General features: G+C 55.1%; 230 protein-coding genes, 4 tRNA genes, 1 other RNA gene, 8 pseudogenes and 1 riboswitch (2 of these 244 only partly in view). Of the genes and pseudogenes, 100 read left to right on the forward strand and 143 right to left on the reverse strand.

Translation table 11 applies throughout. The features are described from left to right. Together parC and ACMGGU_RS17565 are read right to left on the reverse strand one after the other, a co-directional pair. Positions 1–2159, reverse strand: the 5' portion of a protein-coding gene (parC, locus tag ACMGGU_RS17560) for a DNA topoisomerase IV subunit A (RefSeq protein ID WP_045909972.1). 100 nt of this gene lie to the left of the window's left edge; 2159 of the gene's 2259 nt are visible here — the first part of the coding sequence; its start codon is at positions 2157–2159; its stop codon lies beyond the left edge, outside the window. A gap of 118 nt (positions 2160–2277) precedes the next feature. Further along, positions 2278–2679, reverse strand: coding sequence for a YgiW/YdeI family stress tolerance OB fold protein (locus ACMGGU_RS17565; protein WP_023344926.1), 402 nt, complete (start codon positions 2677–2679; stop codon positions 2278–2280). Positions 2680–2817: 138 nt separating this feature from the next. Between ACMGGU_RS17565 and qseB the strand changes: the two genes are divergently transcribed. The 4 genes from qseB (at position 2818) to ACMGGU_RS17585 (ending at position 5856) form a co-directional block, all read left to right on the forward strand. Continuing rightward, positions 2818–3477: a quorum sensing response regulator transcription factor QseB gene (gene qseB / locus ACMGGU_RS17570; RefSeq protein WP_023326078.1), complete on the forward strand. Its 660-nt coding sequence runs from the start codon at positions 2818–2820 to the stop codon at positions 3475–3477. Then, positions 3474–4823 (forward strand): quorum sensing histidine kinase QseC, encoded by a 1350-nt coding sequence (qseC, locus tag ACMGGU_RS17575; RefSeq protein ID WP_219288541.1) that lies wholly within the window; start codon positions 3474–3476, stop codon positions 4821–4823. Before qseB ends, qseC begins: the two co-directional genes overlap by 4 nt. A 105-nt stretch (positions 4824–4928) precedes the next feature. Next, positions 4929–5510 carry an NAD(P)H-dependent oxidoreductase gene (locus tag ACMGGU_RS17580; protein WP_024906501.1) on the forward strand — a complete coding sequence of 194 codons (582 nt, stop codon included), beginning with the start codon at positions 4929–4931 and terminating at the stop codon, positions 5508–5510. Between the two features lie 31 nt (positions 5511–5541). Then, positions 5542–5856, forward strand: coding sequence for a putative quinol monooxygenase (locus ACMGGU_RS17585; protein WP_008502984.1), 315 nt, complete (start codon positions 5542–5544; stop codon positions 5854–5856). Between the two features lie 96 nt (positions 5857–5952). Here the strand turns inward: ACMGGU_RS17585 and ACMGGU_RS17590 are convergent, their stop codons facing one another. From ACMGGU_RS17590 to ACMGGU_RS17610, 5 genes are read right to left on the reverse strand one after another with little or no spacing between them, the layout of a single operon-like run. Continuing rightward, positions 5953–6840: a MurR/RpiR family transcriptional regulator gene (locus ACMGGU_RS17590; RefSeq protein ID WP_039025548.1), complete on the reverse strand. Its 888-nt coding sequence runs from the start codon at positions 6838–6840 to the stop codon at positions 5953–5955. Continuing rightward, positions 6837–7787, reverse strand: coding sequence for an iron-siderophore ABC transporter substrate-binding protein (locus ACMGGU_RS17595; RefSeq protein ID WP_111967520.1), 951 nt, complete (start codon positions 7785–7787; stop codon positions 6837–6839). Before ACMGGU_RS17595 ends, ACMGGU_RS17590 begins: the two co-directional genes overlap by 4 nt. A gap of 9 nt (positions 7788–7796) precedes the next feature. Further along, positions 7797–8837 (reverse strand): FecCD family ABC transporter permease, encoded by a 1041-nt coding sequence (locus ACMGGU_RS17600; RefSeq protein ID WP_032675504.1) that lies wholly within the window; start codon positions 8835–8837, stop codon positions 7797–7799. After that, positions 8834–9817 carry a FecCD family ABC transporter permease gene (locus ACMGGU_RS17605; RefSeq protein ID WP_420300775.1) on the reverse strand — a complete coding sequence of 328 codons (984 nt, stop codon included), beginning with the start codon at positions 9815–9817 and terminating at the stop codon, positions 8834–8836. Before ACMGGU_RS17605 ends, ACMGGU_RS17600 begins: the two co-directional genes overlap by 4 nt. Beyond that, positions 9814–10626 (reverse strand): ABC transporter ATP-binding protein, encoded by an 813-nt coding sequence (locus ACMGGU_RS17610; RefSeq protein ID WP_420300776.1) that lies wholly within the window; start codon positions 10624–10626, stop codon positions 9814–9816. Before ACMGGU_RS17610 ends, ACMGGU_RS17605 begins: the two co-directional genes overlap by 4 nt. Positions 10627–11008: 382 nt before the next feature. Here ACMGGU_RS17610 and ACMGGU_RS17615 point away from each other — a divergent pair, with 382 nt between their 5' ends. Continuing rightward, positions 11009–13150, forward strand: coding sequence for a TonB-dependent siderophore receptor (locus ACMGGU_RS17615; RefSeq protein ID WP_420300777.1), 2142 nt, complete (start codon positions 11009–11011; stop codon positions 13148–13150). A gap of 126 nt (positions 13151–13276) precedes the next feature. Here ACMGGU_RS17615 and parE read toward each other — a convergent pair whose 3' ends face one another. From parE to nudF, 5 genes are read right to left on the reverse strand one after another with little or no spacing between them, the layout of a single operon-like run. After that, positions 13277–15169 (reverse strand): DNA topoisomerase IV subunit B, encoded by a 1893-nt coding sequence (gene parE, locus ACMGGU_RS17620; RefSeq protein ID WP_014833290.1) that lies wholly within the window; start codon positions 15167–15169, stop codon positions 13277–13279. A gap of 28 nt (positions 15170–15197) precedes the next feature. After that, positions 15198–15779, reverse strand: a complete 582-nt coding sequence (gene yqiA, locus ACMGGU_RS17625; protein WP_008502976.1) for an esterase YqiA — start codon at positions 15777–15779, stop codon at positions 15198–15200. Beyond that, a complete protein-coding gene (cpdA, locus tag ACMGGU_RS17630) occupies positions 15779–16606 on the reverse strand; it encodes a 3',5'-cyclic-AMP phosphodiesterase (RefSeq protein ID WP_045909978.1) in 828 nt (275 codons plus the stop codon). The genes yqiA and cpdA overlap by 1 nt, the downstream gene beginning before the upstream one ends. A gap of 27 nt (positions 16607–16633) precedes the next feature. Continuing rightward, complete coding sequence (locus tag ACMGGU_RS17635) at positions 16634–17056, reverse strand: DUF1249 family protein (protein WP_003862516.1); 423 nt, start codon at positions 17054–17056, stop codon at positions 16634–16636. Beyond that, entirely contained in the window at positions 17053–17685 is a 633-nt protein-coding gene (nudF, locus tag ACMGGU_RS17640) for an ADP-ribose diphosphatase (protein WP_024906492.1), read from the reverse strand. The genes ACMGGU_RS17635 and nudF overlap by 4 nt, the downstream gene beginning before the upstream one ends. Positions 17686–17889: 204 nt before the next feature. On the opposite strand from nudF, the gene tolC reads away from it, so the two are divergent. From tolC to ACMGGU_RS17655, 3 genes are all read left to right on the forward strand, one after another. Further along, complete coding sequence (gene tolC, locus ACMGGU_RS17645; protein WP_045909979.1) at positions 17890–19368, forward strand: outer membrane channel protein TolC; 1479 nt, start codon at positions 17890–17892, stop codon at positions 19366–19368. Positions 19369–19562: 194 nt separating this feature from the next. Then, positions 19563–20231 carry a DUF1190 family protein gene (locus tag ACMGGU_RS17650; protein ID WP_223580518.1) on the forward strand — a complete coding sequence of 223 codons (669 nt, stop codon included), beginning with the start codon at positions 19563–19565 and terminating at the stop codon, positions 20229–20231. A gap of 2 nt (positions 20232–20233) precedes the next feature. Then, positions 20234–21394, forward strand: a complete 1161-nt coding sequence (locus ACMGGU_RS17655; RefSeq protein ID WP_111967464.1) for a glutathionylspermidine synthase family protein — start codon at positions 20234–20236, stop codon at positions 21392–21394. Between the two features lie 79 nt (positions 21395–21473). On the opposite strand, the gene ygiD is transcribed toward ACMGGU_RS17655, so the two are convergent. Continuing rightward, entirely contained in the window at positions 21474–22262 is a 789-nt protein-coding gene (gene ygiD / locus ACMGGU_RS17660; RefSeq protein WP_420300778.1) for a 4,5-DOPA dioxygenase extradiol, read from the reverse strand. 196 nt (positions 22263–22458) lie between these two features. Here ygiD and zupT point away from each other — a divergent pair, with 196 nt between their 5' ends. From zupT to ACMGGU_RS17685, 5 genes and pseudogenes are all read left to right on the forward strand, one after another. Then, the gene (zupT, locus tag ACMGGU_RS17665; RefSeq protein ID WP_045909982.1) at positions 22459–23232 is read left to right on the forward strand and encodes a zinc transporter ZupT; all 774 of its coding nucleotides are present in this window, start codon (positions 22459–22461) and stop codon (positions 23230–23232) included. Positions 23233–23563: 331 nt separating this feature from the next. Beyond that, the gene (locus ACMGGU_RS17670; protein ID WP_045909983.1) at positions 23564–24124 is read left to right on the forward strand and encodes a fimbrial protein; all 561 of its coding nucleotides are present in this window, start codon (positions 23564–23566) and stop codon (positions 24122–24124) included. 74 nt (positions 24125–24198) lie between these two features. Further along, a pseudogene (locus ACMGGU_RS17675) lies at positions 24199–26643 on the forward strand (fimbria/pilus outer membrane usher protein). A gap of 9 nt (positions 26644–26652) precedes the next feature. Continuing rightward, a complete protein-coding gene (locus ACMGGU_RS17680) occupies positions 26653–27411 on the forward strand; it encodes a molecular chaperone (protein WP_420300981.1) in 759 nt (252 codons plus the stop codon). Further along, positions 27395–28456 (forward strand): annotated as a pseudogene (locus ACMGGU_RS17685) (type 1 fimbrial protein). Before ACMGGU_RS17680 ends, ACMGGU_RS17685 begins: the two are co-directional and overlap by 17 nt. 44 nt (positions 28457–28500) lie before the next feature. Here the strand turns inward: ACMGGU_RS17685 and ribB are convergent. Beyond that, positions 28501–29154: a 3,4-dihydroxy-2-butanone-4-phosphate synthase gene (gene ribB / locus ACMGGU_RS17690; protein WP_028017147.1), complete on the reverse strand. Its 654-nt coding sequence runs from the start codon at positions 29152–29154 to the stop codon at positions 28501–28503. A 106-nt stretch (positions 29155–29260) separates the two neighbouring features. Further along, a riboswitch (FMN riboswitch) is annotated at positions 29261–29411 on the reverse strand. Between the two features lie 119 nt (positions 29412–29530). On the opposite strand from ribB, the gene ubiK reads away from it, so the two are divergent. Next, on the forward strand, positions 29531–29827 hold the full coding sequence (gene ubiK / locus ACMGGU_RS17695; RefSeq protein ID WP_014071796.1) for a ubiquinone biosynthesis accessory factor UbiK: 297 nt from the start codon (positions 29531–29533) through the stop codon (positions 29825–29827). Between the two features lie 115 nt (positions 29828–29942). Here the strand turns inward: ubiK and hldE are convergent, their stop codons facing one another. The 3 genes from hldE to ACMGGU_RS17710 are packed head-to-tail and all read right to left on the reverse strand — an operon-like array spanning position 29943 to position 35592. Continuing rightward, positions 29943–31373: a bifunctional D-glycero-beta-D-manno-heptose-7-phosphate kinase/D-glycero-beta-D-manno-heptose 1-phosphate adenylyltransferase HldE gene (hldE, locus tag ACMGGU_RS17700; RefSeq protein WP_420300779.1), complete on the reverse strand. Its 1431-nt coding sequence runs from the start codon at positions 31371–31373 to the stop codon at positions 29943–29945. Positions 31374–31413: 40 nt separating this feature from the next. Continuing rightward, positions 31414–34269, reverse strand: a complete 2856-nt coding sequence (glnE, locus tag ACMGGU_RS17705) for a bifunctional [glutamate--ammonia ligase]-adenylyl-L-tyrosine phosphorylase/[glutamate--ammonia-ligase] adenylyltransferase (protein ID WP_420300780.1) — start codon at positions 34267–34269, stop codon at positions 31414–31416. 21 nt (positions 34270–34290) lie between these two features. Continuing rightward, positions 34291–35592, reverse strand: coding sequence for an inorganic triphosphatase (locus ACMGGU_RS17710; RefSeq protein ID WP_420300781.1), 1302 nt, complete (start codon positions 35590–35592; stop codon positions 34291–34293). 229 nt (positions 35593–35821) lie between these two features. On the opposite strand from ACMGGU_RS17710, the gene ACMGGU_RS17715 reads away from it, so the two are divergent. Together ACMGGU_RS17715 and ACMGGU_RS17720 are read left to right on the forward strand one after the other, a co-directional pair. Further along, complete coding sequence (locus ACMGGU_RS17715; RefSeq protein ID WP_025912514.1) at positions 35822–36442, forward strand: TIGR04211 family SH3 domain-containing protein; 621 nt, start codon at positions 35822–35824, stop codon at positions 36440–36442. 60 nt (positions 36443–36502) lie between these two features. Beyond that, the gene (locus ACMGGU_RS17720) at positions 36503–37744 is read left to right on the forward strand and encodes a multifunctional CCA addition/repair protein (protein WP_045910159.1); all 1242 of its coding nucleotides are present in this window, start codon (positions 36503–36505) and stop codon (positions 37742–37744) included. A gap of 10 nt (positions 37745–37754) precedes the next feature. On the opposite strand, the gene bacA is transcribed toward ACMGGU_RS17720, so the two are convergent. Beyond that, positions 37755–38576: an undecaprenyl-diphosphate phosphatase gene (bacA, locus tag ACMGGU_RS17725; protein WP_023617357.1), complete on the reverse strand. Its 822-nt coding sequence runs from the start codon at positions 38574–38576 to the stop codon at positions 37755–37757. Positions 38577–38682: 106 nt separating this feature from the next. Next, positions 38683–39051, reverse strand: a complete 369-nt coding sequence (folB, locus tag ACMGGU_RS17730; protein ID WP_023309215.1) for a bifunctional dihydroneopterin aldolase/7,8-dihydroneopterin epimerase — start codon at positions 39049–39051, stop codon at positions 38683–38685. Between the two features lie 107 nt (positions 39052–39158). Here folB and plsY point away from each other — a divergent pair, with 107 nt between their 5' ends. Beyond that, a complete protein-coding gene (plsY, locus tag ACMGGU_RS17735) occupies positions 39159–39779 on the forward strand; it encodes a glycerol-3-phosphate 1-O-acyltransferase PlsY (protein WP_420300782.1) in 621 nt (206 codons plus the stop codon). 84 nt (positions 39780–39863) lie between these two features. Further along, positions 39864–41330, forward strand: a complete 1467-nt coding sequence (locus ACMGGU_RS17740) for an MFS transporter (protein ID WP_045909990.1) — start codon at positions 39864–39866, stop codon at positions 41328–41330. A gap of 38 nt (positions 41331–41368) precedes the next feature. Here the strand turns inward: ACMGGU_RS17740 and ACMGGU_RS17745 are convergent, their stop codons facing one another. Next, positions 41369–41791, reverse strand: coding sequence for a MarR family winged helix-turn-helix transcriptional regulator (locus tag ACMGGU_RS17745; protein ID WP_420300783.1), 423 nt, complete (start codon positions 41789–41791; stop codon positions 41369–41371). A gap of 148 nt (positions 41792–41939) precedes the next feature. On the opposite strand from ACMGGU_RS17745, the gene ACMGGU_RS17750 reads away from it, so the two are divergent. From ACMGGU_RS17750 to ureG, 9 genes are all read left to right on the forward strand, one after another. Then, positions 41940–42953 (forward strand): alpha/beta hydrolase, encoded by a 1014-nt coding sequence (locus ACMGGU_RS17750; RefSeq protein ID WP_023617354.1) that lies wholly within the window; start codon positions 41940–41942, stop codon positions 42951–42953. A 147-nt stretch (positions 42954–43100) separates the two neighbouring features. Next, positions 43101–43928: an urease accessory protein UreD gene (locus ACMGGU_RS17755; protein WP_420300784.1), complete on the forward strand. Its 828-nt coding sequence runs from the start codon at positions 43101–43103 to the stop codon at positions 43926–43928. A gap of 10 nt (positions 43929–43938) precedes the next feature. Beyond that, complete coding sequence (locus ACMGGU_RS17760; RefSeq protein ID WP_003862556.1) at positions 43939–44241, forward strand: urease subunit gamma; 303 nt, start codon at positions 43939–43941, stop codon at positions 44239–44241. 10 nt (positions 44242–44251) lie between these two features. After that, positions 44252–44566: an urease subunit beta gene (locus ACMGGU_RS17765; protein WP_024906478.1), complete on the forward strand. Its 315-nt coding sequence runs from the start codon at positions 44252–44254 to the stop codon at positions 44564–44566. Beyond that, the gene (gene ureC / locus ACMGGU_RS17770) at positions 44559–46262 is read left to right on the forward strand and encodes an urease subunit alpha (protein ID WP_024906477.1); all 1704 of its coding nucleotides are present in this window, start codon (positions 44559–44561) and stop codon (positions 46260–46262) included. The genes ACMGGU_RS17765 and ureC overlap by 8 nt, the downstream gene beginning before the upstream one ends. A gap of 9 nt (positions 46263–46271) precedes the next feature. Further along, positions 46272–46736: an urease accessory protein UreE gene (gene ureE / locus ACMGGU_RS17775; protein ID WP_045909994.1), complete on the forward strand. Its 465-nt coding sequence runs from the start codon at positions 46272–46274 to the stop codon at positions 46734–46736. A 9-nt stretch (positions 46737–46745) separates the two neighbouring features. After that, positions 46746–47285 (forward strand): HupE/UreJ family protein, encoded by a 540-nt coding sequence (locus tag ACMGGU_RS17780; protein WP_420300785.1) that lies wholly within the window; start codon positions 46746–46748, stop codon positions 47283–47285. Further along, positions 47285–47959, forward strand: a complete 675-nt coding sequence (locus tag ACMGGU_RS17785) for an urease accessory protein UreF (RefSeq protein WP_420300786.1) — start codon at positions 47285–47287, stop codon at positions 47957–47959. Before ACMGGU_RS17780 ends, ACMGGU_RS17785 begins: the two co-directional genes overlap by 1 nt. A 9-nt stretch (positions 47960–47968) precedes the next feature. Beyond that, positions 47969–48586, forward strand: coding sequence for an urease accessory protein UreG (ureG, locus tag ACMGGU_RS17790; protein WP_061714451.1), 618 nt, complete (start codon positions 47969–47971; stop codon positions 48584–48586). 85 nt (positions 48587–48671) lie between these two features. Here the strand turns inward: ureG and tsaD are convergent, their stop codons facing one another. Further along, positions 48672–49685 (reverse strand): tRNA (adenosine(37)-N6)-threonylcarbamoyltransferase complex transferase subunit TsaD, encoded by a 1014-nt coding sequence (gene tsaD / locus ACMGGU_RS17795; protein WP_028014471.1) that lies wholly within the window; start codon positions 49683–49685, stop codon positions 48672–48674. Between the two features lie 236 nt (positions 49686–49921). On the opposite strand from tsaD, the gene rpsU reads away from it, so the two are divergent. The 3 genes from rpsU to rpoD all read left to right on the forward strand — a co-directional run bounded on the left by rpsU (position 49922) and on the right by rpoD (position 54010). After that, on the forward strand, positions 49922–50137 hold the full coding sequence (gene rpsU / locus ACMGGU_RS17800; RefSeq protein ID WP_001144069.1) for a 30S ribosomal protein S21: 216 nt from the start codon (positions 49922–49924) through the stop codon (positions 50135–50137). A gap of 114 nt (positions 50138–50251) precedes the next feature. After that, a complete protein-coding gene (gene dnaG / locus ACMGGU_RS17805) occupies positions 50252–51997 on the forward strand; it encodes a DNA primase (RefSeq protein WP_003862574.1) in 1746 nt (581 codons plus the stop codon). Between the two features lie 165 nt (positions 51998–52162). Continuing rightward, positions 52163–54010: an RNA polymerase sigma factor RpoD gene (gene rpoD / locus ACMGGU_RS17810; protein ID WP_023333459.1), complete on the forward strand. Its 1848-nt coding sequence runs from the start codon at positions 52163–52165 to the stop codon at positions 54008–54010. Between the two features lie 101 nt (positions 54011–54111). Here the strand turns inward: rpoD and mug are convergent, their stop codons facing one another. Then, positions 54112–54618, reverse strand: coding sequence for a G/U mismatch-specific DNA glycosylase (mug, locus tag ACMGGU_RS17815; RefSeq protein WP_024906471.1), 507 nt, complete (start codon positions 54616–54618; stop codon positions 54112–54114). A 125-nt stretch (positions 54619–54743) separates the two neighbouring features. On the opposite strand from mug, the gene ACMGGU_RS17820 reads away from it, so the two are divergent. Beyond that, positions 54744–54819, forward strand: a tRNA-Ile gene (locus tag ACMGGU_RS17820). 120 nt (positions 54820–54939) lie between these two features. Here ACMGGU_RS17820 and ACMGGU_RS17825 read toward each other — a convergent pair. The 8 genes from ACMGGU_RS17825 to ACMGGU_RS17860 all read right to left on the reverse strand — a co-directional run bounded on the left by ACMGGU_RS17825 (position 54940) and on the right by ACMGGU_RS17860 (position 61788). Then, positions 54940–55155, reverse strand: coding sequence for an ogr/Delta-like zinc finger family protein (locus tag ACMGGU_RS17825; RefSeq protein WP_032681944.1), 216 nt, complete (start codon positions 55153–55155; stop codon positions 54940–54942). Positions 55156–55223: 68 nt separating this feature from the next. Further along, on the reverse strand, positions 55224–56324 hold the full coding sequence (locus ACMGGU_RS17830; RefSeq protein WP_420300787.1) for a phage late control D family protein: 1101 nt from the start codon (positions 56322–56324) through the stop codon (positions 55224–55226). Then, positions 56321–56806, reverse strand: coding sequence for a phage tail protein (locus tag ACMGGU_RS17835; protein WP_047059311.1), 486 nt, complete (start codon positions 56804–56806; stop codon positions 56321–56323). Before ACMGGU_RS17835 ends, ACMGGU_RS17830 begins: the two co-directional genes overlap by 4 nt. After that, complete coding sequence (locus tag ACMGGU_RS17840) at positions 56803–59607, reverse strand: phage tail tape measure protein (protein ID WP_420300788.1); 2805 nt, start codon at positions 59605–59607, stop codon at positions 56803–56805. Before ACMGGU_RS17840 ends, ACMGGU_RS17835 begins: the two co-directional genes overlap by 4 nt. Then, complete coding sequence (locus ACMGGU_RS17845; RefSeq protein ID WP_007848878.1) at positions 59600–59719, reverse strand: GpE family phage tail protein; 120 nt, start codon at positions 59717–59719, stop codon at positions 59600–59602. The genes ACMGGU_RS17840 and ACMGGU_RS17845 overlap by 8 nt, the downstream gene beginning before the upstream one ends. A 14-nt stretch (positions 59720–59733) precedes the next feature. Then, positions 59734–60036 (reverse strand): phage tail assembly protein, encoded by a 303-nt coding sequence (locus tag ACMGGU_RS17850; protein ID WP_073001392.1) that lies wholly within the window; start codon positions 60034–60036, stop codon positions 59734–59736. Between the two features lie 54 nt (positions 60037–60090). Beyond that, entirely contained in the window at positions 60091–60606 is a 516-nt protein-coding gene (locus tag ACMGGU_RS17855; protein ID WP_007848874.1) for a phage major tail tube protein, read from the reverse strand. Positions 60607–60615: 9 nt separating this feature from the next. Further along, positions 60616–61788: a phage tail sheath protein gene (locus ACMGGU_RS17860; protein ID WP_420300789.1), complete on the reverse strand. Its 1173-nt coding sequence runs from the start codon at positions 61786–61788 to the stop codon at positions 60616–60618. 212 nt (positions 61789–62000) lie between these two features. Between ACMGGU_RS17860 and ACMGGU_RS17865 the strand changes: the two genes are divergently transcribed. Continuing rightward, a complete protein-coding gene (locus tag ACMGGU_RS17865; RefSeq protein WP_420300790.1) occupies positions 62001–63068 on the forward strand; it encodes an acyltransferase family protein in 1068 nt (355 codons plus the stop codon). An 89-nt stretch (positions 63069–63157) separates the two neighbouring features. On the opposite strand, the gene ACMGGU_RS17870 is transcribed toward ACMGGU_RS17865, so the two are convergent. The 6 genes from ACMGGU_RS17870 to ACMGGU_RS17895 are packed head-to-tail and all read right to left on the reverse strand — an operon-like array spanning position 63158 to position 67284. Further along, complete coding sequence (locus tag ACMGGU_RS17870; RefSeq protein ID WP_420300791.1) at positions 63158–63742, reverse strand: tail fiber assembly protein; 585 nt, start codon at positions 63740–63742, stop codon at positions 63158–63160. Next, entirely contained in the window at positions 63742–64860 is a 1119-nt protein-coding gene (locus tag ACMGGU_RS17875; protein WP_420300792.1) for a phage tail protein, read from the reverse strand. Before ACMGGU_RS17875 ends, ACMGGU_RS17870 begins: the two co-directional genes overlap by 1 nt. Further along, a complete protein-coding gene (locus ACMGGU_RS17880; RefSeq protein ID WP_039025352.1) occupies positions 64857–65462 on the reverse strand; it encodes a phage tail protein I in 606 nt (201 codons plus the stop codon). Before ACMGGU_RS17880 ends, ACMGGU_RS17875 begins: the two co-directional genes overlap by 4 nt. Beyond that, complete coding sequence (locus ACMGGU_RS17885; RefSeq protein ID WP_420300793.1) at positions 65455–66363, reverse strand: baseplate assembly protein; 909 nt, start codon at positions 66361–66363, stop codon at positions 65455–65457. Before ACMGGU_RS17885 ends, ACMGGU_RS17880 begins: the two co-directional genes overlap by 8 nt. After that, on the reverse strand, positions 66350–66709 hold the full coding sequence (locus ACMGGU_RS17890; RefSeq protein ID WP_029741006.1) for a GPW/gp25 family protein: 360 nt from the start codon (positions 66707–66709) through the stop codon (positions 66350–66352). The genes ACMGGU_RS17885 and ACMGGU_RS17890 overlap by 14 nt, the downstream gene beginning before the upstream one ends. Then, on the reverse strand, positions 66706–67284 hold the full coding sequence (locus ACMGGU_RS17895; protein ID WP_420300794.1) for a phage baseplate assembly protein V: 579 nt from the start codon (positions 67282–67284) through the stop codon (positions 66706–66708). The genes ACMGGU_RS17890 and ACMGGU_RS17895 overlap by 4 nt, the downstream gene beginning before the upstream one ends. Positions 67285–67399: 115 nt before the next feature. Here ACMGGU_RS17895 and ACMGGU_RS17900 point away from each other — a divergent pair, with 115 nt between their 5' ends. Beyond that, positions 67400–68356, forward strand: a complete 957-nt coding sequence (locus tag ACMGGU_RS17900) for a DUF6602 domain-containing protein (protein WP_420300795.1) — start codon at positions 67400–67402, stop codon at positions 68354–68356. A 7-nt stretch (positions 68357–68363) separates the two neighbouring features. On the opposite strand, the gene ACMGGU_RS17905 is transcribed toward ACMGGU_RS17900, so the two are convergent. The 11 genes from ACMGGU_RS17905 to ACMGGU_RS17955 all read right to left on the reverse strand — a co-directional run bounded on the left by ACMGGU_RS17905 (position 68364) and on the right by ACMGGU_RS17955 (position 73887). Then, positions 68364–68810, reverse strand: a complete 447-nt coding sequence (locus ACMGGU_RS17905; RefSeq protein WP_420300796.1) for a phage virion morphogenesis protein — start codon at positions 68808–68810, stop codon at positions 68364–68366. Continuing rightward, a complete protein-coding gene (locus ACMGGU_RS17910; protein ID WP_420300797.1) occupies positions 68803–69234 on the reverse strand; it encodes a phage tail protein in 432 nt (143 codons plus the stop codon). Before ACMGGU_RS17910 ends, ACMGGU_RS17905 begins: the two co-directional genes overlap by 8 nt. Then, a complete protein-coding gene (gene lysC / locus ACMGGU_RS17915; protein ID WP_223563535.1) occupies positions 69197–69445 on the reverse strand; it encodes an Rz1-like lysis system protein LysC in 249 nt (82 codons plus the stop codon). Before lysC (ACMGGU_RS17915) ends, ACMGGU_RS17910 begins: the two co-directional genes overlap by 38 nt. Continuing rightward, entirely contained in the window at positions 69330–69758 is a 429-nt protein-coding gene (gene lysB / locus ACMGGU_RS17920; RefSeq protein WP_420300798.1) for an Rz-like lysis system protein LysB, read from the reverse strand. The genes lysC (ACMGGU_RS17915) and lysB (ACMGGU_RS17920) overlap by 116 nt, the downstream gene beginning before the upstream one ends. Beyond that, on the reverse strand, positions 69755–70270 hold the full coding sequence (locus ACMGGU_RS17925) for a lysozyme (RefSeq protein ID WP_420300799.1): 516 nt from the start codon (positions 70268–70270) through the stop codon (positions 69755–69757). The genes lysB (ACMGGU_RS17920) and ACMGGU_RS17925 overlap by 4 nt, the downstream gene beginning before the upstream one ends. After that, positions 70251–70466 (reverse strand): hypothetical protein, encoded by a 216-nt coding sequence (locus ACMGGU_RS17930; RefSeq protein ID WP_014884902.1) that lies wholly within the window; start codon positions 70464–70466, stop codon positions 70251–70253. Before ACMGGU_RS17930 ends, ACMGGU_RS17925 begins: the two co-directional genes overlap by 20 nt. A gap of 3 nt (positions 70467–70469) precedes the next feature. Continuing rightward, on the reverse strand, positions 70470–70673 hold the full coding sequence (locus tag ACMGGU_RS17935) for a tail protein X (RefSeq protein ID WP_420300800.1): 204 nt from the start codon (positions 70671–70673) through the stop codon (positions 70470–70472). Next, a complete protein-coding gene (locus ACMGGU_RS17940; RefSeq protein WP_420300801.1) occupies positions 70673–71140 on the reverse strand; it encodes a head completion/stabilization protein in 468 nt (155 codons plus the stop codon). The genes ACMGGU_RS17935 and ACMGGU_RS17940 overlap by 1 nt, the downstream gene beginning before the upstream one ends. 98 nt (positions 71141–71238) lie before the next feature. Continuing rightward, a complete protein-coding gene (gpM, locus tag ACMGGU_RS17945) occupies positions 71239–71892 on the reverse strand; it encodes a phage terminase small subunit (RefSeq protein WP_420300802.1) in 654 nt (217 codons plus the stop codon). A gap of 3 nt (positions 71893–71895) precedes the next feature. Then, a complete protein-coding gene (locus ACMGGU_RS17950; RefSeq protein ID WP_420300803.1) occupies positions 71896–73044 on the reverse strand; it encodes a phage major capsid protein, P2 family in 1149 nt (382 codons plus the stop codon). A gap of 15 nt (positions 73045–73059) precedes the next feature. Continuing rightward, positions 73060–73887 (reverse strand): GPO family capsid scaffolding protein, encoded by an 828-nt coding sequence (locus ACMGGU_RS17955; protein WP_420300804.1) that lies wholly within the window; start codon positions 73885–73887, stop codon positions 73060–73062. Positions 73888–74036: 149 nt separating this feature from the next. On the opposite strand from ACMGGU_RS17955, the gene ACMGGU_RS17960 reads away from it, so the two are divergent. Both ACMGGU_RS17960 and ACMGGU_RS17965 read left to right on the forward strand, forming a co-directional pair. Beyond that, complete coding sequence (locus ACMGGU_RS17960) at positions 74037–75800, forward strand: terminase ATPase subunit family protein (RefSeq protein ID WP_420300805.1); 1764 nt, start codon at positions 74037–74039, stop codon at positions 75798–75800. Beyond that, positions 75800–76849 carry a phage portal protein gene (locus tag ACMGGU_RS17965; RefSeq protein WP_420300806.1) on the forward strand — a complete coding sequence of 350 codons (1050 nt, stop codon included), beginning with the start codon at positions 75800–75802 and terminating at the stop codon, positions 76847–76849. Before ACMGGU_RS17960 ends, ACMGGU_RS17965 begins: the two co-directional genes overlap by 1 nt. A 53-nt stretch (positions 76850–76902) precedes the next feature. Here the strand turns inward: ACMGGU_RS17965 and ACMGGU_RS17970 are convergent, their stop codons facing one another. Further along, entirely contained in the window at positions 76903–77082 is a 180-nt protein-coding gene (locus ACMGGU_RS17970) for a hypothetical protein (protein WP_053216775.1), read from the reverse strand. Between the two features lie 79 nt (positions 77083–77161). Continuing rightward, entirely contained in the window at positions 77162–77656 is a 495-nt protein-coding gene (locus ACMGGU_RS17975) for a hypothetical protein (RefSeq protein ID WP_420300982.1), read from the reverse strand. Between the two features lie 777 nt (positions 77657–78433). On the opposite strand from ACMGGU_RS17975, the gene ACMGGU_RS17980 reads away from it, so the two are divergent. Next, positions 78434–79528, forward strand: coding sequence for a hsdR (locus tag ACMGGU_RS17980; RefSeq protein ID WP_420300807.1), 1095 nt, complete (start codon positions 78434–78436; stop codon positions 79526–79528). Between the two features lie 112 nt (positions 79529–79640). Here ACMGGU_RS17980 and ACMGGU_RS17985 read toward each other — a convergent pair whose 3' ends face one another. The 10 genes from ACMGGU_RS17985 to ACMGGU_RS18030 all read right to left on the reverse strand — a co-directional run bounded on the left by ACMGGU_RS17985 (position 79641) and on the right by ACMGGU_RS18030 (position 85215). Continuing rightward, entirely contained in the window at positions 79641–79874 is a 234-nt protein-coding gene (locus ACMGGU_RS17985; RefSeq protein WP_420300808.1) for a DinI-like family protein, read from the reverse strand. 11 nt (positions 79875–79885) lie between these two features. Beyond that, positions 79886–80074, reverse strand: a complete 189-nt coding sequence (locus ACMGGU_RS17990; RefSeq protein ID WP_023298659.1) for a hypothetical protein — start codon at positions 80072–80074, stop codon at positions 79886–79888. Positions 80075–80282: 208 nt separating this feature from the next. Further along, positions 80283–82586, reverse strand: coding sequence for a replication endonuclease (locus ACMGGU_RS17995; RefSeq protein ID WP_420300809.1), 2304 nt, complete (start codon positions 82584–82586; stop codon positions 80283–80285). Positions 82587–82628: 42 nt separating this feature from the next. Beyond that, the gene (locus ACMGGU_RS18000; RefSeq protein ID WP_420300810.1) at positions 82629–83486 is read right to left on the reverse strand and encodes a DNA adenine methylase; all 858 of its coding nucleotides are present in this window, start codon (positions 83484–83486) and stop codon (positions 82629–82631) included. Further along, on the reverse strand, positions 83483–83710 hold the full coding sequence (locus ACMGGU_RS18005; protein ID WP_256063546.1) for a TraR/DksA family transcriptional regulator: 228 nt from the start codon (positions 83708–83710) through the stop codon (positions 83483–83485). The genes ACMGGU_RS18000 and ACMGGU_RS18005 overlap by 4 nt, the downstream gene beginning before the upstream one ends. Continuing rightward, positions 83710–83943: a DUF2732 family protein gene (locus ACMGGU_RS18010; RefSeq protein ID WP_420300811.1), complete on the reverse strand. Its 234-nt coding sequence runs from the start codon at positions 83941–83943 to the stop codon at positions 83710–83712. The genes ACMGGU_RS18005 and ACMGGU_RS18010 overlap by 1 nt, the downstream gene beginning before the upstream one ends. 69 nt (positions 83944–84012) lie before the next feature. Next, positions 84013–84213, reverse strand: coding sequence for a hypothetical protein (locus tag ACMGGU_RS18015; protein WP_014884921.1), 201 nt, complete (start codon positions 84211–84213; stop codon positions 84013–84015). Further along, complete coding sequence (locus tag ACMGGU_RS18020) at positions 84200–84427, reverse strand: phage filamentation protein Fil family protein (RefSeq protein WP_420300812.1); 228 nt, start codon at positions 84425–84427, stop codon at positions 84200–84202. The genes ACMGGU_RS18015 and ACMGGU_RS18020 overlap by 14 nt, the downstream gene beginning before the upstream one ends. A gap of 7 nt (positions 84428–84434) precedes the next feature. Then, complete coding sequence (locus ACMGGU_RS18025; protein WP_155026388.1) at positions 84435–84944, reverse strand: phage regulatory CII family protein; 510 nt, start codon at positions 84942–84944, stop codon at positions 84435–84437. A gap of 34 nt (positions 84945–84978) precedes the next feature. After that, entirely contained in the window at positions 84979–85215 is a 237-nt protein-coding gene (locus ACMGGU_RS18030; RefSeq protein WP_155026389.1) for a regulator, read from the reverse strand. A 101-nt stretch (positions 85216–85316) separates the two neighbouring features. Here ACMGGU_RS18030 and ACMGGU_RS18035 point away from each other — a divergent pair, with 101 nt between their 5' ends. The 4 genes from ACMGGU_RS18035 (at position 85317) to ACMGGU_RS18050 (ending at position 88474) form a co-directional block, all read left to right on the forward strand. After that, positions 85317–85931 (forward strand): phage repressor protein CI, encoded by a 615-nt coding sequence (locus ACMGGU_RS18035; protein ID WP_420300813.1) that lies wholly within the window; start codon positions 85317–85319, stop codon positions 85929–85931. Positions 85932–85942: 11 nt separating this feature from the next. Then, on the forward strand, positions 85943–86842 hold the full coding sequence (locus ACMGGU_RS18040; RefSeq protein ID WP_420300814.1) for an NAD-dependent DNA ligase: 900 nt from the start codon (positions 85943–85945) through the stop codon (positions 86840–86842). Positions 86843–86851: 9 nt separating this feature from the next. Further along, positions 86852–87865 carry a phage integrase gene (locus tag ACMGGU_RS18045; protein ID WP_420300815.1) on the forward strand — a complete coding sequence of 338 codons (1014 nt, stop codon included), beginning with the start codon at positions 86852–86854 and terminating at the stop codon, positions 87863–87865. 93 nt (positions 87866–87958) lie between these two features. Further along, entirely contained in the window at positions 87959–88474 is a 516-nt protein-coding gene (locus ACMGGU_RS18050) for a hypothetical protein (protein ID WP_420300816.1), read from the forward strand. A 312-nt stretch (positions 88475–88786) separates the two neighbouring features. Here ACMGGU_RS18050 and ACMGGU_RS18055 read toward each other — a convergent pair whose 3' ends face one another. Continuing rightward, the gene (locus ACMGGU_RS18055) at positions 88787–89242 is read right to left on the reverse strand and encodes a hypothetical protein (protein WP_407859083.1); all 456 of its coding nucleotides are present in this window, start codon (positions 89240–89242) and stop codon (positions 88787–88789) included. 504 nt (positions 89243–89746) lie between these two features. On the opposite strand from ACMGGU_RS18055, the gene ACMGGU_RS18060 reads away from it, so the two are divergent. Beyond that, positions 89747–93418, forward strand: a complete 3672-nt coding sequence (locus tag ACMGGU_RS18060; RefSeq protein ID WP_420300817.1) for a hypothetical protein — start codon at positions 89747–89749, stop codon at positions 93416–93418. A gap of 583 nt (positions 93419–94001) precedes the next feature. Here the strand turns inward: ACMGGU_RS18060 and ACMGGU_RS18065 are convergent. Next, positions 94002–94406, reverse strand: a pseudogene (locus ACMGGU_RS18065) (phage regulatory CII family protein); the annotation flags it as partial. Between the two features lie 34 nt (positions 94407–94440). Continuing rightward, the gene (locus tag ACMGGU_RS18070; protein ID WP_193821229.1) at positions 94441–94677 is read right to left on the reverse strand and encodes a regulator; all 237 of its coding nucleotides are present in this window, start codon (positions 94675–94677) and stop codon (positions 94441–94443) included. A gap of 9 nt (positions 94678–94686) precedes the next feature. Between ACMGGU_RS18070 and ACMGGU_RS18075 the strand changes: the two are divergent. Next, positions 94687–95121 (forward strand): annotated as a pseudogene (locus ACMGGU_RS18075) (tyrosine-type recombinase/integrase); the annotation flags it as partial. Between the two features lie 53 nt (positions 95122–95174). Here the strand turns inward: ACMGGU_RS18075 and ACMGGU_RS18080 are convergent. Beyond that, the gene (locus tag ACMGGU_RS18080; RefSeq protein ID WP_407859086.1) at positions 95175–96527 is read right to left on the reverse strand and encodes a hypothetical protein; all 1353 of its coding nucleotides are present in this window, start codon (positions 96525–96527) and stop codon (positions 95175–95177) included. 153 nt (positions 96528–96680) lie between these two features. Between ACMGGU_RS18080 and ACMGGU_RS18085 the strand changes: the two genes are divergently transcribed. Continuing rightward, positions 96681–96783, forward strand: a tRNA-Met gene (locus ACMGGU_RS18085). Positions 96784–96866: 83 nt separating this feature from the next. Here the strand turns inward: ACMGGU_RS18085 and ACMGGU_RS18090 are convergent. The 25 genes and pseudogenes from ACMGGU_RS18090 to ACMGGU_RS18210 all read right to left on the reverse strand — a co-directional run bounded on the left by ACMGGU_RS18090 (position 96867) and on the right by ACMGGU_RS18210 (position 114159). Beyond that, the gene (locus ACMGGU_RS18090; protein ID WP_061714441.1) at positions 96867–97067 is read right to left on the reverse strand and encodes an ogr/Delta-like zinc finger family protein; all 201 of its coding nucleotides are present in this window, start codon (positions 97065–97067) and stop codon (positions 96867–96869) included. A gap of 67 nt (positions 97068–97134) precedes the next feature. Further along, positions 97135–98287, reverse strand: a pseudogene (locus tag ACMGGU_RS18095) (phage late control D family protein). Next, positions 98284–98748 (reverse strand): phage tail protein, encoded by a 465-nt coding sequence (locus ACMGGU_RS18100; protein ID WP_420300818.1) that lies wholly within the window; start codon positions 98746–98748, stop codon positions 98284–98286. Before ACMGGU_RS18100 ends, ACMGGU_RS18095 begins: the two are co-directional and overlap by 4 nt. A gap of 11 nt (positions 98749–98759) precedes the next feature. Beyond that, positions 98760–101021, reverse strand: a complete 2262-nt coding sequence (locus tag ACMGGU_RS18105) for a phage tail tape measure protein (protein ID WP_420300819.1) — start codon at positions 101019–101021, stop codon at positions 98760–98762. Then, positions 101014–101133 (reverse strand): GpE family phage tail protein, encoded by a 120-nt coding sequence (locus ACMGGU_RS18110; RefSeq protein WP_023616176.1) that lies wholly within the window; start codon positions 101131–101133, stop codon positions 101014–101016. The genes ACMGGU_RS18105 and ACMGGU_RS18110 overlap by 8 nt, the downstream gene beginning before the upstream one ends. 32 nt (positions 101134–101165) lie before the next feature. After that, the gene (locus ACMGGU_RS18115) at positions 101166–101468 is read right to left on the reverse strand and encodes a phage tail assembly protein (protein WP_045910026.1); all 303 of its coding nucleotides are present in this window, start codon (positions 101466–101468) and stop codon (positions 101166–101168) included. A gap of 56 nt (positions 101469–101524) precedes the next feature. Then, on the reverse strand, positions 101525–102043 hold the full coding sequence (locus ACMGGU_RS18120) for a phage major tail tube protein (protein WP_045910027.1): 519 nt from the start codon (positions 102041–102043) through the stop codon (positions 101525–101527). 11 nt (positions 102044–102054) lie between these two features. Then, a complete protein-coding gene (locus ACMGGU_RS18125) occupies positions 102055–103242 on the reverse strand; it encodes a phage tail sheath protein (protein ID WP_234084597.1) in 1188 nt (395 codons plus the stop codon). A gap of 387 nt (positions 103243–103629) precedes the next feature. Further along, positions 103630–104067 (reverse strand): tail fiber assembly protein, encoded by a 438-nt coding sequence (locus ACMGGU_RS18130; RefSeq protein WP_023616180.1) that lies wholly within the window; start codon positions 104065–104067, stop codon positions 103630–103632. Between the two features lie 2 nt (positions 104068–104069). Then, a complete protein-coding gene (locus ACMGGU_RS18135) occupies positions 104070–105941 on the reverse strand; it encodes a phage tail protein (RefSeq protein WP_234084601.1) in 1872 nt (623 codons plus the stop codon). An 11-nt stretch (positions 105942–105952) separates the two neighbouring features. After that, entirely contained in the window at positions 105953–106483 is a 531-nt protein-coding gene (locus ACMGGU_RS18140; protein WP_023616181.1) for a phage tail protein I, read from the reverse strand. Next, complete coding sequence (locus ACMGGU_RS18145; protein WP_045910030.1) at positions 106476–107384, reverse strand: baseplate assembly protein; 909 nt, start codon at positions 107382–107384, stop codon at positions 106476–106478. Before ACMGGU_RS18145 ends, ACMGGU_RS18140 begins: the two co-directional genes overlap by 8 nt. 5 nt (positions 107385–107389) lie before the next feature. Then, positions 107390–107740 (reverse strand): GPW/gp25 family protein, encoded by a 351-nt coding sequence (locus ACMGGU_RS18150; protein WP_420300820.1) that lies wholly within the window; start codon positions 107738–107740, stop codon positions 107390–107392. Next, positions 107737–108378, reverse strand: coding sequence for a phage baseplate assembly protein V (locus tag ACMGGU_RS18155; RefSeq protein WP_045910032.1), 642 nt, complete (start codon positions 108376–108378; stop codon positions 107737–107739). Before ACMGGU_RS18155 ends, ACMGGU_RS18150 begins: the two co-directional genes overlap by 4 nt. A gap of 112 nt (positions 108379–108490) precedes the next feature. Next, entirely contained in the window at positions 108491–108958 is a 468-nt protein-coding gene (locus tag ACMGGU_RS18160) for a phage tail protein (protein WP_262764883.1), read from the reverse strand. Beyond that, entirely contained in the window at positions 108921–109166 is a 246-nt protein-coding gene (gene lysC / locus ACMGGU_RS18165) for an Rz1-like lysis system protein LysC (protein ID WP_229226321.1), read from the reverse strand. The genes ACMGGU_RS18160 and lysC (ACMGGU_RS18165) overlap by 38 nt, the downstream gene beginning before the upstream one ends. After that, positions 109054–109479 (reverse strand): Rz-like lysis system protein LysB, encoded by a 426-nt coding sequence (gene lysB, locus ACMGGU_RS18170; RefSeq protein ID WP_420300821.1) that lies wholly within the window; start codon positions 109477–109479, stop codon positions 109054–109056. Before lysB (ACMGGU_RS18170) ends, lysC (ACMGGU_RS18165) begins: the two co-directional genes overlap by 113 nt. After that, positions 109476–109985: a lysozyme gene (locus ACMGGU_RS18175; protein WP_045910035.1), complete on the reverse strand. Its 510-nt coding sequence runs from the start codon at positions 109983–109985 to the stop codon at positions 109476–109478. The genes lysB (ACMGGU_RS18170) and ACMGGU_RS18175 overlap by 4 nt, the downstream gene beginning before the upstream one ends. Continuing rightward, positions 109969–110190: an HP1 family phage holin gene (locus tag ACMGGU_RS18180; RefSeq protein WP_023616187.1), complete on the reverse strand. Its 222-nt coding sequence runs from the start codon at positions 110188–110190 to the stop codon at positions 109969–109971. Before ACMGGU_RS18180 ends, ACMGGU_RS18175 begins: the two co-directional genes overlap by 17 nt. Beyond that, positions 110181–110384 (reverse strand): tail protein X, encoded by a 204-nt coding sequence (locus ACMGGU_RS18185; RefSeq protein WP_024906438.1) that lies wholly within the window; start codon positions 110382–110384, stop codon positions 110181–110183. Before ACMGGU_RS18185 ends, ACMGGU_RS18180 begins: the two co-directional genes overlap by 10 nt. A gap of 178 nt (positions 110385–110562) precedes the next feature. After that, positions 110563–111003: a DinI-like family protein gene (locus ACMGGU_RS18190; RefSeq protein ID WP_023616189.1), complete on the reverse strand. Its 441-nt coding sequence runs from the start codon at positions 111001–111003 to the stop codon at positions 110563–110565. Positions 111004–111112: 109 nt separating this feature from the next. Beyond that, the gene (locus tag ACMGGU_RS18195) at positions 111113–113296 is read right to left on the reverse strand and encodes a replication endonuclease (RefSeq protein ID WP_420300822.1); all 2184 of its coding nucleotides are present in this window, start codon (positions 113294–113296) and stop codon (positions 111113–111115) included. 7 nt (positions 113297–113303) lie between these two features. Further along, a complete protein-coding gene (locus tag ACMGGU_RS18200; RefSeq protein WP_048028939.1) occupies positions 113304–113525 on the reverse strand; it encodes a TraR/DksA family transcriptional regulator in 222 nt (73 codons plus the stop codon). Continuing rightward, entirely contained in the window at positions 113525–113752 is a 228-nt protein-coding gene (locus tag ACMGGU_RS18205) for a DUF2732 family protein (RefSeq protein WP_334761332.1), read from the reverse strand. The genes ACMGGU_RS18200 and ACMGGU_RS18205 overlap by 1 nt, the downstream gene beginning before the upstream one ends. Before the next feature lie 68 nt (positions 113753–113820). After that, positions 113821–114159, reverse strand: coding sequence for a DUF5347 domain-containing protein (locus ACMGGU_RS18210; protein WP_023616298.1), 339 nt, complete (start codon positions 114157–114159; stop codon positions 113821–113823). A gap of 227 nt (positions 114160–114386) precedes the next feature. Between ACMGGU_RS18210 and ACMGGU_RS18215 the strand changes: the two genes are divergently transcribed. Beyond that, entirely contained in the window at positions 114387–114962 is a 576-nt protein-coding gene (locus ACMGGU_RS18215; RefSeq protein WP_262802152.1) for a phage repressor protein CI, read from the forward strand. Positions 114963–115017: 55 nt separating this feature from the next. Here the strand turns inward: ACMGGU_RS18215 and ACMGGU_RS18220 are convergent, their stop codons facing one another. Together ACMGGU_RS18220 and ACMGGU_RS18225 are read right to left on the reverse strand one after the other, a co-directional pair. Then, on the reverse strand, positions 115018–115365 hold the full coding sequence (locus ACMGGU_RS18220) for a hypothetical protein (protein ID WP_063622461.1): 348 nt from the start codon (positions 115363–115365) through the stop codon (positions 115018–115020). After that, positions 115362–115865, reverse strand: coding sequence for a hypothetical protein (locus ACMGGU_RS18225; protein ID WP_080347321.1), 504 nt, complete (start codon positions 115863–115865; stop codon positions 115362–115364). Before ACMGGU_RS18225 ends, ACMGGU_RS18220 begins: the two co-directional genes overlap by 4 nt. Before the next feature lie 397 nt (positions 115866–116262). Between ACMGGU_RS18225 and ACMGGU_RS18230 the strand changes: the two genes are divergently transcribed. Further along, the gene (locus tag ACMGGU_RS18230; protein WP_223539591.1) at positions 116263–117432 is read left to right on the forward strand and encodes a DNA repair protein; all 1170 of its coding nucleotides are present in this window, start codon (positions 116263–116265) and stop codon (positions 117430–117432) included. Here ACMGGU_RS18230 and ACMGGU_RS18235 read toward each other — a convergent pair whose 3' ends face one another. Further along, entirely contained in the window at positions 117433–118197 is a 765-nt protein-coding gene (locus ACMGGU_RS18235; RefSeq protein ID WP_063622465.1) for a siderophore-interacting protein, read from the reverse strand. A 147-nt stretch (positions 118198–118344) separates the two neighbouring features. Between ACMGGU_RS18235 and ACMGGU_RS18240 the strand changes: the two genes are divergently transcribed. Next, positions 118345–118839, forward strand: coding sequence for a PadR family transcriptional regulator (locus ACMGGU_RS18240; RefSeq protein WP_045910044.1), 495 nt, complete (start codon positions 118345–118347; stop codon positions 118837–118839). On the opposite strand, the gene ACMGGU_RS18245 is transcribed toward ACMGGU_RS18240, so the two are convergent. Both ACMGGU_RS18245 and ACMGGU_RS18250 read right to left on the reverse strand, forming a co-directional pair. Then, positions 118836–120395: a methyl-accepting chemotaxis protein gene (locus ACMGGU_RS18245; protein WP_045910045.1), complete on the reverse strand. Its 1560-nt coding sequence runs from the start codon at positions 120393–120395 to the stop codon at positions 118836–118838. The genes ACMGGU_RS18240 and ACMGGU_RS18245 overlap by 4 nt on opposite strands. 337 nt (positions 120396–120732) lie before the next feature. Beyond that, a complete protein-coding gene (locus ACMGGU_RS18250; RefSeq protein ID WP_047072884.1) occupies positions 120733–122253 on the reverse strand; it encodes a PAS domain-containing methyl-accepting chemotaxis protein in 1521 nt (506 codons plus the stop codon). Positions 122254–122688: 435 nt separating this feature from the next. On the opposite strand from ACMGGU_RS18250, the gene ygjG reads away from it, so the two are divergent. From ygjG to ACMGGU_RS18295, 9 genes are all read left to right on the forward strand, one after another. Further along, positions 122689–124068 carry a putrescine aminotransferase gene (gene ygjG / locus ACMGGU_RS18255; RefSeq protein WP_262802149.1) on the forward strand — a complete coding sequence of 460 codons (1380 nt, stop codon included), beginning with the start codon at positions 122689–122691 and terminating at the stop codon, positions 124066–124068. 546 nt (positions 124069–124614) lie between these two features. Next, the gene (locus ACMGGU_RS18260; protein WP_048028925.1) at positions 124615–125163 is read left to right on the forward strand and encodes a fimbrial protein BcfA; all 549 of its coding nucleotides are present in this window, start codon (positions 124615–124617) and stop codon (positions 125161–125163) included. A gap of 154 nt (positions 125164–125317) precedes the next feature. Then, positions 125318–126025, forward strand: a complete 708-nt coding sequence (locus ACMGGU_RS18265) for a fimbria/pilus periplasmic chaperone (protein WP_420300823.1) — start codon at positions 125318–125320, stop codon at positions 126023–126025. A gap of 47 nt (positions 126026–126072) precedes the next feature. Further along, the gene (locus ACMGGU_RS18270) at positions 126073–128691 is read left to right on the forward strand and encodes a fimbrial biogenesis usher protein (protein ID WP_045910050.1); all 2619 of its coding nucleotides are present in this window, start codon (positions 126073–126075) and stop codon (positions 128689–128691) included. Beyond that, the gene (locus ACMGGU_RS18275; protein WP_196352780.1) at positions 128692–129708 is read left to right on the forward strand and encodes a fimbrial protein; all 1017 of its coding nucleotides are present in this window, start codon (positions 128692–128694) and stop codon (positions 129706–129708) included. A gap of 10 nt (positions 129709–129718) precedes the next feature. Next, positions 129719–130261: a fimbrial protein gene (locus ACMGGU_RS18280; protein WP_420300824.1), complete on the forward strand. Its 543-nt coding sequence runs from the start codon at positions 129719–129721 to the stop codon at positions 130259–130261. Positions 130262–130270: 9 nt separating this feature from the next. Further along, positions 130271–130801, forward strand: a complete 531-nt coding sequence (locus tag ACMGGU_RS18285) for a fimbrial protein (RefSeq protein ID WP_080474243.1) — start codon at positions 130271–130273, stop codon at positions 130799–130801. Continuing rightward, positions 130767–131504 (forward strand): molecular chaperone, encoded by a 738-nt coding sequence (locus tag ACMGGU_RS18290; RefSeq protein WP_420300825.1) that lies wholly within the window; start codon positions 130767–130769, stop codon positions 131502–131504. Before ACMGGU_RS18285 ends, ACMGGU_RS18290 begins: the two co-directional genes overlap by 35 nt. A gap of 32 nt (positions 131505–131536) precedes the next feature. Beyond that, positions 131537–132163, forward strand: coding sequence for a hypothetical protein (locus ACMGGU_RS18295; RefSeq protein WP_053076390.1), 627 nt, complete (start codon positions 131537–131539; stop codon positions 132161–132163). A 53-nt stretch (positions 132164–132216) separates the two neighbouring features. On the opposite strand, the gene lsrG is transcribed toward ACMGGU_RS18295, so the two are convergent. The 6 genes from lsrG to lsrA are packed head-to-tail and all read right to left on the reverse strand — an operon-like array spanning position 132217 to position 137902. Next, a complete protein-coding gene (gene lsrG, locus ACMGGU_RS18300; protein WP_003862606.1) occupies positions 132217–132510 on the reverse strand; it encodes a (4S)-4-hydroxy-5-phosphonooxypentane-2,3-dione isomerase in 294 nt (97 codons plus the stop codon). Continuing rightward, on the reverse strand, positions 132507–133394 hold the full coding sequence (gene lsrF / locus ACMGGU_RS18305; protein WP_032653516.1) for a 3-hydroxy-5-phosphonooxypentane-2,4-dione thiolase: 888 nt from the start codon (positions 133392–133394) through the stop codon (positions 132507–132509). The genes lsrG and lsrF overlap by 4 nt, the downstream gene beginning before the upstream one ends. A gap of 11 nt (positions 133395–133405) precedes the next feature. Continuing rightward, positions 133406–134407: an autoinducer 2 ABC transporter substrate-binding protein LsrB gene (lsrB, locus tag ACMGGU_RS18310; RefSeq protein WP_111967441.1), complete on the reverse strand. Its 1002-nt coding sequence runs from the start codon at positions 134405–134407 to the stop codon at positions 133406–133408. A 1-nt stretch (position 134408) separates the two neighbouring features. Continuing rightward, positions 134409–135386: an autoinducer 2 ABC transporter permease LsrD gene (gene lsrD, locus ACMGGU_RS18315; protein WP_420300826.1), complete on the reverse strand. Its 978-nt coding sequence runs from the start codon at positions 135384–135386 to the stop codon at positions 134409–134411. Next, positions 135387–136418 carry an autoinducer 2 ABC transporter permease LsrC gene (gene lsrC, locus ACMGGU_RS18320; protein WP_420300827.1) on the reverse strand — a complete coding sequence of 344 codons (1032 nt, stop codon included), beginning with the start codon at positions 136416–136418 and terminating at the stop codon, positions 135387–135389. After that, positions 136415–137902 carry an autoinducer 2 ABC transporter ATP-binding protein LsrA gene (gene lsrA / locus ACMGGU_RS18325; RefSeq protein WP_420300983.1) on the reverse strand — a complete coding sequence of 496 codons (1488 nt, stop codon included), beginning with the start codon at positions 137900–137902 and terminating at the stop codon, positions 136415–136417. Before lsrA ends, lsrC begins: the two co-directional genes overlap by 4 nt. A 215-nt stretch (positions 137903–138117) precedes the next feature. On the opposite strand from lsrA, the gene lsrR reads away from it, so the two are divergent. From lsrR to ACMGGU_RS18340, 3 genes are all read left to right on the forward strand, one after another. Then, positions 138118–139089 (forward strand): transcriptional regulator LsrR, encoded by a 972-nt coding sequence (lsrR, locus tag ACMGGU_RS18330; RefSeq protein ID WP_003862617.1) that lies wholly within the window; start codon positions 138118–138120, stop codon positions 139087–139089. 33 nt (positions 139090–139122) lie between these two features. Next, positions 139123–140739 (forward strand): autoinducer-2 kinase, encoded by a 1617-nt coding sequence (gene lsrK / locus ACMGGU_RS18335; protein ID WP_196352785.1) that lies wholly within the window; start codon positions 139123–139125, stop codon positions 140737–140739. A 175-nt stretch (positions 140740–140914) separates the two neighbouring features. Continuing rightward, a complete protein-coding gene (locus tag ACMGGU_RS18340; RefSeq protein ID WP_420300828.1) occupies positions 140915–142936 on the forward strand; it encodes an FAD-dependent oxidoreductase in 2022 nt (673 codons plus the stop codon). 90 nt (positions 142937–143026) lie between these two features. On the opposite strand, the gene rlmG is transcribed toward ACMGGU_RS18340, so the two are convergent. After that, complete coding sequence (gene rlmG, locus ACMGGU_RS18345) at positions 143027–144163, reverse strand: 23S rRNA (guanine(1835)-N(2))-methyltransferase RlmG (protein WP_420300829.1); 1137 nt, start codon at positions 144161–144163, stop codon at positions 143027–143029. Positions 144164–144246: 83 nt separating this feature from the next. On the opposite strand from rlmG, the gene ACMGGU_RS18350 reads away from it, so the two are divergent. From ACMGGU_RS18350 to sstT, 4 genes are all read left to right on the forward strand, one after another. Next, the gene (locus tag ACMGGU_RS18350) at positions 144247–144750 is read left to right on the forward strand and encodes a YgjP-like metallopeptidase domain-containing protein (protein ID WP_024906411.1); all 504 of its coding nucleotides are present in this window, start codon (positions 144247–144249) and stop codon (positions 144748–144750) included. A 70-nt stretch (positions 144751–144820) separates the two neighbouring features. Then, positions 144821–145819 carry a Gfo/Idh/MocA family protein gene (locus tag ACMGGU_RS18355; protein WP_045910061.1) on the forward strand — a complete coding sequence of 333 codons (999 nt, stop codon included), beginning with the start codon at positions 144821–144823 and terminating at the stop codon, positions 145817–145819. Between the two features lie 251 nt (positions 145820–146070). Continuing rightward, a complete protein-coding gene (locus ACMGGU_RS18360; protein ID WP_021242367.1) occupies positions 146071–147036 on the forward strand; it encodes a TerC family protein in 966 nt (321 codons plus the stop codon). 255 nt (positions 147037–147291) lie between these two features. Further along, a complete protein-coding gene (sstT, locus tag ACMGGU_RS18365) occupies positions 147292–148533 on the forward strand; it encodes a serine/threonine transporter SstT (protein ID WP_048028904.1) in 1242 nt (413 codons plus the stop codon). 86 nt (positions 148534–148619) lie between these two features. On the opposite strand, the gene ACMGGU_RS18370 is transcribed toward sstT, so the two are convergent. Together ACMGGU_RS18370 and uxaC are read right to left on the reverse strand one after the other, a co-directional pair. Continuing rightward, complete coding sequence (locus tag ACMGGU_RS18370) at positions 148620–150107, reverse strand: UxaA family hydrolase (RefSeq protein WP_420300830.1); 1488 nt, start codon at positions 150105–150107, stop codon at positions 148620–148622. Positions 150108–150124: 17 nt separating this feature from the next. Continuing rightward, positions 150125–151537, reverse strand: a complete 1413-nt coding sequence (uxaC, locus tag ACMGGU_RS18375; protein ID WP_334761303.1) for a glucuronate isomerase — start codon at positions 151535–151537, stop codon at positions 150125–150127. 476 nt (positions 151538–152013) lie between these two features. On the opposite strand from uxaC, the gene ACMGGU_RS18380 reads away from it, so the two are divergent. The 11 genes from ACMGGU_RS18380 to ACMGGU_RS18430 all read left to right on the forward strand — a co-directional run bounded on the left by ACMGGU_RS18380 (position 152014) and on the right by ACMGGU_RS18430 (position 159380). Further along, the gene (locus ACMGGU_RS18380) at positions 152014–153312 is read left to right on the forward strand and encodes an MFS transporter (protein ID WP_045910065.1); all 1299 of its coding nucleotides are present in this window, start codon (positions 152014–152016) and stop codon (positions 153310–153312) included. A gap of 183 nt (positions 153313–153495) precedes the next feature. Further along, positions 153496–154272: a transcriptional regulator ExuR gene (gene exuR, locus ACMGGU_RS18385; RefSeq protein WP_023615584.1), complete on the forward strand. Its 777-nt coding sequence runs from the start codon at positions 153496–153498 to the stop codon at positions 154270–154272. A 344-nt stretch (positions 154273–154616) separates the two neighbouring features. Continuing rightward, positions 154617–155279 carry a DedA family general envelope maintenance protein YqjA gene (gene yqjA, locus ACMGGU_RS18390; protein WP_023309289.1) on the forward strand — a complete coding sequence of 221 codons (663 nt, stop codon included), beginning with the start codon at positions 154617–154619 and terminating at the stop codon, positions 155277–155279. Positions 155280–155281: 2 nt separating this feature from the next. Next, positions 155282–155665, forward strand: a complete 384-nt coding sequence (mzrA, locus tag ACMGGU_RS18395; RefSeq protein ID WP_045910066.1) for an EnvZ/OmpR regulon moderator MzrA — start codon at positions 155282–155284, stop codon at positions 155663–155665. Positions 155666–155808: 143 nt separating this feature from the next. Then, on the forward strand, positions 155809–156177 hold the full coding sequence (locus ACMGGU_RS18400) for a DUF1090 domain-containing protein (RefSeq protein ID WP_008503142.1): 369 nt from the start codon (positions 155809–155811) through the stop codon (positions 156175–156177). A gap of 29 nt (positions 156178–156206) precedes the next feature. Then, on the forward strand, positions 156207–156512 hold the full coding sequence (locus ACMGGU_RS18405) for a DUF883 family protein (RefSeq protein ID WP_008503141.1): 306 nt from the start codon (positions 156207–156209) through the stop codon (positions 156510–156512). Position 156513: 1 nt separating this feature from the next. Beyond that, on the forward strand, positions 156514–156912 hold the full coding sequence (locus ACMGGU_RS18410; RefSeq protein ID WP_014885329.1) for a phage holin family protein: 399 nt from the start codon (positions 156514–156516) through the stop codon (positions 156910–156912). After that, positions 156909–157205 carry a YqjK-like family protein gene (locus ACMGGU_RS18415; protein ID WP_008503139.1) on the forward strand — a complete coding sequence of 99 codons (297 nt, stop codon included), beginning with the start codon at positions 156909–156911 and terminating at the stop codon, positions 157203–157205. Before ACMGGU_RS18410 ends, ACMGGU_RS18415 begins: the two co-directional genes overlap by 4 nt. A 252-nt stretch (positions 157206–157457) precedes the next feature. Beyond that, positions 157458–157850 carry a DoxX family protein gene (locus ACMGGU_RS18420; RefSeq protein ID WP_014885331.1) on the forward strand — a complete coding sequence of 131 codons (393 nt, stop codon included), beginning with the start codon at positions 157458–157460 and terminating at the stop codon, positions 157848–157850. A 71-nt stretch (positions 157851–157921) separates the two neighbouring features. After that, entirely contained in the window at positions 157922–158908 is a 987-nt protein-coding gene (locus ACMGGU_RS18425; RefSeq protein ID WP_420300831.1) for a glutathione S-transferase family protein, read from the forward strand. A gap of 106 nt (positions 158909–159014) precedes the next feature. Next, the gene (locus ACMGGU_RS18430) at positions 159015–159380 is read left to right on the forward strand and encodes a DUF805 domain-containing protein (RefSeq protein ID WP_023615581.1); all 366 of its coding nucleotides are present in this window, start codon (positions 159015–159017) and stop codon (positions 159378–159380) included. A 40-nt stretch (positions 159381–159420) separates the two neighbouring features. On the opposite strand, the gene yhaJ is transcribed toward ACMGGU_RS18430, so the two are convergent. Continuing rightward, positions 159421–160323 (reverse strand): DNA-binding transcriptional regulator YhaJ, encoded by a 903-nt coding sequence (yhaJ, locus tag ACMGGU_RS18435; protein WP_008503135.1) that lies wholly within the window; start codon positions 160321–160323, stop codon positions 159421–159423. Between the two features lie 104 nt (positions 160324–160427). Here yhaJ and ACMGGU_RS18440 point away from each other — a divergent pair, with 104 nt between their 5' ends. Next, on the forward strand, positions 160428–161129 hold the full coding sequence (locus ACMGGU_RS18440) for a pirin family protein (RefSeq protein WP_262796614.1): 702 nt from the start codon (positions 160428–160430) through the stop codon (positions 161127–161129). A gap of 83 nt (positions 161130–161212) precedes the next feature. Here ACMGGU_RS18440 and ACMGGU_RS18445 read toward each other — a convergent pair whose 3' ends face one another. The 11 genes and pseudogenes from ACMGGU_RS18445 to garL all read right to left on the reverse strand — a co-directional run bounded on the left by ACMGGU_RS18445 (position 161213) and on the right by garL (position 173134). Continuing rightward, a complete protein-coding gene (locus tag ACMGGU_RS18445) occupies positions 161213–161623 on the reverse strand; it encodes a Spy/CpxP family protein refolding chaperone (protein WP_045371418.1) in 411 nt (136 codons plus the stop codon). A gap of 149 nt (positions 161624–161772) precedes the next feature. Next, positions 161773–164067: a formate C-acetyltransferase gene (gene pflB / locus ACMGGU_RS18450; RefSeq protein ID WP_420300832.1), complete on the reverse strand. Its 2295-nt coding sequence runs from the start codon at positions 164065–164067 to the stop codon at positions 161773–161775. Positions 164068–164082: 15 nt separating this feature from the next. Next, positions 164083–165291 carry a propionate kinase gene (gene tdcD / locus ACMGGU_RS18455; protein ID WP_420300984.1) on the reverse strand — a complete coding sequence of 403 codons (1209 nt, stop codon included), beginning with the start codon at positions 165289–165291 and terminating at the stop codon, positions 164083–164085. A gap of 30 nt (positions 165292–165321) precedes the next feature. Then, positions 165322–166653: a threonine/serine transporter TdcC gene (gene tdcC / locus ACMGGU_RS18460; RefSeq protein ID WP_252073673.1), complete on the reverse strand. Its 1332-nt coding sequence runs from the start codon at positions 166651–166653 to the stop codon at positions 165322–165324. A gap of 9 nt (positions 166654–166662) precedes the next feature. Further along, on the reverse strand, positions 166663–167652 hold the full coding sequence (tdcB, locus tag ACMGGU_RS18465; RefSeq protein ID WP_023326154.1) for a bifunctional threonine ammonia-lyase/L-serine ammonia-lyase TdcB: 990 nt from the start codon (positions 167650–167652) through the stop codon (positions 166663–166665). Positions 167653–167752: 100 nt separating this feature from the next. Continuing rightward, positions 167753–168673 carry a transcriptional regulator TdcA gene (gene tdcA, locus ACMGGU_RS18470; RefSeq protein WP_262778776.1) on the reverse strand — a complete coding sequence of 307 codons (921 nt, stop codon included), beginning with the start codon at positions 168671–168673 and terminating at the stop codon, positions 167753–167755. Between the two features lie 755 nt (positions 168674–169428). Continuing rightward, positions 169429–170285 (reverse strand): annotated as a pseudogene (wcaA, locus tag ACMGGU_RS18475) (colanic acid biosynthesis glycosyltransferase WcaA). 54 nt (positions 170286–170339) lie between these two features. Beyond that, positions 170340–170717: pseudogene (locus ACMGGU_RS18480) on the reverse strand (pentapeptide repeat-containing protein); the annotation flags it as partial. Positions 170718–171015: 298 nt separating this feature from the next. Further along, an RNA gene (rnpB, locus tag ACMGGU_RS18485) (RNase P RNA component class A) lies at positions 171016–171392 on the reverse strand. A gap of 59 nt (positions 171393–171451) precedes the next feature. Beyond that, positions 171452–172342 carry a 2-hydroxy-3-oxopropionate reductase gene (garR, locus tag ACMGGU_RS18490; protein WP_045910074.1) on the reverse strand — a complete coding sequence of 297 codons (891 nt, stop codon included), beginning with the start codon at positions 172340–172342 and terminating at the stop codon, positions 171452–171454. Between the two features lie 21 nt (positions 172343–172363). Further along, a complete protein-coding gene (gene garL / locus ACMGGU_RS18495) occupies positions 172364–173134 on the reverse strand; it encodes a 2-dehydro-3-deoxyglucarate aldolase (RefSeq protein ID WP_048028888.1) in 771 nt (256 codons plus the stop codon). A gap of 374 nt (positions 173135–173508) precedes the next feature. On the opposite strand from garL, the gene garD reads away from it, so the two are divergent. After that, on the forward strand, positions 173509–175080 hold the full coding sequence (garD, locus tag ACMGGU_RS18500) for a galactarate dehydratase (protein ID WP_334755464.1): 1572 nt from the start codon (positions 173509–173511) through the stop codon (positions 175078–175080). Positions 175081–175125: 45 nt separating this feature from the next. On the opposite strand, the gene ACMGGU_RS18505 is transcribed toward garD, so the two are convergent. Then, the gene (locus ACMGGU_RS18505; RefSeq protein WP_045415290.1) at positions 175126–175929 is read right to left on the reverse strand and encodes a DeoR family transcriptional regulator; all 804 of its coding nucleotides are present in this window, start codon (positions 175927–175929) and stop codon (positions 175126–175128) included. 239 nt (positions 175930–176168) lie between these two features. On the opposite strand from ACMGGU_RS18505, the gene kbaZ reads away from it, so the two are divergent. From kbaZ to ACMGGU_RS18560, 11 genes and pseudogenes are all read left to right on the forward strand, one after another. Then, positions 176169–177476 (forward strand): tagatose-bisphosphate aldolase subunit KbaZ, encoded by a 1308-nt coding sequence (kbaZ, locus tag ACMGGU_RS18510; protein ID WP_420300833.1) that lies wholly within the window; start codon positions 176169–176171, stop codon positions 177474–177476. Between the two features lie 18 nt (positions 177477–177494). After that, positions 177495–177968: a PTS N-acetylgalactosamine transporter subunit IIB gene (gene agaV, locus ACMGGU_RS18515; RefSeq protein ID WP_028014524.1), complete on the forward strand. Its 474-nt coding sequence runs from the start codon at positions 177495–177497 to the stop codon at positions 177966–177968. Between the two features lie 10 nt (positions 177969–177978). Then, positions 177979–178758 carry a PTS N-acetylgalactosamine transporter subunit IIC gene (gene agaW, locus ACMGGU_RS18520; protein ID WP_024906387.1) on the forward strand — a complete coding sequence of 260 codons (780 nt, stop codon included), beginning with the start codon at positions 177979–177981 and terminating at the stop codon, positions 178756–178758. Beyond that, entirely contained in the window at positions 178748–179626 is an 879-nt protein-coding gene (gene agaE / locus ACMGGU_RS18525) for a PTS N-acetylgalactosamine transporter subunit IID (RefSeq protein ID WP_024906386.1), read from the forward strand. Before agaW ends, agaE begins: the two co-directional genes overlap by 11 nt. A 16-nt stretch (positions 179627–179642) precedes the next feature. After that, complete coding sequence (gene agaF, locus ACMGGU_RS18530; RefSeq protein ID WP_045910079.1) at positions 179643–180077, forward strand: PTS galactosamine/N-acetylgalactosamine transporter subunit IIA; 435 nt, start codon at positions 179643–179645, stop codon at positions 180075–180077. Beyond that, positions 180074–181207, forward strand: coding sequence for an N-acetylglucosamine-6-phosphate deacetylase (nagA, locus tag ACMGGU_RS18535; protein ID WP_420300834.1), 1134 nt, complete (start codon positions 180074–180076; stop codon positions 181205–181207). The genes agaF and nagA overlap by 4 nt, the downstream gene beginning before the upstream one ends. A 246-nt stretch (positions 181208–181453) precedes the next feature. Further along, positions 181454–182599, forward strand: a complete 1146-nt coding sequence (locus ACMGGU_RS18540) for an SIS domain-containing protein (protein ID WP_196365217.1) — start codon at positions 181454–181456, stop codon at positions 182597–182599. A 12-nt stretch (positions 182600–182611) separates the two neighbouring features. Continuing rightward, positions 182612–183484: a tagatose-bisphosphate aldolase subunit KbaY gene (gene kbaY, locus ACMGGU_RS18545; protein ID WP_048225073.1), complete on the forward strand. Its 873-nt coding sequence runs from the start codon at positions 182612–182614 to the stop codon at positions 183482–183484. Between the two features lie 115 nt (positions 183485–183599). Further along, the gene (malX, locus tag ACMGGU_RS18550) at positions 183600–185171 is read left to right on the forward strand and encodes a maltose/glucose-specific PTS transporter subunit IIBC (protein WP_420300835.1); all 1572 of its coding nucleotides are present in this window, start codon (positions 183600–183602) and stop codon (positions 185169–185171) included. A gap of 12 nt (positions 185172–185183) precedes the next feature. After that, positions 185184–186356, forward strand: a complete 1173-nt coding sequence (locus ACMGGU_RS18555) for a MalY/PatB family protein (RefSeq protein WP_420300836.1) — start codon at positions 185184–185186, stop codon at positions 186354–186356. Positions 186357–186372: 16 nt separating this feature from the next. After that, a pseudogene (locus ACMGGU_RS18560) lies at positions 186373–188261 on the forward strand (enterotoxin). Between the two features lie 69 nt (positions 188262–188330). On the opposite strand, the gene rsmI reads toward ACMGGU_RS18560, so the two are convergent. Then, a complete protein-coding gene (rsmI, locus tag ACMGGU_RS18565) occupies positions 188331–189194 on the reverse strand; it encodes a 16S rRNA (cytidine(1402)-2'-O)-methyltransferase (RefSeq protein ID WP_048028870.1) in 864 nt (287 codons plus the stop codon). A 62-nt stretch (positions 189195–189256) separates the two neighbouring features. Between rsmI and ACMGGU_RS18570 the strand changes: the two genes are divergently transcribed. Genes ACMGGU_RS18570 through dolP form a run of 4 tightly spaced genes read left to right on the forward strand, consistent with a single transcriptional unit; the run spans position 189257 to position 192981 of the window. Continuing rightward, positions 189257–191431 (forward strand): penicillin-binding protein activator, encoded by a 2175-nt coding sequence (locus ACMGGU_RS18570; RefSeq protein ID WP_420300837.1) that lies wholly within the window; start codon positions 189257–189259, stop codon positions 191429–191431. Beyond that, positions 191389–191784, forward strand: coding sequence for a YraN family protein (locus ACMGGU_RS18575; RefSeq protein ID WP_045910089.1), 396 nt, complete (start codon positions 191389–191391; stop codon positions 191782–191784). Before ACMGGU_RS18570 ends, ACMGGU_RS18575 begins: the two co-directional genes overlap by 43 nt. A 21-nt stretch (positions 191785–191805) precedes the next feature. Next, a complete protein-coding gene (gene diaA, locus ACMGGU_RS18580) occupies positions 191806–192396 on the forward strand; it encodes a DnaA initiator-associating protein DiaA (RefSeq protein WP_003861754.1) in 591 nt (196 codons plus the stop codon). A gap of 9 nt (positions 192397–192405) precedes the next feature. Beyond that, positions 192406–192981, forward strand: coding sequence for a division/outer membrane stress-associated lipid-binding lipoprotein (dolP, locus tag ACMGGU_RS18585; RefSeq protein WP_024906379.1), 576 nt, complete (start codon positions 192406–192408; stop codon positions 192979–192981). Between the two features lie 65 nt (positions 192982–193046). Here dolP and ACMGGU_RS18590 read toward each other — a convergent pair whose 3' ends face one another. Then, positions 193047–194084: a permease gene (locus tag ACMGGU_RS18590; RefSeq protein WP_048028863.1), complete on the reverse strand. Its 1038-nt coding sequence runs from the start codon at positions 194082–194084 to the stop codon at positions 193047–193049. 39 nt (positions 194085–194123) lie between these two features. After that, positions 194124–194768, reverse strand: a complete 645-nt coding sequence (locus tag ACMGGU_RS18595) for an NAD(P)H-binding protein (protein WP_045910091.1) — start codon at positions 194766–194768, stop codon at positions 194124–194126. 128 nt (positions 194769–194896) lie between these two features. On the opposite strand from ACMGGU_RS18595, the gene ACMGGU_RS18600 reads away from it, so the two are divergent. Then, entirely contained in the window at positions 194897–195415 is a 519-nt protein-coding gene (locus tag ACMGGU_RS18600) for a type 1 glutamine amidotransferase domain-containing protein (RefSeq protein WP_023333577.1), read from the forward strand. On the opposite strand, the gene ACMGGU_RS18605 is transcribed toward ACMGGU_RS18600, so the two are convergent. Next, positions 195395–195829 carry a YhbP family protein gene (locus ACMGGU_RS18605; protein ID WP_008501485.1) on the reverse strand — a complete coding sequence of 145 codons (435 nt, stop codon included), beginning with the start codon at positions 195827–195829 and terminating at the stop codon, positions 195395–195397. The two genes, ACMGGU_RS18600 and ACMGGU_RS18605, sit on opposite strands and share 21 nt — an antisense overlap. A gap of 14 nt (positions 195830–195843) precedes the next feature. Here ACMGGU_RS18605 and ACMGGU_RS18610 point away from each other — a divergent pair, with 14 nt between their 5' ends. Then, positions 195844–196173 carry a GIY-YIG nuclease family protein gene (locus ACMGGU_RS18610; RefSeq protein WP_008501484.1) on the forward strand — a complete coding sequence of 110 codons (330 nt, stop codon included), beginning with the start codon at positions 195844–195846 and terminating at the stop codon, positions 196171–196173. Here the strand turns inward: ACMGGU_RS18610 and ACMGGU_RS18615 are convergent. Next, complete coding sequence (locus ACMGGU_RS18615) at positions 196160–196663, reverse strand: GNAT family N-acetyltransferase (protein WP_045910092.1); 504 nt, start codon at positions 196661–196663, stop codon at positions 196160–196162. The two genes, ACMGGU_RS18610 and ACMGGU_RS18615, sit on opposite strands and share 14 nt — an antisense overlap. Further along, positions 196657–197181, reverse strand: a complete 525-nt coding sequence (gene ubiT / locus ACMGGU_RS18620; RefSeq protein ID WP_045910093.1) for a ubiquinone anaerobic biosynthesis accessory factor UbiT — start codon at positions 197179–197181, stop codon at positions 196657–196659. Before ubiT ends, ACMGGU_RS18615 begins: the two co-directional genes overlap by 7 nt. 211 nt (positions 197182–197392) lie before the next feature. Here ubiT and ubiU point away from each other — a divergent pair, with 211 nt between their 5' ends. The 3 genes from ubiU (at position 197393) to ACMGGU_RS18635 (ending at position 200360) form a co-directional block, all read left to right on the forward strand. After that, complete coding sequence (gene ubiU / locus ACMGGU_RS18625; RefSeq protein WP_262822127.1) at positions 197393–198388, forward strand: ubiquinone anaerobic biosynthesis protein UbiU; 996 nt, start codon at positions 197393–197395, stop codon at positions 198386–198388. A 7-nt stretch (positions 198389–198395) separates the two neighbouring features. Continuing rightward, the gene (locus ACMGGU_RS18630; RefSeq protein WP_420300838.1) at positions 198396–199274 is read left to right on the forward strand and encodes a U32 family peptidase; all 879 of its coding nucleotides are present in this window, start codon (positions 198396–198398) and stop codon (positions 199272–199274) included. A gap of 78 nt (positions 199275–199352) precedes the next feature. Further along, entirely contained in the window at positions 199353–200360 is a 1008-nt protein-coding gene (locus tag ACMGGU_RS18635) for a luciferase-like monooxygenase (RefSeq protein WP_047959535.1), read from the forward strand. Positions 200361–200444: 84 nt separating this feature from the next. On the opposite strand, the gene mtr is transcribed toward ACMGGU_RS18635, so the two are convergent. The 12 genes from mtr to ACMGGU_RS18695 all read right to left on the reverse strand — a co-directional run bounded on the left by mtr (position 200445) and on the right by ACMGGU_RS18695 (position 214129). Next, entirely contained in the window at positions 200445–201689 is a 1245-nt protein-coding gene (gene mtr, locus ACMGGU_RS18640) for a tryptophan permease (protein ID WP_262822130.1), read from the reverse strand. Positions 201690–201831: 142 nt separating this feature from the next. Further along, positions 201832–203727 (reverse strand): DEAD/DEAH family ATP-dependent RNA helicase, encoded by a 1896-nt coding sequence (locus tag ACMGGU_RS18645; protein WP_048028855.1) that lies wholly within the window; start codon positions 203725–203727, stop codon positions 201832–201834. Then, on the reverse strand, positions 203720–203800 hold the full coding sequence (gene yrbN, locus ACMGGU_RS18650; protein ID WP_100122156.1) for a protein YrbN: 81 nt from the start codon (positions 203798–203800) through the stop codon (positions 203720–203722). Before yrbN ends, ACMGGU_RS18645 begins: the two co-directional genes overlap by 8 nt. Before the next feature lie 107 nt (positions 203801–203907). Continuing rightward, positions 203908–204792: a lipoprotein NlpI gene (gene nlpI / locus ACMGGU_RS18655; RefSeq protein ID WP_008501476.1), complete on the reverse strand. Its 885-nt coding sequence runs from the start codon at positions 204790–204792 to the stop codon at positions 203908–203910. Between the two features lie 108 nt (positions 204793–204900). Beyond that, the gene (gene pnp / locus ACMGGU_RS18660; RefSeq protein ID WP_045910096.1) at positions 204901–207039 is read right to left on the reverse strand and encodes a polyribonucleotide nucleotidyltransferase; all 2139 of its coding nucleotides are present in this window, start codon (positions 207037–207039) and stop codon (positions 204901–204903) included. Between the two features lie 242 nt (positions 207040–207281). Beyond that, entirely contained in the window at positions 207282–207551 is a 270-nt protein-coding gene (rpsO, locus tag ACMGGU_RS18665; protein ID WP_003861789.1) for a 30S ribosomal protein S15, read from the reverse strand. A 154-nt stretch (positions 207552–207705) separates the two neighbouring features. Next, positions 207706–208656, reverse strand: a complete 951-nt coding sequence (gene truB, locus ACMGGU_RS18670; RefSeq protein ID WP_420300839.1) for a tRNA pseudouridine(55) synthase TruB — start codon at positions 208654–208656, stop codon at positions 207706–207708. After that, positions 208656–209060: a 30S ribosome-binding factor RbfA gene (rbfA, locus tag ACMGGU_RS18675; RefSeq protein ID WP_003024988.1), complete on the reverse strand. Its 405-nt coding sequence runs from the start codon at positions 209058–209060 to the stop codon at positions 208656–208658. Before rbfA ends, truB begins: the two co-directional genes overlap by 1 nt. An 89-nt stretch (positions 209061–209149) precedes the next feature. Then, entirely contained in the window at positions 209150–211837 is a 2688-nt protein-coding gene (gene infB, locus ACMGGU_RS18680; protein WP_045910098.1) for a translation initiation factor IF-2, read from the reverse strand. 24 nt (positions 211838–211861) lie between these two features. After that, positions 211862–213364, reverse strand: coding sequence for a transcription termination factor NusA (nusA, locus tag ACMGGU_RS18685; RefSeq protein ID WP_003861798.1), 1503 nt, complete (start codon positions 213362–213364; stop codon positions 211862–211864). 28 nt (positions 213365–213392) lie between these two features. Further along, positions 213393–213845 carry a ribosome maturation factor RimP gene (gene rimP, locus ACMGGU_RS18690; protein ID WP_014833432.1) on the reverse strand — a complete coding sequence of 151 codons (453 nt, stop codon included), beginning with the start codon at positions 213843–213845 and terminating at the stop codon, positions 213393–213395. A 207-nt stretch (positions 213846–214052) separates the two neighbouring features. Then, positions 214053–214129: transfer RNA gene (locus tag ACMGGU_RS18695), tRNA-Met, on the reverse strand. Positions 214130–214416: 287 nt separating this feature from the next. Between ACMGGU_RS18695 and argG the strand changes: the two genes are divergently transcribed. Then, a complete protein-coding gene (gene argG, locus ACMGGU_RS18700) occupies positions 214417–215763 on the forward strand; it encodes an argininosuccinate synthase (protein WP_014833433.1) in 1347 nt (448 codons plus the stop codon). Between the two features lie 186 nt (positions 215764–215949). Here the strand turns inward: argG and ACMGGU_RS18705 are convergent. The 6 genes from ACMGGU_RS18705 to rlmE form a co-directional block, all read right to left on the reverse strand. Continuing rightward, a tRNA-Leu gene (locus ACMGGU_RS18705) sits at positions 215950–216036 on the reverse strand. A gap of 9 nt (positions 216037–216045) precedes the next feature. Continuing rightward, on the reverse strand, positions 216046–216378 hold the full coding sequence (gene secG / locus ACMGGU_RS18710) for a preprotein translocase subunit SecG (RefSeq protein ID WP_023309338.1): 333 nt from the start codon (positions 216376–216378) through the stop codon (positions 216046–216048). 223 nt (positions 216379–216601) lie between these two features. After that, a complete protein-coding gene (glmM, locus tag ACMGGU_RS18715; RefSeq protein WP_021242257.1) occupies positions 216602–217939 on the reverse strand; it encodes a phosphoglucosamine mutase in 1338 nt (445 codons plus the stop codon). Further along, positions 217932–218780 carry a dihydropteroate synthase gene (folP, locus tag ACMGGU_RS18720; RefSeq protein WP_045910100.1) on the reverse strand — a complete coding sequence of 283 codons (849 nt, stop codon included), beginning with the start codon at positions 218778–218780 and terminating at the stop codon, positions 217932–217934. Before folP ends, glmM begins: the two co-directional genes overlap by 8 nt. 98 nt (positions 218781–218878) lie before the next feature. Continuing rightward, positions 218879–220813 carry an ATP-dependent zinc metalloprotease FtsH gene (gene ftsH, locus ACMGGU_RS18725; RefSeq protein WP_013098921.1) on the reverse strand — a complete coding sequence of 645 codons (1935 nt, stop codon included), beginning with the start codon at positions 220811–220813 and terminating at the stop codon, positions 218879–218881. 102 nt (positions 220814–220915) lie between these two features. Continuing rightward, a complete protein-coding gene (gene rlmE, locus ACMGGU_RS18730) occupies positions 220916–221542 on the reverse strand; it encodes a 23S rRNA (uridine(2552)-2'-O)-methyltransferase RlmE (RefSeq protein WP_003861812.1) in 627 nt (208 codons plus the stop codon). 127 nt (positions 221543–221669) lie between these two features. Between rlmE and yhbY the strand changes: the two genes are divergently transcribed. Continuing rightward, a complete protein-coding gene (yhbY, locus tag ACMGGU_RS18735; RefSeq protein WP_003861814.1) occupies positions 221670–221963 on the forward strand; it encodes a ribosome assembly RNA-binding protein YhbY in 294 nt (97 codons plus the stop codon). A gap of 151 nt (positions 221964–222114) precedes the next feature. Here the strand turns inward: yhbY and greA are convergent, their stop codons facing one another. Next, positions 222115–222591, reverse strand: a complete 477-nt coding sequence (greA, locus tag ACMGGU_RS18740) for a transcription elongation factor GreA (RefSeq protein WP_014171793.1) — start codon at positions 222589–222591, stop codon at positions 222115–222117. A 230-nt stretch (positions 222592–222821) separates the two neighbouring features. Here greA and dacB point away from each other — a divergent pair, with 230 nt between their 5' ends. The 3 genes from dacB to pmrB are packed head-to-tail and all read left to right on the forward strand — an operon-like array spanning position 222822 to position 225960. Further along, positions 222822–224255, forward strand: a complete 1434-nt coding sequence (gene dacB, locus ACMGGU_RS18745) for a serine-type D-Ala-D-Ala carboxypeptidase (protein WP_021242259.1) — start codon at positions 222822–222824, stop codon at positions 224253–224255. A gap of 2 nt (positions 224256–224257) precedes the next feature. Beyond that, a complete protein-coding gene (pmrA, locus tag ACMGGU_RS18750; RefSeq protein ID WP_024906362.1) occupies positions 224258–224920 on the forward strand; it encodes a two-component system response regulator PmrA in 663 nt (220 codons plus the stop codon). Further along, positions 224917–225960, forward strand: a complete 1044-nt coding sequence (gene pmrB, locus ACMGGU_RS18755) for a two-component system sensor histidine kinase PmrB (protein ID WP_126534121.1) — start codon at positions 224917–224919, stop codon at positions 225958–225960. The genes pmrA and pmrB overlap by 4 nt, the downstream gene beginning before the upstream one ends. Positions 225961–225993: 33 nt before the next feature. On the opposite strand, the gene cgtA is transcribed toward pmrB, so the two are convergent. From cgtA to rpmA, 3 genes are all read right to left on the reverse strand, one after another. Continuing rightward, positions 225994–227169 (reverse strand): Obg family GTPase CgtA, encoded by a 1176-nt coding sequence (gene cgtA / locus ACMGGU_RS18760; RefSeq protein WP_111967957.1) that lies wholly within the window; start codon positions 227167–227169, stop codon positions 225994–225996. 15 nt (positions 227170–227184) lie between these two features. Continuing rightward, the gene (locus tag ACMGGU_RS18765; protein WP_111964967.1) at positions 227185–228150 is read right to left on the reverse strand and encodes a DMT family transporter; all 966 of its coding nucleotides are present in this window, start codon (positions 228148–228150) and stop codon (positions 227185–227187) included. A gap of 96 nt (positions 228151–228246) precedes the next feature. Further along, positions 228247–228492: the 3' portion of a 50S ribosomal protein L27 gene (gene rpmA, locus ACMGGU_RS18770; RefSeq protein WP_004385076.1), read on the reverse strand. 12 nt of this gene lie beyond the right edge of the window; 246 of the gene's 258 nt are visible here — the last part of the coding sequence; its start codon lies off the right edge, out of view; the stop codon is at positions 228247–228249.

The raw sequence follows: 228492 nt of genomic DNA on the forward strand, positions 1-228492 counted from the left end.
TCACCCACCACCTTCTGCAGCTCTTCCGGACGAAGCTTGATTTTGCGCTTGCCGACGTGAATGGTCAGGGTGCTCTGCGGCGGCAGCAGGAAGAGGTGCGCCAGGCCATCTTCGCCTTTCGCGGCCTCCGCCGACGGGATGTTGATGATCTTGTTGCCCTTGCCTTTTGACAGCTCAGGCAGATCGCTGACCGGGAACATAAGCATGCGTCCGGCGGTGGTGATCGCCAGCAGCATGTCGCTTTCGTTCTCGATCACCAGCGGTGCCATCACGTGAGCGTTGTCCGGCAGGCTAATCAGCGCCTTACCGGCACGGTTGCGGGAAACCAGATCGTTGAAGGTACAGATAAAGCCGTAGCCCGCATCAGACGCCAGCAGCAACTTCTGGTCATCGGCTTCCATCAGCATATGGTCAACCGTCGCGCCCGGCGGCAGCGTCAGCTTGCCTGTAAGCGGCTCGCCCTGCCCACGCGCGGAAGGCAGCGTGATCGGGTCAATGGCGTAACTGCGCCCGGTGGAGTCGATAAACGCCACCGGCTGGTTGCTCTTGCCTTTCACCGCCGCTTTGAAGCTGTCGCCCGCTTTGTAGCTGAGCCCCGGCGCGTCGATATCGTGGCCTTTCGCGCTGCGCACCCAGCCGCTCTGCGACAGGACAATGGTCACCGGCTCGGACGGCTGCATGTCGTGCTCGTTCATCGCCTTCGCTTCTTCGCGCTCGTGCAGCGGAGAACGACGGTCGTCGCCAAACGCGTCGGCATCGGCCTGCAGCTCTTTCTTCAGCAGGGTGTTCATCTTGCGTTCGGACGCGAGGATCGCCTGCAGCTGATCGCGCTCTTTTTCCAGCTCGTTCTGCTCGCCGCGGATCTTCATCTCTTCCAGTTTGGCGAGATGGCGCAGCTTCAGTTCAAGGATCGCTTCGGCCTGGGTTTCGCTGATGCCAAAGCGCGACATCAGGGCGGGCTTCGGCTCGTCCTCGGTACGGATGATCTCAATCACCTCGTCGATATTGAGGAACGCCACCAGCAAACCTTCAAGGATATGCAGGCGCTTAAGCACTTTCTCGAGACGATGGTTCAGACGACGGCGTACCGTATCGCGGCGGAACGTCAGCCATTCGGTGAGGATCTCCAGCAGGTTTTTCACCGCCGGGCGTCCGTCGAGGCCGATCATGTTCAGGTTGATGCGGTAGCTTTTTTCCAGATCGGTGGTGGCAAACAGGTGGTTCATCACCTGCTCCATGTCCACGCGGTTGGAGCGCGGCACAATCACCAGACGGGTCGGGTTCTCGTGGTCAGATTCGTCGCGCAGGTCATCCACCATCGGCAGCTTTTTATTGCGCATCTGGGAGGCGATCTGCTCCAGCACTTTGGCACCGGAAACCTGATGCGGCAGCGCGGTGATGACCACGGCGCCGTCTTCTTTATTCCACACCGCACGCATGCGTACGGAGCCGCGACCGTTCTGGTAGATTTTGCGGATTTCCGCGCGCGAGGTGATGATTTCGGCTTCGGTCGGGAAATCCGGACCCTGCACGATATCCAGCAGATCGTCGAGGGAGGCTTTCGGCTGCTCAATCAGGGTGATGGCGGCTTTCGCCACTTCACGCAGGTTGTGCGGCGGAATGTCCGTCGCCATACCGACCGCAATCCCGGTGGTGCCATTCAGCAGGATGTTCGGCAGACGCGCAGGCAGCATCTTCGGCTCCTGCAGCGTACCGTCGAAGTTCGGTACCCAGTCAACGGTCCCCTGCCCCAGCTCGCCCAGCAGCACTTCGGCATACTTAGAGAGGCGGGATTCGGTATAACGCATCGCCGCGAAGGATTTCGGATCGTCCGGCGCACCCCAGTTCCCCTGACCATCCACCAGCGGGTAGCGGTAAGAGAACGGCTGGGCCATCAGCACCATCGCTTCATAACAGGCGCTGTCGCCGTGCGGATGGTATTTACCCAGCACGTCACCGACGGTACGGGCGGATTTCTTGAACTTGGCGGTGGCGTTCAGCCCCAGTTCGGACATCGCATACACGATGCGGCGCTGAACGGGCTTCAGGCCATCCCCGATAAACGGCAACGCCCTGTCCATGATGACGTACATGGAGTAGTTCAGGTAGGCGTTTTCCGTGAATTCATGTAGCGCGAGGCGCTCTGCCATATCGCTCATTACGTGTGATTCCTCAACTCAGAAACCGAAGGGTTTCAGGCAATATTGCCGCAGATACTACCCTATCTGACGAGTTGAGTCACAAAGAAAAAGGGCCGCTTATGCGGCCCTTTCCGGGTTATTTGTTCAGCTTAATGACCTGCTTCACGTCGATTTCAAAATCGTTCCACTCTTTATCGACCTTGCCCTGGATTTCCACTTTATCCTGAGGGGTGACGGTCACGCCGTTCCAGCGCTTGTGGTCAATTTCCACGTTCACCGTGCCGGTCTCATCGCGGAAGGTATAGCGGTCATCGGACAGGCGCTGGGTGATGTTCCCGCGCAGCTTCACCCAGCTGTCGTCCTTCATCTCTTTTACCTTCACCGCGGTGGTGAGGTTGGCGTCGTTATCGACAAAACCGCCTGCCTGCGTTTGGGTCTGGGTCTGTGCGGCAGACGGGCCGTTAAATCCGCCCTGCGCGGCAAAAACGGGGGCAGTGGTCATCATCATGATGGCGGCAATAGCAGCGAATTTTTTCATATTAACTCTCCCTTTAATCTGGTTTCGCAGTCCATTAAACAGGGTAATCCTTAACAACTTCTTAAGGGAAAAATTTATTTATTATTGCTGTACAGCAGGCACTTACAGAGGGTTTACTGACGGCATCAAGGAGGGAATATGCGCATTTTACTGGTAGAAGACGACACGTTAATCGGCGACGGTATCAGGGCGGGTTTAAGCAAAATGGGCTTTAGCGTGGACTGGTTTACCGACGGTAAAACCGGTCAGGCCGCGCTCGCGTCTGCGCCCTATGATGCCGTGGTGCTGGATCTGACGCTGCCGGAAATCGACGGTCTGGACATCCTGCGCGCGTGGCGCGAAAGCGGGCGCAGCGAGCCGGTATTGATCCTGACCGCGCGGGATGCGCTTAACCAGCGCGTGGAGGGGCTGCGTCTTGGCGCGGATGATTATCTCTGCAAGCCGTTCGCGCTGATTGAAGTGGGCGCCCGCCTTGAGGCGCTGGTCCGCCGCAGCCACGGCCAGACGCATAGCGAGCTACGCCACGGCAAGGTCACGCTCGATCCGACCCGACTCGTCGCCACGCTGGACGGTGAACCGCTGACGTTGAAGCCGAAAGAGTTCGCGCTGCTGGAACTGCTGATGCGCAACGCAGGCCGCGTGCTCCCTCGCAAGACGATTGAGGAAAAACTGTATACCTGGGATGACGACGTCTCCAGCAACGCGGTAGAAGTCCACGTTCATCACCTGCGCCGCAAGCTTGGCAGCGAGTTTATCCGCACCGTGCACGGCATCGGCTATACCCTGGGTGACGCATGAAGCTGACGCAACGCCTGAGCCTGAAGCTGCGCCTGACGCTCCTCTTTTTAGCGCTCTCCCTGACGGCATGGTTTGCCGCCAGCCTGGTGGCCTGGCAGCAGACCACCCACAAGCTGGATAAGCTCTTCGACACGCAGCAGATGCTGTTTGCCAAACGGCTGCTGACGATGGATCTTGACGAGATCCGCGCCCCCGAACGGATGCGCGAGATCCCGAAAAAAGTGAAGCATGGCCGTCTCGATGACGACGCGCTGGCTTTCGCCATTTACGCCGTCGACGGCAAAATGCTGCTGAACGACGGCGAGAACGGGCGCGATATTCCGTATCACTATCGCCGCGACGGGTTTGCTAACGGGCAGCTCCAGGACGACAACGACGAATGGCGTTTCCTGTGGCTGACCTCACCCGACGGGAAGTACCGCGTGGTGGTCGGTCAGGAGTGGGAGTACCGCCAGGATATGGCGCTGGACGTGGTCAGCTCGCAGCTCACGCCCTGGCTGGTAGCGCTGCCCGTGATGCTGCTCTTGCTGATTCTCCTCCTGAGCCGGGAGCTGAGGCCGCTGAAAAAGCTGGCGCAGACCCTGCGCTCCCGCTCGCCGGATGCGACCGAGGCGCTTGTACTTCAGGGCGTCCCCACGGAAGTGCGCCCTTTGCTCGACTCGCTGAATCACCTCTTCGCGCGTACCCAGGAGATGATGACGCGCGAGCGCCGCTTTACGTCCGACGCGGCCCACGAGCTGCGTAGCCCACTGGCGGCCCTGAAGGTGCAAACTGACGTGGCGCAGCTCTCGCAGGACGATCCGCAGGCGCGGGAAAGAGCGCTGGCGCAGCTGCATGCGGGAATCGACCGCGCTTCCCGGCTGGTGGACCAACTCCTCACGCTGTCGCGTCTGGACTCGCTGGACAACCTGGACGATGTCGAACCGATAACGCTTGCCGATTTACTGCAGTCGGCGGTGCTGGATATCTGGCATCCGGCGCAGCAGGCAGGGATTGATATTCGCCTCAACAACCATGCCCCGCAGGTCAAGCGTCAGGGACAGCCCCTGCTGCTCAGCCTGCTGGTGCGCAACCTGCTGGACAATGCCATCCGCTACAGTCCGCGCGGCAGCGTGGTGGACGTTACGCTGGACGCGCGTAGCTTTAGCGTGCGCGACAACGGTCCCGGCGTTGACCCCGAGGTGCTGGCACGCATCGGCGAGCGTTTTTATCGTCCACCGGGCCAGAACGCCACGGGCAGCGGGCTGGGACTCTCTATCGTCAGGCGCATTGCCGCGCTGCACGGAATGCGCGTCTCGCTGAGCAATGCGGCGGAAGGCGGCTTTGAGGTGAAGGTCAGCTGGTAACGGATTATTGCATCTCCAGCAAAAGACTTTGCACATTTTGCTCATTTTTCCGCTCCGTCCTCGCGCGTAGAATACCCGGCATACTCTCATCGTCGAGGACAAAAAATGAGCAACATTCTGATTATTAACGGTGCAAAAGAATTTGCGCACTCTAAAGGCCAGCTGAATGACACCCTGACCGAGGTCGCGGATGGTTTCCTGCGCGACGCCGGGCATGATGTTAAGGTCGTGCGTGCAGACAGCAACTACGACGTGAAAGCCGAAGTGCAGAACTTCCTGTGGGCTGACGTGGTGATCTGGCAGATGCCAGGCTGGTGGATGGGCGCGCCGTGGACCGTGAAAAAATACATGGACGACGTGTTCACGGAAGGTCATGGCTCTCTGTATGCCAGCGATGGCCGCACCCGCTCTGACGCGTCCAAAAAATACGGTTCAGGCGGCCTGATTCAGGGCAAAAAATATATGCTGTCACTGACCTGGAACGCCCCGCTGGAAGCCTTCACCGAGAAAGATCAGTTCTTCGAAGGCGTGGGCGTGGACGGCGCGTACCTGCCGTTCCACAAGGCGAATCAGTTCCTGGGTATGGATCCGCTGCCGACCTTTATCGTCAACGACGTGATTAAAATGCCTGATGTCCCGAGCTATATCGCAGAATATCGCAAGCATCTCGCGAAAATTTTTGCTTAACTGGTAGCCTGGAATTAAAGGAGTAGTAAACATGCTTACCGTTATCGCAGAAATCCGTACTCGTCCAGGTCAACATCACCGCCAGGCGGTGCTGGATCAGTTCGCGAAAATTATCCCGACCGTACTGAAAGAAGAAGGCTGCCACGGCTACGCGCCGATGGTGGATGCCGCCACTGACGCCAGCTTCCAGGCAACCGCGCCAGACTCAATCATCATGGTTGAGCAGTGGGAAACCGTCGCGCATCTTGAAGCGCATCTGCAGACCGCGCACATGAAAGCGTGGAGCGACGCGGTGAAGGGCGACGTGCTGGAAACCCACATCCGCATCCTGGAGCAAGGGGTTTAAGTTCGTGGAATTTGCCGGGTGGCACTGCGTTTACCCGGACTACAAAACCTGAACCGTAGGCCCGGTAAGCGCTAGCGCCACCGGGCTTTGTTGTTTTTAGCTGCTTTTCTTCCCCGGTTTTAACCCGCGATGGAGCTCGTTGATGCGCTTCATGGACTTAATGGTGCGCTGCGGCTCGGTGGAGGCGACGGACAAAATGATCATCTCCAGACAGAGCAGCACCGTGCCGTGGAGCGGGATTTTGCCCTTTTCGCCACCGCGCGGAACGTGGATCACCACGCTGGCCTCCTTACTGAAACGCGAATCAAGGGCGTTAGTCAGCAGGATGGTGGGAATGCCCAGACGCTTTGCTTCACGCAGGGTGGTTTGCCCCTCCCGGTGCGCAGATTTCTGCGCCATCATCACCAGCACGTCGCCGCGCTGAAGCGCAATCAGCTGTTCAGCAAGCCCGATCCCGGTACGGTTGAGCGGCGTAGCGGGTAACCCCATACGGCTGAACAGCCTGGCGGTGTACTCCGCCAGAATGCCGGAGGCGCCAATGCCAAATATGGCGACCTGCCTTGCCTGTGCCAGCAGTGAGACCGCCTGCGCCATCGCGTAGCGGTTGTGGGGCTCGGATAACACCTCGCAGGTGTGCTGATGTCCCTCCAGCACGAAATCAATGCTCGCGTTGACGTCGCTGGCGAGCGTGTTCACCGTGGTGGACATCTTTTCGCTGGAGGTGACCACCGGTCCAAACCACTGCTCCAGCGTCTGCTTGAGATCGCGCAGCCCGGCGAAACCCAGCGCCTGTATGGCGCGGACCACCGTGGCATCCGAGGTTTTCACTACGGCAGCAATCTCCATGGCGGTCTGCTCCATCACCGCCTCGCGGTTGTCATGGATATAGCGTGCAACCTGCAGCAGACGCGGCGTCAGCTGATGCGCCCGCGCGCGAAAGCGGTCGCCATAGACATCCACGCGCCCTTTCTCTTTGCGGATCACCGTGACGCCTCCGGCAGCGGACGCCCGGCAATCTGCGACTGCACCTGCGCGGCCATCAGCCCTAATGACGCGAACGAATTCGAGATCGCCTCTTCACGCGAGATCAGCACGTAGTGCCCGGTTCGGCAGGCAGTCAGGAACTGACACCAGCCCGGCATTACCGCCTCCATTGCCGCCAGCTCGTCCTGCGGTTTACCACCCGTATCCCCGCGCCAGGTCGCGAAGACGAAATCGGCATCCAGCTCCGGCAGGCGCTCGGCGCTGACGTCGATGCGCCCTCCGTCCGGGATGGACTCAATCAGTGGCGGGAATTTGAATCCGGCGTCGCGCAGCACGCGGCCCAGCGAGTGGTAGCTGTGCATGGCGTTGATTTTCCCCTGATTGGCCTGAATCACCGACACGGTGATTTTGCGCGTGTCGATGGTCGCCTTCAGCGCCTTGATTTGCTCCTGATAGCGGCGTTCCAGAATGTTTAGCCTTGCCTGCGTGCCCGTGAGCTGCGCCAGCTTGCGGTAGATTTCCGGCGCGCCGCCGTCGAGATGATCGATGCTCACCGTCGGGGCAATTTTCGCCAGCTGTTCCACCGGGGTGTTGCGGGTCGGCTCGGTAACGATCAGGTCAGGTTTTGCGGCGGCGATGGCTTCGATGTCGATATCGGCCGTGCCGATAAATTTGATATCGGAATTATCGAAGTCGACGCCGGTTAACATGCCGCTGGAGCGCAGAAAGTGGCTACCGTCCGGGCGCGTGCGGCCATGGCTCGCCACCGGCGGCACGCCAAGCTCAATCAGCGGAATGGTGATATCCAGATCGTGTAAGGAAACAATCCGCTTCGGATGAACCGGCACAACGACCTTGCGTCCCAGATCGTCGGTAAATACCTGCGTCGGCTCCGCCGCGCTCACCGCGAACCCCACCAGCAACAGCATCGAAAACAGTACGCGCATCATAGTCCCCTAAAATCTGTCCCGACGCTGCCAGAGCAGCAGCAGGAAAAACGGTCCGCCAATCAATGAAATCACAATTCCCGCCGGCAGCTGCAGCGGGAGGAATGCCAGACGTCCGACGTTATCCGCCAGCAGCACCAGCAGCGCCCCCAGCACGGCGCTTCCCGTCAGGAGCGCGGTTTGCCCACCGCGCAGCAGCAGGCGCGCCATGTGCGGGGCAATCAGCCCCACGAAGCCAATACTGCCCACGCAGGAGACGCAGGCCGCAGTCAGCACCACCGGAGCGAGAACCCGCAGCAGCGCCAGCCGGGTTGTGCGCACGCCAAGGCCCGTAGCGGCCTGATTGCCGAGCAACGCCACGTCCGCGGCCCGGGCGGTAAACAGCAGCAGCGCAAACGCGGGGGCGGCCCAGAGTGCGGCCAGGCCCACCAGCGTCCAGTTTGCCGCATGCAGGCTTCCCGCCAGCCACAGCATCGCCGTCTGCACGTCACGCACGTCGGCGGTGGTCATAAAGACGCCCATCGCCGCGGCAAACGCCCACGACACGCCGATGCCGATCAGGATGAACCGCGGGCGCGAGATATCGCGCGCCAGGACGATCACCAGCAGCGCGGTGAGCAGCCCACCGGCCATGCCGACCAGCGGACGCCAGGCCAGGCTCAGCGCCGGGAACTGAAAAATCAGCAGCAGTACCGCCGCGCTACAGCCCTCCTTCACGCCGATAAGCCCCGGGTCAGCCAGACCGTTGCGGGTGATGGACTGCATCGCCGCCCCCGCCATGCCGAGCATCGCGCCGCACAGCACCGCCATCAGCAGGCGCGGCAGGCGGATATCCATCACGACGTAGCGCGTCTCCGTCGTCAGACTTTCAGGCGAAAACAGCGCGCGCCCGATGGCGGAGGTTGGAATGGGCAGAGAACCGTGCGTCAGGCCAAAGCCCAGCAGGCTTAGCGCCGCCAGCGCGAAAAGCGACAGGTACGCCAGCGCTTTCGGGCGAATCAGCGCCGACAGGTGGCCAACGCGGATCGCACGGAGTCCGGCCCGGTTCATTTGAACGTCCTCGACGCCATAAAGATGAACACGGGCGCGCCGACCAGGGCCGTCATGATGCCGGTTGCCAGCTCCCAGGGGGTAAACAGCGTGCGGGCAGCGATATCCGCCAGCAGCAACACCAGCGCGCCGCACAGGGCCGACAGCGGCACCATCACGCGCAAATCGACCGACACCAGACGGCGGATGAGCTGCGGCACCACAAGGCCGATAAAGCCAATCGGTCCGGCGAGGGAGACGGCCGCGCCGCAGAGCAGCGCGATGGCCAGCAGGGCAAGAAGGCGGGTTTTCAGCAGCGACACGCCAAGCCCCTGCGCCATTCTGTCGCCCAGCGTCAGCATGTTGAGCGAGGGCGACAGCCCGATAGCAAGAATAAAACCGGCTGCTGCAGCCCACAGGGCACTCTGGAGCATCTGCGCGTTGACCCCGGCGATATCACCTGCCAGCCAGGTGCGCAGAGAGAGTAGCGTCTGTTCATCCAGGATTAACACCGCGGCGGTAATCGACGAGGCAAACGCCGACATCGCCACGCCGCACAGGGTGACCTTCATCGGCGTGAGCCCGGTGCGGCCGGTCGAGGAGAACATCAGCACCAGCAGAAACAGCGCGGCGGCACCGACGGCGGCAATCAGCGGGCGACCAAACGGCAGCGAAAGCCCAAGCGCGCTGGCGATCACCACCGCCAGCGCTGCCCCGGCGTTGAGCCCCAGAATATGTGGCTCGCCGAGCGGGTTGCGGATCACGGACTGCAGCAGCACGCCCGCCACGCCGAGCGCGGCGCCTGTCACCATTGCGGCGCAGAGGCGCAGCAGCCGTAGTCTGATGATGATGTTATGGTCGAAATTGCGCGGATCGAAGTGAAAGAATGCCTCGACTACCGTTCGGGGAGGGATAAACCGCGCCCCGATGCCAAGATGCACAATCGCGCCCAGCGCCAGCAGCAATGTAAAAATCAGGAAGACGAGAGAAGCGCGCATCATGGGTGTTCAAGGCTCTGGCGAAACGGCATAAAGAACGGTTTGCCGGTCAAGGGGTTGATGGACATATGCACGTCCACATCAAACACCGCTTTGATCAGCTCCGGCGTGCAGGCGTCGCCTTCATGTAACACCCCCTCGACTTTCCCCTGGCGTAAAAAGACCAGTGAATCACCGTAGTTCACGGCAAAGTTGAGATCGTGCAGCACCACCACGACGGTACGCCCGTGCTCACGCGTCAGCGTATGCAGAAGCTCGAGGATCTCCACCTGATAGCGAAGATCGAGGTACGTCGTCGGCTCGTCAAGCAGGATATACGGCGTTTGCTGCGCCAGCGCCATGGCGATCCAGCAGCGCTGACGCTGGCCGCCGGATAAGCTTTCCACCGGCATATGGGCAAACTCTGCCGTGCCGGTCAGCCGCAGGGCCTCTTCCACCGCCCGCTCGTCCTCGTCGCTCCACTGGCGCATAACGTTTTGCCAGGGAAAGCGCCCGCGCGAGACCAGCTCAAAAACGGTTAACCCTTCCGGCAGCAGCGGCGACTGCGGGAGAATGCCAAGCTGACGGGCGACCGCTTTGGTAGGCTGCTCATGAATGGCTTTACCGTCCAGCAGCGCCGTTCCCCCAATCGGCTGCAGCAGCCGCGCGATAGTGCTCAACAGCGTGGATTTTCCACAGCCGTTCGCCCCGACCAGCACCGTCATTTTCTGCTGAGGGATCGCAAAGGAGATATCATCAACGATGATTTTTTTCTGATAGCCCGCAGAGAGGTTCTCCAGAACCAGACCCGGTTTGTGTGTGTTGTGAGCCACGTGAACGCCAACGTAATGAAAAACCAACAAATAAAAATAAAACTCATTCTCTTTTGAGAGTTTGACGCCGCACCATGTAGTAGTCAAGCGAAGAAACACCCTGAAAAAACCAGGGTCAAACCTGAGAAAAAATGAATCCAGCAAGGCTGATAAAAACATTTATTTCAAAGAGTTAAATATCAACCCGCTGCGCTTACGCACGCGGTTAACTGCTGTAGTCTATTTTTTCTTTTTTCCATTTACTACTACATTCCCTCATGGTTGAATGATTCTCAATTACATGTCCGATGCCACTTCCGGCTAACGGACAGACCATAAAGGGCAATGACTCACACAGTTTGCCGCGAACGCATTCGCGGGATATTTCGGGATAACAGATGTAATGGCTACGTTCACACCTTCACTCTCAGGGATAAAAGGGCGCGCGCTCTTTTCACTGCTGTTTATGGCGCCGCTGGCGCAGGCAACAGACTCCACCGCGGCTAAAGACGGCGAAACGCTTACCGTCATCGCCGATCCAAATACTTCGGCGGAAGCCACCAACGGCTACCAGCCGCTGAACACCTCCACCGCAACGCTGACCAACATGCCGATGCTGGATATCCCGCAGGTGGTCAATACCGTCAGCGATAACGTGCTGGAGGATCAGCACGCCACCACGCTGGATGAAGCGCTCTATAACGTCAGCAACGTGGTGCAGACCAATACCCTGGGCGGTACGCAGGATGCCTTTGTGCGCCGCGGGTTTGGCGCGAACCGCGACGGGTCAATCATGACCAACGGCCTGCGCACCGTCCTGCCGCGCAGCTTTAACGCCGCCACCGAGCGCGTGGAGGTGCTGAAAGGCCCGGCCTCCACGCTGTACGGCATTCTCGATCCGGGCGGCCTGATTAACGTCGTCACCAAACGCCCGGAGAAGACCTTCGGTGGTTCAATTTCTGCCACCTCTTCCAGCTTTGGCGGCGGCGCCGGACAGGTCGATGTGACCGGCCCGATCGACGGCACGCGTCTGGCGTATCGCCTCACGGGTGAGTATCAGGACGAAGATTACTGGCGTAATTTTGGCAACGAACGCAGCACCTTTATCGCCCCATCCCTCACCTGGTTCGGCGATGATGCCACCGTGACCGTGCTCTATTCACATCGCGATTATAAGACGCCGTTCGATCGCGGTACGATCTTCGATCTCAATACCAAAAAGGCCGTTGATGTCGATCGCAAAACCCGCTTTGACGAGCCGTTTAACATCACCGACGGGCAGTCCGACCTCGCTCAGCTCAACGCGGAATACCGTCTTAACAGCCAGTGGACCGCGAAGTTCGACTACAGCTACAGCCAGGACAAATACAGCGATAACCAGGCCCGCGTCATGGCCTACGATGCAAAAACCGGCAACCTGACCCGCCGCGTGGATGCGACCCAGGGCTCGACCCAGCGCATGCACAGCACCCGCGCGGATCTGCAGGGGAATGTGGATATTGCGGGCTTTTACAATGAGATCCTGACCGGCGTGTCGTATGAGAATTACGATCTGTTGCGCACGGACATGATGCGCTGTAAAAACGTCAAGGATTTCAATATCTATCACCCGACGTATGGCCATCTCGGCAAATGCACCACCGTGTCGGCGTCCGACAGCGACCAGACGCTCAAGCAGGAAAGCTACTCTGCGTACGCGCAGGATGCCCTGTACCTGACCGATAAGTGGATCGCCGTCGCCGGGATGCGCTATCAGTATTACACCCAGTACGCGGGCAAAGGCCGCCCGTTCAACGTCAACACCGACAGCCGCGACGAACAGTGGACGCCGAAGCTGGGGCTGGTCTATAAGCTCACGCCAGCGGTCTCGCTGTTTGCCAACTACTCGCAAACGTTTATGCCGCAATCGTCCATTGCGAGCTACATCGGCGACCTGCCGCCGGAAACGTCAAATGCTTACGAATTAGGCGCAAAGTTCGACCTGTTCGACGGGGTTACCGCCAATATCGCGCTGTTTGATATTCACAAACGCAACGTGCTGTACAACGAAAGCGTGGGGGGTGAAACCATCGCCAAAACCGCGGGCCGCGTGCGCTCCCAGGGCGTGGAGGTGGATCTTGCCGGGTCACTGACCGAGAACACCAATATTATCGCCAGCTACGGGTATACCGACGCGAAGGTGCTGGAAGACCCGGACTACGCGGGCAAACCGTTGCCGAACGTGCCGCGCCATACCGGCTCCCTGTTCCTGACCTACGACATTCATAATGCGTTTGCCGGGAATACCCTGACGCTGGGCGGCGGCGGGCACGGCGTGAGCCGTCGTTCCGCAACCAACGGTGCGGATTACTATCTGCCGGGCTATTTTGTGGCGGATGCATTTGCGGCGTATAAGATGAAGCTGCAGTATCCGGTGACGCTGCAGGTGAACGTGAAGAACCTGTTTGATAAGACGTACTACACCTCATCTATCGCCACCAACAATCTGGGTAACCAGATTGGCGACCCGCGCGAAGTGCAGTTTACGGTGAAAATGGAGTTTTGATGTCAGTGCGGGGTGTTCCCCTCACCCTAACCCTCTCCCCAAAGGGGCGAGGGGATCGATCGTAGGCCCGGTAAGCGCAGCGCGACCGGGCAAAAAAAAGCCCTGCATCGCAGGGCTTTTTCAGCATCAGGCCTCAATATCCGCCATATCGCCTTTCTCCTGCAGCCAGTTACGACGGTCTTCCGAACGTTTCTTGGCAAGGAGCATATCCATCATAGCGTTGGTCTGCTGTTCGTCTTCGTCGCTGATCGTCAGCTGCACCAGACGGCGCGTGTTCGGATCCAGCGTCGTTTCGCGCAGCTGCATCGGGTTCATCTCGCCCAGCCCTTTAAAGCGCTGCACGTTTGGCTTGCCCTTCTTACGCTTCAGCTGTTCCAGCACGCCCGCTTTCTCTTCTTCCGTCAGTGCGTAGTAAACCTCTTTGCCGAGGTCGATACGGTACAGCGGCGGCAGCGCCACGTAGACGTGACCGTTTTTCACCAGCGTGCGGAAGTGCTTCACAAACAGCGCGCACAGCAGCGTGGCGATGTGCAGACCATCGGAGTCCGCATCCGCGAGGATACAGATCTTGCCGTAGCGCAGCTGGCTCAGATCGTCGCTGTCCGGATCGATGCCAATCGCGACCGAGATATCGTGGACTTCCTGCGAGGCCAGCACTTCATCAGACGAGACTTCCCAGGTGTTCAGGATCTTACCCTTGAGCGGCATGATCGCCTGATATTCACGATCGCGCGCCTGCTTGGCCGACCCGCCCGCCGAGTCCCCTTCCACGAGGAACAGTTCGGTACGGTTGAGATCCTGCGCGGTACAGTCTGCCAGCTTGCCCGGCAGCGCAGGGCCGCTGGTCAGCTTTTTACGCACCACTTTCTTCGCGGCACGCAGACGACGCTGGGCGCTGGAAATCGCCATTTCAGCCAGCATTTCTGCCGCCTGAACGTTCTGGTTAAGCCACAGGGTAAACGCATCTTTCACCACGCCGGAAACGAACGCCGCGCACTGGCGTGACGACAGGCGCTCTTTGGTCTGACCGGCAAACTGCGGATCCTGCATCTTCACGGAGAGCACATAAGCGCAGCGGTCCCAGATATCTTCCGCCGACAGCTTCACGCCGCGCGGCAGGATATTGCGGTATTCGCAGAATTCGCGCATCGCATCCAGCAGTCCCTGACGCAGGCCGTTGACGTGGGTACCGCCGAGCATGGTGGGGATCAGGTTAACGTAGCTTTCGGTCAGCAGCTCGCCGCCTTCCGGCAGCCACAGCAGCGCCCAGTCCACCGCTTCGGTGTCGCCGGTGAAATTGCCGACGAACGGTTTTTCCGGCAGCGTCGGCAGGCCGTTTACCGCTTCGCACAGATAGTCATTAAGGCCATCTTCGTAGCGCCAGGTCTGCTCGGTGTTGTTGACGTTATCCTTAAAGGTAATTTCCACGCCCGGACACAGCACCGCTTTGGCTTTCAGCAGGTGCGTCAGGCGGGAAACGGAAAAGCGCGGGCTGTCGAAGAAACTCTCGTCAGGCCAGAAATGAACGCTGGTGCCGGTGTTGCGTTTGCCGCACGTCCCGACAACCTGCAGATCCTGCACCTTCTCGCCGTTTTCAAACGCGATGTTGTACACCTGACCGTCGCGACGGACGTTCACTTCCACGCGTTTGGACAGGGCGTTGACGACGGAAATCCCCACGCCGTGGAGGCCACCGGAGAACTGGTAGTTTTTGTTGGAGAACTTACCGCCCGCATGCAGACGACAGAGGATCAGCTCAACGGCCGGGACGCCTTCTTCCGGGTGGATATCCACCGGCATGCCGCGCCCGTCGTCAATGACTTCCAGCGACTGATCGGCGTGCAGGATGACGTCAACGCGTTTGGCATGGCCCGCCAGCGCTTCGTCCACACTGTTATCAATAACTTCCTGGCCCAGATGGTTTGGGCGCGTCGTATCGGTGTACATCCCCGGGCGGCGGCGAACCGGCTCAAGCCCGGTGAGGACCTCAATGGCATCAGCGTTATAGGTTTGCGTCATGATTTAAACTAGCAATTCGCATTGATTGTCAGTGGCTGTGCAGTCCAAGAAAATCGACAATCTGGGTGAAATGATTCTCAAAGCCCGTGAAAGCATGGTTTCCGCCCTCTTCTATAGTCTGGCGGCAGGAGGCGTAATACGCCACTGCCTGGCGGTAATCCAGCACTTCATCTCCCGTCTGCTGCAGCAGCCAGATGAGATCCGGCGCCTCGAGCGGGTCGACCTGCATAACTTTGAGATCGTAAATATGGCGTGACTCTAGCACATATTGCTGGCCGGTGTAGGGGTTCTCGTTTTCGCCAAGAAAGTCCCGCAGCAGCTCAAATGGCCGTACCGCCGGATTAACCACCACGGCGGGCAGCATAAAGCATTGCGAGAGCCAGGTGGCGTAATACCCGCCCAGCGATGAACCGACCACACCGAAGGTTTCGCCGCCGTGCGCAAGCACAATGGATTCCAGCATCTCCGCGGCTTCTGCCGGGTAAGGCGGCAGCTGAGGGATAATCATCTCAACGTCGGGGTGATGCTCGCTCAGCCACTGGCGAAACTGTGTCGCTTTTGCGGAGCGCGGCGAGCTGTTGAATCCGTGCAGATAAAGGAGCGTAGACATCAATAGCCTTCTGAAGCGGTGTCCGGGCGGAATTGTGCGCCGGTCAAACGGCAGACTTCCGTGGTCAGCGTGCCGTCGGCATGCAGTTCCAGCCAGCGCCAGCCTGGCGCAATCGTATCCAGCGTAAAGTTGGCGCAGTGCGGCTTAAACTGAACGCAGGTCGACGGTGTCGCCAGCATGCGGCGCCCGTTCCAGTCGAGATCCTGCTCCTGGTGAATATGCCCACACAGCAGATTTTTCACCCGCGGGAACTTCGCCAGCACGCGATCCAGCGCCGCGGAGTTGCGCAGACTGTGCTGATCGAGCCAGCTGCAGCCCGCCGGCAGAGGATGATGATGAAGCAACAGCAGCGTGTGACGTTCAGGTTCAGCAGCCAGTTTGGTCTCCAGCCAATCGAGCTGAAACTCGCTTAACTCACCGTGCGGGACGCCAAACACCTGGCTATCCAGCAGCAGGATCTGCCACTGGTCACCCGCAAAAACACATTTCGCCGGAGAAATCCCCGCATCCTGGAGAGAACTGTACATGGCGGGCTGGAAATCGTGGTTGCCTGGCAGCCAGACGCAGGGCACGCTAAAGCTCGCGATGCCTTCAGCAAAATGCTGGTAGGCCGCGGAAGATTGATCCTGCGCCAGATCGCCCGTTGCGACAATCAGATCGCATGCACGGTTTTCAGCGTGAATGGCGCTCAGTACCGCCTGATAACTCTCCCAGGTGTTCACCCCCAGCAGCGTTTCATGCTTTTCGGCAAAAAGGTGGGTATCGGTGATTTGTAATATCCTGACTGGCGCCCCACCAGCAACAGTCAGGTTCAACAGGCTTTCCAAATGGTGTCCTTAGGTAGGTTTATGACGCTAACAAACCGGAATCGCCATTGCTCCATGTGCTAAACAATATCTTAGCCAGTCGGCTAAAAACTGGTTAATTTGATGCTTTTCGTCGCGTTGATGCAACTTTTTATTCGGGTAATCATACCGCGCCTTGAAGCGAAAGATCTGCTGGCTTGAACACACTTCAGCGACCATCGCGTCGTGATAGAGGCGTACCGTCATCGACGGCAGGCTCCAGTAGCTAATGCTGGGAGCCGTTTGCTCAATCTCCACCAGCGTAGTGTAGCGCGTTGATTCTGTTATCGTTAATCGATACTGCGCGTTGCTCACCTGATAGCTTACCGTTTCGCCGGGTGCGTCGTTTCTCGGCAGCAGGCGGCGCAATTGTGCGAAATTGGTTTCGCACAGGCGCATCATTTCTGGGAAGTCAGGCGTATAGCGCTTCATTTTTTCCACTCGTTTCGTAATGTCTGATAATGCAGCTGCAGCCATTGCAGGGCGATGACAGACGCTGCGTTGTCGATTTTCCCCTCTTCTACCCACTGGTAAGCCTGTTCCCGGCTTACCACATGAACCCGAATATCTTCGTTTTCATCAGCCAGACCGTGAATGCCTTCTGCGGTCGTGGCGTCCACTTCGCCCACCATTATGGATAAGCGTTCGCTGGTGCCTCCCGGGCTTGCCAGATAGCTCAGCACCGGTTTGGTACGGCCGACCACCAGCCCCGCCTCTTCCAGCGCCTCGCGCCGGGCGACGTCCTCAACCGACTCGCCTTCTTCGATCATCCCGGCCACCATCTCCAGCAGCCACGGGCTCTCACTGACGTCATAAGCGGCGATGCGGATCTGCTCCACCAGCACAACTTCGTCGCGCACTGGGTCAAAGGGTAGCAAGACTGCCGCATGCCCGCGCTCAAAAATTTCGCGTCTGATTTCGCCGCTCATTTCCCCGTTAAACAGGCGATGCCTGAAACGGTAAAGATCCATTGAAAAAAAACCGCTATAAAGCGTTTCTCGTGCAATAATTTCTACATCGTTTTTGGCGAAAGTCACGGGCAACTTATCTGGTTTTTGCATGAGTCGAGTCCTGGTAGCAATGGTGATGAAATTGTGAATTTCAAGGCTGTTTGGCTGCCGTTTGTAAGGCTATATGGTAGATTGGTGCAAATTACCGCCAGATGGCACGTAACGCCAACCTTTTGGTGTGGATGATTCTGTTAGAATCGGCAATTATTTTTTAATTAGATCAGCGCTAATACTGCTTCACAACAAGGAATGCAAATGAAGAAATTGCTCCCCATCCTTATCGGCCTGAGCCTGACGGGCTTCAGTGCAATGAGCCAGGCGGAAAACCTGTTACAGGTCTACCAGCAGGCACGTCTGGGCAACCCTGATTTACGTAAATCAGCGGCCGATCGTGATGCTGCGTTTGAAAAGATTAACGAAGCGCGTAGCCCCTTGCTGCCACAGTTAGGGTTAGGTGCAGATTATACCTACAGCAACGGTTTCCGCGACGCTAACGGCGTAAACTCCAATGCTACCAGCGCCTCACTGCAATTAACACAGACGCTGTTTGATATGTCCAAATGGCGTGCCCTGACCCTGCAGGAAAAAAGCGCAGGCATCCAGGATGTGACCTATCAGACCGACCAGCAGACGCTTATCCTGAACACGGCCACGGCGTACTTCAACGTGCTGAGCGCCATTGACGCGCTCTCCTACACCGAAGCGCAGAAACAGGCCATTTACCGTCAGTTAGATCAAACCACCCAGCGCTTCAACGTGGGTCTGGTGGCGATCACCGACGTGCAGAACGCCCGTTCACAGTACGATACCGTGCTGGCCAACGAAGTGACCGCGCGTAACAACCTCGACAACGCGCTGGAATCCCTGCGTCAGGTTACCGGGAATTACTATCCTGAGCTGGCCTCCCTGAACGTCGACAGCTTCAAAACGGATAAGCCGCAGGCCGTTAACGCCCTGCTGAAAGAGGCGGAAAACCGCAACCTGACGTTGCTGCAGGCGCGTCTGAGCCAGGACCTGGCCCGCGAGCAAATTCGTCAGGCGCAGGATGGCCATCTGCCAACCCTGAGCCTGAGCGCCTCTACCGGCATCTCTGACACCACTTACAGCGGCTCTAAGACCAACTCTGCCCAGTATGACGACAGCAATATGGGCCAGAACAAGGTGGGTCTGAGCTTCTCCCTGCCGCTGTATCAGGGCGGTCAGGTCAACTCCCAGGTGAAACAGGCGCAGTACAACTTTGTTGGCGCGAGCGAGCAGCTGGAAAGCGCCCACCGCAACGTGGTGCAGACCGTACGTTCATCCTTCAACAACGTGAACGCCTCAATCAGCAGCATCAACGCCTACAAACAGGCCGTTGTGTCGGCACAGAGCTCCCTGGACGCGATGGAAGCCGGCTACTCCGTCGGTACCCGTACTATCGTTGACGTGCTCGACGCGACCACCACGCTGTACAACGCGAAACAGCAACTCTCCAGCGCGCGTTATCAGTACCTGATTAACCAGCTGAATATTAAGCAGGCTCTGGGTACGCTGAACGAGCAAGACCTGCAGATGCTGAACAGCGCACTGGGCAAACCGGTCTCTACCTCTCCTGACAGCGTTGCGCCGGAGAACCCGGAGCAGGTTGCCGCGGTTGATAACTTCAACGCTAACGGCACGACCCCTGCTGCACAGCCTGCTGCCGCGCGCACTACCGCGCCTGCCAGCAAGAGCAATAATCCGTTCCGTAACTAAGCATTGCCCGATGGCGCTTCGCTTATCGGGCCTACTGAATCGTAGGCCGGGTAAGCGCAGCGCCACCCGGCGCAAAATCACATCCGAACGTAAGCCAACGTAAAGATCCCCCTGATTCCGCCCCTCTTCGCTTCATTTTCAACCACTCATCCTCTATCCTGAGCGTTATTACCACTGGGTCCTGGAAGACAAATATGAAACGGACAAAAACGATCAATCACGCGTCGTTCCGCAAGAGCTGGAACGCACGTCACCTCACCCCTGTTGCGCTGGCGGTTACCGCTGTCTTTATGCTGGCAGGCTGTGAGAAAAACGATGAAACGGTTTCGCTGTATCAAAACGCGGACGACTGCTCTGCCGCCACCGGTAAAGCGGCCGAATGTAAAACGGCCTACACCAGCGCGCTGAAAGAAGCGGAACGCACCGCGCCGAAATATGCCTCACGCGAAGACTGCGTAGCGGAGTTTGGCGAAGGTCAATGCCAGCAGGCACCGGCTCAGGCCAGCACTGCGCCAGAAAATCAGGCGCAGGCGCAGTCCAGCGGCAGCTTCTGGATGCCGCTGATGGCCGGTTACATGATGGGCCGTCTGATGGGCGGCGGTGCAGGCTACCAGCAGCAGCCGCTGTTTAGCTCGAAAAACCCAGCCAGCCCGGCTTATGGTCAATATACCGATGCCAGCGGCAAAGGCTACGGCGCAGCCACCCCTGGCCGCACCGTGACGGTACCGAAAACGGCGATGGCGCCGAAGCCTGCGACCACCAGCACCATCACCCGCGGCGGGTTCGGTGAGTCTGTGGCGAAACAGACCAGCATGCAGCGCAGCGCGACAGGCACCTCTTCTACTCGCTCAATGGGCGGCTGATCATGGAACGAGTCAGTATTACCGAGCGTCCGGACTGGCGCGAAAAAGCCACCGAGTACGGCTTTAACTTCCACACCATGTACGGCGAGCCGTACTGGTGTGAAGACGCTTACTACAAGCTCACGCTGGCCCAGGTTGAGAAGCTGGAAGAGGTAACGGCCGAGCTGCACCAGATGTGCCTCAAGGTGGTGGAAAAAGTCATCGACAGCGACGAGCTGATGGCCAAGTTCCGCATTCCAAAGCACACCTGGAGCTTTGTCCGCCAGTCGTGGAAAACGAATCAACCTTCGCTTTACTCTCGCCTGGATCTGGCGTGGGACGGCAAAGGCGAGCCTAAGCTGCTGGAAAACAACGCCGATACCCCAACGTCCCTGTACGAAGCGGCGTTCTTTCAGTGGATCTGGCTGGAAGACCAGGCCAATGCCGGCAACCTGCCGGAAGGCAGCGACCAGTTCAACAGCCTGCAGGAGAAGCTGATCGAGCGCTTCGCCGAGCTACGCGAGCAGTTTGGCTTTAACCTGCTGCATCTCGCCTGCTGCCGCGACACGGAAGAAGACCGTGGCACGGTTCAGTATCTGCAGGATTGCGCCGCCGAAGCGGAGGTGGCGACCGAGTTCCTCTATATCGAGGATATCGGCCTGGGTGAAAAAGGTCAGTTCACGGACATGCAGGATCAGGTGATCAGCAACCTGTTCAAGCTCTACCCGTGGGAATACATGCTGCGCGAGATGTTCTCCACCAAGCTGGAAGACGCGGGCGTACGCTGGCTGGAACCGGCCTGGAAAAGCATTATCTCCAACAAGGCCCTGCTGCCGATGCTGTGGGAAATGTTCCCGAATCACCCGAACCTGCTGCCAGCGTACTTCGCGGAAGATAATTACCCGCAGATGGAGAAATACGTCGTTAAGCCGATCTTCTCCCGCGAAGGCGCGAACGTGTCGATTATCGAAAACGGTAAAACGCTGGAAGCGGTTGAAGGGCCGTACGGTGAAGAAGGGATGATCGTCCAGGAGTTCTATCCACTGCCGAAGTTTGGCGACAGCTATACGCTAATTGGCAGCTGGCTCATTAACGATCAACCTGCTGGAATTGGCATTCGCGAAGATCGCGCGCTGATCACGCAGGACCTGTCACGGTTCTATCCGCATATTTTTGTGGAGTAAGATCTGCCGGGTGGCGGCTTCGCCTGACCCGGCCTACGGTTTTGTAGGCCCGGTAAGCGTAGCGCCACCGGGCATGTTTTCACCCTACCTGCACCGACAGCATACTCAGGCTTCCCATCTCAATCCCGTCGACCGGGATCGTCACCGGCTCCTGGCCATCCCACGCGCCAAGCACGTACAGCAGCGGCAGGAAATGCTCCGGCGTCGGGTTAGAGAGCGAACCGCCCTCATGATCCAGATAGTTCACCAGCGGATGTGCCTCAGCCGGACCCTGCCAGGTCAGGTTCGCTTTAACGTAGTCATTAAAAGCGGTCGCCCACGGGTAAGGCGTATTCTCACCGTGCCAGCGTGCCGTGCGCAGGTTGTGCACCACGTTGCCGCTTGCCACCAGCATGATGCCTTCATCACGAAGCGCTGCCAGCTTACGGCCCATCTCCAGATGCCAGGCGGCCGGTTTGGTGCTGTCGATGCTCAGCTGCACCATCGGGATATCCGCATCAGGATACATTTTAATCAACACGCCCCACGAGCCGTGGTCAAAACCCCAGGCTTCTTTATCCAGCGCAACCGGAACAGGCGCCAGCAGTTCCACCAGCCTTTGTGCCAGCTCAGGCGAGCCGGGGGCCGGATAGTGGGTGTCATACAGCGCCTGCGGGAAGCCGCCAAAATCATGAATGGTCTTTGGCGCTTCCATGGCGGTCACGCCTGTGCCGCGGGTGAACCAGTGCGCGGATACCACCACAATCGCTTTTGGACGCGGCAGCGTCTCGCCCAGGCTACGCCATGCGCGGGTATAGACGTTGTCTTCCAGAACGTTCATTGGGCTGCCGTGGCCTAAAAACAGGGCTGGCATACGGGAAGAAGTCATGATGATATCCTTACAGAAGGTGTCAATTTAATGGTGCTACATTACGCGCAATCCGGCAAAGATGAACGCAGATAAGCGTGAAGATCATCATCAGGAAATTTGAATGTAAGGAATGTGTAAAGCCGGGGTTCGCCCCTCGCTTTGCCAGAAATGAATCATTTATATTAATGAGAATCATTATCATAAGGAGCAATGCATGTCAGTCCCTCTGATCCTGACCATACTGGCGGGCGCCGCGACGTTCATCGGCGCGATCCTCGGCGTGCTTGGTCAAAAGCCATCAAACCGCGTGCTGGCCTTCTCGCTGGGCTTTGCTGCCGGGATCATGCTGCTCATCTCCCTGATGGAGATGCTCCCTGCGGCGCTGGGCACGGAAGGCATGTCTCCGCTGCTGGGCTACGGCATGTTTGTCGTTGGCCTGCTGGGATACTTCGCGCTCGACCGCATGTTGCCCCACGCGCACCCTCAGGACTTAATGCAAAAAAACGTAGCGCCCGCGCCGCGCAACATTAAGCGCACCGCCATTTTGCTGACGCTGGGCATAAGCCTGCACAACTTCCCGGAAGGCGTGGCGACGTATGTCACCGCCAGCAGCAACCTGGAAATGGGCCTCGGCATCGCCCTGGCGGTGGCGTTGCACAATATTCCTGAAGGACTCGCGGTGGCCGGTCCGGTCTATGCCGCTACGGGCTCAAAGCGCACGGCAATCTTCTGGGCCGGAATCTCCGGCATGGCGGAAATTCTCGGCGGCGTGCTGGCCTGGCTCATCCTCGGTAGCCTGGTTTCGCCGGTCGTCATGGCTGCCATTATGGCCGCGGTTGCGGGGATTATGGTTGCGCTGTCGGTAGACGAGCTGATGCCGCTGGCGAAAGAGATCGATCCAAACAACAACCCAAGCTATGGCGTCCTGTGCGGGATGTCGGTGATGGGGCTAAGTCTGGTCTTACTTCAGGCCGCAGGCATTGGCTGACGTGACGGGCGCCTCCTGAAACGGAGGCGCCTATTATTTGTTAAAGGAATAACTTTTTACGGAATATACGCCCCGCCTACTTCCTTATAAAAAAATCAAGTTTTTTATTGAACATTACTGTGCGTAATAACACTAAACAATGCATCCGGCATTATAATTTACACTGCTTGAAATTCATCCAGTTACAATAACCCGTATTTATATTTTAATTATATCTACAATGATTTTTAAGCGTGGTTAATCGCATTGCCCATCCGGAGATCGGTATACTTTCCTGGCAATATTCTGATTAATATTCAGGATATGAATTCAACTGAAAAAGGATATTTTCATGTTTACAGGAAAAAAAGCGCTTTTAGCCGTGGCAATGGCCACGCTTATTTCTGGCTCGGCATTGGCTGCAGAACAAGGCTCAGGCAAGATCAAATTCAAAGGGGTGGTGATTGATGCGCCGTGCAGCATTGCTCCTGATAGCGTTGATAAAGAAGTCGATCTGGGTGAAATTACGACTGCCGTTATTAATGCCAATAAAAAATCGTCTCCCGTTGCGGTAGATATCAACCTGGAAAACTGCCAGCTGGACGATCCAGGCGATGAAACCGATACCCCAATCACCAAAGTTGACGTCACGTTCACCAGCTCCGCCACAGATACAACGGATACCAGCCTGATGACCAACACGTATGCCAGCGGCGCGCAGAACGTGGGCGTCCGTCTGCTGGATAATGCGGAAGCGAACATCACCCTGGGTAGCGCCAGTGAAGTTACCCTGCTGGCAGGCTCCGCCACCCAGACGCTGCACTTTAAGGCGCAGATGGAAGTGCTGAGCGGCAAAACGGCAACGCCGGGTCAGGTTGAAGCCACCGCAAACTATGTGCTGGCATATAAATAATTCGAATTTACCTCGTTATCTACCGACTGGCTCGTTATGCCAGTCGGCATTTTATATTTACCTTGAGCAACAGGATGATGAAACATAAATCAACATGCATAATCATCATTACCGCCCTGTTAATGACGAAAGTCGCCTCTGGTACCGAATTTAATATTAATGCCATCGATAAAGATCAGCGCAACAGTGTCGATTTAACTCAATTTAAAGATCGCGCTTCCGTCGTCCCCGGTCGTTATTTTGTTACGGTTTCAATTAATGACACCCCCTTAGCAAACGGCTGGCAGTTAACGTGGAAAAAAGTGAATGATGCAGTTCAGGTCTGTATTCCCGCCGAACTGGCCGACACGTTCGGCCTGCAGGATAAAATACGGGAATCGCTCACTGAAAAAGAGGGCTGTATAGACTTCGCCCCGCTGCCGGACATTCATTTTACCTTTGAACAAGCAAGCCAGACGCTAAACGTGTCCATTCCCCAGGCGTGGCTGCAGTACCGTTCTGCCGACTGGATGCCCCCGTCAACCTGGGATAACGGCGTGGCGGGCGTCCTGCTGGACTACAATCTTTTTGCCAGCCACTACCAGCCCAACAGCGGCAGCAGTTCAGACAATGCCAACACTTACGGCACGGCGGGCGCGAACGTCGGCGCCTGGCGGCTGCGCAGCGATTATCAATACAACCAGACGCACGCGGACGGCGGTTCAGAGCATAACGGGCGCTTCTCGCGCGTTTATATGTTCCGCCCCCTCCCCACCATGGGCGCAAAGCTGACGCTCGGCGAGACGGATTTCCAGTCGTCGATTTTCGACGCCTTCACCTACACCGGCGCGTCGCTTATCAGCGATGAGCGCATGCTGCCGTGGTCACTGCGCGGCTATGCGCCACAAATCTCCGGTATTGCCCAAACCAACGCGACGGTCACCGTAAGCCTCGCCGACAGGGTCATCTATCTAACAAAAGTCCCGCCGGGCCCGTTCATCATTCAGGATCTCAACCAGTCGGTGCAGGGCACGCTCGACGTGAAGGTGACGGAAGAAGATGGCCGGGTGAGTACGTTCCAGGTCTCCGCCGAATCCGTCCCCTTCCTGACGCGTCAGGGCCAGGTTCGCTACAAGCTGGCGGCAGGCAAGCCGCGAAAGGACGCATCGCATGACGTTGAGGACAGCACCTTCATGAGCGGCGAGTTTTCCTGGGGTATGCTGTCGCAAACCTCGCTCTATGGCGGAACGCTGGCCGATGGTGACCACTACCGAGCCCTGGCCGCCGGGCTGGGACAAAACATGGCGTATCTGGGCGCGCTCTCGTTTGATATCACCCGGGCCACCAGCCAGCTGCCGGGCGCGGATCCGCAGGCGGGCTACAGCTACCGTTTTAACTACAGTAAACGGTTCGACACCACCGGTAGCCAGCTTACGCTGGCGAGCTACCGCTACTCGGACCGTCAGTTCCTGAGCTATGCGCGCTATCTGGATAACGACAACAGCGACAGCCAGACGGAAAAACAGACCCTCAGCGTCACCGCCAGTCAGTACATATCGGCCCTCTCGCTAAACCTTTATCTGAGCATGCTGCGCCAAACCTGGTGGGACGACTCGCCTTCCACGACCGGCAGCGTCACCGCAGGCTATAACTTCGACCTTGGCCGCTGGAAAAACCTTGGCCTGACCCTGTCGCTGAGCAGAACCCATTACGAAGATGATGAAGAGGACGATAACCAGTTTTATCTCTCGCTGAGCGTGCCGCTCGATCCTGACCATCGCCTGAACTACGACCTGCGCAACGGCGACAGCCTGAGCCAGAGCGTCTCCTGGTACGATACCTCTGACCGGAACAATACCTGGGGCGTCTCTGCTGGCACCGAGAGCGAAAAAGCCGATGCGGGCGCACAGTTCAGCGGAAACTATCAGCACTAATCTTCGCTGGGGGATCTCAACGTCTCGGGCAGCTATAAGGCGAATGAGTACAACTCAATGAGCGCCAGCTGGAACGGATCGTTTACCGGGACGGCGAAAGGGTTTGCCCTGCACCGTCGCAGCTACGGCAATGAGCCACGCGTCATGGTCAGCACTGACGGCGTGGGCCATATCCCGCTGAACGTATCGCATGACGAAACCAACGCGTCGGGTATCGGCGTTCTGCCGTCGTTTTCCAGCTATACCCCGGCCAGCGTGCGGGTCAACATGAACAATTTGCCTGACGGCGTTGACGTCGATACGCGGGTGGTCACTTCCACCTGGACAGAAGGCGCCATCGGCTATCGACAAATCGCGACCCGAGCCGGTAACGATATTGCCGGCATTTTGCGAACGCCTTCCGGGACACCGCCGCTCGGCGCCCTGGTCCGCCTGCAGGATAACGGCCTGCAGGTCGGCATGGTCGCCGAGGAGGGCCGCGTCTGGCTGGGCGCCGTCCAGCCTGAGCAACAGTTCCTGGTCACGTGGGGAGACAACCATCAGTGTCGCTTCTCGTTACCTTCTCACCTTGAAAACAGTATGCAGCTCATGCTGCCTTGCCAGTAAGAAACCATGATGAAACTCACCCCACTCAAGGCCCTGAGCCTGATGTTGCTCGGCACCGCATTGAACGCGCATGCCGCCATTAACCTGGACCGCACGCGGATCGTTTTTCCCGAAGGGGACAAGGCAAGCAGCCTGAAAGTCGATAACCAGAGCAAAACCTTACCCTACCTGGCGCTTTCCTGGATTGAAGACGAAAACGGGCGCAAAGAGGACAGCCACTTCATGGCGCTGCCGCCCATTCAGCGTATTGAAGCGGGCGCGTCATCGCAGGTCAGGATTGTGAAGCAGGCGGCGGTTGGGCAGTTGCCGAAGGACAGAGAGTCGCTGTTTTACTTCAACCTGCGCGAAGTTCCGCCCAAAAGCGGCGCCAGCGAGGCGCGCAGCGTTATGCAGGTGGCCATGCAGAGCCGCATTAAGCTGTTCTGGCGGCCAAAAGCCATCACCAAAAAGCCGGGTGATCAAAGCGAAATGCGCATGGAAATTACCGCCACCGCAACGGGGCTCAGCGTGCATAACCCCACGCCCTATTACATCACCCTCGCGTGGCTGAGTAAAAATGCGAAAACCCAGCTGCCGGGCTTCGACAGCCTGATGATTGCTCCGTTTGCCACGGCGTCCACCTCTACCAGCGACTACCACGGCAGCTACTACAGCGTGGGTTACATTGATGATTACGGCGCGCTGAAAAAAGTGGACGTTACCTGTGCGGGTAAGGCGCCATGTCAGCTCAGCGAGCGGAAGGGTCAAAACAATGCGCAAGCTCGTTAATTGTCTGTTTTTGCTGCTGTTCGCCCTTCTGCCCGTCAGAGAGGCGCTGGCGCTTGACTGCTATCTCGGCGTTTCCGGCGGGCCCGTCGAGGAGACAAAAACGATCTCCCCTTTTGCCATTCCCAGCAACGCGCAGGTGGGGGAAAAGATATGGGAATCTGACGATATCAAAGTCCCTGTGACCTGAGACCACAACACCACCAGTAATTTTGAAAAAGAGGACATCTACGCCTGGGTTAACCCCTACCCGTCGGCGTCCGATCCCTACTACGAGCTCGGCGTAACCTATGAAGGGATTGACTACGATGCGACGGGGCAACCCAACGGGGTTGATACCTCCCAGTGCCTTGATAACAAACAGATCACTATCTATACCCCCGCCCAAATCCAGCAAATGGGCTGGGAGAACCGCATCTGTTCCGGCAATGCGAACGACATTCACACCTCACGCACGTTCATCGTGCGCTTTCGTCTGTACGTCAGAATCAAGGTCATGCCGCCGCACGGCTACGTCAGCACGCTCGGGGACTATATCGTGGTGCAGTTCGACGGCAAGGGTGGCGTCAACCAGATGTCCGACGCGAAAAACCTGAAGTATCATATTAATGGCCTGAACAATATCACCGTGCTGGACTGCGGGGCGACCTTCAGCATCTATCCGGAAAATCAGGAGATTGATTTTGGTACGTTCAGCGCTCGCGACATAATGAATCAGGGAAAGCGAACGCGCACGTTCTCGGTCAGAACGACCAAGATACAGGACGCCGAGTGTTCCGATGGGTTTAAAATGGATTCGTCGTTCTATACGAACGAGACGCTGAGCGAAGAAGATACCGCCCTGCTCATCGGTAACGGCCTGAAATTACGCATCCTTAACGGAACGCAGCCCTACACCTTTAACCGATACGAAGAGTATGCCGATTTTACCGGCAGTACGTTGCAGTACGAACAGACCTATACCGCTGAGCTGACGCCGGTGCCGGGAAAGGCGATCCAGTCCGGACCGTTTGAAACCGTGGTGCTGTTCAAAATTAACTACCACTAAACGTAAAAAAGCCGGGTTTCCCCGGCTTTTTCACATCAGCAGTTTCAGCTGGCTTTGCGCTCGTGCGCCTGGCGGTACTCGACCAGATCTTCAATCGTGACCACCGGCATGTTGTGCAGACGCGCAAAGGTGATGCACTCCGGCGCGCGCGCCATGGTGCCGTCATCGTTAGTCAGTTCACACAGCACGCCCGCAGGTTTGAAGCCCGCCAGCGTCACCAGATCGATGGTCGCTTCGGTGTGGCCGCCGCGGGTCAGGACGCCGCCCGCCTGCGCGCGCAGTGGGAAGACGTGGCCTGGACGATGCAGATCGGAGGGCTTCGCATCATCAGCAATGGCGGCACGTACGGTGGTCAGACGGTCAGCCGCAGACACACCGGTGGTCACGCCATGCGCCGCTTCAATGGTCACGGTAAATCCGGTCCCAAAGGCGCTGGTGTTGTTTTCGACCATCATTGGCAGCTCAAGCTGCTTACGACGATCTTCAGTAATACACAGGCATACGATGCCGCTGCCGTGACGAATGGTCAGCGCCATCTGTTCAACGGTCATGTTTTCGGCGGCGAAAATCATGTCGCCTTCGTTTTCACGGTTTTCATCGTCAAGCACCATCACACCGCGGCCTTCGCGCAGTGCATCCAGTGCATGTTCAACACGTTGAGTTGAAGTGCCAAAAGAGGAAAGTAGCGTCTGATTCATGGTAAAAAAACCTCATTAACATTATGGTTACCAGAATCAGGGCAGTCTTAGGAGCGCCGTATAAGCGGCAAAAAGATAACGTGAGCGGGCCCATGCCCGACTGGATCGTTACTCTCTCCCATCCGGACTCTAACCGTCGGCCCCGGAATTACACCGGATCTGCTGACCTTTGAGAATTCACCCAAAGCGCTCGCGGGCTTTCAGCGTTAAGCTGATTTACCGCCGGTGGGGAATTTCGCCCCGCCCTGAGAATAAGCGAGATAACTATAACGCTATTGATTATCCTGGGCAATGCATAAGCATCAAACAATTTTGTTTACCCCGGGCATGACGCGCTACAATGGACACTGACACCTTTCCATCAAGGGAAACGACAATGATTGACCCGAAGAAAATTGAGCAAATTGCGCGTCAGGTTCATGAATCCATGCCGAAAGGCATTCGTGAATTTGGTGATGACGTTGAGAAGAAAATCCGCCAGACGCTGCAGGCGCAGTTGGTTCGCCTTGATCTAGTCAGCCGCGAAGAGTTTGACGTGCAGACCCAGGTTCTGCTGCGCACCCGCGAGAAGCTGGCACTGCTGGAACAGCGTCTGACCGAGCTGGAAAACCGCAATGCACCGGAAGAAGTGAAGCCGGCACCGGCTATTCCACCGGTGGACGACCAGGAGTAAGTGCGGCCTGTTGTGCCCGGTGGCGGCTACGCCTTACCGGGCCTACATGAACGCGTAGGTCGGGTAAGGCGCAGCCGCCACCCGACATAAAAAAACGGGCCAACAGGCCCGTTTTTTACTGACTGTCTTTCTGGATCTTCTTGATGATGTTGGTGGTGGAACACCCGTCCTCAAAGTTGAGCACCATCACCTCGCCGCCGTTGGCCCAGACTTCTTCGCTGCCTGCGATTTGCTCCGGCTTGTAATCCCCGCCTTTCACCAGCAGGTCCGGCAGAATACCGGCAATCAGGCGCTGCGGCGTGTCTTCTTCAAACGACACCACCCAGTCCACGGCTTCCAGCGCGCCGAGCACGATCATACGCTGCTCCAGCGGGTTCACCGGACGGGTTTCCCCCTTCAGACGTTTGGTCGACGCATCGCTGTTCACTGCCACAATCAGACGATCGCCCAGCTTGCGCGCATTCGCCAGATAGGAGACATGGCCCGCGTGCAGAATGTCGAACACACCGTTGGTCATTACCACTTTCTCACCGCGCTTGCGCGCGGCGGCGACAGCCACTTTAAGCTCGTCTTCGGTCATCACACCGAAACCGGTGTCCGCACGGCCGCGCACCGCGTTTTCCAGCTCGATTGGGGACACGGTTGAGGTACCGAGTTTACCGACGACCACACCCGCCGCGGCGTTAGCGAAGTAGCACGCCTCTTCCAGGGAGTTACCCGCGGCCAGCGTCGCCGCCAGCACGCCGATCACCGTATCACCGGCACCGGTCACGTCGTACACTTCCTGCGCCTGGGTTGGCATATGCAGCGGCGCCTTGCCCGGCTGCAGCAGCGTCATCCCCTGCTCGGAGCGGGTCACCAGCAGCGCAGAGAGCTCGAAGTCAGCAATGATCTTCATGCCGCGCTCAACCAGCTCTTCCTCGGTTTTGCATTTGCCCGCCACCGCTTCAAACTCGGAGAGGTTTGGCGTCAGCAAGGTTGCGCCGCGATAGCGCTCAAAGTCGGTGCCTTTCGGGTCGATCAGCACCGGTACGCTGGCCTTACGCGCCAGCTGGATCATCGTCTGCACGCTGGCCAGCGCGCCTTTCGCGTAGTCGGACAGCACCAGCGCGCCGATATTGCCCAACGCCTGGTTAATGCGCTCGTGCAGCGGCTTGGGATCAACGCCTTCGAACCCTTCTTCAAAGTCGAGGCGGATCAGCTGCTGGTTGCGTGACAGCACGCGCAGCTTGGTGATGGTTGGGTGGGTCGGAACAGAAACGAAATCGCACTTCACGTTCACGTCCGCCAGCGACTTGCTCAGCGCGCGCGCCGCATCGTCGATACCGGTCAGGCCAACCAGACGCGAGTGCGCGCCCAGAGAGGCTATGTTCATCGCCACGTTTGCCGCGCCGCCGGGACGCTCTTCAATGGTGTCTACCTTAACCACCGGTACCGGTGCTTCCGGAGAGATGCGGCTGGTCGGTCCATACCAGTAGCGATCCAGCATCACATCCCCAACAACCATTACTCCAGCACGTTCAAACTCTGGCAGTGTTACTTTCATTCCTGACTCCAGAAAGATTCACAATTTGCGCGCGATAATATCACACTTGATTTGTTACGCACGGTTCCACCAGCCACTTCTGCCAGCTGGCCGTTACCTGAGCGCGTTCTGCGACAAAACAGTCCAGCGCCACGTGGCCCGGCTGCTCCTGCAGCGCCAGGTGGTGAAGTTCGTCGCGCAGCGTCGTGTAGGCGCGGGTTAAGGCCTGCGCCTCCTGCTCGTCCATGATGTCGTTTTGCGCCAGCAGTTCCAGAATGCGCACGTTATCGGACCAGCGGGTCAGCTTCGGCTTGTCGTGCGCGTGGAGCAGCACCAGATACTGGGTAATAAACTCAATATCGGTAATCCCGCCCTCGTCGGCTTTGATATCAAAGCGATCGCGGTGTTTATTACCCAGGTGCGCGCGCATTTTCTCGCGCATCTCGCGCACTTCGGTCTGCAGCGTACTACCCTCGCGCGGGGTGGTCATGACGTCCTTACGAATGGCATCGAACTGCGTTTTGAGCTGCGGATCGCCATACACTACGCGGGCGCGCACCAGCGCCTGATGCTCCCACGTCCAGGCTTCATTCTTCTGGTAATCGGCGAAGGATTCCGTTGAGGTGACCAGCATGCCCGCCGCGCCGGACGGACGCAGGCGCGCATCGACTTCATACAAAATGCCCGACGAGGTGCGGGTGCTGAACAGGTGCATAATGCGCTGAGCCAGGCGCAGATAGAACTGACGCCCGTCAATCTCGCGCTCGCCGTCGGTCATCACGTCAACCGGGCAGTCGTGCAGGAAGATTAAATCCAGATCGGAGCTGTATCCCAGCTCCCAGCCGCCGAGCTTGCCGTAACCCACCACGGCAAACCCTCGCCCCTCACGGTCAGCAAGGTGCTTCGGCTGGCCGTAGCGGGCCACCATCTGCACCCACGCCTGCTGCACGACCGCGTCGATGATCGCCTCCGCGAGCCAGGTTAAGTGATCGCTCACTTTCATCACCGGCAGCGTTCCGGCGATGTCCGCCGCCGCCACGCGCAGCATCTGGGCCTGCTTAAACTGACGCAGCGCCTCCAGCTGCTGCTCTTCGTCCTCTTCCGGCACGCGCAGCAGATACTGACGCAGCTCGTCACGGTAGGCATCCGTCGCCGTGGGTTGATACAGGGTATTCGGGTCGAGCAGTTCATCCAGCAGCAGCGGATAGCGCGCCAGCTTGTTGGCCACCATCGGGGAGGCGGCGCAGAGCGTAATCAGGTGCTTGAGTGCCCCCGGAAACTCGCTCAAAAGCTCCAGATACGTGGTGCGCGTGATGATCCCGCTCAGCAGCGGCATCATGCGCGACAGCGGCACCGGCGCATCCGCCCGCGAGCAGACCTCGCTCAGCAGGTGCGGCATCAGGTGATCCAGCACCTGTCGACCGCGCGGGCCGATGGCGCGCTTGTTCAGCTCAAGACGGAAATCGGCAATCAGCGCCACCACGCGATGGCGCGCGTCGTCGGTTAAATGCGTCAGCACCGGCGTGGTGTCATCTTCCTGGAGCGCGTCCTGCCACAGCTCGCGCCAGTGCTCGGAAAGCGCATCGTCCTGCGATTCACTTTCATCATCACCTATCAGTTCGTTAAAGATGCGACGCACGCCTGCCATGTGGGCATCGAGCCGTTCGGTTAGCGTTGACCAGTCATCCACGCGCATGCCCCAGGCCAGACGCGCCCGGTTAAGGTCATCCCCCGGCAGGGTCTGGGTCTGTTCGTCGTTGATGCTTTGCAGCAGGTTTTCCAGACGACGCAGGAACAGATAGGCCTCGCGCAGGGTTTGCGCGTCGCCGTCCGGCAGCAGGTGAAGCTGCTCGATGGCGCTCAGCGTCGGGAGCAGCGAGCGGGATTGTAGCGACGGCTCGCGCCCGCCGCGAATCAGCTGGAAGACCTGGACGATAAATTCGATTTCGCGAATACCACCCGCGCCAAGCTTGATGTTGTCCTTCAGCCCACGACGGCGAACCTCACGGGCAATCATCCCTTTCATATTGCGCAGGGACTGGATGACGCTGAAGTCGATATAGCGACGGAACACGAACGGGCGCAGCATGGCACGCAGTTCGTTGGCGTAGGCGTCATCGCTGTCGCCCATGATCCGCGCTTTGACCATCGCATAACGCTCCCAGTCGCGCCCCTGCTCCTGGTAGTAATCCTCCAGCGCGGCAAAGCTCAGCACCAGCGGCCCGCTATCGCCGAACGGACGCAGGCGCATGTCCACGCGGTAGACAAAACCATCCTGCGTCGGCTGATCCAGCGCCTTAATCAGACGCTGACCGAGACGGGTAAAGAACTGGGCGTTGTCCAGCTCGCGACGGCCGCCGCGCGTGGAGCCGTTCTCAGGCCAGGCGAAAATCAGGTCGATATCGGAGGAAAAGTTCAGCTCGCAACCGCCCAGCTTGCCCATCCCCAGAATCAACAGCGGCTGAGGAACCCCTTCCTCGCTGCACGGCGTGCCCCACTCTTTACAGCAGGCGGCGTAGAGCCAGTCGCGCGCGGCGACAATCAACGTCTGCGCCAGCTCGCTTAACTGCTGCAGCGTACTCTCTTCACTCACCAGCTCTAGCGCCTGCGCCCAGGCAATGCGCACCATCACACGACGGCGGAACTGACGCAGGACGCGCATCAGCGTCGCCTCATCCGCGACGTCTTCAAGCGCGGCCTGCAGCCAGCCGGCATAATGCCGCCACTCGTCCGCCTGCGGCGGTGCGTTCTCAAGCTCCGCCAGCCAGTCCGGGTAGACGGCGATGCTTTCCTGCACAAAATCACTGAAGACGAGCACGCTTTTCGCCTGCTCGCTTAACGATGACGCCGGTAATGACTCAGGCAGACGTTCGCAAACGGTCTGCCACTGCTGCTGTAACGGTGAAGAAAGCGGCATTCTAGGGGTTCCTTGCCAGAGTTAACGTTTTCCGCTGTGCAGCCAGTACGGCTCCTGCGAAATGGCCTCATTACGGAAATGCTCAATTTCAATATGCTGACGGGTTTCGATGGCATGCTTCAGCCCCTGCCAGTTTTCCAGCCACGCCTGCGCCTGTGGCCCGTCGTAGGCACCGGAAAGGAGCAGCATGCTGTCGATGTTGCGCGAAAGACGGGGAAGCTGATCACCATATTTATCGCCGAGCGGATACGCAAAGGTGCTCTTCAGTTCAGCGGCATGACGGGAAAGATGAATGTCCGCGAAACGCTTAAAGTTTTCCGCGATTTTGGCCTCGGCTTTCGCATCCAGGAAGGCGCGCCAGCCACGCGTGACCAGAAACTCGGTCAGCGCCAGTTTTGCCGAAGCGGCTTGCGGGCTGTAAATCGCCGTTTGCGCCGAGACGTCCGAGAGCATCAGCGTCTCAGTTTGCGTCAGCAGATCACGTAAGTGAGCGCTCGCTTTGCGAGGAACGATCCCGCCGAACAGCGCCAGGGTATGGCGCACCAGGGCTATCGCCGCGAGCACGTGGGATTTGGCGTTTTTCACATTTCGCACCCACAGCTCTTCGTGGTACTGCCACTGCGAAAGCGCCAGCTCCAGCGCGGCTTCCAGCCCCTGCTCAACGCTGGCTTTCGGCGCAACGCGCAAAATGATCGTCTCTTTCAGAACGCGCGGCGCATTTCCGGCCGCCAGATGGTAACCCCGCGCGGCTTTACTCAGGCTTCCCTGACGCAGTCCGGACTGACTCACCAGCCTGCGCGCCAGCTTCAGCACGTCATTCGCGTCCCCTTCCAGCAGTTCAAGCTCCAGTTCACAAATGGGTTCCTGGAACTCCCCCGCCTTCACCTCACCGAGATCGAGAGCGATTTCGATGCGGCTTTTACCTTCCGTCACCAGCCATTTCTCGCGCCAGAAATCGGTGCTGAACAGCGGCTGCACCTGCTCTGCCAGCGTGGCAGGCAGCTCGCCTTCCGGCCAGACGTCCGTCGGGAAGCGTTCGAGCTCAAGTTCTGGCTGACTGATGTCGATATTGTATTCCGGACGCTGATGTAACCCGCCGACCACGCGGCCGGCAATTTTCATCGTCATCTCGTAGCGCCCGCTCGCGCCACGGATGCGCAGCCCCATATCGTGGCGGCGCAGCCAGTTGTCCGGCGTTTCGTAATAGATATTAAGCAGTTGTACCGGTGCATGGTGTTCGCCGGAGAGCGTATGCAGATGCTGGCGGAGTGCGTCAACGCTGTCTTTTTCGACGATAAATTTTAATTCGATTTCCTGAGCCATAGCCTTGTACTTTTGCGGGCGTCACAGACGCGTCAATGAGGGCGAACTTCCTCGCCATTTGTTTGTCAGTACATAGTATTTTGCGCCAAATTGCCATGCAATGAGCAATTTGTCGGGCGTAAATGTCCAGAGTCGTGACACAGATGATTCTGATTGCTGACGAATGCTTTGCGTAGAGACACTGTTGCCACTACTATCGTTCCACTATTTATGAAAATAACGACTAATGATGCTTAAATTACGCCTGATTGGACTTACTTTACTCGCTTTTAGCGCCGCAACAGCCGTGCACGCTGAAGAGAAGCGTTACGTTTCTGACGAACTGAACACCTGGGTACGCAGTGGCCCCGGAGATAATTATCGCCTCGTGGGCACGGTCAATGCCGGCGAGGAAGTTACCCTGTTACAGACCAACGCGGACACCAACTACGGTCAGGTTCGCGACAGTTCTGGCCGTACGTCCTGGATCCCGCTGAAAGAGCTGAGCACCGTGCCAAGCCTGCGCACCCGCGTGCCGGATCTGGAAAATCAGGTGAAAACCCTGACCGACAAGCTGAACAACATCGACGGAACCTGGAACCAGCGTACCGCCGAAATGCAGCAGAAAGTGGCGCAGAGCGACGGTGTGATTAACGGGCTGAAAGAAGAGAACCAGAAGCTGAAAAACGAGCTGATTGTCGCGCAGAAGAAAGTGAATGCCGCCAACCTGCAGCTCGATGACAAACAGCGCACCATCATCATGCAGTGGTTTATGTATGGCGGCGGCGTGCTGGGCGTCGGTCTGGTGCTGGGTCTGGTTCTGCCGCACCTGATCCCAAGCCGTAAGCGTAAAGATCGCTGGATGAACTAATTCGTCTTCTCTGCCAGACTTACGTATCATTCTGGAAAAGAGAAAACGGGAGTGTCAGGCGTGAAGAGTTATCTGGTCGGTGGTGCGGTTCGTGATGCGTTGTTAGGTCTGCCGGTCAAAGATAAAGACTGGGTGGTGGTGGGCGCCACCCCGGAAGAGATGCTCGACGCGGGCTACCAGCAGGTAGGCCGCGATTTTCCCGTGTTCCTGCACCCGAAAAGCCGCGAAGAGTATGCCCTGGCGCGTACCGAGCGGAAATCAGGTTCGGGCTATACGGGCTTCACCTGCTATGCCGCGCCTGACGTCACGCTGGAGGAAGATCTCCTGCGTCGCGATCTGACCATTAACGCACTGGCGCAGGACGAGCACGGCCAGATTGTTGACGCTTATGGCGGCCAGGACGATCTGCGCAACCGTCTTTTACGCCACGTCTCCCCGGCGTTTTCTGAAGATCCGCTCCGCGTGCTGCGCGTGGCGCGTTTTGCCGCGCGTTACGCCCATCTCAGCTTCCGTATTGCCGATGAGACAATGGCGCTGATGACCGCCATGACCGAGGCGGGCGAGCTTGAACACCTGACGCCAGAGCGCGTCTGGAAAGAGACGGAGAATGCCCTCACCACGCGTAACCCGCAGGTCTTTTTCCAGGTCCTGCGCGACTGTGGCGCGCTGAAGGTGCTGTTCCCGGAAATAGACGCGCTGTTTGGCGTCCCGGCTCCGGCGAAATGGCACCCGGAAATTGATACCGGCGTGCACACGCTGATGACCCTGAGCATGGCGGCCATGCTCAGCCCTGACGTGGACGTGCGTTTTTCCACCCTGTGCCACGATCTGGGCAAAGGCTTAACGCCAAAAGAGCTCTGGCCACGGCACCACGGTCACGGTCCAGCCGGGGTGAAGCTGGTCGAGGGGCTGTGCCAGCGTCTGCGCGTGCCGAACGAGATCCGCGATCTGGCGAAACTGGTGGCCGAATTCCATGATCTGATCCACACCTTCCCCATCCTGAAACCGGCCACCATCGTTAAGCTTTTCGATAACATCGACGCCTGGCGCAAACCCCAGCGCGTGGAGCAAATCGCGCTGACCAGCGAAGCTGACGTGCGCGGGCGTACCGGGTTTGAAGCGTGCGACTACCCGCAGGGACGTTTACTGCGTAAAGCCTGGGAGGTAGCGAAAGCGGTGCCGACGAAGGACGTCGTCGAGGCGGGATTCAAAGGACCGGAAATTCGCGAAGAACTCACGAAACGGCGAATTCAGGCGGTCTCTGACTGGAAGGAAAAGCATTGCCCTCAGCCAAAAGACTGAGGGCCATCGGTCAGAAGAAGACCACGTATACCGCAGCGGCAACGATGAAGCGATAGATCGCGAACGGAATGAACGAGATACGCTTAATCAGCTGCAGGAAGGTTTTGATGGCAATCAGCGCCACGATAAACGCGGTGATGAAGCCAACGGCGAACATGGGAATGTCGCCCGTGGTGAGGAAACCGATGCTTTTATAGAGGTCAAGCGCGGTGGCACCCATCATCATCGGCACCGCCAGCAGGAACGAGAACTCTGACGCGGCGTAACGGCTTACGCCCATCAGCATCCCGCCGGAGATGGTTGCGCCTGAACGTGAGAAGCCCGGCCACAGCGCCAGACACTGGAAGCAGCCAATGATAAACGCCTGACGATACGTCATATCGTCCAGCCCTTCCGCGCGCGGCGTTTTTGGCTTCAGCACTTCCGCGGCGATCAGCAGGAAGCCGCCCACCACCAGCGCGTACATCACGTTAATCGGGTTAAACAGCGATTTGATGGCGTCGTGGAAAACCAGACCCAGCACCACTGCCGGGACCATCCCGAGCAGAATATGGATCAGCGACAGGCGGCCTTTACTCATCCCTTCGTGCTGCGGCGGACGGCCAAAATGGATACCGATCAGGCCAAACAGACGGCGCCAGAACATCACCACCACCGCCAGAATCGAACCCAGCTGGATAACCACTTCGAACGTTTTGGCGGTATCGCCTTCAAAACCCAGCAGATGGCCAACGATAATCATATGGCCGGTACTGGAAACCGGTAAAAACTCCGTCAATCCTTCGACCACACCCAGTATTGCCGCCACCAGCAGCGAGTGCATATCGCTCATCTATAAACCCCTAAAAAAATATAAAAAAAACGGTCGCCCCAACGGCTACCGTGAAAGATACAGCTATAAGACAGATATAACCTAAAAGGGTTTAGCTATTATGACGTTAAATCTTGCCTTTCAGATTTGTGCCACGCTCGATGATGACGCCAACGTTGGCGGCGCGCGCCACCGCGCCCGGTTTGCTCAGCTTGATGCGCACCCACGGTGAGTTGAATTTTTTCAGCAGCAGTTCTGCAACTTCTTCCGCCACCCGTTCGACCAGCGCAAAACGTTGCCCTTCAACGTGGGCGATGACCGTTTCACTGATATCGGCGTAGCTCAGACAGTCATTCACGTCATCACTTTTTGCCGACTTGCGGTTATCCCAGCCCATTTCGATATCGAACACCAGCTTCTGCTCGATGGTCTGTTCCCAGTCGTAAACACCAATAGTGGTGATTACCGAAAGTTGCTCTATAAATACAATATCCATCACGACCTGCCTGCTTTTTGGCTAAACCGGATACCACTTCCGGCGAATTATGCGTATTATCCACAGATGCTGAGAATACAGATACATTTTCAAAACGGAACAGCGTTATGAGTGCAATCGCGCCTGGAATGATCCTCCTCGCCTATCTTTGCGGCTCAATCTCCAGCGCCATTCTGGTCTGCCGCATCGCCGGGTTACCTGACCCGCGTGAAAGTGGTTCCGGGAATCCGGGAGCGACCAACGTACTACGAATTGGCGGCAAGGGAGCAGCCGTAGCGGTTTTGATTTTTGATGTTCTGAAAGGGATGTTGCCCGTCTGGGGCGCGTATGCGCTGGGCGTCACGCCGTTCTGGCTGGGGCTCATTGCGATTGCTGCCTGTGTCGGCCACATCTGGCCCGTATTCTTCGGTTTTAAAGGCGGCAAAGGTGTGGCGACCGCCTTTGGTGCCATTGCGCCTATCGGCTGGGACCTGACCGGCGTGATGGCCGGGACCTGGCTACTGACCATTCTGCTGAGCGGCTATTCGTCGTTGGGCGCCATCGTCAGCGCGCTGATCGCGCCGTTCTACGTCTGGTGGTTCAAGCCCCAGTTTACCTTCCCGGTGTCGATGCTCTCCTGCCTTATCCTGCTGCGTCATCACGATAATATTCAGCGCCTGTGGCGTCGTCAGGAGACAAAAATCTGGACGAAGCTCAAGAGGAAGAAAAAAGACGCCCCGCAAGGTTAGTTATGCCTTATAGCCAAATGTGATTTTGGTCACCTTCTGCCTGTGGTAACTGTTAATGACACAACACAACCACATCAGAAGAAAATGGCAGAAATCACAGAAACCACACCCCTTTCAACGGCAGGAAAACACCCCGATGGCGACATCCAGTGGGTGCGCAGCGCCTCGGATGTCTCACGCCTCGTTAATGACGGTTCTCAGGGTCGGGCCAACGCCCGTATCGTGGTCGGTATCGCGCTGGGCGGGATTTTCCTCGATGCCTACGATCTGGGCGCGCTGGCCTTCGGTATTAAAGACATCACCCGCGAATTTAACCTGACGCCCGCCGGTACCGGCATGGTGGCCTCGGCCATTACCTTTGGCGCCATTGTCGGGGCGCTGCTCGGCGGTTATCTCACGGATAAAATCGGGCGCTATCGCGTCTTTATGGCTGATATGGTGTTCTTCGTCGTAGCGGCTATTGCCTGTGCGCTGGCTCCGAACGAATATGTGCTGGCGGGTGCCCGCTTTGTCATGGGGCTTGGCGTCGGGATCGACCTTCCCGTGGCGATGGCGTTTTTAAGCGAGTTCGCCAGGCTGAAAGGCCCCGGCAATAAGGCCTCCAGCGTCGCCATGTGGTGCCCCACCTGGTATGCCGCCATCAGTATCTCCTACCTGCTGGTGCTTTTCTTCTACGCCGTGCTGCCGGAAAGCCACAGCGACTGGCTGTGGCGTTTGATTCTCGGCTTTGGCGCCGTGCCGGCGCTGGTGATTATTGCCATCCGCAGCCGCTATATGAGCGAATCGCCGGTCTGGGCGGCGAATCAGGGCAACCTGAAGGAGGCAGCGTCCATTTTACGCCACTCATACAACATCAATGCCCACGTGCCGCAGGATGCGCTGAGCCAGCCAGCCCCCGTCGTGAATAAAGCGAAATGGTCCAACTACCTGAACCTGTTCCGCGGCATCTACTTGCGGCGCACCACGCTCGCCACGCTGCTGTCCGTCGTCTCCTCGTTCGCCTATAACGCGGTGGCGTTTGGTCTGCCGGTGATCATCTCAAGCTTCTTTGTCCAGTCGATGCTGACTACCATCCTGATTTCTCTGGCGCTTAACCTGCTGTTTGCCTTCGTTGGCGGACTGCTGGCGGTACGCTACGTGCCGCGCTTCGGCGCCTGGCGAATGTCGCTGGCGGGTTACGCCTGCCAGCTGGTCGCGCTGCTGGGCCTGGGGTTGATTGGTCGTCCGGAAGGCGCCACCGAAGGCGTGCTTGCCGTGGCGATGCTGGCGCTCTTCCTGTTCGGCCAGGGCTTCGGCCCGGGCGCGCATACTATGACGTTTGCCTCGCTGAGCTACCCGACCTCGCTGCGCGGCGTTGGCGTGGGCCTTAACCAGACGCTGATGCGCAGCAGCTCGACGCTGTCGCTGTTCCTGTTCCCGCTGCTGGTCGCCTCGCTAGATACCGCCGTGTTCTGGGTAATTGCACTGGCGCCGTTTATCGGCCTGGCCTCGCTGCTGGCGATCCGCTGGGAGCCATCGGGGTATGATGTGGATGCGGAGGATTACCGCTAATGACCTCGCTTCGGTGGGTTAACCCCACCGAAGGATTCTTACAAATCATCCAGCAGCGTTCGGGAAAGTTTTTTCAGCATCTCAAGCTCTTCATCATTCATCCGCATGCTGCAACGTATCTGGTCCGGCAGCGCCATCACCTGCTTTTTCAGTGCGTTAGCCTTCTCCGTCAGAACGACATTTTTCATTCTTTCGTCACCCACAACCGCGATACGGTTGAGAAACCCTTTTGCCTCAAGCTTTTGCACCAGCGGGGTCAATGTGCCCGAATCAAAAAACGTCTTATCGCTGAGATCGCGAAGTGGAATGTTGTCTTTCTCATAAAGCGCCATCAAAACAACAAATTGCGGATAGGTAAGATCCATTTCCTGCAATAAGGGACGATATTGCCGAACGAACGCGTTGGTGACCGAGTACAGTGAGAAGCAAAGTAAATCATCTAACGTCTTGTTTTCTCTCATTTCTCTTTCAACCCTTAGTCAGTTTTATAAAAAAATTATAAATAAAGTTTGACTAAAAGTATCTTGCACGCAAGTATTACAGCAACAACTTAATAGCGCACTACTTAAATAACGTTACTGTCTAACACTCGCTTAAAGAGGTACTACCATGAAAACATTAGCCGCCATCCTGGTTTCTTCCGTGTTCGCGTCTGCTGCAGCGTCCGCTCACACCACCAATACCCCTACCCCGACCGCAGGCGTACAGGCATTTCTTAATGTTCTGAATTCGGGCAAGGGTAAGCCAATGGAACAGATGACCCCGCAGGAGGCCCGTCAGGTACTGATCGGCGCGCAGCAAGGCGCAAAACTGCCGCCCGCTCAGGTTTCAGAAAAAACGATCCAGGTAAATGGTCAGGCGATCAAACTGAAAATAGTGAAACCTGAAAACGCGACCGGCACGCTCCCGGCATTTATGTTCTTCCACGGCGGCGGCTGGGTGCTGGGTGATTTCCCAACTCACGAACGCTTAATCCGAGATCTGGTTCGCGCGTCAGGTGCCGCAGCGGTTTACGTTGATTACACGCCGTCACCTGAGGCCCATTTCCCGGTGGCCATTCATCAGGCCTTTGAAGCGACAAAATGGGTAGCCGAGCACGGTCAGGAAATTGGCGTGGACGGTAGCCGTCTGGGTCTGGTCGGTAACAGCGTGGGCGGCAATATGGTGGCTTCCGTGGCGCTGCAGGCAAAACAATTTAATGGGCCAAAAATTCGCTACAACGTCATGCTCTGGCCTGTGACCGATGCGAATTTTGATACTGCCTCGTATAACCAGTTCGAGAACGGCTATTTCCTGTCGAAAAACATGATGAAATGGTTCTGGGATAACTACACCACCAACGCGGCCGATCGCAACAATATCCTTGCCTCTCCGCTTCGCGCCAGCGCCGCGCAGTTGAAAGGCTTCCCGGAGACGCTGATTCAGACAGCTGAGCTGGACGTTCTGCGGGATGAAGGTGAAGCATTCGGGCGTAAGCTGGATGCGGCTGGCGTCCCGGTGACCGTCACGCGCTATAACGGCATGATCCACGATTACGGCCTGCTCAATCCACTGAGCGAAGAGCCTACGGTCAAGGTTGCCCTGGAGCAGGCTGGCGCAGCGCTGCATGAGCACCTGAAATAACGGCATCGCGATGTTTGTCAGACAGCACGCCCTCCGGGCGTGCTTTTTTGTTTCGTCTTAACCGCTATCCATAAGCGACTCATATGACAGCCTTCATTTCTGCCAGGGCATACTGAAACGACCCGATGATGAGCAGATGGATGCAGCATGTTAGCAGCTCAGGTCACTGATAATTCATACAAAGGCTGGCAGGCGTCGCTTGCCCTGCAGTTTTGTCACACCCCTGAGAAAACCCTCCTGCACTCCGCTCATCACGTCGGGCCGCTTACCGTTCAGCGTCCATTTTATCCCGAAGGCGAGACCTGCCACCTCTATCTTCTGCACCCGCCGGGCGGGGTTGTGGGCGGGGATACGCTGGATATTACCGTGCGTCTGGACGCCAAAAGCCATGCGCTTATCACCATGCCCGGCGCCAGCAAGTTCTATCGCAGCAGCGGCCCGCAGGCTCGCCTGCATCAGCACTTTTATCTCGATGAGGGATCCACGCTGGAGTGGCTGCCGCAGGACACCATTATCTTCCCCGGTGCGAATGCCGCACTGCGCTCCGTCTTCCACCTGAAGGCCTCCAGCACGCTGCTGGCGTGGGAGCTGTACTGCCTGGGACAACCGGTAATCAATGAGGCCTTCAGCCACGGCACGCTGGAAAGCCGCCTTGAAGTCTGGGTTGAGGACGAGCCACGCCTGATTGAACGTCAGCACCTTGCCGACGGCGATCTCACGCCCGTCGCCGGGCATTCGTGGATTGGCACGCTGCTGTTCTACCCGGCCAGAGAAGAACATCTCGACGCGGCGCGTGCACTGCTCGCCCCGCTGGATACGTTTGCGGGCGCCACGCTCGCGGACGATCTCATGTCGGTGCGCTTTCTCTCCCACGATAACCTGATTTGTCAGCGGGTGATGCGCGACGTCTGGCAGTCGCTTCGCCCGCTTCTCACCACCAAAACCGCCTGTTCGCCGCGTATCTGGCAGACATAAGAGAAACGTTATGGAACTGACCCCCAGAGAAAAAGACAAGCTGTTGCTGTTCACCGCCGCGCTGGTTGCCGAACGCCGCCTTGCGCGCGGGGTAAAGCTCAATTACCCGGAATCGGTCGCGCTGATCAGCGCCTTCATCATGGAAGGCGCGCGCGATGGTGAAACCGTCGCCTCGCTGATGGAGGCAGGCCGCCACGTCCTGACCCGCGACCAGGTGATGGAGGGCGTACCGGAGATGATCCCGGACATTCAGGTGGAAGCCACCTTCCCGGACGGGTCCAAGCTCGTCACTGTCCACAACCCGATCGTCTAAGGAGCGCGTGATGATCCCAGGCGAATACCAGATCCAGCCCGGCGCGATTGCGATCAACGTCGGGCGCGAAACCCAAACCGTGATTGTCGAAAATCACGGCGACAGGCCGATCCAGGTCGGATCGCACTATCACTTTTACGAGGTCAACCCGGCGCTGAAGTTTGACCGTGAGGTGACCCGGGGCTACCGGCTGAACATCCCGGCAGGTACCGCCGTGCGCTTTGAGCCCGGCCAGAAGCGCGAAGTGACGCTGGTTCAGGTCACGGGTGCGCAGCGCATTGTCGGCTTTCGCGGCGAGGTAATGGGCGAGGTGAAACATGGCTGAGATTTCGCGCCAGGCCTATGCCGATATGTTTGGCCCCACCACCGGCGATAAAGTGCGGCTGGCCGACAGTGAGCTGTGGATTGAAGTGGAAGACGATCTCACGATCTACGGCGAAGAGGTCAAGTTCGGCGGCGGGAAGGTGATCCGCGACGGCATGGGCCAGGGGCAGATGACCGCAGACGACTGCGTGGATCTGGTGCTGACCAACGCGCTGATCGTCGATCACTGGGGGATCGTGAAAGCCGATATCGGCGTCAAGAACGGGCGGATTTTTGCCGTCGGCAAAGCCGGCAACCCCGACATTCAGCCCGGCGTGACGATCCCGATTGGTGCCGCAACCGAAGTCATCGCCGCCGAAGGGAAGATCGTCACCGCAGGCGGGATCGACACCCACATCCACTGGATCTGCCCGCAGCAGGCGGAGGAGGCGCTGGTCTCCGGCGTCACCACCATGATCGGCGGCGGCACCGGACCCGCAGCGGGCACCAACGCCACCACCTGCACGCCAGGGCCATGGTATATCGCCCGCATGCTGCAGGCCGCCGATACGCTGCCGGTGAACATCGGCCTGCTCGGCAAAGGTAACGGATCCAATCCGGACGCCCTGCGCGAGCAGATTGCTGCGGGCGCCATCGGGCTTAAAATCCACGAAGACTGGGGCGCGACGCCTGCGGCGATCAACTGCTCGCTGGAGGTGGCCGAAGAGATGGACATTCAGGTGGCGCTGCACAGCGACACGCTGAACGAGTCCGGGTTTGTCGAAGATACGCTTGCCGCCATTGGCGGGCGCACCATCCACACCTTCCACACCGAAGGGGCGGGCGGTGGCCACGCGCCGGATATCATCACCGCCTGCGCACACCCGAATATTCTGCCCTCCTCCACCAACCCGACGCTGCCCTACACGGTCAATACCATCGACGAGCATCTCGACATGCTGATGGTTTGTCATCACCTCGACCCGGATATCGCCGAGGACGTGGCGTTTGCCGAATCCCGCATTCGTCGGGAGACCATCGCCGCCGAAGACGTGCTGCATGACATCGGCGCGTTCTCGCTCACGTCGTCAGACTCGCAGGCTATGGGCCGCGTCGGGGAAGTGATTATCCGTACCTGGCAGGTGGCGCACCGCATGAAGGTCCAGCGCGGCGCGCTGCCGGAAGAGACCGGCGAGAACGACAATTTCCGCGTGAAGCGCTACGTCGCCAAATACACCATTAACCCGGCGCTGACCCACGGTATCGCCCATGAAGTGGGCTCGATTGAGGCGGGCAAGCTGGCAGATCTGGTGGTCTGGTCCCCGGCGTTCTTCGGCGTAAAACCCGCCACCATCGTCAAAGGCGGGATGATCGCCTGCGCGCCGATGGGTGACATCAACGCTTCAATCCCCACGCCGCAGCCGGTCCATTACCGCCCGATGTTTGGCGCGCTGGGCGCCGCGCGCCACGCCACAAGACTGACGTTTGTCTCGCAGGCGGCTCACGCGAACGGCATCCCCCAGCAGCTCAACCTGCAGAGCGCCACGGCGGTGGTGAAAGGCTGCCGGACGGTGAAAAAGGCCGACATGATCCACAACGCTCTGCAGCCGAACATCACCGTTGATTCGCAAACCTACGAGGTGCGCGTCGACGGCGAACTGATTACCAGCGAACCGGCTGACGTTCTGCCGATGGCGCAACGCTATTTCCTGTTTTGAGGAGTGATGATGATTTATCTGACCCAACGCCTGGACCATGCGCATCAAACTACCGCCAGCGTCACGCTGCCGATTGACGTGCGGGTGAAAAGCCGCGCCCGCGTGGCGCTTAACGACGGCCGCGAAGCCGGGCTGATGCTGCCGCGCGGCCTGCTGCTGCGCGGGGGCGACCTGCTGACCACCGACGACGGCAGCGAAGTGATCGAAGTGATCGCCGCCCCGGAGTCGGTCTCCGTGGTGCGCTGCGCCGATCCGTTCCTGCTCGCCCGCGCCTGCTACCACCTGGGCAACCGCCACGTGCCGCTGCAGGTCATGCCCGGCGAGCTGCGCTATCACCACGATCACGTTCTCGACGACATGCTGCGCCAGTTTGGGCTGGAGGTAACCTACGCCAGCCTGCCGTTTGAACCGGAAGCGGGCGCGTACGCCAGCGATGCCCACAGCCATAGCCACGCTCATACCCATTCACATTAAGGATCCATCATGCGCAAGTTACTCCCCCTGTTACTGCTGGCCTTTTCCGTTCCCGCGCTCGCGCATCCCGGCCACGGCGCCGACAGCTTTCAGGCCGGTTTTTTCCACCCGCTGACCGGGCTCGATCATCTCCTGATGCTGACCGGTGCAGGCGTGCTTTCAGCGCTGAGCGGCCGCAAGCTCCTGCTGCCGTTTGCCACCCTCGGGATGATGCTTGTCGGTGCCGTTGCGGGCAGTCTGCTCGGCGGCTTTAGCGGCATGGAGATGCTGATTATCGCCTCGCTGGCGGTCAGCGGCGTGATGATGTTTAAAACCGAAAATCGCCTGCTGCTGGCGGTGCCTGCCCTGGCGATGTTCCACGGCTGGGCGCACGGCGTGGAGATGTCCGGCCATAACTTCTGGCTCTTCACCAGCGGGTTTATGTTCGCCAGCGCCACGGTGCTGTGCGCCAGTTTCGCCGCAGGAGTGCTGCTGCGCCGTCACGACGGGCTGCGTAAAACCTTTGGCGGCGGGCTGATAGTTTCCGCCCTGCTGGCGCTGATGAGCTGATGGAGCACGCCCGCCAGAGGCTGCGCCTGATGCAGCTCTCCAGCAGCAGCCTGCCGGTCGGGTCGTTTACCTGGTCGCAGGGGCTGGAGTGGGCCGTTGAGGCGGGCTGGGTCACGGACGCCGACGCCTTTAAACGCTGGCAGATCCAGCAGATGGAGCAGAGTTTTTTCTGCGTCGATCTGCCGCTGTTTCACCGTCTCTGTCAGGCCTGTGAACGGCACGATCTGGCAACGGCCAAACGCTGGACGGCATACCTGCTCGCCTGCCGGGAAACGCGCGAGCTGCGTGAAGAAGAACGCAACCGCGGGGCGGCCTTTACGCGCCTGATTAAAAGCTGGGAGCCGGACTGCCCGGCAGAATGGCTGGCGCTGTGCAGGCAAAGCCAGCTGTGCGGCATGGCGTGGCTCGGCGTGCGATGGGGCATTGACGTGCGCGAGCTCGCGCTGAGCCTGGGATACAGCTGGATTGAGAGTGCGGTCATGGCGGGCGTCAAGCTGGTACCGTTTGGGCAGCAGGCCGCGCAGCAGTTGATTATCGAACTGAGCGACCATTTTGCCGCCGGGCTTGAACAGGCCTTTTTACGTCGCGACGACGCGCTGGGCGCAGCAATGCCGCTGTCCGCCATCGCCTCCGCGCGCCACGAAACCCAATATTCACGACTATTCCGTTCCTGAGGAGTCAACATGGCTGATTACAAACATCCCCTGCGCGTGGGCGTGGGTGGCCCGGTAGGGTCGGGTAAAACCGCGCTGCTGGAAGCGCTCTGCAAGGCGATGCGCGACACGTATCACCTGGCGGTGGTAACCAACGATATCTACACCAAAGAGGATCAACGCATCCTGACCGAAGCGGGCGCGCTGGCGCCGGAGCGCATTGTGGGCGTGGAGACCGGCGGCTGCCCGCATACCGCCATCCGCGAAGATGCCTCAATGAACCTGGCGGCGGTGGAAGCGCTCAGCGAGAAATTCGGTAATCTGGACCTGATCTTCGTGGAAAGCGGCGGAGACAACCTGAGCGCGACGTTCAGCCCGGAGCTGGCGGATCTGACCATCTACGTGATCGACGTGGCCGAAGGGGAAAAAATTCCGCGCAAGGGCGGACCGGGGATCACCAAATCCGATTTTCTGGTGATCAACAAAACCGATCTCGCGCCGTACGTCGGCGCCTCGCTGGAGGTGATGGAACGCGATACCAACCGCATGCGCGGCGATCGTCCGTGGACGTTTACCAACCTGAAGGCGGGGGACGGCCTGGGGACGATTATTGCGTTTCTGGAAGAGAAAGGGATGCTGCGGGTGTAGTGCGGTTTGTTGCCCGGTGGCGCTGCGCTTACCGGGCCTACAAAACCGTAGGCCGGACAAACGAAGTGCCGCCCGGCAAAAAAACTCACGCCTCAGGCAGTTCCGCCAGCGGCCAGCGCGGACGCACGGACACGCTCAGGTCAGACGTTGCGCCAGCGTTCAGGCGCACCATCCCGGCGTAGGCGATCATCGCCCCGTTATCGGTGCAGAATTCCGGACGCGCGTAGAACACTTCTCCGCGACGCTTTTGCATCATCTCGGCGAGCTTCGCGCGCAGCGTGCGGTTGGCGCTGACGCCGCCCGCCATCACCAGACGCTTGAAGCCGGTCTGATCCAGCGCGCGCTTGCACTTGATCATCAGCGTATCCACCACTGCATCTTCAAACGCGCGGGCGATATCGGCGCGGGTCTGATCGCTGTCGTCGTTATTGCGGATCGTGTTGGCTGCGAAGGTTTTCAACCCGGAGAAGCTGAAGTCCAGCCCCGGACGGTCGGTCATCGGACGCGGGAAGACAAAGCGCCCTTCCGTTCCCTGCGACGCCATTTTGGACAGCATCGGGCCGCCTGGGTAATCGAGTCCCAGCAGCTTGGCGGTTTTGTCGAACGCTTCACCGGCGGCGTCGTCGATCGACTCGCCCAGCAGCTCGTACTTGCCAATGCCCGTGACGCTAATCAACTGCGTATGGCCGCCGGAGACCAGCAGCGCCACAAACGGGAATTCAGGCGGATTCTCTTCCAGCATCGGTGCCAGAAGGTGCCCTTCCATATGGTGAACCGGGATGGCCGGCACGTCCCACGCGAAGGCCAGCGAACGGCCAACGGTCGCACCGACCAGCAGCGCGCCGACCAGGCCCGGACCGGCGGTATAGGCCACGGCATCAATATCGGTTGAGCTCAACCCGGCCTCTTTCAGCGCCGCCTGGATCAGGGGAACCGTTTTACGCACGTGGTCACGAGAGGCCAGTTCAGGCACGACACCGCCGTAGTCAGCGTGCAATTTCACCTGACTATACAGTTGGTTGGCCAGAAGCCCTTTTTCGTCGTCGTAAATGGCGATGCCGGTTTCATCGCAGGATGTTTCAATACCCAGTACACGCATGACTTGTTTTACCTCGTTTCAATACCGCGCAGTGTAGAGCCTGGGCGGGTTGATGTAAAACTTTGTTCGCCCCAGGAAGAAGGCTCGTGTATACTCCTCACCCTTATTAAAGTCCCTTTCAAAATCGCATCGGTGCTTTACAAAGCAGCAGCATTTGCAGTAAAATTCCGCACCATTTTGAAATAAGCTGGCGTTGATGCCAGCGGCAAACCGAATTTATTAAAGGTGAGAGTTACATGCCGGTAATTAAAGTACGTGAAAACGAGCCGTTCGACGTAGCACTGCGTCGCTTCAAACGTTCATGCGAGAAAGCAGGTGTTCTGGCTGAAGTTCGTCGTCGTGAGTTTTATGAAAAACCAACGACCGAACGTAAGCGCGCTAAAGCTTCCGCTGTGAAACGTCACGCGAAGAAACTGGCTCGCGAAAACGCACGCCGTACTCGTCTGTACTAATTGGTTGAGGGCCTCAGCCCTCAATTGACAGACAGAGTAATAGTCGTAAGGCCGTGCTTCCGGAAGGAATGCGCGGCTTGTTTTCGTTTATAAGTCGCTTAAATTTTGGGGCATATGGCCGGAAGAATCCCACGCGTTTTCATCAATGACCTGCTCGCCAGAACCGACATCGTTGATCTCATCGACGCGCGGGTAAAGCTGAAAAAGCAGGGCAAGAATTATCATGCGTGCTGTCCGTTCCATAACGAAAAAACCCCCTCCTTCACCGTAAACGGTGAAAAGCAGTTTTACCATTGCTTCGGCTGTGGTGCTCACGGTAATGCCGTTGATTTTTTAATGAACTACGACAAGCTCGAGTTCGTTGAAACCGTCGAAGAGCTGGCGGCAATGCATAACCTTGAAGTGCCGTATGAAGCAGGCAGTGGGCCAAGTCAGATCGAGCGCCATCAACGGCAAACGCTGTATCAACTGATGGATGGCCTGAATTCGTTTTACCAACAGTCTCTTAAGCACTCTGCGGCTGAGCCTGCGCGTCAGTATCTGAACAAGCGCGGACTGAGCGACGATGTCATTGCGCGTTTCGCTATTGGCTACGCCCCGCCCGGCTGGGACAACGTGTTAAAGCGTTTTGGCGGCAATAGCGAAGATCGTAAATCTCTCATCGATGCAGGCATGCTGGTCACCAACGACCAGGGACGAAGCTACGACCGCTTCCGCGAACGGGTGATGTTCCCAATCCGCGACAAGCGAGGCCGGGTAATTGGTTTTGGTGGTCGCGTGCTGGGTGATGCCCTGCCGAAGTACCTCAACTCCCCGGAAACCGATATTTTCCATAAGGGCCGCCAGCTTTACGGTCTTTATGAGGCGCAGCAGGATAACGCGGAACCTCCGCGTCTTCTGGTCGTCGAAGGCTATATGGACGTCGTTGCGCTGGCGCAGTACGACATCAACTACGCGGTGGCGTCGTTAGGAACGTCCACGACAGCGGATCACATCCAGTTGCTGTTCCGCGTGACCAACAACGTGATTTGTTGTTACGACGGAGACCGCGCCGGACGCGACGCCGCCTGGCGCGCACTGGAAACCGCGCTACCCTATATGACCGACGGGCGTCAGCTGCGCTTTATGTTCCTGCCCGACGGTGAAGACCCGGATACGCTGGTGCGTAAAGAGGGTAAAGCGGCGTTTGAAGCGCGGATGGAGCAGGCTCAGCCGCTCTCCACGTTTTTGTTTAACAGCCTGATGCCGCAGGTCGATTTGAGTACCCCTGACGGGCGCGCGCAGCTCAGCACGCTGGCGCTGCCGTTAATCAGTCAGGTGCCCGGCGAAACGCTGCGCATCTACCTGCGTCAGGAGCTAGGCAACAAGCTCGGCATTCTGGATGACAGCCAGCTTGAACGTTTAATGCCTAAACAGGCTGAAAACGGCACGGTTCGCCCCGCGCCTCAGCTAAAACGCACAACCATGCGTATACTGATAGGGTTACTGGTCCAAAACCCCGAGCTGGCGCCACAGGTGCCGTCGCTGGCGGGTTTGAACCACGAAAAATTGCCCGGACTTGGCTTATTTTCAGAACTGGTCAACACGTGTTTGTCTCAGCCAGGTCTGACCACCGGACAACTTTTAGAGCATTATCGCGGCACAAAAGAGGCCGCTACCCTTGAAAAATTGTCGATGTGGGACGATATAGCAGATAAGGACATTGCAGAAAAAACGTTCACCGACTCACTCAACCATATGTTTGATTCGATGCTTGAGCTGCGCCAGGAAGAGTTGATAGCTCGCGAGCGCACACACGGTTTAAGCAGCGAAGAACGCCGGGAGCTCTGGATGATTAACCAGGAACTGGCGAAGAAATAAGTCAAAGACAAAAGTATTTAACGGCTTAAGTGCCGAATATCGATCGGGAAGCCCCCGGCAGCCGCACTGAGAGGCAGCGGCAAAAATATAAGTACGCCCTCGCTTTAAAGGTTGGCAGCCCCATCGCCGACACCAATCAAACGAATTAAGTGTGGATACCGTCTTATGGAGCAAAACCCGCAGTCACAGCTGAAACTTCTTGTCCAACGTGGTAAGGAGCAAGGCTATCTGACCTATGCCGAGGTCAATGACCATCTGCCGGAAGATATCGTCGATTCAGATCAAATCGAAGACATCATCCAAATGATCAATGACATGGGCATTCAGGTGATGGAAGAAGCACCGGATGCCGATGATCTGTTGCTGGCTGAAACCTCCAACAACACTGACGAAGATGCGGAAGAAGCTGCTGCACAGGTACTGTCCAGCGTGGAATCTGAAATCGGGCGTACCACTGACCCGGTCCGCATGTACATGCGCGAAATGGGTACCGTTGAACTGTTGACCCGCGAAGGCGAAATTGACATCGCAAAACGCATCGAAGACGGGATCAACCAGGTTCAGTGCTCTGTTGCCGAGTACCCGGAAGCGATCACCTATCTGCTGGAGCAGTACGATCGCGTTGAAGCGGAAGAAGCGCGCCTGTCTGACCTGATCACCGGTTTTGTCGACCCGAACGCTGAAGAAGATATGGCGCCTACCGCCACTCACGTCGGTTCTGAGCTGTCTCAGGAAGAGATGGATGACGACGAAGACGAAGATGAGGAAGAGAGCGACGACGACACCGCGGACGATGACAACAGCATCGACCCGGAACTGGCGCGTGAGAAATTTGCCGAGCTGCGTACCCAGTACGAAGTGACGCGTGACACCATCAAAGCGAAAGGCCGCAGCCACGCTGCCGCTCAGGAAGAGATCCTGAAGCTGTCTGAAGTGTTCAAACAGTTCCGCCTGGTGCCAAAACAGTTCGACTACCTGGTGAACAGCATGCGCGTGATGATGGATCGCGTACGCACCCAGGAACGTATCATCATGAAGCTGTGCGTTGAGCAGTGCAAAATGCCGAAGAAGAACTTCATCACCCTCTTCACCGGCAACGAAACCAGCGAAACCTGGTTCAACGCGGCTATCGCGATGAACAAGCCATGGTCTGAAAAACTGCACGACGTGAAGGACGATGTCTATCGCGGTCTGCAGAAGCTGCAGCAGATTGAAGAAGAGACCGGCCTGACCATCGAGCAGGTCAAAGACATCAACCGTCGCATGTCCATCGGTGAAGCGAAAGCCCGCCGTGCGAAGAAAGAGATGGTTGAAGCGAACTTGCGTCTGGTTATCTCTATCGCCAAGAAATACACCAACCGTGGTCTGCAGTTCCTGGATCTGATTCAGGAAGGCAACATCGGTCTGATGAAAGCGGTAGATAAGTTTGAATACCGTCGTGGTTACAAGTTCTCCACCTACGCAACCTGGTGGATCCGTCAGGCTATCACCCGCTCTATCGCGGATCAGGCGCGCACCATCCGTATTCCGGTGCATATGATTGAGACCATCAACAAGCTCAACCGTATCTCCCGCCAGATGCTGCAGGAGATGGGCCGCGAGCCGACGCCAGAAGAGCTGGCCGAGCGCATGCTGATGCCGGAAGACAAAATCCGTAAAGTGCTGAAGATCGCCAAAGAGCCAATCTCCATGGAAACACCAATCGGTGATGATGAAGATTCGCATCTGGGTGATTTCATCGAGGATACCACCCTCGAGCTGCCGCTGGACTCTGCCACCACCGAGAGCCTGCGTGCCGCAACGCACGACGTCCTGGCTGGCCTGACCGCCCGTGAAGCAAAAGTGCTGCGTATGCGTTTCGGTATCGATATGAACACCGACCACACGCTGGAAGAAGTGGGTAAACAGTTCGACGTTACCCGCGAACGTATCCGTCAGATCGAAGCGAAGGCGCTGCGTAAGCTGCGTCATCCAAGCCGCTCTGAAGTACTGCGTAGCTTCCTGGACGACTAACCGGTCCTGACCATGAAAAAGCTCCCTTCGGGGAGCTTTTTTTTGTTTATTCCTTCTCCCTGTGGGAGAGGACCAGGGTGAGGGCATCAGGCCGCAGAGGATTAAAGCCCCCGCACCATCAGCGCCTCATCCAGCTCCCGATACGCCTCTACCAGCTTATCCAGCGTCGCCCTGTTGAGCCCGCTCGGGTTCGGAAGCACCCATACCTGCGTCACGCCAATCATGATGCTCTGCTTACCCCACTTAGCCCCGCGCTGGCTGAACGCCTGCTCGTAGGCCTGCTTGCCGAGGATCGCCAGCGCGGCCGGCTGATAATCCTCTATCTTCTTGATCAGCTCCCGCCCGCCGCTGCGCAGCTCATGCAGGTTGACCTCACTCGCCTGCACCGTAGGCCGCTCGACCAGCATGGTGATCCCGCAGCGCGTGTCCAGCAGATGCTGCTCCTCTTCAGGCTTGAGTAACCTGTCGGTAAACCCGGCCTGGTAGATCACCTTCCAGAAGCGATTCCCCGGATGGGCGAAATGAAAACCGGTGTGCGCCGAGGACTTGCCCGGGTTGATTCCGCAGAACACCACCCGCAGGCCCGGGGCCAGAATATCGTTGATCATCTTTACTCCCGCTCGATACATCGTCAGGGAAGTATAAAGGATTGATTATGCGTTGTTTATAAAAACAGCAGGCAGGTGTGAATGGCTGGATTGCTGCGGAGAGTTACTTTATAATTCACCGCCACGGCCCCTTAGCTCAGTGGTTAGAGCAGGCGACTCATAATCGCTTGGTCGCTGGTTCAAGTCCAGCAGGGGCCACCAAATTTTAGCTTTAGAATCATATAATTAAGCCACTCAATTGAGTGGCTTTTTTGTTTATTCAAACCCCATTGGCAGCAAAATGGCAGCAGGTGTTTCATTAAAAAACCCGCCAGCGGCGGGTTAGTACGAAAGTTGTTGCTGCAAACCCTTCGGATGCGGAGGTGCAGAACTGATTTTTTGAGGGCGACAAACAGACCTGACGAACGTTTCATGAGTAACAAAAGTGTGCCCGCATTCAATATTTGTGCACTGGTTATAACGCTCTTTGGTTTGGCGGGAAACTTCAAAGCTGCTGCGTGTATGTGCGGCCTGACCACACAACGGACAATTCATCATTTTAGTCTTTTCCCCACTTTTGCTGTAATCGCAATAATGATACAACATAATTCCATTTTGTGAAGTAATCATTCCATTTCTAAATCATCAATTCTCACCTCAAGCTCTAGAGTGGTCGTGAAACCGCTATCTGCACTGACACTGTGTGTCAGCGTGGTAATGGTCCATTCGGCCTCATCAATCGGCTGCTTAAAGCCGCTGACCTTAACCGGCATTTCGGTATACAGATCAGCCCTACCCTCTGCGAGCTGCAGGGAGAAGCTTGCAACCCCGCGCTGCAGACGCTCCCACTGCATCTTAGCCGCTCGTTCTGCATTGCTGCGGTTTGCATAAGTCCTGTTGAGTACCAGCACGTTTTCATCCGTCCCAACCAGGTAATCTCCCTGTTTTGCTTCCGGCTCCTTTGCCGTGGCGGTATTCTTTCGACGGCGCTTAACCTTTGCTGCCTCTTTTTTCTTTGGCTCACGGGTATGGAGCCAGCTGGCAATTACCCCCGTATAGGCATCGCGATCGGCCAAGGTAAAACGATGACCGTCACCGGCCTGGCGGGTTATGGTGATAACCGGCAGAGGCTTACCGCTTGCCGTTCTGCCCTGCCCCTGGCGTATAAACAACAGATTGCCGTCCTTAACTGAGGCTATCGCCCCATACTGCCGCGCCAGCTTCATCAAAAAGCTGGCGTCGCTTTCATTAGTCTGGTCAAGATGATCGACAGGCTTGTCCAACAGGTCCTTTCCCAGCGCCATCTTTAATTTATGCCTGCCCGCGATTTCCTTCACAATTTCGCCCACCGTTGTCTGGTGCCAGGACTTTTCACGCCGCGCATTCAGGGTTTCACGGAAATCTGCGCTACGTGCGCGAATTGTGAGACGGTCAGGTGCGCCGCTGTGCTCAATCTCATCGACAGTAAATCCCCCTTTCGGAAAAAGCGGCTGGCCTTTCCACCCCAGCGCAAACTGAATAACAGCCCCCCGACGCGGCAGAACGATTTTCCCGTCCGAATCGTCCAGCTCCAGATCAAGCTGGTCCGCTTCAAACCCCCGGTTATCCGTAAGCGTCAGACTCATCAGGCGCGAATCCAGTACGGTTGTGACATCCTTGCCTTCAATAATGATGCTGAAACCCGGCGTTTTACTGTTCAGGTTCGTGAGATCAGAGGTGAAATTCACTGCAGTAACCCTCCCACCGTATTTTTAATATTCCCTATCGCAGAGGTGGCGGTGTCCTGCAAATTGCTGAGCTGATCGCTGAGGCTGCCGAACATATCAGACAGCGACTCATCCACCCTTTTCAGCGTCAGCGTGAATTCAATACGCCGCGGCATCCCGCTTTCAAAAAATTCAGTTTTGGTCTGACTCAGGCTCTCGATCACAAACATGCCGTAAATCGTCCCGCTCCCCTCAATCAAAGGCCACGATTTACCCAGCTCCGCCATCTGCTCAAGGGCCAGCAATGACAGCCTGCCGCCGGTGATTTCCGGTAGCAGGACGCCGGACAGCGTCAACGAATCGTTATCCGGCCCAAGAAACTGTGTAGACGGGCGCCGGTTTACCCGGCTGTTAGTGGCATGTCGCCAGCTGCGCTGATACTGCAGCTCCTGATACGGCACGGTGCGCAGCATGAATACGTACAACCCCAGCACCATCATCATGATTCATACCCCCCTCGATCACTGAAATTACTTCGCGCTTTTGCCCTGGCCCTGCACTCACGCTCATCAAGCTGCCTCGCCACTTCGCGGGCAATATCCTGTGCGCTCTGCCCCGGCTGAGCGGTGATATGAATAGGCGCGTTAATTTCATAACGAATTGCCTGCGGCGCACTGGCGGATTTTGCTGACTGGCTTTGTTTGTACTCTTTAGCTGGCAGGCTATATGGATGCATCAGCGAGGCTTCAGCAGGAGCCGCTGCCACACCCATGACGCCCGCAACAACGGAAGCCAGCGCAGCAGTCCGGCGCCTGCTGGTTACATTAGCCGGACCGTTCACAATCTCCGGGCCATTCTCCCCGACTATGCCAAACTGACCGCGCGGAATAACACCACCGCTGTCATACAGCCCTGCAAACGGAACAGAAGCAGCTGCGGCACCACCAACCACCTGAACCTGAGTATTACCCGGCGCTTTATTTTTCCCTGTCATCCAGTCAGGCAGATAATTAGTAACGGATGACAGCTTGCTCTTGAGCGTTTCCCACTTCGCATTGATACCATTGAGAATGTTGTCAATGATGGCGCTGCCCATATCCTGGAATTTAGCTGGTAGCGCACCGACATCTGAAAGAATGGCGTTCCACTTGTCACTGATCGTCTGCCTGACACTGGCCCACGCCTCAGACACACCGGCCTTAATAGCTTCCCAATTTTTGGCTATAAGGCCCGGTAAGGTGTAATTGAAAAACAGAGATTTAATAGCTTCCCAGGCATTACTGACGGCCTGTTTAATCCATTCCCATGCCGCCGTGGTGGCCGCGCAAACCGCATCCCAAACGGCTTTGAACTTTGGCCCAAGCGTGTCCCAGTTTTGCCAGATATAAAGCGCACCCGCAGCTATCAGACCAATAACGGCCAGAATGGGGTTAGCAAACATCAGGCGCCCCAGCCACAATATCCCGCTACCTACCCCCGTGAGGGCTTTAGTGATAAGCCCAAATGCACCACCACCTTTGATACCCAGAATAGAAAACTGCAGGCGCATCAGCGCCAGTGGGCCAAGCACAGCTGATACTGCCAGCATGACCGTACCCAGAACTCCTGTAATCGACGCCAGTGCTGCCATGACTTTCAGCAATGAGCCAGCCAGTTTCGGGTTTTCCTCCACCCAGCGACGCAGCGCCCCCGTTACATTTTTCACGTAACTCATGATATCCATCAGCGGCTGGCGCAGGGTTTCACCCAGGCTACTGAACGCGTTCTGCGCGCCCGTCTTTACCAGCAACCACTGCGCGGAAAGTGAGTCCTTATTAATATCGGATTCTTTCTGCATGGAGCCGTTTGCCGCAGTGCCTGAGGTGAGTTTCAGCTGTCGCTGCAGCTCCGGTAGGTTGTTCGCAAGCTTCGCCGCATCATCGCCAAACTCCTTGCCGAATATCATAGTCATGGCGGACAGGCGTTTATCCTGCGGCAGCTTGTTGACCTTCTCCAGCACGCGCTGAATGGTCCCCATTGCGTCCTTTGTCATCTGCTTTTCAATCTCTTCTGGATTGAGTTTCAGCAGATCCATACCTTCCATAAACCGCTTGCTCTGCATGGTCGCAATCGACAGTTCGCGCACCATGGCATTCGATGCACTGGCAGCAATTTCTGGCGCAGCACCAAGAGTCAGGAAAGTTGAACCCAGCGCGGCCGCCTTGCGGAAATCAAGCCTGTCAGCCACGCCCCCCATACGCTGCAGCACGTTGATAATATCGCCACCTTTTGACATGGCGTTATCGTCCAGGTAGTTCAGGGCATCGCCAAGCTGTTCAATATTTCGGGTCGGCACTTTATACAGCTGTGCGATTTTACCCAGACCTTCCGCCAGCTCATCAGCGGGCAGTTCAAAGGCGGTTGCGGCTTTTGCTGCCGTGGATGCAAAGGTCAGCAGGTCACGCTTCTGGTCTTCGTAAGGATCATTCTGATTTGTCACACCCATACGCGCGCCACCTTCAACCAGCGCGGCATAGTCAATAGCACCATTCTCCATCGGCAGCTGCTCACTGGCGGCCTTGATGGCATCCTGCATATCGTAATACTGTTTTGTCCGGTTGCCGTTGTCGTCCCGCAGACCGTTCACCTGCTTTGCCACCCCTTTCATGGCATCTTCCATGCTGGCATAGCTTTTCACGGCGGCCATGACCGGCGCCCCCATCGCCAGCCCGGCGGCAGAGGTAGTTGCTCCCGCTCCCGCAATACGATCCCTCACCTCAAGGCGGCGGGAATACTGATCGCGGACAGCATGCATTCGCGCCTGTTGCGCGCCAAGACGTTTAAGAGATTTTTGCTGACGGTCCAGAGCCTGCCGGGTTTCGTCGGCGTTCTGCCGCAGCTCCCGCTGCGCACTACTCAGCTTTTTGGTGTCCAGCCCGGCCTCATTGAGCGCAAGACGCTGACGCTGCACAGACTGACGCAGACCGTTGTATTTGCTCTGCAGCTCGTTAACGCGGTTTTTTGCCTGCTCAAGCAGACGTGCCTGCGCCGCCGTCGGGCGGTTAGTGGCCGAGAACTGCGTGGCAAGCTTCGCCGCTTCTTCGCGTGCGGCTTTAAGACTGTTGCCGGTGACGGCCAGCTGCGCGCTTGCCTTGCGGAAACCGTCAATGCGGCCCGCCTGGGCGTCCAGTTCTTTTAATCTTGCGCGGCTTTGCTGAATGGCGGTAGCCAGTTCTTTAGAACTGGCCTGCGCGGATCGGAATGGGCGGGTGAGCTTATCAACCGCATTTAGAATTACCTGCAAACGCAGGTTAGTGTCACTCATCGCTGGCCCCGCTTCTCTGAATCGCTTTATGCCGCCACTCCAGCACTTCGGTCAGCGGCATAACGTCAGTGACGGACGGCGGCCAGTGAAAAATGGTGGCGATATCAGCCACCAGGTCTTCTACCGTCAGGCTGTCGGCAAACCGGCAAGCACCGATTTCTTCAACAAAAAAGTGACCACCTCAACCGAAAGCGCGGTGAGATCGGCAGGGTCCAGCTCTGCCATTTCCTGTGCGGTCAGTGCCGGGGTGGAAATGCGGGGAATAATCGTCATCATCGCGCCGACGTCCATATCCATGATCGCCTGCAGACGGGTGCCACGCAGCGCGCCGGACTGCGGCTTACGCAGCACAATTTCGGTAATTTCGGTTTTACCGCGCTTGATTGGGGTATCCAGCTGTACGGTTTTTTCAGTCAGTTGTTCACTCATCGTCATATCCTGTTATTAAGGTACTGGCGCGGCGGCCCGCGCCTTTAAAGTAGATCAGAGGCCCAGGGCGTTGCGGTGCTCTTCCATCAGGTCCACGCCATCAACGATTTCAATCATGTTGATCACATCAACCTCATAGAGCACCTCGCCGTTGATTGTCAGCTTCGCGTAACTGTTGGTGCTGCTGACTTTTGTGGTGTTGCTCTCGCCGGTTTTCCATTCGCCGGAATCGACTTCTTTATGTCGCCCGCGCACAACCAGCTCAACGGCCTGCACTTCGCCGGTATCGTCACGCTGAATGGAGCCGGTGAAACGCAGCTGGATGCCGTCAACCGTGGCTTTACCCATCTGCTTGAATAACAGCAGTTCGGTGCCACCGATTGAAAATTCCGTGTCCAGCGCGCCATCATCCAGCCCCAGATCAACATCAGCCGAACCGGGCATACCGCCGCCGCGATACTTTTCAAACTTGCGGCCGAATTTAGGCAGGGTCAGAGATTCAACGATCCCCTGATAGTTGTTCCCGTCGTTAAACAGGTTCAGGTGTTTTAACTTGCGTGGTAATGCCATATTGCCCCCTTATGCGCTGACCTTGCTGGCAAAATCCATTAGGTATTTGTCGGTAATGCGCTGACGCAGCATCAGGTTTTCCAGAGGCGGTACCGGCGTATAGTCGTAGTCAATGGTGAGCTTCCCGGCTTTCAGGGAGTCTTTATCGTTGACGGACTCATCCAGCCAGCAATCTGCGCCGATGAGGTACCCCTGACTCACCAGGCTGCGCATTTTGGCCCGGATACCTTCGATAATGTCGCGTGCCAGCGACGGGTTAAGCGGTTTGTCTACGGCCCACATGTGTGCTTCTGCGATGGTGTCAGCCAGTACCTGCGCGGTGCGGGTGTAGTTTTCAAAGGCAAACAGAGGATCGTCACTGAGGCAGCGGGAACCCCAGAAGCGGAAACCGTCCTTGCGGATCAGCGTGGTGACATCGTTCTGGTTCAGCAGCCCCGCATCGGTTGCCGGGTCCTGCAAATCCCAGAACACATCAGCAGAAATGCCGGTGACGCCGTTCACGCCCACGTTGGACAGGGATTTGTGCCAGCCTGTCTGTTCGTCAATTTTGGCACGCAGGCCAAGCGCACGGGCTGAGGCGTAAGCCGCTGCGTCAGCATTCAGCACAGTGTCAAAACTGATGAAATCAGGCCAGATCAGCATCCCCTCGCGCTGGCTAAAATTCTCACGATAGGCTATCGCCTCAGCTACCGTTTTACAGCCGTAGGCTGACAGATAGGCGAAACCGCGCAGACTCTGCGCCACGCTCAGCAGCTCAGTGGCAACCGCCTGCGTATCGTGCCCCGGCACGCCAAGAATGCGCGGCTTAACGCCGAGCTGGGACTGCGCAGATAACAGCGCTTTCATGCCCGTTTTTTTACCGTCTGCTGTCACGCCGCCGATAAGGTTGGAGGTTGTTTCCGCTTCGGTTTCACCCTGTGCAACGCGCACAACGACGGTCACGGGTTTAGCCTGGTCGGCAATTGCATCCAGCGAGCGGGCCAGCGTTCCGGACTCGCCTGCTTTACCGCTGGCGGTCAGCACGTCGGTAAGCAGAACCGGTTTATTGAGGGGGAACACGGACGCATCTGCATCATCGCCGGTACAGACCATACCGACAATTGCCGTGCTTACTGTTGAAATGGGGCGTGTGCCGTCGTTGATTTCAACGACGCGCACACCATGGTGGTAATCCTGGGCCATAAGGCATTATCTCCGCTTAACATGGATACCTTATGTTCTGGCTGATATGCTGATGACGCACGCACTGGGCTTTGTGAGAGGAATGACACAAATGACACTGCCGCAGAGGACAGTAAATAGTGCATTCGAATTTTTCCAAATGTTGTTTTATGTTACGATGCTAATTTAACAAATTACACATCGTTTCCTGATAAAATCCAGTTAAGGTTATAATGGAAAACAGAAATACAAATCACAATATTCAGGCATTACGGGCAATAGCCATACTGCTTGTAATTATTCAACATTTGCATCGTCTACCGATACCCGAATGGTTAATGATTACTTATAGCTCTGCTTCCTATTGGAGTGGAGTTGATATATTTTTAGCAATCTCTGGATTTTTAATGTGCAAAAGCCTTGAAACGGAGATTGCTCATCATGGTCATACCGTAAATGCTTTTTCTTCTTTTTTTAAAAAGAGGATCTTTAGACTGACACCAGCTCTTGTTACCTGGGCAGCCATATGCGTTTTGATAGCTTATATACTTCAACCATATAATGGTATAAACCTTGGGAAATCATTTGACACACTAATTTACTCATTATTAGGAATTTCAAATCTTTTTTATTTTCAAAAGACAATCTCTGGCATTTCTTATGACCCATTACTTTCAGTGACTTGGTCTTTAAGCCTTGAATGGCAATTATATTTTTTATTATCAGCGCTAGCCATATCACTAACAACAAAAAAATTATATATTAGCTTAATAGCAATTATTATTGCCAGCTCAACGCTTTTACCTAACAATGTAAATCATCAAGAAACCATCGGGTGGTGGATACGGCCTCAAGCCTTCATTTTCGGTTCATTGATATATCTATCAAAAAACAGGATATCTAAACTGAAGATTAATAAATATCTAAGTGTTTTGATGTGCGCAACATGTCTATTCTTCCTTGTTTTTTTTACTTCTATCATACCACCCCAATATAAACTGTTTTATATAGGGGCTTTAGGTTCCATAATATTCATTTTGTTAGCTTTAAAAACCCCTCCATTCCATTCTAAAGTTCTGGAATGGATCGGCGACAGATCATATAGTATATATTTATGCCATATTCCAGCAATGATTATCACTAGAGTTACACTAGATTATATTTTTGAAAATAGATTATTATTAAATTCATCCGTGGTATATATTTTGATTTTCTGCCTAATTGCAGGGTTTTGCTCAAACTTAAGCTATAGATACATTGAGCAACCTTTCATTAATTTATATCGAAAAAAACAAAAATAACCATTTCCAAGCCCCCAGCATTTAAATTAATTGGGGGCTTAAATGATCATCACAATACTCTCATAGTATTTTAATCTAAACTTTTATCATCAACTTGGTCTTTCAGGCCAATTGATCTCGGATACTTTTGAAGTATCCACACGCATCAACAATACACGGTATTTTTTCCATTCATCAAGTTCTACTGTTTCCTTCAAAGACGCAACCCCAATATCAACGGCATCCTGCCGCCAAGAAATTTCAGCATCAGCAGCAAGACGAAGTGCTACTTTACTTTTCTCAGCAGCAGCCTCTATTTTCTTGGGATCAGTGACCCACGCACTACCATTCCACGTATCATACTCAGTGACTGGAGCCTGTGTAGTTGTACCTTTCGGATAATCACCGGGAACATTAATTACGACTTTAACACCAGTTTCAGTGCAATATACACTTTCACCTCGGTGATCTCTTACATATTGCCAACTGCTTAACTCTTTTGCTCGACAAATAGTAAAACCGAGTTTGGTTTCCATAGGCATGTCAATACATGAATATGCGGGAATACCAACTCCAACTTGTAGATATTCCAAAACACTGCCTATATATTCATATGTCTCGCTATCGTAGTTATAAACCGTAATATATCCAGCCTTTGTGGCAATATGATTGGTATTTAATTCTGCCAGTTCCATTACTCGGCTCTCACAATGTAGTTAAAGGCAATATTACGTGGGCGTACAATTCCAGCGATGTTTGTCTGAACGGTGTTACTACTATTAGTTGATGCAACTACAGCTATGTAGCAACCTGTCATTTCAGCAGTAATGGCCTGATCCATTCCCCACACTGAATTGTTATTCAAAAGATTATTAATACCTACTACGTTTGGAGTTGATAACCCATCATCACCAGGAATAACGCTCCCCTTCTGACCAGACAGAAGGGTACGTGAAGAATCGACCCCGCGACCATCATCCCAACCTCGAATAAATTCTGCCCTTAAATCTGGCAAAACCAGCCCAGGGTAGGCCTGCGCAAGTTTAGGATATTGCGTAGCAGAAAATGTCGCCCCGTTGCACTTCAGCCATCCATTTGGAGGTACTGCAGTGGGCCATGGAATCGGGGTACCGACTGGCAAAGTAGAGCCACCTCCAAGAGCAGCCAGAGCCGACTGCACAAACGCCGTATTGGCAAGCTGAGTGGAATTGTTACCAGCGGCCGCCGTCGGGGCTTTTGGTGTGCCGGTAAACGTCGGGCTGGCTTTTGGTGCATATTGTGAATGCGGATCAGCGGCCGCAAGATGCGCCGCCATCAGCTCATCCACATACACCTTAAGCTCCAGTACCTTATCATCCACGTATTTACGGGTAGCAAGTACGATGGAAGGATCAATTTTCAGCGTAATGTTATCGGTGCTGTTGGTAATTAACACCATGCGCACTGTCTGCGTGCGGCCGCTGCCCTCTGCCAGCTGCGGCTTGTAGCTCTCCGGGCAGTTACCGACAGCAATCAGCGCGCCGGTTTCATCAAACAGACCAACCTCACGAATCCACCAACCGCCCTCCGTTTCGGGTATCACCTGCTCAGCGATCACCTGGCTGCTGTTTTGCGGATCGATATAAAGCATATTCAGAGCTGCACGGCGTTTTTCACCGACCAGCTTTGTCTGTTGTGCGTTTGGCGTTGGCAGCACGCCGCCGCCATCACCCACCGCCATCTGTGTAATTTTCAGCGGAACACCGAGCGCGGCGGCATTTGCCAGTTTCGCCGCGCCGATATCCGTCAGCAGGGTATAAAATTTTGCGCTCATGGGTTCACTCTCATTGTGTCAATAACATGGACGGCGCCGCCCTCATAGGCAGAGCCACCGGAAAGGATGGTTTCGTTGATATACGGGTAAATCGTGATTTCTTCGCCGCTATAGGTGGCAGCCCCCACAAAACATGGCCCGCTCGTCTGCAGATTTATGGACATGCCTATCAGATGCCGACTGCAGGGTTTGGCGTCACCGATGAGGCGCTCCAGCTCCAGATAGGTTTCCTCTGTTATGCCCTGGTCCTGCACCCCAATATCCAGGCGAAACGTGCCCGGCGCCTCACCGGTCTGCCACCATTCAATGATGCGGATCAGAAAACCGAACGGCTCCACCACACGCCGCACAGCGCTGGTTGTGCCCTTGTGTTGATGGATATAAAACGCATCCTGCACCACGCGGCGCTTCACGCTCTCCGCCCATCCTTCGTCCCAGCGATCAACCGAAAAGGCCCACGCCAGATACGGCAGAAACTTGACCGGGCATGTTGCCGGGTTCCATAAATCGCGCAGCGGCACCTGCAGATCGGAAATTCCGCTGCAGGTCTGCGCCAGGCGGCGCTCAAGCGGCGATGAACCAGGAGGAAGCAGACTATTCATCCGTCCCCCCGTTGGTTACGCTCCATTCCGTACATGAAGCTGCTTGTGTCTTATCCAGCACCACATCAGCGAGCGGCGAGGCCAGTTCAACACGTTGCACACCTTCCACATGCAGCGCGGCATAAATAGCACTGCGGCGAATATCGCGCCCCAGCCTCGTCTGGCTGGCGATATATTTCTGCAGGCTGACCTTTGCCGCCTCCATCACCGGCTCAGCTTCTGGCCCCGGGTAAAGAAAGAGCGTTGCATCTACGCTGTACGGAATAATTTCAGCGCTGCGCACCGTCAGACGGTCAGCAACCGGCCGCACGTTCTCACTGTTAAGCGCCTGTTCAACCACCGCCAGCAGGTCCGCCACTGCCGTTCCGTCGCCCTCACGGCTCAGTACGGTAAGCACCACCTCCGCCGGTGCCGGGCTGGTTGCGCTGGCGTCAGCGACTCGCCCGTCCGTGCTTTTAGCGTGAAACTCATAAGCCGCCGTTGGTCCCGCAACGGACAGCCCCTCAAATGCAGCAGGAACACGCAGGCGCAACGCCTCGTCACTTTCCATTATCGCTGCGACCGGCGGCACCGCGTCGTTATCTGCAGGTGTAACCGTCAGCCGCTTCACGTTGTAGTTGGCCGCCATCTGATCGAGATCGCCGCCCATGGCATAAGCCACCATGACCGCCTGCGCCGCCTCGTTGATACGCTGGCGCAGCAGGATTTCCCGGTACGTGTTTTCCTGCAGTTGTTTGGTGATGGGTTCAGATTCCAGCTCAAGCGTGCGCCGCACCGCGTCCTGTTGATCTATAGGATACAGGGCCATAAAGGCGGCCTTACGCTCAGCCAGCAGGGATTCAAAGTCCGGCACGTCAACGATTTGCGGCGCGGGGAGCTGGGAAAGGTCAATGACTGCCATTGTCTGCTCCTGTTGATACCGAAAGAGAAACAGGCGCGCCGTTATTGCGCTTCCCGGTTAGCTCAACCACCATGGAGCCATCAAAGCTGCTGTTGATGGTGATGGAATCCAGCGTAAGCCGAGGCTCCCAGCGACTCAGCGATACGTAAACAGCCGCCATAATCTGCAGGCGCAGCGCCGGGTTCTGGGGCTGGTCAATCAATGCTGACAGCAGGGAACCATACTCCCGGCGGGCTATACGGCTTCCCTGGGGAGTCAGCAGAATATCCCTGACCGACTGACGCAAATGGTCCGCATCAGAAATGGCTTTGCCATTGTCCTGATTCATACCGATATACAGCGTCATACAGGACCTCCCGATGTATCGCCGCCGGACTTAACGCCGGTATGACCGTGTTTATCGACTACGATCCCGTTAGAACTCATGGCGCCGCCGCCCTGGGTGACGCCACCATTGATCACCACCTCGCTGTTTATGCGCGTGTTACTTGCTTCAACCACAAACTCCCCCGTTTTCAGGGTTATGTTATCTGCCGCCTCGATCACCATGGATTTGATGCCCCGCACATGCCAGCGGCCGGTCGCGGGTTCATATTCAAACCAGCCACCGTCCGGGTATTCCGTTACGCAGCCGTCCACGGAGTCCGACGGCGGCGCGAACTGGTTGGAATAGATCGCAGGTAAGGCAAAAGCGGTTTCAAGATTGCCGCCCATACTCAGCACCACCACCTGCTCATCCGGCGACGGGCACCACCATGTACGGGCACCGCCTGCGCGCAGTGTCAGCCAGTTAATCCAGTTGGTTTCAAGCTCGCCCACTTTCACCCGGCACAGCCAGTTTTCCCGGTCCACTTCGGTTACGGTGCCGGTGCGGATCAGGTTGGTGATTAGGCGCATGATTTCTGTCAGATGTGCGTTCATGGTATTAGATTGCCATTAATCGTGTGTGGGATGGCTAATGACCACTTTGTATAGTTCCTGGCACAATTACGGATTAAAATAGTCTCCAACATCATGAATGATTGGTTATTTCAAAATGAAAAATAAAAACCCATACCAAGCTTTACTACGTGGAAAGGTAACTTCAGCTATCGCCCAAGCCAGAGCCGCAGCCTGTATGACACATCAGGGGGTAAAAGGGAGCGTTCTTGAAATCTTACTTAGTCAGCTTTTTCGACCGCTTTTACCCGCAGATATAGGTGTCGGGACTGGGCAAATAATCGATGCTTTTGGAACCCCGTCTTCCCCACAAATTGACATTATTATCTATAACAAAGAAATACTTCCCCCTGTAGTTTTTGATAGTATTGGAATATTCCCAATAGAATCTGTTTTATATACTATCGAGGTCAAAACAACCTTAAATTCACGAGAACTTTCAATCGCAGAACGCAGCGCAAAAACAATAAATACAACATTTAAGTATCTGCCCGGAAAGTTAAACACCGAAGGGAATAGAATTCATCATTCAATTAGCAAACCTCGCGCAGTGATTTTCGCATTGAATACTGACTTAAAACCCAATGGAATATCCGAAGCAGAACGGTATAAAAAAGTATATGGTAAAGAAGAGCATTACCTTAGTGCTATATGCGTCGCCGGACGCGAGTATTCTTATGAAAATGAAGACCAATGGATTTCCATGCGGAACGAAGATGCATTTGACGAAGTGTTAGCGCTCATTGCGGGGATCACTAACACCTATAGAGAAGTATCAGATAGCAGAGGGTATCCTTTGCTTGGATATTATGTCGCACCTGAAGATATAACTTCTACAATATACCCTTCGTACGATTTACCCGAACTATCCGTTAAATGTGTTCAATGTGGCAAGGATCAAAAAATCATCCCAACCTTTGATGGGGTAAAAGACTTAACTGTTAATGGTCATATTACACATTCATCTCCATGCGAATGCGGTGGAGAATTAACTTCTGAAAAAGGCACTTACATAATAAAGAATGAAAGACTCAGAGAGATAAAACCAATATAACCTTTTGTCATCTTGTTAACCATTGCAACAGCGTGTCACGGGTGATGGTTTCTACCACATCATTCACGCCCAAAAGACGGCGTGCCGGGTACCGGGCCTCCGGGCCGTTGCGTCTGACTCGATCACGCAGACCATAATGATGAACACGGGCGATGCGCTGGACGTTCCTTTCAAACTGCACACTTGCAGAGTCCGCAGTGGCTGCGGTTTTCAGGTATTTAGTGGTGCGCAATTTGGCGAACATCTGGCGCTTGATGCGCCCCTTTTTACTTCTGGCCGTCACCCGGCGCGCCTCAAAGGCGGTGCCGTCTGGATTGCGCTGCAGCCTGATGTTTTGCTGTTGCGACCGGCGCAACTTCTGCGCCAGTTGTCGCATCATACGATTGCGGGCTGCCGGTTCCAGATTCGCCAGCAGGGCGGCCAGCCAGTCATCCACCCTCTGCAGGTCATCCACGTTTCACCGTCCACATTTCTTCGGGTACGTCGGGTTCCGGCACCGCTTCAACGCTCGATACGGTGCCGTCAGTGTTTACAATCACGCGCTCTGTGAGCTGCAGATTGAGGCTGAGATCACACAGATCGTTGCTCAGGATATCGACGTCAAAGGTAAAAAGTTTTTCGCGCAGCTCCGGATTGTTGATAGCGTCAGGTTGATTGGTCATTAACCAGAGCAGCACGGGCGCCATCACTAAATTCTGGTTGCCGCTAAAGTCTTCAATCACCACGTTCAGGGTGTAGCGATATTCCCATGACATTGAACGGGTGCCGGTTGCGACCAGCGAACCGTTATCAACAAAAAGGTGCAGTTTGTCCGGGTTGTCACGGACATACGCCACCGATTTATTCAGGGCGTTGCGTAAGGACTGCGGCTTGTTCACTGTCTCGCTCCTGACACGCTATGATCGTGTCCACTTTGTCGGCACATACCGCCCAGGCGGCCTCAGTCTCATCCAGCACCTGGTTCAAATCCCCATTACTGCGCGGCGCTGACCTGTCCAGACGGCATTGCGTCACTTTTGGACAACCACTCACGGTAAGCTGCACCTCCGGCGAGGGCCGGGCGGTCCCGCAGCCGGATAATGTCAGCAGGCAAAGGAGTGTCAGCCCAGCGGCGTAAATCCTCGTTTTCACGTTTTAGCTCCTCGATCCGGCGCTGGCGACTCCGCAACAGCGCGGAAGCCTCCTCCGCTGCAGCATAAAGTTGCATCTGCGCCCGGCTGTTGGTTTCGGTAAGAATGGACAGGCTGATGAGCTGGCTGTTTTTCTTCGCCAGCTCATGCTTGTTATTTTTAAGCGCCTCAGCCTGCGTCCCGATGGTGTGACCGGCATTGTTAAGCCGCCATGACTGCCAACCCAGCAACGCCAGCACCAGAGCCAGGATCACCGCCAGCGCGCGCGTCATGTCCCTGCCCCTTTAAGACACCAGGCAAGCTCACGGGCGCGCCTGTTTTCCAGCCCTTTACTCCTTTGACCATTTACATAAATCCAGCGGGGGAGCTGGTTGCACGCCTGCCACCATTGCTGGCGATTGATGTAAGAAACCATTGTTGACCGGCAAATTGCCCCCGTTCCGACATTAAAGCCGATACTGATCAGGGCATCGTAAACATGCTGAGGTGGCTTAACCTGCAGGCAGGCTTCAATCCTTTTTTCCGTCAGCAACACGTTATTAATCAGCCCCTGCGCGGCCTGTCGCTCCGTTATGGTTTTGCCCGGCACTACCCCGGACGTATTGCCGATCCCGTCAGTCCAGACCCCGGCGCTGCACTGGTATGGCTGCAGGCGGCACCCTTCGAAGTCAGCAATCAGTTTCAGCCCCTCGACGGAGGTATGAAGCGACTGAAAGCCCGGCAGCGTGGCAGCAATCGCCAGCACCGCGCCGACCAGGCAACGCTTAACGATTGAAGGACTCATATTCCCCCCTGGATATTCTGCCGTCCCGCAGCAGCTGGTAGGCTTTCCAGCGTAAATAACAGGTCACCGCTGCAGTAATAATCCCCAGCGCAAGACCGGTAATGGTCGATACATCTTTAAGAGACAAATCGCCGAGCCATGCCAGAAGCAGGGCAACGCAGTAAGTGATAAAGGCGCTGATTCGCTCAAGCGTCATAGTTCAGTCCCATAACTGGACAGTCTGCGCAGTGGTTGACGACGTAATGTCCGGCAGCTCCACCTGCAGCCCGTGCGGTAAAAAGGGGCCATACTCAGCCAGCCCCGGATTCGCCTGCAGCACCTGCTCAGTGACTCCCTGCGTGCGCCCGTAATGGCGCCAGCAGAGTGCGTCCACCGTGTCATACTGATGCGCACGCACTTTCATCAAATCAGCTCCACCGTCATATGTGGCATATCGCGCAGGCGGGACTCCGCCCAGCGCACATCGCGCCACAGCTCACCTAAGGTTGTTTCGATATCTTCGGCTTTCTTGCTTCCGTCGCCGGTTGCGTCAAAATCGCGATACCGCTCAACCAGGTTTGCTTTTGCCCAGCAAAACACCGCACGGCGATACAGCATGAGCCGCTGGCTTTCACCGGCGATCACATCAGCAGGGACGTCGGCCAGGCTCGCATACCCCTGCGCCCGTTGTTTCTCGCGGAACTCATAAAGATCGGCGTTAACTTCAGCAATTGCTGTCAGCAACGCCAGACGCAGGCGTGGATCGGTAACACTCCCATCCATGCGCATATCACGGCGGAACTCTGAAACCCTGACATCAGGCCAGAAACTGGTGTTTTTAATAACGTCCTGGGTACTTTCCCCGGCCTGTTCCGGCGAAACGAATTGCATATTTCTGGCACTCCCAAATAGTTGGGCGGTGGACGGGGTTTTGACGCGGCATAAAGCCTGTCGCCATCCCGTGCCGCCCCGCGCGTTGGCACGATTCGTTAAGCCGACATTGCCTGTCGCAATCGGCTTTCAAGCTTGTTGATTTCGGTTTTGACGCCAGAACTGTTATCCAGCTGCAGGGCACGCTTCAGATGGTTAAGTGCCGCCACTGCCTGATCGTTATCCCGCAGCGCGTAGCCCATCGCTTTATGAAGTCGGGCGCGGGACTGATCCGGCATATCCTGACCTTCAACGATATCGAGCACCTGGGTAAGAATGGCGGCACTGAATGATTCACCGGCAGAAAAAGCACGCATTGCCGCGTCGGCAAACTCTTCCGCAACAGCGGTCCCGCAGGTCCTGTTGAAGCGCTGCGGCAGGACCCAGCCGTGTTTAATGGCATGACGGGCAATGTCCAGCGCGCCGGTATAGTCTCCGGCATCAATGCGCCAGATCATGACGTACATCGCCACGTCGTCCTGGCCTGACGCGTCAGCATCCAGTAAACCGGCAATCCATGAGGCATAAGCGGGAAGAAACTCACGTTTGAGCTGAGCCTTGCGCTCATTTGACTGGACGGTTTTAAGGTGCCTGCGGTGTTCTGTCAGCTGTAACAGCATCTGGTTGTAGCCCGTCAGGCTGGTATTACTGCCGCCCTGACGGGCGGCATCCTGAGCCTGTACATACTGAGTGTGAGCTCGGAACGGATTCATTTATCACGCTCCGTCGCCAGCACCGCCAGCTGCCTGCGCATCAAGCGCGCCTTTCACCGCTGCCGTGACGATTTCCTGGATGGTTTCAGTTGTCAGCGCTGGGCTGGCATTGCCACCTGCCTGCACGGGCAACAGTTCGATGTTCTCAACAAGGCAAACGCCATCGTAATCTTCGACAACATACGCCTCGTTAACGGACTCGAAGTTCTCCACGCGGTCACGCTTCGGATTGTCGATGACCGAACGGCGGCGGGAGCCTGATTGCCAGTAAATAGACAGGTTATCCAGGCGGGTGATCAGCATGGCATTAGCCGGGAAGAACGGCGCACGAACGGCCGGGAGGTTGCCGATACGCTTCTGGCTGATGATGAGATCGGCCGCCATCGCTTCGCTGTTTGGCTGGTCACGGTTGACGATCGGGAAATATTTATCCGCCAGTAACTGGCGCCCGACGATAACCACAAGCTCCGTATCTTCCTGATACCACGGCGCGATTTTCTCATTCACGGCGCCCATAACCAGCGCATCCAGATTCAGGAAATCACCGCCTTTACCGACACGGATAGTCTGAGAAATCACCTCGCCTTCGGACACGATCTTATCCATTACCTGAACGGGTTTCTCCTGGCGGATTTTCTCCAGCCAGCCGATATTCACATCCTGCAGTAGTGGATAGGTCGCGCGGTCTGACGTTTTCTCACGCTTCACACCGTTGAAGCCGATCATGATGCGGTCAAGCGCCTGGCGGGTAATGATGACGTCACGGATGCGCGTCTGGAAGTCCTGGAATTTGGCCCATAAATCCAGCTTCGCATAAGGCAGCGCCGTATCAGAGTTAGTCTGGGTACACTTGTACCCTTCACCGTCGATGTAAGTCGGATCAACGGGTTCACGGTCTTTTTGAGTGGTATCAGTATTTCCGGCAATACTGGAACCAATACCCAGTCCCAGACGCTCGCCGGACTGTTCATCAACCGGGATAATGTTGATTTGCTGCAGGAACGAGGAAGACTCCTGGATTTTCGTTTCCAGCGTCTGCGCGACTGACGGCTCAGCAGTATATTTCGAGGCGATATCGCTCACAGATACGCCGTTGAGTTTGGCGAGCTGCGTCAGATAGCCGTTGAATTTAAAACGTGTCTCTTTTTTCATTGTGCTTTTGCTCCGTCAGCAATCGGTGGTTTGTTCTGCGCCGTTATTGCCGGTCGCATTAGGGCGGCGTTCGCTGCGGCTGTCCTGGGTGGAAAGCAGCTCACGCAGGGTGGAGAGTGCGCTGGTTGTCTCATCAACAACCTTTTGCATATCGCTCAGCTTGTTGCTGAAATCGATCTGATGGGTGCTGACCTGCTCCGCCAGCGTCTGATGCTCACGCGCGATGGTTTCAACAGCCTGATTCACATCAGCAAAGCGGGCGTTATCATCGGCGCCTTTGCGGGACAGCAGCTCTTTCACGCGGGTAAACAGGCTGGTTTTTTCCGGCACGTCCTCAAACTCGATCAGCGTTTCAAGAGCTGCGGTAAACAGGTTGTCTTTGTCCAGCTTGCGGCGCGCCAGGGGGTTATGTTCTGCGCTGGCGCTGAACTGCAGCATTTCAGTGCCGAGGCTTGCCGGATCGTCAGTAACCGCCAGACCAACCAGATAAGCGGAGCCGGTATCGGCAAAGCTGGTGTTAACTTCCATTGAGGTGAAAAGCTTCTGCCAGTTACCGGTCATGGTGATCAGATCGTCCGTCGGGGCAATCCAGCCATACAGCGCCATCTTCCCGGACAAAGCCCCTTCGGTGATTTCTTCCGCTTCCAGCTTTTCCACCATGCCAAAACGACGGAAAGGCCCATCAGGGGTAAAACCCTTGATGTGTTCCATATTGATCAGTGCGGTGTATACCTGCGGGTTATAGCTCGCCGCCATCTGGGTGATCCAGTCACGTTCAATAACGCGCCCGTCAGTGGTGGCCCCTTCGACCCCAATACGAAAACGCTTAGATTTTTTTGCCATCGGTCCGGCTCCGGTTAGTTAGTTCGTAACACGTTCAGAGCCTTATGTTTGCGGTGATAGGCGCGTGTAAACAACGCGTTGGGCTTGTGCGAACTCCCACACAATGCGAAGCCGGGGAAAGTGCTGATTTGAGGCCGTATGTTTGTGCCATGACAACACTGACCCCCGCAGACTTCGATCCCCGTCGTCAGGCAATGCTGATGTACTTTCAGGGATACCGCGTAGCCCGCATTGCTGAAATGCTGGGCGAGAAAGTTGCAACCGTTCACAGCTGGAAAAAACGCGATAAGTGGGGCGAATATGGCCCACTGGATCAGATGCAGCTCACCACCGCCGCACGTTACTGCCAGCTCGTCATGAAGGAGCAGAAGGAAGGAAAGGATTTTAAAGAAATTGACCTGCTGGCGCGTCAGTCCGAACGACAGGCCAGGATCGGTAAATTTAACAATGGCGGGAATGAAGCAGACCTGAACCCCAACGTCGCCAACCGCAATAAAGGCCCGCGCAAACCGCCGGAAAAAAACCTGTTTACCGACGAACAGATCGAAAAGCTGGAAGAGATTTTCCGCGGCGGTATGTTCGAGTACCAGCGCCACTGGTGGGACGCTGGTATCAAACACCGTATCCGCAACCTCTTAAAGTCACGCCAGATCGGTGCAACCTACTATTTCGCCCGTGAAGCGTTGATAGACGCGCTGACCACGGGGCGAAATCAAATCTTTCTGTCAGCGAGTAAAGCTCAGGCACACGTTTTTAAACAGTACATCATCGACTTCGCAAAAGAGGTGGATGTTGAGCTGAAAGGCGATCCGATGGTGCTGCCTAACGGCGCCTGTCTTTACTTCCTCGGTACAAATGCCCGTACCGCGCAGAGCTATCACGGCAATCTGTATCTTGATGAGTATTTCTGGATACCTAAATTCCAGGAGCTGCGTAAGGTGGCCTCCGGTATGGCGCTGCACAAAAAATGGCGCCAGACCTATTTTTCTACACCTTCCAGCCTGACGCACAGCGCCTACCCGTTCTGGTCTGGCGCCCTGTTCAATAAAGGGCGCCCGAAAGCCGACAGGGTAGAATTTGACCTTTCTCACAGTAGCCTGGCGCACGGCGTTTTGTGCCCTGACGGCCAGTACCGCCAGATAGTCACCATTGAAGATGCCGTAAACGGCGGGTGTAGCCTTTTCGACCTGGACCAGCTGCGCCTGGAGTACAGCCCGGACGAATACAACAACCTGCTGATGTGTCAGTTTGTTGACGACCTGGCGTCCGTGTTCCCGCTGGCGTTGCTGCAGTCCTGCATGGTTGACAGCTGGGATGTGTGGGACGATTTCGAACCGCTTTTACTGCGTCCGTTTGCATACCACCCTGTCTGGATCGGCTATGACCCGGCAAAAGGAACGCAGAACGGTGACAGCGCCGGTTGCGTGGTCATTGCGCCTCCCGTCGTCCCCGGCGGTAAATTCCGTATCCTTGAGCGTCACCAGTGGCGCGGGATGGACTTCCGCGCCCAGGCCTCAGCGATTGAGGAAATCACCAGACGCTACAACGTGACCTACATCGGCATTGACTCGACCGGCGTTGGCGATGGCGTTTACAAAACGGTTAAGCAGTTCTTCCCTGCCGCGCGTGAGTTTGTCTACAACCCGACCGTAAAAAATGCCCTGGTGCTTAAAGCCTACGACATCATCAGCGGCCGCCGTCTGGAGTTTGATGCGGGGATGCTGGATATCGCGCAGTCCTTTATGTCCATTCGCCGTTCAACCACCGCCAGCGGCAACCGGCCAACCTACGAAGCAGCCCGCACAGAGGAAGCCAGCCATGCGGATTTAGCCTGGGCAACCATGCACGCACTTTATAACGAACCACTGGCAGGAGCTTCCGCCAGTACCAGCAACATCGTGGAGATTTTTTAATGGCTAACCGCAAAAACCGCAGCAAGGCACCGCGCGGCAAGACCGCATCCGATACAGCCAACATGGTGAGCAATGCAAATGCCGAAGCGTTTGCGTTTGGCGATCCGATCCCCGTAATGGACCGACGGGAGTTATTTGATTACCTGGAGTGCGTGCAGGTAGACCGCTGGTACGAACCACCGATCAGCATGGATGGCCTGGCGCGAACTTACCGCGCCGCCGTGCATCACTCCAGCGCTATTCAGGTAAAACGCAATATTCTTACCAGTACCTTCATCCCTCACCGCTGGCTGTCTAAACAAGCCTTTTCCCGGTTCGCCCAGGACTTTCTGGTATTCGGTAATGCCTACCTTGAAAAACGCATGAACCGGTTAGGGCAGATCATGGAGCTGCGCGCCTCGCTTGCCAAATATACCCGTCGTGGCATTGACCCGGACACCTACTGGTTTGCACAGTATGGCTACAACTCACAGCCCTATCAGTTCGATGAGGGAAGCGTGTTTCACCTGATGGAACCCGACGTTAACCAGGAGCTTTACGGGATGCCGGAATACCTCTCCGCCATTCCCTCCGCCCTGCTGAATGAATCGGCCACGCTGTTTCGCCGGAAATATTACCTTAACGGGAGCCATGCTGGTTTCATCATGTACATGAGCGATCCCGCAGCCGATCAGAAAGACGTGGACAACATACGCGAAGCGCTGAAAAAATCGAAAGGGCCAGGCAACTTCCGCAACCTGTTTATGTACAGCCCGAACGGCAAGAAAGACGGCATTCAGATCATCCCTCTGTCAGAAGTCGCAGCGAAAGATGAGTTTCTGAACATCAAGAATGTGAGCCGTGATGACATGCTGGCAGCTCATCGCGTGCCGCCGCAGCTGATGGGGATTATTCCAACGAATACCGGCGGATTTGGTGATGTTGAAAAGGCAAGTCGTGTCTTTGTTCGCAATGAACTCATCCCACTTCAAAAGCGCTTCGAAGAGATAAACGAATGGTTGGGTGATGAAGTGATCAGCTTCAGTCCTTACGCTCTGGAAGCTGAATAACAGGCATAAAAAAGCCCGGTTTGTCCGGGCTTCATGCAAAACGCAATATGGAATTAAGCAGCTTTCTGCTTCTCTTTGAGTCTGCCATGCAGCTCATTCCCTTCAAACTTGCCTTCCTGCATCATGTGTGGGGCCGCCTGAAGTAGTTCTTCCATTGCGACGCCCATACGGGTGAAAACGTCAGATACTGAGTAATGCTTCTGAGTTTTCTTGTCACTATGCGTCATAGTCATGATTTCCTCTTAGAGGCCTAGCCTCATCATCCGGTGGTGGATGGTTGGCGCAGCATTGTACCACTGCGCAAAAATTTATCTACTGTTTGTTAGAAGTAATATAGCGTCTTACTACATCACTGATTGTAGCAAATGGTGCCGAAAGCAAGTTGATATCGCCTTCGAAGCCAAATTTTTTGTAGTGGGCAGCCACTCTATGATTCAGAGCTTCCGGGATTCGAATCTCTGTACACCCGACAGCAGCCCCAAACAGATACACACCCCAAAGCGTGATCATAAACATGTTGCCGTAAAGAGGATGACCTACGTCATCGTCCTTCACGAAGGATTCAACAAAATGAATCTCAATAACACCAGTGTCCTCATCAAAGGTACACAAAGCTGCGCCAGATGGAATATGCCTTAGCGGACCAGACAACAATTTCAGACAAAACTCAAACTTATCGTCCCGGTTCCCATAACGTGAAAAACCATGATCCCATTCAAGCTGAGCAAAACCTGAAGTCAAGATTACATAGTCTTCGTCATTGATAGGACCGACAGCTATCGGCATCTTCATGTTGTCTAGAAGCATCTGAAGATTACTGATGCTTAGACTAGCAATCTGCTCTAAGTTCAATTCCTTGTCCCTTACACTAACAGCACTAAAGGCGACTACTTTAATGTCATTTTCGGACAAAGACTATAAATCTTTAATGGGACTTTAGCAGAATCTTTTCAAGGTCTGCCACCTATCACTGCAACTTGTGATAGAACACAAAATCTACAGGCAACCTTGCATCCTATTCAACATCTTTTTTGGCTCACTTGTTTTTATCCGCACAAAAAGCCATCTGTTGCTTATGCCCTACCAACGCGCCAGCAGCCTTCTGAGGGGCGCTGATATTTTTTGCCTCTACCACCCCCCCTTTAGGATTGAAGCCGCCAGCGGGCCGGAGGATGCGCCTGACTTTAGGGATTTAACCCCGAACTGCGCGCTCGTAGCCCCGCCACGCCTGCCCGCTTTATGTAATGGTTTTCATGCAGGTGCATGACATAAGCGAAAGCGCGCCAGAACTGGCGAGCCTGTATTAAAACGATCCTCGAGCGATCATGCGATCTCATGCAGCATAGACATGCGCACTAACGTGGAAAATGAAAGCCTTATCCGAATGACTGCATGAGAAACAAAGCTGAGGTTCATAAACGCTCTAACCGTTGGTAAGATCTTAACGAACACATAGGGTTATTAGCCAAATCGGATATGGTCAAAGATATAATCGGACCGGTGGAAGATTTCTAAAAGTGAGTGCTCCGGCTAAGTAGGATACTTACTTATGCGAGCCTGCGAGACAACATAGGTTATATGGACATGAAAAATAAGAAATACATGTTTGAACACCATGATGAATCATTTGTATCCAAAGAAGTTCAAGCGCTGATCAACAACGGTCTGGAATTTCTGGATAAGGCACGCGAAGAACTGGAGGCCTCCAAGCCAAAATTTTCGATTGTAAGTTTCTGGACAGCTGTAGAGATCATGTTGAAAGTGCCGCTTGTACATGAACACTGGAGCCTAGTGTGCTCCGGGAGAAAAATTGAGAAAGCAAAATATCTTGCCGGTGATTTCCAGTCGATCACTTACGATGAAACCTGTCAGCGATTAGGTGATGTGCTTCAAAATCCACTGCCGAAAGAAACCATCGCCGTATTCAAAAAAGTAAAAGACCACCGCAACCGGGTGGTTCATTTTTATCATTCCGACTTCACCGACACTCAAGTGAAAACAATCCTTGATGAACAGGCTGACGCTTGGTTTGCGCTAAACCGTTTTATGCGGGATCAATGGTTCTACCTTTTTGGTGAACCTCTGAGCTCAAAGTTGGCATCAGATGAAGACCGTATGCTCAGGAGTTCATTGTTTTATGCTGATGCGAAATTTCGTTATCTCCAGCCCATTCTGGATAATCTCAGTAAACAGGGATGCACGATCTCAACCTGCCGTGCTTGCTCCAAAGAATCTGCCGTTGACATGCCTATCAATGAGGAGAGCGGGAATACTCTTCACGAGAAAAATTGCTTAGTCTGCGGTTGCATGGCTGAACCTTATGTCGAAGTTACATGCCCTGGTTGCGGGGCAAGGCAGGATCTGGATGCTAACTTTGAAACGAATTTCAATTGCATTAACTGTAATTATTCATCATCCCGATACGACTTACTGGATGAGTGGGATGGCAAACCGGAAGATTTTAGTTATTCGGGTCTTCCAGCAAGTTGTTCCGATTGCGGGGGCTATGAAACCGTATGTGAGTTCGGAGGGGGATATTTGTGCACAAACTGTCTTGTTTTTCATGATTCAATCAGTACTTGTGACTACTGTGGAGGAAGCTGTACATCAGTCAGTGAAATGAGTGGGCTGGTTGGCTGCGGATTTTGTGACGGAAATACTAAGTATCTTAATGACTGAAATTGACGCAAGTGCGCGATCACTTATCAAAATGACCGCCACACATAACGCCTAGTTTCACTCGTTGTTCAACCTTGTCCCCATCAGAACTAATGCTTTCGGGGACAAAGTTTCAGTGTAACCAGCTGTCATCCTCCCAGACCTGCTGCATAATTTCCATCACTCGCTTTTTGTCTTCATCCAGTTTTAACCCGCTCAGTTCAACGCAGTTGGCACTGCCTTTGCGAATACGAATTGCTGTTTTGGGATACAGAGGGCGCAAATTACGGTAAAGCTCGAATTCAAGGGCGTCCAGTGTAGGCTGGTTAATCTTCTGCTCTTTATCGATCATTATTTCAATGCGCATACAGATTCCCTTTAACTGGTTACGTCCATCGACCGGCAGTAATCATGGCTACGGATTTTCGCCATCAACTCGTCGGTCAGTTCGGACACCCACTGGATAGCAAGGCGTTTCTCTTCTTCGCTACACTCACTAGCCGCTACAAGCTTAATAAAGAAATCAATACGCTGGAGTTTCAACGACTCCAAAAGATAGTCCTGCATTTTCCCTCCTATCCTCACTACGGGATAAACCAGCCAGCATCCCCAGGAAGAGATACCAACAACTGTATATATATCCACTGTTTATGTATACAGTATAGAAGGATTTTGAGGTTGTAAAATATTTTTTATCAATCAATCAGATGAGTCTGTTTGCTGAGTTTAATCATTAACTTCACTCACCGTCAGACCTGACCATGTTGATCACGGGCTATTCCCGCGCTGAAAATGCACGCTTCATTCGGTTCAAAAGGTCATCCGCCTGCTGTTTAATCTCCACAATCTGGGACGGCAGACACTGAACACCTGCCGCAGCACGATTTCGGACAGTAAGGCACCCTTCATCAACCGTTAACACCTGATCGCCAAAGGCAACCACCGCGCCAGAAATCAACGAACGGACCATTCCGGCACTGGCATCCACGCCACGCAGAGCCAGCAGCTCACTAGTTTGCTTTTCCTTCTCCGTCATAGGGCTGGCTTTTGGCCTCACTTTTACGCGCTTGTTGGATGCCTTTGCCGCTTCGCTCAGCCGCTGCGCTATCACCCGTTTTTCTTTCCGGGATAAAGAGCCCATATCCGCCCAGCAGGCACAGTCATTCATGACCGTGCCGCCAGGATCGGCGCGTTTTCCAACCTCCCGCGGCTCCCGCGTACAGTTATTGACAGAACTCCGAGGGGCGGCGGGGCCGCCTAAAAAATCAAGGTCAAAACCTGAAACGCCGTCGGCCTGACGTTTCGGCACGATTTTGTATTTGGTAGTGCGCGTATGAATCAGTGATTCCGGCCCACGGATCGGGGAATAAACGCCGGAAATTTTGGAGACGTCATCCCCGTAGAGGTTGCCGTTTTCGGTGACTTCATAGCTGAGGCGCACGCGCAGGAGATCACGGGGAACCAGCGGGCCACCCTGAGCACTCACGTACAAATCCCACGCGCTGCTGTCGGCAGCCTGACGCACTGGCTCAATTTCGGGGTGCAGGACCAGCTCACGATCACCGAGGCGACGTAATTCACGCCAAACAGTTACCGGTGCGCCGCCTATTTGCTGGAACTGGCGGATCGCCCAGCGAGACGCCCAGGCACTTACGCGGCGGGCCATTTCTTTCAGAGGCTTGCCGGTTTCATCATCCAGATCGTCATCAAGCTGATAGCCATCAATATTTTTTGAAATGTATTTGGCGATATAGCCCGTTGCGCTGCCCTTCTCTTTCTCGATGGGTTTCATTTCGAAGCGGTTTTCAGCGGCGCCGGGCTCATTCCCATCCTCACGCATGGCGTGCTTACGAAAGATTGCCGTTGCCGGTTCGATATGCTCCAGGCGCATGAAAAGCAGGAGGTGCCAGTGCGGGGTTTCGTCGTGGTGAGGCTCAACAACGCGAAAGCCAAACACGCGAATACCATTGCGCAGCCAGGCCGCACGCGTGCACGCCCATACTTTGCAAAGATATTTCTGCGTTTCACGCGGTGACGCGCCGCTGTATTTGTTGTTCCGGCGCCCGTCGTACTGCATTGAGTGATATTTGGATGGAGCGGTAAGCGTGAAGAACGCCCCGGCCAGCCCGGCCTCATTCGCTAAATCTTCGAAACCACGCATGCGCGCCATCAGCTCACGACGACGGTTAGCTGGGTTGGCAACGCTGCCGGCCACTTTATCAATCAACGATACACGTTCTCCGGTGTCCTCATCTTCCAGCTCCATCGCTTTCAGAAATTCGCGGTTGGCTTTCTTTTGAGCCGTCCACTCCTGCAAGCATGGATCACTGCAGTACGGTGCAGATTTCTTGTGTACGTATCCAGCCGCAACCATCAGATGTTCACGCCAGAGAGCGTGCATACGACGCAGACGATTAAGCCACCACTGTGGAGATTGCAGGCGGGCCACTGCTTTCAGTGCGTCTTCCGCCTCCAGTTCTTCTTTGCAGTAGGCCGTCCAGCACGGGACCGGTGTTTTGAGGTGATTGGCAAGAAACCCCATGCGGCCATAACCTGACAGAGTGGCGAAATGGGGATCAGACGTGCGGGCCATCTGGAAATCAAACTCGCGGTTAAACTCGCTACCCAACAGATCAGCAAGGTTATGCGCCAGCCGTTTCAGCTCTTTTTTTCCAGCCCAAAGCAGGCGCCAGAATTGTTCACGCAGAGGCAACAAAGCCGCAGGCATCACCCCCTGCGGCAGATATTGCTCATTGACCTGATCTATGCGACTCAGAACGAATCGTTCAAAGGTATTGATAAGCCAGGCATCAGCCGCTTGTTTGCCTTTACGGTCTACCTGTTCAAGTTTTTGAGCATACATACGACGGACAAAATGAGGCAGCGAAGCCAGGCGGCGACGAACCGCCCGGCCCCGGTCTGGTGCTTCATCCGTTTCTGCCAGTTCGGCAATCGACAAACGCTTGCGATTGCCGTCCGGCGTCAGATACATGATCCCCGGCGCCGCATCGGCTTGCTTAAAACCACCGATTGCAGGGCGCGGGGCATTCCATGCGTAGGGGTAAACGGTGTCAGACATTCTGACACCCCATAATGTAAGCACGAATAAACGCCGTTGCCCTCACGCCTGCACCTCATACTTCACGCTGCAGTCAGGTCCGGTTGCAGGATCAAATCCAAGCCAGTGACACGATTTTGAGGTAGCAATGATTTCCACGGCAGACTTACCGTCACCAGCCGCAACGCCCATACTTCGGTTTGCGGTAAGGCGGTGATGGGTGAAATTCCGATAAAGGGAGCGAGTAAGTGAGGTGTCACTGTTTGAAACTATGACCGGATGGCCTTCTGACGCGCGGCACTCAAGAATAGACGCCAGGCGATACTGATCGTCCTCTGTAAAACCGGCAGTGTGGTAATTACTAAAAGTCCCGTCATAAGGAGGGTCGCAATAAATCACATCGCCCGTCTGCAACAAAGACAACGTTTCTTCGTAGTTAGCGCAAACAAAGGTGGCTCGCTTCGCTTTCTCAGCAAATGCGCGGATTTCACTCTCAGGAAAATACGGCTTTTTATAATTACCGAAAGGGACGTTGAATACACCGCTTAGGTTGTAGCGGCATAACCCACGATAACAATGGCGGTTTAGATAAATAAAATATACAGCACGGTGCAGTCGGTCTAATTGCGGATCGTGGTTAAACGCTTCACGCACACGATAATAATTTTCAGCGAAAATAAAACTTTCAAAAACCGCCTTAGCAAGATTAATAAATTTTTCTGTATCTTCAGCAATAGAACGATACAGATTAATTAAATCTGGATTGATATCTGCGACAAGATAATGAGGATAGTCTGTTGCCATCATCACTGCGCAGGAACCCGCGAAAGGTTCAACCAGACGCGGGCCAGCGGGGAGGTGCTTTTTAAGTTCGGACATGATGGCGGTTTTGTTTCCCGCCCATTTCAGGATAGTGCTCATACAACGCCTCCGTTGTAGTGCTTGCCTTTAAGCTCTGCGATTTCCTGACAGGTCACACAGCACTGCACGCCGGGAATAGCGCGGCGGCGAGCTGGCGGGATGGGAGCATCACACTCCGCACAGAGAACACGGGAAACGCCCGGCGCTTTGGCGCGGGCATTGTTGATATGGCGCTCACGATCTTCCTGTTCGCGCTGCTGGGCGAGGTCCATTGAATCAGCCATTAATGCAGCTCCTGCGCTTCGTTCAGAATGCGAACCGCTTCAACGCGAAGCAGTTCAGCCGCCTCGATGTGGCTTAACTGACGGGAAACGATGCGCACGGCCAGACTATCCAGACGAGCCGCCATTGCATCAGCGCGGCAACGGCGCTCATCCAGGCGTGTTTCATTTAACAAAGCGAACAGACCAGCATCGTCTGGACCTGTTTTCATTGAGTGGGATTTAGTATTTTTCATATTCATTTCCTCAGAATTCGGGCAAAAAAATGCCCGGCGGGTTTACGCCATAAAAAACGGGTTAATTACTTAGATATAACCAGAAACAGGGACGGGCTTACTTTTAATTTGGTTGATAATTTCAGCCTGCAAACCTTCTTTAAATTCTTTGCAGCATTCCCATTCAGGATCGACACGCAAAACAGCACCGTCACGGGTTTTAATTTCAAAACCCTCTGCCATATTTGGGATAATCACGCCCAAAATAATTCTCAACTCATTGCGAGACATGTTTCACTCCTTTAACAATCAAGCGAACAATGCGAATAATTAAAAAAGCTGACGGCTTACCTGATTTAGATTTCAGCCCGTTTAATAATTCGGACTGATCGCGGCATGGGTGCCAGCGCTTGCCATTATCTCCTGCAATCCAGCCGTGGCCGTAGTGCATTGCCGGGTTTTGCTTTACCAGGAGAGAGGCTAAAGAGGGTTCGTTTTTCAGCATGACCACCTCACATAAACCCGAAAGTCGCACTGATACCTGTAACCGTATCAATAGTGCTAGCCATGGCTGGGTTAGCCTGCAGACGCGCCTGCATGGAGATTGCCGCCAACGCCATAAGGCGGGTGACAGAGTTGATGCTGCTAATCACATCACGGCGGCCAGCTGTAGTCCCTACTTCACCGGTCACAGCTCCTGCAGCCACACGACCAATTTCAGCTGTCGCGCTCATGACGTAATGCGGAAGTTTTTCTTTTGCCACTTCGTTCGTAGGTACGCACGGCAGGCAATGAATTTGAGCCAGAAAACCATCAACCAGCGTGGAGTCCTCAGTGATATCCGTCAGCAACCAGATTTCCGGCGGTGTGAACTGATGGGGCTGCTCAGGGTTAAGCTTGTTGCGCAGCGTCTGGACATTCATTCCCGCGCGCTCTGCCAGCTTCGCCATATTGTGACGCAGTGCAAAAGTGCGGCACGCTTCATCAAAGTGAGGATGTTTGGAAACTCGATAATCAAACATGTTGTAAGTCCTTTTCTATCCCAAAATGGAACTATCAGGCTTGCATTGCGATTTCGCAGCCCTGGGCCGCTTCCATCGTCAACGCGAACATGTTGATTTCGATAAGGCTGTTAACTCCGGCTTTTTTCCTTATAGGCAGGCGGTTTTCCCGGATCATTTGACGGACATAAGTAGGCTTGTAACCAGTACGACGGCAGAACTCATCCAGCGTGATGAATGGCTCAGATACCACAAGGTTGATGCTGGGGCGCATTGAAAAATTGCTTTTCATGATGCACTATTCCTCAGTTTGTGTTTAAAAACTTCACTATTCGGAACTATTCGCAACCATTCCGAACACCACAAAACCGATGATAGGATCGCATTTTAAATATGTCAAACACAAAAGAGACCCCTTCAGCGATCTCAAAATACAACTTCCCATCTCAAAGTGGTGGGAAGGAAGCGATAACGCGTATCCTCCAGGCATACGGATTCAGTACCAGACAGGCTTTATGCGACCATCTAGGGGTATCACAAAGCACTATGGCAAACCGTTGGATGCGCGATACTTTCCCGCACGATTGGCTCATTGCATGCCATCTTGACACGGGCGCATCGATGCTTTGGTTAACTACAGGGCAAGGCTCATCCACAACAAAAGCAGATGGCAACAATGGATTGCCTTTGCAATTAAAAGAAATCTCAAATGGGGTTATCTCATCTTCTGAGCAAGTTCGCTACGACGCTCGCCTTTTACCTCAAGACACAACGGCCCCATTCATTGTGAAGTTTGAAAATTCGCTCTATCTCGTGGACGAGTTCAGGGGAGAGATCAACGATGGAATCTGGTTGATTGAATTAGATGGTTTTATGAGTATCAGACAGGTTTACCGTCTTCCTGGTGGGCGTTTGCGCGTAGAGAATGGCCCCGCATCCTTTGAATGCACACCATCGGATATTAAAGCCAATGGCAGAGTGATCAGCAAAATAACATTTACTGAATAAGGAATATTGGTATGACTCAATTTAGCGCTTTCAACTATACACACAATAGAGATAAAGCCATCGCTAACTTAATCAACCTAATTGAAGGGATGACCTGTGATGGAAAATTAAGTGAAAAAGAAATGATTTTCCTTGATACATGGCTGATGGAATCAGACGTTCTTTCCCAAAATTATTTCGTAAACTGCATCAGAGATAAAATAAGCGAAATCCTTTCGGATGGTGTAGTTGAAAAAGCTGAATTAGACGAATTGAAAGTACTGCTCCATGAAATGCAACGCGGCTTGATGGATACTCCAAACATTGACCTATACTCTGCAGACTCTGACAAGCATTTGCTTGAGGGGCTATGTAAGGGGCTTGCTTCTGACTATAATTTGAGCAATGAAGAAATCAGCTATTTAAACTGGTTCTTATCTACAAATGCAGCTTTAAAAAGCAACTACCCCGGTAAACATCTTTACGAACTGGTTCAATCAATCCTGAGTGATGGAGTGATAACAGACGAAGAGCGCACCAAATTATTACAAGAAATAACTGCTTTTACAGGCTCAAATATTTCTGAGGGTATTGTGGATGGGTATTCCACAACTTCACCCGTTGACCTAATTGATGAGTTTAATCCTACAGATAGTAAAGTTTGCCTCACTGGTAAGTTTCTATGCGGCTCCCGTAGACAATGTGAAAGTGACCTTATAAAGCTTGGTTGCCAAATTGTTGATCGTGTTACTCAGGATTTAGACTATTTAATTATTGGCGCCCTTAGCTCGAAGGATTGGAAATTTCAAAGCTTCGGAAGAAAGATAGAACAGGCTATTGATTATCGTGACAATAAAGGAGTTCCACTCAAAATCCTCAGCGAGGAACACTGGCAAGCTCTGATGCGTGGTGGTAATTCCATAACTCAATAGGCCTATAGAATGGCAGTAAGCAAATTAAGCAATGGTAAGTGGCAGGCTCAGGTTTTCCCCAACGGTAGGGATGGGCGGCGTATTCGCCGCCAATTCGCCACCAAAGGGGAGGCTATGGCATTCGAGCGCCATGTAAAGGAACAAGCCCAAGATAAGCCGTGGCTGGGTGAGAAAACAGACAAACGCCGCGTTCGTGATTTGGTTACAGCCTGGTATAACGCACATGGTGTAACACTCGCTGATGGCAAGAAGCGTAGAGGCGCAATGGAGTTTGCCTGTCTCGCTATGGGCGATCCCCTCGCAACTGAATTCAACGCAAAATTATTCTCAACGTATAGAGAGCAGCGTTTAAGCGGGAAAATAACCCGCTCGGATCGCGTTAAGTCCGTAACTCCTCGCACGGTAAACCTGGAACTGGCTTACTTTCGGGCTATGTTCAATGAGCTGAAAAGACTTGATGACTGGACAGCACCAAACCCTCTCGAAAACGTCAGAGAGTTTAAGATCGCAGAAGCTGAGCTGGCTTGGCTTACAGTTCAGGAAGTGACACGCTTACTGGAAGAGTGCGAGAACAGCAAAGCCGAGGATTTAACCACGATTGTTAAAATCTGCCTTGCGACCGGAGCAAGATGGGGGGAGGCAGAAGGTTTAACTGGCAAACAATTAAGCCCCGGTAAAATCACTTTCATCAAAACGAAAGGTAAGAAAAACCGAGCAGTACCAATCAGTGATGAGATTTACGAGATGCTTCCCAAAAACCGAACCTCTAAGCCACTCTTTACCGGATGTTATTCAGCATTCAGAAGCGCAATCAAGCGCGCGGGAATAGAGTTGCCGGATGGTCAGCTTTCGCATGTCTTACGACATACTTTTGCCAGCCATTTCATGATGGGCGGGGGCAATATTCTGGTCTTACAACGCATCCTTGGACACACCGATATTAAGGTTACGATGCGCTATGCTCACTTTGCCCCCGACCATTTGACCGAAGCAGTTGATTTAAATCCTTTGAACCTACTTTGATGATAAATTAACTCCACACAAGCTAAATAAATATGATATAAATTAATTTATCATATTTGAAATAATTAAATACTCTGTTATGGAAGCTAATATATGCTTGATAAAATATCTTTAATGTTACGATTACTTTCACCTGATTATGATTCAACGGATGAATATCAGGAACAATATAAGAAACTCACAGGATTAACTGGAGAGCTTATCACAATGGGCTATTTAGATTTGTGGGGTGCTAAATACTTTCATATTGAGCAAAATTATGGAAATAAACCCCTTTGGTTAAAAAAAGGGAAAAGACCCGATTTTGTTGCATTCACAACTGATCCAGATGAAACAATTTTAATCGATGCAAAGTTTCATGTTCCTAAAGAAGGTAAATTCCGGATAGAAATCAAAGATCTGCTAGAGTACGAAGAGCTTGTTAGCAACCTTTCAAGTAATGGTAGAAAAGTCGGTTTTCTATTCATAATGCCAATTGGTGGATGTAGTATTAACAACTTTTACTGCTATACACTCGACGATTTTACGTCAGGTACAACCAGCGATGACGGTAAATTTAAACTAGTTGATGTAACAGAACCCTTAAATGCATATGACTTGCAAGGTTAAGAATAGCGCTCCATCAAAAGTAACATCTTGCAGGTATGCTTATTTGGCAGCAAAGTGGCAGCAGACCTACCCACTATAATGGCATATTCTTTACTATTCGACCTCGCAACTCATTGATAATAAAGTAAAGTATTGATTTTAATCACTTTAGCTTCGGACTCATAATCGCTTGGTCGCTGGTTCAAGTCCAGCAGGGGCCACCAGATACAGCAAGGGCTGGAGAGAAATCTCCAGCCCTTTTGCTTTTCTTGGGGATACTTTAACAAAGGATTCATGGTGTTTTATGGTTAAATACCAACCATTGTTTGGTGGTCAACCAAAGTACTCATAGTACACTTTGTACACTTTGTACACTTCCATGAAAATATTGCGAATGTCCCGACCATCAACGAGGAAGTACGAGTTGTTCAATGAGTCTCCGCACTTCATCAGCCCAGCCGGGGAGCCGATAATCTCCACCGTCTCATGCTCTGGGTTCTTTTTCGGATCACATACATAATGTTTGGTGTGGTTGCACAGCGACTTAATCACCAAGTACCCCGACAGCGACCATAGCGTTTGGTCCAGCGCTTCTTCGCGGCTTAATTCGCCGTTCTTGCCTTCATAATCACTCTGCCTACCCTGATAGATCCACTCCCTGAGGTGGTACATCGGAAACAGTGTATCAATCAACCCCTCTTCCGTCGGGCTCTTATAGAAATTCACCCACTTATTTTTCAGGTGCTCAAACATAGCCTCGGGATCACCAACGCTGAATAAACCAGCCATAGCTTTTACTCTGCCGTTAAGTATAAATTTCTATTAGTTTACTCCCCCGCCGAGTTCGGGTCACTTCATCTACCAGAATGTCGAGTACGCTCGTATGCATAAGATTTAACTTACAGATGACACCAATCGTCAGCTGCAAACAAATGCGAAATGCAAATCAAGATAAGATTTTGAAGGTTTTATAAAACTTGGACTATAAAGTAATGTTCAACATTCATCACATAAAGAAATGGCTATGGATGGTATGTTTACATCATCGTTGCCCCAAAAAAACAGCTAATAATTGTGCGATCCTGGTACTGGTTTGGCCCGCTTGAACAAGAAGACTTCGAGATTCATAGTGATAAAACTTAACTAGTAGCGGGCTGTCGCTTCCCCCAGTAACTCATACTCAAATGAATAAGATATGATTAGAGTATGAATAGCACACTAACCAGTTGCTGGCCCTTTCCACCAAAAGATTGCTGAATTTAAAGGCAGTCACTTCATGATTAATTGATAATTATGTCAACGGACACTATTAGACAACTTGCAGCTATAACGGATGCAGCACTGTTTGAGCGAATTGCAACTTCAGTTCTTCGGGCAGCAGATAGTACTTTGTACGCAAATCTATCTCACCAGGGCGTTAATACAGATGGTAAAACAGTTAAAGCGCCATTGGATAACGTAGGATGGATTAGTGGTGGCAATAGGAAAAATAGGCTCGTAGCAGCCGCGCATACTACATCTAGTCGCGACGACCTCGCTGGAAAGTGGCTTCATGATCCAACTACTGTAACACCACGTAAAATTGGTGGTAAACCTACTCAGCCCCAAGGCGATTTAGTCAAAGCAATTCACGAAATAAACCAGCTTAGAAAGACATATCCTGAGTTACAAGCCACTCTAGCACTAACCTGTAATCGTGAAGAACCTACAGAAGTTCGCATCAAAGCAGAAACACTTGCATCGGCAGCAGATGTAACCCTTGACATATGGTCTGTTTCACGTATAGCACAATTCCTTGATACAACTGCAGACGGTCAGGCGATTCGTCATGAGTACCTTGGGACACCAGCAACACTACTTTCTAAAGCCGAGTTAATTCGTGCAGGGAAAATGTGTTTGGCTGCAAGAACACAGCCTACCAGTACCGACCTACTGGTCGGTCGCACAGGTAAACTCAGCGGTACAGGTCATGTGATCCTTTCAGGAGCTTCAGGTATGGGTAAAACGACCCTATGCCTTGAGCTGCTAAAAAACGCTCTAGAAAACGGAAATGCGGGAATAATACTTAGTGAACATACAATTCAAGATGCAGTATCTCTTGAAGAAGCTATTGATGCTGAAATGCGACGGTACCTACCATATCTTGAGCCTATAGTTGGTAGAAAAGTACTAGAGATGTGTAATGAATTTGAACCTTTCATTGTTGTTATAGAAGACATATGTCGGTCACAGAATCCTGATTTTTTATTGAGGAAAGTTGTAGATTGGGCATTGAGCAGCATCTCGCAAGCAGCACCACATCCTTGGCGTAATTGGCGTTTGCTTTGTCCTATTTGGCCGAGGTTCCTCCCAACTCTCGACAAGTTCAAGGATGCCCAAAAAGCAGGAATTATCCATTTTCTAGGATTGTACTCAGAGCAGGAAGCATTAGAGGCAGTGAAACTACGCGGGGAAGCGTTGGGCAAACGACAAAATGATATTTCTGCAAATGCAATCGTACAAGATTTGGGGCGAGACCCCTTGCTAATTGGATTACACGAATTTACTGGTTCAGGGCATGCGCAAGATGTCATTGCAGAGTATATGAGACGTGAGTTTGCAAAAGTTGCCCTATCTTCAGGATATACGGTCAGTGATATTGAAAGTGCCATTGGAAGGCTTGGTTTTCAAATGTTGCAACATAAATGCCTTCAGATAACTTGGAGCGATGCGATGTGCTGGCTTGACAGAGAAGATGATAGAAAGGTATTACGTGAGCTAGTAAATAAAAGCAACTTATTAAGGCTTGTGCAAAGCAATGGGAAAGAGTCGATTGAAGCCCGACATGACCGTGTACTTCATTCTATACTTGCAAGCTGTATAGCCACAAGATTAAATGCAGGTGTAACGGATTCATTTCTTCTAGATCCTTATTTTGCTGAACAAGTTGGTACGGCAATAGTTCTTGTAGAAATGGAAGCTTCTTGTCTACTGCAACTTATTGACGAAAGCCCACTTATTGCCTTCTTTGCTCTCAAAATCGCGGTTTTAAACAATAGTAGCTATGCAAAAGTGCTGTATGATGTCATAGAAAAGTGGCTTTCTTTAGCTGAAACGCAGTCATCCCATTTTGCAACTCGCAGAATTCTCGGCCTGAGTATTCTTACAGAAATAGATTCACCTATCATTTTAGATTTGACTGATAAATTCCCGTATTCTGATCGACTTCATACTTTCTACGAAGCTCGTTTTAGGAATGGTGATTTTAGTGCTGGGCTCAATTTATTAACATTATATTCAATGGATATCAGTATCCCTGGCCAACACGAATTGGTGAGTTATGTACTTGAGAGGTATAGGGAGGAGTTAATATGTAATGTTGAGAAAATACTTGTAACATCTAACTCTTCACTTAAAGAAATTTTAGGTGCACTTTATTTAGCAGGATATCTAGCCGATTCGACGTTAGCGGGTGCGGTGAGAGTTGCATGGAGTAATACCAAACCAGAGGAACGAAATTTAGTAGTGTTTCTATGGGCTGGCGCTCATGTTTGCGGAGATGAAGCTGCTATTACTCTTGGTCCTATTTGCGATGCTTGGGCTGCTTTACCAGAACCGGATAATCATTCAATAGTAACATTGTCAAGGTCATCTTTAGCAGCGCATGGTTTATCTTGGCATTTTAGAGACTATCCGCCAAGATCTGCCTTAAAATATTTTATATTACGAGCAGAGAAAGATGATCTACAGTGGCCTATTACATATATGCTACGGGGAATTGATGATCCTATCGTAGTAAAATATCTTTCTGAATATCTTGCTAAATGCAGTAGGGAAAATGAACATAATGGCGGATTTATCGACCATTTTGTTAAGGATGAGTGGCATCGTCTGTCTAAAGAGCAAGGACGAACGATGAGTGTTGAGAGCAAAGAAACATTACTTTCCATAGCGTTCAATACTAGTAATGACAGTCACTTACGTAAGCAAGCATTCATGTTATGGGAAGCAAGCGTTTCGCCTAAGGACATTTGCATAGCCCAGACAATTCAACCAGGAGAAATATTATACGATATTGCGTTATGGGCCCGAGTACGACGGCATGACTTATCGACTATTCCATATATAGTCAATAAAATTAAAACAGGTAACGCTAGTTATTGGTGGCAAGCTGGGCGGTATATTTGGACTAGCGAATTCACAGCCTTACTTGATGATTCAATAAAGGTGTTAGGTGAATTACCTAAAGAACAACATGAACAGCATGGCGAATGGATATTTCCAGAACTCCTGCTCAAGCTAGATATAAATGTTACACAAGAAATACTTGTCAAGCATTGGAGTGAAATTAAAAACCTTCCACGATTTGTACAAATCGCTCTATTTTTGGGTACACCTGAATTGGTTAAACTTGCTAATAACGCTATAGCCACAGCAGATGATAAAACCAAAATTTTTAAGCATTTTTCCATTACTGTAGGCTTGGGGTTCACAGGGGGGGTGGGCTTGACTCGTGAAAGCCAACTTGAATCCTTGCAACCACATCTTAAATTACTTTCGGAAATTGACTTGTATAGATTATGGGAAGAATGTAGATCCAAGAATTGGAAAAAATTTTGTCGCGAACATTTAGAACCAATACTTTTGGAATCGGAATCAACTCATAATATTCGCTTGCGCATAAAGCCTCCTTTTGATTTTTCCGAACTGGATAAAGCCCACAGAGGTGAGCTTGCATTTATTGAGCTGTGGTTAAATAACCAAATTCGTAGTGGAGGGGAGCGTGAACAGCTTTTGTCTGAATTACTCACATGGGTGTGCGAAAAAGGCACAATGAGGGCATTGCATATTGCAGCAGATATATACTCCAAAGAAGCAAGTCGTTCTGAATTTAAGGGCTTTGAAGAAATTGCTTCGATGATCCCCGGATATGAAAATGTAATAAAGCGAGTACGTTTTCAAATATACCATCGCACACTTAACTAATAATCTTAAAATCGAATAAATTACTTAACAAAACTCATAATTAGGCGCTGTTCTAAAAAAGTATTATTAGACCAGCGCCCTTATGGCTAACTTACAACACGAACTATTTTGAATAATGTACAGCCAGATACACGCTACAGAGTGAAGCAACTGCAACTATCCTACCCTGCTCCGTTCCTGCCACTCTTCCATATGTTGTAAGGGAAGAAGGAACATCAGACCAGCCATGACTTATGGGCATTATGGGCATTATGGGCATTATGGGCATTATGGGCATTATGGGCATTATGGGCATTATGGGCTGCCAGCGTAGGTCAAACTGGTCACTTTACACTTTTTGCTTTTCTTCCCGCGCGAACCTTAACATTTCTTAACATCGTCACTTTATACATTTGTCTCCTGGCCAGTATCCATGCCGTTCTCAGGGTGGTTTACATTTTCCATTTTTACCCCAAAAAACCTTAGGATTTCTTAGGAACTGCACAATACTTTGCGCAAAAAACCTGGCATTTCTAAGCATCGCTGGTTGACACTTTTTCCCAAAATTATGGGATTTCCTGACAAAAAACGAAGCTCTTCATAGCAAAAACCCAGTACCAGAATTCACACTCTCGACCATGCTGTATTTGCGGTCGGAGGTCATACGCTCAGTCGATACAGCGCCTGTTGCCAGCTCGCCTAATTCACTCATGGCGCGCATGACGTATGTCTGTAATTTGTCTTTTGCCAACTCATTCACCGGCACACAAGGCAGGCAATGAATCTGCGCCAGAAAACCATCAACGAGGGTTGAGTCTTCGGTTAGATCAGTCAGCATCCATAGCTCAGGAGGCGTGAACTGGTGAGGCTGTTCCGGGTTCAGCTTGTTACGTAACGTTTGAACATTCATACACGCACGCTCGGCAAGCTTCGCCATGTTATGACGCTGCGCAAAAGCCCGGCACGCTTCGTCATAGTGGGGATGTTTGGAAACCTGAAAATCAAACATGAATAATGCCTCACGTTATCTCAATATGGATGCATCAAGCCTGCATTGTGATTTCATAACCGGCTGCTGCTTCGATAATTAGGGCAAGCATATTGATTTCGATGAGGCCGTTAACCCCATCCTTGTTCCTGATAGGTAAGCGGTTTTCGCGGTACATCTGGCGAACAGTGCCTTTCTTGTAACCCGTGCGGCGACAGAACTCCTCTACGGTAATGTACGGTTCTGAAATCACGAGATTGATTGAAGGGCGCATTGAAAGTTTACGAGTCATGATGCACTCAAGGACTTAACGGCCGTTGTTAAAATCTGTCTAGCAACTGGTGCACGATGGAGTGAAGCGGAAGGGGTGAAGGGAAACCAAATCCGCGCCGGTCAGATCATCTATGTAAAAACTAAAGGCAAGAAAAACCGGGCGGTGCCGATAACTGAAAAATTACAGGCTGAACTGCCAATGAGCAGGAAAGCGCACTCGCTCTTTAAACCATGCTATTCAGCCTTTAGAAAAGCTATGCAACGTGCCGGAATCGAAACACCAGCGGGACAGCTAACACATGTGCTCCGTCATACTTTCGCTTCACATTTCATGATGAATGGAGGCAATATACTTGTGCTTCAGAGAATATTAGGCCATACCGATATTAAGATCACAATGCGATATGCCCACTTTGCGCCAGAACATTTATCTGAAGCAAAATATCTTAATCCCTTATCTTAATCCTGAAAAAAAAATCGAGTATATCTAAGGGGGGGCTCCGCCCCCCTTAGATATCAGGATAAATAACTATCACGTATTTCAGATAGCTCGCCTAACCCTGGATAAATACGATCAACAATACTAGTGCATTTTTCTTTTTCATGAATCGTTGCAGAATTAGCCTTCTGTTTTATTTGCATCAACCCATCAAAATTAGAGTCTCTTGCAGACACTGCGTATTTTCCTCCATCTTCTGCAGCCCATAACATCCTAATTATAAGTTCAAAACATTCAACACCAGTAAGTAAGTTTGAAATATGAGCATCATTTGCTTCGCACCCATCGGCGCGAGTAGCTGCCGAGCTATATTTATCCGAAACAGATCTATTATAAATTTTCCCTAAAATTATTTCCCTAAGCCACTCATGTTTTGATGCATACTCACTAATAGTAGTACTAAATAGATACACATCCAGTACTTTATTAATTTCCTCATTAAAATATTTTTTAGCGCTTAAGGCTCCCAAAGCAAAAACCCCTCCCATGAATTGAACAGGATGCACGAGTAAGTTATGCTGATCAGTCTTTTTAGTCTTGTTAATTGTGGATTCAACCATCCTTTTAATTCTAAGATAGTCGATTTCACTAAGCCCCTTAATTATTTCATTATTCGTAGCCATGCACTCTAAAAGTAGCTGCTCATTAGACTCATCTGCAGCACCAGCAACAATGACTTGTTTTTTTACTTCTTCGATAACTTCTGAATTTAGTGGTGAATAACAAAGACCTAGTATGTAGTTATGAGCATTGTTGTGTATTATTCCTTGATTTTCAGTTATTGATAATACTAACTTTTTTATAAGATAAGAATAACCATCTCGATGTAAATTCTTAACATTGCTGTTAACTATAACACTGTAATCTTCGACGTCAGTTGTAGGAAAAAGATACGATCCCCCCAAGGAATGTAAAATCTCATCAGCAGTCTGCGTGGTAGTTAATATAGGCCTTGAAAGAAATCTTTTAATAGTTTCTGAGTAAACAAACCGCGCTTCCTCAGCTGACGGCTTATGACCTGAAGGGTGAGCAGCTTTATTCCTTAAAGTCTTTAACACCTCCAAAAAACTCGCATCAATTTCTGCTATTATTTTTTCTGACTTAAGCTTGTTTAGTAATTCATCTTCAAATACTTTTTGGGCATCTCTTTTTTTATTAACTTCTAGTAAAAGTTTTCTGGCTACGGAGTTGGTTTTTGCTAAACCATCCAATTTTTTCAATATATCTTCGAAAATAGCAATAAAGCAAAGAATTACACAGGCTCTGTAGGCATCCGTCATGTAACAAGTTAATGCTTCTCTCATATAACTTTTCATATTAATATCAACTATAGTTTCAATTAACTCTTCCATGTCACTGAGTTTTGACATTTTAATCCTCATTTACTTTGATTGGTTTTTATTGAAATTTTAACTCAAGTTGATGAGTTAAATGCTGATGACATCAGTTTACATAAACTATCTAAGATTGGCAGCAAAATGGCAGCAGAACACAACGCTATGTGCCACTTTTCATCACTATTCGGCTTAAAGAAAACATAAAAATCAGTAATTTACTGATTTCACTAACTTCGAGTTGGGACTCATAATCGCTTGGTTGCTGGTTCAAGTCCAGCAGGGGCCACCAAATTTTAGCAGTATAATCATATAATTAAGCCACTCGATTGAGTGGCTTTTTTTATTGGCTTTTTTGAGCCGGTGACGCAGCCGCTAACCCTGGTTCAGCGAAGCCGTCTGGACACGTTCAGACGCACCGGGAGTCGCAATCAGGCGCTCCACGGACTCCATCGTCACGAACGTACAGCTGCAGTCCACATTGGTGCACTGGTGATAGCGCTCTTTGGTATTTTCACTTAAATAGCGACTGGTACGCGCATGCGCAGAGTGCTTGCACTTAGGACAATGAAACATGTATCCCTCCATTTGATTCACATTTTGTGAACCAATAATACCCAAAATAAAACCAATAGCAACTGTATTACTCACTATCAACAATAAATTTTTCGTCAGTGGCATTCAGTTCAAGCTTAAGCTGCGTGGTAAATCCGCTATCGTTGAGGGTATGCACCACCTCGCCGATGATCCACGCCTGCTCGTCAATGACGCGTTTAAAACCGTTTACTAATACCGGCGTTTCGGGGTACAGATCGGCTCGCCCCAGCGCCAGCTGGATAGAAAAATTCACGGTACCCCGCTGCAGCGCGCGCCACTTCGCCTCTGCGGCCCTGAGAGCCTGCTCTTCAGAGGCATACACCGTGGTGAGCTCAAATACGTTTTCCGCCGATCCCACCAGCCTCTCTTGCGGTTTCTGCTCCTTGCCTTCAGCTCCCGCTACCGGTGCGGCGGCATCCGGGTGCTGAAGTGCTTCTATCGGCTGCCCCCTGACTGACGCAAAATACTCAATTGAGGTTTTTGCTGTTTTGGGTCGCGCGTTTGCAGCCATTTGGCCGTCACGCCGGAATAGTTTTCACGGTCTGCGACGGAAAAAAGGTGCTTATCGCCGTCCCCACGCTCAATCATCATTAAGGGGATCGGCGTGCCGCTGGCCGTCACGGCGTGCCCCGCTTTCATAAAAATAACCTTGCCGGCTTTGATTGAAACAAAGGCACCATTACGTTCGGCCAGTCGGGTGAGAAATGCAGCGTCGGTCTCCTGAGACTGATCGATATGAGAAATGGCGATGGATGCAAGCCCCGCCGCAACGCTGGCAGTTAACTGGTTACGCTGAGCGATAGTATTGACTATCGCGCCGATCGTCGTGTCATGCCACGACTGTTCGCGCCGCACGTTTAGCTTTCCACGAAAATCAGCGCTGCATCCCCGAATGGTCAGCGTGTCCGGCGCGCCCCGAAATTCAATTGTATCGATCGTAAAGTTCCCTTTCGGCTGGAGCGGAGTTCCCTCCCATCCCAGCCATAAGGAGAGCTTTGCCCCCGGGCCGGCAAGTCTAACAGCCCGTCGGAATCATCCAGTTGAATATCCAGCTGATCGGCTTCCAGTCCACGTTTGTCGATCATGCTCAGACTGATAAGACGATGGCTGAAATTTTGTGTGATATCGCGATCGTCAAGCTTAAGCATAAAATCAGGGGCGATTTTCCCACCCGCCCGGATATTCATTTCCGTAATCATCCCACCAGCCCTCCAATGCTATTACGTGCGCTCGTCACCAGCTCATCGGCCTGGGTTCTCAGATCGCCAAACATCGTCATCAGCGATTCGTCCACGCGTTTCAGTTCCAGCGTAAAATTAATTTTTCGGGCGGTACCGTCACTGTAAAAATCCGAATGCGTATGCGTGACTTTCTCAATGATAAACATGCCGTGAATGATGCCGGTTCCGTCTATCAACGGCCATGCCCTCCCCTCATTCGCCATCAGCTCGACCGCCTTAAGGGAAAGCCGCCCTCCCGTGAGCTCCGGGTAAAGCAGTCCGGAGAGGGTAAAAGATGTCTCGCCTTCGCCAAGGTACTGCCAGGCTTTAGGTTTCCCGATCCGGTCGTTGGACGCCCAGCGGTAGTCCTTTGTAAACTGCATTGTCTGATAGGGTAAAGTTCGTCGTTCAAAGACAAACAGACCCAGCACCATTAACATTTTATCTCTCCTCAACCATACATTAAGCTGGATTGCTGCCGTCTCGCTTTATCCTGTTCAATGCTATCTATTGTCTCCCGGATTTGACGCGTCAGATCCGTTGCGGAGGCCGTGCCCCCCTGCAGCGTGATGTGATATTCGCTTTTACTCTGATCGACGTAAGAGCGTCCTCCCGGCACGAGGGTTGGCTGATACCCCTGGCCGACGCCAGAGATCCCCGCCACCGGAATGGACGCACTGCCCGCAGGAGAGGATGTCGCGTCTGCTTTTGCCGCCGCGGCATCGAGATTACCCGACTCGTTTTTGATAAGACCGAGTTTCTCCAGCAGCCAGCTGGCCTTGCCGCTCAGGCTGTTAAAGAGATTAAGCGGTGCCATTAGCGCATCCCCCAGCGCCTGACCAAAAATCACGCCAGCGTTTTTACAGCTATCCAGCGTTTCCTGCGTCGCCTTAATCGGCGCAATCAAATCGGTGAACCACTGCCATATCCCGCCCAGTTTTTCTGAAATGAAACCAAACGCCTGTAAGAGCGGAGAGAACAGCTCGCCCAGCGGTGCGAAGACCGCAGACAATCCCTCAATCACCCCGCCAAAGAAGGCGCTGATGGGCTCCCAGTATTTGAAAATCAGCAAAGCACCGGCGGCAATCGCCGCGCCAAGGGCTATCACCGGCCAGCTAAGGGCGCCCAGCACCGTCATGACGGCGCCGCCCACCACGCTGAATACCGTTCCTAACATCCCGGCCGCGGTAATAACCATATTGATGCCCGTCAGAACCGGACCAATAACCGTGCCTACGCCACCCAGTACCCCAGCAAATGCCTGCGCGCCGACAACAATGCTGGCGAGGGTCTGCGTCAGCTCAGGGTTGGCATTCACCCACAGGGAGGCCGTGCCAAGCCAGCCGGTTGCGGTTGTTATCAGGTTGCGCAAAGCGCCATCTGCTTTATCAAATACGTCAATCTTCAGCCCGCTCCACGCGGCCTGGAATTTGCTGATATCGCCGTCAAGATTGTCGGTCTGCACGGAAGCCACGATCGCGGCACTGCCCGTTGCCCCCTGCAACTGCTGGCGTTTTTTATCAAGCGCGCCGTTACCCGCGGCTGAACGCAGTGCATCCGGAGCCTGGAGCTGTCGCAGCATCGCGCTGAGCGCGTCCCCGGCGGCGGCACCGTTCATTCCCTTTTCCGTCAGAACGCCAAGCTGCGCGATTGTCTCTTCAAGACCCATACCTGTCGCATCCGCAGCGGGCGCAGCGGCGGTGATGGCCGCCGCCATCTCAACGAGACTGGTGTTCGAAGAGGTAAACCCGCGGGTAAGTAAATCTGCGATGCGTCCCGCATCCGTATCGGCCAGGTTATAGGCGGCCTGCGTGCTGGCGATCATATCGGCCGCTTTAGCCGCGTCGACATTCCCCGCCAGGCTGAGGTTAACCGTGGGTACAGTGGCAGCAATAACCCCATCGGCGTCGTAGCCTGAACGAGCCAGTTCGGTTTGTGCACGGACGACCGTATCTGCGGGGACTCCGGTCCTGGCACTGACCTCTCGGGCCTGCTGGCGAATGGCCTCAAGCCGGGCGTCGCCCTTCTCCAGACCAAGGCTTGCCTGAATAGTCGACATCTGTTTTTCAAAACTGATGCCAGGCGCCATAAACCGAGACGTCTGATCAAAGCCCGCTTTGGCCATGCCCACGCCCGCATTAGCCAGCTGATGCACCCGCGCGGCAACGCGTTTGCCTGACTCGTAGCGATTCTGAACGGTACTCAGCTGCGCTTGCTGCTGATTGACGCGGGCCAGCGCATCCCGCTGTCGGTTAAGCTGCTGCGTTTTTTCGCCGATCTGACTTTTTAAACGACGCTCATCCGACGAAAGCGTTCGCGTGTTGATTCCCGCCTGAGCGAGTTCAGTCCGCTGACGCTGTACCGAGTAACGTAAGCTGTTGTACTCAAGCTTGAGGTTGGCTGCCGATTTTCGGGCTGCGGACAGCGCATCAGCCTGTGCCTGAGTAGGGTTTTGTGTGTTTTTAAACTGCAACGCCAGCGCCGCCGCCTGCTGTTTCGCCTGAGCAAGCGACTGCTCCGTCGTGGCGAGCTGGGCATTTGCTTTTCTGAAGCCGTTAATACGCCCCGCCTGCTCGTCGAGCGCCCCCAGCGCCGTCTGCGAATCATGGATATCGCTCGCGAGAGTCAGGCTGGCGTTCTGGAGAGCGTTAAGCGGTCGGCTTGCACGATCAACTGCCTTAAGCAGCTCCTGAAGACTGACATTATTACTCATGGTGGTTTCCGCTTCGCTGCAGCGCTTTTTCGCGCCATAAGAGGAGTTCGGTCACGCTAAGGGAGTACAGTTCTGACGGCGGCCAGTGAAAAATCACCGCGATATCCGCCATCAGATCGTCGACCGACAGGTTTTCGGGAAATCTCAGCGAGCCGAAGCCGGTGACAAAAAACCGATCACCTTACCGGCAAAAGAGAGCAGATCGCAGGCATCCAGACGCGCAACTTCATGCTCGGTCAGAGCCGGCGAGGTCATTCGCGGCAGCACCTTGATCAGGGCATCAACGTCGGATTGCGCCAGCGAGGCCAGCGAGATCCCACGCAGAGTCCCGGCATTCGGTTTGGAGACCGTCACCTGTTCAATTTTTTGCTCACCGCGCTGAACGGGGCTATCAAGCGTGACGATGTATGAGCTGTTGTTCATGGCGTTCTCGTTGCTATTTTCCATTTCATTACTCTTCTGAAAGTTAGCTTACCGGCCGGCTATCCCGGCCGGTTAAAGGGTTACAGGCCGATGGCCTTACGGTGTTCAGCCAGACGATCGACGCCGTCGACTTTCAGCACCATGTTGATGATGTCGATTTCGATGATCTCTTTGCCATCAATGGTCAACTGGTAGTACGCGCACTCGGTGGACATCTTGGTGGTGCCGCTTTCGCCCTGCTTGTTCTCGCCGCCATCAAACTCTTTATGACGGCCGCGCATGACGATTTCGACGGCGGAGATTTCGCCGGTATCATCACGCTGGAAAGAGCCGGTAAAGCGCAGCGGCACGCTGTCCGCGCCCGGAGAGGCGTACTGCGCCCACAGCGCGGCGTCCGGCAGACCGCCAACGGTCCACTCCAGCGCCAGGGCATCATCGTCCAGACCGAGATCGACAGAGACCGAGCCCGGCATACCGCCGCCGCGATACTTCTCCAGCTTGCGGGTAAGCTTCGGTAGGGTCACAGACTCAACAACGCCCATATAGCTCAGGCCATCGTTGAACATATTCAGGTATTTAAGTTTGCGTGGTAACGCCATGCTTCAGCTCCTTAGCTATTAACCGAATCTGACAGGTCTGCCAGATAGGTATCGGTGATGCGCTGGCGCAGGGTAAGATTTTCCAGCGGCGGGACAGGGGTGTAGTCGTAATCGATATACAGTTTCCCCGCTTTCAGGGTGGTTGCGTCGTTCGACTCAGGGTCATACCAGCAGGAGCCGTCGACGATATAGCCGTTGGTTTTCAGCTCGCGGAACTTGGCATTAATACCGGAAACGATGTCGCGGATAAGCGTTGGCGTGATGGGTTTATCCATCGCCCACGCGTGCGCTTCCGCCATGGTATCGGCCAGCACCTGCGCGGTACGGGTGTAGTTTTCAAAGACGAATAACGGGTCGTCAGAGCAGGTACGGTTACCCCAGAATTTGAAGCCGTCGTTGCGAATCAGCGTGGTGACGCCTGCCTGGTTAAGCAGGTTCGCATCGGTAGCCTGTTCCTGCAGATCCCAGGAGACAGAAGCGCTTACGCCCGTGACGCCGTTGACGCCAACGTTTGACAGGGTTTTATGCCAGCCGATGGTCTGGTCGATTTTGGCGCGCAGGCCAAGCGCGCGAGCGGTTGCCCAGGCCGTCGTCGTTGCGTTCGTGGTGGTATCCCATGCCAGAAAATCAGGATGGATAACCATCAGCTCGCGCTGGCTGAAGTTTTTGCGGTAGTCGATCGCCTCAGAAATGGTTTTACATCCCCATGCGCTGACATAGCCGAACGCGCGCAGGCTCTGGCACATCGCGGCCAGCGCGGTTGCCACTTCCTGAGAATCCAGCCCCGGCACGCCGAGAATACGTGGCTTAACGCCGGTTACCGTTTTCGCCGTGAGAAGCGCCTTCAGGCCGGTATATTTACCGTTTTCATCAGTAGTACCGATGATGTTGGAAACGGTCTGTTTGCGCGCCTCCTCAGGGGTTTCAGCGGTGCCTTCAGCCACGCGAACAACAACGACAACCGGTTTACACTGGTCAGCAATCGCCTGCAGAGAAGCGGACAGCGTCCCCGCCTTGCCGGCTTTCGCAATCGCAGTTTGCACGTTGGTAATGAGCACGGGCTCGTTTAAAGGAAATGTCTTGTCGTCAGCATCGCTGGCCGTACAGACCATACCGATGATTGCCGTCGAGACGGTGGAAATGGTGCGGGTGCCATCGTTGATTTCGATAACTTCCACGCCGTGGTGATAGTCGCCCATCCGGTTAACTCCTTCGTTTAGTGGTGAGGCTATTTTCTCTTGGGCGAAGGAGGTATGAAACGTAATGCCGTTGGAGGTAGGGCAGCACAACATAGAGTGAGTGGTTGACCCGCGCGGGAAAGGTGACTGAGCGTTTTGAGCGATCAATCATAAGTAATTGATCGTCGATTACCATTATTAATGAGTGAATATTATCGATATCGTTGCGCCATTAACGAGGTAATAACGATTTTACTCTGGTTAGCTGGCGGTCTGACTGCATGATGAATTTTTGGTTATTACTGGCTCAAATTTTTTATCGGTAATAAAACAGAAAAATATGAGTGATGCCCCTATAAATAAGAAATAGCCCGCGTGATGCGGGCCTTTTCTTTATAATAAGACAGTTTAAACAGATATCCACTCAGGAGTTTTAGGCCAGTCTGGTACACTGAGGTCAACCCCCGTCAGTTCAACAACGTATTTTTTCAGTTCTTCCAGTTGTGTTTTTTCTTCCTCGGTAGCCATCCCCAAATCAACTGCAGACTGCAGCGGAAAAGCGCTTACCGCCGCCTCGCGTTGCCTGCTCAATAGCTCTCTGCGATTAGCCGCGAGGATTTCTTCTGGTGTCCTGACCGGTGCGGCTACAGTGACCCACTCCATCTGTTTGCTCTCGACGTTGTAACTGGGGGCGCAGTTAACGGGAGCGGCGCCGACAAATTTTTCATGCTCTGAATCACTGACCCGGACAAGGTCATCCGGCAGAGCGTTAACAGACTTGTAATAGCGCAAACTTTTAATCGGATAAAAGCCGCGCGTTTTATTGCTGAATAACTGACTATGCATAACTAATATCCTGTTACCACAAAAGAGAAATAGCCGCTCATATTTCGCGAGTGAAGAGAGAAAGCACTTGCACTTAAAGGGTTAGCTGTCCAGTAAGAATCTTTGTCATTTCCCCCTGCTCCGCTGAAAGAGCCACCTATTGCGAGGATTCCGTTAGGAAAAGCAGCCGGAAGATAAACAGTGACATCCGGGTTGGAATTGGAGTTGGAAGCAACCCCGCCAATACACTGCATGAACACCTGACCGTTGCCGTGACGGTAATAGGCGGAGCTGTTTCCGGTGGTGGTCGACCCTGACTGGTTCGGTGGTGGGTTGTTCGAAGAATAAACCCTTACCTGCCCGCCGGATTCAAACACCCCTTGACCCGCAACGATATTGCCTCCGCTGTTAATTTGCCCAGCAGCAAAAATTGAGTCACCGCTATAAAGCCGTTGGGGTGCATTGAATGTTCCGTTTGCATCAAAAGAATACAGGGCACCACTGCCAGAATCCCCAATGATATGAACGACTGCGGAACCAAAATCATTTTTACCCGATCGTAATATGCCAAAACTAACAGAAGCGCCATATCCATGACCACTCGTTACAGACGTTCCTTTCACGATCGGAAGGTATACCGAATTATCTTTAGCGGTAGTGTATCCACCAACAAAAAACGGTGCTGAGCCATTCGTATATTGATGTGCAAATGCCCCACCTCCCTGCCAGTATTCCGGCTTAGTGGCGTAATACTTTGCACCATCGAGATAATCAACGCTTCCCCCGTAGTTTGTGAGAACTTTCGTCCAGCTCCCCCAGTATCCGTTATCTCCATTTAAGGTACGGAATTTTAGTTGTTTACCACCATCACTATAAGACGCAGCATATTGCACCCGATAGTTACCACCCAGTCCTCCCACATCAAGAATTGTCGCCTCATAGCCAGGTGAATAGGCCGCACTGGCATAACAGAAACTTACGGAATTAGCAGGAAGACCGCTTGCGTCTTTAATCTCTCTGCTCGCTTCAGCAGCAACAGACCGTATAGCAAGCGCACCACCGTTAACCACCACGCGCCCGGGCGTGATGTCGTCACGACTTTCCTGGGCATTTTTACCAGCAGCAGTACCCAGACTGTTTTTCAGCTTAATGAGATCATCACTGACAGTCTTCACAGACTTTGGTGTGGCCGCAAGCGTCTCTGAAGCACTATCGGTCGCACTGCTAAGCTGAACAATCCCCTTTTGTCCGGTAGTCGCATCCTGAGCCGTATACTTACCACGGGCAAGATCGTAGGCAGCCTTAACCGCTTTCGGCGTTGCGGCCAGCGTTTCAGACACACTATCAGTCGCACTACTGAGCTGCGTAAATCCTTTAGCCGTTAGCGTGGCATCGGGATGACGGCGAGACTGCTCATGCTCCTCAAGCTTCTCATCAACATACTCTTGGGTCGCCATTACCGTAGACGTATCTATCGAGAGCTCGACCGAGGCGATATCACTGACCATGATCACCATTCTCACGGTCTGTGCACGGCCCGATCCCTCCTCCAGCAATGGTTTGTAACTTTCCGCCATGTTGCCGACGGCAATCAGCGTACCGGTGTCATCGTAAAGCCCCATCTCACGCATCCAGAACCCCCCCGCTTCGGGAGGAATGAGAAGCTCCGCGATTACATAGTTAAGCTTTTTATTGTCCTGGCTAATTTTATTCAGCCCATGGCGCCAGACTTCATTAACCAGCTTCGTCTGCCCGGCATCAGGAACCGGCAATGTGCCGCCACCGTCACCCACGGCCATCGCCGTAAAATTGACTTTCTTGCCGTTCGGGACGGTCGCGGCAGCCAGTTTTTCGGCACCGGCTTTGGTGATAACCGTTTTATATTTTACTGTCATTGTGCTCTCACTTATCCGGGATAAACCGTGATGATGTCGCCGTCATAGCTCAGGGCGCCGGTATAGAGATAACCCGGTATGTCCTGGATGATATTCAGGCCAATAAGGTGGCGGCTGGCAGGCTTTGCATCAGCAATAAGCCTCTCCATTTCGTAATACATTTCCTCGGTGATGCCCGTGTCCAGTACGCCGATATCAAGGCGGAAGGTGCCGGGCGGATCGTTGGTTTGCCACCACTCGGTAACATTAATCAGATAGCCAAGCGGCTCCACCACGCGACGTACAGCGCCTATCGTTCCCTTGTGGGCATGAATAAACCACGCGGCGCGGATCACCTCCCGTTTGGTGGCCTCCGGCCAGTTCTCATCCCAGCGGTCAACCGAAAACGCCCACGCCAGCCAGGGCAGCAAATTCGCCGGACAGGTGTCCGCATTCCAGAGATGGCGCAGCGGAACCGGCGTATTTTCGATGTCCGCACAGGCGCGCGCCGCGGCGACCTCAAGCGCCGATGAGCCGACCGGTAAAAGGCGGGCATTACTCATCGTTTCCCCCCACGGTTACGCTGTAGTGGCTGCACCAGGAGGCCTGAGTTTCATCAAGCACGATGTCAGCCGCGGGTGCGGTCAGTTCCACCCGCTGCACCCCTTCCACGTGAAGGGCAGCGTAAATGGCTGACTTGCGGATATCGCGTCCCAGCCGATGCTGAGCCGTGATGTAGGTCTGTAATCGGGCTCTTGCCGCATTGAGTACTGGTTCACTTTCGGGGCCGGGAAAAAGGAAAAGCGATGCTTCAATGCTGTAGTCGACAATGTTGGCCGACTGGACGGTCACGCGGTCGGCGACGGGCCTGACGTCCTCATCGTTCAGCGCATTGCGAACAACGGCGAGCAGTTCCTCAGACGCTACGCCGTTATTCTCCCGGGAGAGCACAGAAACCGTGACGTTTGCGGGCTGTGGGCTAATGACGGAAATGTCAGCCACCCGACCATCTGCACTACGGCCATGGAACTGATACGCGCCCGTCGAACCGGCCACGCTCAGCCCTTCCGGTGCCTGCTGGATGCGCAGACGAAAGTCGGTATCGGACTCCATCACAGCCGGAGTGGGCGGTAACGTGGTGTCGTCGGCAGGGGTAATCGTCAGACGCGCAAGGTTCGCGTTTGCCCCGATCTGGTCCAGGTCGCGGCCTGCCGCATAGGCCAACATGACCGCCCGTGCAGCCTCGTTTACGCGCTGGCGCCAGATGACTTCCCGGTAGGCGTTCTCCTGCAGCAGCTTCACAATCGGCTCTGATTCCAGCGTCAGCGTCCGTGCAATCGCCTCTCGCTCCTCTTCCGGATAGAGGGAGACAAAGGTGGCCTTTCGTTCTGCCAACAGCGTTTCATAATCCACCTCCTCCACGACATCAGGCGCGGCGAGCTGGCTCAGATCAACAATAGCCATAGCGTTTAACTCAGTGAAATGGTGATAGAAAAGGATTGTCCGGAGGTCGGGCGCGTGCCGGTGATATCGACATACAACGTCCCGTCGTTCTCCGAACGTTCGAAAGTGATGGCCGTCAGGCTTATCCGCGGCTCCCATTTCTGGATGGCGGAATAACAGGCGGCCATGATCTGCAGGCGCAGCGCCGGGCTCTGCGGCCTGTCTATCATCGCCGCCAGCAGTGAGCCGTAATCCCGGCGCATGACCCGCGAGCCAATCGGCGTAACCAGAATGTCGCGCACGCTCTGCCGGATGTGGTCAGCCTCTGAAAGGCTTAGCCCGGTCTGCCTGTTCATTCCCCTGTGACGCACCGTCATTGTGTCCCCTTAGTCCAGCTTCCGCCGCTTTGCACACTGCCGTGCGCGTGGTTGTCCACCTGCACCCCGTTGGAGGTCAATTTACCGCCGGAGTGCTCAATATTTCCGGTCATCACCCCGCCCTTCTGCACTTCCAGCGAGGCGGTAATTAACTTGTTGGTACACACCACTTCAGGCGTATCCAGCGTGATGCGGGACGTTGAGATCACCCGCACTTCCGGCACGGTGGCGGTCAGCGATTCAGAAGCGGAAATGTCGGCCGTTTTAATACCTGAAACCGTCAGCGCCCCGCGTCCGGGTTCGTACTCGATCACCGCGCCGTCAGGGAACGCGACGTGGAACGCGTCAGGCGACCCGGACGGCGCCGGATGGTCATCAGAGAAAATGCCGGGCAGCACAAAGGCGGTATCCAGCTCACCGCCGATGGCCAGCAGCAGCACCTGCTCTCCCTCGGAAGGGGCCCACCACACGCGCGAACGTCCCGCACGGCAGGTTAGCCAGTTCAGCCAGGTGGTTTTCATCCCGCCGGTCTGGACACGACAAAGCCCTCTGTTGAGGTCAACGTCGGTCACAACACCGATACGAATCAGATTGCGGATCGCGCGAGCGATACCGTGCATGGAAGTTAATGTATTCATGAGAAGAGAATGCCGTTCAGGAGGAACGGCAGCAACGAGACGGGGTTTTCTGCGGGATGATACAACAAGCGGTCCAGACTGCAGGCGGCTGGCGGCCTTCAGCGGGGGGAGCTTAGTCCTCCCACTGGCTGACCAGCTCACCGTTGATGTACAACGCCTTCGGACGCGTGACGGGCTCCGGCAGCGGCGGCTCCGGGGAATAGGTCGTGTGCAGAACGCCCTGTTCCTCGGAAACAAGAATGCGCTCGGTTAATTGCATGCTGATGCTGATATCCATCGTAGCGTCATCGTTTAAGACGATCGCGAAGGTGTATCCGTTTTTGCGTCCGTCATCGAGGGTAAAAATGTCCGGCTGGTTTTCCCGCAGCCAGGCCAGTACCGGAACAAAAAATCCCTCGCTGTCGCCCGTGAAACCGCTAACCTTCGCGTTTAGCACATACCGTTTTTCAAAGGAGAGCGAGGAGGCCAGGCGGGCGTCTATATTGCCGCTGCCGACCGACATCTGCAGGCGCTCCGGGTTGGCATTCAGTTGGGGGATCGCGTCAATTAATGCCTGACGCAGGCTCTTGAGTTTGTGCATCGAGTTTATCCTGACAGTCTTTAATGGTTTCAACCTGCAGCGCGCAGGCGATAAGGGCGTACTCAAGCCTGCGAATATCGGCGCTGAGATCGCCGTTAGTGGCGGGTTCGCTTCCCGGCATCGGGCAGCGGCTCACCTTCGGGCAGGCGTTGTAAACAATGGGCTGCGGAGGCGCAGGCGGTGCGGGTGTGCAACCTGCGGACAGCATCAGGCAGCTGAGCGGTATACCAGCGGCGTAACGCTTCATTTTCATTGAGTAATCTCCCAATAGTCGCTTCCCGTCTTGCCCTCTCCTCGCCCGCAGCGACAAGCTCTTCACGGAGCCTGACCTGGGCGTTTTCGTTTGCTCTGGCCATCCGTTGCGACTGGGACAGCTGATGGTTGAGCGTGGCGAGGGCATTTTTTTGTTCGCTGGCGACCCGGTTGACCGTGGCTAAGGAACGGGACAGGGTCTGGTTGTCATGACGAAGCCACAGTGCGATCGCCAGCAGCCCGGCCAGCAGCAGCATGACGACTCTCATGGCAGCCCCTTCATGCACCAGGCCTTCTCGCGGACACGGCGGTTTTCCAGACCGGTATTTTTGACGCCGTTGACGTACACCCAGCGGGTAAGCTCGCCGCATGCCTGCGACCACTGTTTACGCTTAATAAAAGACACCAGAGTCGAACGGCAGGCGGCGCCTGCGCCAACATTAAAGGTAAAACTCACCAGCGCGTCGTAGACACGCGGCGGCATCTCCACCGGCGCGCACGCCGTCAGCCGTCGCTCAACGTTGAGCACATCAGCAACCAGATTTACCGCGGCCTCACGCTCGGTAATGTCCCGCGTCGGCACAACGTTTGCCGTGTGGCCAATGCCTGACGTCCATACCCCAGCGCTGCACCGATAGGGCGAGAGGCGACAACCTTCGAGATCGGCAATCAGCGCCAGCCCCTCAGGGGACGTTTTCAGTAATCGAAAATCGGGCATCAGCACAGCCAGGGCCAGCACGCCGGCGACGCTGCAACGCTTAATGATTGAGTTCACGAATGCTCTTCTTATCGAGGCCCAGCGACTGAAGATAGCGCCAGGTTTTTCGCTTAAACCAGTAGTTCGTCAACGCGGTAAAAATGGCGCAAACACTCCCCACGTACAGCGCGACCTTTTCAGGCGACATCGCCCCGAACCAGGCCAGCGCCACGGCCAGCCAGTAGGCGATAAACGTGGTGATTTTCTCCAGGCTCAGTCCCATAGATTTACGGATTCTTTGGTGGGGGCGCTATTTACCTCCGGCATCTCTACCGGCGTGCCGTGAGGCAAGATAACGCCTGACTCCGCGAGGCCAGGATTGGCCTTCAGAACGGCTTCTACGACGCCAGCCGTGCGCCCATAATAGCGGGCGCAAACGGCATCAAGCGTGTCCCCCTGCATTGCATAGATCTTCATCAGACGCTCCCAACATCCGGTTACCAGGTACTGTAGAGTTTCCCGGGCTGGCGGCCTTTTCGCTATCGCTGAAGGATGGACAATCGCGGACACAACAGACCGTCCACAAGCAGCGAAGCGTGGGTCAACGAAAGCGCAAAATCTGAATGAGGGCGTGCGTTCGGGTAATGACGCTGGGCTAGCGCCAGCTCTCGTCTTCCCAGACTTCCCGGAGAATATTATCCAGCATCTCGCGATCGGCTTCTCCTTCGAGCCCCTGGAGCTCTACTCCCGTCATCGATCCTATTTTCACGGTCACCCGCGATGACGGGAACAGGGACCTTATTCGGCGGGTCAGTTCGTTCTGGAAGGCCTCGACGACGCCATGGCCAATCTGCTGGTCTTTATCGAGCGTAATGTTCACCCGAACGTTACCTTCTTTTTTGATGCGTTCCGGAACAGGCGATGCTGAGAAAACAACGGTAAACGCATTGTTTTTGATTAAATTTCCCCGTGCAATTTCAGCAATCAAATTCAGGGCAATCTCACGATCTCTTTCCTGACATGTTCCTTCTGTCGTCAGTCGAGCAATCATCTCGACGCGTTCAATCATGACCTGCTCGTTCAACTCTCTGTCCACACAACCTCCACCACGAGATACTGTATAAACATACAGTAGCACGTATTCATAAAAAGAGTGAAGCGAAAAATCAGAACTCTTCACGGTATGTGCATGATATCGATGGAGATTAGCGTGCTCTCAGAGCGAACAGATCCGATAAATGCCCTATACGTTCAAGGATTTTCCGCGCCTTATGCTGATAAGAACGCGCTGCCGGAAAGAGCGTTCCGTCAACTGCGCCTCTGCACCATTTGTCGTTAAAACGGCTTACGCCGCCCGCCATAAGATGCAGGGCCTCTGCGCGGCTGATGGCGATTCCGGTGGCGAGCCGAACCTCATCAATCACCTTCTCCGGGACCCCGTTCTGCGGATCCCGCTCGTAGACAAAGGGCGCCGCTGCGCCGGGCCGGATGCGCTTAATACGCTCGGTTAATGCCCGTCTCGCACGCCGGTTGAGGGGTTGAGAGAGATCGCTCAGCGTACAGTTATTGACAGAACTCCGAGAAGGCGCAGATACATCCTCAGGCTCCTGGGCCCGCTTCGGCACAATTTTCCACTGCGTGAGCCGGGTTAAAACCGGGCTGCCCGCGCCGACGGCGGAATCGTACACGCCGCGGATGCGGACCGTTTCTTCGCCGTACTGGTTAAACCCGGTACCCGGCTCATACAGCGTGCGCACCTGTAAATCATCGCGACGCACAAACGGGCCGCCCTGTGCAGTGACGTAACCCGCCCAGTCACCGGCGTCGGCAGCTTCATGGACGGCAGCAAACTCGACGCTCAGACCACGCGCGGTCTCTGCGTCAGCCAGTCGGCGCAGCTCGCGGTAGACCGTTACCGGCGCGCCGCCGATGAACTGAAACTGGCGAATGTGCCAGCGCCCTGCCCAGGCCGATACGGCGGACGCCGTCTCCTTCAGCAGGCCGCCGCTTTCGTTATCGGTCTCGCCATCGAGCGCATAGCCGTCGATATTCTTTGAGATGTATTTGGCGATATAGCCGGTAGCGCTGCCTTTCTGCGGATCGATCGCGTCCGCGTGAAAGCGAGCCTGTCTGGCGCTTTCGCTCTGCAGCTCAGCGGCATCCTCCTCCCGGGCGTAGTCCCCTATAATCCGGCGAACGCATTCGACGTCTTCCGGCCGCATAAACACTAGCATGTGCCAGTGGGGCGTACCGTCGTGATGGGGTTCCGCGACGCGGATACCAAAGATACGGCGGCCCTCCCGGTGCAGCTTTGCGCGGATGCGCGCCCACATCCGGGTGAGGTAGCCTTGCGTCTCCGCCGGGCTGGCCCCGTTCCACTTCGCGTTGGGGTAGCCCGATTTCACGGTGGCGTGATACTGCGCGGGGGCGGTGAAGGTATAGAATTCGCCCACATAGCCCAGCGCCTGGCAGATATTTTCAAACCCGCGAATGCGGGTCATGAGCTCACAGCGACGTATCGCCGGGTTGGCCACCGAGCTATCGTATTTTTCAATCAGGCTAATGCGGTTGCCCTCTTCATCTTCCAGCTCCATGCCCTTGAGAAATTCACGGGTGCGGCGCTTCTGCTCGCGCCACTCGGTCACGCAGCGTTTGCTCGCGTACGCCATTCTCTTTTTGCTGACGTTGCCGAGGGCAATCTGCAAATGCTCGCGCCAGGCAGCCGCGATCCGACGTAAACGCCCGCGCCACCACGCCTCGGAAAACATCCGCATCACCGCGGCGGCAACATCGTCTTTGTTGAAAAATGTCTTCGACACCCGCTCCCAGTGCGGAGGCGACACGTTGAACTGCCGGGCAATCAGTCCGGCGCGCTGATACCAGATGAAGAGCGTCTGGTATTCGCCCATATCAGCATCGTTAATATTTGCCAGCTCACCGCGAATAAAGCTGGCAATATCGCCGGCCAGCAGGTCGATATCCGCGCGGGACATATCCGGCAGACGGTTATAGCGGGCAACCAGTTCAACCATTCGCGAGGCAAGGTACTGCAGAAGCTGGGTATCGAAATGGCCTTTAAACACGGCTCGGGAGACTGCGTCATGCAAACCTGCGCAGGCATAGCGTTCAGAGACCCGCCGCAGGCGGGGCAATATCCTGTTGCAGAAGCGGATCAAAAAGGCGTTAGCCTGCGGATTGCCCCGATGCTGTTCGAGGGCGTCAACGGCGCGCCAGACCTCAAAACGCACGCAGTCAGGCTGCTGTGAGAGGGCCATTCTTGCCTGCTGCAGCGCCGCGAAGAAGCGATCGCGACGCTGCTGCTGGGCATGGGTAAGATAAGGGCTGGCAATAGCTGACCGCGGCACATTCCACGGATAAGCGAATGACATAGCCAACTCACCCTCCCCGGACGTGTTTATTTTTCATCTCCGCGATCTCCTGACAGGTGACGCACAGGGCCACGCCGGGCACCGCCATACGGCGCGCCTGCGGTATTGGAGCCTCGCACTCCTCGCAGAAGAAACGTGAAGGCGATGCGGGTCGTCTGCGGGCGCTATTAATGTGGCGCTCCCTGTCTTCCTGCTCGCGCGCCTGGGCAAGATCGATAAAATCGGCCATCAGTGCAGCTCCTGGGATTCACGCTCGTAGCGAGCCGCCTCGTGGCACAGCAGTTCGGCAACGTCTTCTCCGCTCATGCCGGTTTTGTAGATCTGGCTTGCCAGCGCCTCCAGACGCAGGGAGACCGCAAGGGCGCGCGCGCATCGTTCCTCTGTTTTTGCCTCCATCAGCAGGCGTTGCAGTTCTTCACTTGCGATCGGATAAGGGCGGTTTTCACTGTGTCGCATTACGAGTTCTCCTTAAATTCAGGCAACAGGGTGCCCGGCGGGTTTACGCCATTCGTTTTTGGGTTGGGTTACAACGGCATGGTCAGCCGTTCAGGAAATAAACTCACAACAGCACGAAAATGATTCATCGCGGTAATTAGCGCTCTTTTCTCCTCTGTGGTCAGCTCGCTGATATCGCACTCATGACGGGCGACGGGTAATCTCGCCAGGAAAAAGAGAGCGGCCAGCGCCCTGCTGTTCTCCTCAAAAAAGGGATCGCGCTTATCGCGCATGTCAGCCATAAACCTCGCCAGCTCTTTCCCGCTATCGCTCCCGTAGCGGGCGCGCAGTTCAGCGATGTGGTTAAGCCCGCTAAGACGCGCCCCCACGCTTAGTGGAACCCTTGCACGGGCAGCTTCTATCGCCATATCTCCCCTCGCGTAAATGTATGCACGCTAATGCTTTCAAAACGGGCAGAGCACGGCTTTTTCCGCCGTTTGAGGATTGCGATTTCGGAAGCCATGCTGCATGATTCCCATTTTGATAATGCCTGCAATCATTAGCCTCAGTTTGCCAACGTCTGCCGCTGATTGCCCGAATTTGTAATGATACTAATACCCAAATGAGTATTAGTAAACACCCAAAGGAATATATTTTGATACTAGATTCTCAAGTGAATAATGAAGAATTGCTCGATAGAATCTGTCAGGTATATGGTTTCACGCAGAAAATTCAGCTGGCCCGACACTTTAATATCGCCGCCAGCTCGCTTCAGAACCGCTACGCGCGCGGTACCATCTCTTACGACTTTGCGGTTCAGTGTGCGCTGGACACTGGCGCCAACCTCCGCTGGCTGATGACCGGCCAGGGTGCGCAGTTTGCAGGAAACCCCGCCCCGGGCGATCCCGTTTCGGTTGCGACATTCACACTCAGTGACGGAAGGCTGGAAGAAAATTCCATTTTGAGTATCGACGCTGCTTTCTTTAGCAAACCGCTGACGCGCGGCATCGCCGTCCGCGCGGAGGGGAAACTGCACTTTATCGAAAAAGAGGCGTCGTTAACCGACGGCCTGTGGCTGGTTGAGATTGAAGGCACCGCCAGCATCCGCGATCTGACGCTGCTGCCGGGGAAAAAACTTCACGTGGCGGGCGGCAAGGTTCCCTTTGAATGCGGTATCGACGAGATAAAAACGGTGGGACGCGTGGTGGGGATCTATAGCGAGGTTAGCTGAAGATACTAAATTCAAGGCTGACGAGATTCGCCAGCCTTTTGGTTGATTTTAAACGCTATTTTTCGATGTAGTTGTAAGAAGTCAGAATTCCTTTGTCAGAAAAATCGACGGACAGGTGCTGCTTGCGATCCAGATTAAGAGGAATGATGAGATAGATACGACGATCGATGATCTGCGACGTATACTCCCAGTGGCGCGTATTATTGTAGTCAGCCGTATTTGCTGGTACGCCAAAAGCAATCAGCACATCTTTGCGGGTCGTGACCTCTGGGATCAGCTTCTGCTTTATCTCTTTTTCCGAATACTGAGCCAGGCTTGTCGCCTTGGTTCCGTCGTAGTTCGATGCACATGAGACGCTCAGGAGACAGGCTAACGCCACACCTAAAAAGTTAATGGCTTTCACTGTACAAAATCCTTTTCAACATAAATGCCATTGACGGTATCAAGCGCGACTTCTTTCATATAAAGCACGCAATATCCCGTTTTATCGCTATAGCTAATATGCCCTTCGTAGATCTTTTTCTTTTCTGGCGTGAAAGTCAGCGATACATTACATCCCTGATATAAAGCGTGCTGGATAGTGGTTTTTTCATCTGGCACAATCAACGTTTCGAAATAGTCTTTATCGTATTTCTTCCCCGTGACTTTAGGGAGACCAATATCTTTCGTCGACCCAAGGAAAGGGTTCAAATAACGATTGTGCTTAAGTACCCACCCACCTGTTTCTTTACCAGATTTATCATACTGATAGATGCCATAACTCATCGGTGGGCCAATGAGACGAAGCTTAGCGACATCCTCGCTACTCGGCGGTGGCGTGTACATTTTCGGCTCAGGAAAGAAAGTACTGCAGCCAGAAAGACTCACTATTGCTGGAATAATTATATATTTTAAAAATCGCATACAGTTACCTTTATATATATCCTTGCTTATTTTTCAGAGAGACACCCCGAGGCATTAACATCCCTGAATGCTATTAACAAATCACTCATAGATATAAAGGTCAACTAAAAAAAATAAATTTAGGTTTAGTGTAATAAAAATGCGCGTGCCGTTGGATTTTGAGGAGTTTATTAATACTCTTTGAACAACGAATCGCCAATGTTGGCTCACTCTTCAAGCGTGGCAACACTGGCAGAGCGGGAACCGTAAACTCAACCCCTCCAGTTCCTTTACTCACAAACTGCAAAACTAAAGAAATCCCCCATCGCGCCGATCATCATCCGTGTGTATTATTTCCTGTAGCTTTTACAACAACTAACCTTAACTCAAATACTTAAGCGCCAAAGCGAAAGGCATCATGAGCACACCGATCAAACGGCTAGAAATCATTAAAAATGCCATTGAACTGGAAGATGACGACATCATCCAGAGCCAGCTGACACGCCTGAAAAATGAAGCGTTTGACGATGAGCTACAGGCAATCGTCGTGGCGCTCGAGGAGAAGAACTACACCGCGGCCATGGCGGCAATTACCGCCTGGCTGCAGGGCCAGCGCGCCGTGACCCCGTGGCGCGATCCGCAGGTGGCGGCCAGCAAGCTGGAGCTGAAGGCGCTGGAAGAGCGTCTGCGCGATCTGATTGACCGCCGCAACGCGCGGGTGCAGCAGCTTGATGAGTTCAACGATCTCTATTTCTCACGCCTCGGGCCGCTGATGCAGCAGATCCTCGCCCTGCGAAAAACGCTGGCGGAGCTGAACCTGCGTCGTCAGCAGGCGGAAGCGCGTCGTCGCGAGGAGGATTACCGTCGCTGCCAGCACTATATGGCGCAGGCGGTAGAAGTGCTGGCGACGCTCACCCAGCGCTGGCGCGATCTCCCGGCGGACTCCGTCCAGGCCGCCGAGGCGCGTAAGCATCTGGAGCAGCAAAGCAATCTGATTGCCAACCTGTTGGCCGAAGCGCAGGAGCTGGAGAGCGGCTTAACGCGCGAAGAGGAGCCTGCGCGTCAGGCTCGCGACGAGGCCAACGAAGAGTACGAGAAGTATCGCGAACAGCATCACGATGCCGAAGTGCGGCTGCGCAAAGGTAAGCATCTTTCGCAAGAGGATCAGAACGAACTCAAGCGTCTCTGGCGGCAGGCGAGCAAGCTCTGCCACCCGGATCTGGTGGCGGACGATCTGAAAGAAGAAGCCAACAACATGATGGTGCAGCTTAACCAGGCGAAGCAGCGCGGCGATGTGAAAGCCATTCGCTCGCTGGTGGCCCGCCTGCAGCAGGGCTTCGAGCCATTGATGGCCAGCGACAGGCTGAACGATCTGGAACGTATCCGCAAAAAAATGGCGCAGGTCCGCGAGCAGATCGACACCTTAGTGAACGAGCTGGCGGAGCTGGAGAAAGAGGAGTCCTGGCTGCTGGTCTCCTCGCTGAGCAATATGGAAGCGTACTTTGCTCAGCAGGAGAAAGCGCTGCACGAGGTCCGCACCTCGCTCGAACATCAGGTGAGCGAAGCGCAGCTGGATTCGGCAGCCTGATTATTTGGCGTGCCAGTATGCGCTGGCACGCACCAGCTGCGGGTCAATGGCGTCGGCTTCAAACTGACGGCTCAGGCTTTTCACCACCTTCCCTTCCCCGGTCAGCCAGATAAAGTAATCGTCCCCCGGAACGGTCAGCGTCGCCAGATGGTCCGCGACTGCCTGCTCGCTGTGGCCCACCACCCAGGTGATGTTGAACGCGCTCAGGTGCGCCAGATAGTCCTTATACGATTCATCCCCAACCGTCACGACCGCCTGCACATCCGGGCGAACTGGCAGTTGCGCAATACTCTCTAAGCGTCGACGCAGCGCGGGCATGCCGGACTCGTCGCACACGTACAGCTGCCAGGCGTAATCCTCCGGCACCACCAGCGAACCGCGCGGGCCGCCGATGGTCAGCTTATCGCCTACCTTCGCCTGTAGCGCCCATCCGCTGGCTATGCCGCCGTCATGAATGAAGAAATCCAACGCCAGTTCATGACGGGCCTCATCGTAGAGCGGCGTATAGTCGCGCGCCTGCGGACGCACACCGTCACCCCAGTCGATGCCTTCATCGGTGACCACCGGCGGCGTAAACGTCGTCCCGGGTGCCGGGAAAAAGACTTTGGTATGGTCGTCGAAACCGCGGGAGCTAAAGCCCTCCAGCGCCTCGCCGCCGAGCACAATGCGCTGGAAACCCGCGCTGACGCGCTCAACGCGGAGCACCGTCAGTTCGCGAAAACGCAGGTCATTACGAACACGCTGTGGATAACGGGTAGATGCCATTTTTAGACCCTTTTCTGGTGAATACGATATATCTAAATTAATTTTCAAATGATAATGATTACTAATAAGGAAAAATGCAAGATCTTTTAGATTGCATCTGAATATATCTTAGATATAGTTTAGATATATCAAAATGAAGGGCATATTATGCGACACGAACACGATGGCGGCGGACGTCGACCGCGCTTTTTTGGCCACGGCGATCTGCGGCTGGTGATTCTGGATATCCTGACCCGTAGCGCAAGCCACGGCTACGAGTTGATCAAAGAGATCGAGAACCTGACGCAGGGAAACTACACCCCGAGCCCGGGCGTCATCTATCCAACCCTGGATTATCTGCAGGATCAGACATTTATCACCATTACGGAAGAAGAAAACGGGCGTAAGCGCATTGCGATTACCGCTGAAGGACAACGCTGGCTGGATGAAAACCAGGAACAGCTGGAACAGATCCAGGTGCGTATCAAAGCGCGCAGCGTCGGCTTTCAGCTACGCAAAAACCCGCAGATGAAGCGGGCGCTGGATAACTTCAAGGCGGTACTGGACCTGAAGGTAAATCAGGGAGAACTCAGCGACGCGCAGCTTAAGCAGATCATCGGCGTGATTGACCGCGCGGCGCTGGAGATCTCCCAGCTGGATTAAGCCGGTGCGTGCTCGCTCACGCGGAAGACGCGTACCAGCTCTTTCAGGTGCATCGCCTGTTCATTAAGCGATGCCGCCGCCGCGACGGACTCCTCCACCAGCGCGGAGTTTTGCTGGGTGGTGGCGTCAATCAGGCCAATCGCGCTGTTGATCTGCGAGATCCCCTCCGTCTGCTCATGGCTGGCCTGACGGATCTCACGCAGGATCGCATCCATCTCCTCCACGTTGCCGACCATGCCGTTAATCAGACCACTCGCTTTTTCGACCAGGTTCATCCCGTCCTGGGTCTGGCTGGTGGAACTCTCAATCAGCTCCCGGATTTCGCTGGCAGACGACGCGCTCTTCTGGGCAAGCTGGCGTACCTCTCCGGCGACCACCGCAAAGCCGCGGCCATGCTCACCGGCGCGCGCCGCTTCCACCGCCGCGTTCAGCGCCAGAATGTTGGTCTGGAATGCAATGGCGTCGATCAGGTCGATAATGTCGGACATCCGGTTGGAGGTCTCGTTAATCAGGCGCATTTTGCTGGTCACCTGCTTCATCATCTCACCGTTGTTTTTGACCACCGTGGCGGCATCGGCAGAAAGATTGGTCGCTTCACCGGTATGCGAGGCGGTATTTTTCACCGTCGCGGTGATCTGCTCCATCGAGGCGGCGGTCTGTTCAACGGAGCTGGCCTGCTCTTCCGTGCGTGCGGCCAGATCCTGGTTACCGGCGACAATCTGCGCGGCTGCGCTGGAGATATTCTCCGAGCCGGTCTGCACCTGCTGCACAATATCCAGCAGACGCGTCTTCATCTCCATCAGCGCATGCAGCAACAAGCCCGTTTCGTCTTTGCCGTGTGGCGTGATGCTGCCCGTCAGATCGCCCTCTGAAATCGCTTTTGCGAAATTCACCGCCTCACCGAGCGGGCGGGTGATAGCGCGCACGATAAACCAGCCAATCAGGCTGCCTGCCGCAACGCTAAAGAGCGTGAGCAGGATCAGCAGCAGACGGTTAGACCTGAAATCCCCTTCCACCTGCGTACCCGCACGCTGCATCTCGCTGTTCTGAATGGCAATCAGCTCCTTCACCTTCGCTTTATAAGCCTGCTGCACGGCAAGGGTGGTGGTCATCATCTCCTGAATGGCGCCCGCACGGTTGTTGTTTTGCACTGCCTGCAAAATACGGTAGCGCGAATCCAGATACTGCTGGCGCACGCTGCGGATATCCGCCAGCACCTGCTGAGACTTTTGATCCTGCAAGGCGTTGTTCAGCTCGCCCAGAATCACCGTAATATGCTCGCTGATCTCTTTCAGGCGCTGCTGAGATTGCCCCGTGTAAGTACCCTGCTCGTCCAGCAGCATCAGCTGTTGAGTGCTAATAAATTCCTGGAAGTTATCGATTAACTGGTTCGCTTTTACCGTGGTCGGATAGTCATGGGTAATAATGGATTGCATCCCATTATTTGCCCGGTTCAGGCTCAGCAAAGACACACTTGCGCTGATCGCCATCAGGACAATAAAGAACCCAAACGCCAGAAATAATTTCGTGCCGATCTTTACGTCATGTAAGAACATATTTACTCCATCGATGTGATTATTTCTCAGACGATCGCTGTTATCGGTAACGGATTGGCTAACTTTATGACTTTGATCGTTTTTTTATTTCATAACCCTCACAATGCATAGGTGTAGGCTATTAATATTGCTTCATCGATCGTTACCAGACCGTCAAACGGGGTATTTTTGAAACAGGATTCTGAAGAACTGACTTAGGCAGGAATAAATAACTGAGGCACTTTCTTTAGTTATTTAATATTAAATTAACAATAAACCACATTAATAGTCACAATGGGAAAAATAAAAAGCCGTTTATTCCTTATGGTATAAACGGCTTTTTTGGAACATGGCTGACTCAATGGAGCACGGTCACCGCATCCTTAAGACGTCCGGCGCGATGCTTCACCATGGCAGAAATGTGCGCGCTCTCCTCCACCAGGTCGGCGTTTTTCTGCGTGATGCTGTCAAGTTCAGCCACCGCACGGGTTAACTCTGATAACCCGGTTGCCTGCTCGGAGGTCGCGTGGCTGATCTGGGCGATAAGCTGCGTCACGTTTTTCACCTGCACAACGATATCATCCATCGTACGGCCCGCAGCGTGTACCTGCTCAGAGCCGGACTGCACCTTGCTGGCGCTGGCATCAATGAGTTTACGAATATCATTAGCCGCACTGGCGCTGCGGCTGGCGAGATGACGGACTTCGCCCGCGACCACGGCAAAACCTTTGCCCTGCTCGCCTGCCCTTGCCGCTTCAACCGCCGCGTTCAGCGCCAGAATATTGGTCTGGAAAGCGATATCGTTAATCAGAGAGGTAATCGAGCCAATTCGCTGCGTGCTGTCGGCAATGTCATCCATCGTTTTAACGACGGTCTGCATCGCATTTCCCCCTTTCGTTGCCGCGCTGCTCGCGGCCACGGAGAGTTTGTCCACCTCGGCGGCGGTTTCGGAGTTACTCTGAACGGACGCGGCCATCTGGTTCATTGTCGCGACGGTCTGCTGCACGTTCGCGACGGTCTGACGCGTACGATCGTTCAGATCTTCATTTCCCTGCGCCAGCCTGTCGCTGCCGTCACGGACGCTCACCACCTGGCTCGACACGTCATTGATCAACCAGCGGCACATCAGGCCAAGCTGCCCTACCGCGCGCAGCGTCAGGCCCAGCTCGTCGCTGCGGTTCAGGTGCTGCACGCTATTGCGCTCGCCGGTGGCGACCTTCAGCGCCTGTCGCGCCACATTCTCGATCGGGCGGACAATCTGTTGCTCAAACAGCAGCGTTCCCAGCAGCATCACCACCGCGGCCGCGGCGAGCGGCGTCCAGCCTGCGGAGGTCGCGGCCAGCGTGGCGGCGAGTACGGCAAAGAGCACCGCCATCACGCTGCGCACGCGCCAGCGCAGCGGCATGGCCGGCAGTTTACCCAGCCAGCCCTTTCCCACCACCAGCCCTTTGTGAATACGTTTTTTACAGCGCCCGTCGTTCAGCGCCCGGTAGAGCGGCTCCACGGCGGCGATCTCTTCCGCTGTGGCTCTGGTGCGAATCGACATATAGCCCGTCACCTGCCCGCGGCGCACCATCGGCACCGCGTTAGCACGCACCCAGTAGTGGTCACCGTTTTTGCGCCGGTTTTTGACAATCCCGCTCCACGGCTCGCCCTGCTGCAGCGTGTACCACATATCGGCAAACGCGGCTTTTGGCATATCGGGATGGCGCACCATATTGTGCGGCTGGCCCGTCAGCTCATCGAGCTGGTAACCGCTCACCTGCACAAAGGTGTCGTTGGCGTGGGTAATGTAGCTGTGGATGTCTGTGGTAGACATTAAGGTGGTGTCATCGTCCAGAGGATATTCATTCTGGGTGACATAGGTTGGAGAGGACATGGCGTGCATCCCTTGCAGGTTATTTGAATGTTAATTTTGTGGGTCATTGTTTTTTCGGCGGTAAACAATTTATCTTTAGTTGTTAAACTTGATGGAGATCGCAGATTTGACTTAAACCATACTTTTTGTACGATTTTTTAATCCATTGATTTCAAATACTTTCGCAGAGAAATTACCCACAAAGCATGACTCGTTAATGCCCGCTTAAGTCGCAGCGTATGCACTTCTTTAGTGCAGCGGCGCTTTTACCCCCTTCTTTATATTCTCTGCCCCGTACCGCTAAATCCCGTTTGGCTTCTATCGGCATGATTAAATATTGTGCAACATTATTTTAACCTGGCGTTTATCCCGATTTTCGTTAAGGCATCTGAAGTGGCGTAATCCCTGCAATACTTAAACCAGTATCATGTGATACGCGATCCCCGGGAGCACATTTTGAACAGGTTACCTTCCAGCGCCTCGGCTCTTGCCTGTACCGCGCACGCACTGAATCTCATTGAGAAGCGAACGCTTGATCATGAGGAGATGAAACAACTTAACCGAGAGGTCATCGATTACTTTAAAGAGCACGTCAACCCAGGGTTTCTGGAGTATCGCAAATCTGTTACCGCCGGCGGGGATTACGGAGCCGTAGAGTGGCAAGCGGGAAGTCTGAACACGCTTGTCGACACCCAGGGACAGGAGTTTATCGATTGCCTGGGAGGTTTTGGAATTTTCAACGTGGGGCACCGTAATCCAGTTGTGGTTTCCGCCGTACAGAATCAACTTGCGAAACAACCTCTCCATAGCCAGGAACTGCTCGACCCGCTTCGCGCCATGCTCGCGAAAACGCTGGCGGCCTTAACGCCCGGCAAACTGAAATACAGCTTCTTTAGCAACAGCGGCACGGAATCGGTCGAAGCGGCGATTAAGCTCGCCAAAGCGTACCAGTCGCCGCGCGGGAAATTCACCTTTATCGCCACCAGCGGCGCGTTCCACGGTAAATCCCTGGGCGCACTGTCGGCGACCGCGAAATCCACGTTCCGCAAACCGTTTATGCCACTGCTGCCGGGCTTCCGCCACGTGCCGTTCGGTGACATTAACGCCATGCGCACTGTGCTGAGCGAATGCCGTAAAACCGGCGATGACGTGGCGGCGGTGATCCTGGAGCCGATTCAGGGTGAAGGCGGCGTCATCCTCCCTCCGCAGGGCTATTTGCCTGCCGTGCGTCAACTGTGCGATGAGTTTGGCGCGCTGCTGATCCTCGACGAAGTGCAGACCGGAATGGGGCGCACCGGCAAGATGTTTGCCTGCGAGCACGAGAACGTTCAACCGGACATTCTGTGCCTGGCGAAAGCGTTGGGCGGCGGCGTCATGCCGATTGGCGCAACGGTGGCTACCGAAGAGGTGTTCTCGGTGCTGTTCGACAATCCGTTCCTGCATACCACCACCTTTGGCGGTAACCCGCTGGCCTGTGCGGCGGCGCTGGCGACCATCAACGTGCTGCTGGAGCAAAACCTGCCTGCGCAGGCGGAGCAAAAAGGCGACATGCTGCTGGACGGCTTCCGCCAGCTGGGCCGTGAATTCCCGGATTTGATCCAGGATGCGCGCGGCAAAGGGTTGCTGATGGCCATTGAGTTTGTTGACAACGAAATCGGCTACAGCTTCGCGAGCGAGATGTTCCGCCAGCGGGTGCTGGTGGCCGGCACGCTCAACAACTCAAAAACCATCCGCGTGGAACCCCCGCTGACGTTGACGATTGAGCAGTGTGAGCAGGTGCTGAAAGCGGCGCGTAAAGCGCTGGTGGCGCTGCGGGTAAAAGTGGAAGAAATATAATTATTCCTCTTTTCTTTTGTACGGTCCGGGAACAGAGTTGACAGATATTGACTTCATTCCCGGACCGTACAGCTTTCGCAAGAAGAGGTGACGTTAGCGCCGACGCGAATCATTTCAATTTGTAATCAAGTATTCCATAATGAAAATGAATAGCCTCTTCCCTTGACGTGTAATTTCAGCCCGAAATTAAATATTTAATCTTTACTGTAAGACAACACTTAATAATACACTCCAATTATCAATCTCAGCGATACAAACCCGCAAAATTTCACCGCGGCGAGTGTTTACTGTACTAATTCATACTAAAAATTAATAAAGATAAAGTTAAAAATACATTTAGAATTTCTAATTTAAAATGAGAAATCAACAGATTGATATAATATTTATCAGCGCATAAAATAATTCCCCGGAACATCATGAGAATGTGCGAAACATATTTATTGTATAATGCTGTATATCAAGGCTTTTTAAACCAGCATTATTTGATTCAGGTATTTACAATTTTGTTTCAACTTGACAGAGAACTGTTTATTTAAAAGGATTTGTATGAAAAAGCATGTCTTAGCAATGGTTGTTGCGGCCACAATGGCAAGCGCTGTAACCATGAATGCACAAGCGGAAAGCACAACGGTAACGGTAAGTGGTGGTACCGTTAACTTCGTAGGTCAGGTTGTGAATGCAGCGTGTTCAGTCGCTGCAGACTCCGTCGACCAGACCGTAATTCTTAGCCAGGTTCGTACCGTAAAACTGACTGAAAGCGGAATGCTGGCCAATCAGAAAGAAGATTTCCACATCAAGCTGGAAGACTGCGACACGTCCGTGAGCCAAAATGCAGCCGTCATTTTTAACGCCCAGCAGGATGCCACTCAGCCGGGTGCGATGGCGAATACAGCGGGTGCAGGGTCTGCGCTGAACGTTGCTCTGCAACTGTTTGGCCCTGACGGTAAAAAACTTGACCTGGGAACCACGTCTTCAGCGATCGGTCTGATTAACGGTGAAAATATCATTCCACTGAGCGTTGACTATATCGCGACTGGCGCGGCAACACCGGGTAACGTAGCGTCTACGGCAACCTTCCAGATGGTTTATTCCTGATCTGGACGGAAGGTTGTTGAACCTCCTTCACGCCCCGGTGTGAAGGAGGTTTTTTCAATGTAAACACGCATTTTTATATGTATTGAATACAGAGGATTAAACGAAATACGGTGTCCTGTGTATTCAGTTATATATTTAAGAAAGTGAAATATAAATGACACGAATTACTCCAGCAACTTTTATCAGCCAGCTGATTACTCATTGTTTCTTATTAGCCGCTTCAATGCTGACTATGGCTCACGCTGGTGGTATCAGCCTTGGCGCAACGCGAATCATTTATCCGCAGGGTGATAAGCAGATTTCATTGCCTGTTACGAATACTTCCGAGAACAATGCCTTTTTAGTGCAATCCTGGGTAGCAAATGCTGACCAGTCTAAATCTCAGGATTTTATTGTTACTCCCCCACTTTTTGTGATGCATCCAAAAAAAGAAAACACTGTGCGAATAATGTACGCTGGACCGGATCTGCCTACGGACAGAGAAAGCGTCTTTTTTTTCAACAGCAAAGCCATCCCGGCGGTCGATAAAAGCAAGTTGCAGGGAAATACGCTGCAGATAGCCACCCAAAGCGTTATTAAGCTTTTTATTCGTCCTAAAAAGTTACCGACGCCGTCCATTGATGCGCCAAAGACGCTGCGTTGCGCGCTGGCTAACGGCAGACTGATCATCAAAAACCCATCGCCTTATTACGTTTCTCTGGTTCAACTCAAAGTCGGAAGCGCGAAATTAACAAACACAATGGTTTCGCCCATGAACAGTCTGGTCATTGATCTCCCGGCAGGAAGCGGGAGCCAGGTGAGTTTCCAGACGGTTAATGATTTTGGTGCTACCACACCTGTTCAGTCATGCCCTGGAGCATAACGTTCCCGAAAAAACACGAACATAGCGCGTTGAAGCAGGCAGGAAAAATGAAGTGTCGTAAGTATCAGACAAGGATTGTCATTCATCGTTTGGCCCCTCTCACACTGGCCATGCTCGGTGCCTTATCATCCGTTAGCGCGGATGCAAACTATTATTTCAACCCTGCCTTCCTCTCAAGCGATCCTGCTGCGGTTGCGGATTTATCCCGTTTTAGTACTTCAGGTCAGGCGCCCGGGGTTTACCGCGTAGACGTCTGGCTGAATGACAATTTTATCGCCACGCGCGACATCACCTTTAATATTCGTAAGGTGTCAAAACCCACAGATGATGATACGGGGCTCGCGCCCTGTTTATCACTCAAATCACTGGATGCAATGGGCGTTAATGTCGATGCATTTCCAGGCTTGAAAGACGAAAAAGAGAGCCAGTGTGCGGACTTACCTTCTGCCATCCCTGCGGCCAGCACCCTTTTTGATTTTGAACGGCAACGCCTGGATATCAGCATCCCGCAAGCTGCGCTGCGTAATAACGCACGTGGTTATATTCCTCCAGAACAATGGGATGAAGGGATCAATGCCCTGTTGCTGAATTACGACTTTACGGGTTCACACAGCCGTAATAGCGGCGATCATGGTTCGACAACCGACAACTACTTTTTGGGAATGAACAGCGGGTTTAACCTGGGTCCCTGGCGACTGCGGGATTTTTCCACATGGAACTACAGCAGCAGCGGTTCAGAGACTTACACAGACTGGCAGCACATTAAAACCTACGTCGAACGTGCCGTTATCCCACTGAAGAGCAAGCTCACAATAGGTGAAAATTACACAACGTCGGATATTTTCGATAGCCTGCCGTTTCGGGGAGTGCAGATCAATTCGGATGAAAACATGCTGCCGGATAGCATGAAGGGTTTTGCCCCCACCATTCGCGGGATCGCGAAATCCAATGCGCAGGTGACGGTTAAACAAAACGGTTACACCATCTATCAAAGCTATGTCCCGCCAGGCGCATTTGCGATTACCGATCTTTACCCCACCTCATCCAGCGGCGATTTGAATGTCGAGGTAAAAGAATCTGACGGTACGATCAACAGTTACTCCGTACCCTATTCTGCGGTTCCGGTTTTACAGCGTGAAGGTAGCGTAAAATATTCCGCTACCGCTGCCCGTTATCGCAGTAGCAGCGATCAGCAAGAGGACGTGAACTTTGTCCAGGGAACGCTCATCTGGGGTTTACCCAAAGGGTTTACGGTTTATGGCGGTTCTCAGCTGACGGAAAAATACGCCGCCTTTGCCGCCGGTTCCGGCGTAAACCTGGGTAACTTTGGTGCTGTCTCGGCCGATTTCACCCATGCCCAAAGCGAACTGAGCGACGGTAGCTCACACAGCGGGCAATCAATACGTTTTTTATATGCAAAATCGCTGAACAACGTTGGAACCAACTTTCAGCTGTTAGGTTATCGCTACTCAACATCCGGTTTTTATACGCTGGATGAAACCACCTATAAGCAGATGAAAGGGTATATCGGCCAGGACGATCCGAATAACGGCACCGAAGACCATGAGCCCGTGTGGACTGATTATTACAATCTCTACTACACCAAACGCGGTAAGTTACAGGCCAATATTTCCCAGCAATTGGGTCAGGCCGGGTCGATTTTCCTCAACGGCAGTCAGCAAACATACTGGCATACTGATGAAAAAAACACGCTTCTGCAGCTAGGCTATAGCGGAACGGCAGCAGGCGTGAGCTATAACCTGACGTATAACTACAATAAAGCGCCAGGCATGAGCAACAGCGATCGCATTTATTCGTTAACGCTCTCATTCCCGCTTAATCTCTGGCTCCACCCGGGTGGAGACGTGACCAAACGTTTAAACAGCATTTATACCACTTACGGCATGAGCGCCGATGATAATGGTAGGGTTACCAACACAGCGGGCATTAACGGAACGCTGCTTGAGGATAATAACCTGAGCTACAGCGTTCAGCAGGGTTATCAAAATCAGCATGCCGGTGCCAGCGGTAGCGTCAGTACGGAATATGATAGCGCCTACGGTAATGCAAACCTGGGGTACAACTACAGTAATAACGGCGACTACCAACAGATAAACTATGGCCTCAGCGGCGGTATTGTCGCCCACCGCAATGGCATTACCTTGAGCCAGCCGTTGGGCGATACCAATGTCCTGATCGCAGCGCCAGGCGCAAGCAACGTTAAGGTTGAAGACGGACCCGGGATCCACACTGACTGGCGAGGCTATGCCGTTGTGCCGTACGCCAGCGCATACCACCGTAACCGTATGGCGCTGAATACCAACTCCCTGAGCGACGACCTGGACATTGACGAGGCCGTTACCCAGGTTGTTCCCACCCAGGGTGCCCTTGTACGCGCGACCTTCAAAGCCCGCTCCGGCAATCGTGCCATGATCTCATTAATTCATAACGGTCAACCGGTGCCCTTTGGTGCCATTGTCACGCGCGGTGATGAAGGGGGAGACACGATTGTAGGCGAGAACGGCGAAGCTTATCTGTCAGGGCTGGGCTCAACAGGCACCCTGACGGCGCAATGGGGCGACACCCGCGATAAAAAATGTATTGCGATCTATAAGCTAACTGAAACAAAGCAGTCCCTCGTGCGTTTAAAAGCGGAGTGCCGATAGGTGAAATTACGTATTTTTATTTTATTACTGAGTCTTGTCACGTCAGCGAAAAGCCTGGCGGTGATCTGCCATAATTTTTCAAATAGCATTACGATTGTAAATTACGATCTGTCAACGACGTTGACCAAAGAAGAAAACCAGCTGGGAAAGGCTGTTGAACTGATTAAGTCACAGGATGTGGGCGTCGAAGCCATATGCGCGCAACACCCTGACGGGGATTCTCGAACCTATCGTTCATACCGAAGCCCCTTTCCGGTTATCTTCACAGAAGATCAGTGGAAATATATGAGCCTCGATCCAACCTATATCGCGGGCGCGATGCGCATTACCGACTCTGATATTGGTGATTATTATCCCCCTGCGGATTACATCCATATGGGGAAAGACTGGAGGGTCGATAGAGAAGATCTTAACGAACCCTTTTCAGTATATGATTCCAATCTGGTGTTCAGAATAAAAATTGTCAAACCGTTTATTGGCACGGTGATTATCCCCAATAAAGTGATGTTCAATGTTTATGTTACAACAACGAACACTGACCCGCTGAATACTATTGTTTATCAAATTACGTACAACGGCGCCGTAACCGTGCCGCAAAACTGCGTCATTAATGCGGGACAGGTGATCACTGTTGACCTGGGAAAACTAAACAGTTCTTCATTCACGACCGTCGGTGAGAAGCCGTATAACGCGCCGGTAAAAACCTTTAACGTTCCTGTCGAATGTAATGCGGACGTGATATCACCCGCGCATCTCACGCTTCGACTGGTGGCAACGGCAGACACGCACGTTAGCCAGGCGCTTGCAACCGATAATAAAGATGTTGGCGTCGTGGTAACCAACGAAAATGGCACCGTCATGATCCCTAACGACACGTCCAGTGTCGCTGATTTTATTACTGATGATACGGGCCATGCCGACGTAACGTTAAAAACCTACCCTATCAGTACCACAGGCAATGCTCCAGCAGAAGGTGTTTTCACAGCTCTGGCATGTTTACGTATCGATTTTGCGTAAGGGGTGAATAATGAAAATCGTTTATTTTTTCCCGCTGGCGATGCTGTTTATCGGGATGCCGGTCACCTATGCGGATGATGGCGCGTCAATTAACCTCCAGATATTCGGCACCATTATTGGTGAGTCTTGTGATGTTGATGTGAACAGTAAAGAACAAACGGTTGAACTGGGCGACTTTGACGCATCGGAATTTCCAGTACCGGGAACAACGTCGCCAGAAAAAGCGTTTACCATCGACCTGAATAATTGTTCACGTGCCATCCAGGGAACAAAAGTCTGGTTCAGCGGTACGCCTGATAGTAATAATCCCGATCTGTTAGCCCTGAGCGACACGGGTAAAGGCACGGCCACCGAAATGGCGACCGGCGTTGGCGTGGAGCTTCTCAATGCCGAACTGAATCCAATCAAGATAAATAATGTGGAATCAGCAATCTATCCGTTAAAGCAAGGCGATAATAGCCTGACGTTTAATTTACGGTATAAATCTACTCTGCCAGCGGTTACGCCTGGGAATGCAACGGCCATTATGTATTTTGATTTGCTCTATCAGTAGGATGCGGAAATGAAAAAAAAATTAACAATGATATTCACCGCGCTTTTTCTGGTGGCATTGTTTTCTGAATGTACACTGGCGCACGACGGTACAATTTATATCACTGGCGTTATCCATAAAAAGACGTGCACTATCGCGCCTGACTCACAGACGCTGACGGTCCCAATGGACAGCGTTCAAAGCCTCTACTTCACCCAACCGGGTATGGGGGCCGATTATCACCCGTTTGCCATTAATGTGGAAAACTGTGCCGGAACAGAAGGCTCCGTCAGTATTACCTTTGATGGCACACCCGACACGGCAAACCCCGATTTGCTAACGCTCATCGGCGGTGAAGGCTATGCGACGGGCATCGGTGTAGGTATTTACAATCAGGACAAATCGCTGATTTCCATCGGAAGTAAAAGCCAGGACGTCTTGATTATCCCTCATCAAAGCGACGCCATTCTGCATTTTTACGCCCGCTACATTGCCACTGCCAGTACCGTCACCACGGGGACGGCAAATGCGACGACGACATTTATTCTTAATTATGCGTGAACGTTTATTCCCGGCGACGATGCTGCTTCTCTTTTTATTCTCGATGACCGTGCCCCAGGCAAGGGCAGGGGTCACGATCGGTGGAACACGTTTTGTCTATCCGGAACGAGAGAAATCAATCAGTTTTTCTGTCCGTAACCCTTCTGACGCTTCTTACCTGATCTACACCAAAGTCGAGCCAGGCGGCCTCTGGGCAGGCTCTGAAACCCCGCCCGGGTTGCAATCGGCATTTGTCGCCACGCCACAGCTGTTTTCATTGCATCCTGAACGTGAAAACACGGTTCGCCTGATATTTACGGGAGGCGTCATACCTGAAGATCGCGAAACGCTGTTCACGTTAAGCGTTTCGGCCATTCCTTCTGCGAACAAGCACTCCGCAGGCGTTCAGACTGCAGTGCGTTCACGCTTTAAACTTTTTTATCGCCCCGTCGGGCTCACCGGTAATCCTGATGATGCTTATCAGGCTCTACGCTGGTCGCGAAGCAAAAGTAAGGTCGTCGTGTATAACCCGACGCCTTATTACATCACGCTTTATCAGCTCAGCCTCGGGGGGAAGAACATACCCGACGGCGGCGTTGTCGCCCCTTTTAGCAAGCGCGAGCTCGAAGGTTGTATAGACGCCGCGCTGTGCCAGGTACGCTGGCAAACGATTAATGACTATGGCCGCATTATGCCTGTTCGAATGCAAACACTTTTGTCGTAGTCCAGTTCTTACTCTTTTTACGGAATAATAGTATGAAAGTCCCTACCGTCCTTTGTCGCCTCTCAGTCCCCCTTGCTGCGGCACTTGTTTTCTCCACCGCAACGCAGGCAGAGCCCGCCACGCCCCAGCAGATCGAGCAAACAGGAAAAGCGGCAGAAGCCTATTTCGCTGCACACCCTGAAAAATTAGGGGAAATTGTCTCGACCTATCTTGCCGAGCATCCTGAGTTTTTGGTTGCGGCGGGCGAAAGCCTTCGCCAGCGTCAACAGATAGCCCAGCAGCAAGCCATGGTGCAAAATGCCGTGATCCATCGCGATCGGTTACTTGCCGCCGGCGATCCCGTCGTCGGCCCCGTTGACGCAAAAGCCGCCGTGGTGGCTTTCGTGGAAGAAAACTGTGTGAACTGCAACATCACACAAGAGCTTATCCATGCCAATCCGGATGTGCGTTTTATCTTTAAAAAATTGCCTTCAGCCGGGTCGGCAAACAAAGCATTACAGGAAAACGTGACGCTAGTGAAGCAGATCGGTTTTACCAACATGCCAGCGTTTGTCGTTTTGCCTCAGGAAAAAGATCCTGTCATTCAGCGCATTAGCGTTATGTCCGGCAACGTTTCTGCTGATGCATTAATCATGGCGATTCAGAAAGCCAAAGGATAGCCCGAACGCTTTTCTTTCCGATGACGCGCAAAAGCACGTCATCGGACACGAGGTTACTCCGGCAACAGCCCGACGAAGCTGCGCTTTTTGCGCGGCTCCGACATCAGCTCCTCAAGTTTATCCACGCACGCCAGATAGTGTGGCGTTTGCTTATGCGCCAGCACCGCCTCTTCGTCTTTGTAGGCCTCGTAGATAAAGAACCGGGTTTTCACGCGTGGGTCCTGCAGCACGTCAAAGCGCAGGTTCCCCGGCTCCTTGATCGCTCCCTCATGGTTGGCGCGAAACACCTCCAGAAACTCGTCTACCCGCTCGGGCTTAATGTTGATCTCCACCAGCGTCACATTCATTTTGCTTCTCCCTGTTTCTCTTCCTGCCAGAACTGGAACGCATCGCGGGCATTCCAGTTCTCGTGAACCACTTTCTTCACCGCCTTCAGCATGGCGAGCGGCGCGCTGGACTGGAAGATGTTGCGCCCCATGTCCACGCCCGACGCGCCCTGGTCAATCGCCCGCCAGCACATCTCCAGCGCCTCGTGCTCCGGCAGCTTTTTGCCCCCGGCGATGACAATCGGCACCGGACAGCTGGCGGTCACTTTTTCAAAGCCTTCATCCACGTAGTAGGTTTTGACGAACTGCGCCCCCATTTCGGCGGCGATGCGGCTGGCCAGCGAGAAATAGCGCGCGTCCCGCGCCATCTCTTTCCCCACGCCCGTCACCGCCAGCGTCGGCATGCCGTAGCGCGCCCCCGCGTCCACCAGCTTGATGATGTTATTAATCGACTGATGCTCAAACTCGCTGCCGATATAGACCTGCGCCGCCACCGCGCAGACGTTCAGGCGCAGGGCATCTTCCATCGCCACCGCCACGCACTCGTTGGACAGTTCCCCCAGGATTGAGTTACCGCCGGAGGCGCGCAGCACGACCGGTTTATTGGTCGCAGCAGGCACCTGGCTCCTGAGGATGCCGCGGGTACACATCAGCACGTCGGTTTCACCAAACAGCGGCGCAATGGAGAGATCGATACGCTCAAGGCCGGTGGTCGGCCCCTGAAAGTAGCCATGGTCAAAGGCCAGCATCACCGTACGGTTGCTCTGCGGGTTGAAGATGCGTGCCAGGCGGGACTGCATGCCCCAGTCCAGCGAGCCGCAGCCCTTCAGCGTGAACGGCACATTCTGCTGCGGCGTGCCGATGCCAAAATCCTTACCGTCTTTGATATCGTCTAAATCAGCCATTTGCTCCCCCGTCAGAAATCGTATTTGCTGATGTTCTCTTTGGTGAACACCACCCGCTCCGGCAGCAGCACGATGCCGTTGCCCTTCGCCTCATACTGGTAGCCCTGCACGCTGTTCGGCTCGACCTTCAGCGCCCCGATGTTTTTTACGTCCACGCTGTCGCCGACGTTAAGATCGCCTTTTTTCAGCAAACGATCGGCGACATTGACCGCAATTTTGCCCTGTTGCACCACGTCCCAGAGGCCAAAGGCCTTCACCGTGCCGCGCTCAACGTACGGGCGCATCACGTTTGGCGTGCTGAAGCCGACAATCGCCACCCCTTCCCGCTTCAGGTTTTCCGCCGCCTGCGCCGCGGCAGGAAGGGCGTTGGCGTCCGGGGCGATGATCGCATCCAGATCCGGATACGCTTTTAAGATCCCCTCGGCGGTTTGCAACGATTTGGTGGCGTCGTTATAGCCAAACTGGGTGGTGACGACCTGCCACTGCGGATGATCTTTCTCGATTTTGGCCTTCGCCTCTTTCACCCACTGGTTCTGGTCAGTGACGGTCGGGCTGGAGTAGAAGAACGCCACTTTGGCATTCGGTTTAGTGACCTGCTTGCCCGCCATGTCCACCAGCAGGCCGCCCAGCTGTTCCGGCGTCCCCTGGTTGATGTAGATACTGCGGCACTCCGGTTTGGTGTCGGAGTCCCAGGTCAGAACCTTAACGCCGCGCTGCATCGCACGCTTCAGCGCCGGACACAATCCGTCCGGCGACACGGCGGAGACGATAATGGCGTTATAGCCCTGGTTGACGAAGTTATTGATGAGCTGCACCTGGCCGGAAACGCTCGGCTCGGTCGGACCGTCGTAGGTGACGTCCACGCCAAGATCTTTCCCCGCCTCTTTCGCGCCGTTGCCGCCGCTGGTGAAGAAGCCGACACCCACCAGCTTCGGGATAAAGGCAATGCGGTCCGCCGCCTGCGCCGAGGCGAAGCTGAGGGCCATTGCCAGGACGAACAGTTTTGTTTTCATCTTACGCTCCGGATAGTTTTCTAAAGAGAGATCGCACCCATTCGCGGTGCAGACTCAGCGAACGTCCCATCACCACCACAACCAGCAGCGCCCCTGACAGCGCGCTCGACACCTGGTTGGGGATGCCGACCATCTGTAAACCCTGTTGCAGGTACCCCACTAGCAGCGCCGCCAACGCCGTACCGAGAACCGAACCTGACCCGCCGTAGATATTGGCCCCGCCGAGCACGGCGGCGGTGAGCGCGGGCATCAGTAAATCGCGCCCCAGATCCGAACGCGCGGAGCCGAAATAGGAGACCATTACCAGCGCGGCAATCGCGGAGGCTACGCCCACCAGGCCGTACAGCGCGTAGGGCATGCCGTTCACCGACAGCGCCGCATAGCGCGCCGCGCGCGGGTTCTGCCCAATCAGGAACAGATGGCGCCCAAAGCGCCCGCGGTGGGTAATGAGCCAGAAGAAGACGGTGATAGCCGCGAACAAGACCAATGGGATCGGCAGGCCAAATACCGTGAGGTTAGCGAAGGCGGTAAAGCTGTCCGGGAAGCCGCCGATGCCCTCGTAGCCCGTGGCCCCCGCCATGCCGGAGAGCAGCAGCGCCCCGCCGCCGTAGAGGTAGAGCGTGCCGAGGGTGATCACCAGCGGGCTGATGCCGGTGTAGTGGATCAGCGCCGCGTTTACCAGCCCGCACAGCAGTCCCAGCAGCAGCGTCAGCGGAACGGCGACCGCCATCGGCCACCCGGCCTGCATCATCACACCCAGCGCAATCGCGCACAGGCCGATGGTCGAGCCGAGGGAGATGTCGATCCCGCCGCTGATAATCACCAGCGTCAGCGGCAGCGCCACGATGCCAATGCAGATAAAATCGCTGGTGCTGAATAACAGCATATTGATGTCGAGCATGCGCGGGTTGATGGCGCCGAAGAGCAGGATCTCCAGCACCAGCAAAATGAGCAGCGCGCTTTCCCAGTTAAGCCTCATTTACGCCACCTCTTTTTTGCGTTTGGGAAAGGGGGTGACATGCTTTCCCCCTTTGTTGCCCGGCTGGAAGCGACCGTACTTCAGCGCCCGCTGATGCCGCGCCAGCGCCTGGCGCAGACGCCCGTCGAGCACCAGCACGCCCAGCAGCACCAGCCCGGCGATAAAATCATTCCACCAGGCAGGAAGCCTGAACAGCACCAGCACGGTGTCGATTTGGGTGAGGAAGAACGCGCCGAGCAACGCGCCGATCAGCGTGCCCGTGCCGCCCAACAGCGAAATGCCACCCAGTACGCAGGCGGCGATGGCCTTCATCTCCAGCCCGCTGCCGGTCTGGTTGGGCACGAAGCCAATCTGTGCAGCAAAGACAATCCCGGCGCAGGCCGCCAGCATGCCGTTGAGGGTAAAGGCGATCATGCGGGTGCGGTTCACCGCTACGCCCAGCTGCCGCGCGGCGGCGAGGTTATCGCCCACCGCGTAGAAATCACGCCCGAACGCGGTGCGCGACAGCGTCCACGCACCGGTGACCACGATCATCAACACCACCATGCCAAGGGGCGACACGCCGATGGCCGCAGGCTCAGAGAGGGATTTCAACCCCGGCGGCAGCCCCTCAATCCACTTCCCGCCGGTCCAGAGCAGCATCGCTCCACGGTACAGCCCCAGCGTGCCGAGGGTGGCGACGATCGCCGGGATGCGCAGCCCCACCACCAGCAACCCGTTGAACGCCCCGGCCAGCGCGCCAACCATGAGCGTGAAGAGAATGGAAACCGGCAGGCTGTAGCCGCTGTTGAGCGCTACGCCGACGGCAATGGCGGAGAGCCCGACCGTGGAGCCGACGGAGACATCGATATTGCGGGTCAGCATCACCAGCGCCGCGCCGATGGCCAGCAGGATCAGGATCTGCGAGCTGGCGAAAATCATCCCCAGCGTCTGCAGGCTGAAGTAAGAGGGATTAAGCGCCACCAGCACGGCGAACAGCGCCAGAATGGCGAGAAACGCGCTTAGCTCGCGGTTTTTCAGTAAGATCTTCATGCTTGCCCTCCGAACGCCAGCGCCATCATGCGATCGAGGCTGACGGCATGGCGCGGCAGCTCGCCGCTGAGCACGCCCTGGTGCATCACCAACACGCGGTCCGCGAGGCCCGGAAACTCATCGAGATCGCTTGAGATCATCAGCACCGCCACGTTTTGCGCCGCCACGCTTTTGATGAGCTGGTAGATATCGGCGCGCGCCGAGACGTCCACGCCGCGCGTCGGTTCATCGACGATCAGCAGTAAAGGATTGGCCTCCAGACAGCGCGCCAGCAGCACCTTCTGCTGGTTGCCACCGGAGAGCGTGCGCACGGTTTGATCCGCATGGTTGAGCTTGATCCCCAGCGCCCGGTGATAGCGCTCCACGACCGCAGACTCCCGCTTGCGCTGCTGCCAGAGCGACGGCTCGTTCAGCGCCACGGTGTTCCAGCGGATCGGCGCGTCGAGGAACAGGCCGGACACCTGCCTGTCTTCCGGCAGGTAGACCAGGCCTCTGTTTAGCCGCGAGCGCACCGGATCGTTGGCGATCTCCTGGTTCTCCAGCCAGATGCGCCCCCCGCGTACCGGCCGCAGGCCGTAGAGGGTTTCGGCAAACTCGGTACGTCCGGATCCCACCAGCCCCGCAAGGCCGACGATCTCCCCGGCGTAGATTTCAAGGCTCAGATCGATAAACCCTTCCCCGGTGAGATCCTCCACCCGCAGCACCGGAAAGTCCTGCGGCTGGGTGCGACGGTTGCCCGGCAGCGCCAGCCACAGCTTTTGCGTATCGCTGAGGGATTTCTCCCGGCTCACCGGCGTCATTGCGGCAATCAGGGCGTTATCGTCGAACTGCGCGGTTTCCCCGCTCAACACCACCGCGCCGTCGCGCATCACCGAGACGTGGCTCGACAGCACGCGAATTTCCGGCAGCTTATGGGAGATAAAAACAATCCCGACGCCGAGTGCCTGCAGGGCGCGGATCTGGCGGAACAGCCGTTCGGTTTCGCCCGGCGTGAGGGAGGCCGTAGGTTCGTCGAGGATCAGGATCCGGGCGTTGCGCATTAATCCGCGCAGGATCTCCACCATCTGCTGATCCGCCACTTCCAGGGTGCTGGCGGCGGCGTCGAGGTTGAGCTGGCACTGCAACTGCTCAAGTTTTTCCGCCAGCCGCTTTTCCCGATCGCGCTCGCGCGGCAGGCGGAACAGGATATTTTCCCGCACTGTCAGGTTGGGGAACAGCAGCGGCTCCTGCGGCACGAGGTAAATGCCGAGCCTGTGCGCCTGCACGGGCGTCAGCCGCGCATATGACTGCCCCTCGACGGAAAGTTCACCATCATCCGGCGTCTCGACCCCGGCGATGATCTTCATCAGCGTCGATTTTCCTGCGCCGTTTCCGCCCATCAGCGCGTGCACCTGGCCCGCAAGCAGCGTGAAATCAATGCCTTTTAGAACCGGCACGCCTGAGAACTGCTTGCTGATATTCCGCGCGTCGAGAAGTGAGGTCATCATCGCTCCGCTATTGAACAAATGATTTTTAGATTTAATAATGTTCAAAAGCGTAGACGGTGAACTATATTTACAACCGTGCAGGGATCACAGTTTTATCGATTGAGATTCAGATAAACCAGAAACGATCGAAATGATCCGTTTTGTCGCGTGGCTCACACTTTCCCTTCGCGCCATTACGAACATATGATCTAAATTTTTATAAGAGTTCAACTATGAGCGATAAACGCACTGCGGAAGAAGGACGGTTTGCCGGGCTGGCGCTGGCGGAAGAGGAGCTGGTGGCGCGCGTGGCCTGGTGTTACTACCACGACGGGCTGACCCAGAACGATATCGGCGAACGCCTCGGGCTGCCGCGATTAAAAATCTCCCGTCTGCTGGAGAAAGGCCGTCAGTCCGGGGTGATCCGCGTGCAGATCAACTCCCGCTACGAGGGCTGTCTGGCGCTGGAAACCGAGCTGCAGCAGCGCTTTGGCCTGAAGCTGGTGCGCGTGATGCCTGCCTTAAATACGCCGCCGATGAACGTGCGGCTGGGCATTGGCGCAGCGCAGTCGCTGATGGGCGTGCTGGAACCCGGCCAGCTGCTGGCGGTGGGGTTCGGTGAAACCACCATGAGCAGCCTGCAGCACCTGAGCGGATTTATCAGCTCACAGCAGATCCGCCTCGTGACGCTGTCCGGCGGCGTCGGGCCATACATGACCGGTATCGGCCAGTTGGACGCGGCCTGCAGCGTCAGCATGATCCCCGCCCCGCTTCGCGTGTCATCCGCAGAGGTGGCCGGGATCTTAAAACGCGAAACCAGCGTGCGGGACGTGATCCTCGCGGCCACCGCCGCCGACGTCGCGGTGGTGGGTATTGGTTCAGTCAACCAGCGCCGCGATGCCACGATCCTGCGCTCCGGCTACATCAGCGAAGGTGAACAGCTGATGTACGCCCGCAAAGGCGCGGTCGGCGATATTCTCGGTTATTTCCTCAATGCCGAAGGGGAGTGCGTCGAGGAGCTGGAGATCCATAAAGAATTACTCGGCGTCTCGCTCGATGAGCTGGCGCAGCTGCCCACCATCGTTGGCGTGGCCGGAGGGGAAGAGAAAGCCGATGCGATTTATGCCGCACTGAAGGGTCGCCGTATCAATGGCCTGGTGACGGAGGAGACGACAGCCCGCGCGGTGCTGGCTCTGGCCAAGTGAGAGCCCGCCCTGCGCTAACAGCGAGGCAAGCTCATGAGTTACCTTTTAGCGTTAGATGCAGGGACCGGCAGCGTTCGCGCCGTGATTTTCGATTTGCAGGGCAACCAGATTGCCGTCGGCCAGGCCGAGTGGAAGCACCTGAGCGTGGAGAACGTGCCGGGCTCGATGGAGTTCGACCTCGACACCAACTGGCGGCTGGCCTGCCAGTGCATTCATCAGGCGCTGACGCGCGCGAATCTGGGCGCGGCGGATATTCAGTCCGTCGCCTGCTGCTCCATGCGCGAAGGGATAGTGCTTTACGACCGCAACGGCGAGGCCATCTGGGCCTGCGCCAACGTTGACGCCCGCGCCAGCCGCGAGGTGGCCGAACTCAAAGAGATCCACGACAACCATTTTGAATCCGAAGTGTATGACGTCTCCGGCCAGACGCTGGCGCTGAGCGCGATGCCGCGCCTGCTGTGGCTGGCACACCATCGTCCGGATATTTACCGCAGCGCCGCCACCATCACCATGATCAGCGACTGGCTGGCAGCGAAGCTTTCCGGCGAGCTGGCGGTCGACCCGTCTAACGCGGGCACCACCGGCATGCTGGATCTCTTCTCCCGCGACTGGCGTCCGGCGCTGCTGGACATGGCCGGGCTGCGCGCCGATATTCTCTCCCCGGTAAAAGAGACCGGCACCGTGCTGGGCGCTATCACCCGAGAGGCCGCACAGCAAAGCGGCCTGCGCGAAGGCACGCCGGTCGTCATGGGCGGCGGCGACGTGCAGCTGGGCTGTCTGGGTCTGGGGGTAGTCCGCGCCGGACAAACGGCGGTGCTGGGCGGGACCTTCTGGCAGCAGGTGGTGAACCTGCCGCAGGTGCGCACCGACCCTGGCATGAACATTCGGGTGAATCCGCACGTGATTCCCGGCATGGCGCAGGCAGAGTCGATCAGCTTCTTTACCGGGCTGACCATGCGCTGGTTCCGCGACGCATTCTGCGCCGAGGAAAAGCTTATTGCCGAGCGGATGGGGATGGACACCTATTCTCTGCTGGAAGAGATGGCCAGCCGGGTGCCGGCGGGCTCCCACGGGGTGATGCCAATCTTCTCCGACGCCATGCATTTTAAGCAGTGGTACCACGCCGCGCCGTCGTTTATTAACCTCTCCATCGACCCGGAAAAATGCAATAAAGCGACGCTGTTCCGCGCCCTGGAGGAGAACGCGGCGATCGTCTCGGCCTGTAACCTGGCGCAGATTTCCCACTTCTCCGGCGTGACGTTTGAAAGCCTGGTCTTTGCGGGCGGGGGCTCGAAAGGTGCGCTGTGGAGTCAGATTTTAAGCGACGTCACCGGCCTGCCGGTGCGCGTGCCGGAGGTCAAAGAGGCTACGGCACTGGGCTGCGCCATTGCGGCAGGCGTTGGCGCGGGGCTGTTTGCAGATATGGCCTCGACGGGCGAGCGGCTGGTGAAATGGAGCCGCGAATTCACGCCAAACCCGGTACATCGCGAACTGTACGACGGCATGATGCAGAAATGGCAGGCGGTATATGCAGACCAGCTCGGGCTGGTGGACAGCGGGCTGACGACGTCGATGTGGCAGGCGCCGGGGTTAGTAAAAACCCATCCCCCTCTCTCCATAGGGGAGAGGGAAAAAACCAGATCGAGCTGATTCTTTAAGGCCGCACCGGCCAGTCCCCTCTCCCCGCCGGGGAGAGGGTTAGGGTGAGGGGAAGTTCTTTGAGATCTATCACAATCATTCGATCCCGCTTTTACCTTTCCGCTGCCGCTGGCTAAATTAGTAACTCATCCGACCACATAACAATAATTTTACACTGGAAGAGACTATGAGCCGCTACCCGTCGTTATTCGCCCCCCTCGATCTGGGGTTCACCACACTCAAAAACCGCGTGTTGATGGGCTCGATGCACACCGGGCTGGAGGAGCATCCGGACGGGGCCGAGCGTCTGGCAGCCTTCTATGCCGAACGCGCCCGCCATGGGGTAGCGCTGGTCGTCACCGGCGGCGTGGCCCCTGCCCCTTCCGGCGTCGGCATGGAGGGCGGCGCGGTGCTGAACGATGCGTCACAGCTGCCGCACCACCGCATTGTGACCGACGCGGTACACAACGAGGGCGGTAAAATCGCCCTGCAAATTCTGCACACCGGACGCTACAGCTATCAGCCGAATCTGGTCGCGCCATCAGCCATTCAGGCGCCAATTAACCGCTTCACTCCGCATGCCCTGAGCCACGACGAGATCCTGGCGCTGATTGACGACTTCGCCCGCTGCGCCGCGCTGGCGCGTGAAGCGGGCTACGACGGCGTTGAGGTGATGGGGTCTGAAGGCTATCTGATTAACGAGTTTCTGGCCGCCCGCACCAACCAGCGCGACGACGAATGGGGCGGCGACTATGCCCGCCGGATGCGCTTTGCTGTAGAAGTCGTGCGCGCCGTGCGCGAACGTGCGGGCGCGGATTTTATTATCATCTTCCGCCTGTCGATGCTCGACCTGGTGGAGGGCGGCGGCACGTTTGACGAAACCGTGCAGCTGGCGCAGGAGATAGAAGCCGCGGGGGCCACCATTATCAACACCGGCATCGGCTGGCACGAGGCGCGCATTCCGACCATCGCCACGCCGGTGCCGCGCGCGGCGTTCAGCTGGGTGACGCGCAGGCTGAAAGGGAAAGTGTCTGTTCCGCTGGTCACCACCAACCGCATTAACGATCCGCAGGTGGCGGACGATGTGATTTCACGCGGCGATGCCGACATGGTCTCGATGGCGCGCCCGTTCCTGGCCGATGCCGAGCTGCTGTCCAAAGCGCAAAGCGGCCGTGCGGATGAGATCAACACCTGCATCGGCTGTAATCAGGCGTGCCTGGATCAGATCTTCGTCGGGAAAGTGACCTCCTGCCTCGTCAACCCGCGCGCCTGCCACGAAACCAAAATGCCGGTGATCCCGGCGACAGCGAAAAAACGCCTGGCGGTTGTCGGCGCAGGGCCTGCGGGCCTGGCGTTTGCGGTCAATGCCGCCTCGCGCGGCCACAGCGTGACGCTGTTTGATGCGCTGGGGGAGATTGGCGGGCAGTTTAATATCGCCAAACAGATCCCCGGCAAAGAGGAGTTCTACGAAACGCTGCGCTACTACCGCCGGATGATCGAGCTGACGGGCGTCGAGCTGCGGCTTAACCAGTTTGTCCACGCGGCGGATCTGACTGATTTCGATGAGGTGATCCTGGCGAGCGGGATCGTACCGCGCACGCCTGCGATCGAGGGTATCGATCATCCAAAAGTGCTGAGCTATCTCGACGTGCTGCGTGACAAAGTACCGGTTGGCGAGAAGGTGGCGATTATCGGCTGCGGTGGGATCGGCTTTGATACCGCTATGTATTTGAGCCAGCCGGGCGAGGCGACCAGCCAGAACATTGCTGAGTTTTGCGTCGAATGGGGCATTGATACCAGCCTCAGCCAGTCCGGCGGCCTGCGCCCCGAAGGGCCGCAGCTGCCAAAAAGCCCGCGCCAGATCGTGATGCTGCAGCGTAAAGCCAGCAAGCCGGGCGAAGGGCTGGGCAAAACCACCGGCTGGATCCACCGCGCAACCCTGCTCTCACGCGGGGTGAAGATGATCCCAGCGGTCAGCTATCAGAAGATCGACGACGAGGGTCTGCACGTCACGATCGGCGGCGAGCCGCAGCTGCTGCGCGTGGATCATGTCATTTTATGTGCCGGGCAGGAGCCAAAGCGCGATCTGGCGGATCCGCTGCGCGAGGCCGGTAAAACGGTGCATCTGATTGGCGGGTGTGACGTGGCGATGGAGCTGGATGCGCGGCGCGCGATTGCGCAGGGGACGAAATTAGCTCTGATGATCTAGAACATTGCCGGGCGGCGCTGCGCTTGCCCGGCCTACGGGTTCGAGGCCATTGTAGGCCCGGTAAGCGAAGCGCCACCGGGCAAAACAATCTTAACGACGACGTCCCAGCTTCACCGACTTCAGCACCACAAACTTATTGTTCGTCGCAATGGTGACGCAGTTCCCGAAAATCTTCTTCAACTTGTGGAAGTAGTCCAGGTGGCGGTTCGCCACGATGTACAGCTCGCCGTTGATTTTCAGGCAGCGGCGCGCGTGGTGGAACATCTCCCACGCAACGTTATCCGTCAGGGCGTGCTTCTGGTGGAACGGCGGGTTGCAGAACACGGCGTTGAAGCGGAACGGCTCTACCCCCGACAGCGCGTTGTTGATCATAAACTCGCAGCGGTCCAGCGCGTCCGGCAGGTTGGTTTCTACGTTCAGACGGCTGGAGGCCACCGCCATCGACGACTCGTCACTGAACACCACGCTTGCTTCCGGGTTCTTCGCCAGCAGCGTCAGGCCAATCACGCCGTTGCCGCAGCCAAGATCGACAATCTCACCTTCCAGATTTTCCGGCAAATGTTCCATAAAGAAGCGCGCGCCGATATCCAGACCGGTGCGGGAGAAGACGTTCGCGTGGTTATGGATGGTCCAGTCGGTCCCTTCCAGCGTCCAGCTCAGCGTTTCTGGCGCGTCGGCCAGCTCAGGGGCGGCGAACGTGCAGTTGATCAGGCGCGCTTTTTTCCAGGCCAGCGTGGTGGTGGTCGGGCCAAGGACTTTCTCGAACAGCTCCAGCGTCGAAGTATGAATATCGCGCGCTTTGGCACCCGCGATGATGCGGGTTTCTGGCGTGACGACCTTACGCAACGCGCGCAGCTGCTGCTCCAGCAGCGCCATGGTTTTTGGCACTTTGATCAGCACCACGCCCGGCGCCTGCGGGTAGTCTGCGGTGCTGTCGAGGAACTTCACGCTGGACTCTTCGATGTCGTTATGGCGAAGGTTTTCACGCGTCGCCAGCTCGCTCAGGTAGGAGTCGCCGATACTGTACGGCGTGTGTTCCGCCAGCGCACAGCCCAGGGCGCCAAACGCGTCATTCAGGATCAAAACCGGGCCGCGGATTTCAGTGTCATCCAACTGCTGCAGCAGATATTCATCCGCCGCTTCCCACGCCTGAAGCGGGTTAACGTCGTCCGTCTCCGGGAAACGTTTAAGGTTGAGTGAACGGAAACCGTTGTCTAAGTGGCTCATCGGCCCTCCTGAATGGTAAAATTTGGCGTATCCCTGAAAAGGGTGCGTGAGTATACCCGTTTTATTGTCGATTTGGGGCGTTGATGAACCAACTTACTTATCTCCAGGGCTACCCGGAGCATTTACTGACTCAGGTTCGCAGCCTGATTGCCGAGCAGAAGCTGGGCGCGGTGCTGGAAAAACGCTACCCCGGCACCCACGATTTCGCGACCGATAAGGCCCTCTGGCAGTATACGCAGGATCTGAAAAACCGGTATCTGAAGAGCGCCCCGCCGATCAACAAGGTGATGTACGACAATAAGATCCACGTGCTGAAAAACGCGCTCGGCCTGCACACCGCCGTCTCTCGCGTGCAGGGCGGTAAGCTGAAGGCGAAGGCCGAAATCCGCGTCGCGACGGTTTTCCGCAACGCGCCGGAAGCCTTTCTGCGGATGATCGTCGTCCATGAGCTGGCACACCTGAAAGAGAAAGAGCACGACAAAGCGTTCTATTCCCTGTGCTGCCACATGGAGCCGCAGTACCACCAGCTGGAGTTTGATACCCGTCTGTGGCTTACGCATTTATCGTTAAAAGGTAATGCGGAATAGCGCACGCGAATTGTCATGATGACGTGCTACAGTGGCTAAAGGTTCCCCGCTACGGAGTACGTAAACGTTTATGATACGTTTCGCAGTCATTGGAACGAACTGGATCACGCGCCAGTTCGTCGACGCCGCCCACGAAACCGGCAAACTGAAACTTACCGCAGTCTATTCCCGCAGCCTTGAGCAGGCGCAGAGTTTTGCCAACGATTACCTCGTCGAGCATCTCTTCACCTCGCTTGATGAGATGGCGCAAAGCGACGCCATTGACGCGGTCTATATCGCCAGCCCGAACTCCCTGCACTTCCCGCAAACGAAGCTATTCCTCAGCCATAAAAAGCATGTGATTTGCGAGAAGCCGCTGGCGTCGAACATCGATGAAGTCGAAGCCGCCATTGCGCTTGCCCGCGAAAACCAGGTGGTGCTGTTCGAAGCCTTCAAAACCGCCAGCCTGCCGAACTTCCTGCTGCTGCAGCAGTCCCTGCCGAAGGTGGGCAAAGTGCGCAAAGCGTTTATCAACTACTGCCAGTACTCGTCGCGCTACCAGCGCTATCTCGACGGCGAGAACCCGAACACCTTTAATCCGGCCTTCTCTAACGGCTCGATTATGGATATCGGTTTCTATTGCCTGGCCTCTGCCGTGGCCCTGTGGGGCGAGCCGCACGGCGTCACGGCCACCGCCAGCCTGCTGGAGAGTGGCGTGGATGCGCACGGTGTCGCGGTGCTGGATTACGGTGATTTCAGCGTGACGCTGCAGCACTCCAAGGTGAGCGACTCTGTCCTGCCGAGCGAAATTCAGGGCGAAGCGGGCTCGCTGGTCATCGAGAAGATCTCCGAGTGCCAGAAGGTGAGCTTTGTGCCGCGCGGCGGCAAAGCTCAGGAGCTGACGCAGCCTCAGCATATTAACACTATGCTCTATGAGGCAGAGGTCTTCGCCCGTCTGGTGGAAGACAACGAAGTGAATCACCCAGGCCTTGCGGTGAGCCGCACCACGGCGAAGCTGCAAACGGAGATCCGCCGTCAGACCGGCGTGGTATTCCCGGCAGACGGCGTGAGCGCGGAAGTTATCGCGTAAAGCTGTGTAATGAAACGGCGCAGACCATTGACGAAACCAATGGTCTGACATATTTTGTTACCTGCAAAGGGGAGTAACTTCTTCGTCGGTGGATCGTCATTACGATGCGTGCAATACCGCATCCGGTCGCCGGGCAACCCTCGTGGTTGTAAGTGAGACCTTGCCGGAAGGCGAGGTCTATGCATAAAAAGCTAACGGCTATCGTCTTCTGACCATGGCCGTTTTTGTTTTTTATGTGTAAGGAAAATAGTATGCATTCTGTCGGCACTCCCATGTTGTGGGGCGGATTCGCGGTTGTCGTGCTCATCATGCTGGCGATCGACCTCTTTTTACAGGGGCGTCGCGGCGCGCACGGCATGACCATGAAACAGGCTGCGGCCTGGTCGCTGGTGTGGGTCACCCTCTCCCTGCTCTTCTGTGCCGCCTTCTGGTGGTATCTGGCCTCGACCGAAGGCCGTGCGGTGGCCGATCCTCAGGCCCTCGCCTTCCTCACTGGCTATCTGATTGAAAAAGCCCTGGCGGTCGATAACGTCTTCGTCTGGCTGATGCTGTTCAGCTACTTCGCCGTACCTGCGGCCCTGCAGCGCCGCGTGCTGGTCTACGGCGTGCTGGGCGCGATTATCCTGCGTACCATCATGATTTTCGCCGGCAGCTGGCTGATTACTCAGTTCGAATGGCTGCTGTACGTCTTCGGCGCGTTCCTGCTGTTCACCGGGGTCAAAATGGCGCTGGCGAAAGAGGACGGCTCTGCGATAGGCGATCGCCCGCTGGTGAAGTGGATCCGCGGCCATCTGCGCATGACCGACAAGATCGAGAGCGAGCACTTCTTCGTACGCAAGAACGGCCTGCTGTTTGCCACCCCGCTGCTGCTGGTGCTGATCCTGGTTGAGCTGAGCGACGTGATTTTCGCCGTGGACAGCATTCCGGCCATTTTTGCGGTGACCACCGACCCGTTCATCGTCCTGACCTCTAACCTGTTCGCCATCCTCGGCCTGCGCGCCATGTACTTCCTGCTGGCAGGCGCGGCGGAGCGCTTCTCAATGTTGAAGTACGGCCTGTCGGTGATCCTGGTGTTTATCGGTATCAAAATGCTGATCGTCGATTTCTACCATATCCCGATCGCCATTTCGCTCGGCGTGGTGTTTGGCATTCTGATCGTGACGCTGATTATCAATACCTGGGTTAACCGCCAGCACGATAAGAAGCAACAGGCTTAGTGCGTTTTGCCCGGTGGCGCTGTGCTTACCGGGCCTACAACGACACCTCGTGGGCCGGGTAAGCGCAGCGCCACCCGGCATTTTCGTTAATCAATAGTTAAAAAACATGACGCAACACGTAAAATCCAGCATTTTACGCTTCCCTCCGCAGACGCTTTCCCTATACTCGACCAGGCAAACATTTACTTACATCCGGACATAAATGTGACTAAGAGCACATCCGGGATGGAACGCAATTTCACTTAAGGAACACTCATGACGACAACCTCATCGGGCCTGCTTGCGCGCCTGTCGCGCGGCAGCCTTGTTAAGCAAATACTGGTTGGACTGGTGCTAGGCGTCGCGCTGGCACTGATCTCAAAACCTGCCGCCGAGGCCACTGGCCTGCTCGGCACACTGTTCGTCGGCGCACTAAAAGCGGTCGCGCCGGTTCTGGTTTTGACGCTGGTGATGGCCTCAATCGCCAACCACCAGCAGGGGCAGAAAACCAATATTCGCCCGATTCTGTGGATGTATCTGCTGGGGACGTTCTCGGCTGCGCTGACGGCGGTTGTCGTGAGCTTTATCTTCCCGTCCACGCTGCAACTGACCACCGGCGCGACCGACATTACGCCGCCCGCGGGTATTGTTGAGGTGATGCACGGCCTGCTGATGAGCATTGTCGCCAACCCGATCCATGCGCTGATTAACGCGAACTACATCGGGATTCTGGTATGGGCCGTCGGTCTGGGCTTCGCTCTGCGCCACAGCAACGACACGACCAAAAACCTGGTTAACGATCTTTCTCACGCCGTAACCTTTATCGTGACGGTGGTCATCCGCTTTGCGCCGATTGGTATTTTTGGCCTCGTGGCATCCACGCTGGCAACCACCGGTTTCGGCGCACTCTGGGGCTATGCGCAGCTGCTGCTGGTGCTGATTGGCTGTATGGCTGTCGTGGCACTGGTGATTAATCCGCTGCTGGTGTTTCTGCAGACACGTCGTAACCCGTACCCCCTGGTGCTGATGTGCCTGCGCGAAAGCGGCGTGACCGCCTTCTTCACCCGCAGCTCGGCGGCAAACATTCCGGTCAACATGTCCCTGTGTGAGAAGCTGAATCTGGACCGCGATACCTACTCCGTATCCATTCCGCTGGGTGCGACCGTCAATATGGCGGGAGCGGCCATCACCATCACGGTGCTGACGCTGGCCGCGGTGCATACGCTGGGTATTCCGGTGGATCTGCCAACCGCGCTGCTGCTGAGCGTGGTAGCCTCGCTGTGTGCCTGCGGCGCATCCGGCGTGGCGGGCGGTTCCCTGCTGCTGATCCCGCTGGCATGTAATATGTTCGGCATCCCGAACGAGATCGCCATGCAGGTGGTTGCGGTAGGCTTTATCATCGGCGTGCTGCAGGATTCCTGCGAAACCGCGATCAACTCCTCCACCGACGTGATGTTTACCGCCGCCGTGTGCCAGGCGGAAGACGCGCGTTTAGCGAAGAACGCCCTGCGCAGTTAAAAAGAAAAGCCCGGTGGCGGCTACGCCTTACCGGGCCTACAGGGTTTAGTAGATCGGGTAAGCGCTAGCGCCACCCGACAAAGTACTTAAAGCGTCACACCACTCTTAAAGATCGCCAGCTCGCGGAAATCGTTCTTCTCGTTGCAGGTCTGCCTGCCGTTGGCAAATTCCACAATCGCGTCCACGAATTCCGTCAGCAGCTGCGGCATCGCCTTGCCGTGGATAAGCTGCCCGGCATCGAAGTCGATCCAGTGCTTTTTCTTCGCCGCCAGCTCGCTGTTGGTGGCGATTTTCACCGTCGGCACAAAACCGCCGTACGGCGTGCCGCGACCGGTGCTGAACAGCACCATATGGCAGCCAGCTCCCGCCAGCGCGCTGGTGGCGACAGCATCGTTACCCGGCGCGCTCAGCAGGTTCAGACCGTGCGTTTTCAGGCGCTCGCCGTAACGCAGAACGTCAACCACCTGGCTCGCACCCGCTTTCTGGGTGCAGCCGAGAGATTTCTCTTCCAGCGTGGTGATCCCACCCGCTTTATTACCCGGAGACGGGTTCTCATAAATGGGCTGATTGTGGGCAATGAAGTACTGTTTGAAGTCGTTCACCATGGTGACGGTTTTTTCAAACGTCTCCTCGTCGCGGCAGTGGCTCATCAGAATACGTTCCGCGCCGAACATCTCCGGCACCTCGGTCAACACCGTCGTGCCGCCGTTAGCGATCACATAGTCCGAGAAGCGACCCAGCATCGGGTTGGCGGTGATACCGGACAGGCCGTCAGACCCGCCGCACTCCAGCCCAAACTTCAGCTCGCTCAGTTTGCCCGGCTCGCGCTTGTCATGGCGCATCACGTTATACAACTGGTGAAGCTGCTCAACGCCCACCTCCACTTCGTCATCCTGGTGCTGACACACCATAAAATGCACGCGTTCAGGGTCAAACTCGCCCAGCGTGTCACGGAAGGCATCAACCTGGTTGTTCTCGCAGCCCAGGCCAATCACCAGCACCGCGCCCGCGTTCGGGTGACGCACCATGTTTTGCAGCATGGTGCGGGTGTTAATGTGGTCATCCCCCAACTGGGAGCAGCCGTAGGTGTGGCTGAACAGATGCACGCCGTCGGTACCTTCGGCATCGTGGGTCTCTTTCAGGAAGCGCGTCTGGATCTGACGCGCAATCCCGTTCACGCAGCCGACGGTCGGGAGGATCCACAGCTCGTTGCGGATCCCCACGTCGCCGCTGGCGCGGCGGTAGATCTGCACGTCACGATCCGCCGCCTGCTCGTGTTCCCCAGGTAAATCAGGTTGATAGCTGTACTCGTCCAGATCGCTCAGATTGGTGCGGGTATTATGGGAATGAAGATGTTCACCCGGCACGATATCCGCCAGCGCATGCCCAATCGGAAGACCGTACTTAATGACGTTGTCCCCTTTCGCGAGAGGCTTCACGGCAAACTTGTGTCCGCGTGCAATCGCCTGACGCAGGGTGACGCTCTGGTTATCAACGGTCACCACGTCGCCTTCAGCGAGATCCGTCAGCGCGACGGCCACGTTATCCAGCGAATGGATTTTGATGTATTGCATATCAACCTCAAACGGCCTTAGTTCAGTTCAATGCCGAAGTAGTCACGCGCATTGTTAAAGCAGATGTTTCTCACCATGTCGCCCAGCAGCTGGATATCCGCCGGCGCTTCGCCTGCGTGCACCCAGCGGCCAATCATCTGGCACAGAATGCGGCGGAAATATTCATGACGGGTATAGGACAGGAAGCTGCGGCTGTCGGTCAGCATGCCGACAAAGCGGCTCAACAGACCAAGCTGCGCCAGCTGCGTCATCTGACGCTCCATGCCGTCTTTCTGATCGTTGAACCACCAGCCGGAACCGAACTGCATCTTGCCCGGCATCCCTTCGCCCTGGAAGTTGCCCACCATGGTGCCCAGCACTTCGTTATCGCGCGGGTTCAGGCAGTAGAGAATGGTTTTCGGCAGCAGGTTTTGCTCATTCTGTTTGCTCAGCAGTTTTGACAGCTCTTCCGCCAGCGGACGGTCGTTGATGGAGTCAAAGCCCACGTCCGCACCAATCAGTTTGAACTGGCGCTGATTGTTATTGCGCAGCGCACCGATGTGGTACTGCTGTACCCAGCCGCGACGCGCGTATTCCGCGCCGAGGAACACCAGTACCGCCGTTTTGAACTGCGCCACTTCGTGCTCGCTAAGCGATTCACCGGACAGGCGACGCGCCAGAATGCTGTCCAGCTCGGCCTCGTTTGATTCCGCGAACAGCACGACGTCCAGCGCGTGGTCAGAGACTTTACAGCCATGCGCCGCGAAGTGATCCAGACGTTTGGTCAGCGCGGTTTGCAGATCGGTGAAACGACGGATGTCGGTATCGGACACTTCCGCCAGCTTCGCCATGTAGTCGTTAAACGTGGCCTGCTCAATGTTGAAGGCTTTGTCCGGGCGCCAGCTTGGCAGCACTTTGATATCAAAAGAAGTGTCTTTGGCGACAACGGCATGATGCTCCAGGGAGTCGATTGGATCGTCGGTGGTGCCCACCATCTTCACGTTCATCTGCTTCATGATGCCGCGCGCGGAGAAGTTATCCTGCGCCAGCAGCGCATTGCACCGCTCCCAGATTTCATCAGCGGTCGTTGGGGAGAGCAGTTTGCCGGTGATGCCAAACGGGCGACGCAGCTCAAGGTGCGTCCAGTGGTAGAGCGGGTTACCGATGGTGTGCGGGACGGTCGCCGCCCAGGCATCAAACTTCTCGCGGTCGGTAGCGTCACCGGTACACAGGCGTTCCGCCACGCCGTTGGTGCGCATGGCGCGCCATTTGTAGTGGTCACCCTTCAGCCAGATATCATACAGGTTTTTGAAACGATAATTTTCGGCAACCTGCTGCGGCGGCAGATGGCAGTGGTAGTCGAAAATTGGCTGGTCTTTTGCGTAGTCGTGGTACAGGCGGCGAGCAAATTCGGTATCTAACAGAAAATCGTCGGTCATAAACGGCGTCATTATCGTCTTCCTCATTACGGGAGCGTCAGAAAGCGTATGTTCATATGCTGCAAAGTTATCACACCAATTTCCAGCCACCGAAGCTTTTTTCGTGAGTGAGATCAATAAACGCTAACAAATAAATTACCCTCTAAGGCGTAAACCCTTCTACAGACCGCGCCATTACTGGCTTTGCGCGCAGCGATTAATGTCCCTACAAAGAATCATACATTTGTGATGTCACTCACCTTTTAAAGTTGTATGACAAGTTATCTTTTCGCCGTCGCAAACGCTAAGCCGACGGAATGCATTACCGGTGTGAGAGGCATCGGGTTTAACGGTACGGATACCGACTTATGCACGCTTACTTATGGCAAGGTTCGGGCCGTTCCGGGACATGCTTCCGGCTACGCCCCTCCCGTTACACAACTGCTCCCGGAAACGGTTGAGAAGTTGCCGTGCTCTGGCGCGGACATAACATAACGATGAGGTTTTAGATGCGTAAAATTAAAGGGTTACGTTGGTATATGATCGCACTGGTGACGTTAGGCACCGTGCTGGGCTACCTGACACGTAACACCGTGGCAGCCGCAGCGCCGACGTTAATGGAAGAGCTGCATATCTCCACACAGCAATACTCCTACATTATTGCCGCCTATTCCGCGGCGTATACCATCATGCAGCCAGTTGCAGGCTATGTGCTGGATATCCTCGGTACCAAAATCGGTTATGCCTTCTTCGCCATCGCCTGGGCGGTGTTCTGCGGAGCCACCGCGCTGGCGGGAAGCTGGGGCGGCCTGGCGCTGGCGCGCGGTGCGGTCGGTGCGGCAGAAGCTGCGATGATCCCGGCGGGCCTGAAAGCCAGCTCCGAGTGGTTCCCGGCAAAAGAGCGCTCTATCGCTGTTGGCTACTTCAACGTGGGCTCGTCCATCGGGGCAATGATTGCGCCACCGCTGGTGGTGTGGGCTATCGTGATGCACAGCTGGCAGATGGCCTTCATCATCTCCGGCGTGCTGAGCTTCGCCTGGGCAATCGCGTGGCTGGTTTTCTATAAGCACCCGCGCGATCAGAAAAAACTCTCCGAAGAAGAACGCGAGTACATCATTGGTGGTCAGGAAGCACAGCATCAGACCAACAACGGCAAGAAAATGACCGTCTGGCAGATCCTGGGCACCCGGCAGTTCTGGGGTATCGCCCTGCCGCGCTTCCTGGCAGAACCGGCCTGGGGGACCTTTAACGCGTGGATCCCGCTGTTCATGTTTAAAGTCTACGGCTTTAACCTGAAAGAGATCGCGATGTTCGCCTGGATGCCCATGCTGTTCGCTGACCTGGGCTGTATCGTGGGCGGCTACCTGCCACCGCTGTTCCAGCGCTGGTTTGGGGTGAACCTGATTGTTTCCCGTAAGATGGTAGTCACCATGGGCGCCCTGCTGATGATTGGCCCGGGCATGATCGGCCTGTTCACCAGCCCGTACGTCGCGATTGCCCTGCTGTGCATCGGTGGCTTTGCGCACCAGTCCCTGTCCGGCGCGCTGATTACGCTCTCGTCTGACGTCTTTGGTCGTAACGAAGTGGCCACCGCCAACGGCCTGACCGGGATGGCCGCCTGGACCGCGAGTACGATGTTTGCGCTGGTCGTCGGCGCGCTGGCAGATACCATCGGCTTCAGCCCGCTGTTCGCCGTGCTGGCTATCTTCGACCTGCTGGGCGCGGTGGTGATCTGGACGGTGCTGAAGAGCAAATCGGCAGAGGAGCTGGCGAAAGAGTCGCTCGGGAAACCGGCGACGCAGAGTTAGCAACCATTTTTCCGCCGGGTGGCGCTACGCTTACCCGGCCTACAAAACCCGTAGGCCCGTGCAAGCGAAGCGCCGCCGGGCATTTAAAGGCCGCTCAGTAGCGGCTTTTTTAATGGCAAATCTGGAGAGTGGCACGCAAAAGTGGTATAACAAATCATCTGCCGTACCCTGCCTGGAGCGCATATGGAAATCACCGAACCACGTCGTTTATATCAACAACTTGCTGCGGAGCTGAAAGATCGCATCGAGCAAGGGGTCTATCTTGTCGGTGATAAACTGCCCGCCGAGCGCTTCATCGCGGATGAAAAAAGCGTCAGCCGCACCGTGGTGCGCGAAGCGATCATCATGCTGGAAGTGGAAGGCTACGTTGAGGTACGCAAAGGCTCCGGCATTCACGTCATTTCCAATCTGCCGAAACACTCGCCCGTCGCGGACGAAAGTCTGGAATTTGCCAGCTATGGTCCGTTTGAGCTGCTCCAGGCTCGCCAGCTGATTGAAAGCAACATTGCCGAATTTGCGGCGACGCAGGTGACCAAGCAGGACATCATGAAGCTGATGGAAATCCAGGAGAATGCCCGGAAGGAAAAATGTTTCCGCGATTCAGAGTGGGATCTGCAGTTCCACGTCCAGGTCGCCCTGGCAACCCAGAATACGGCGCTGGCGGCAATCGTTGAGAAAATGTGGACTCAGCGCGTTCACAACCCGTACTGGAAAAAACTGCACGACCATATCGATTCCCGAACCGTCGACAACTGGTGTGACGATCACGACCAAATCCTTAAGGCGCTGATTCGTAAAGATCCGCATGCCGCTAAGCTGGCGATGTGGCAGCACCTGGAGAACACCAAGCAGATGCTGTTCAATGAAACCAGTGACGACTTCGAATTTAACGCTGACCGCTATCTTTTCGCCGATAATCCCGTTGTTCATCTCGATACGGCCCCCAGTGCCGCAAAATAGATGACCTTCCCGCTGGCAGGCGCCTCGCTGCGCCTTCTGGCTTCAATGGGTAAGCAAAACATATATAGTGTCAGCCTTTGTAAATCCCCTCGCTCACTTCCTGGGCTTACGCCAAAATCAACTCACGCCTGCAAATTCTGTGACGCAGAACGTTGGGCTTTGTTACAATTGGATTCACTTCGTTATTTTGTAAGTTAGTGCTTGCTAACCAGCCAATTAACAGGGAACCGTGTTGGCCACACCGCAATGTGTCCGCGAGCGACCATAATGAAATCACAACAATGTCGCCGTGCTGTTTGCCCCGGATAACAGGCGTGACGTTAACCGATTTCCAGGAACACTGAATGGAACTTTTGACCCAACTACTGCATGCCCTCTGGGCGCAGGACTTTGAAACGCTGGCCAACCCTTCCATGATTGGCATGCTCTATTTCGTCTTGTTTATGATCCTGTTCCTTGAGAACGGTTTGCTGCCTGCAGCCTTCCTGCCCGGTGACAGTTTGCTGGTGCTCGTCGGCGTGCTGTGTGCCAAAGGGGCGATGGCGTTTCCGCACACCATTTTATTACTGACCGTCGCGGCCAGCCTCGGCTGCTGGGTGAGTTACATCCAGGGAAGATGGCTGGGCAATACCCGGATCGTCCAGAACTGGCTCTCGCACCTGCCTGCACATTATCATCAGCGGGCGCACCACCTTTTCCATAAGCACGGGCTTTCCGCCCTGCTGATTGGCCGCTTTATCGCGTTTGTACGTACCCTGTTGCCGACCATTGCCGGTCTGTCGGGGCTGAGTAGCGCGCGCTTCCAGTTCTTTAACTGGATGAGCGGTCTGTTATGGGTGCTTATTCTGACAACGCTCGGCTATGCCCTGGGTAAAACGCCGGTCTTTATGAAATATGAAGACCAGCTGATGTCCTGCCTGATGCTGCTGCCCGTTGTGCTGCTGGTCTTCGGCCTGATCGGCTCTCTGGTCGTGCTGTGGAAAAAGAAATACGGAGCCAGAGGCTAACGATGGCTATCTCACCGCTCGCCCTGCGCCGTTTTGCCTGTGCCGTGATGACGTTGGTGGTGCTCAGCGCCATGCTGCTGGTATGGAGCGCGCTTTCGCACCAGGAATCCACGCTGGCCATTCGCCCGGTCAACCAGGGTGCCAGCGTGCCTGACGGTTTTTCTGTCTGGCATCATCTGGACGCGAACGGGATACGTTTTAAGAGCATCACCCCGCAGGACGATGTTTTACTGATCAAGTTTGATTCCCGTGCGCAAAGTGCCGCCGCAAAAGTGGTTCTCGACCGTACGCTGCCGCAGGGGTATATCATTGCTCAGCAGGAAGATGACAGCCAGCCAGCAGCCTGGCTGTCGCTGATTCGCGATACGTCGCATCGATTTGGATAATTACCAGGATTCCGAATCTTTTCACTCACTTTGGTGAATCCCCCGTTTACTTACTATGCTTAAGTACGCGGAGCACCCCTCGACTGTACTCCGCATAACTTTGGATAGCGGCTTACGCCGCAACACAATGGAAGGTTTCGATAATGAAATTCCGCATGACTCTGGCTCTGGCCCTTTTTTCTTTAAGCACAGCATCCTTCGCCAATTCTCTCTGTCAGGAGAAAGAACAGGATATACAGCGTGAGATCGGTTATGCCGAAAAGCATAACAATCAGCACCGTGTTGATGGTCTCAAAAAAGCGCTGAGCGAAGTGAAAGCGAACTGTTCAGACAGCAAGCTTCGTGCCGACCACCAGAAGAAAATCGCTGAACAGAAGGACGAGATAGCCGAGCGCCGTCGCGACCTGCAGGAAGCGAAAGAGAAAGGGGATGCGGAAAAAATTGCTAAGCGCGAGAAGAAATTGAAAGAAGCGCAGGACGACCTGAAAGCGCTGGAAGCTCGCGATTATTGAGTTAACGGAAATCTCAACAGGAGAGAATCATGTCAAAAGATACGACGTCTGAACATCTGCGCGCTGAACTGAAATCCCTGGCCGATACCCTTGAAGAGGTGCTGAACTCCTCTGCTGACAAGTCAAAAGAAGAGGTCAGCAAGCTACGCAGCAAGGCGGAGCAGGCGCTGAAAGAGAGCCGCTATCGCCTGGGTGAAACCGGTGATGCACTGGCAAAACAGACCCGCGAAGCGGCCGCGCGTGCGGACGAATACGTGCGTGATAATCCATGGACAGGCGTAGGGATTGGTGCCGCAGTCGGTGTGGTACTGGGTGTCCTGCTGACGCGTCGTTGATATGGAAGATCCTCGTCACGCACAAGGGCCTGCTAACAACGTCCTCGGCATCGGCCAGCGTATTTTAACGACGCTGGTCGGGATTGCCGAAACGCGCGTCCGGCTGGCAGTGGTCGAGCTGGAAGAGGAGAAAGCCAACCTCTTCCAGATGCTGCTGATGCTCGGACTCACCATGCTCTTCGCCGCGTTTGGTCTGATGAGCCTGATGGTGTTAATCATCTGGGCCATTGACCCGCAGTATCGTCTTAACGCGATGATTGCCACCACCGTCGTTCTACTGGTCGCCGCGTTGATTGGCGGTATCTGGACGCTGCGTAAAGCTCGTAAATCCACGTTCCTGCGCCATACGCGTCAGGAGCTGGCTAACGATCGCGCCCTGCTGGAGGATGACAAGCCGTGAGCGGTAAAGCCGAACGTCAAAAGCGAAAAGCGTACCTGCTAAGCCAGATCCAGCAGCAACGGCTGGATCTGTCGGCGAGCCGCCGCGACTGGATTGACGCGACGCGACGGTTTGACCGAGGCTGGAACACCTTCCTGAGCCTGCGTTCATGGGCGCTGGTCGGCAGCAGCGTGATGGCTATCTGGACGGTTCGTCATCCAAATATGCTGATCCGCTGGGCGCGCCGTGGATTTGGTGCCTGGAGCGCCTGGCGTCTGGTGAAAGCCACGATTCGTCAGCAGCAGTTGCGGTAGCCTTCTCGCCGGGTGGCGGCTACGCCTTACCCGGCCTACTTGCACGCGTAGGCCGGGTAAGCGCAGCGCCTCCCGGCAAAATCCTCTCCCCTCCCTTACTCAATATCTTTGAAGAAGATTGACAGTTTTCCTTGCTAACAATCGCCCACCGTCACGTTTATGATGCTCTCCATCGACAGCAACGACGCGGTATCTACCCGGAATTGCAGACAAATAACGTTCAGCCGCTGATGTGGTTTCCTGGAGAGTAAAATGAAAAAATTAGAAGATGTTGGTGTACTGGTAGCGCGTATTCTGATGCCAATTCTGTTCATCGTGGCAGGTTGGGGAAAAATCACCGGTTATGCAGGCACCCAGCAATATATGGAAGCCATGGGCGTTCCGGGGTTCCTGTTGCCACTGACCATTCTTCTTGAGTTCGGCGGCGGCCTTGCAGTCCTGTTCGGCTTCCTGACCCGCACCACCGCGCTGTTTACTGCAGGCTTCACCGTGCTGACAGCGTTCATCTTCCACAGCAACTTTGCGGAAGGCGTGAACTCTCTGATGTTCATGAAAAACCTGACCATCGCGGGTGGCTTCCTGCTGCTGGCCGTTACTGGCCCGGGCGCATACAGCATCGACCGTCTTCTGAATAAGAAATGGTAAGCACGCTATACTGAATAAACACAAAGCGAGGAGACATCTCCTCGCTTTTGCTATCTGACGGAGGAGAAAAAATGGGACAACTCGTAGACGGCGTCTGGCAGGATGTCTGGTATGACACCAAATCCACCGGAGGTCGCTTTAAGCGCTCTGTTTCGGCCTTCCGTAACTGGCTGACCGCCGACGGTGCGCCGGGCCCAAGCGGCGAAGGCGGCTTCGCGGCTGAGAAAGATCGTTATCATCTTTATGTTTCCCTCGCCTGCCCGTGGGCCCACCGCACGCTGATCTTGCGCAAGCTGAAAGGTCTCGAATCCTTCATTCCGGTTTCCGTCGTTAACCCGCTGATGCTGGAAAACGGCTGGACGTTTGACAGTGATTTCCCTGCGGCAACCGGCGACGAACTCTATCACCACGATTTCCTGTACCAGCTCTATCTGCGCGCCGATCCGCATTACACCGGTCGCGTGACCGTGCCGGTGCTGTGGGACAAGAAAAACCAGACGATTGTCAGCAATGAGTCTGCGGAAATCATCCGCATGTTCAATACCGCATTTGATGCCCACGGCGCCCGTGCCGGGGATTACTACCCGGTTGAACTGCGCGATAAGATTGATGAGCTGAACAGCTGGATTTACGACAACGTCAACAACGGTGTCTATAAGGCCGGTTTTGCCACCAGCCAGGAAGCGTATGACGAAGCGGTCGGGAAGGTGTTTGAATCACTGGAACGCCTGGAACAGATTCTGGGCCAGCATCGCTACCTGACGGGCGATCGCCTGACGGAGGCGGACATTCGCCTGTGGACCACGCTGGTTCGCTTTGATCCGGTCTATGTCACCCACTTTAAGTGCGATAAACGCCGCATCAGCGACTACCTGAACCTGTATGGTTTCCTGCGCGACATCTACCAGATGCCGGGTATCGCGGAGACGGTCGACTTCGACCATATTCGCACCCACTATTTCCGCAGCCACAAGACCATCAACCCAACGGGTATTATCTCCATCGGCCCTTGGCAGGACCTGGATGAACCGCACGGGCGCGACGTCCGTTTTGGATAAATAGTAAGGGCATCACCAGATGCCCTTTTTTAATTCACAATCTCCATCTATCCTTACCTCGATCGCTTAGAAAACAAGTGATTGACTGACTAATGAGGCAAGGAAAATGGACTGGTATTTAAAAGTACTGCGCAACTACATTGGATTTGGTGGCCGCGCCCGCCGCAAAGAGTACTGGATGTTCGTTCTGGTGAACTTCGTCCTGATTATGGTGCTGGGCATCGTGGATAAAATTCTCGGCTGGGAGCGGGCTGGCGGTGAAGGCGTACTGACCACCATCTATGGCCTGTTAGTCCTGCTGCCATCATGGGCGGTACTGTTCCGTCGGCTGCACGATACCGATCGTTCGGCGTGGTGGTTACTGCTGCTGCTGATTCCGATCGTGGGCTGGATCGTGATTTTGATCTTCAACTGTCAGAGTGGGACGCCGGGCGAAAACCGCTTTGGTCCGGATCCTAAGATCGGCGCATAAAAAAAAGCCCGGTGGCGCTTCGCTTACCGGGCCTACATGCTTATTTGTTGTGGTGCGCAAACAGCTTTGGAATTTCACGCAGGCACCACGATTTGGCTTCGCCCATGCTGTCGCGACGCCATGCCATAATGATATCCACTTCGCTGGTGTACTCCGGACTCACGACCCGCAGTCGCCCTTCCGCAATATCTTTTTCCACAAACGGGTACGGCATCGTCGCCACGCCCAGACCGGCCAGCAGCGCCTGCCGTTTGTCTTCCAGTGAGGTCACCGTCAGACGAGGCTGTTTATCCAGCAGCTGCACCGTCAGCACCGGACGCTCGCGCGCGGTATCCGCGACCGCCACGCCGCGATACTTCACGCGTGTGACTTCAGAGAGCGGCTCCGGCTCCTGGTGAATCGGGTGGTTGGGGGCGGCAACGTAGACGTTCATGACGCTGTAGAGCTTGCGCGAGTTGATTTCTGACGATGAGCGGAAGTGCATGTCCGGCGCAATAACGATATCTGCCCTGCCCGTCTCCAGACGTTCCCACGCCCCTGCCAGCACCTCGGTGATGATGGACAACTGCGTATTGGCCTTCGCCGCCAGGCGATCCACCAGCGGGAACAGCGCTTCGGTCGGGACCAGCGCTTCGGTAACTAACGTCAGATGCGTTTCCCAGCCGCGCGCGAGCGCTTCGGCGTCTGTCGTCAGCTTATCCGCCGCTTCCAGCAGCACGCGGCCGCGCTCCAGCAGCATTCGGCCCACGTTGGTGAATTTTGTTCGATGACCGGAGCGGTCAAAAAGCACCACGTCCAGCTCTTCTTCCAGCTTCTGCATGGTGTAGCTCAGCGCAGACGGAACGCGCCCCAGTTCATCGGCCGCCGCCGCAAAACTGCCGCGCCGGTCAATCGCGTCCATGACGCGAAGCGCCTCAAGCGTCAATGCTCTCTCTTTAGCCATCTCGTTCTCATTCAGGAAATTTGAACATACCAGGCAGAATATCTGGCTAACAATGAAGCGTCCATACCTTTACCATTGTTTTAGTGTAAAGAGAGGTCAAGTTTATGATTACGACAAGAACAGCTAAACAGTGCGGACAAGCCGATTTCGGTTGGCTGCAGGCCCGCTACACCTTTTCCTTTGGACACTACTTTGACCCTAAACTCCTCGGTTACGCTTCACTGCGCGTGTTGAACCAGGAAGTGCTCGCCCCGGGTGCCTCCTTCCAGCCGCGTACGTACCCGAAAGTCGATATCCTGAACCTGATCCTGGAAGGCGAGGCAGAATACCGCGATAGCGAGGGCAATCATGTCCAGGCAAAGGCTGGCGAAGCGTTGTTAATTTCCACGCAGCCGGGCATCAGCTACAGCGAGCATAACCTCAGCAAAGACAAAACGCTGACGCGCATGCAGCTGTGGCTCGACGCCTGCCCTGAGCGTGAAAATCCGCTGGTACAGAAGTTAGATTTAACGGGCGATAAGCAGCAGTTGATTGCATCGCCGGATGGCAGCAAAGGGAGCCTGCAGCTGCGTCAGCAGGTGTGGCTGCATCATATCGAGCTGAAAAAAGATGAACAGGCAAGCTTCCAGCTTCATGGTCCGCGCGCCTATCTGCAGTCCATTCACGGTACGGTGCATGCGGTGACGCACACGGAAGAGAAAGAAGCCCTCACCTGCGGCGACGGGGCGTTTATTCGTGATGAAGCGAATATCACCCTGGTGGCGGATACGCCACTGCGCGCGCTGCTGATTGATTTGCCGGTTTAGAGAATGTCCTAACCCTCTCCCAATAGGAGAGGGAACCGATCGAGCCACGGCAGAATCATCCGGCGCCGTACACGACGACGAAATCACTCAGCCAGCGCGTTAGCCATATCCGTTCTAATCTGTTTGCGCTGTTCCGGCGTTAACACCTGGCTGACGTCGAAGTAATATTTCACGCGGTAATAGCGGGTCTGCTCTTCAATTTTGCTGAATGCACTAAGCTGGCTTTTCACCGTGCTTTCGTCCCATTTACCCGCCTGGAACATGTCGATCAGCGCACCGTCCTTCACGCCCGTCATTGGGATCTTGCTGACATTTTGTTCCAGCTGCTTATGCAGATCTTCAATCTTCTTAACCTGCTCATTGCTGAGCTTCAGGTGCTGAACCAGCGGGTCCTGCGATGGAGACGGAGCAGCCTCAACGTTAGCGGCCTGCGCCGTAAAACTGCACACGGCCAGCGCGGCGGCTGCCAACGCAATACGGGTCATTTTCATCATCTTACTGTCCTTACATTCTGTTATAGGAAAAAGCAGGAGCATTGTTTTTCAAGAGCGGATGAATATGTGTGAGTAATTATATAAACAATTTTGTATGTTTAGCGGGCAAAAAAATGCCCCCTGCGTTGAGGGGGCATGAGAACTCACATTTAGATAGATTGGGTAAACGTTCGCGAAATCACATCCTGCTGCTGCTCGCGCGTCAGGGCATTAAACCGCACCGCATAGCCCGAGACGCGGATGGTCAGGTTCGGGTAGTTCTCGGGATGCGCAATGGCATCGAGGAGCATCTCCCGGTTCATCACGTTAACGTTCAGGTGCTGCCCGCCCTCAATAGACGCTTCGTGATGGAAGTACCCGTCCAGCAGCCCTACCAGGTTGGTTTTGCGCACCAGCTCGTCCTTACCCAGCGCCTGCGGCACGATGGAGAAGGTGTAAGAGATCCCGTCTTTAGCATAGGTGAACGGCAGCTTGGCGACCGACGTTAACGAGGCCACCGCCCCTTTTCTGTCGCGGCCGTGCATTGGGTTCGCGCCTGGGGCAAACGGCGTGCCGCCGCGGCGTCCGTCAGGCGTGTTCCCGGTTTTCTGCCCGTAAACCACGTTGGAGGTGATGGTCAGGATCGACTGGGTCGGTACCGCGTTGCGGTAGGTTGGCAGCGCCTGAATTTTCTTCATAAAGCGCTCCACCAGATCGCAGGCGATGCTGTCCACGCGATCGTCGTTGTTGCCGTACTGCGGATAGTCCCCTTCTATTACGAAATCGACCGCCAGACCGGTATGGTCGCGCACCGGCTTCACCGTGGCGTATTTAATGGCGGACAGGGAGTCCGCCGCTACCGACAACCCGGCAATGCCGCAGGCCATGGTACGGTAGACATCCCGATCGTGAAGCGCCATTAACGAGGCTTCGTAGCTGTACTTATCATGCATGTAGTGAATGAGATTCAGCGCGCTGATGTACTGCACCGCCAGCCAGTCCATAAAGTGATCGAGGCTCGCCATCACGGTGTCGTAATCCAGCACGTCGTCCAGCAGCGGCTCGGTTTTCGGGCCGACCTGGATCTTCAGCTTCTCGTCCACCCCACCGTTGATCGCGTACAGCAGCGTTTTGGCGAGGTTAGCGCGCGCGCCAAAGAACTGCATCTGCTTACCGATCACCATCGGGCTGACGCAGCAGGCAATCGCGTAGTCGTCGCTGTTGAAGTCGGCACGCATCAGGTCGTCGTTTTCATACTGCAGCGACGAAGTGACAATCGACACCTGCGCGGCGTATTTCTTGAACGCGATCGGCAGCTGTTCTGACCAGAGGATCGTCAGGTTCGGCTCCGGCGCGGGTCCCATGGTGTGCAACGTGTGCAGATAGCGGAAGCTGTTTTTGGTCACCAGCGTGCGGCCGTCCAGCCCCATGCCGCCGATCACTTCCGTGGCCCAGATCGGATCGCCGGAGAAGAGCGTGTCGAATTCCGGCGTGCGCAGGAAGCGCACCATGCGGATCTTCATGATGAAGTGGTCGATCAGCTCCTGCGCCTGCACCTCATTCAGGCGTCCCGACTGCATGTCGCGTTCGATGTAGATATCGAGGAACGAGGCCGTGCGCCCCAGCGACATGGCTCCGCCGTTCTGGGATTTCACCGCCGCCAGGTAGGCAAAATAGAGCCACTGCACCGCTTCCTGGGCGTTCATCGCCGGGCGTGAGATATCAAAGCCATAGTTCGCCGCCATCTGCTGGATCTGCAGCAGCGCGCGCTTGTGCTCTGCAAGCTCTTCGCGCAGGCGGATCGTCGCCTCCAGATCTTCGCCGCGCTCCAGCCTGCCCTGCAGATCGGCGAACTGAAGTTCACGCTCGCGTACCAGATAGCGGATGCCGTACAGCGCCACGCGGCGGTAATCGCCGATGATGCGCCCGCGCCCGTAGCCGTCCGGCAAACCGGTTAGCACGCCGGATTTACGGCAGCGCATCATCTCCGGCGAATAGACGTCAAACACCCCCTGGTTGTGGGTTTTGCGCAGCTCGGTAAAGAGATATTCAAACTGCGGATCCATCTCCCGCCCGTAGGCCTCAAACGAGCTGCGGATCATGTTGATCCCGCCGTACGGATGCAGGGCGCGCTTGAGCGGCTTGTCGGTTTGCAGGCCGACGATAGTCTCCAGATCCTGATCGATGTAGCCCGGCCCGTGGGCCGTAATGGTGGTGGCAATGTTGGTGTCAAAATCCACCGGGGCGTGGGTGGCATTCTCCTGACGAATGCCGACCATCACCTTCTGCCACAGCGCCGTCGTTGCTGGCGTCGCCTGCGCGAGGAAAGCTTCATCGCCGTCGTAAGGGGTGTAGTTATGCTGAATAAAATCGCGCACGTTGACGGCGTTTTTCCATTCTTCACCGCGAAACCCGGCCCATGCGTCGCTGTAGGGGGCGACGCCCGTATCGATTGTTACGTTCATGTGTTTCTCGCTTTATCAGGCGTAAGCCGCAGCCGGGGTAACCTTCCCAAGACGGAGGGCGTCCAGCGCGATCATTTTTTCTTCGTTGGTAGGGATCACCGCGCAGGCCACGCGGGACGAATCGGTGCTGATGACGCGCTCACCCGCGCTGCCCGGCAGGGCATTTTTGGCGTCGTCGAGGATGACGCCAAACACCTTCAGGCGTTCAGCCACCAGGGCGCGAATCAGCGTTGAGTTTTCGCCGATGCCGCCGGTAAAGACCACCGCATCCAGGCGGTGCAGCGACGCCGCGTGCCCGGCAATGTGTCGCGCAATGCGGTGAACGAAGGTCTGGATCGCAAGCACAGCCCGCTCGTTGCCTTCATGCCAGGCTTTCTCCAGCGCCCGCAGGTCTGAAGAGATGCCGGAGATCCCCAGCAACCCGGACTCTTTGTTGACCACGCGCTCCAGATCCTCAAACGACTGACCGGTCTGCTGAGCAATCCACGCCATCGCGCCAAAATCCACGTCGCCGCAGCGCGTACCCATCATCAGTCCTTCCAGGGGGGTCATCCCCATGGAAGTATCCACGCTTTGGCCGTTGCGCACCGCGCAGATGGATGCCCCGTTGCCGAGATGGGCGATCACCAGGCCGCTGTCATCGGGGGACAGCCCGAGAAGCGAATGAGCCTGCGCGGTCACATAGCGGTGAGAGGTGCCGTGGAAGCCGTAGCGGCGCACGCCCAGCGCTTCAAAATAGCGGTACGGCAAACCGTACAGATACGCCTGCGGCGGCAGCGTCTGGTGGAAGCTGGTATCAAATACCGCGACCTGCTGCACGCCCGGGAACAGACGCTCTGCGGCTTCCACGCCGCTCAGGTTGGCGTAGTTATGCAACGGCGCCAGCGGAGAGACCTGGCGGATCTGCTCAATCACCTCTTCCGTAATCAGGGTCGACTCGCTGAAGAGGTCGCCGCCGTGCGCAATGCGGTGGCCAATTAAGGCCACGCTGCTCATCAGGTCACGCTTCTCCAGCTCCAGGGCGATGGCAGCCAGCGCCCCTTCGTAGTCCTGGTGAGCCAGTCTGGCTGGCTCACCCCCGTTCACGGAAATAAAGGCCTTTTCAGTGTTGATGCCGTCAGCAATGCCCGTCATCAGGGCGTCGCAACCGCTGGCGTCGAGCACCGAAAACTTAACAGAGGACGAACCGCAGTTAATTACCAGTACAACCGGAAACTCAATCATCATGTGACTCCGCTCTTCCTGAGCAATGGTTTAGAACAGTTTGTAAACGATATTCAGAATGGTCAGCAGGCCCACAACCGTGACGAAGATGTTCTCGGGTTTGCCCTTATATTTCGCCATGGCTGGCGCTTTGCGGATGGCGTACATCGGCAGCAGGCACAGCAGAGAGGCGATAATTGGCGCGCCCATGGCTTCGATAAGGTCGAGAATATTCGGGTTGGCGTACGCCACAATCCAGGTGGAGCCCATGATGAAGACCATGCTGATGGTGTTCAGTTTGCCGACAGAGACCTTCTTCTTATCGCCTTTGTAGCCGAACTTGAGGATCAGGCCATTCAGCCCTTCCAGCGTGCCCAGATAGTGGCCAAAGAAGGATTTGAAGATAGCGACCAGGGCAATAATGGAAGCGCCGTATTCCAGTACCGTCGCAAACGTCGATTTGGTACCGGACATCGAGGCAAAGTGGTTCGCCAGGTAAGAGAGCACCGGGATGTTCTGCGCTTTGGCATCCGCCATGTTCTGCGGAGAGAGCGTAAACAGGCAGCTAAACGCGAAGAACATCACTACGGCGACCATCAGCAGGCTGGCGCGACCGATGATTTTGGAACATTTCTGCTCGGTGAATTCTTTACCGAACTCCGGCTCGTACTCTTCGCGCTTGGAAACCACAAACGAGGAGACGATAGGCGAGAAGTTAAAGGAGAAGACCATGATGGAGATCCCCAGCCACACCGTGACCAGGATGCCGTCATGGCCGGTGAAGGCGATATCGCTCAGGTTGACCTGGTCGATCACCGCGGAGTTCCAGTAAGGGATCAGCGACAGCGAAATCAGCACCAGACTGGCAATAAACGGGAATACCAGGAAGCTCATCACCTTCACCATCAGGTCCTTACCGAACCAGATGACAAAAGCCATCAGCAGCAGCAGGAACAGCGCCACCACGCCGCGGTTCAGCGCAGGCAGCTGGAGCTGGTTTTCCCAGAAGGTCATGAAGGTGTTAGTAATGGTGACGCCGTAAATCCACAGCAGCGGGCAAATGGCAAAGAAGTAGAGGAACGTGATCACCACCCCGCCGGTTTTACCGAAATGCTCTTCCACCGTTTCGGTAATGTTGCCGGAGACGTTGCTGCCGGACAGGCAGAGGCGCGCCAGCGCGCGGTGGCAGTAAAACGCAATCGGGAACGCGAGAACCAGCATCAGCAGGATAGGGATTAATCCGCCAAAGCCTGCGCGAATGGGGAAGAACAGCACGCCTGCGCCAATGGCGGTACCAAACAGGCCAAGCGTCCAGGTGGTATCAGACTTACGCCAGGAGGACGTTTTTGTCTGGCCAACGATAATGCTTTCTGTGTTGCTCATAGGTCACCTTTAAGCGTCAACGAAGCCGGTAATTTGGGAAACACGGGAGAGATCGATATTGCCGCCGGAAATAATGCAGACGGTTTTGCGGCCCTGAATATAGTGATCCAGTTTGCCGCTTAATAACGCCGCGCAGGCCAGTGCGCCAGCGCCTTCCGTCACCACTTTATTTCGCTGAATAAGGGCAATCATGCTGTTGCGAATATCGTCTTCGCTCACCAGCACAATGTCATCGACCAGTTCACGAACGATTTCGAAGGTTAATTTGCCCGGGCGAGAGACGTCGCAGCCGTCGGCTAACGTGCCGGTGACGCGATGGTTGGTTATTTCTCCTGCCTGCCAGGAGGCTGCCATTCCGTGCACGTTTTCAGACTGTACGCCGATAATATTAATGGTCGGGTTGATGGATTTAATCGCCGTTGCAATCCCGGCAATTAAACCGCCGCCGCCGATGGGGACAATGACGTTATCCACGTCGTATAGATCTTCGAGAATTTCCAGGCCGATGGTGCCCTGACCGGCAATCACTTTGGCGTCATCGTAAGGCGGAATAAAAATACGCCCTTCCATCTCGACGATTTCGCTGACTTTGGCGATGGTGTCGTTAAAGTTCTCACCGTGCAGCACCACTTCCGCCGAGTAGTCGCGCGTCGCGGCCACCTTGGATTTTGGTGCGCCCATTGGCATCACCACTTTACCATCGATGCCGAGCATGGCGCAGGAAAGGGAAACCCCCTGCGCGTGGTTTCCCGCTGAGCAGGCGACCACGCCTTTGCGTTTTTCAGCATCGGTCAGCGAGCTTAATTTATTAAACGCGCCGCGAATTTTGAACGAACCGGTACGCTGCATGTTCTCAAACTTCAGGAATATTTCGCCCTTACAACGTTCGCTGAGATAATTCGAGCGTGGCATACCGGTTTTATATATCTTGCCTGCCAGGCGTTTTCTGGCATCCTGAATATCTTCAATGGTTACCGGGAGATCGTAAGTAATATGCATAATATCCTCGTTATAATAATTCATTCTTTTCAGGCAAAGTCAGGGTATCAGAGCATTAATGCGTTACGCTCTGGGTATTTTTAGAATAGAAACTTATTATTTATCGTCGTCTTTCGGCATTCATCGACGAATATTGTTTTGCCAGCTCAACTAATACGGACGCCGATTTTTTAATTCTGTAATTTTTAGACCACACGGCGGCATAACGCGCCACGGGTAATTCATCTTCCACAGGCAGCACAATAAATTGATCCGAACCGAATGGGGCGATCATGTCGCGGGGAATCACCGTCAGATAATCGGCATTCAGGACAAGGTTATAAATGGTGACGACCGAATCGGTCTGGACAATGTTTTCGATGCTGATGTGGTTGTCTTGCAGAGTAGTCAGGAGTTCTTTGTAGTAGCCCATATCGGTTTGCGGCATCACCCACTGCTCGTGCGTGAGCGATGCCAGTGTCGTCGGGCCCGTGCACGTTCGCGTTTTGCTGGCAACCAGCACAAACTCGGACTCAAACAGCGGTTCGACGTGGAGATCCTGCAGCAGCATTTCGTCGCTCAGCGTGCCGATGGCAAAATCCAGACGGCCGTCGCGAATGGCCGGGAGGAAAGAGGAGAGCTGGGCTTCATACATTGAGACGCGTGCTTTCGGGAACACTTCCTTAAATTTTTTGATCATCCCGGACAGGAAGGTAAAGCCGATCAGTGACGGGTAGCCAAAGGAGACATCCATAACGGTGCTGAAGCTCAGGCTGTTGATTTCGCTCACCATGTTTTTCATTTCGCGGGTGATCGACTCTGAGTACGAGAGCAGAACCTGGCCCGCGGCGGTCAGTTTCACGCCGGTGTTTTTGCGCACCATCACTTCCACGCCGAAGTAGGACTCAATATCGCTGATAATTTTGCTGACGGCGGGTTGCGTCAGGCCCAGCTGCCTTGCTGCAGAACCTATGGAGCCACTTTTAATGACTTCCTGAAATACCACGAGGTGCTGTGTTTTCGGTAGAATAATAGTGTTCATAATATTCTGCGCTTATTTCCCTATGACGGGGTGAATTCTACTCAATAATGTTTAAAGGGGTATGTGCTGTTACTCACAATTTGCTTTTCAGCCCTTTTAACCCACCTCTCATAAACCCATTAAAAACCTTACAAATCAACAAAATAGAAACGTAAAAATACGCTACAACGCTGATATTGATCAACAAAAATAGCGGTAATAAATTTATTTTATGGCGATAACCCGGATAAATTTCATCGCTCTTAAAAAATCAATAAAGACGATATTTCAGGCAATTAAAGACCAATAAATAACCGTTATTTGTTTGAAACATTCTTTCAATTTATCAATTTTTTACGGCGTGAATTTTCAGACTTCAGGAAAAGAGTGGAATACGTCACACATTCATGGGAGAAATGTATTTGATTTCAATATGTGCATATCAAACGAGAAAAGATTTGCGATCATTAAGCTAACAATCATAACAAATTATCAATACTACATATCGTCGGTTTTTTGGATTTAAATTTTGTGATGTCGATCGTATGCAGATGCCGGGTTGGAATTGATAAGGGAAAAACAGTGAAATGTGCTTAATGTCGCAAATATGAGAATTGATGTCGTTTGTGTGGTTGTCGGGTGGCGCAGCGCTTACCCGTTCGTCGTGGTTGTCTGCCGGGGTGATTCCCGGCGACTTATCCAGCCCCTCGTCGCTAAGATTTCCGTATCAATCTACTCATTCTGAACACCACCACGACTCTTGGCGTTTGTACGCCTTAGAACTTTTTGTTCCGGAAGCGGGTATACATCATCAGATAGCGTTTCAGATTGCGTAGCGTCATCAATTTCATCAGGGTTTGCGGGCGCATTTTTTTGTTGCGAATGTAGTAAAGAGTGAAGAGCTGATATTTTTTACTCGGTACGTCTAATTTGGCTTTGTGTTTCCGGTAAAAACGTAGATAACCTGAAAATTTTCGTCCTGAGCAGGTAATGCGGACGTCGCCGTGATTGACATAAAGCACCTGGGTGATGTCATCCAGTTTGAAAGGTTCACCGAAGGTTTCTGCAAGCCGATAAAACGCATCATAATCCTGAGCCGCAGGCAAGGCATCGTCGAACAGGATCTGTTGCATTCTACTGGTTAAGGTCAGCATTTGGTTGCCTATAATATTGCGTTTATCAAACAGGCTTTTTTTATAAGCCGGTTTCGGATATACCTGCAACTCATGAGGGTGATGATATCCGGTACCGTCACAGAGATAATCATTTGCGTATAAAAAACTGTGCAACTGAAGTTGATGTTGACAGGTAAGAAAAGAGGACAGGCGTGTCGGCAGCCATTCATCATCATCGTCCAGACCCGTAATAAGATCACCCGGGCCATCCGTATAGCCTGATTTCGAACTGCACAAGCGCCAGAGTTAAATTCATTGCGAATATAGGTAATGCGCGGGTCATTCAGTTCAGTGATATACGTCAAGAGCTGGTCAAATGACGATGAAAAATCATCAATGATAATGAGTTCCCAGTGCACATAGTCTTGATTCAGCACCGATTGTATGGCTCTGATCGCCAATGTCTGGCGGTTCCAGGTTGGCATATAGATGGAGATGAGAGGTCGGGATAGTGGCATGTCACTTTCAATTTTCTCATGTTCCGTCAATGGCCCGGTGCGATCGTTGAAGCAGGCATTATGGATATCGCTTCCAGTAAAATCCACGCAAGTACAATCAGCATGACTAAAAATAGTACCTTCCGTTTTACAGTAGCTAAGATTAGCGCCTGCAAGATTAGCACAGGAGAAATCGGCTCCACGAAGATCACAAAACGAAATATCGCATCCCGATAAATCAATATTGCGTAAATAGAGCCCCCTGAGATCCATAAACCGCAGGTCTGCACCTGCCAAATCAGGCTGGTATCGGTGATCTTTCAGTATATTTCTATGATATTTAATCAGTTTTTTTAGTTTGTTTTTTTTGTTCATGCTCAACTGAATACCGATGGGTAAATGAGGCGTTGAGTTAAGCGCTCTTATCATCCTGTAGCAATAGCCCCTCTTCATTTTCAGAAATTAATTAGGGGTAAACTGTATTTATTAACGATTCATTTATTTTTCTCATACATTTTAGTGAGCCAGGGTGGTCTGAAGATCAAATATTGACAGGGAATAAACATGAATCGCAATCCAGAGACATACGAAAAAACCACCTGAAGGTAGTCAGAAATGAAGGCTGTCGCGGTTGCCAGGTTTCTGGATAGTCGGGATGGAACAGCCGTTGGTGTGCCTCGTTTGTATCACAGTCTGTGTCACAGTTTTGCCTTAGAAAGCCTGAGACACACCAACGAATTGTTTTAGAAGAAGTTGAAGCTGACCGATAAGCCGGGTTCTGTCGTGGACAGTCATTCATCTAGGCCAGCAATCGCTCACTGGCTCAAGCAGCCTACCCGGGTTCAGTACGGGCCGTACCATGTGAACCCCTATTTGGCCTTGCTCCGGGTGGAGTTTACCGTGCCACGGACTGTTACCAGCCGCGCGGTGCGCTCTTACCGCACCCTTTCACCCTTACCTGATCCCGCTTGCGCGGGCCATCGGCGGTTTGCTCTCTGTTGCACTGGTCGTGGGTTTCCCCCCCAGGCGTTACCTGGCACCCTGCCCTATGGAGCCCGGACTTTCCTCCCCTCCGCCCGTCTCCCCCGAAAGGGACGACGACGAAGCGGCGACTGTCTGGTCAGCTTCGGCGCGCAGTATAGAGGGTTTGCGCGCCGCTGTCACCCTCAGGTATGGGCAAGGCGTGATTAACGCGCCACTTCCACCTTCGCCAGTTTTTCGTAGTAGCATGCAATTGCGCTGTGATCGGCCGTGCCCAGGCCATCGGCACGCAGCGCCTGCATCATCTCCATGACCGCTGCGGTCAGCGGCAGCTGTGCGCCCACGCCGTGGGAGGTATCCAGCGCGTTGGCCAGATCTTTGATATGCAGGTCGATGCGGAAACCGGGTTTGAAATTGCGATCCATGACCATGGGCGCTTTGGCATCCAGTACGGTACTGCCCGCCAGACCACCGCGAATGGCCTGATAGACCAGGTCCGGATTGACGCCCGCTTTGGTTGCCAGCGTCAGCGCTTCAGACATGGCGGCAATATTGAGCGCCACAATCACCTGGTTTGCCAGCTTGGTCACGTTACCCGCCCCGATCTCCCCGGTGTGCACCACGGAGCCCGCCATGGCTTTCATCAGGTCGTAAAATTTATCGAAAATAGCTTTATCACCGCCGACCATCACCGACAGCGTGCCATCGATCGCTTTCGGCTCACCGCCGCTGACCGGCGCATCCAGCATATCGACGCCCTTTGCTTTTAGCGCCTCGCTGATTTCACGGCTTGCAAGCGGTGCGATAGAGCTCATATCGATCAGCACCAGGCCTGGCTTCGCGCCGTCGATAATGCCGTTTTCACCCAGCGCAACCTCTTTAACATGCGGGGAGTTTGGCAGCATGGTGATGATGACATCGCACTGCTCGGCAATGGCTTTCGCGGTGGTGGCCGTTTCTGCTCCCGCCGCCATCACCTCAGCCACGGCCTGTGGATTATGATCGGATACCACCAGTGAGTAACCCGCTTTGATGAGGTTCTTACTCATTGGTTTACCCATGATCCCCAGGCCAATAAAGCCCACTTTCAGCGTCATAATCTGTTTCCTCAATGATGGTTATTTTTTAAAAGCGTCCGCTAATTTCTGCGTAGCCGAGCGGAAAACGCCGAGGTCGCTGCCGACGGCAACAAACGTGGCTCCCCACTCCAGATAGCGGCGTGCGTCAGCCTCAACCGGCGCCAGAATGCCGCACGGTTTACCGTGTGCTTTGGCGCGGGCAAAGATGTGCTGGATCGCGCGCTGCACGTCAGGGTGGCTGGCGTTGCCCAGATGGCCAAAGGCGGCAGCCAGATCGCTTGGACCGACGAAGATCCCGTCCACGCCGTTTGTGGCGGCAATCGCGTCGACGTTATCAACGCCCTGCTGGCTCTCGATCTGAACCAGAATGGTGATGTTGCTGTTGGACTGCGCGAAATAGTCCGGGACGGTGCCAAACATATTGGCGCGGTGTGAAACGGAGACGCCGCGGATCCCTTCCGGGGGATAGCGCGTTGATGCAACGGCGAGCGCCGCTTGCTCTTCCGTCTCCACAAACGGGATCAGGAAGTTGTAGAAGCCGATATCCAGCAGACGCTTGATAATCACCGGTTCGTTGGTGGGGACACGCACCACCGGAGCACTGCGGCTGCCTTTAAGCGCCATCAACTGCGGAATAAAAGTGCTGATATCGTTCGGCGCATGCTCGCCGTCCAGCACCAGCCAGTCGAAACCGGCCAGGCCCAGCACTTCGGTGCTGATGGGATTTGCCAGCGCGGACCAGCAGCCAATCTGAATCTGGTGCGCCGCGAGAGCCGCTTTAAATTTATTCGGGAAGATCGCGTTATTCATCGTATTTACCTTTTTTATTCAGCAGCCTTTTTCAGCATCATTTTATTTATTCAGACACCGCGCCAGCATGATATTTATTATTCTGCCGTATTCTGGCGTGATAAAAACGTCATTCAGTATAAGACGCTATCCGCGACCGCACATTGTTTTAATGCTCAGGTATTACGGTATATTTTGATAAAAATTTTTGCATATGCACAAAGCACTGGGCGCTAATGCACAGAATCAAGGATTACGGGTTCTGAAGCGATCGGGATCACATTTTGCTATTCATTCTGCTGACATGCTTTATTTCTGAAAGCCGCGTATTTATTTATACCATTAGAAAAATGGCTGAATTTATTATCAGACTTTTTGCTGGAGAATACTGAACAATGGCCGACATTGAAATTCGACAGGCTCCGCCGACGGCGTTTTATATAAAAGTGCACGACGCCGATAACGTGGCAATTATCGTCAACGACAATGGCTTAAAAGCGGGAACCCGCTTTCCGGACGGGCTGGAACTGATTGAGCATGTTCCGCAGGGACATAAAGTCGCCCTGGTGGATATCCCTGTTAACAGCGAAATCGTGCGTTACGGTGAAGTCATCGGCTATGCCGTTCGTTCGATACCGCAGGGAAGCTGGGTGGAGGAGTCGCTGGTGGCGCTGCCAGAAGCGCCGCCGCTGAATACGCTTCCGCTGGCAACCCGCGTGCCGGAACCGCTTCCCCCGCTGGAAGGCTATACCTTTGAAGGCTATCGCAATGCGGACGGCAACGTCGGCACCAAAAATCTGCTCGGCATTACCACCAGCGTGCACTGCGTGGCGGGCGTAGTGGATTACGTGGTGAAAATCATCGAACGCGATCTGCTGCCAAAATACCCGAACGTCGACGGCGTGGTGGGCCTGAACCACCTCTACGGCTGCGGCGTGGCGATTAATGCGCCCGCTGCCGTGGTGCCTATCCGGACCATCCACAATATCGCCCTGAACCCGAACTTTGGCGGCGAGGTGATGGTCATTGGCCTCGGCTGTGAAAAATTGCAGCCAGAACGTTTGCTGCAGGGGACCGAGGATGTCAAAGCCATCCCGGCAGACGAGGCCAGCATCGTGCGCCTGCAGGACGAACGCCACGTCGGTTTCCGCTCAATGGTCGACGATATTTTGCAGGTGGCAGAACGCCATCTGGACAAGCTCAACCGCCGCCAGCGCGAAACGTGCCCGGCGTCGGAGCTGGTTGTGGGCACCCAGTGCGGCGGCAGCGATGCCTTCTCCGGCGTGACGGCCAACCCGGCGGTGGGCTTTGCATCCGATCTGCTTGTTCGCTGCGGCGCCACGGTGATGTTCTCCGAGGTGACCGAAGTGCGAGACGCCATCCATCTGCTGACGCCGCGCGCGGTTAATGAAGAGGTCGGCAAGCGCCTGCTTGAGGAGATGGCCTGGTACGATAACTATCTCGATATGGGCAAAACCGACCGCAGCGCCAATCCCTCCCCCGGGAACAAGAAAGGCGGCCTGGCAAACGTGGTGGAAAAAGCCCTCGGCTCAATTGCCAAATCCGGGCAGAGCGCCATTGCAGAAGTGCTCTCTCCGGGACAGCGCCCGACGAAACGCGGCCTGATCTACGCGGCAACGCCGGCCAGCGATTTTGTGTGCGGCACGCAGCAGGTCGCATCCGGCATTACGGTGCAGGTCTTTACCACCGGGCGCGGCACGCCGTACGGCCTGATGGCGGTGCCGGTGATTAAAATGGCGACCCGAACCGCGCTGGCGAACCGCTGGTATGACTTAATGGATATCAACGCGGGAACCATCGCCACCGGAGAAGAGAGCATTGAGGACGTGGGCTGGAAGCTGTTCCACTTCATTCTCGATGTCGCCAGCGGGCGGAAGAAAACCTTTTCGGACCAATGGGGATTGCATAATCAGCTGGCGGTGTTTAATCCGGCACCGGTGACGTGATTTCCCCTCACTCTGCCCTCCCCCCAGGGGGGAGGGTAAAAAACCTTAAACCAACACCACCTCAATCCCGCTTTTCCGTAATCCTTCCAGACTCTCCGCCGGAATACCTTCATCGACAATAATCATATCAATCCGTTGCGTATCAATGATTTTATGCAGGCTTGAGCGGTTAAATTTGCTGGAGTCAGTGACAACGATAATACGCTCCGCCACCTCGCACATTTTGCGGTTCAGACGGGCTTCGTCTTCGTTATGCGTACTCACGCCCCGATCGAGATCAATGGCATCGACGCCCAGGAACAGCAGGTCAAAATGGTAATTCTGTAGCGACTGCTCGGCCTGGTCACCGTAGAAGGATTGCGACTGACGACGCAAATGTCCGCCGGTCATCAGCAACTCCACCCCATCAGCTTCCAGCAGCGCGTTCGCCACGTTCATGCCGTTAGTCATCGCAATCACGTCCGTGTGCTGGCGCAGCATGCGGGCGATTTCAAACGTCGTGGTACCCGAATCCAGAATGATGCGGTGCCCGGGTTTGACCAGCGCGGCAGCGGCCTGAGCAATGCTGCGCTTAACCGCCGTATTCAGCGAGCTTTTATCTTCCACGGAAGGCTCAGCGCCCGGCACATTACCTTCGCAAATCAGTGCCCCGCCGTAGGCGCGAACGGCAATGCCCTGCTTCTCAAGAAAGGCGAGGTCATTGCGGATCGTCACCGTCGAAACGCCGTACAGATGAGACAGATCGTTAACCTGCACGCTTCCCTGCGCCCGCAACCGCTGAATGATCTGTTCTCGCCTTTCACTGGTGCCGGTGATGCGCTTTTCTGCGGATGAATCGGTGCTGCTCATACGAGCTCCTTAATCAATATTCTTTCGTTTCATTTCGTTTTGCCTATTAAGGCCTTTCCTTTAAGGGAATGCAAGCCCTGCATGGTGACGATACGCAAGCTGGCATCGCGCTGAAACCTTTCATTATGTTTCTTTTGTGAAACAGATCGGAAAACTATTATCTTTCGTTTTATTTTTATATCACCATGATGCAGGATTAAATGAAACAAAACGAAAGATAAATATCATTACCATCCGAAATGGAGAGGAAAGTGAAACATCTGACAGAAATGGTGGAACACCATAAACGGGGGAATTCTAACGGGATTTACGCCGTCTGCTCCGCGCATCCGCTGGTACTGGAAGCGGCCATTCGTTATGCGCATTCGCATCGATCCCCGTTGCTGATCGAGGCCACCTCCAACCAGGTGGATCAATTTGGCGGCTATACCGGCATGACGCCCGCTGATTTTCACGGGTTTGTCTGCAAGCTTGCCGAGTCGCTCGGTTTCCCGACGTCACAGCTGATCCTCGGCGGCGATCATTTAGGCCCCAACCGCTGGCAAAATCTCCCTGCGGAACAGGCGATGGCCAACGCAGACCATCTGATCAAAAGCTATGTTTCTGCCGGATTCAAAAAGATCCACCTCGACTGCAGCATGTCCTGTGAGGACGATCCGGTTCCCCTGACCGATGCGATCGTCGCCGGACGCGCCGCACGCCTGGCGAAGATTGCCGAAGCGACCTGTCGCGAGCAGTTTGGTGTAGCCGATCTGGTCTACGTTATCGGCACGGAAGTACCGGTTCCCGGTGGCGCGCACGAGACGCTCACCGAACTTGAAGTCACCACGCCGGACGCAGCCCGCGCCACGCTTGAAGCGCACCGTCATGCATTCGAAAAGGAAGGCTTAACCGACATCTGGCCGCGCATTATTGGTCTGGTCGTCCAGCCCGGCGTGGAGTTCGACCATGCGCACGTCTGCGACTATCAGCCGCAGAAAGCCGTCGCCCTGAGCAAAATGGTTGAAGCCTACGACACGCTGGTGTTTGAAGCCCACTCCACCGACTACCAGACGCCGCAGGCGCTGCGAAAGCTGGTCAACGATCACTTTGCGATTCTGAAGGTTGGCCCTGCCCTGACCTTCGCCCTGCGCGAAGCGCTCTTCGCGCTGGCCGCCATCGAAGAGGAACTGCTGCCAGCGAAAGCCGTTTCTGGCCTGCGTCACGTGCTGGAAAACGTCATGCTCGATCGCCCGGAATACTGGCAAAGCCATTACCACGGTGACGGCAACGCGCGTCGCCTGGCCCGCGGCTACAGCTACTCTGACCGCGTGCGCTATTACTGGCCGGACAGCCTGATTGACGACGCTTTTGAACGGCTGGTGCGCAACCTGGCAGACGAGCCCATTCCGCTGCCGCTGATCAGCCAGTACCTGCCGCTGCAGTACGGCAAAGTTCGCGAGGGCGCTCTCAAGTCAACGCCGCGGGAACTCATCATCGACCACATTCAGGACATACTTCAGCAGTACCACGCCGCCTGCGAAGGTGTAACAACGCAAAACGTATAATAAAAAGAGGAAAGCGCTATGCCAAACATTGTCTTATGCCGCATTGATGAACGCCTGATCCACGGTCAGGTGGGCGTGCAGTGGGTGGGGTTTGCGGGGGCAAACCTGGTACTCGTCGCCAACGATGAGGTGGCTGACGATCCAGTTCAACAGAACCTGATGGAGATGGTGCTCGCGGAAGGGATCGCCGTGCGCTTCTGGTCACTGCAAAAAGTGATCGACAACATTCACCGCGCCGCTGACCGCCAGAAAATCCTGCTGGTCTGCAAATCACCCGCTGATTTTCTGAAGCTGGTTGAGGGCGGCGTGCCCATCACCCGTATCAACGTAGGAAACATGCACTACGCCAGTGGCAAACAACAAATTGCCAAAACGGTCTCTGTCGACGCGAACGACATCGCCGCGTTCAACGGCCTGAAAGCGGCCGGGGTGGAATGCTTCGTTCAGGGCGTTCCAACAGAAACTGCTTTGGATCTCTTTAAACTGCTCTGAGGGATTCATAATGGAAATCAGTCTGTTGCAGGCGCTGGGGTTGGGCATACTCGCCTTTATCGCCGGTCTGGATATGTTTAACGGGTTAACGCACATGCACCGCCCGGTGGTGCTCGGGCCGCTGGTCGGCCTGATTCTGGGCGACCTGCATACCGGTATTTTGACCGGCGGCACGTTAGAGCTGGTCTGGATGGGGCTGGCGCCGCTCGCCGGTGCCCAGCCGCCGAACGTCATTATCGGCACCATTGTGGGTACCGCATTTGCCATCAGCACCGGGGTGAAGCCAGAAGTTGCCGTTGGCGTCGCCGTGCCGTTTGCCGTCGCGGTACAGATGGGAATTACGTTCCTCTTCTCGGTGATGTCCGGCGTGATGTCACGCTGCGATCGCATGGCGGCCAATGCAGATACTCACGGTATTGAACGGGTGAACTATCTTGCGCTGCTGGCGCTCGGCATCTTCTATTTTCTGTGCGCCTTCCTGCCGATCTACTTCGGTGCGGAACATGCGAAAACCGCCATTGATGTTCTGCCGGCACGGTTGATTGACGGCCTCGGCGTCGCGGGCGGCATCATGCCTGCCATCGGCTTCGCCGTGCTGCTGAAGATCATGATGAAAAACGTCTACATCCCTTACTTCATTATCGGTTTTGTCGCCGCCGCCTGGCTCAAGCTTCCGGTGCTGGCGATTGCGGCCGCCGCGCTGGCCATGGCGCTGATCGACCTGATGCGTAAATCACCTGAACCGACGGCTCCTGCGGCCCAGAAAGAGGAATTCGAAGATGGCATCTAATCAAACAACGTTACCGGGCGTGTCTGAATCCGAAGAGACGCTGCTGACCGGCGTCAACGAAAACGTCTACGAAGACCAGAGCATCGGTGCCGAACTGACGAAAAAAGATATTAACCGCGTGGCCTGGCGTTCAATGCTGCTGCAGGCCTCGTTTAACTATGAACGTATGCAGGCCTCCGGTTGGCTGTACGGGCTGCTGCCCGCGCTGAAAAAGATCCACACCAACAAGCGAGACCTGGCGCGGGCGATGAAAGGCCATATGGGCTTCTTTAACACCCACCCGTTCCTGGTGACCTTTGTTATCGGCATCATTCTGGCGATGGAGCGCTCCAAGCAGGATGTGAACAGCATCCAGAGCACCAAAATTGCCGTCGGCGCTCCGCTCGGCGGTATCGGCGACGCCATGTTCTGGCTAACCCTGCTGCCCATCTGCGGCGGTATCGGCGCCAGCCTGGCGCTGCAAGGGTCGATTCTGGGAGCCGTGGTCTTTATCGTGCTCTTTAACGTGGTGCACCTCGGCCTGCGTTTTGGTCTGGCGCACTACGCATACCGGATGGGCGTGGCGGCCATTCCGCTGATCAAAGCCAACACCAAAAAGGTCGGTCACGCGGCGTCTATCGTCGGGATGACGGTGATTGGCGCGCTGGTGGCAACCTATGTCCGACTCAATACGACGCTTGAAATCAAGGCGGGTGATGCCGTCGTCAAACTGCAGGCCGACGTTATCGACAAGCTGATGCCCGCGTTCCTGCCGCTGGTCTACACCCTGACCATGTTCTGGCTGGTGCGCCGCGGCTGGAGCCCGCTGCGGCTGATTGGTATCACCGTGCTGCTGGGCGTAGTCGGTAAGTTCTGTCACTTCCTGTAAAAGCAAAGAGGTTGCGATGTTAGGCATTATTTTGACGGGTCACGGCGGTTTTGCCAGCGGGCTTGAGCAGGCGATGAAGCAGATCCTCGGCGAACAGCCGCAGTTTATCGCCATCGATTTTCCTGAAACGTCCACCACCGCGCGGCTGACCGCTCAGCTTGAGCAGGCAGTGAGTGAACTCGATGCAGAGCACGATATTGTGTTTCTCACCGATTTGCTCGGCGGCACGCCGTTTCGCGTGGCATCGACGCTCGCCATGCAACGGCCGGGCAGCGAAGTGATCACCGGGACCAACCTGCAGCTGCTGCTGGAGATGGTGCTGGAGCGCGACGGATTAAGCAGCGAAGCGTTTCGTCTGCAGGCGCTGGAGTGCGGGCACCGCGGCCTGACGAGCCTCGTAGACGAAATGGGACGCTGTCGCGAGGAAGCCCCTGCCGAGGAAGGGATATGAGGCAGCTGCTGCGCGCGAGGCGGGTGCTTACCGAACAGGGCTGGCTGGATGACCACCAGCTACGCATTGAAAACGGCGTGATTACGGCTATTGAGCCTGTCCCGGCGGGCGTGACGTCGCGCGATGCGGAACTGCTCTGCCCGGCGTATATCGATACGCACGTCCATGGCGGCGCGGGCGTGGACGTGATGGATGATCCGCCTGACGTGCTGGATATTCTCGCGATGCATAAAGCGTGCGAAGGCGTGGGCGCCTTTTTACCCACCACCGTTACCGCGCCGCTGGAGGCTATCCACGGCGCGCTCGCGCGAATCGCCCGTCGCTGTCAGTCGGGCGGCCCCGGCGCGCAGATCCTGGGCAGCTACCTGGAAGGACCGTACTTTACGCCGCAGAACAAAGGGGCGCATCCGCCTGACCTGTTCCGGGAACTGGATGTCGCCGAGCTGGACGGCCTGATTGACGTTTCACTGAGCACGTTACGGGTGGTGGCGCTGGCGCCGGAAAAACCTGGCGCGTTGCTGGCGATTCGCCATCTCAAACAGCGCGGAATACGCGTGATGCTGGGCCACAGCGCCGCTACGTTCGATCAAACCCTCGCCGCGTTTGACGCGGGTGCCGATGGGCTGGTGCACTGCTATAACGGCATGACGGGACTGCACCACAGGGAACCCGGCATGGTCGGCGCAGGGCTGACGGACAAACGGGCGTGGCTGGAGCTGATTGCCGACGGCCACCATGTCCATCCGGGAGCCATGCGGTTATGCCGTTGCTGTGCAAAAGAACGCCTGGTGCTGATCACCGATGCCATGCAGGCAGCCGGTATGCCGGACGGTCGGTATACGCTCTGTGGTGAAGCGGTCACGATGCAAAACGGCGTGGTTCGAACCGGCTCCGGCGGGCTGGCCGGGAGCACGCTCTCGCTGGATGCCGCTGTACGCAATATGGTGGAACATACAGGTATCACTGCCGAAGACGCCATTCATATGGCCTCGCTGCATCCCGCCCGCCTGCTGGGCATGGATAGTCAACTCGGTTCGTTAGCGCCGGGTAAACGCGCGAATCTCAACGCGCTGAACGGGGGTTTACACCTCCAGCAGATCTGGATTCAGGGCCAGGCTCTCCCCCTTTAGCCCTTTCATTGTGTCTCCTTTTGGCTTTACGGCCTGAAACCGTAAGGCCTTTCTTTTCCTTTCCTTTAATCTGCCTCTTCCTTTCATGATCACACTTTTCGTTTTATTTCTTTTCTTTCATTGAAGTTTCGATTTCTTTTCTATAGATTTTATTTAACTGCTAAAGTGAACAAGTGAAACGAAACGAAAGATAGCGACACGATTGCCAGCGTCTGATGTGGAATTCACACGACTAAGGATTGAGTTATGCCACAAACTACCACCGCCGCAACCGGCACCTGGACCGAGGAAGAGATCCGCCAGCAGCCTGCCAGCTGGATCCGCTCGCTCAACAATATCGATAGCCTGCGTTCTTCGATCGACAGCTTCCTGACGCCGCTGCTGCGCAAGCACGATCTGCGGATCGTCCTGACCGGCGCGGGCACGTCCGCGTTTATCGGCGATATCATTGCGCCATGGCTTGCGAGCCACACCGGGAAAACTATCTCCGCCGTCCCGACCACTGACCTGGTCACAAACCCGATGGATTACTTCAGCCCTGCGCATCCGCTGCTGCTGGTTTCGTTTGCCCGATCCGGCAACAGTCCGGAAAGCGTCGCAGCCGTTGAGCTGGCCAATCAGTTCGTACCGGAGTGCTACCACCTGTCGATCACCTGCAACGAGGCAGGGAACCTGTACCAGACCGCCGTCGACAGCGATAACGCGTATGCCCTGCTGATGCCTGCCGAAACGCACGATCGCGGGTTCGCGATGACCAGCAGCATCACCACCATGATGGCGAGCTGTCTGGCCGTATTCGCCCCGGAAACGATCAACAGTCACACCTTCCGCGACGTGGCCGATCGCTGTCAGGCGATCCTCACCTCGCTCGGCGATTTCAGCCATGGCGTCTTTGGCTGCGAACCGTGGAAACGGATCGTGTATCTGGGAAGCGGCGGTCTGCAGGGCGCGGCGCGCGAATCGGCGCTGAAGGTGCTGGAGCTGACGGCGGGCAAGCTGGCGGCATTCTACGATTCCCCCACCGGTTTCCGTCACGGGCCGAAGTCGCTGGTGGATAACGAAACGCTGGTGGTGGTGTTCATCTCCAGCCATCCGTATACGCGCCAGTACGATCTGGATCTGCTGGCCGAGCTGCGCCGCGATCGCCAGGCCCTGCGCGTCGTCGCCATCGCCGCTGAAAACGATCCGGCCATTGAAGCGGGGCCGCATATTCTCCTCCCGCTTTCCCGTCCGTTTAACGATATGGAACAGGCGTTCTGCTTCCTGATGTATGCGCAGGTCTTTGCCCTTACCCAGTCGCTCAGCGTAGGCAATACGCCCGATACGCCATCCGCCAGCGGGACGGTCAACCGCGTGGTGCAGGGCGTTGTTATTCATCCGTGGCAGGCTTAAGAGGATCTGATTATGAGTATTATTTCGACGAAATATCTTCTCCAGGACGCGCAGACAAAAGGCTATGCCGTTCCGGCGTTCAACATCCACAACGCGGAGACGATCCAGGCGATCCTCGAAGTGTGCAGCGAAATGCGATCGCCAGTGATCCTCGCGGGCACGCCGGGCACCTTTAAGCATATTGCGCTGGAAGAGATTTACGCCCTGTGCAGCGCCTACTCCCTCACCTACGACATGCCGCTGGCGCTGCACCTCGATCACCACGAATCGCTGGACGATATTCGCCGCAAGGTCAACGCGGGCGTGCGCAGCGCGATGATCGACGGCAGCCACTATCCGTTTGAACAGAACGTGAAGCTGGTGAAGTCGGTGGTCGATTTCTGCCACCTCAACGACTGCAGCGTCGAAGCCGAACTGGGCCGCCTGGGCGGTGTGGAAGATGACATGAGTGTTGATGCGGAAAGCGCGTTTCTCACCGATCCACAGGAAGCGAAACGCTTTGTCGAACTGACCGGCGTCGACAGCCTTGCCGTCGCCATCGGCACCGCTCACGGCCTGTATACCAAGCGCCCAAAAATAGACTTCCAGCGGCTGGCCGAGATCCGTGAAGTGGTCACCGTGCCGCTGGTGCTGCACGGCGCGAGCGATGTGCCGGATGAGGATGTGCGTCGCACCATCGAACTGGGCGTGTGCAAAGTTAACGTGGCAACCGAGCTGAAAATCGCCTTCTCTGACGCGGTGAAAGCCTGGTTTGCCGACAACCCGCAGGGCAACGATCCGCGCTTCTATATGCGGGTCGGCATGGATGCCATGAAAGAGGTGGTCAGAAGCAAAATCACCGTTTGCGGCTCCGCAAACCGGCTGCTGCTTCCAGCGGAAGCCTGATCCCATCGCGCATTACGTCAGTACCTAAAAATAACTATAAGCCTCGCAAATATGAAGGCGCGTCCTTAAGCCGGACAGCGCCTTCCATTATCCTAAAAATCCGAGGAGTCCCTACATGACACAGGAAAAGTCGTTTAAATCGAAAGCGTGGGAATTTTTCCAAAGCCTGGGAAAGACCTTTATGTTCCCGGTCTCCCTGCTGGCCTTTATGGGGTTGCTGCTGGGGATCGGTAGCTCCGTCACCAGCCCTTCCACCATAAAAAGTTTTCCCTTTCTGGGCGGCGAGTTAACGCAGCTAACCTTTGGCTTTATCGCCATGGTGGGCGGCTTCGCCTTTACCTATCTACCGCTGATGTTCGCCATGGCGATCCCGATGGGCCTCGCGAAACGCAACAAGGCCGTGGGCGCTTTTGCCGGGTTCGTTGGCTACATGCTGATGAACATGAGCATCAACTACTACCTGACCGCCACCCACCAGCTTGCCGATGCCGCGACCATGAGACAGGTGGGACAATCGATCGTGCTGGGGATCCAGACCCTGGAGATGGGCGTGCTGGGCGGCATCGTGGTGGGGGTGATTACCTATTTCCTGCACGAGCGTTTTCAGGACACGGTCCTCCACGACGCCTTTGCCTTCTTTAGCGGCATCCGTTTTGTACCGATTATCACCGCCCTTATCCTTTCGCTGGTCGGGCTGTTCATTCCCCTGCTGTGGGAATACGTGGCGCTGGGGATTGCCGGGATTGGCCATATTATCCAGAGCACCAGCGTTTTCGGCCCCTTCCTTTACGGCGTGGGCGTGCTGCTGCTTAAACCCTTCGGCCTGCACCACATTCTGCTGGCGATGGTGCGCTTCACGCCAGCAGGCGGGATTGAGATGGTCAACGGCCATGAGGTGGCCGGCGCGCTGAATATCTTCTACGCCGAGCTGAAAGCCGGACTGCCGTTTAGCCCGCACGTTACCGCGTTTCTGTCACAAGGGTTTATGCCGACCTTTATCTTTGGCTTACCTGCCGTGGCCTATGCCATCTACCGCACCGCGCGTCCGGAAAACCGCCCGGTGATTAAGGGACTGCTGCTTTCCGGCGTGCTGGTGTCCGTCGTTACCGGTATTTCAGAGCCGATTGAGTTCCTGTTCCTGTTTATCGCCCCTGCGCTTTACGCCTTCCATATCGTGATGTCGGGCCTGGCGCTGATGGTGATGGCTCTGCTTGGGGTGACCATCGGCAACACCGACGGTGGGATTCTGGATCTGCTGATCTTTGGCGTGATGCAGGGGATGTCGACCAAATGGTATCTGCTGTTCCCGGTCGGTATCGCCTGGTTTGCTATCTACTTCGTCGTCTTCCGCTGGTACATCCTCAAACACGATATCAAGACGCCGGGACGTGAAGTGGATGTACAGGCTGCACAGCAGGCCGTCGAAGCCAACACCCGCGCGCGTGGAAAATCGAAATACGATCATGGGCTTATCCTGCAGGCGCTCGGAGGCAAAGAGAACATCGAGTCGCTCGACAACTGCATCACCCGCTTGCGTCTGGTGGTGAAAGAGATAGGCCTTATCGATCAGCAGGCGCTGAAAGCAGCGGGCGCCCTGTCGGTGGTGGTGCTGGATGCTCACAGCGTACAGGTGATCATCGGCCCGCAGGTGCAAAGCGTCAAAACCGGCATTGAAGCCTTAATTTAACAGGGGGTCGTTGTGTTTGATTTCGACAAAATCATCGAGCGTAAAAGCGATAAGTGCCGTAAATGGGACCATGCGTTTGTCTGCTCACGCTTTGGTGATGTTCCGGAGGGGTTTATTCCGCTGTGGATCGCAGATATGGATTTCACCTCACCGCCCGCCGTTATTGAAGGCTTCCAGCGCATCGTGGAGCACGGCACCTTTGGCTATACGTGGTGTTTCGACGAATTCTACGATGCGACGATCGCCTTTCAGCGCACGCGTCATCAGGTTGAGGTAGACAGGTCGTGGATCACGCTAACCTACGGCACCGTGTCCACACTGCACTACACGGTTCAGGCGTTCTGCAGGGCTGGCGACAGCGTGATGATGAACACCCCGGTCTACGACCCGTTTGCAATGGCGGCACAGCGCCAGGGCGTTAAGGTCCTCGCTAACCCGCTTCGCGTTAAGGAAAACCGCTATCAGCTGGATTTTCATCTGATTGAAGATCAGCTCAAAACCCACCGTCCAAAACTGTGGTTCTTTTGCTCGCCGCATAACCCCTCGGGCCGAATCTGGCGCGCAGATGAGATACGGCAGGTGTCCGATCTCTGTAAACGCTACGGCACGATTCTGGTGGTCGATGAGGTTCACGCCGAGCACATTCTGGACGGTACATTCGTCAGCTGTCTGACTTCGGGCTGTGCCGCGCAGGATAACCTGATCGTGCTGACATCGCCCAATAAAGCCTTCAACCTGGGCGGGCTGAAAACGTCTTATTCGATGATCCCGGACGATTCGCTGCGCCAGCGCTTCCGCCAGCAGCTTGAGAAGAACTCGATTACTTCCCCCAATATGTTCGGCGTATGGGGGATTATCCTCGCCTACCAGCACGGTCTGCCGTGGCTCGACGCGCTGAACGGGTATCTGCAAGGCAACGCGCGCTACCTTGCGGACGCGATTCAGACCCACTTCCCGGCGTGGAAGATGATGAACCCGGAATCGTCGTATCTGGCCTGGATAGACGTGAGCGCCGACGAGCGCAGCGCCACCCAGTTAACCCAACATTTTGCCCGGCAGGCGGGCGTGGTCATTGAAGACGGCAGCCACTACGTGCAAAACGGCGAAAACTACCTGCGGATTAACTTCGGCACCCAGCGCTACTGGCTGGAGCAGTCCATCACCCGAATGCTGAAGCATTACTGATAAGGATCTAAACCCGATGAAAAAAGTGCTCACTCTTTCGCTGCTGGCTCTCTCTGTTTCTCATGGCGCGGCGGCCGCCAACTACGCGCTCAATAACGACAATATTGCCCTTTCGTTTGATGATGCAAACGCAACGGTAGTAGTGAAGGACAGCAAGGCTAACCATCCGCTCACGCCCCAGGAGCTGTTCTTTCTGACGCTGCCGGATGAGACAAAAATCCACGCCGCTGATTTCTCCATCAAGCATGTCGAAAAGCGGGACAACGCGATTGTCATCGACTTTACGCGCCCGGATTTTAACGTAACGGTGAAGCTGAATCTGGTGAAGGATAAGTATGCCAGTATCGATTACACCCTCGCGGCTGTTGGTCAGCCGCGAGACGTGGCGAAAATCACCTTCTTCCCGACGAAAAAGCAGTCACAGGCACCGTATGTTGACGGGGCCATTAACAGTTCGCCGATCGTGGCTGATTCGTTCTTTATTCTGCCGGATAAACCGATCGTAAATACTTACGCCTATGAAGCGACGACCAACCTCAACGTCGAGCTGAAAACCCCCATTCAGCCTGAAACGCCGGTCAGCTACACGATGTATTTCGGCACCTTCCCGGAAACCAGCCAACTGCGCCGCAGCGTGAACCAGTTTATCGATGCCGTGCGCCCCCGTCCGTATAAGCCTTACCTGCACTACAACAGCTGGATGGATATCGGCTTCTTTACACCTTACTCCGAGCAGGATGTGCTGGGGCGGATGGACGAGTGGAATAAGGAATTTATTACCGGACGCGGCGTGGCGCTGGACGCGTTCCTGCTGGACGACGGCTGGGACGACCTTACCGGGCGCTGGCTGTTTGGTCCGGCATTTAGCAACGGTTTTGGCAAGGTACGGGAAAAAGCCGACAGCCTGCACAGCTCGGTCGGGCTGTGGCTCTCACCGTGGGGAGGCTACAACAAGCCCCGCGACATTCGCGTCTCGCATGCAAAAGAGTATGGATTCGAAACCGTCGACGGGAAGCTGGCGCTGTCAGGGCCGAACTACTTTAAGAACTTCAATGAGCAGATCGTTAAGCTGATCAAAAACGAACACATTACTTCGTTCAAACTTGATGGGATGGGAAACGCCAATTCGCATATTAAGGGCAGTCCGTTCGCCTCGGATTTTGACGCCTCTATCGTCCTGCTGCATAACATGCGCAGCGCTAACCCAAACCTGTTTATCAACCTGACCACCGGGACCAACGCCAGCCCGTCCTGGCTGTTCTACGCTGATTCGATCTGGCGCCAGGGGGACGACATCAACCTGTACGGCCCCGGCACGCCGGTGCAGCAGTGGATGACCTACCGCGATGCGGAAACGTACCGCTCGATTGTGCGCAAGGGCCCGCTGTTCCCGCTGAACTCCTTGATGTACCACGGGATCGTCAGCGCGGAGAATGCCTACTACGGTCTGGAGAAGGTACAAACGGACAGCGATTTTGCCGACCAGGTCTGGAGCTACTTCGCGACCGGTACGCAGCTGCAGGAGCTGTATATCACCCCGTCAATGCTGAATAAGGCGAAGTGGGACACCCTGGCGCAGGCCGCGAAATGGTCCGGGAAAACGCCAGCGTGCTGGTGGACACCCACTGGATAGGCGGCGACCCAACGGCGCTGCAGGTTTACGGCTGGGCATCATGGAGCAAGGACAAAGCGATTCTCGGCTTGCGTAACCCGTCGGATAAGCCGCAAAGCTACTACCTGGATTTGACGAGAGATTTCGAAGTCCCGACAGGAAACGCGGCGCAGTTTAGTCTGAAGGCGGTGTATGGCCGTAATTCAACCGTACCGGAGGCGTACAAAAACGCCGTGGTGATTACGCTGCAACCGCTGGAAACGCTGGTGTTTGAGGCAATACCTGCTAGCTAAAAGACGCTTAAAGATCTGTAGGCCGGGTAAGGCGTAGCCGCCACCCGGCAAAAACGGGCAGGAGATGCCTTACTCCCCCTGCTGCTCCAGCGCATACTTATACAGCGCATTTTTCTTCACGCCGTGAATTTCTGCCGCCAGCGCAGCGGCTTTCTTCAGCGGCAGTTCCGCCTGCAGCAGCGCCAGCGTACGCAGCGCATCGGCTGGAAGCGCGTCTTCTTCCGCCTTGTGCCCTTCGACAATCAGCACCATTTCACCCTTGCGGCGATTTTCGTCTTCCTTCACCCACGCGAGCAGTTCACCTACCGGCGCTCCGTGGATGGTTTCCCAGGTTTTGGTCAGCTCGCGCGCCAGCACCACGTAGCGGCCTTCCCCCCAGACGGTCACCATATCTTCCAGGCTCTCCAGCAGACGGTGCGTGGATTCGTAGAAAATCAGGGTACGCGGTTCCGCTTCCAGGTCTTTTAAGACGTCGCGGCGGCCTTTGGATTTGGCAGGCAGGAAACCTTCATAGCAGAAACGGTCAGACGGCAGACCTGCGGCGCTTAACGCAGCAATCGCGGCGCACGGTCCCGGCAGGGGTACCACGCGAATACCGGCTTCGCGACAGGTACGCACCAGGTGATAGCCCGGATCGTTGATCAGCGGCGTACCGGCATCGGAGACCAGGGCAATGTTTTGCCCCTCTTTCAGTTTGGCCACCAGCGTTTCGGCTTTTTGTTGCTCATTGTGATCGTGCAGGGCAAACAAACGGGCGTTAATCGCGAAATGTTGCAGCAGTAAGCCGGTATGGCGGGTGTCTTCAGCAGCAATTAAATCAACAGCTTGCAGTACGGTCAGCGCACGTTGGGTAATATCAGACAAATTCCCGATAGGAGTAGGTACAATATAAAGCTGGCCTTGAGAATTATCTGCCGTTTCGTGTTGTTTCATTGTTTCGTCCGTATTGCCGATTTAATATTGAGCATTGCGTAAAAAAAATCACTGGATACAGTATGGTACCGTTAACGTTTCTTCGAAAAAAAGCCACGCGCAGCGTGCCGCTTCTGCTGGCAGCCCTGATCTTTGCAGGCTGTGGCACCCAGGCACCTGACCAGAGCACCGCCCATCTCCAGGGTTCTGCTCAGGCTGATTCTGGCTTTTATCTGCAAAAAATGTCGCAGAGTTCAAATGATACCAAGACCAACTGGCAATTACTCGCCATTCGTGCACTGCTGAAAGAGGGTAAAACCCAGCGGGCAGCCGAACTGTTTAACCAGTTGCCAAAAGATCTTAACGACGCCCAGCGTCGTGAGCAGAGCTTGCTCTCTGCCGAGCTGAAAGTTGCGCTGAAAGATTACGCCGCCGCGAAGAAGATCCTCGGTGATATCGACGTGAGCGCGCTGGATAAAAACCAGCAGGCGCGCTTCTGGCAGGCGGGCATTACCGCTGAGCAGGGACGCCCTTCCCTGACCTTGCTCCGTGCGCTCGTCGCCCAAGAACCGCTGCTTGGCGGTGCTGATAAGCAGAAAAATATTGATGCCACCTGGCAAGCGCTGGCGTCGATGACGCAGGAACAGGCGCAAGCGCTGGTCATCAACGCGGATGAAAACGTCCTGCAGGGCTGGCTGGATCTGCAGCAGATGTGGTTTAACAACCGCAGCGACCCTAAGATGTTGAAAGCCGGCATTACGGACTGGCAGACGCGCTACCCGCAAAACCCGGGCTCGAAAATGCTGCCAACCCAGCTGGTAAACGTGCAGAACTTTAAGCCTGCCTCGACCAGCAAAATCGCCCTCCTTCTGCCACTCAACGGCCAGGCGGCGGTGTTTGGACGCACCATTCAGCAGGGCTTTGAAGCGGCGAAAAACGGCACGACGGCGGTCACTGGCAGCGCCGTTCCCGCACAGGCGGCCCAGGCGGCTAACGTGAATGATGTTGTCAGCCCATCCGCCGCAGAGACCAGCGACCTGACCACGGCGCAAGCGCCAGCGCAGGGCACGATGCAAAACCCGGTGACGGCCCCGACGACGACGCCAGCGACAGCAGCTCCGTCTACTACAGCACCTGTGACCCAGGCTCCGGCCGAGACGCAAGCGACGCCAGCATCTGCTCCAGCGCCTGCCACAACAGCAGAACAGCCTCAACAGCAGCCTGCACAGCCGACTGCTCAACCTGCCGCGCAGCCGCAGTCCGTGGCAACCACCAGCGCCAACCCGGGCGCTGAATTGAAAATCTACGATACCAGTTCGCAGCCGCTGGACCAGGTTCTGGCGCAGGTTCAACAGGATGGCGCGAGCATCGTTGTCGGACCGCTGCTGAAAAACAACGTGGAAGAGCTGATGAAGAGCAATACCACGCTGAACGTGCTGGCGCTCAACCAGCCAGAGCAGGTTCAGAACCGGGCCAATATCTGCTACTTCGCGCTCTCTCCGGAAGATGAAGCCCGCGATGCGGCGCGTCATATTCACGAGCAGGGTAAGCAGGCGCCGCTGTTGCTCATCCCACGCAGCGCACTGGGTGATCGCGTGGCCAATGCCTTTGCCGATGAGTGGCAGAAGCTGGGCGGCGGCGTGGTACTGCAGCAGAAATTCGGTTCCGTCTCTGAACTGCGCGCGGGCGTCAACGGCGGGGCGGGTATCGCGCTTAACGGTAGCCCGGTCACCGCGAGCCTGCCACAGCAGCAGGGCGTGACGATTGGCGGCCTGACGATCCCTGCACCGCCAACCGACGCGCAGATTAGCGGTGGCGGTAAAGTGGATGCGGCCTATATCGTTGCCACACCGCAGGAGATCGCCTTTATCAAACCGATGATTGCGATGCGTAATGGCAGCCAGAGCGGCGCAACGCTCTACGCCAGCTCCCGCAGCGCACAGGGCACCGCAGGCCCGGATTTCCGTCTGGAAATGGACGGTCTGCAGTACAGCGAAATCCCGATGCTGGCCGGCAGCAATCCATCCCTGATGCAGCAGGCGCTGAGCGCGGTGCGTAACGATTACTCTCTGGCGCGTCTGTATGCGATGGGGGTTGATGCGTGGGCGCTGGCGAACCACTTTACCCAGATGCGTCAGGTGCCGGGCTTCGAGCTTAACGGCAACACCGGCGATCTGACCGCCACTCAGGATTGTGTGATTAACAGGAAGTTATCATGGCTCAAATACCAGCAGGGGCAGATCGTCCCGGCCAGTTAAGCCGTAAACAGACCGGCGATGCGTGGGAGTTAAAGGCGCGTCGCTGGCTTGAAGGCAAAGGACTGCATTTCATCGCCGCCAACGTCCGCGGTCGTGGCGGCGAAATCGACCTGATCATGAAAGACGGTCAGGTCATCGTGTTTGTAGAAGTGCGCTTTCGACAGTCCTCCCGTTTTGGCGGTGCTGCCGCCAGCGTGACGCTCGCCAAACAACATAAATTATTACAGACTGCCCACTTGTGGCTTGCCCGCCATAATGGGAGTTTTGATACTGTGGATTGCCGGTTCGATGTGATAGCCTTCACCGGAAATGAGATCGAATGGCTTAAAAACGCTTTTGGCGAAGACGCATAATTAAGATTTAAAAGGGATAACGTGCTCGAAAGAATTAAAGTGTGCTTCACAGAAAGCATCCAGACTCAGATTGCCGCGGCGGAAGCCCTTCCGGATGCTATCTCGCGTGCCGCAATGACGCTGGTGCAATCCCTGCTAAACGGCAACAAAATCCTCTGTTGTGGCAACGGCACGTCAGCCGCCAACGCACAGCATTTTGCTGCCAGCATGATCAATCGTTTTGAAACAGAACGCCCGAGTTTACCTGCCATTGCACTTAATACCGATAATGTGGTCTTAACGGCGATTGCTAACGATCGTCTGCATGACGAAATTTACGCAAAGCAGGTGCGAGCTCTGGGTCATGCCGGAGATGTGCTGCTGGCCATCTCCACGCGCGGCAATAGCCGGGATATTGTCAAAGCCGTTGAAGCCGCCGTCACCCGCGATATGACCATCGTGGCCTTAACCGGCTATGACGGGGGTGAGCTGGCGGGTCTGCTTGGGCCGCAGGATGTGGAAATCCGCATTCCGTCTCACCGGAGCGCGCGTATTCAGGAAATGCATATGCTCACGGTGAACTGCTTATGTGACTTGATCGATAACACGCTTTTCCCTCACCAGGATGATTAAGGAGTTCTTATGAAGGCTTTATCGACCCTCGCAGTCCTTATGTCTGCATTACTGCTTCAGGGATGTATCGCTGCGGCCGTTGTGGGTACCGCCGCAGTAGGCACCAAAGCGGCAACCGATCCGCGCTCTGTGGGGACACAGGTGGATGACGGTACGCTGGAGCTGCGCGTCAACAGTGCGCTGTCGAAAGACGAACAGATCAAGAAAGAGGCGCGTATCAACGTGACGGCTTACCAGGGCAAAGTGCTGCTGGCAGGCCAGGCGCCGAATATGGAACTCGCCTCGCGTGCGAAACAGATTGCGATGGGCGTTGAAGGGACCACAGAGGTGTTTAACGAAGTGCGTCAGGGCAAGCCAATTGGCCTGGGTGATGCCTCTTCCGATACCTGGATCACCACCAAAGTGCGTTCCCAGCTGCTGGGTTCGGACCAGGTGAAATCCTCCAACGTGAAGGTGACGACGGAAAACGGTGAAGTGTTCCTGCTGGGTCTGGTGACCGACCGTGAAGGGAAAGCGGCGGCCGATATCGCCAGCCGGGTGAGCGGCGTGAAGCACGTCACCACCGCGTTTACTTACATTAAATAAAAAAATCCCCTCAAGTGAGGGGATTTTTTTGTAGGCCCGGTAAGCGTAGCGCCACCGGGCGTTTTTCACAGAAGCGCAATACTCCCCACCATCACCCCACTCAACGCCACCAGCCCTGCGGTGAGCCACAGCGCTTTCGCCGGGAATGACTTACGCAGCATAATCAGCGACGGCAGGCTGATGGCAGGCAGCGTGATGAGCAACGCCAGCGCCGGTGCGGTGCCCATGCCGGCCAACATCATGGTCTGAACAATGGGAATTTCTGCGGCGGTAGGGATCACAAACAGGCAGCCTGCAACGGCCATCGCAATGACCCACAACAGCGTGTTGTCGATAGCGCCATCCGCATGCGGGAAGAGCCAGACGCGCGCCGCCCCGAGAACCAGCACGGCCAGGATATAGACCGGGATGGTGCTCCAGAAAAGCTGCCATAGCGCCCTGCCCCAGCGGGCAAAGAACCCGCCCTCCGGCTCGCTGACGTCCAGCTCAACAGACGCGGACTCTGGCATCTTATCCTTCACCAGATTTTGCACCAGCGTCGCCACCACCAGCACGGTCAGCAGTCCGGCCACCAGACGAATGAACGCGAAATGCCAGCCCAGGACAAAGCCCATAAACACCAGCGTTGCCGGGTTGAGCAGCGGGTTGCCCATCCAGAATGCCAGTGCGCCACCCATTGATACGCGCTGGCGGCGCATCCCTGCCGCTACGGGTGCAGCACAGCAGGAGCACATCATGCCCGGCAGGGAGAAGATCGTTCCCAGCAACGTCCCCTGAAAGCGCGGCTGCCCGAGGGTTTTCACCAGCCAGTTGCGCGGGATCAGCACCTGAATCAGAGAGCCCAGGATCACGCCCAGGACGGCAGCCTTCCAGACGGCAAGGAAGTAGACCATGGCATAGTCCCACGCCGCCTGAAGCGGGCTGGCATCCGCCTGAGCGAGAATAGATTTACCGATGCTGTGCGTTTCGGCGGCGGTGAAGGCTTTGCCGTAGTACGGCTGCCATTTCACGTACCAGAGGCCAATAATGACCACGAGAAAGAAGAGTGCGGGCTTCCACCATTGAACAGGTGTTGCCGCCTGAGATGAAGACTGACCAGTCATAGCATTCCCCGGAGAGTATGAGTAATTAGCCGGGGGAGTTTACGCCTCGCCCTGCGCGATTTCACGCAGTTTTGCCGAAGGGATAATGTTTACGCCCGCTTTTGACGGGGCCAGTCCCTCTTTTAACATCGCCCGCGCGACGTCCCGCGCCTCGATGGCTTTCCAGTTGCCGGGAAGGATCCGAAACAGCGGGGCCAGGATCGACTCGTTAAAGCGACGCTCGTCGCGGTGGCCGATCAGCATCGAGGGGCGCACAATCGTCAGCTGCTCCCATTTCTGCGCAATCAGTGCATCCTCCATCTTGCCCTTCACCTTGTTGTAGAAGAAAGGCGATCCGGCACTGGCGCCCAGCGCGCTGACCACCAGAAAATGTCTGGCCCCCAGCTTTTTCGCCGTAAGCGCGGTGTCCACCACCAGCGTATAGTCGGCGTGGATAAATGCCTCTTTACTCCCCGCCTCCCGCCGTGTAGTGCCCAGACAGCAAAACGCGATATCAATGGGATCCTGCACCTGCGCCAGCGCATCCGTCAGCTGAGGATCGTGCGGGTTAAAGACGCCAGAGATGTCCGCCAGCGGTCGACGCGTCGGGGCGGCGATGTAGTTCACGCGGCGATCCTGAATCAGCAGCCGCAGCAGATGATCGCCCACTAGCCCGGTAGCCCCGGTAATCAGTACCTGACTCATCGTATCCCCTTTACAGAATTGTCCGTTTGCGAACTCAGCGTCGTCGACCACACTTAGAAGTCTGTTACAGGTAAGTATTTACCACAAGCGGAGAAAAATCAGTCTGAAGCCAAAACAACGGAGGAAGCATGGGCAAGAAAATCGCAGTCTTGATTACCGACGAGTTTGAAGATTCAGAATTCACCTCTCCTGCAGAGGCGTTCCGCAAGGCGGGACATGAGGTCATCACCATCGAGAAAGAAGCGGGCAAAACGGTGACAGGTCATAAGGGCGAGGCGACCGTAACCATTGATGAGACCATCGATAACGTTAGCCCCTCCGATTTTGACGCCCTGCTGTTACCCGGCGGCCATTCACCGGATTCCCTGCGCGGAGACGAGCGGTTCGTGACCTTCACCCGGGACTTTGTCTCTACCGGCAAACCGGTCTTTGCCATCTGTCACGGCCCGCAGTTGCTCATCAGCGCGGAGGTTGTCCGCGGGCGTAAGCTCACGGCGGTGAAACCGATCGTTATCGATCTGAAAAACGCGGGGGCCGAGTTTTACGATCAGGAGGTGGTCAACGACAAAGACCAGCTGATCACCAGCCGGACCCCGGACGATCTTCCGGCGTTTAACCGCGAAGCGCTACGCCTGCTCGGCGCGTAGCCAGTGCAGCTTCTTGCCAAAGCCCAGGGTGTTGTCGGTAAATTTCAGCTCATCGAGGCGGATTTCCCACACCGGGGCTTTTAGCGCAGCGGCAACCGGAAAGCGGCGCGTGTAGTGCTTACGACGCGCGTCGCTCTCTTCTCCGTCCAGACGACGGATTTCCCCTTTAAACTGTACTCCACGGATCAGCGCGACCGTTTTCGGCTGGCCATTCACCGTGCCCGCGACCTTCGCCTGCTGGCCGGTCATCTGCGCATGACGCGTTTTGTCTTCACTCATGACATAAAACGCGACGCGCTCCGGATCGTAGTAGTAAAACGCGTTTGCGCACCACATCTCACCCTCGCTGTAGACGCACCAGGTGACGACGTGCTGCTTCGCCAGCCAGCGGTTGATGGCTGCCAGTGTTTCCATTTTCGTTCTCTCTCATGCTATGGTGCGTTCACCTTAACATACTGAATCTGTTTACCGTGTGCTGGTTTCTCTATCTCGTCCGAACCGCTGATAACGCACTCTACACCGGAATAACCACCGATGTGGCGCGGCGTTTTTTACAACATCAAACGGGGAAAGGGGCAAAAGCGCTGCGAGGGAAAGGGGAATTACAGCTCGCCTTTTCGGCGCCCGTCGGTGACCGATCGCTGGCGCTCAGGCTGGAATACCGCATCAAACAGCTGACGAAGCGCCAGAAAGAGCGCCTCGTGACCGGAGACGGCTCCTTTGAGGCGCTACGCGAGAGCCTGATTAAAAGCGATTGAAATGGTCGTGGTACTCGACCAGGCCATTGACGCCGTTGAGCGCGTCGTCCGCCAGACGGTGCACCTGGAACGCGGATTCCGTACCCGGCCAGCGGCAGCGCAGATCGTAATGCGCGGCCTGCTCGAAGCCTAAACGGCCATAGAAAGCCGGATCGCCCAGCGCAACAACGGCCGCATAACCGAACTCATTGAGCGAATCCAGTCCTTCATAGACCAGCTGACGCGCCAGCCCCTGCCCGCGATAGTTTTCATCCACCGCCAGCGGTGCCATACCGACCCACTGCAGCTCTTCGCCCTGAACGGTGACCGGACTGAAGGCAACATAGCCCACCACCTGACCTTCGTCATCGGTGGCGACCAGCCCCAGCGTAATCAGACCGTCTTCGCGGAGATCGTGGACCAGCTGGGCTTCGGCATCGCTCGCGAAAGCACGGCGCAGCAGCGCATCGATCCCCGGCGCATCAATCCCTATTTCGACTCGAATCAGCATGGCTCACCTACTGAAGTGTGTTTACTGTCCGGCGGGGCTTTCAGCCCGGCCTCAACGAAATCTGCCATTTGCATCAACATCACGCGCAGCGCTTTCGGCATCTGCTCCAGCTCAATGGCATCCATTAAATTCTTCACGTACAGGCCCAGCTCCGTGTCGCCTTCAATCACCAGACGGCGCTGGAAGAAGAGCGTATCCGGATCCTGTTTACGCGCGGCGATCATCAGCAGATCGCTGGCGTTGGCGCTAAAGCTCACGTCCGCCTCGGCGGTTTCGCGGACGATCAGCTGGTCATTCTCAACGGAGGTAAACCAGCGCAGCCCGATGTCACGCACTTCAATGCTTAACCAGCGGCCTTCCAGGAATTCCAGCTCGCCATCCTGCAGCGCCTGGCGGAACTGCCAGCTCAGGACCTGCTCCAGCACCTGACGTTTAAGCGCGAACGGCGCCAGCTTGACCGGCACGCTCAGCATTGATGGGCCAAATTGTACGAGACGTGAACGCAGTTTATCCAGCACAAGCTTTACTCCCTGATATCTATAGTCCTGCTATTTTGCCATATCCGACGCACAACATAGCGGCGTAAATCAACAAACCGTCGTCCGGACAACCTCATTATTGGTGCCATCAATACGCCATTAGCTGCCTTAAATCAAAAATTGTCGCGTATGGGTTAATTAAAATCCCAGCTCGTTAACATTTTTGCGATCGACAACATCAGGATAAATTATGGAGCTGCTCTGCCCTGCCGGAAACCTTCCGGCGCTTAAGGCGGCCATCGAAAATGGGGCCGATGCGGTCTATATCGGGCTAAAAGATGACACCAATGCCCGCCATTTTGCTGGCCTCAACTTTACGGAGAAAAAGCTTCAGGAAGCCGTTAACTTCGTTCACCAGCACCGCCGCAAGCTGCATATCGCCATCAATACCTTTGCTCATCCTGACGGGTACGCCCGCTGGCAGCGCGCGGTGGATATGGCGGCACAACTGGGTGCCGATGCGCTGATTCTGGCCGACCTCGCCATGCTTGAGTATGCGGCAGAACGCTATCCCCATATTGAGCGCCACGTCTCTGTTCAGGCATCTGCCACCAACGAAGAGGCCGTGCGTTTTTATCACCGAAACTTTGACGTGGCCCGCGTGGTGCTGCCGCGCGTGCTCTCTATTCATCAGGTTAAGCAACTCGCACGCGTCACGCCAGTGCCGCTGGAAGTTTTTGCCTTTGGCAGCCTGTGCATTATGGCCGAAGGCCGTTGCTATCTTTCCTCGTATCTGACCGGCGAGTCGCCAAATACCGTCGGGGCCTGCTCCCCTGCCCGCTTTGTCCGCTGGCAGCAAACGCCGCAGGGGCTGGAATCTCGCCTGAATGAGGTGCTGATCGACCGCTATCAGGACGGTGAAAACGCCGGTTATCCCACCCTGTGTAAAGGCCGCTATCTGGTCGACGGCGAGCGTTACCACGCCCTGGAAGAGCCCACCAGCCTCAACACGCTGGAGCTGCTGCCGGAACTGCTGGCGGCCAATATTGCCTCGGTGAAAATCGAAGGTCGCCAGCGTAGCCCGGCCTACGTGAGCCAGGTGGCGAAAGTGTGGCGTCAGGCCATCGACCGCTGCATGGCGGACCCGCAGAACTACGCTCCGCATCAGGCCTGGATGGAGACGCTCGGATCGATGTCCGAAGGCACGCAAACCACGCTGGGCGCGTATCACCGTAAATGGCAGTGAGAAAATCATGAAATATTCATTGGGGCCAGTGCTCTACTACTGGCCAAAAGAGACGCTGGAAGATTTTTACCAACAGGCCGCCACCAGCAGCGCCGATGTGATTTACCTCGGCGAGGCGGTGTGCAGCAAGCGCCGCGCCACCAAAGTGGTCGACTGGCTGGAGATGGCGAAAAGCCTGGCCGGCAGCGGCAAGCAGGTGGTGCTCTCCACGCTCGCGCTGGTACAGGCCTCTTCCGAACTGGGCGAGCTGAAACGCTACGTAGAGAACGGCGAGTTCCTGCTGGAAGCGAGCGATCTCGGCGTGGTGAACATGTGCGCTGAACGCAAGCTGCCGTTTGTCGCGGGCCATGCCCTGAACTGCTACAACGCCGTGACCCTTCGCCTGCTGCTCAAACAAGGCATGACGCGCTGGTGCATGCCGGTGGAACTCTCCCGCGACTGGCTGGCAAACCTGCTCACGCAGTGCGAAGAGCTGGGCATTCGCAACAAGTTTGAAGTGGAAGTGCTGAGCTACGGGCATCTGCCGCTGGCCTATTCCGCCCGCTGCTTTACCGCGCGCTCGGAAGACCGTCCGAAAGACGAGTGCGAAACCTGCTGCATTAAGTACCCGAACGGGCGCAGCATGCTGTCGCAGGAGAACCAGCAAGTGTTTGTTCTCAACGGTATTCAGACCATGAGCGGCTATGTCTATAACCTCGGCAACGAACTGGCGTCGATGGACGGGCTGGTAGATATGGTGCGCCTGTCGCCGCTCGATAACGGCGTGTTCGCGATGCTGGACGCCTTCCGCGCTAACGAAAACGGTGCCGCTCCGCTGCCGCTGACGGCGAACAGCGACTGTAACGGCTACTGGAAGCGTCTGGCCGGGCTGGAACTTCAGGCCTAAAAAAGGCTCACTTTGTTAACAACGGTTATCATTTTTTAATGCAGTATTAAAGATTCACCGTCGACAAAGTGAGCTGTTATGACTGACAAAACCCTTCCGTTTTCGGTGCTGGATCTGGCGCCGATCCCACAAGGCTCCTCGGCGAGAGAAGCCTTTTCGCACTCTCTGGATCTGGCTCAGCTGGCCGAAAAGCGTGGCTATCACCGCTACTGGCTGGCCGAACACCACAACATGGTGGGCATTGCCAGCGCCGCCACCTCGGTACTGATTGGTTATCTGGCGGCAAATACCACCACGCTGCACCTGGGCTCCGGCGGCGTGATGCTGCCGAACCACGCCCCGCTGGTGATCGCCGAGCAGTTCGGCACGCTGAATACCCTCTATCCGGGCCGTATCGATTTAGGGCTTGGCCGTGCGCCGGGCAGCGATCAGCCGACCATGCGCGCCCTGCGTCGCCATATGAGCGGCGATATTGATAACTTCCCACGCGACGTGGCCGAACTGGTGGACTGGTTCGACGCGCGTGACCCGAACCCGCACGTGCGCCCGGTACCGGGTTACGGCGAGAAGATCCCGGTATGGCTGCTGGGCTCAAGCCTCTACAGCGCGCAGCTCGCCGCACAGCTGGGGCTGCCGTTTGCGTTTGCCTCCCATTTCGCGCCGGATATGCTGCATCAGGCGCTGCATCTTTACCGTACGCACTTCAAACCGTCCGAGCGTCTGGAGAAACCGTACGCGATGGTGTGTATCAACATCATTGCTGCCGACAGCAATCGCGACGCGGAATTCCTGTTCACCTCCATGCAACAGGCGTTTGTGAAGCTGCGTCGCGGAGAGACGGGCCAGCTTCCGCCGCCGGTGGAGAATATGCATCAGCTGTGGTCAGCTTCAGAGCAGTATGGCGTTCAGCAGGCGCTGAGCATGTCGCTGGTAGGCGATAAAGCGAAAGTGCGTCACGGGCTGGAGGCGGTGCTGCGTGAAACGCAGGCGGATGAAATTATGGTTAACGGCCAGATTTTCGATCACCAGGCGCGTTTGCACTCGTTTGAGCTGGCCATGCAGGTGAAAGAGGAGTTGGTGGGGTAGGTTTTTGCCGGATGGCGGCTTCGCCTTATCCGGCCTACGCGATCCCTGTAGGCCCGGTAAGCGTAGCGCCACCGGGCTTTGCGTTTACTGATAGACAGGCAGCAGATTAAAACTCGACAGCACGTGTACCAGGGCATTGCCAGCGCCGAACACCAGGATCAGCGCAATCATCGGCTTACCGCCCCAGACGCGGAATTTCGGGCTGCCGAAGCGTTTACGTGATTTACGCGCCAGCAGCGCGGGCACTATTGCCGCCCAGATGGTTGCCGCCAGTCCGGCATAGCCGATAGCGTACAGGAAGCCATTCGGCCACAGCAGGCCGCCCACAATCGGCGGCAGGAAGGTCAGCAGCGCGGTTTTGAAGCGCCCCATCGCAGAATCATCAAAGCCGAACAGATCCGCCAGGTAGTCAAACAGGCCCAGCGTCACGCCGAGGAAAGAGCTCGCCACCGCGAAGTTAGAGAAGATAACCAGCAGCAGATCCAGGCTGCGGCTGTTCAGCACGCCGCTCAGCGCCTGCACCAGCACGTCAATGTTACCGCCCTTCTGCGCAATACCGATAAATTCCGGGCGCGGGATGTTGCCCATCGTTCCGAGCAGCCAGATGATGTACAGCGCCAGCGCCAGCAGCGTGCCGTAGACCAGACACTTCACAATGGTGCGCGGATCTTTGCCGTAGTACTTCATCAGGCTCGGCACGTTGCCGTGGTAGCCGAACGACGCCAGACAGAACGGCAGCGTCATCAGCAGGTACGGCGTGTAGGAGGTATTCACTTCGGCAACGTTAAACAGCGTGGCGGGCGTCACGTGCCCCAGCAGGCTGCCGAAGGTCAGGAAGAAGGTGATGACCTTCGCGCCCAGTACGATTGCCGTCATCCGGCTTACCGCTTTGGTACTCATCCAGACGATAAACGCCACGCCCAGTGCAAAACCCAGCCCGGCCAGACGCGCCGGAACGTTGAGCGACATCTCAGAGAAGGTGTGATGCAGAATCGAACCGCTCGCCGAAATATATGCGTAGGTCAGGATATAGAGCACAAAGGCAATGGACAGACCGTTCACCAGGTTCCAGCCTTTGCCCAGCAGGTCTTTGGTGATGGTGTCGAAGCTCGCGCCAATGCGGTAGTTCAGGTTGGCTTCGAGGATCATCAGCCCGGAATGAAGCATACAGAACCAGGTAAAGACCAGCGCGGCCAGCGACCAGAAGAACCACGCACCGGACATGACCACGGGCAGGGAGAACATCCCGGCACCTATAATGGTTCCGCCGATGATCACCACGCCGCCAAGCAGCGAAGGTGACGTTTGGGTGGTGGTTAGTGTCGCCATACAGCCTTTTCTCCAGTCAATCATGCGGTTCTGCATTTTAATGTGACGCACTGTACCAGTACAAGAGTACAAAGGGAATAAAAAAAGCCCCGATAGCATGTATCGGGGCTGTATATTTTACTTTACGTCAGAAGAGTAAGGCTTACGCGTCACCGAAACGACGACGGCTGGTGCCTTCTTCACGACGTGGACCACGGCTTTCGCGGCGCTCGCCGGAGAAACGACGGCCTTCACCACCGCGACCTTCGCTGCGGCCGCCTTCACGACGCTCGCCGCCGAAACCGCGACCACCGCCACGACGTTCGCCGCCACGGTCAGGACGTGGCTGTGCATCGCCCAGCAGCTGCATGTTCATCGGCTTGTTCAGGATGCGGGTACGCGTAAAGTGCTGCAGTACTTCACCCGGCATGCCTTTCGGCAGCTCGATGGTAGAGTGGGAGGCGAACAGCTTGATGTTACCGATGTAACGGCTGCTGATGTCGCCTTCGTTAGCGATCGCGCCAACGATGTGACGAACTTCAACGCCATCATCACGACCCACTTCAATGCGGTACAGTTCCATGTCACCTGCGTCGCGACGTTCACGACGTGGACGGTCTTCACCACCACGCTCTGGACGGTCACCACGTGGGCCACGATCGTTACGGTCGCCACGACGTTCGAAGCGATCGTCACGGTCACGGAATTCACGCTTAGGACGCATCGGCGCATCTGGTGGCACGATCAGGCTACGTTCGCCCTGAGCCATTTTCAGCAGTGCTGCAGCCAGGGTTTCCATGTCCAGCTCTTCGCCTTCAGCAACAGGCTGAATCTGTGACAGCAGCGCGCGGTACTGATCCAAATCGCTGCTTTCCAGCTGCTGCTGTACTTTGGCGGCGAATTTTTCCAGACGGCGTTTGCCCAGCAGCTCTGCGTTTGGCAGGTCCGCTTCTGGAATGGTCAGCTTCATGGTGCGTTCGATGTTACGCAGCAGACGACGCTCGCGGTTCTCAACGAACAGCAGCGCACGGCCAGCACGACCCGCACGACCGGTACGGCCGATACGGTGAACGTAAGACTCGGAATCCATCGGGATGTCGTAGTTAACAACCAGGCTGATACGCTCAACGTCCAGACCACGTGCTGCCACGTCGGTTGCAATCAGGATATCCAGACGACCGTCTTTCAGACGCTCCAGAGTCTGCTCACGCAGGGCCTGGTTCATGTCACCGTTCAGCGCTGCGCTGTTGTAGCCGCTACGCTCCAGGGCTTCAGCCACTTCCAGGGTCGCGTTTTTGGTACGAACGAAGATAATCGCCGCATCAAAATCTTCCGCTTCCAGGAAACGTACCAGCGCTTCGTTTTTACGCATGCCGTACACAGACCAGTAGCTCTGGCTGATGTCCGGGCGAGTGGTTACGCTGGACTGAATACGCACTTCCTGCGGCTCTTTCATGAAGCGGCGGGTAATGCGACGGATAGCTTCCGGCATGGTTGCAGAGAACAGCGCGGTCTGATGACCGTCCGGGATCTGCGCCATAATGGTTTCAACGTCTTCGATGAAGCCCATACGCAGCATTTCATCTGCTTCATCCAGTACCAGACCGCTCAGTTTAGAGAGGTCCAGGGTACCGCGCTTCAGGTGATCCAGCAGACGGCCCGGCGTACCGACAACAATCTGTGGGCCCTGGCGCAGGGCGCGTAACTGCACGTCATAACGCTGGCCGCCGTACAGGGCAACCACGTTTACGCCGCGCATATGTTTAGAGAATTCCGTCATGGCTTCTGCAACCTGAACAGCCAGTTCACGGGTTGGAGCCAGAACGAGGATCTGCGGTGCACGCAGGTCCGGATCAATGTTGTTCAGCAGCGGCAGCGAGAACGCTGCAGTTTTACCGCTACCAGTCTGGGCCATGCCCAGCACGTCACGACCAGAAAGCAGGTGTGGGATACACTCAGCCTGGATCGGAGATGGTTTTTCGTAACCCAGATCGTTAAGGGCTTCAAGGATAGGAGCCTTCAGGCCCAGATCTGCAAAAGTGGTTTCGAATTCAGCCATGTAGTACGAGTGCCTCAATGTCAATGGCGGCCAGTCTACTTAGCTCATCGTGAAAATGATTAGCAATTTTCATTGAAAAGTGTGAACCGGCTCAAAGTAGGTGTATTGACGAACAACAACGCCCTCACCAGTTAAGGTGATGGCAATCAAAAGATTACGGGCTGATGTTTATGTCGTCAGCTATTGCTGGTCCGATTCTGCCAGGTCGTCTTGCTCCTGGCCCAAGAGCGATAATTCCAACAATGCATAACGGTGCTCAACGAAGTTGTGTACGTTGTTAGCAACCGCTAATTTGAACAGTGCCGTAGCGCTGTCCTTATCCCCCAGACTTAGGTAGTACTTACCTAAATAGAAGTTGGTTTCACTGAGATGCTCAGCGAGCGAGGTGTTATCCGTTGCGTCCGCCTTGAGGCGTTCCATCAGCGTTGCTTCGCTAATGTTGCCCAGGTAGAACTCGACAATGTTCCATCCCCACTGTTCCTTGTCCGATTTATCGAAGCGCTGTTTCAGTGCCTCTTTTGCCTGCTTCTCATCAAGCTTCCGCTCAACGATGTAAAGCCACAGGCTACGGAAAGGATCATTAGGATCGTCTTGATAAAACGCCAGCAGATCATCTTGCGCTAACTTGTCACGACCGCCGTAATACAATGCGATACCGCGATTCAAGTGCGCGTAGTTGTAAGTTGGATCAAGCTCAAGTACAGAATCAAACGCTTCATAGGCAGCATCAAAATTGCCTGCCTGCGTTAAATAAATGCCTAAGTAATTGAATACTTCAGGCATATCAGGTCGGATAGCCAGCGCTTGTGAAAAATCATTTCGCGCCAATGCCCTCAGACCGAGACTATCATACAACACTCCGCGCTCATATAAAAGCTGTGCGCGTTCGTCATCGGTTAAAGCCCGACTGGCAAGTATTTGTTCCATGCGTGCCAGGATCACTTCCTGCTGCAAAGTCGGTTGCAATGGCACTGCGAGGACTTCGCTCTTACGCCAGGCAGAGTTGCTGCATCCTGCCAGCGTTAAAGCTGTCGCAACGAAACACCAGCGCAAAAAAGGCTTCATTTCCCACTCCCGAAGACAACTATTGGATGAACGTCCTGTCCCCCGGCGGCTTAACAAGGCGTCCTGCCTGATAATAGGCCCTCCGCAAAGCGGAGGGCAAATGGCAACTTACTCGCCTTGCTGTTCTGCGGCCTGTGCTTCTGGCGCAGCAGCTGGCTGAGACTGCTCGGTTGCTTCTTTAATGCTCAGACGGATACGGCCCTGGCGATCAACTTCCAGAACTTTAACCGGTACTTCCTGACCCATCTGCAGGTAATCGGTCACTTTCTCAACGCGCTTGTCAGCGATCTGAGAGATGTGAACCAGACCTTCTTTACCGCCACCGATGGCAACGAACGCGCCAAAGTCAACGATACGGGTCACTTTACCTGCATAGACGCGGCCCACTTCGATTTCTGCAGTGATTTCTTCGATGCGACGGATCGCGAATTTCGCTTTCTCGCCGTCGGTTGCTGCGATCTTCACAGTACCGTCATCTTCGATTTCGATGGTGGTGCCAGTCTCTTCGGTCAGCGCACGGATTACGGAACCGCCCTTACCGATAACATCTTTGATCTTGTCTGGATTGATCTTGATGGTGTGGATACGTGGTGCGAATTCAGAGATATCACCGCGTGGCGCGTTGATAGCCTGTTCCATCACGCCCAGGATGTGCAGACGCGCACCTTTAGCCTGGTTCAGAGCAACCTGCATGATCTCTTTGGTGATACCTTCAATTTTGATATCCATCTGCAGCGCAGAGATACCGTCGCGGGAACCCGCCACTTTGAAGTCCATATCGCCCAGGTGGTCTTCGTCGCCCAAAATGTCAGACAGAACAACATAGTTGTCGCCTTCTTTCACCAGGCCCATTGCGATACCCGCAACGGCGGCTTTGATTGGCACGCCTGCATCCATCAGCGCCAGAGAGGCACCACACACGGAAGCCATAGAAGAAGAACCGTTGGATTCGGTGATTTCAGACACCACACGTACGGTGTACGGGAATTTGTCTGCTTCTGGCATGACTGCCAGCACGCCGCGCTTCGCCAGACGACCGTGACCAATTTCACGACGCTTTGGCGAGCCAACCATACCGGTTTCGCCTACGGAGTACGGAGGGAAGTTGTAGTGGAACAGGAAGCTGTCAGTGCGCTCGCCCATCAGTTCGTCGATGATCTGTGCGTCACGTGCCGTACCCAGGGTCGCGGTAACCAGCGCCTGCGTTTCGCCACGGGTGAACAGCGCGGAACCGTGAGTACGTGGCAGCACACCAGTACGCACATCCAGACCACGGATCATGTCTTTTTCACGGCCATCGATACGCGGCTCGCCTGCCAGAACGCGGCTACGAACAACGTTTTTCTCGATAGCGTGCAGAATTTCGCTCAGCTCGTTAGCATCCAGCGTTTCGTCTTCAGCAACCAGCGTTGCGATAGTTTCAGACTTGATCACGTCAACCTGAGCGTAACGCTCCTGTTTGTCAGTGATGCGGTACGCATCGCTCAGACGAGATTCTGCCAGAGCTGCAACGCGTGCATTCAGCGCGTCGTTAGCTGCTTCTGGCTGCCAGTCCCAACGTGGTTTACCGGCTTCTTTCACCAGATCGTTGATGTTCTGGATAACAACCTGCTGCTGGTCATGGCCGAAGACCACAGCACCCAGCATCTGGTCTTCGCTCAGCAGTTCAGCTTCGGATTCAACCATCAGCACAGCGGCTTCAGTACCCGCAACCACCAGGTCCAGCTTACTTTCTTTCAGCTCTTCCTGAGTTGGGTTCAGCACGTACTGGTCGTTGATGTAACCGACGCGCGCGGCACCGATTGGGCCATTGAATGGAATACCAGACAGTGACAGGGCAGCGGACGCACCGATCATCGCCACGATGTCCGGGTTAACCTGTGGGTTAACGGAAACAACGGTCGCGATAACCTGTACTTCGTTAACGAAGCCTTCCGGGAACAGCGGACGAACCGGGCGGTCAATCAGACGCGCAATCAGGGTTTCGCCTTCGCTTGGACGGCCTTCACGACGGAAGAAGCCACCCGGGATTTTACCCGCAGCGTAGGTACGCTCCTGGTAGTTAACGGTCAGCGGGAAGAAGTCCTGACCTGGTTTAGCTTTTTTCTGGCCCACAACGGTAACGAATACCGCGGTGTCATCCATGCTTACCATAACGGCAGCAGTAGCCTGACGTGCCATCATGCCGGTTTCCAGCGTGACGGTATGTTGACCATACTGGAATTTACGAACGATCGGATTCAGCAAAGTTCTGTCCTTTCTTAAATGTTTGACAGCACACCACCGGTGTGCTGTCGATTTGACCCGACCTTCTTCGCATCCTCGCGACTAATGACAACCAACACCCCCCTGGGTGAAGCCTCTCATTAGCCGCGCGAACCTCTGCAATGAAGATCATTTATAGCAACAATACAATAGTTTCCAGTGAATTGCTGCCGTCTGCTTGAAAAAAGGGGCCATCAGGCCCCCTTTTCTGAAACTCGCAAGACTTAGCGACGCAGACCCAGACGCTCGATCAGCGCGGTGTAGCGTGCAACATCTTTACGTTTCAGGTAGTCGAGCAGTTTACGACGCTGAGAAACCATACGCAGCAGACCACGACGGCTGTGGTGATCTTTTTTGTGCTCTGCAAAGTGACCCTGCAGGTGGTTAATCTGTGCAGTCAGCAGTGCAACCTGAACTTCGGTAGAACCGCTGTCGTTAGTACCACGACCAAACTCAGAAACGATTTTAGCTTTAGCTTCAACGCTTAGAGACATTTTCAAACTCCAAAGTATAAAGAATGTAAGGATGCCGATCTCTAATTCAGCAATCCCATGTACGCCCCGCAGATTGTTAAACAATTTACCAGGCGTTAAGCGGCGATATTCTACTCGTCTCCCCTGCTTATCGCAAGGTGAGCCGTTATCACCGTCATGCCTCGGCCGGATATTCGACGACCAGACGACGCGGCGCAACGCGCCCTTCGCCATCCATTTCGCCCATCCCGATGAATTTCCCTTCGTCACCTTCGGTCACGCGCACCAGGCCTTCAAGCGGTGCATCCGCCGTACGAACCGGGTTGCCGTTCTTAAAGTAAACGGACGATGTTAAAGGAAGATTAACAACCGGGAAGTCCGCAGCCGGACTGTCCATCGGCATCAGCAGCGGATCCAGCAAATCTGCCGGCGCGATCCCCTGCGCTTCAGCCTGTTCAACCAGCTCGCGCAAATGTTCCAGGGTCACCATCCGCTCCACCGGATACTTGCTCACCGCCAGACGACGCAGGTAAATCACATGCGCGCCACAGCCCAGCTTTTCACCGAGGTCGTCGATGATGGTGCGAATATAGGTCCCTTTCGAACAGTGCACTTCCAGCTCCAGCTCATCGCCTTCGTGGCGAATAAAGAGCAGCTCATACACGGTAATCGGACGGGCTTCACGCGGGACCTCAATGCCCTGGCGCGCATATTCGTAGAGTTTTTTCCCCTGATACTTCAGCGCCGAATACATCGACGGTACCTGCATCGTATCCCCACGGAAGCTCTCCAGCGCCGCATCAAGCTGCTCCGCGCTGAACGTCACCGGACGCTCCTCCACGACCTGACCATCCGCGTCGGAGGTATCCGTGCGCTGGCCCAGCTTAGCGATAACGCGGTAACGCTTATCGGAGTCGAGCAGGTACTGGGAAAATTTTGTCGCCTCTCCCAGACAGACCGGCAGCATGCCGGTTGCCAGCGGGTCGAGCGCGCCGGTGTGGCCCGCACGGTTGGCGTTATAAATACGCTTAACTTTCTGCAGCACGTCGTTGCTGGAAGCGCCCTGGGGTTTATCCAGCAGCAGCACACCATGCACGTCGCGACCACGACGACGAGGACGACTCATCAGTCCTCCTTGCTGTCGTCCGCCGGGTTAACACGACGCTCATCGTCATGTTTAACCACGCTGGTCACCAGGTTGGACATACGCATACCTTCGACCAGCGAGTTATCGTAGAAGAAGGTCAGTTCAGGCACGATACGCAGGCGCATCGCCTTGCCGAGCAGAGAGCGGATGAAACCAGACGCTTCCTGCAGCGCTTTGATGCCGTTTTTCACTGCGGCTTCGTCCTGATCGTTCAGGAAGGTGACGAACACTTTGGCATAGGCCAGGTCACGGGACATTTCCACACCGGAAACGGTGGTCATCATGCCGACGCGTGGGTCTTTAATTTCACGTTGCAGAATGAGTGCGATCTCTTTCTGCATTTCCTGCGCTACGCGCTGAGGGCGACCAAATTCTTTCGCCATAATAAATTCTCCAGACAAAAAAGGGGCTAAAGCCCCTTTTTGAAATTATTGCCGGGTGGCGCGAGGCGATCCCGGCTTACAATCGGTAATTAAGCGATGGTACGCTGAATTTCGATGATCTCGAACACTTCGATCATATCGCCAACGCGAACGTCGTTGTAGTTCTTCACGCCGATACCACATTCCATGCCGTTACGGACTTCGTTAACGTCATCTTTGAAGCGGCGCAGGGATTCCAACTCGCCTTCGTAGATAACCACGTTGTCACGCAGTACGCGGATTGGGTTGTGACGCTTGATGTTACCTTCGGTAACCATACAGCCCGCGATCGCACCGAATTTCGGTGATTTGAACACGTCACGTACTTCAGCCAGACCGATGATCTGCTGTTTCAGCTCAGGAGACAGCATGCCGCTCATCGCTGCTTTCACTTCGTCGATCAGGTTATAGATGACGGAGTAGTAACGCAGATCCAGACTTTCGGATTCAATCACTTTACGCGCAGACGCATCCGCACGAACGTTGAAGCCAACCAGGATAGCGTTGGACGCAGCAGCCAGGGTTGCGTCGGTTTCGGTGATACCACCTACGCCAGAACCGATGATCTTCACTTTCACTTCGTCGGTAGACAGTTTCAGCAAGGAGTCGGAGATCGCTTCCACAGAGCCCTGAACGTCGGCTTTCAGCACGATGTTCACTTCGTGAACTTCGCCCTCGGTCATGTTGGCAAACATGTTCTCGAGTTTAGATTTCTGCTGACGAGCCAGTTTAACTTCACGGAATTTGCCCTGACGATACAGTGCCACTTCACGCGCTTTCTTCTCGTCACGCACAACGGTCACTTCGTCACCGGCAGCCGGAACACCGGACAGACCCAGGATTTCCACAGGAATGGACGGACCCGCTTCCAGTACTTCCTGACCCAGTTCGTTACGCATCGCACGAACGCGACCGTATTCGAAACCGCACAGAACGATATCGCCTTTATGCAGCGTACCTTCACGAACCAGAACGGTAGCAACCGGGCCACGTCCTTTATCCAGGAAGGATTCGATAACCGCACCGCTCGCCATACCGTTACGGATGGCTTTCAGCTCCAGAACTTCGGCCTGCAGCAGGATCGCGTCCAGCAGTTCGTCGATACCGGTACCCGCTTTCGCAGACACGTGTACGAACTGGCTTTCGCCGCCCCACTCTTCCGGCAGGATACCGTACTGGGAGAGTTCGTTTTTAACACGATCGGGATCCGCTTCTGGCTTATCGATCTTGTTCACGGCAACCACAACCGGCACACCGGCTGCTTTCGCGTGCTGGATAGCTTCGATGGTCTGCGGCATGACGCCGTCGTCCGCCGCAACAACCAGAACAACGATATCCGTCGCCTGAGCACCACGAGCACGCATAGAGGTAAACGCGGCGTGGCCCGGGGTATCCAGGAAGGTGATCATACCGTTGTCAGTTTCTACGTGGTATGCACCGATGTGCTGGGTAATACCACCCGCTTCGCCAGAGGCAACCTTGGTAGAACGAATGTAGTCAAGCAGAGAGGTTTTACCGTGGTCAACGTGACCCATGATGGTCACTACCGGTGCGCGCGGTTCTGCCGCAGCACCTGTGTCACGGTCGCTCATTACTGCTTCTTCCAGCTCGTTTTCACGACGCAGGATAACTTTGTGGCCCATCTCTTCCGCAACCAGCTGTGCAGTTTCCTGATCGATCACCTGGTTGATGGTTGCCATCGCGCCCAGCTTCATCATCGCTTTGATGACCTGAGAGCCTTTAACCGCCATCTTGTTCGCCAGTTCGCCAACGGTAATGGTTTCGCCGATCACAACGTCACGGTTAACGGCCTGAGCCGGCTTCTGGAAGCCCTGCTGCAGAGCGGAACCTTTACGCTTGCCGCCTTTACCACCGCGAACCGCCGCGCGTGCTTCTTCACGGTCAGCTTTGGATTCAGCGTGCTTGTTACCTTTTTTCGCCGGACGCGCTGCTTTTGCATTACGACCACGGCCACGGCCGCCTTCTACTTCACGGTCGTTATCATCTTCAGCCTGACGTGCGTGCTGAGAAGTGGTCACGTGATAGTCGCTGGTGTCTTCAGACTGCTCAGCGGTATCAACACCGTTCTTCTCATTTTCTTCAGCCATACGACGCGCTTCTTCGGCGACGCGGCGAGCTTCTTCTTCCAGCTTACGGCGGGCTTCTTCTTCCGCTTTACGCTTCAGCTCGGCAGCTTCATTTTCACGGCGGGCTTTTTCAGCCTGGGCGGTTTTGGTCATTTCGTCTGTCTGTTGATTGCTCACTTTGTCTTTTTCCGCAGCGTCACGCTTCACTTTATCACTTGCGTCGCGTTTCGCTTTTTCTGCGGCCTCACGTTCAGCTTTTAATTCTGCTTCACGTTTGGCGGCTGCTTCCGCCTCACGCTGAGCTTGTTCTTCCGCTTCACGCTGTGCCTGCTCTTCCGCGGCAAGGCGTTCTGCCTCTTGCGGATCACGTTTTACAAAGGTGCGCGTCTTGCGGACTTCAATTTGTACCGATTTGCTTTTGCCACCGGTACCAGGGATGTTTAACGTGCTACGCGTTTTGCGCTGCAGCGTTAACTTGTCAGGCGTAGAGCCGTGTTCACGGTTCAGGTGCGTTAACAAGGTTTGTTTTTCTTGCGCGGTCACCGAGTCATCAGCGGACTTCGGGATCCCTGCATCAGCAAATTGCTGTACCAGGCGGTCCACGGAGGTCTGAATCTCAGCAGCCAGCGATTTTACAGTTACATCAGTCATGCTGTTCCTTCCTGCTACAGTTTATTACGCTTCGTCGCCGAACCAGCAAATATTACGTGCGGCCATGATGAGCTCGCCGGCTTTCTCGTCGGTTAAACCTTCGATATCAGCCAGGTCATCAACGCCTTGCTCAGCGAGATCTTCCAGCGTACAAACACCACGGGCAGCCAGCTTGAACGCAATCGCACGATCAAGACCTTCCAGATTCAGCAGGTCATCAGCCGGCTTCTTATCGCCAAGGCTTTCTTCCTGAGCCAGTGCCAGGGTGGTCAGTGCGTTTTTAGCGCGTTCACGCAGGGCTTCAACGGTTGGTTCATCCAGACCGTCAATTTCCAGCAGCTCTTTCATTGGCACATAGGCCAGTTCTTCCAGCGTAGAGAAACCTTCTTCAACCAGAACAGTGGCGAAGTCTTCGTCAATATCCAGGTATTTCGTGAAGGTATCGATCGCCGCATGGGCTTCAGCCTGATGCTTAGCCTGCAGGTCATCAACGGTCATAACGTTGAGTTCCCAGCCGCTCAGCTGTGACGCCAGGCGTACGTTCTGGCCGTTACGGCCGATTGCCTGCGCCAGGTTGCCCGCTTCAACAGCGATATCCATGGTGTGTTTGTCTTCGTCAACAACGATAGACGCCACATCAGCCGGAGCCATTGCGTTGATCACGAACTGCGCCGGGTTGTCATCCCACAGAACGATATCAATACGTTCGCCGCCCAGCTCAGTAGAAACTGCCTGGACACGCGCACCGCGCATACCGACGCAAGCACCGACCGGGTCGATACGCTTGTCGTTGGTTTTCACCGCAATTTTCGCACGGGAGCCCGGATCGCGAGCCGCCGCTTTAATCTCAATAACTTCTTCACCGATTTCCGGTACTTCGATACGGAACAGTTCTACCAGCATTTCTGGTTTAGAACGGGTCACGAAGAGCTGTGCACCACGCGCTTCAGGGCGAACGGCGTACAGAACACCGCGAATACGGTCGCCTGGGCGGAAGTTTTCACGCGGCAGCATATCTTCACGCAGGATCACGGCTTCAGCGTTACCCGGCAATCCTTCGGATTTGATCTCCAGGGAGATGTTGTCGCGGTTCACTTTCTTCACCACGCCGGTGATGATTTCGCCTTCCTGATCGCGGAACTGATCGACAACCAGCGCGCGCTCGGCTTCGCGCACTTTCTGCACGATAACCTGTTTAGCGGTCTGGGTGGTGATACGGTCGAAGGTCACAGATTCAATCTGATCTTCAACGTAGTCACCCACGTTCAGACTTTCGTCTTCAAAACGAGCGGCTTCCAGCGTGATCTCTTTGGTCGGCTGGGTCACTTCTTCAACAATTACCCAACGACGGAATGTATCGAAGTCACCGCTTTTACGATCGATTTCTACGCGAACATCGATCTCTTGTTCGTATTTTTTCTTGGTTGCTGTAGCCAGTGCACTTTCCAGCGCTTCAAAAATCTTCTCACGCGGCAGTGATTTCTCGTTGGAGACGGCTTCAACAACAGCCAAAATTTCTTTGTTCATCGCGGGCTTTTCACCTCAATCCAGACTGTTAAAAGTGGGGAACCAGGTTCGCCTTCTGGATATTACTCAGCGCGAACACTTCATCTTTGCCTTCGACTGTCACCGTGATCATTTCACCATCAACGGCTTTGATAATTCCCTGCCATTTACGGCGGTTCTGTACGGCCATACGCAGAACGAGAGCCACTTCTTCACCGGTAAAGCGCACATAGTGCTCGGCCGTGAACATCGGGCGATCGAGGCCAGGTGAGGAAACTTCCAGGTTGTACGCAACGGTAATTGGGTCTTCAACATCAAGAACCGCACTCACCTGGTGGCTGACATCAGCACAATCATCAACATTGATGCCATCTTCACTATCAATATAGATGCGCAGCGTCGATGTACGGCCGCGAACGAATTCGATGCCGACCAGTTCGTAGCCCAGTGCTTCGACCGGTGCAGTAATCATCTCTGTTAATTTTTGCTCTAATGTGGACAAGCCCACCCCCAAGACATAAAAAAAGGGCGTAAAGCCCAGTTATTCTGTAGTCAGATAACAAAAAACCCCGATAAATCGGGGCTTTAGATAACTGAACCCTATAGCCACAACTGTGGCCTGGAGCACTTTCCTAAAGAATTTTTTCAAATCCAGCTACGAAGGCTCTAAGTCTTCACAGTATATTTGAAAAAGAACTTTATGGGAAAGTGGTTGCGGGGGCCGGATTTGAACCGACGACCTTCGGGTTATGAGCCCGACGAGCTACCAGGCTGCTCCACCCCGCGCCTGAAACGTGGCAAATTCTACGCGTTTTGGACAGAATTTGCAAATAATGCTGGGATTTGGTACCGAAGACGGGACGTAAAATCGGCGTTTAGTATATTGATAGTTGACCCCACCTGTCAAGGCGACTTCCGCCAGATCGATCAGACCAAAATTTTTACAAAAAACGCACGAGTCTCTTCCGGTCTTCGCCAAAAGATGATTAAATGAATACTCACTTATTTTGCATAAAAATGCACAAGAGAGCGAAAGCGGTCTCTAATCAGTCAATCAAGCAGGGTTTTATTCTATGACGACGATTCTCAAGCATCTTCCGGTAGGACAACGTATTGGCATCGCTTTCTCAGGTGGCCTGGATACCAGCGCTGCACTGCTGTGGATGCGCCAGAAGGGAGCGGTTCCGTATGCCTATACTGCGAACCTGGGTCAGCCGGATGAGGACGATTATGATGCTATTCCTCGTCGCGCGAAAGAGTATGGTGCTGAGAACGCGCGCCTGATTGACTGCCGTAAGCAACTGGTCGCGGAAGGTATCGCGGCGATTCAGTGTGGTGCATTCCATAACACCACCGGCGGCCTGACCTATTTCAACACCACTCCGCTGGGCCGTGCGGTGACCGGCACCATGCTGGTTGCCGCCATGAAAGAAGACGGCGTTAACATCTGGGGTGACGGCAGCACCTATAAAGGAAACGATATCGAACGTTTCTATCGTTATGGCCTGCTGACCAACGCCGAACTGCAGATTTATAAACCGTGGCTGGATACCGACTTCATCGACGAGCTGGGTGGTCGTCATGAGATGTCCGAGTTTATGATCGCCTGCGGTTTTGACTATAAGATGTCAGTCGAGAAAGCTTATTCCACCGACTCCAACATGCTGGGTGCGACGCACGAAGCGAAAGACCTGGAATTCCTGAACTCCAGCGTGAAGATCGTTAACCCGATCATGGGCGTGAAGTTCTGGGACGAGAACGTGAAAATCCCGGCAGAAGAAGTGACCGTACGTTTCGAACGCGGTCATCCGGTTGCGCTGAACGGCAAAACCTTCTCTGACGATGTGGAGCTGATGCTGGAAGCAAACCGCATCGGCGGTCGTCATGGTCTGGGCATGAGCGATCAGATTGAAAACCGTATCATCGAAGCGAAAAGCCGTGGTATCTATGAAGCCCCGGGGATGGCGCTGCTGCACATCGCTTACGAGCGTCTGCTGACCGGCATTCACAACGAAGACACCATTGAGCAGTATCACTCTCATGGCCGTCAGCTGGGCAAACTGCTGTATCAGGGCCGCTGGTTCGATCCGCAGGCGCTGATGCTGCGTGATGCGCTGCAACGTTGGGTGGCGAGTGCAATCACCGGTGAAGTGACCCTGGAACTGCGTCGCGGTAACGACTACTCCATCCTGAACACCGTGTCTGACAACCTGACCTATAAAGCAGAGCGTCTGACCATGGAGAAAGGTGAATCCGTGTTCTCACCGGACGATCGTATTGGCCAGCTGACCATGCGTAACCTGGACATCACCGATACCCGTGAGAAGCTGTTCAACTATGTTGAGAACGGTTTGCTGTCAGCCAGTTCAGGTAACGGCCTGCCGCAGGTTGAAAACCTGGAGCACAGCGATAAGAAATAATCGCTGATGTAGCATGCAAAAGGCGTCCTGGGGACGCCTTTTTTATTTGGCCTTTCGTAGGGCGGGTAAGCGCAGCGCCACCCGCCATTTTGCCCGGTGGCGCTGCGCTTACCGGGCCTACGAAAAACTACACATAATTTACAGACGAAAAAAAAGACGTCTTTCGACGTCTTTCTTCTGGAATATTGGTACCGAGGATGGGACTCGAACCCACAAGCCCGTTAGGGCACTACCACCTCAAGGTAGCGTGTCTACCAATTCCACCACCTCGGTACAGAATACTTAGTGCGGGATATCGCTGGTTGGCTTAGCCGGTGCAGCTGGCTGAGTCTGCTCAGTTTTTGCTGGCGCGCTCAGGTTTTCCCACTCGCTTCCTTTGCTGGTCTTGTTGCTATTGATATTGCCAAGCACCAGGCTGATGATGAAGAACAGCGTAGCCAGAATCGCCGTAGTGCGGGTCATGAAGTTCGCAGAACCACTTGAACCAAACAGCGTACCGGAAGCGCCTGCTCCGAAGGAGGCTCCCATATCAGCGCCTTTACCTTGCTGCAGCATAATCAGCGCTACGAGAGCGATGGCTACAATAAGGAAAACAACTAAAAGAGCTTCGTACATAATCAACCTGTTCCTTGCGGATTTGCCGCATACCAATGCTTCGACCAATTAGCAGGATTTTTGTTTCCCACTGAAGCGGGTGTGAATACTAACCAAAGCGAATCACCTTCGCAAGGGCATTTTCGACGCATTGTATCAACTGCGGAAAAAAACAGCAAAAAGCCATTAATTGCTTAAAACAAAGGCGGCAAACGCCGCCTTTTTAAACATTTAGCGTGCAAGATTATGCAGCTTTTACGGCATCCGCAATACGGTGCGCAAATTCGGTTACCTGCGCTTCGTCTTCGCCTTCCACCATTACGCGGATCAGCGGTTCGGTACCAGACTTACGCAGCAGCACGCGTCCACGGCTGCCGAGGGCCGCTTCAACATCCGCCATCACCGCTTTCACGTTCTCATTTTCCAGCGGGTCGCCTTTGCCGGCAGTAAAACGTACGTTGACCAGAATCTGTGGGAACATTTTCATGCCGCTGCACAGGTCGTGCAGGCTCATATGGTTGCGCGCCATTGCGGCAACCACCTGCAGCGCGGCCACAATTCCGTCACCGGTGGTGGTTTTGTCGAGCAGGATCACGTGGCCTGAGTTCTCCGCGCCGATACGCCAGCCCTTCTCCTGCAATTTTTCCAGCACATAGCGGTCACCTACTTTCGCGCGAACGAACGGAATACCGAGCTGTTTCAGCGCCAGTTCCAGGCCCATGTTACTCATCAGCGTCCCGACCGCACCGCCACGCAGCTGACCCTGACGCAGACCTTCACGCGCAATAATGTAGAGGATCTGGTCGCCGTCGACCTTGTTACCTTCGTGATCAACCATGATCACGCGGTCACCGTCGCCGTCCAGCGCAATGCCCAGATCGGCTTTTTCAGCCAGAACGCGCGCCTGCAGGGCACGAACATCCGTCGCACCGACCTGCTCGTTGATGTTCAGACCATCCGGCTCACAGCCAATGGCGATCACTTTCGCACCGAGCTCGCGGAAGACATTCGGGGCGATGTGATAGGTCGCGCCATTTGCGCAGTCCACCACAATTTTGAGGTGCGCCAGGCTCAGCTCATTCGGGAAGGTGCCTTTACAGAATTCGATATAGCGACCCGCCGCATCAACGATACGGTTCGCTTTACCCAGCTCTGCGGAATCAACACAGGTGATCTCTTTTTCCATTTCAGCTTCAATGGCTTCTTCCACCTCATCCGGCAGCTTGGTGCCATCAATAGAGAAGAATTTAATGCCGTTGTCGTAGAACGGGTTATGAGAGGCCGAGATAACAATCCCCGCTTCCGCACGGAAGGTGCGCGTCAGATACGCGACCGCAGGCGTTGGCATTGGGCCTGTAAAAGAGGCGGACAGTCCAGCCGCCGCCAGACCCGCTTCCAGCGCGGATTCCAGCATATAGCCGGAAATACGGGTGTCTTTACCGATGATAATTTTACGTGAGCCATGACGCGCCAGAACCTTGCCAGCAGCCCAGCCGAGCTTCAGGACAAAATCAGGGGTGATGGGAGCATCGCCTACGCGCCCGCGGATACCGTCGGTACCAAAATATTTACGATTACTCATAGCGTTTGTTTTCCTTCGCTGCCAGTGTGGCTTCCACCACACGCATGGCTTCTACTGTTTCTTTGACGTCATGGACACGAATGATGTGCGCACCCTGCATCGCCGCAATCACCGCGCAGGCCAGGCTGCCGCTCAGGCGTTCGCTCGGGCCTACATTCAGCAACTGGCCAATCATCGATTTCCTCGACATCCCCACCAGCAGCGGCAGGCCAAAGTGATGAAATTCCGATAAGCGCGCAAGCAGCGCATAGTTGTGGGAGAGATTTTTACCGAAACCGAACCCCGGGTCGAGCAGCAATTTCTCTTTTGGGATACCTGCACGTTCGCAGCGTTCGATATGCTCAATAAAGAAGCGGTTTACGTCGGCAAAGACATCGTCATACTTCGGCGCGTCCTGCATGGTTTTCGGCTGCCCCTGCATATGCATCAGGCAAACCGGCAGCCCGGTTTCCGCAGCCGCCTCAATCGCCCCCGGTTCGGTAAGTGAACGAATATCATTGATAATGTGAGCGCCCACTCTCGCCACTTCACGGATCACTTCCGGTTTGGAGGTATCAACGGAGATCCACACTTCAAACCGCTGCGCGATAGCTTCAACGACCGGCACCACGCGCGCCAGCTCTTCTTCCACAGACACGTCCGCCGCACCGGGACGCGTCGATTCGCCGCCAACATCAATGATGGTGGCACCCGCATTGATCATTAAATTCGCGTGCTTAACCGCCTCGATAAGCGTGTTATGCGTGCCACCGTCAGAGAAGGAGTCAGGGGTAACATTCAGGATCCCCATCACATGGGGATGTGAAAGATCGAGATGCGAGTCCTGAGCGAATAATTTCATGGCGAAATCCCTGATATCTAAATAGTTAAACAGAAATGAAAAACCCCGGAGCAAGCTCCAGGGTTTGAGTTACAGACAAACGCTTCAACAGCAGTGACTTACTTATCGCCCAACTGTTCTGACATGGTGTTGCCCGGGTTTGGCGTACGCGGTTCATCAACCGGACGCGGCGCACGCGGGGTGCCATTGTTGTCAGAGTTATTGGAAGCGCCTGGGTCTTCCCAGCCTGCTGGCGGACGCACTTCACGGCGCGCCATCAGGTCGTCAATCTGCGGTGCATCGATGGTCTCATATTTCATGAGCGCATCTTTCATGGAATGCAGAATGTCCATGTTGTCATTCAGGATCTGACGCGCGCGACCGTAGTTACGTTCAATCAGCGCTTTCACTTCCTGGTCGATGATACGAGCCGTTTCATCGGACATATGTTTCGCTTTTGCCACGGAGCGGCCCAGGAACACTTCGCCCTCTTCCTCTGCATAGAGCAGTGGACCGAGTTTGTCGGAGAAGCCCCACTGCGTCACCATGTTACGCGCCAGGTTTGTCGCCACTTTAATATCGTTCGACGCACCGGTAGAAACATGTTCCGGACCGTAGATAATCTCTTCGGCCAGACGACCGCCGTACAGGGTTGAGATCTGGCTTTCCAGCTTCTGACGGCTGGCGCTGATCGCGTCGCCTTCAGGCAGGAAGAAGGTCACACCCAGCGCACGACCGCGCGGAATAATCGTCACTTTATGCACCGGATCGTGTTCCGGCACCAGACGACCAATAATCGCGTGACCGGCTTCGTGGTAAGCCGTGGACTCTTTCTGCGCTTCCGTCATCACCATGGAGCGACGTTCCGCACCCATCATGATCTTGTCTTTCGCTTTCTCGAACTCCACCATCGACACGACGCGCTTGTTACCGCGAGCGGCAAACAGTGCAGCTTCGTTGACCAGGTTAGCGAGATCCGCACCGGAGAAGCCCGGAGTACCGCGCGCAATGATTGCCGCGTCGATGTCGGGTGCCAGCGGTACGCGACGCATGTGAACTTTCAGAATCTGTTCGCGACCGCGAACATCCGGCAGACCGACAACAACCTGACGGTCGAAACGGCCTGGACGCAGCAGCGCCGGGTCAAGAACGTCCGGACGGTTAGTCGCCGCGATAACGATGATACCTTCGTTACCTTCAAAGCCGTCCATCTCAACCAGCATCTGGTTCAGCGTCTGTTCACGTTCATCGTGACCACCACCCAGGCCTGCGCCACGCTGGCGGCCTACGGCGTCGATTTCATCGATGAAGATAATGCACGGTGCTGCCTTCTTGGCCTGCTCGAACATGTCACGCACACGAGATGCACCAACACCCACGAACATTTCGACGAAGTCAGAACCTGAAATAGTAAAGAACGGCACCTTCGCTTCACCCGCGATGGCTTTCGCCAGCAGGGTTTTACCGGTACCCGGAGGGCCAACCATCAGCACGCCTTTCGGGATTTTACCGCCCAGTTTCTGGAAACGGCTCGGTTCACGCAGGTATTCAACCAGTTCACCGACCTCTTCTTTCGCTTCGTCACACCCGGCAACGTCCGCAAAAGTGGTCTTGATCTGATCTTCCGTCAACATACGCGCCTTGCTCTTACCGAACGACATGGCACCTTTGCCACCGCCGCCCTGCATCTGGCGCATAAAGAAGATCCAGACGCCGATAAGAAGCAGCATCGGGAACCAGGAAATGAAGATAGAAGCCAGCAGGCTTGGTTCTTCTGGCGGCTCACCTACCACCTTGACGTTTTTAGTCAGAAGGTTATCAAGCAGCTTAGGATCGTTCACCGGGATGTAAGTCGTGTAACGGTTACTATCTTTCTTGGTAACGTTGATCTCACGTCCGTTGATACGCGCTTCGCGAACCTGGTCCTGATTGACCTCCTGCAGGAAGGTAGAATAATCCACCTTGCGGCCATTCGACTCGCTGGGCCCAAAGCTCTGGAATACTGACATCAGCACAACGGCAATGACCAGCCAGAGTATTAGGTTTTTCGCCATGTCACTCAAGGGATTAACCTCATATTACAACTGTGTTAAAAACAGCGTCAGGATACTCTATATCCAGTTTCATTCAAACTTTCGTCTGAAATCTCCCGGTTATCATTTTCGCCCGGTCGCTACAATATACACTTCACGGGAACGGGCCCGGGAAGAGTCCGGCTTACGAACTTTGACCTTCGCAAACAGGGAGCGAATTTCCTTAAGATACTCCTCGAAACCTTCGCCCTGAAACACCTTCACAACAAAACTACCACCAGGCGCTAGTACATCACGACACATTTCTAACGCTAGCTCCACCAGATACATGGCGCGGGGGATATCCACCGCCGGTGTTCCGCACATATTTGGTGCCATATCTGACATGACAACCTGGACCTTACTGTCACCTACACGATCAAGTAACGCTTTCAGCACTAATTCATCACGAAAGTCGCCCTGAAGGAAGTCGACACCGACGATGGGATCCATTGGTAAAAGATCGCACGCGATGATTCGGCCCGTTCCGCCGATCTGCGTTACCGCATACTGGGACCATCCGCCAGGTGCCGCACCGAGGTCAACAACCGTCATCCCCGGCTTAAAAAGTTTGTCACTTTGCTGTATTTCATCAAGTTTAAACCAGGCACGGGAACGCAACCCCTTTTTCTGTGCCTGTTGAACATATTTATCGCTAAAGTGTTCCTGGAGCCAGCGGCTGGAGCTGGCAGAACGCTTTTTACCTGTCATTTAACATTTCCGTCCTGGTTCATCGTTGCTTGCCTGTGACGTAAATTTCTACGCAGCTATTTGGCGATATAAGGGAGATGGCGGTAGAATGAACCGTTTTCAATCCCAACGTAAGCAAAAATATACGATGAATCTGAGTACTAAACAAAAACAGCACCTTAAAGGTCTGGCACATCCGCTCAAGCCTGTAGTGATGCTTGGCAACAATGGTTTGACCGAAGGGGTGCTTGCCGAGATTGAACAAGCGCTGGAACACCACGAGCTGATCAAGGTGAAAATCGCCTCTGAAGACAGAGACACTAAAAACCTGATCGTGGAAGCCATCGTGCGCGAAACCGGCGCCTGTAATGTACAGGTCATCGGTAAAACGCTGGTGCTCTACCGCCCGTCTAAAGAGCGTAAAATCTCGCTGCCACGTTAAGGATATCCTGAATTAAACACATTTTCTGTGTGAAACGAGGGATTTCTGTCAGCAGGCGAGCAAAATGCCATGCTCCTTGAGTTGATAAAAGGCCGCTACGCGGCCTTTTTCTTTTCTTTACAATGTATCAACATCTTAGTAGAGAAGCGAATTACAGGTATTCAACCTTAATAATTTCGTATTCTACTTCACCGCCAGGGGTGCGGATGGTGACAACATCGTCCTGCTCTTTGCCAATCAGGCCGCGAGCAATCGGCGAGTTCACCGAAATCAGGTTCTGTTTGAAATCAGCTTCATCATCACCCACGATGCGATAGGTCTGCTCTTCGTCGTTGTCCAGGTTCAGCACGGTAACGGTAGAACCAAAGATCACACGGCCATTATTCGGCATCTTAGTGATATCGATAACCTGTGCATTGGACAGCTTTGCTTCGATATCTTTAATACGCCCTTCACAGAAGCCCTGCTGCTCACGCGCGGCGTGGTATTCAGCATTCTCTTTCAGGTCGCCATGCTCGCGCGCATCCGCGATAGCGGCGATGATTTCAGGACGACGCACGGATTTCAGGAAATCCAGCTCTTCGCGCAGTTTTTCGGCACCACGTAAGGTCATCGGAATAGCTTGCATTTGTTATACCTCTTAAACATTCCTGTTGGGAGCAGTGTTCCCTGCTCCTGCCCCCCTTTAAGCGGGCAAGAAGCAAAAAGAAAACCGACCCGGGAGCGATGCCCCAGGTCAGCAGCAATTTTTCAATTTGATACGCATTTTACCGCGAAGTTCACTATGGGTCATCGTTTACTTTGCAGTGCCATGCACCGTAGTATGACGGTTTGTTTTCGGGTTGTTAGCGCGAGATTATGCGATTTTCCAGTTTTATCATCGGATTGACTACCAGTATAACGTTCACCGCTCAGGCCGCGAATGTTGATGAGTACATTAATCAGCTTCCCGCAGGCGCGAACCTCGCCCTGATGGTGCAGAAGGTTGGCGCACAGGCTCCCGAGATTGACTATCACAGTCAACAGATGGCGCTGCCTGCCAGTACCCAAAAGGTGATCACCGCCCTCGCCGCCCTGCTCCAGCTCGGGCCTGACTTCCGTTTTACGACCACCCTTGAAACCAAAGGTAACGTCGAGGGTGGCGAACTGAAAGGCGATCTTATCGCCCGTTTTGGCGGCGATCCGACCTTTAAACGCCAGGATATCCGCAATATGGTTGCGGTGCTGAAAAAAACCGGCGTGCAGAAAATTGACGGCAATGTGCTGATCGATACCTCCATCTTTGCCAGCCACGATAAAGCCCCGGGCTGGCCGTGGAACGACATGACGCAGTGCTTTAGCGCCCCGCCCGCCGCCGCGATTGTTGACCGCAACTGCTTCTCGGTTTCGCTTTACAGTGCGCCAAAGCCGGATGATTTAGCGTTTATCCGCATAGCGTCCTACTACCCGGTCACCATGTTTAGTCAGGTCCGCACGCTGGCCAAGGGCTCTCCTGATGCACAGTATTGCGAACTGGATGTGGTGCCAGGCGATCTTAACCGCTTCACGCTGACCGGCTGCCTGACACAGCGCGCCGATCCGTTGCCGCTGGCTTTTGCGATACAGGATGGCGCAAGCTATGCAGGCGCCATCCTGAAAGATGAGCTGAAACAAGCGGGAATAACCTATTCCGGCACCCTGCTTCGTCAGACGCAGGTCAACCAGCCCGGCACGGTCATCGCCAGCAAACAATCTGCACCGTTGCACGATTTACTGCGAATAATGCTGAAAAAGTCGGACAACATGATTGCCGATACGGTGTTTCGCATGATTGGTCACGCCCGTTTCGGCGTGCCGGGAACCTGGCGCGCGGGTTCAGACGCGGTTCGGCAGATCCTGCGCCAGCAGGCGGGGATCGATCTGGGTAATACCATCGCCGTCGATGGCTCCGGACTATCGCGCCATAATTTGATCTCTCCGGCCACGATGATGCAGGTGCTTCAGTACATTGCACAACATGACACTGAGCTAAACTTTATTTCAATGCTGCCGCTGGCCGGGCATGACGGTTCACTGCAGTACCGCGCAGGGCTTCACGCCGCGGGCGTGGATGGCAAAGTCTCCGCGAAAACAGGCTCACTGCAGGGGGTTTATAACCTTGCAGGCTTCATCACCACTGCCAGCGGACAGCGCATGGCATTCGTGCAGTATCTTTCCGGCTATGCCGTCGAACCGACCGACCAGCGCAATCGTCGTATTCCGCTGGTTCGCTTCGAAAGCAGGCTTTATAAGGACATCTACCAGAATAACTAGCGATGAAACTACTTATAGTTGAAGACGATCTGTTATTGCAGGAAGGGCTGGCGCTGGGGCTGGCCAATGAAGGGTATGCTCTCGACTGTGCAGGCACCGCAGCAGAGGCGGATGCCCTGATCCAGAGCGGCGAATACAGCCTGGTGATCCTCGATTTGGGCTTGCCGGATAAAGACGGCGCCACGCTGCTCAGCCAGTGGCGACGTCGCGGCATCGCCAACCCGGTATTGATCCTGACGGCACGTGATGCCATTGAAGACCGTATCACCGGCCTCGATGCAGGCGCAGACGATTACCTGGTGAAGCCTTTTGCGCTCGCGGAGCTGCAGGCCCGGGTACGAGCGTTGATTCGCCGCTATCAGGGCCATAGTGATAACTTACTGACCGACGGCGATATTACGCTGAATTTGCAAACCCAGCAGGTGCTGCGTCAGGATCAGGCCGTAGAGGTGACGCCAAAAGAGTTCGCCTTGCTTACGCGTCTGATTATGCGCAGCGGGCAAACGGTACACCGAGAAACGCTCCAGCAGGATATCTACTCCTGGCAGGACGATCCCGGGTCAAATACCCTTGAGGTCCATATTCATAACCTGCGGCGTAAGCTCGGCAAAGACAGGATCAAAACCGTTCGCGGCGTCGGCTACCGTCTGGAGAGCCAGAAATGAACAGCATGCGTCGGCGTTTGATGGTGCTGCTGGCGGTCATTCTGTTATTTTTCCAGCTGATAAGCGTCATCTGGCTGTGGCATGAAAGCCGTGAACAGATTGGTTTTCTGGTCAACGAAACGCTGTCAGCGAAAGCGCGCAATAATCACGTTGAGAAAGAGATCCGCGAAGCGATTGCCTCGCTGCTGGTCCCTTCCCTGGTGATGGTCGGTTTTACCCTGTTCTTCTCCTTCTGGGCCGTCACCTGGATAACCCGGCCGCTGAATAAGCTCCGCGACAGCCTCGCTAACCGCTCAGCCGATAACTTAACCCCGCTTCCTATGTATTCCGACATGGAAGAAATTGGCGCGGTGACGACCTCCCTGAACCAGCTGCTGGCCCGGCTGGATAGCACCATTCAGCAGGAGCGTCTCTTCACCGCAGACGCCGCACACGAACTGAGAACGCCTCTGGCCGGTATCCGGCTCCATCTGGAGCTGATGTCGCAGTCAGGTGCGCCTCAGGCCGCCACGCTGGTTAGCCGTATCGATCAGCTCATGCATACCGTCGAACAGCTGCTGATGCTGGCCCGTGCCGGACAGGCAATGGCGAGCGGCCACTACGAAACCGTGAGCTGGACGGAAAATATCATCGAACCTCTCGCCCTTGGGCATGAAGCCAAAGAGCATACGGTGATTTGGCCCGCTAAAAGCGCGCTCACGGTTCAGGGAGACGCCGTTCTCCTGCGCCTGATGCTGCGCAACCTGCTGGAGAATGCCGGGCGCTACAGCCCGACAGGGACAACGATTACAGTGACATTAACCGAGGTCGACGGCGGGACGCAGATCAGCGTTATCGATCAGGGGCCGGGGATTGATGAAGCGCACCGGCAGTCCATTACCGAGCCATTCCGCCGTCTTGACCAGCGCTACGGAGGCAGCGGCCTGGGCCTGAGTATCGTACAGCGCATCCTCCAGCTCCACCACGGCAGGCTGATGCTTGAGAATGGCGCTGAAGGCGGTTTAATCGCCAGCTGCTGGCTGCCCGCAACGCTGGAATAAAAAAGCCCCCATAACGGGGGCTTTGAACAGCAATTAGTGCTTGTAGATGAACTCGACGCCTTCTTCGTCGTCTTCATCCCAGTCATCGTCCCAGTCTTCATCGTCTTCTTCCGCTTCCAGCTCTTCGAGCTGCTGGCGGTGGTAGTCATCCCACATGAATTCGACTTTTTCAGGCTGTTTGACTTCTTCCGCCTGAACAATTGGGTTCTCAATGATGAAGGTCATCACATCCCAGCACAGATCTTTCACGCCGACCTGGCTTGCCGCAGAGATCAGGTAGTATTTATCTTCCCAACCCATCGCTTCAGCAATGGCTTTTGCTTTTGCTTCCGCTTCGGCTTTGTCCATCAGGTCGATCTTGTTGAAGACCAGCCAGCGTGGTTTATTCGCCAGTTTTTCGCTGTATTTCTCCAGCTCGCTAACGATGATGCGGGCGTTTTCAACCGGATCGGAACCGTCGATAGGATCGATATCGATAAGGTGCAGCAGCACGCGGCAGCGCTCAAGGTGTTTCAGGAAGCGAATACCCAGACCCGCCCCTTCCGCGGCGCCTTCAATCAGACCCGGAATATCGGCAACCACAAAGCTCTTCTCGTTATCCATACGGACAACGCCCAGGCTTGGTACCAGCGTGGTAAACGGATAGTCCGCCACTTTTGGCTTGGCTGCAGAGACGGCGCGAATAAACGTCGATTTGCCTGCGTTTGGCATACCCAGCATGCCCACGTCAGCCAGAAGCATCAGCTCCAGCTGCAGGTCGCGCTTATCGCCCGGCGTACCCATCGTTTTCTGACGCGGCGTACGGTTAACGGAAGATTTGAAACGGCTGTTACCCAGACCGTGCCAGCCGCCTTTCGCCACCATCAGGCGCTGACCGTGTTTGGTCATATCACCCATGGTTTCACCCGTCCCCTGGTCAATCACACGCGTACCGACCGGCACTTTAATGGTGACGTCTTTACCGCGTTTCCCGGTACAGTCACGGCTCTGGCCGTTCTGACCACGTTCAGCGCGGAAGGATTTTTCGAAACGGTAGTCGATCAGCGTGTTGAGGTTCTCATCCGCCTCCAGCCACACGTCACCACCATCCCCACCGTCGCCGCCATCAGGACCGCCACGAGGGATATACTTTTCACGGCGGAAGCTCACGCAACCGTTGCCGCCATCACCAGCCACGACCAGGATCGTCGCTTCATCAACAAACTTCATTTTACTCTCCGTAACTCATTCGCCTGAGCGGGGGACTACTACAACCGCTTCATTTTTGCGCCAACGTCCCCAGAGACGATGACCAATGGCGGAATACATCGCGCCCGCAACCACGACAAACGCACCGAGATAACCCAACAGGTTGAGCATCGGTCTGACGAAGACATCGGGCCAGGCCATTGATAACAAATCTGAAAATAACAGCGTAAACAGCGGGGTAAGCGTGATCAACGCGCTCACCTGTGCTGCCTGCCAGCGCGCCATCGCTTCGGCCAGCGCGCCATAACCGACCAGCGTGTTCAGCCCACAAAAAATGAGGCACGCCAGTTGCCAGTCGCTAAGCTGGGAAATTACGCCCGGCTTCGCTAATGGCAGCAATGCTATTGTACACAAAGTGTACAGCAAAAAGAGGATCTGCTGTGAGGCAAGCCGACGCAATAACACCTTTTGCGCGACACCATAGCTCACCCAGACCGTTGCTGCCCCCACACCGAAAATGACACCCCATGTGTAATCCGTCAGGCGGGTAAAAATCTCGATCAGACTGGTGTTGAAGAACATCACCAGACCGCACAACAGCATGCTCGCCCCGATAATCTGCGTACCGCGCATCTTCTCCTTGAGGATAAAGACGCTGGCGATCATCATGCCCACCGGCGAAAGCTGACCAATCACCTGCGACGCCGTGGGGCTGAGATATTGCAGGGAAGAGCTGAACAGGATGAAGTTACCGAACAGACCGCCCGTCGCGATAGCCAGCAGCACCAGCCAGCGCGGTTTACGGAAGAGCCGCAAGGGTGGAAGCTTACCTTTGATGGCCAGAATCGCCCCAAGGCCGATGCTTGCCATCAGAAAGCGATAAAAGACCACCGTAGGGGGTTCCATCACTTCCAGTACCTGCTTCATTGCAATTGGCAGCGCACCCCAGCACATTGCGGTTGTGAGCGCCAAAAGAATTCCTATGCCGGCCTGCTGCTTCATGCCCGTTTTCCCTACAGAAAAAATTACCGGGTTTCCAATGTAAAAAGCCCCGCAACAGGTTGCGGGGCTTTAATCCGTTACCGGACCGAGAAAACCTTACTCAGCAACGATGCTGATGTATTTACGGTTGTTCGGGCCTTTAACTTCAAATTTCACTTTACCGTCTGCTTTAGCAAACAGAGTGTGGTCACGACCGCAACCTACGTTGTTGCCAGCGTGGAATTTGGTACCACGTTGACGAACGATGATGCTACCCGCCAGAACGGATTCGCCACCGAAACGCTTAACGCCCAGGCGTTTAGCTTCTGAATCGCGACCGTTACGTGTGGAGCCGCCAGCCTT

The organism is Enterobacter sp. BNK-8, from assembly GCF_048685095.1.
GTDB classification, from domain to species: Bacteria; Pseudomonadota; Gammaproteobacteria; order Enterobacterales; family Enterobacteriaceae; genus Enterobacter; species Enterobacter quasiroggenkampii.

Coding starts and splice junctions, on each gene's coding strand:
- ACMGGU_RS17565 (WP_023344926.1), bottom strand. CDS start 2,679: ATGAAAAAATTCGCTGCTATTGCCGCCATCATGATGATGACCACTGCC.
- qseB (WP_023326078.1), top strand. CDS start 2,818: ATGCGCATTTTACTGGTAGAAGACGACACGTTAATCGGCGACGGTATC.
- qseC (WP_219288541.1), top strand. CDS start 3,474: ATGAAGCTGACGCAACGCCTGAGCCTGAAGCTGCGCCTGACGCTCCTC.
- ACMGGU_RS17580 (WP_024906501.1), top strand. CDS start 4,929: ATGAGCAACATTCTGATTATTAACGGTGCAAAAGAATTTGCGCACTCT.
- ACMGGU_RS17585 (WP_008502984.1), top strand. CDS start 5,542: ATGCTTACCGTTATCGCAGAAATCCGTACTCGTCCAGGTCAACATCAC.
- ACMGGU_RS17595 (WP_111967520.1), bottom strand. CDS start 7,787: ATGCGCGTACTGTTTTCGATGCTGTTGCTGGTGGGGTTCGCGGTGAGC.
- ACMGGU_RS17600 (WP_032675504.1), bottom strand. CDS start 8,837: ATGAACCGGGCCGGACTCCGTGCGATCCGCGTTGGCCACCTGTCGGCG.
- ACMGGU_RS17605 (WP_420300775.1), bottom strand. CDS start 9,817: ATGATGCGCGCTTCTCTCGTCTTCCTGATTTTTACATTGCTGCTGGCG.
- ACMGGU_RS17615 (WP_420300777.1), top strand. CDS start 11,009: ATGGCTACGTTCACACCTTCACTCTCAGGGATAAAAGGGCGCGCGCTC.
- parE (WP_014833290.1), bottom strand. CDS start 15,169: ATGACGCAAACCTATAACGCTGATGCCATTGAGGTCCTCACCGGGCTT.
- yqiA (WP_008502976.1), bottom strand. CDS start 15,779: ATGTCTACGCTCCTTTATCTGCACGGATTCAACAGCTCGCCGCGCTCC.
- ACMGGU_RS17635 (WP_003862516.1), bottom strand. CDS start 17,056: ATGAAGCGCTATACGCCTGACTTCCCAGAAATGATGCGCCTGTGCGAA.
- nudF (WP_024906492.1), bottom strand. CDS start 17,685: ATGCAAAAACCAGATAAGTTGCCCGTGACTTTCGCCAAAAACGATGTA.
- tolC (WP_045909979.1), top strand. CDS start 17,890: ATGAAGAAATTGCTCCCCATCCTTATCGGCCTGAGCCTGACGGGCTTC.
- ACMGGU_RS17650 (WP_223580518.1), top strand. CDS start 19,563: ATGAAACGGACAAAAACGATCAATCACGCGTCGTTCCGCAAGAGCTGG.
- ACMGGU_RS17655 (WP_111967464.1), top strand. CDS start 20,234: ATGGAACGAGTCAGTATTACCGAGCGTCCGGACTGGCGCGAAAAAGCC.
- ygiD (WP_420300778.1), bottom strand. CDS start 22,262: ATGACTTCTTCCCGTATGCCAGCCCTGTTTTTAGGCCACGGCAGCCCA.
- zupT (WP_045909982.1), top strand. CDS start 22,459: ATGTCAGTCCCTCTGATCCTGACCATACTGGCGGGCGCCGCGACGTTC.
- ACMGGU_RS17670 (WP_045909983.1), top strand. CDS start 23,564: ATGTTTACAGGAAAAAAAGCGCTTTTAGCCGTGGCAATGGCCACGCTT.
- ACMGGU_RS17680 (WP_420300981.1), top strand. CDS start 26,653: ATGAAACTCACCCCACTCAAGGCCCTGAGCCTGATGTTGCTCGGCACC.
- ribB (WP_028017147.1), bottom strand. CDS start 29,154: ATGAATCAGACGCTACTTTCCTCTTTTGGCACTTCAACTCAACGTGTT.
- ubiK (WP_014071796.1), top strand. CDS start 29,531: ATGATTGACCCGAAGAAAATTGAGCAAATTGCGCGTCAGGTTCATGAA.
- hldE (WP_420300779.1), bottom strand. CDS start 31,373: ATGAAAGTAACACTGCCAGAGTTTGAACGTGCTGGAGTAATGGTTGTT.
- glnE (WP_420300780.1), bottom strand. CDS start 34,269: ATGCCGCTTTCTTCACCGTTACAGCAGCAGTGGCAGACCGTTTGCGAA.
- ACMGGU_RS17710 (WP_420300781.1), bottom strand. CDS start 35,592: ATGGCTCAGGAAATCGAATTAAAATTTATCGTCGAAAAAGACAGCGTT.
- ACMGGU_RS17715 (WP_025912514.1), top strand. CDS start 35,822: ATGCTTAAATTACGCCTGATTGGACTTACTTTACTCGCTTTTAGCGCC.
- bacA (WP_023617357.1), bottom strand. CDS start 38,576: ATGAGCGATATGCACTCGCTGCTGGTGGCGGCAATACTGGGTGTGGTC.
- folB (WP_023309215.1), bottom strand. CDS start 39,051: ATGGATATTGTATTTATAGAGCAACTTTCGGTAATCACCACTATTGGT.
- plsY (WP_420300782.1), top strand. CDS start 39,159: ATGAGTGCAATCGCGCCTGGAATGATCCTCCTCGCCTATCTTTGCGGC.
- ACMGGU_RS17740 (WP_045909990.1), top strand. CDS start 39,864: ATGGCAGAAATCACAGAAACCACACCCCTTTCAACGGCAGGAAAACAC.
- ACMGGU_RS17745 (WP_420300783.1), bottom strand. CDS start 41,791: ATGAGAGAAAACAAGACGTTAGATGATTTACTTTGCTTCTCACTGTAC.
- ACMGGU_RS17750 (WP_023617354.1), top strand. CDS start 41,940: ATGAAAACATTAGCCGCCATCCTGGTTTCTTCCGTGTTCGCGTCTGCT.
- ACMGGU_RS17755 (WP_420300784.1), top strand. CDS start 43,101: ATGTTAGCAGCTCAGGTCACTGATAATTCATACAAAGGCTGGCAGGCG.
- ACMGGU_RS17760 (WP_003862556.1), top strand. CDS start 43,939: ATGGAACTGACCCCCAGAGAAAAAGACAAGCTGTTGCTGTTCACCGCC.
- ACMGGU_RS17765 (WP_024906478.1), top strand. CDS start 44,252: ATGATCCCAGGCGAATACCAGATCCAGCCCGGCGCGATTGCGATCAAC.
- ureC (WP_024906477.1), top strand. CDS start 44,559: ATGGCTGAGATTTCGCGCCAGGCCTATGCCGATATGTTTGGCCCCACC.
- ureE (WP_045909994.1), top strand. CDS start 46,272: ATGATTTATCTGACCCAACGCCTGGACCATGCGCATCAAACTACCGCC.
- ACMGGU_RS17780 (WP_420300785.1), top strand. CDS start 46,746: ATGCGCAAGTTACTCCCCCTGTTACTGCTGGCCTTTTCCGTTCCCGCG.
- ACMGGU_RS17785 (WP_420300786.1), top strand. CDS start 47,285: ATGGAGCACGCCCGCCAGAGGCTGCGCCTGATGCAGCTCTCCAGCAGC.
- ureG (WP_061714451.1), top strand. CDS start 47,969: ATGGCTGATTACAAACATCCCCTGCGCGTGGGCGTGGGTGGCCCGGTA.
- tsaD (WP_028014471.1), bottom strand. CDS start 49,685: ATGCGTGTACTGGGTATTGAAACATCCTGCGATGAAACCGGCATCGCC.
- rpsU (WP_001144069.1), top strand. CDS start 49,922: ATGCCGGTAATTAAAGTACGTGAAAACGAGCCGTTCGACGTAGCACTG.
- dnaG (WP_003862574.1), top strand. CDS start 50,252: ATGGCCGGAAGAATCCCACGCGTTTTCATCAATGACCTGCTCGCCAGA.
- rpoD (WP_023333459.1), top strand. CDS start 52,163: ATGGAGCAAAACCCGCAGTCACAGCTGAAACTTCTTGTCCAACGTGGT.
- mug (WP_024906471.1), bottom strand. CDS start 54,618: ATGATCAACGATATTCTGGCCCCGGGCCTGCGGGTGGTGTTCTGCGGA.
- ACMGGU_RS17825 (WP_032681944.1), bottom strand. CDS start 55,155: ATGATGAATTGTCCGTTGTGTGGTCAGGCCGCACATACACGCAGCAGC.
- ACMGGU_RS17835 (WP_047059311.1), bottom strand. CDS start 56,806: ATGATGATGGTGCTGGGGTTGTACGTATTCATGCTGCGCACCGTGCCG.
- ACMGGU_RS17840 (WP_420300788.1), bottom strand. CDS start 59,607: ATGAGTGACACTAACCTGCGTTTGCAGGTAATTCTAAATGCGGTTGAT.
- ACMGGU_RS17850 (WP_073001392.1), bottom strand. CDS start 60,036: ATGAGTGAACAACTGACTGAAAAAACCGTACAGCTGGATACCCCAATC.
- ACMGGU_RS17855 (WP_007848874.1), bottom strand. CDS start 60,606: ATGGCATTACCACGCAAGTTAAAACACCTGAACCTGTTTAACGACGGG.
- ACMGGU_RS17860 (WP_420300789.1), bottom strand. CDS start 61,788: ATGGCCCAGGATTACCACCATGGTGTGCGCGTCGTTGAAATCAACGAC.
- ACMGGU_RS17865 (WP_420300790.1), top strand. CDS start 62,001: ATGGAAAACAGAAATACAAATCACAATATTCAGGCATTACGGGCAATA.
- ACMGGU_RS17870 (WP_420300791.1), bottom strand. CDS start 63,742: ATGGAACTGGCAGAATTAAATACCAATCATATTGCCACAAAGGCTGGA.
- ACMGGU_RS17875 (WP_420300792.1), bottom strand. CDS start 64,860: ATGAGCGCAAAATTTTATACCCTGCTGACGGATATCGGCGCGGCGAAA.
- ACMGGU_RS17880 (WP_039025352.1), bottom strand. CDS start 65,462: ATGAATAGTCTGCTTCCTCCTGGTTCATCGCCGCTTGAGCGCCGCCTG.
- ACMGGU_RS17885 (WP_420300793.1), bottom strand. CDS start 66,363: ATGGCAGTCATTGACCTTTCCCAGCTCCCCGCGCCGCAAATCGTTGAC.
- ACMGGU_RS17890 (WP_029741006.1), bottom strand. CDS start 66,709: ATGACGCTGTATATCGGTATGAATCAGGACAATGGCAAAGCCATTTCT.
- ACMGGU_RS17895 (WP_420300794.1), bottom strand. CDS start 67,284: ATGAACGCACATCTGACAGAAATCATGCGCCTAATCACCAACCTGATC.
- ACMGGU_RS17900 (WP_420300795.1), top strand. CDS start 67,400: ATGAAAAATAAAAACCCATACCAAGCTTTACTACGTGGAAAGGTAACT.
- lysB (WP_420300798.1), bottom strand. CDS start 69,758: ATGACGCGCGCGCTGGCGGTGATCCTGGCTCTGGTGCTGGCGTTGCTG.
- ACMGGU_RS17925 (WP_420300799.1), bottom strand. CDS start 70,270: ATGAGTCCTTCAATCGTTAAGCGTTGCCTGGTCGGCGCGGTGCTGGCG.
- ACMGGU_RS17930 (WP_014884902.1), bottom strand. CDS start 70,466: ATGACGCTTGAGCGAATCAGCGCCTTTATCACTTACTGCGTTGCCCTG.
- ACMGGU_RS17935 (WP_420300800.1), bottom strand. CDS start 70,673: ATGAAAGTGCGTGCGCATCAGTATGACACGGTGGACGCACTCTGCTGG.
- ACMGGU_RS17940 (WP_420300801.1), bottom strand. CDS start 71,140: ATGCAATTCGTTTCGCCGGAACAGGCCGGGGAAAGTACCCAGGACGTT.
- gpM (WP_420300802.1), bottom strand. CDS start 71,892: ATGAATCCGTTCCGAGCTCACACTCAGTATGTACAGGCTCAGGATGCC.
- ACMGGU_RS17950 (WP_420300803.1), bottom strand. CDS start 73,044: ATGAAAAAAGAGACACGTTTTAAATTCAACGGCTATCTGACGCAGCTC.
- ACMGGU_RS17955 (WP_420300804.1), bottom strand. CDS start 73,887: ATGGCAAAAAAATCTAAGCGTTTTCGTATTGGGGTCGAAGGGGCCACC.
- ACMGGU_RS17960 (WP_420300805.1), top strand. CDS start 74,037: ATGACAACACTGACCCCCGCAGACTTCGATCCCCGTCGTCAGGCAATG.
- ACMGGU_RS17965 (WP_420300806.1), top strand. CDS start 75,800: ATGGCTAACCGCAAAAACCGCAGCAAGGCACCGCGCGGCAAGACCGCA.
- ACMGGU_RS17970 (WP_053216775.1), bottom strand. CDS start 77,082: ATGACTATGACGCATAGTGACAAGAAAACTCAGAAGCATTACTCAGTA.
- ACMGGU_RS17975 (WP_420300982.1), bottom strand. CDS start 77,656: ATGCTTCTAGACAACATGAAGATGCCGATAGCTGTCGGTCCTATCAAT.
- ACMGGU_RS17980 (WP_420300807.1), top strand. CDS start 78,434: ATGAAAAATAAGAAATACATGTTTGAACACCATGATGAATCATTTGTA.
- ACMGGU_RS17985 (WP_420300808.1), bottom strand. CDS start 79,874: ATGCGCATTGAAATAATGATCGATAAAGAGCAGAAGATTAACCAGCCT.
- ACMGGU_RS17990 (WP_023298659.1), bottom strand. CDS start 80,074: ATGCAGGACTATCTTTTGGAGTCGTTGAAACTCCAGCGTATTGATTTC.
- ACMGGU_RS17995 (WP_420300809.1), bottom strand. CDS start 82,586: ATGTCTGACACCGTTTACCCCTACGCATGGAATGCCCCGCGCCCTGCA.
- ACMGGU_RS18000 (WP_420300810.1), bottom strand. CDS start 83,486: ATGAGCACTATCCTGAAATGGGCGGGAAACAAAACCGCCATCATGTCC.
- ACMGGU_RS18005 (WP_256063546.1), bottom strand. CDS start 83,710: ATGGCTGATTCAATGGACCTCGCCCAGCAGCGCGAACAGGAAGATCGT.
- ACMGGU_RS18010 (WP_420300811.1), bottom strand. CDS start 83,943: ATGAAAAATACTAAATCCCACTCAATGAAAACAGGTCCAGACGATGCT.
- ACMGGU_RS18015 (WP_014884921.1), bottom strand. CDS start 84,213: ATGTCTCGCAATGAGTTGAGAATTATTTTGGGCGTGATTATCCCAAAT.
- ACMGGU_RS18020 (WP_420300812.1), bottom strand. CDS start 84,427: ATGCTGAAAAACGAACCCTCTTTAGCCTCTCTCCTGGTAAAGCAAAAC.
- ACMGGU_RS18025 (WP_155026388.1), bottom strand. CDS start 84,944: ATGTTTGATTATCGAGTTTCCAAACATCCTCACTTTGATGAAGCGTGC.
- ACMGGU_RS18030 (WP_155026389.1), bottom strand. CDS start 85,215: ATGAAAAGCAATTTTTCAATGCGCCCCAGCATCAACCTTGTGGTATCT.
- ACMGGU_RS18035 (WP_420300813.1), top strand. CDS start 85,317: ATGTCAAACACAAAAGAGACCCCTTCAGCGATCTCAAAATACAACTTC.
- ACMGGU_RS18040 (WP_420300814.1), top strand. CDS start 85,943: ATGACTCAATTTAGCGCTTTCAACTATACACACAATAGAGATAAAGCC.
- ACMGGU_RS18045 (WP_420300815.1), top strand. CDS start 86,852: ATGGCAGTAAGCAAATTAAGCAATGGTAAGTGGCAGGCTCAGGTTTTC.
- ACMGGU_RS18050 (WP_420300816.1), top strand. CDS start 87,959: ATGCTTGATAAAATATCTTTAATGTTACGATTACTTTCACCTGATTAT.
- ACMGGU_RS18055 (WP_407859083.1), bottom strand. CDS start 89,242: ATGGCTGGTTTATTCAGCGTTGGTGATCCCGAGGCTATGTTTGAGCAC.
- ACMGGU_RS18060 (WP_420300817.1), top strand. CDS start 89,747: ATGTCAACGGACACTATTAGACAACTTGCAGCTATAACGGATGCAGCA.
- ACMGGU_RS18070 (WP_193821229.1), bottom strand. CDS start 94,677: ATGACTCGTAAACTTTCAATGCGCCCTTCAATCAATCTCGTGATTTCA.
- ACMGGU_RS18080 (WP_407859086.1), bottom strand. CDS start 96,527: ATGTCAAAACTCAGTGACATGGAAGAGTTAATTGAAACTATAGTTGAT.
- ACMGGU_RS18090 (WP_061714441.1), bottom strand. CDS start 97,067: ATGTTTCATTGTCCTAAGTGCAAGCACTCTGCGCATGCGCGTACCAGT.
- ACMGGU_RS18100 (WP_420300818.1), bottom strand. CDS start 98,748: ATGTTAATGGTGCTGGGTCTGTTTGTCTTTGAACGACGAACTTTACCC.
- ACMGGU_RS18105 (WP_420300819.1), bottom strand. CDS start 101,021: ATGAGTAATAATGTCAGTCTTCAGGAGCTGCTTAAGGCAGTTGATCGT.
- ACMGGU_RS18110 (WP_023616176.1), bottom strand. CDS start 101,133: ATGGCGGATATCGCGGTGATTTTTCACTGGCCGCCGTCAGAACTGTAC.
- ACMGGU_RS18115 (WP_045910026.1), bottom strand. CDS start 101,468: ATGGAAAATAGCAACGAGAACGCCATGAACAACAGCTCATACATCGTC.
- ACMGGU_RS18120 (WP_045910027.1), bottom strand. CDS start 102,043: ATGGCGTTACCACGCAAACTTAAATACCTGAATATGTTCAACGATGGC.
- ACMGGU_RS18125 (WP_234084597.1), bottom strand. CDS start 103,242: ATGGGCGACTATCACCACGGCGTGGAAGTTATCGAAATCAACGATGGC.
- ACMGGU_RS18130 (WP_023616180.1), bottom strand. CDS start 104,067: ATGCATAGTCAGTTATTCAGCAATAAAACGCGCGGCTTTTATCCGATT.
- ACMGGU_RS18135 (WP_234084601.1), bottom strand. CDS start 105,941: ATGACAGTAAAATATAAAACGGTTATCACCAAAGCCGGTGCCGAAAAA.
- ACMGGU_RS18140 (WP_023616181.1), bottom strand. CDS start 106,483: ATGAGTAATGCCCGCCTTTTACCGGTCGGCTCATCGGCGCTTGAGGTC.
- ACMGGU_RS18145 (WP_045910030.1), bottom strand. CDS start 107,384: ATGGCTATTGTTGATCTGAGCCAGCTCGCCGCGCCTGATGTCGTGGAG.
- ACMGGU_RS18150 (WP_420300820.1), bottom strand. CDS start 107,740: ATGACGGTGCGTCACAGGGGAATGAACAGGCAGACCGGGCTAAGCCTT.
- ACMGGU_RS18155 (WP_045910032.1), bottom strand. CDS start 108,378: ATGAATACATTAACTTCCATGCACGGTATCGCTCGCGCGATCCGCAAT.
- ACMGGU_RS18160 (WP_262764883.1), bottom strand. CDS start 108,958: ATGCACAAACTCAAGAGCCTGCGTCAGGCATTAATTGACGCGATCCCC.
- lysC (WP_229226321.1), bottom strand. CDS start 109,166: ATGCTGTCCGCAGGTTGCACACCCGCACCGCCTGCGCCTCCGCAGCCC.
- lysB (WP_420300821.1), bottom strand. CDS start 109,479: ATGAGAGTCGTCATGCTGCTGCTGGCCGGGCTGCTGGCGATCGCACTG.
- ACMGGU_RS18180 (WP_023616187.1), bottom strand. CDS start 110,190: ATGGGACTGAGCCTGGAGAAAATCACCACGTTTATCGCCTACTGGCTG.
- ACMGGU_RS18185 (WP_024906438.1), bottom strand. CDS start 110,384: ATGAAGATCTATGCAATGCAGGGGGACACGCTTGATGCCGTTTGCGCC.
- ACMGGU_RS18195 (WP_420300822.1), bottom strand. CDS start 113,296: ATGTCATTCGCTTATCCGTGGAATGTGCCGCGGTCAGCTATTGCCAGC.
- ACMGGU_RS18200 (WP_048028939.1), bottom strand. CDS start 113,525: ATGGCCGATTTTATCGATCTTGCCCAGGCGCGCGAGCAGGAAGACAGG.
- ACMGGU_RS18205 (WP_334761332.1), bottom strand. CDS start 113,752: ATGCGACACAGTGAAAACCGCCCTTATCCGATCGCAAGTGAAGAACTG.
- ACMGGU_RS18210 (WP_023616298.1), bottom strand. CDS start 114,159: ATGGCGATAGAAGCTGCCCGTGCAAGGGTTCCACTAAGCGTGGGGGCG.
- ACMGGU_RS18225 (WP_080347321.1), bottom strand. CDS start 115,865: ATGCGATTTTTAAAATATATAATTATTCCAGCAATAGTGAGTCTTTCT.
- ACMGGU_RS18230 (WP_223539591.1), top strand. CDS start 116,263: ATGAGCACACCGATCAAACGGCTAGAAATCATTAAAAATGCCATTGAA.
- ACMGGU_RS18235 (WP_063622465.1), bottom strand. CDS start 118,197: ATGGCATCTACCCGTTATCCACAGCGTGTTCGTAATGACCTGCGTTTT.
- ACMGGU_RS18240 (WP_045910044.1), top strand. CDS start 118,345: ATGCGACACGAACACGATGGCGGCGGACGTCGACCGCGCTTTTTTGGC.
- ACMGGU_RS18245 (WP_045910045.1), bottom strand. CDS start 120,395: ATGTTCTTACATGACGTAAAGATCGGCACGAAATTATTTCTGGCGTTT.
- ACMGGU_RS18250 (WP_047072884.1), bottom strand. CDS start 122,253: ATGTCCTCTCCAACCTATGTCACCCAGAATGAATATCCTCTGGACGAT.
- ACMGGU_RS18260 (WP_048028925.1), top strand. CDS start 124,615: ATGAAAAAGCATGTCTTAGCAATGGTTGTTGCGGCCACAATGGCAAGC.
- ACMGGU_RS18265 (WP_420300823.1), top strand. CDS start 125,318: ATGACACGAATTACTCCAGCAACTTTTATCAGCCAGCTGATTACTCAT.
- ACMGGU_RS18270 (WP_045910050.1), top strand. CDS start 126,073: ATGAAGTGTCGTAAGTATCAGACAAGGATTGTCATTCATCGTTTGGCC.
- ACMGGU_RS18280 (WP_420300824.1), top strand. CDS start 129,719: ATGAAAATCGTTTATTTTTTCCCGCTGGCGATGCTGTTTATCGGGATG.
- ACMGGU_RS18285 (WP_080474243.1), top strand. CDS start 130,271: ATGAAAAAAAAATTAACAATGATATTCACCGCGCTTTTTCTGGTGGCA.
- ACMGGU_RS18290 (WP_420300825.1), top strand. CDS start 130,767: ATGCGACGACGACATTTATTCTTAATTATGCGTGAACGTTTATTCCCG.
- ACMGGU_RS18295 (WP_053076390.1), top strand. CDS start 131,537: ATGAAAGTCCCTACCGTCCTTTGTCGCCTCTCAGTCCCCCTTGCTGCG.
- lsrG (WP_003862606.1), bottom strand. CDS start 132,510: ATGAATGTGACGCTGGTGGAGATCAACATTAAGCCCGAGCGGGTAGAC.
- lsrF (WP_032653516.1), bottom strand. CDS start 133,394: ATGGCTGATTTAGACGATATCAAAGACGGTAAGGATTTTGGCATCGGC.
- lsrB (WP_111967441.1), bottom strand. CDS start 134,407: ATGAAAACAAAACTGTTCGTCCTGGCAATGGCCCTCAGCTTCGCCTCG.
- lsrD (WP_420300826.1), bottom strand. CDS start 135,386: ATGAGGCTTAACTGGGAAAGCGCGCTGCTCATTTTGCTGGTGCTGGAG.
- lsrC (WP_420300827.1), bottom strand. CDS start 136,418: ATGAAGATCTTACTGAAAAACCGCGAGCTAAGCGCGTTTCTCGCCATT.
- lsrA (WP_420300983.1), bottom strand. CDS start 137,902: ATGACCTCACTTCTCGACGCGCGGAATATCAGCAAGCAGTTCTCAGGC.
- lsrR (WP_003862617.1), top strand. CDS start 138,118: ATGAGCGATAAACGCACTGCGGAAGAAGGACGGTTTGCCGGGCTGGCG.
- lsrK (WP_196352785.1), top strand. CDS start 139,123: ATGAGTTACCTTTTAGCGTTAGATGCAGGGACCGGCAGCGTTCGCGCC.
- ACMGGU_RS18340 (WP_420300828.1), top strand. CDS start 140,915: ATGAGCCGCTACCCGTCGTTATTCGCCCCCCTCGATCTGGGGTTCACC.
- rlmG (WP_420300829.1), bottom strand. CDS start 144,163: ATGAGCCACTTAGACAACGGTTTCCGTTCACTCAACCTTAAACGTTTC.
- ACMGGU_RS18350 (WP_024906411.1), top strand. CDS start 144,247: ATGAACCAACTTACTTATCTCCAGGGCTACCCGGAGCATTTACTGACT.
- ACMGGU_RS18355 (WP_045910061.1), top strand. CDS start 144,821: ATGATACGTTTCGCAGTCATTGGAACGAACTGGATCACGCGCCAGTTC.
- ACMGGU_RS18360 (WP_021242367.1), top strand. CDS start 146,071: ATGCATTCTGTCGGCACTCCCATGTTGTGGGGCGGATTCGCGGTTGTC.
- sstT (WP_048028904.1), top strand. CDS start 147,292: ATGACGACAACCTCATCGGGCCTGCTTGCGCGCCTGTCGCGCGGCAGC.
- ACMGGU_RS18370 (WP_420300830.1), bottom strand. CDS start 150,107: ATGCAATACATCAAAATCCATTCGCTGGATAACGTGGCCGTCGCGCTG.
- uxaC (WP_334761303.1), bottom strand. CDS start 151,537: ATGACGCCGTTTATGACCGACGATTTTCTGTTAGATACCGAATTTGCT.
- ACMGGU_RS18380 (WP_045910065.1), top strand. CDS start 152,014: ATGCGTAAAATTAAAGGGTTACGTTGGTATATGATCGCACTGGTGACG.
- exuR (WP_023615584.1), top strand. CDS start 153,496: ATGGAAATCACCGAACCACGTCGTTTATATCAACAACTTGCTGCGGAG.
- yqjA (WP_023309289.1), top strand. CDS start 154,617: ATGGAACTTTTGACCCAACTACTGCATGCCCTCTGGGCGCAGGACTTT.
- mzrA (WP_045910066.1), top strand. CDS start 155,282: ATGGCTATCTCACCGCTCGCCCTGCGCCGTTTTGCCTGTGCCGTGATG.
- ACMGGU_RS18400 (WP_008503142.1), top strand. CDS start 155,809: ATGAAATTCCGCATGACTCTGGCTCTGGCCCTTTTTTCTTTAAGCACA.
- ACMGGU_RS18405 (WP_008503141.1), top strand. CDS start 156,207: ATGTCAAAAGATACGACGTCTGAACATCTGCGCGCTGAACTGAAATCC.
- ACMGGU_RS18410 (WP_014885329.1), top strand. CDS start 156,514: ATGGAAGATCCTCGTCACGCACAAGGGCCTGCTAACAACGTCCTCGGC.
- ACMGGU_RS18420 (WP_014885331.1), top strand. CDS start 157,458: ATGAAAAAATTAGAAGATGTTGGTGTACTGGTAGCGCGTATTCTGATG.
- ACMGGU_RS18425 (WP_420300831.1), top strand. CDS start 157,922: ATGGGACAACTCGTAGACGGCGTCTGGCAGGATGTCTGGTATGACACC.
- ACMGGU_RS18430 (WP_023615581.1), top strand. CDS start 159,015: ATGGACTGGTATTTAAAAGTACTGCGCAACTACATTGGATTTGGTGGC.
- yhaJ (WP_008503135.1), bottom strand. CDS start 160,323: ATGGCTAAAGAGAGAGCATTGACGCTTGAGGCGCTTCGCGTCATGGAC.
- ACMGGU_RS18440 (WP_262796614.1), top strand. CDS start 160,428: ATGATTACGACAAGAACAGCTAAACAGTGCGGACAAGCCGATTTCGGT.
- ACMGGU_RS18445 (WP_045371418.1), bottom strand. CDS start 161,623: ATGATGAAAATGACCCGTATTGCGTTGGCAGCCGCCGCGCTGGCCGTG.
- pflB (WP_420300832.1), bottom strand. CDS start 164,067: ATGAACGTAACAATCGATACGGGCGTCGCCCCCTACAGCGACGCATGG.
- tdcD (WP_420300984.1), bottom strand. CDS start 165,291: ATGATTGAGTTTCCGGTTGTACTGGTAATTAACTGCGGTTCGTCCTCT.
- tdcC (WP_252073673.1), bottom strand. CDS start 166,653: ATGAGCAACACAGAAAGCATTATCGTTGGCCAGACAAAAACGTCCTCC.
- tdcB (WP_023326154.1), bottom strand. CDS start 167,652: ATGCATATTACTTACGATCTCCCGGTAACCATTGAAGATATTCAGGAT.
- tdcA (WP_262778776.1), bottom strand. CDS start 168,673: ATGAACACTATTATTCTACCGAAAACACAGCACCTCGTGGTATTTCAG.
- garR (WP_045910074.1), bottom strand. CDS start 172,342: ATGACGCTGAAAGTGGGCTTTATTGGCCTGGGGATCATGGGTAAACCA.
- garL (WP_048028888.1), bottom strand. CDS start 173,134: ATGAATAACGCGATCTTCCCGAATAAATTTAAAGCGGCTCTCGCGGCG.
- garD (WP_334755464.1), top strand. CDS start 173,509: ATGGCCGACATTGAAATTCGACAGGCTCCGCCGACGGCGTTTTATATA.
- ACMGGU_RS18505 (WP_045415290.1), bottom strand. CDS start 175,929: ATGAGCAGCACCGATTCATCCGCAGAAAAGCGCATCACCGGCACCAGT.
- kbaZ (WP_420300833.1), top strand. CDS start 176,169: ATGGAGAGGAAAGTGAAACATCTGACAGAAATGGTGGAACACCATAAA.
- agaV (WP_028014524.1), top strand. CDS start 177,495: ATGCCAAACATTGTCTTATGCCGCATTGATGAACGCCTGATCCACGGT.
- agaW (WP_024906387.1), top strand. CDS start 177,979: ATGGAAATCAGTCTGTTGCAGGCGCTGGGGTTGGGCATACTCGCCTTT.
- agaE (WP_024906386.1), top strand. CDS start 178,748: ATGGCATCTAATCAAACAACGTTACCGGGCGTGTCTGAATCCGAAGAG.
- agaF (WP_045910079.1), top strand. CDS start 179,643: ATGTTAGGCATTATTTTGACGGGTCACGGCGGTTTTGCCAGCGGGCTT.
- nagA (WP_420300834.1), top strand. CDS start 180,074: ATGAGGCAGCTGCTGCGCGCGAGGCGGGTGCTTACCGAACAGGGCTGG.
- ACMGGU_RS18540 (WP_196365217.1), top strand. CDS start 181,454: ATGCCACAAACTACCACCGCCGCAACCGGCACCTGGACCGAGGAAGAG.
- kbaY (WP_048225073.1), top strand. CDS start 182,612: ATGAGTATTATTTCGACGAAATATCTTCTCCAGGACGCGCAGACAAAA.
- malX (WP_420300835.1), top strand. CDS start 183,600: ATGACACAGGAAAAGTCGTTTAAATCGAAAGCGTGGGAATTTTTCCAA.
- rsmI (WP_048028870.1), bottom strand. CDS start 189,194: ATGAAACAACACGAAACGGCAGATAATTCTCAAGGCCAGCTTTATATT.
- ACMGGU_RS18570 (WP_420300837.1), top strand. CDS start 189,257: ATGGTACCGTTAACGTTTCTTCGAAAAAAAGCCACGCGCAGCGTGCCG.
- ACMGGU_RS18575 (WP_045910089.1), top strand. CDS start 191,389: ATGGCTCAAATACCAGCAGGGGCAGATCGTCCCGGCCAGTTAAGCCGT.
- dolP (WP_024906379.1), top strand. CDS start 192,406: ATGAAGGCTTTATCGACCCTCGCAGTCCTTATGTCTGCATTACTGCTT.
- ACMGGU_RS18590 (WP_048028863.1), bottom strand. CDS start 194,084: ATGACTGGTCAGTCTTCATCTCAGGCGGCAACACCTGTTCAATGGTGG.
- ACMGGU_RS18595 (WP_045910091.1), bottom strand. CDS start 194,768: ATGAGTCAGGTACTGATTACCGGGGCTACCGGGCTAGTGGGCGATCAT.
- ACMGGU_RS18600 (WP_023333577.1), top strand. CDS start 194,897: ATGGGCAAGAAAATCGCAGTCTTGATTACCGACGAGTTTGAAGATTCA.
- ACMGGU_RS18605 (WP_008501485.1), bottom strand. CDS start 195,829: ATGGAAACACTGGCAGCCATCAACCGCTGGCTGGCGAAGCAGCACGTC.
- ACMGGU_RS18610 (WP_008501484.1), top strand. CDS start 195,844: ATGCTATGGTGCGTTCACCTTAACATACTGAATCTGTTTACCGTGTGC.
- ACMGGU_RS18615 (WP_045910092.1), bottom strand. CDS start 196,663: ATGCTGATTCGAGTCGAAATAGGGATTGATGCGCCGGGGATCGATGCG.
- ubiU (WP_262822127.1), top strand. CDS start 197,393: ATGGAGCTGCTCTGCCCTGCCGGAAACCTTCCGGCGCTTAAGGCGGCC.
- ACMGGU_RS18630 (WP_420300838.1), top strand. CDS start 198,396: ATGAAATATTCATTGGGGCCAGTGCTCTACTACTGGCCAAAAGAGACG.
- ACMGGU_RS18635 (WP_047959535.1), top strand. CDS start 199,353: ATGACTGACAAAACCCTTCCGTTTTCGGTGCTGGATCTGGCGCCGATC.
- mtr (WP_262822130.1), bottom strand. CDS start 201,689: ATGGCGACACTAACCACCACCCAAACGTCACCTTCGCTGCTTGGCGGC.
- ACMGGU_RS18645 (WP_048028855.1), bottom strand. CDS start 203,727: ATGGCTGAATTCGAAACCACTTTTGCAGATCTGGGCCTGAAGGCTCCT.
- yrbN (WP_100122156.1), bottom strand. CDS start 203,800: ATGAAAATTGCTAATCATTTTCACGATGAGCTAAGTAGACTGGCCGCC.
- nlpI (WP_008501476.1), bottom strand. CDS start 204,792: ATGAAGCCTTTTTTGCGCTGGTGTTTCGTTGCGACAGCTTTAACGCTG.
- rpsO (WP_003861789.1), bottom strand. CDS start 207,551: ATGTCTCTAAGCGTTGAAGCTAAAGCTAAAATCGTTTCTGAGTTTGGT.
- truB (WP_420300839.1), bottom strand. CDS start 208,656: ATGAGTCGTCCTCGTCGTCGTGGTCGCGACGTGCATGGTGTGCTGCTG.
- rbfA (WP_003024988.1), bottom strand. CDS start 209,060: ATGGCGAAAGAATTTGGTCGCCCTCAGCGCGTAGCGCAGGAAATGCAG.
- infB (WP_045910098.1), bottom strand. CDS start 211,837: ATGACTGATGTAACTGTAAAATCGCTGGCTGCTGAGATTCAGACCTCC.
- nusA (WP_003861798.1), bottom strand. CDS start 213,364: ATGAACAAAGAAATTTTGGCTGTTGTTGAAGCCGTCTCCAACGAGAAA.
- argG (WP_014833433.1), top strand. CDS start 214,417: ATGACGACGATTCTCAAGCATCTTCCGGTAGGACAACGTATTGGCATC.
- secG (WP_023309338.1), bottom strand. CDS start 216,378: ATGTACGAAGCTCTTTTAGTTGTTTTCCTTATTGTAGCCATCGCTCTC.
- glmM (WP_021242257.1), bottom strand. CDS start 217,939: ATGAGTAATCGTAAATATTTTGGTACCGACGGTATCCGCGGGCGCGTA.
- folP (WP_045910100.1), bottom strand. CDS start 218,780: ATGAAATTATTCGCTCAGGACTCGCATCTCGATCTTTCACATCCCCAT.
- ftsH (WP_013098921.1), bottom strand. CDS start 220,813: ATGGCGAAAAACCTAATACTCTGGCTGGTCATTGCCGTTGTGCTGATG.
- rlmE (WP_003861812.1), bottom strand. CDS start 221,542: ATGACAGGTAAAAAGCGTTCTGCCAGCTCCAGCCGCTGGCTCCAGGAA.
- yhbY (WP_003861814.1), top strand. CDS start 221,670: ATGAATCTGAGTACTAAACAAAAACAGCACCTTAAAGGTCTGGCACAT.
- greA (WP_014171793.1), bottom strand. CDS start 222,591: ATGCAAGCTATTCCGATGACCTTACGTGGTGCCGAAAAACTGCGCGAA.
- dacB (WP_021242259.1), top strand. CDS start 222,822: ATGCGATTTTCCAGTTTTATCATCGGATTGACTACCAGTATAACGTTC.
- pmrA (WP_024906362.1), top strand. CDS start 224,258: ATGAAACTACTTATAGTTGAAGACGATCTGTTATTGCAGGAAGGGCTG.
- pmrB (WP_126534121.1), top strand. CDS start 224,917: ATGAACAGCATGCGTCGGCGTTTGATGGTGCTGCTGGCGGTCATTCTG.
- cgtA (WP_111967957.1), bottom strand. CDS start 227,169: ATGAAGTTTGTTGATGAAGCGACGATCCTGGTCGTGGCTGGTGATGGC.
- ACMGGU_RS18765 (WP_111964967.1), bottom strand. CDS start 228,150: ATGAAGCAGCAGGCCGGCATAGGAATTCTTTTGGCGCTCACAACCGCA.